Genomic DNA, 218,084 nt, shown 5'->3' on the forward strand with positions numbered 1-218,084 from the left:
AGTCTCTTCGAGCAGACCCAGCATGGTGAAATCGTCCCAGGCGTAGCCGGTGCGCGGGTCGATGGCCGGCAGGATGGCGGAGGACGCGACGCGGGCAAGCAGCAACGTCTGGCCATCCGGCTTGGCGCTGGCGACGAACTGCGTGCCGACCGCGCCGGACGCGCCGGGCCGGTTCTCCACCAGCAGCGCGCCTTGTGGGTTGGGCAGATGCCGCCGGACATGGCCGACGAGCAGCCGCGCGGCGATGTCGGCGGCGCCGCCAGCCGAGAAGGGCACGACCAGCGTCACCGGCACGGCGGGATAGCTGGCGGCGGCCTGGGCACGCGCAGTCCCTGGCCCGGCCAGCATGGGCAGGGCGGCGATCAGCGCACGACGGGACAGGCGGCGCATGGGACGTCTCACTCCCGGGTTCGGCACCATCCTGCTGCTGCATCTGGTCCGCATTGCGGCGGCGTCGCGCAAAAAATGCCGGGACCGGTACCGGCCAAGCGGGGCCCGTTCTGCCCCATGCGGTTGCCGTAGCGCTTCCGGCATGATACCGGCTTCGCGATGACGTCCGCGAACGGCCAGCCGGTGGGTGACCCCCGGCTACCCTCAGCGGCGTTCCCGCGCGAGTTGCGGGGCGCCCTGCCTCCGGGGCCAGGACCTCGAGCCGCGACAGCGGCCCGGGTGTTGAGCCTTGCCCTTCTCGCCGCAGCCCTGGCGACCGCCTCGGCCATGGCGGCTCCGCACGATTCGTCCCCGGCTGTTCAGTCCACGGTAAAGCCTTTCACCGGCCGGGGCGGCAAGCCTGCCGCCTATCGCGCCAAGCCAAAGCGGCTTCATGCCCGCCCAGCCCTGCGGCATGGCGGTCCACGGCTGCCAGATTCGTCGGACGACCTGTTGCCGGCGCCGCGCCTGGCGCATGCCGTCCAGATGGAGCCGGTGCAGGCCTCGCCGCGTGCGGCCTGTCTGGCCGCGGCCCGGCGTGCGGAACACATCCACGGCCTGCCGGACGGCCTGATGGTGGCCATTGCCCTGTCCGAGAGCGGCCTGCACGCCCATGCGCTGAACATCGGTGGCCGCGCTTTGTTTCCCGAGAGCCCGGCCGAGGCCCGCGCCCTGTTGGCCGCTGCGCGTGGCGGTGCCTCGGTCATGGCGGGCTGCGTCCAGGTGAATGCAGGAGTGCATGCGCGCAACAGCGATTGGCCGTTGGATGCTGAGCGTGCGGCCGATTGGGCTGGCGGGCTGTTGCACCGCTGGCATTCCGAAACGGGCAGTTGGACTGCCGCGCTGGCGCGCTGGCATGGCGGCTCCCCGGCCAGTACCCGGCGCGTGCTGTGCCGGGTCCGGGCCAAGCTGGAGGTCACGGCGCCCGGCTCCCCAGTGCTGGCTGACCAGGGCTGCGCCGGGTCCATGGCAGCGCGCGATCGCCAGAATGGCGCCACGCTGCTGAACGTGGCCGAGGCCTGGACACAATAACACGACGCTGCCGCTTGGTGACGGCCGATCACGTTCATCGCAGCCCGACGATCGTATCGCTCCTGTCGCAATGCCGGGCGATCCCGGCTCAGGGCAAAGGCATGTCTGCCGATTCATGAGACCCACACAGGAAACTCGCATGCAGGGTGCATGCTGCGTGGACCGGTACGCTTGCGATCAGCGCGGACCTGATCTGGAAGTCACGCGCTCGTCACATAGGATGGCAGCAACGGAGCCGACCATCCGCGCTTGCCTAATGCGAGGCAGGGAACTCAGGTAATGCAGGTCGACTCACCCGTACTGCTCGTTGTGGAAGATGACTTCCTGGTGCGCCTCACCTTGGTGGATGCGCTGAGCGATGGCGGATTCGAGGTTCTCGAAGCGGCCGATGCAAAAGAGGCGCTGACCTTGGTCTGCGACCGCGACGACATCTCCGCCATGCTGACCGATATCAACCTGCCCGGCGGCTCGGATGGTTTTGCGCTGGCGCGTGCTGCACGGGTGATCCGGCCGCAACTGCCTGTGGTCTACGCCTCAGGCCGTTACGGTGGCGCCGAGAATGGCCAGGCGGTCGATGGGTCTCGTTTTCTGGCCAAACCCTTCACGCCATCGCTCGCTGCGGCGGTGCTGCACGACATGATCGGCCTAGGCGAGAGGCACGAGCCCCTCTCGGATCACGCCGGGCCTGAACGGCACATCTGACGCCGTTCAGTTCACTGCGCGATCGACCGAGCGACCAAGCCGCTCGACCGGCCCGCGCGGGGGATCCACGGTGTCGCGCACGCTCTGGCCGGCGCGATCGAGGCTGCGGCCGGCGCGTTCGGCAGGACCCTCCTGCTGGCACGCGGCGAGGCCAAGCAACAGCAGCGCAGGCGCGGCCCGGCGGATCATTCGCTTCATCGTGGTCTCCATGTGATTGTTGTCGCGCTGCAGCGCATGAGACGCATTCTGGTTCACGCCGCACTGCAGCATTGTGCGCCGCACAGGCGGTCGTCCGGACACCGGCAGTAAATCTGCCATCTTGACGGATGGACAGCCATGCGAGGTCCAGCAGCCGTCGGTCCAACCGGTGTCGTCAGCCGCGCAAGCTCATGCTCCGCAGCGGCGGCTGCTCCGCACGACGGCGGCGGCTTGGCCGTCATCCGATGCGATGCCCTACGGGCGGCGCAGCTTTGCGTCACGCTCCGCGCTTGGCCGATGGCATCTACAGTAGCGGGCAGGTGATCAGGCCACATGCATTGGCAATGCCCGTAGACAGCAGATGGCGCTTCACGCCGGAGGCTGATGTCGAAACCGGCGTGGCTGCTTTCGTCCATCCGGCCTGTTGACTTGTGCCAGCGAACGCGTCTTCGCCGTCCTCGGCATCGAGACCAAGGGCTGCTCGATCAACGCGATGGACCGCGAGTGCATGCGGGGGACACAGCGGCGCGACCGGCGGTGGCGCCAGCCAGATGACGGGTGGCTTGCGGGAGAGCGCCATGTGCGCTCCCATCCGCCACCCGAACCCGGAGGCCACCCATGCTGCAATTCTACTACAACGCCGCACCGAACCCGATGAAGGTCGCGCTCTTCCTTGAGGAGAGCGGCCTGCCCTACGAGGCGATCCCGGTCGATACCCGCAAGGGCGACCAGTTCAGCCCGGACTATGTGGCGATCAACCCGAATTCCAAGGCGCCGTCGATCGTCGACGACGGCAAGCCAGTCTTCGATTCGAACGCCATCCTGCTGTACTTGGCGGAGAAGACCGGCCAATTCCTGCCGAAGCCGGACTTCGCCGGGGAGACGTTGTCCTGGCTGATGTTCATCGCCTCCGGCATCGGCCCGTATTCGGGCCAGTATGTCCACTTCAAGAATTTCGCGCCCGCCGGCAACGATTATGGCGTGACGCGCTACGCCTTCGAGGCGAAGCGCCACTGGGGCATCCTGAACGACAGGCTGGAAGGCCGCGAGTGGCTTGTCGGCGACAGCTACTCCTTTGTCGACATGGCGGCCTGGGGCTGGGAACGGCTCGGCGGCTTCGTCCTCGGTGCCGAGGAATTCGACAGGCTGGGCAACGTCAAGCGGCACCTAGCGACGATCAATGCAAGGCCGGCCGCGGCGCGGGCCGAGGCTATCAAGACGCGACATGCCTTCAAGGCGGAGATGGACGAGGAAGCGCGAAAGATCATGTTCCGCCATACGGCTGCCTGAGGTAAGGCCGGGGAGGAGGCGTGCTCCCCGGACCCTGCATCCGTTTTTCCGGGTCAGGCAATCGCCGCACCGCAAGTGCCAGACCCAGAAAATGCATAGGTGGGGTTTGGAAAGGAAAGACTTGTTCCTTCCACAACCTTGCCTTGCCATCCCGCAAGAAGAAACCACGGAGGACGATCGTGTTCAGGCTCGATGGCAAGGTGGCGCTGGTCACCGGCGCCGGCTCGGTGGGACCGGGCTGGGGCAACGGCAAGGCAACTGCGGTGCTGCTGGCCCGCGCCGGCGCCAAGGTCTACGGCATCGACATCACTGAACCCGCCGCTGCCGAAACGCGCGACCTGATCGCGGCCGAGGGCGGCACCGCCGTCGCGCATCGCTGCGACATGCTGGTGGCGGAGCAGGTCGAGGCTGCGGTCGCCGACTGCATCGCCCGCTTCGGCCGCATCGACATCCTGGTGAACAATGTCGGCGGCTCCGCCCCCGGAGGCCCCGTCGACATGACGGAGGAGGCCTGGGACGCGCAGATCGACCTCAACCTGAAATCCGCTTTCCTTGGCTGCAAGCACGTCCTGCCGCAGATGGAGGCGCAAGGGCGCGGCGCGGTGGTGAATCTGTCGTCCGTCGCCGGGCTGCGCATGGGGACGGGCCGCGTGCACAGCGCTTATTCCGCCAGCAAGGCCGGCATCATCGCCTTCAGCAAGTCGGTGGCGATGGGCTATGCGAAGAAGGGTATCCGCTGCAACACCGTGGTGCCGGGGCTGATGCACACCCCGTTGGTTGAACACCGCTTGGTGCGCCAGCTCGGCGCCAACGACGCGGAGGCGCTGATCGCCCGTCGCAATGCCAGCGTGCCGATGGGGCATATGGGCACCGGCTGGGACATCGCCCATGCCGTGCTGTTCCTGGTGAGCGACGAGGCCAAGTACATCACCGCGACCGAGATCGTGGTCGATGGCGGCTTCACCGCGGCGGGGCCGGTCTGATGCGGCGGCGTGGCCTGCTGGCGGCGCCTGCCTTGCTGCTGGCGCCGGCGGCGCGGGCGCAGGCTTGGCCGTCGCGCCCCATCACGCTGCTCGTCGCCGCCCCCGCCGGCGGCGGCACCGACTTCGCCGCGCGCCTGCTGACGGAACCGCTCGGCCAGCGGCTCGGCCAGTCGGTGGTCGTCGAGAACCGGCCGGGCGGCAACGGCGCGATCGGCATGCTGGCCGGCATCCGCGCGCGGCCAGATGGCCATACGTTGCTGGTCGGCTATTCCGGCACGCTGACCGGCAAGCCGGCGGTGGAGGGCGTCACCGACTACGATCCGGCGAAGGACCTACTGCCGGTGGCACAGATCACCAACTCACCGCAGGTGATGATGGTGCACCCTTCGGTCCCGTCCGCCACGCTGGTCGAGTTCGTCGCCCATGCGAAGGCCAATCCGGGCAAGCTGAACTATGGCTCCGCCGGCAACGGCTCGCTCCATCATCTCGGCTGCGAATTGCTGAAGCTGCAGACCGGCATCGACATCGTGCACGTGCCCTATCGCGGCACCGGCGAGACCATCTCCGATCTGCTGGCCGGGCGGATCCAGTTCTACATGAACAGCCCGCCGCCGGTGCTGGCCTTTTTCAAGGACGGCAGGCTGCGCCCGGTCGCCACCACCGGGGCCGAACGCCATCGCGCCCTGCCCGAGGTGCCAACGATGATAGAGCAGGGCTTCGCGCCGATTCCGATCGACAGCTGGTTCCCGCTGCTGGCGCCGCTGCGGACGCCGGAGCCGATCATCGCCCGGTTGCAGGACGCGTTGCGCAGCGTGCTGGCCGACCCAGTGGTGCAGCGACGGGCGGCTGAGGCGGGGACCTTCGCGGCCTTCGCCGACGCCGATTTCGTCGCCACGCGCATGGCGCGCGAAACCGCGGCCTGGACCGACGTGGTGAAGCGGGTCGGCATCAAGCCGGACTGATCGCCTGCCATTCCTCCAGCGTCAGCCGCGGCGTGATGTGCTGCGGGCAATTCCAATCGTGGCCGGCGACCTCGATCACCACCGCGCTCTCGGCGAGGCTTTCGGCACCGGGCGGCGTCAGCCGCGCCAGCAGGTCGGGATCATCCCGCACCACCCGGGCATGGCCCAGCAGCTTCAGCCGGCGGCGGTTGGCATAGTCCATGAAGAACAGCGACACGCGGTCGTTGTTCGCCAGGTTGCCGACCGAGATGTGCTGCCGGTTGCCATGGAGGTCGGCGAAGCCGATGGTACGCGCATCCAGCACCCGCACGAATCCAGGCGGTCCGCCACGATGCTGCATGTAGGGCCAGCCGGTCTCCGAGACCGTGGCCAGATAGACGCTGTCGCGTGCCTGGATTAAGCCGATCTCGCGCGCGGTCAGCACGCTGTCGTCCCGGCCCTGCGCCGCGACCTGGGCATAATGCGCCTGCGAGCCCAACGCCTGCTGCTCCGCCTGCACCGCCGGCGTGAAGGCGATCTCCGCGAAATGCCTGCCCATGACGGCAAACTCCTCGATGGTCGTGACAGGTGGGTGATTCAGCGGACGACGTGCTTCGCCAGGAAGCCGTCGATCAGCGGGGCGATCTCGGCCGCATGCGTCTCGAGCGCGAAGTGGCCGGTGTCGAACATATGGAACCCTTCGACCGGCAAATCGCGGCGATAGGGCTCGGCGCCGGCGGGCGGGAAGATCACGTCGTTCTGTCCCCAGGTGATCAGCGTCGGCCAGCGATGCTGGCGGAAGGCTGCCTGCCAGGCCGGGTAGAGCGGCGGGTTGCTGCGGTAATCGAGGAACAGGTCGAGCTGGATCTCGGCGTTGCCCGGCCGGTCGAGCCGCGCCTGGTCATGCGTCCAGGCATCAGGCGAGACCAGGGAGGTGTCCGGCACGCCGTTGGTGTACTGCCAGATCGTCGCATCGCGTTGCGTGATGGGCCGCAGCGCCTCCCGCCGCGCCGGGTCGCCCGGCGCGGCCCAATAGGCACGGATCGGGTCCCAGAAGGCCTGCAGCCCTTCCTCGTAGGCATTGCCGTTCTGCACGACCAGGCCGGTCACGCGCTCCGGATGCGCCACCGCCAGGCGGAAGCCGACCGGGGCGCCGTAGTCGATGACGTACAGCGCGTAGCGGGCCAGGTTCACCGCGCCGGTGAAGCCCTCGATGACCCGCGCCAGCCGGTCGAAGGTGTAGGCGAACCCGGCGCGGTCGGGGCTGGAGGAGAAGCCGAAGCCCGGAAAGTCCGGCGCCACCACGCGCCAGCGATGCGCCAGGCGGGGCATCAGATCGCGGAACATGTGCGAGCTGGTCGGGTAGCCGTGCAACAGCAACAGCGCCGGCGCGTCGGCCGGGCCGGCCTCACGGTAGAAGATGTCGAGACCCTCGACCTTCACCGTACGGTACCGGGTCGGGCCGACAGGCTGCGGCTGTGCTGCCGCGGGCAGTGCAAGGCCGGCGGGAAGCGCGGCGGCGCCGGCGAAGAGCATCCTGCGGTTCATGGCTCTGTCTCCTGCCGGGCCATCCGGCTGGGCCGAAGAATGGTCGTTGCCTGGCGGAACAAGAATGCGTTCTGCTAGCAAGTGACTGTTGTGAGGGCTGGAAGAATGGACCGCCTGGAGGAGATGCGGCTCTTCGTCGCGGCGGTGGAGGCGGGCAGCCTCGCCGCGGCCGGCCGCAAATTCGGCCGCTCGCCACCGGCGATGACGCGGATGGTCGCGGTGCTGGAGGAACGGTTGGGCGTGCGGCTGCTGGAACGCAGCACCCGGCGCCTGGCACCGACCGAGGCGGGGCGGCGGCTGGCCGAACATGCAAGGCGGCTGCTGGCCGACTATGCCGACGCCATGGCGGAAGCCGCCGGAGAGGGAACGGCACCGCGCGGGCTGCTGCGCGTCGCGGCGCCGCTGGTCTTCGGCCGGCTTCACGTTGCTCCGGTCGTCACGGCCTTCCTCGCGGCGCAGCCGCAGGTGAGGGCGGAACTGCTGCTCTCCGACCACAATGCCGACCTGCTGGAGGAGTCGATCGACGTGGCGCTGCGGATCGGCACGCTGCGCGAAAGCGGGCTCGTGGCGCGGCGCGTCGGCAGCGTGCGGCGTCTGGTGGTGGCGAGCCCGGGCTACCTCGCCGCCCGCGGCATGCCGGCGGCGCCAGAAGATCTGGCCGGGCACGACATCGTGGTCTTCCGCGGCCGCGCCATCCCGCCGGACTGGCGCTTCACCGGCCCGGACGGGCGCGAGGTCGCCCAGCGCGTGGCGCCGCGCTTCGCGGTGAACGAGGCACGGGCGGCCGTGGCGGCCGCAGTCGCCGGCCAGGGCATCCTTGGCGCGCTGTCCTACCAGATGGCAGAGGAACTGGAGAGTGGCGCACTGGTGCGGCTGCTGCGCGGCTGGGAGACGCCGGCGCTGCCGGTCTCCCTGGTCTTTCCCTCGGCGCGGCTGCTGCCGCCGCGGGTACGTGCGTTTCTCGATTTCGCCGTACCGCGCCTGGGGGCGCTGGCGGTGCTGCGCGACGAGGCTTCAGAACACCGTACCGTCGCTGACGATGCGTAGCGGCGGCCCGCCATCGGCGCGGCGCTCCTGCGCCAGGCGCCGCCCGGCCCACCAGGTGCCGCCTTCCAGCACGCGGGCCAGCGGGAAGTCCTCCGCCGTCAGCGCGAGCCGCGCCCGCACCATCGGCGCGATGGCATCCAGCAAGGCGACGGTCAGCGCCCGCCATTCGACGACGAGGATGTCGCCTGGCGCATGCTCCGCCGCGAACACCGCCGGGTCGCGCGGGCGGATCACGCCCATGTCGAGGAAGAGGCCACCATTGCGGTATTCCGGCAGGCCGGTGAGGGCATCGATCCCCGTCACCGGGATGCCTGCCGCTTCCAGCGGCTCGACCAGCGAATAGGTCAGCCATTGCGACAGCTTGTGGAAGGGGATCAGCCCGGCACTGGCGTCGGCGCGGTGGATGCCGTGATGCCGCCAGCAATCGCCGAGATTGACGCCGTCCAGCGTCTCCCGCCCCGGCCAGATCGGCCCGAGATGGCGTAGCAGGGCGATGAGGATGGCGCGGGCGGGCAGCGCGCCGTCCACCAGTTGTCCGGCCAGCGCGTCGACCAGCCCGCTCGGCCGCGGCGGCTGGACCCGGGCGAAGACCGCCGGCGTGGCGGCCAAGGTCTCGCCCAGCCGGCGCAGCAGCGCGGCGCGGCCCTCGAGGCCGGTCAGCGGATTGTCCGGCCCGACCTGCAGGCCGCGGCCCAATTCCTCCGCCGTCATGCCGCGCAGCCGCGCGGCATCGGCGCGGGGGGAGGTGCCGTCATCGGCGAAGGCGCCATCGGCGAACATCGCCAGGCTGGCCATGGCCAGGCCCTCGGACCGTGCATAGGCCTTGCCGGTCGCGGCATCGCGGTAGCGCCAGGCCATGCCGGCGCCGGCATCGAGCAGGACGGAAACGACGGTCAGGTCGATCTGCGCCCGCAGCAGCGCCGCCGGGTCGTCGCTGGTCGCGGCCGCGATCAGCGCCAGGGTTTCCGCGCCGTCCGGCATGAAGTGCCGCGTGCGGGCATGGTAGGGCACCTTCAGGTCCGGGTGGTTGGTGCGCACCACCTCGGCCACCAAGTCGGCGGTGGCGGCCATCGCCTCCGGCTGCACCACCCAGGCCTGCAGGCGGTTGTCGAGGCCGAGGTCGAAGAGCTCGTGCGACCGCTCGCGCACCGCCTCCGGCGTCAGCAGCGCCGCGGTGGGCGAGTCCTCCGCCATCGTTACATCTCGCCCAGGGCGCGGCCGATGGTGCGCTTGAGGTCCTCGGCGCTCGGTGTCTCGGCCGCGAAGTAGCCGGCGGCTTTCTTCGCCTCCATCTCGACCGAGGCGTCGGGCGGGATGCGGTCGGCCGGGATGGGCACGCGCTCGCCGATCTCGATGCCCTGCGCGACCATGGCGTCGTGCTTCATGTTGGACATCGAGACGAGGCGGTGGATCTTGGTGATGCCGAGCCAGTGCAGCACGTCCGGCATCAGTTGCTGGAAGCGGGCGTCCTGCACGCCGGCGACGCATTCGGTGCGCTCGAAATAGGTCGCCGCCTGGTCGCCGCCCTCCTGCCGTTTGCGGGCGTTGTAGACGAGGAATTTGGTCACCTCGCCCAGCGCGCGGCCTTCCTTGCGGTTGTACACCACCAGCCCGACGCCGCCCTGCTGCGCCTGCCGCACGCTCTCCTCGATCCCCTGGATGAGGTAGGGGCGGCAGGTGCAGATGTCGGAGCCGAAGACGTCGGAGCCGTTGCATTCATCGTGCACCCGGCAAGTCAGCGGCACCCGGCGGTCGGCCAGGTGGGCGGGGTTGCCGAAGATGTAGACCGTGATGCCGCCGATCGGCGGCAGGAAGACTGCGAGGTCGGGGCGGGTGACGAGTTCCGGGTACATGCCGCCGGTCTGCTCGAACAGGGTGCGGCGCAGGCCGTGTTCCGCCACGCCGAAGCGCTCGGCGATGCCCGGCAGCCACCAGACGGGATCGATGGCGGCCTTGGTGACGGAGACGTCGCCGCCGGGATGCAGCACCTCGCCGTCCGGCGTCAGCTCGCCGGTCCCGATCAGCGCGTTCAGCTCGGCCATGTTCAGCCGCGCCTTGGTGACGGCGATGGTCGGGCGGATATCGATGCCCTCGCCGATCGCGTCGCCGAAGACCTCGCCGACCACGGCGCCCCAGGGGTCGAGCGAGACGATCCTGCCGGGTTCCGACCACTGCGGATGCGGCCCGATCGGCGTCACCGGATGGGTATTGGCCAGGTCCGGCCGCTGCAGCGGGGAGAGCGTGCCGGCCGAGACCGCCAGCGCCCGGTAGAGCGAGTAGGACCCGCCATGGGTGCCGACCACGTTGCGGTCGCCCGGCCGGGTGACCGAGCCGATCACCGGGCCGCGTTCCAGTGGCGTCGCCGCGGCCCATTGGATCGGCCAGCGATGCGCCAGCGGCTCCGGATGCGAGGTCAGCCGGATATGGCGGGGCTGGTTGATGCTCATGGGTGGAATGTCGGGCGGATGCTGCGGCGCGGCAAGTGCCACGCCGCTAAGTGTTCCCTTCCAGCAGGCGCCGTAGCCGGTCGAAACGCGCATCCGGGTCACCGCCGAAGCGGAAGGTCCCGCTGGCCCGCAGCACGGGGGTGCCGTCCGCGGTGACCAGGCACTGGCCGAACAGGGTGCTGCGGGTCACGGTCAGCACCTCCGGTCGGGCTTCGACCCAGGCGCCTAGTGCCGCCGGGGCCAGGAAATCGGTAGTCAGCGACACCGTTACAAGGAAGCGGCTGAGCCGCGCCACGTAGTTGCAGCCGCCGGCCAGGACGATGTCGGCGAAGCCCGCCAGCATCCCGCCGTGGCACTGGCCGGCCGGATTGCTGTGCCGCGCTTCGACCCGGAATCCGATGGCGACCGTCTCGCCTTCCGGCCTGGCCCAGAAGGGGCCGATCAGGCTGTTGTAGATGCCGGGGTCGTGCCCCGGCATCCGCACGAACCCGGCGGGTGACTGCATCAACAGCCGAGCTTCGCCGCGAGGTCCTGGAAATCCCGCCCCACCGCGTCCCAGGCCTCGCTCGGCGCCAGGTCACCGGACTGGCCCGGCCCGTGCTCGGTCGGCCGCGGCACGAAGGCGGTGGCGAGGCCGACGGCGCGCGCCGCCTTCAGGTCGCCGTTGTGGGCGGCCACAAGGCAAAGCTCCGACGGGCGGATGCCCAGCACCTCGGCGGTGCGGGTATAGGCCTCCGGCTGCGGCTTGTAGGCCTGCACCACCTCGGCGCCGAGGATGGCGTCCCAGGGGATGCCGGCGCGCTTCGCCATGTTGGTCATCAGCGCGATGTTGCCGTTCGACAGCGGCGCGATGATGAACTTGCGCTTGAGCCGGGTCAGTCCCGCCACCGCCTCCGGCCAGGGGTCCAGCCGGTGCCAGGCGCGGTTGAGGTCGTCGAGCGCGGCTTCGCCAAGCTGGGCCGGGTCGATGCCATGGTCCTGCAGCACGCCGTCCAGGTTCTCCCGGTGCAGGACGTCGAGCCGCGTCCAGGCGCGGCGGCCGCTGCGGCATTCCTCCATCGCCGGCTGGTAGCGCTTGCGCCAGGCATCGGCGAAGGCGCGGGGGTCGATGTCGCGCCTGCCGAGCTGCGCCAGGACCGGCGCGGCGTCGCGGGCGATGCCCTCGCGCCAGTCGACCACGGTGCCGAAGACGTCGAAGACCAGGGCCTTGACGGTATCGAAGCGGGTCATGCCTTGTTCTCCTGGGCCCAGCGCGCGTCGAAGTCCCAAACTTCTGGGAAGCCCATCAGGTCGGTCATGCGCTTGAAGCCGTAGCTCTCGCCGATCGCCGCGCTGTCGCCGGTGGCCTTCAGATGGGCGAAGGCCTTTTCCAGCGCCGCGGCGGCGGCGAGGAAACCGATGGCCGGGTAGATCGCCATGGCGTAGCCGATCTCGGCCAACCGTGCCGCGGGCAGGATCGGCGTGCGGCCGCCCTCCACCATGTTGGCCAGCAGCGGCTTGGTGATCGCCTTGCCGATCGCCTGCATCTCCGCCTCGGTCTCCGGGCTCTCGACGAAGATGACGTCGGCGCCGGCCTCCTCGAACATCCTGCCGCGGCGGATCGCCTCATCCAGCCCGAGCGTGGTGCGCGCATCGGTGCGGGCGACTATCAGAAAATTGGGGTCCTTGCGGGCCTCCACGGCGACGCGGATCTTCAGCGCCATCTCCTCGGCCGGGATCACGCGGCGGCCCGGCGTATGGCCGCATTTCTTCGGCATCTCCTGGTCCTCCAGCTGGATGCCGGAGACGCCCGCGGCCTCGTAACCCATCACGGTGTGGCGGACGTTCAGCAGTCCGCCATAGCCGGTATCGGCATCGGCGATCACCGGCGTGCGGCAGCCGCGCGCCATGGTGCCGACGCGGCCGACCATATCCGTGTAGGTGGCGATGCCGGCATCGGCGACGCCGAGATGCGAGGCAACGGTGCCGAAGCCGGTGACGTAGAGGCAATCGAACCCCATTCCATCCGCCACCTTGGCGGAAATCATTTCGAAGATGCCGGGAGCGACGATGAAGCGGTGCGCGGCGAAGGCGGCCTTGAGGCGCGGATCGGCCATGTGTGTCTTCCTACTGCTCTTTCTTGATGTGTCCCGCGGCGGCGGCGGCGGCCCAGAGCCGGTCCTCCCGCTGCGCCGCCTGGACCAGGCCGGCGGCGGGGCGGAGGTCGGGCTCGATCCCCATCGTGGTGAAGCGTTGCTTCAGGGTCTCGTCGGCAAAGGCGCGGGCCAGGGCCTCCTGCAGCCGGGCTACCACCGCCTCCGGCAGCCCGGCGGGACCATAGAGCCCGACCCATCCCGAGAAGTCGAAATCCGCCACCCCCTGTTCCTGCACGGTCGGGACGTCGGGGAAGAAGGGCGTGCGGGTGGCGGTGGAGACGGCGAGGACCCGCACCCGCCCGGTCTGCATATGCGGCATGGCGCTGGCGGTGCTGGTCCAGCCGACCGGCAGGTGGCCGGCGACGATGTCGTTCATCAGCTGGCCGCCGGAGCGGTACTGCACATCCGCCATCTCGACCTTGGCGCGCCGCGCCAACTCCTGGCCGATGAAGGAGGAGAGCGATTCCGTGCTGCCGGTGCCGACCTTGCCCGGATTGCGCCGGGCATGGTCCAGCATCGCGCGCAGGTCGGCATAGGGCTGTGCCGCCCCGGTCGCCAGCACCATGGTGTTGCGCGACAGCAGGGCGACCGGGGTAAAATCCTTGATCGGATCATAGGGCAGCGAGGGCAGGAAGTAGCGGTTGGCGACATGGGTGGAGACCACGGCCATCAGCGTATGCCCGTCCGGCTCCGCCCGGGCCACGAGCTCCGAGCCGATGACGCCGGCGCCGCCGGCCCGGTTCTCCACCACCACGGGATGCGGCAGGGCCGGGCGCAGCGCCTCGGCGATCGCCCGGCCGAGCAGGTCGGTCCCGCCGCCGGTGGCATAGGGGACGATCAGCCGGATCGGCCGGCTCGGCCAGGCCTGAGCCCAGGCATCGACAGGCGTCTTTCCGGCCAGCAGGGCAGGGACGGCCAGCAGCGTGCGGCGGCCGAAGGGCATGGATCGTTCTCTCCCGGTTCGGCGGCGAGTATCGGGCTGCGCGGGATGGATGCAAGGCCCCGGCTTCCATGCCAGGATGGCCTGGGAGAAACCAGGAGAGACCCATGCCCGATGCCAGCGGCCGCCCCATGGCGGCCAGCGCCGTCGCCGAGATCGAGGCGGTTATCCAGACCTATTTCGATGGCCTCTATGAAGGCAACGTCGACAAGCTCGCCGCCGCCTTCCATCCGGTCAGCCACCTGTATTGCGAGAAGGATGGCGGCGTGGTGGACGTGCCGCGCGAGGACTGGTTCGCCGCGGTTCGCACGCGGGAGAGCGCGGCGAGCAAGGGCCTGAAGCGCGACGACCGCATCCTGCTGCTGGACATCAGTGGGCCGGAGACCGCCTTCGTGAAGGTCGCCTGCCAGCTGCCGCCGCGCTACTTCACCGACTACCTGGTGCTGAACCGCACCCGCGAGGGCTGGCGGATCGTCAGCAAGGTCTACCGCGCCGATATCCGCGAGTAGGGATCAACCCCGCCGGTCCACCAGGCCGGCGGGGGTGGCGCAGAGATGCGTCAGCGTCCGGTCGGCATGCCGCATGCGCCAGGACAGCATGCGCGCTTGCGCTTCCGACAGCAGCCCGGCATGCGCCGGGTCGGCCGCCAGGTTGCGCGTCTCCCGCGGGTCCGCCCGCAGATCGTACAGCACCGGCGGCAGCGCGGCGAAATGGACATATTTCCAGTCCGCCGTGCGCATGGCGCACATCGCCGCCTCATCCACGGCGAGGCCGAAGGGCGGCCGGCGCGGGTCGGGCCAGCCGCCGCGCAGGTCGTATTCGAAATGCACTGCGTCGCGCCATGCCCTTGGCGTCTCGCCGCGCAGCCAGGGCGTCAGCGGGAGGCCGTCGCAGGCCCGCGGCACCGGGGTGCCGAGCCAGTCGAGGATCGTCGGCATCAGGTCGACCGCCTCGGTGAAGGCCTCCACCCGGGCGTCCTGCGGCACGTCGGGACCGGCGACGATCAGCGGCAGATGGTAGCTCTGGTCGAACCAGCCGAGCTTGCCGAGCAGCCCGTGGTCGCCGAGCTGTTCGCCGTGGTCGGCGGTGAAAACCACCAGCGTGTCCTCGGCCTGGCCGGTCTCCTCCAGCGCCGCCAGCACCCGGCCGATGGCGTCGTCCACCTCGGCGATCAGGCCGTAATAGGCGCGGCGGGTCAGAGCCAGTTCTTCGGCCGAGAGCGGCTGCACCTTGCCGGTGGCGCCCTGGAAGTAGCTCGACCGCTTCTGGTGCTGGAGCCAATGCGCCACCAGCGGGTGCTGCGCCGCCTCCGCCGCCAGATCGGCGCAGCCGATCGCGGGCGGGATCTCGCCCACCGCCGCATGCCAGGGCGCCGGCGCGGCGAAGGGCGGGTGGGGGCGGAAGAAGCCGCAATGCAGCACCCAAGGCCGGTCTTTCCGGCTGGCACGGAGGAAGTCGATGGTCTTCTCCGCCGACCAGGCGGTGTCGGAGGCATGTGCCGGGATGCGCGCCGGTGCCGCGGTCGGGCCGGGCGGGCCTTCGGCCGCCATCAGCGCCATCGGGTTGGGCGGCAGCGCCACGCCCTTGGCGCGGACCCAGGCGAAGTAGTTGCGCCATTCCACCTCGTCGAAATGCGCGGCAACGCGCCAGCCTTCCTGCACGTCGCCCCATTCGGCGAAGCGGGCATCCTGGGCTGTGGTGGCGCGCGGGTCCGGCACCGTGGTGGTATAGCCGACCAGGCTTGGGTCGTGGCCGGCGCGGCGCAGTTCCAGCGCCAGGTTCGGGTGCCGCGCATCCAGCGGCACGCCGTTCGCGACCACGCGATGGTTCATGACGTAGAGGCCGGTCAGCATCGAGGCCCGGGCCGGGCCGCAGGGCGCGCTCTGGCCGAAATGCCGGGTGAAGCTGGTGCCGCGCCGGGCCAGGGCATCGAGCTGCGGCGTGCGCACGCCGGGATGGCCAAGCCGGCCGAGGCAATCGCCCCGCCACTGGTCGGCTATGATCAGCAGCACGTTCCTGCGGCGGGCCATGCGCTCTGCCTTTTCGTTGTTTGATGGGCTCCGCGCGCTGGAAGCGCCGGCAGCGGGCCAGAGAACGGCCGATCCGTGATCGTTGCGCATCACTGATCGGACTTGCCTGAAGCCGGTTCCTGCCATCGCGGCCGACAGGCCGCAACTGACCCCTTGCTGCACCCGTCGTGGCTTTCTCCGCGTTTTGGGTCCCGTCGGCGCCTTCATCATCGGCATCCGCGCGCCAACGGCGCAAACTGCGGCGGCGCACATCGCAGTCCCTGCCGGCACCTCGCCCGAAGTCGATCTCCGGGTCGTCGTCACCCATCGCGCGGTCCAACATGGGGCAGGGCACGCCGACTGGCCTTGCCCGATTCGCCACCGAGGAATTCGGCCAAGGTCACCACCGGATACCCTTTTCTAGGGTGGGCCTAGGCGCGGTCGGGTCTGGGGCGATTTCTCCACCGGCGGCAGCCGCGGCTGCCGCGAATCCAACCCCTGGTGCCCGACGCAAGACGGCGAAGCCTGATTCGCCGCCTGCGCTTGCGGACTTGTGGTGAAGACGCCCGAAGCCCGACGTCAGCTGTTCGGCCGCAGCAGATAGGGCGCGCCGGACCGCTGACAGATGCCGCGGATCAAATCGTCCAGCGTGTCCGGTACCGGCACGCCTTCGGCCAGACGCTTGGCGCGCATGATGTCCTCGGGCTCGCCCGGCACCAGCACCGGCTCGGCCGGATCAGCCGGCGGCGTCGCGTGCAGCACGTCGAGGATATCGTCCAGGTCGCTCTCGAAGGCGTTCTCCTCGCGGAAGGCCTTGGGGTCGAGAGCAAGGAAGAAATGGCCGATATTCTGCCCCTGGTCCGGTGTCCAGGTCCGCTTGTGGATCGGCGAGAAGGCCGCGCCCACCAGCGTGCCGCCGAGGATATGCACCAGCATCGCCAGGCCGTAGCCCTTGGCGCTGCCCTGGTTCTCGATGCCGCCGAGCGGGGTGATGCCGCCTTCCTTGCGCTCGAAGACATAGGCATTGCCCTCGTGCGGATCGGTGATGCCCTGGCCAGTGCCGTCCACCACCCAGCCGGGCGGCAGGGGCGCGTCGTTCAGGTGGTGCACCTTCACCTTGCCGGCGGCGACCGTCGTCGTCGCCATGTCCAGCACGAAGGGCGGGTTGCGCTTGGCCGGTGCGGCGAAGGCCAGCGGGTTGGTGCCCAGCACCGGCATGGCGGCCCGCGTCGGCACCATGGTGATGCCCTGCGCCGAACTGGTCACCATGCCGATCACGCCGCGCGCCGATGCGATGCGGGCATAGGCGCCGGCCGCGCCGAAATGGTGGCTGTTCACCACGCCGACCACGCCGATACCGTGCGCCAGCGCCTTGTCGACCGCCATGTTCATCGCCAGCGCCGAGACCGGATGGCCGAGCCCGTTGCCGGCATCCAGCAGCGCGGTCGGGCCGGTGTCGCGCGCCACGCGGGGCTGCGCCTGCAGCTTCAGGCGCCCGGCCTGCACGCCCTGCTCGTAGGTCATGAGCATCGACAGGCCGTGGCTGTCGACGCCCATCAGGTCGGTCTCGACCATGACGTCGGCAGTCGTTTTCGCGTGGTTGTCCGGCATGCCCCAGGCGGTGAGGATGGCGTGGATCTGCGCCCGGATGGCATCCGCCGGCACCGGCCGGCCGGAGGTGACGTTCTTGGCCATTGTCTTGGTGTCTTCCCTTGGAAGCGTTCAGTCGACGCGGGCGCCGGTGGCGCGGACGATCGGCACCCAGCGGTCGATCTCGCTGGCGATGAAGGCGCGCGTCTTCTCGGGCGTCATGCCTTCAGGGATGGTGTTGCCGAGCTGGAGCAGCCGGTCGCGCACCGCCGGCACGCGCAGCGCCTCGGCGATCTGCTCGTAGAGGAACTGCCGGATCGGCAATGGCGTGCCGAGCGTCGTGCTCCATGGCGTCCAGGTGGTTGCCTGGTACTCCGGCAGCCCGGCCTCGGCACTGGTCGGCAGGTCGGGCGACATCGGCGACCGTTCGGGCGTGGCGATGACGATGCCACGGACCGTGCCGGCCTTGAAGTGGTCCGAGAGGAAGGAGATCGTATCCGCCTGGAAGGCGGTGCGGCCCGCCACCAGGTCGGTGAAGGCGGCGGCCGAGCCACGATAGGGCACGTGCTGCGCCTGCACGCCGAGCAGTTGCACCAGCATCGCTCCGGCGATGTGCCCGGTGGTGCCGTTGCCGGAGGAGCCGTAGTCGTACTTGCCCGGATTGGCCGCCAGCAGGGCGCGGAATTCGGCCAGCGTCTTCACGCCGAGGCTGGGCTGCACCGCGACCGCGATGGCCGAATGGCTGGAGATCGTCACATGGTCCACGCCGGTCAGCGGGTGCACCCGCAGCCGTTCGCCATAGAGGCCGACATTCAGCGTGTGCGACCCCAGCGCACCGACCAGCAGCGTGTAGCCGTCGGGCGGCGTCGCCGCGACCGTCTCGAAAGCGACGGTGCCGCCGCCGCTCGGCCGGTTCTCCACCACGAATTGCTGGCCGGTCTGGGCCGAAAGCTGCGACGCCACCAACCGCGCGTTCAGGTCGGCATTGCCGCCCGGGGCGAGCGCCACGACGATCCGGACCGGCCGGTTCGGGTAGTCCGTGCCGGGCGCGCGGGGCTGCGCATTCGATGCCCCTGGGGCGGTGCCGGCCAGCGCCAGCAGCAAGGCAAGAGCGCGGCCGATCATGCCGGGCCTCCCATGGAATGTTCGAGCACGCCGACCTTCTCCACTTCCAGCCGCAACCGGTCGCCGGGCCTGAGATAGACCGGCGGGCTGCGGAAATGTCCGACGCCGGCCGGGGTCCCGGTGGCAATGACGTCGCCCGGCTGCAGCGCGACGAAACGCGACAGCCAGGCGATCAAGGTGGCGACCGGGAAGATCAGGTCACGCGTATTGCCGTGCTGCACCTCTTCCCCGTTCAGGTGGCAGGTCAGGCCGAGTGCCCAGGGCTCCCCCACCTCCTCCGCCGTGGCGATCCAGGGCCCCATCGGGCAGAAGCCGTCGAGCCCCTTGCCGAAGCTGGTCATGCCGATCGGATGGTCGAATTGCAGGGCGCGGTCGGTCAGGTCGTTCAGCACCGTATAGCCGGCGACGTGATCGAGCGCCTGGCCCTCGCTGACCTGCCAGGCGGCGCGGCCGATGACCACGGCCAGTTCCACTTCCCAGTCCGGCTTCAGTGCCGCTGCGGGGATACGCACCACGTCGTCCGGTCCGCTGACGGAGGAGGTAGGCTTGAGGAAGATGCGCGGCGCCGCCAGCTTCGGCCCGCCGACCTCCATCGCATGGTCAGCATAGTTGCGCCCGACGCCGAGGATCTTGCCGGGCGACAGCGGGGCGCGCAGCCGCACGCCGGACAAGGGGCGGCGCAACGCGGCATTCTCCGGCCGGGCGGCGAAGGCCAGCGCGCGGGCGGCCTGCACCATCGCCGCCCCGCCGGCCGCCAGCAATGCCCGCATGTCAGTGGGAAAGGCCATCGGCGTCTCGCCGGCCGCGGCGCGGGCGGCGTCGAGCGCCGGCTGGAATTCCACCACGTTCTCGCCGAGCACGGCGCCGATGCGCCCGGCGCCGTCGGCCTCGAAGCTGACCAGCTTCATCTTAGGCGGCCAACGCGGCGTAGTCACGCGTCGCCATCACCTGCACACGCAGGATGTAGCGCGGCTCCTCAGGGCCGTAATCCGCAGCGGCGTTGTGCACCGTGCCGATGTTGTCCCACATCAGCAGATCGCCCGGCGCCCATGCGTGGCTGTAGAGGTACTTGTCCTGCGCCTGGTGGCGGAAGAGGTATTCCAGCATCGCGTCGCTCTCGGCCGGCGCCAATCCCTCGATCCGCATGGCGTAGCCGGGGTTGCAATACAGCACGCGGCGGCCGGTGATCGGGTGGGTGCGGAAGATCGGCTGCGGCACTGGCGGCTTCTTCGCCTTCTGTTCCGGCGTCAGCGGCTTGCGGATGCTGCCTGGGCGGGTGCGCATCACCTCCCAGAATTTCTCGAAGTCGTGGATCGCGACGCGGCCTTCCAGCCGTTGGACCACCTCGGCCGGCAGGTCGTCATAGGCCGCGTGCATGTTGCGGAACTGCGTGTCGCCCAACGGCCTGCCGTCGCGGACGGGGATGGTCTTGGCATGCAGCGCATTCGCAAGTGCGATGTCGTGCGAATAGGACATGTCGGTGTGCCAGCCCTGGCCGGCATCGTGCAGCCCCACCGGCTTACCCTCGGCGTCCTTCATGTTCGAGAGGATCATCACCTCCGGACGGCCGGGCGCATGGAACAGGTTGGCGACATTCACCTCGAGCTCGCCGAACCGGCTGCCGAAGGCGGAAAGCTGCGCCGCTTCCATGTCCTGGCCGGGGAAGCACAGCACGCCGTATTGGCCCAGCGCCCGCAGCACGGTGCGGAAATCGGGCTGGGTCAGCGGCACCGCCAGGTCGATGTCCTCGACCCGCGCGCCCAGCCCGGCATTGTTCGGCGTGATGCGCATGGTTGTTTCCTCCAGGCCGCGAGGGTCGGGCAGCGCCCGCCCGCGGTCAAGCTTGCGCGCCGCGCGACGGCGCCGCAGCATCGGTGAAACCGGGGAGGCGGCGATGGCAGGGTTCGGGCGGCGGGCCGTTCTGGGGGCGATGCTGGCAACACCGGCACTGGCCACGACCGACTATCCCAGCCGCGCGGTGCGCCTGATCGTCGGCTACCCGGCTGGCGGCAGCACCGATCTCGTCGCGCGGCTGCTTGCGGAACGCCTGTTCCGCGCCTGGGGGCAGCCGGTCACGGTGGAGAACCGTGGCGGTGCGGCGGGGACCCTCGGCGCTGACCTGGTCGCCAAATCCGCGCCCGACGGCTACACGCTGCTGATCGGCGCCTCGGCCGAAATGGCCATCGCCCGCGCGGTGATGCGCACCATCCCCTACCAGCCCGAGGATTTCGCCCCGGTCGCCCTGCTGACCGAACAGCCCTTCCTGGTGCTGGTCAACGCCGCCCTGCCGGTGCGCAGCCTGGCCGAACTGGTGGCGCTGGCGCGGGAGCAGCCAGGCAGGCTGAACTACGCGTCCCACGGCACCGGCACGGCCAACCACCTGCTGACCGAATTGCTGCGGGTCGAGACCGGCACCGCCGTCACCCATGTCCCCTATCGCGGCGGCGGGCCGGCGATGACCGACCTGGTCTCGGGCCAGGTGCAGATGCTGCTGGATGTCATCCCCTCCGCCTTGCCGCACATCCTCTCGGGCCGCGTCCGTGCCCTGGCGTTGTGCCGCGCCACGCGTTCCGCCACCCTGGCCGAGGTGCCGACGACGGTGGAGGCCGGCTTCCCCTTCCTCGCCGGCAGCACCTGGTCGACCCTGGTCGCGCCGGCGCGGACGCCGGAGCCGGTCCTGGCCCGCATCGGCGGATCCGTGCAGGCGGCGGTGCGGGAAACCCTGACCGGTGCCTTCCGCGAGCGCGGCCTGGAACCACTGGGCGGCGATGCCGCCGCGGCGCGGGCCTTCATCGCGGCGGAACAGGCCAAGTGGCAGCGCATCGCCGCCCGCACGGGCGTGCAGCCGGAATGAGCCAGCGGATCATCGTCATCGGCGCCGGCATCGTCGGGCTTTGCGTCGCCTGGCACTTGGCGCGGTCCGGCGCCGCGGTCACGGTGCTGGACGGGGAGGCACCGGGCAGCGGTGCCTCGTCCGGCAATGCGGGGGCGATCAGCGCCGGCTCGGTCGCGCCGCTGGCCATGCCGGGCGTGCTGAAGCAGGTGCCGGGCATGCTGCTCGACCCGGCCGGCGCGCTGCACATCCCGCCCGGCTACGCCTTGCGCGCCGCGCCCTGGCTGCTGCGCTTCGTCGCCTGCGCCCGGCCGGCCCGCGTCGCCGCCATCGCCGAGGCGCTGTCCGGCCTGCTCGGCAACGCGATGGAGGAGCATCGGCGGATCATGGCCGAGGAAGGCGCGCTCGACCTGATCCGCGAGACCGGGCAGCTCTATCTGTACCGGGACCGGGCGCAATATGCGAAGGATGCCGGCGGCTGGGCGCTGCGCCAGCAGCACGGCATGCGGATCGAGTTTCTCGAAGGTCGCGAGGCGATCCGGGAGGTCGAGCCGGACATGTGGGGCGACTATGCGCTCGGCCTGCTGATCCGCGAGCAGGGCAGCAGCGTGAACCCGCGGCGCCAGGCACAGGTGGTGGCCCGCGGCGTGGAACGGCTGGGCGGCAGCATACGGCGGGAGGCGGTGCGGGCGCTGCTGACCGAGGCCGGCCGGGTGATCGGCGTGGCGACCGCCGCCGGCCCGGTCGTGGCGGACCAGGTGGTGCTGGCGGCCGGCGCATGGTCGGCCCGGCTGCTGGCGCCGCTCGGCCTCCGCGTGCCGCTGGAGACCCAGCGCGGCTACCACGTGATGCTCGCGGATGCCGGCATCGCCCTGCAGCGGCCGGTGGTGCCGGCCGACCGCAAGGCCTTCATCTCCCCCATGGAGGACGGGTTGCGCGTCGCCGGCACGGTGGAATTCGGCGGGCTGGAAGCACCGCCGACACCGCGCCGCGCGGCGCTGCTGCTGGAGGACCTGAAAAAGGCCTTCCCGCAGGCGAGGACCGAGGGTGCGGCGGGCCATTGGATGGGCCACCGGCCCTGCCTGCCGGACAGCCTGCCGGTGCTGGGGCCGGTGAAGTTCTGGCCGGGGCTATGGTGTGCCTTCGGCCATGGTCATCTGGGCCTGACCGGCTCGGCGCCGACCGGGGCGCTGCTGGCGCGGGCCATGCTGGGGCCGGCGCCGAACATGGATCTGGCGCCTTTCGCGGTGGAGCGCTTCGCCTAACGGCTCGGCGTCGTCAGGTAGCCCTGCTGCCGCGACCAGACCGTGCCGCCGGTGCTGATGGTCCCGGTCGCCATATTCTTCTGGGGGTCGCCCGTGATGGTATCCGGCATACCGGAATACCGTGCGCCCGGCCGGAGGCCGCCCGGTCCGCAGGCCCCGAGCAGCAGCAGCAGGCAAAGGCAGGTCACGCGCATCATCGTTTTCCCGGCATGGTATGCCAGCGACAACGCGATCGGCCGCGGCGGGATCGCCGTCGCGGCCAATAATCCCGGACGCTACTGCGCCGCCGCCAGCGCCGCCACCGGCGCCTTTGGCACCAAGTGCTTCACCCGCGGCATCACCTCTTCCTGGATCAGCCGCAGCGAGTTGCGCCAAGCGCCGGGGTTGTCGAGATAGTCGAAGCCGAAGACGCAAAGCTGGCCGAAGCCGCCGACATCCTCGTAGATCTGCTCCAGCTTCTCGGCGACCGTCTTGGGCGACCCGATCAACCAGTTCCGCTTGGCGCAGTAATCCACCGTCACGTCGCTGTCGGGCACGTCCGGATGGTGCTTGAGGTATTCCTTGAAGCCGAAATTCGACAGCAGCGGCAGGAAATACTCGCCCATCATGCGGCCCATCATGCCGCCGACCGAAAGCCGCCAGGCCTCTTCATCCGTGTCGGCGACGAAGATCTCCCGCACCAGCCGCCAGTCGTTGCGATTCGCCGTGCGGCCGCCCTTGCGCGCGCCGGCCTCGACGCTGTCCCAATGGCTTTTCACGTAGCCGGGGTTGAGATTGAGACTCATCGGCAGGAAGCCGTGCTCGCCCGCCATCTTCAAGGTGTCGGAATTCTTCGACAGCCCGGCCACGCCGATCGGCGGATGCGGCGCCTGCAGGGGCTTCAGGTGCGGCTTGAGGAAGCCGAACATCTCGGCCGGCCGGTCCACCTTCCAGAACTTGCCCTCGTAATGGAAGGGCTCGGTCGCCGACCACATCTTGAGGATGATATCCAACGCCTCGCGAGTCATGTCGCGGTTGGTGCCGGACATGCCGTCGACGTTGAACATCGCCCAGTCGCTCGGCAGGCCGCTGGCGGCGATGCCGAAATTCAACCTGCCATTCGACATGTGGTCGAGCATGGCGACACGGTTCGCAAGTTCCGCCGGGTGGTGGTAGGGCAGCAGGAAGCCGCCGGGTCCGAGCCGGATGCGGCTGGTCTGCAGCATCGCCTGGGCCAACAGCAGGTCGGGCGCCGGATGCGGCTCCCACGGCGCGGTGTGGTGCTCGCCGATCCAGACCTCCGAGAAGCCGAGCTCGTCGAGCCAGCGGATGGTCTGCAGGTCCCAGTCATGGCCTTCCTTCAGGCCGCGCTCGGGGGGATGGGAAGGCATGGAGAAATAGCCGAATTCCATCGTGGTCGTCCTCCTCGGCCCGGGGTGCGGCCCCGGTTGCGAGCGGATGCTCGCGCCGGTTGCGGGGAGGAGGCAAGCAGGAAAGACGGGGGAGGAAATTCCCCCGCTCCCCCTCCTATTTCTGTGAGTCTGCCGCTACGCCATCAGGCGCAGGATTTCCGCGACATCCGCCGGGCTGCGGACGGGGCGGGGGTTGGTGGCGATCGGCGGGCCGCCATCCCAGCGGGCGGCGAGGCCATCGATCTCCTCCGCGCCAATACCCACCTCGGCCAGCATGGTCGGCAGGCCGAGGCCACGGATGAAGGACCGCAGCGCCTCGTGCCCCGTCGCGCCGCCGAGGATGCGGGCGATCTCCGCCTGCGCTTCGCCGTTCACCGACGCATTCCATTGCATCACCGCCGGCAGGCCGAGGCAGGAGGTGATGCCATGCGGCACCCCGCGCGCCCCGCCCAGGATATAGCCGATGCCGTGGCTCGCCCCGACCGCGACGCCGGACCAGCCGCCCATCACCGAAAGCCACATCGCCTGCTGCGCCGCTGCCCGCGCCGCCAGGTTGCCGGGGTCGCGGTGGATGGTGGGCAGCGCCTCCGCCAGCATCGTCAGCGCCTGGCGGGAGACGGCGTCGGAGAAGGCCGCGCGCTCGTTCGCGCACAGGCGCTCCGCCGCATGGTCCACCGCGCGGATGCCGGAGGAGAGCAGCAATTCCGCCGGCGTCTCCAGGATCGCCGCCGGGTCGAGGATCACCGCCCGCGGCACCTGGCTGGCCTGCACCGCTCGCATCTTCCGCCCGGCATCGAGATCGGTGTAGCCGGCATGCGGCGCGAATTCGGCGGCCGAGAGGGTGGTCGGCACCGCGACGATCCGCGGCGTCGGCTCCACCCTGTCCCAGGCATCCGTCTCCGCCCCGCGCGAGACGGCCAAGCCCAGCAGCCCCGGCTTGTCCACCGCGCCGGCCCAGACCGCGCGGCAGGCCACCTTGGCGCCGTCGATGACGCTGCCGCCGCCGAGCGCCACGACGCGCTCCGCGCCGCTCTCGCGCAGCATCTGGGCAAGGGCCAGCACGTCCTCCACCGGCGAATGCGCGCGCATGGTGGCGTGCTCGCCGGCCAGGCGCGACCCGATGGCGGCGCGGGTCGCCGCGGCGATCGCGCTTCCGGCCAGCGACCGCGTGGTGGCCAGCAGCACCCGGCTGCAATCGGCGAGCTCCGGCGGCAGGGCCTCGGCGACGGTGCCGATGCGAACGCGTTGCTGCGCCGGCCAGCGATGGATCTGCGTGCTCATTCGGCTGTCGCTCCCGCGTCCTTCACCACTTGCGCCCAGAAGGGAATCTCCCGGGCGATGAAGCCGGCGAACTCCGCCGGGCTGTCGCTCGGCCAGGCGCGCAGGCCCTCGCCGGCGAAGCGGCCCTGCACGCCGCGGTCGCCGAGCGCCGTGGCCAGCGCAGCGAAGCAGCGGTCACGCATCGCTGCCGGCATGCGGGCAGGGCCCCAAAGCCCATACCAGCCGGCAATATCCAAACCCGGCAGCCCGGCTTCCGCCGCGCCCGGCACGCCGTCGATGACCGGCGAGGCCTTGGCCGTGGTGAGCGAGAGCGGGATGACCTTCCCACCGCGAATCTGCGGCAGCACCACCGGCGGCGTGGCGATGATCACTTCGATGTCGCCCGACAGCAGCGCGGTCAGCGACGGCGCGCCGCCGCGAAAGGGTACATGGGTCCAGTCGAGGCCGGTGACCCGGCTGAACATCGCGCCCGCCAGGTGGCTCGGCGTGCCGATGCCGGGCGTGCCGTAATTCCAGGCGCCGGGCTTCGCCCGCATCCGGGCGAGCAGGTCGGCCAGGCTGGTGATGCCGCTGGCGGCGCTGACCGCGATGATGGTTGGCAGGTCGCAGACCCGGCCGATCGGGGTGAAATCGGCCACCGGGTCGAAGCCGACCCGGCGATACATCACCGGGTTCACCGCATGGCTGAAATTGCCGCCGAGCAGCAAGGTCGTGCCGTCGGGTTCGGCATGCGCGACATGTTCGGTGGCGATGTTCGACCCCGCCCCCGGCCGGTTGTCGATGACGATGGTGGCGCCCAGCCCCTGGCCCAGCCGTTCCGCCATCGCACGGCCGAGGAAATCCGCCGAGCCGCCGGGCGGGAAGCCGAGCACCAAGCGGACGATCCGCGTCTGCGCCCGCGCGACGGCGGGTGCGGCCAGCAGCGCGGCCAAAGCCGCGCGACGCCCGGGGCTAACCACGCCGCGGCCGATCCGGCGCACCATGCGCCTCGGCCGAGTCCGCCTGGAACATCGCTCCCTCCGTCTTCTTCTGCGGGGTATGCTGCCCGGAAAGCGAGGGGAAGGGGAGGGCCATGGCCGAGAGGAAGGTGCTGCTGGTGACCGGCGGCGGGCGCGGGATCGGCGCCGCCGTGGTGCGGCTGGCCGCGGCGCGCGGCTGGGATGTCGCCTTCACCTATGCCGGCAATGCGACGCGGGCGGCGGAGACCGAGGCCGCGGCGAAGGCCGCCGGCGCAGAGGTGCTGGCGCTGCAGGCCGATGTCGGCGACCCCAGGGCGGTCGCCGCCAGCTTCGCCGCGGTGCGGGACCGCTTCGGGCGGCTGGATGCGCTGGTCAACAATGCCGGCATCACCGGCCCCAAGGCGACGCTGCGCGAAAGCACCGATGCGATCTGGGAGAGGGTGCTACGGACCAACGTCATCGGCCTGGCTTGCTGTTGCCGGGAGGCCTTGGCGATGCTGCCGCAGGGCGGCGCCATCGTGAACGTCTCCTCCCGCGCCTCCGAGCTCGGCGGCGCCGGGGAGTGGGTGCACTACGCCGCCAGCAAGGGCGCGGTGGATACCCTGACCGTCGGCCTTGCCAAGGAGGCGGCCCTGCAGGGCGTCCGCGTCAATGCGGTGAACCCGGGGCTGATCGAGACCGAACTGCACGCCAATGCGGGCATGCCGGACCGGGTCGCGCGAATGTCGGCCGGCGTGCCGATGGCGCGCGGCGGCAGCGCGGAGGAGGTGGCGGAAGCCATCCTCTGGCTGCTCTCCGACGCCGCCAGCTATGTCGCCGGGGCCCGGCTGCCGGTGGGCGGCGGCCGGTAAGGGCGAGCCGCGCCCAGCCTAGACGTGCTGGCCGCCATTCACGTGGATCTCCGCCCCGTTCACATAGGAGGAGGCGTCGGAGCAGAGGAAGTAGATCGCCTTGGCCACCTCGGCCGGCTTGCCGAGGCGGCGCAGCGGGATCTGCTCCTCGACGATCTTCTCCGTCCCGGGCGACAGGATCGAGGTATCGATCTCGCCCGGGCTCAGCGCATTCACCCGGATGCCGAGCGGGCCGAAATCATGCGCCATCTCCCGCGTCAACGCCATCAGCGCCGCCTTGGATGTGGAATAGGCCGCGCCGGCGAAGGGATGCACCCGGCTGCCGGCGATGCTGGTGACGTTCACGACCGCGCCGCGGGTGCGCTGCAATTCCTCGATCAGCCCGCGGGCGAGCATGATGGAGGAGAAGAAATTCACCTGGAACACCCATTTCCAGTCGTCGAGCTGGGTCTGGATGGTGCCCAGCCGGCTGCCGCCCGGGCCCTTCGGGGAAATGCCGGCATTGTTCACCAGCGCATCGAGCCGGCCGCCCTCCGGTTCCAGCCGCTGGCGGATCTCCTCGATCGCCCGGATCGTGTCGTCGGCGTTGGACAGGTCGGCCTGGATATGGTCCTCGGGCCCGGCCTCCCAGGGGCATTCCTCCGGGAAGGGGTGGCGGGAGACGGTGATGACCCGCCAGCCGGCCGCCGAGAAGACCTTCACCGTGGCATGGCCGATCCCGCGCGAGGCGCCCGTCAGCAGCATGACGCGGCGCGCCTGGTTGGGCGAGCGGCGGTCCGCGGCAAAGGTCGTCTGCATGCTGGTCTCCTGGGGCCGGCCAGGACGGCGGGTGCCCCAGGCTAGCCCCGACCGGCCGCCCCCGCCAGCAGGGGGCGCCGCGCGGCGATGAACTCCTCGACGGCGGCGAGGTAGCGGGCGCAGTCCGCATCGGCCACCGGCAGGGACAGCGCCGCCATGCCGCGCCGGGCCAGGTAGATGCCGGTGGCCAGCATGTCGAAGAAGAACAGCTCGCGCAGCCGGTCCTCGGCCGGGCTCGCCGCATAGGGGCGGTCGATCGTGCCGGCGCGGAAATGCACGGTCAGCATCGACCCGCGGCCGGTGAACTGCATGGCCGCGCCGGCCCGGGCGCAGGCGGCGTTCAGGGCATCGCGCAGCGCCTCGCCGCGGGCGAACAGCGCCTCGGCGGTCGCGGCGTCGAAGATCTCGCCCATGGCGACGCAGCCGGCGGCCATCGACCAGACATTGTTGTTGAAGGTGCCGGCATGCGGCAGCGTGCCCGGCTTGTGGCCGTCGAACACCGCCATGATCTCGGCCCGGCCGCCGAAGGCGCCGAAGCTCATCCCGCCGGCCATGTACTTGCCCAGCGTGGTCATGTCGGGGATCACCCCGGTGCGTTGCTGCAGCCCGCCGGCGCCGTGCCGGCTGGTCATCACCTCGTCGAAGATGAGCACCGCGCCGGTCTGCCGCGTCGCCTCGCGCAGCGCGGTGAGGAATTCGAGCGTCGCCGGGATGCAGCCGCCGGAGCCCAGCATCGGCTCGACCAGCACCGCCGCCAGCGAATCGCCCTCGGCCAGGATGTCGCGTCGCACGGCCTCCGGGTCGTTGTAGTCGGAGAAGGCGAGCGGGATGGGCACGTTCACCGCATTTTTTTCGCTGGCGAAGGTCAGCACGCTGCCATGGTAGCCGCCGCGCATCACCATGGTCTTCACCCGGCCGGTGAAGCCGCGCGCCGCGGCCAGCGCCAGCAGGTTCGCCTCGGTGCCGCTGTTGGTGAAGCGGACCTGCTCGATCGAGGGGAAGCGGCCGACGATCAGCCCGGCCAGCTCGGCCTCCTTCTCGCCGACCGAGGCCAGGTTGATCCCGCCGTCGAGCGCCGCCTTCACCGCATCGATGATGCGCGTCTCGGAATGGCCGAACAGGCCGGCGGTGTATTCGCCCAGCAGGTCGAGGTACTCGTTCCCGTCGGCGTCCCACAGCCGGCAGCCCTCGCCGCGGGTCATGGCGGTGGGGAAGGGGGTGTAGAACAGCACGCTGCGGGTATTGCCGCCCGGCATCACCTCCCGCGCCCGGGCATGGATCGCGGCGCTGCGCGGGCGGGCCGCGGCATAGGCCTCGCGCGCCTCGGCCAGCGCGGAGTCGAGGTCGCTGTTGCGCGGCGGTGCGGCGGCGGTATCCAGCGGGCTCATGCAACGGTCCTCCCCGGGGCCGGGGCAGGCTCGCGCGGCCCCGGGGGTGGGGTCAACAGGCTTGGTGCGGGGAAGGATGACGGGCGATGAGCCGGACACTCCCGGGGCCGGATGGCCGGCCGCGTTGCCACTGGTGCATGGCGACGCCGGACTACCTGGCCTATCACGACACCGAATGGGGCTTTCCGGTCGCCGACGACACGCGGCTGTTCGAGAAGCTCTGCCTGGAAGGCTTCCAGTCGGGCCTGAGCTGGCGGACCATCCTGGCCAAGCGTGAGAATTTCCGGGCCGCCTTCCACGGCTTCGCCATCGACCGCGTCGCCGCTTTCGACGCGGCCGACGTGCAGCGCCTGCTCGGCAATGCCGGAATCGTCCGCCACCGCGGCAAGATCGAGGCGTCGATCGGCAATGCCCGGCGCGCACAGGAGCTGGTGCGGCAGGAAGGCTCGCTCGCCGCCTATATCTGGCGGTTCGAGCCGGCCATGCCGCCGCCGGCGGGCGCCGCGACCTGCGAGATCTCCATCGCGCTGTCGAAGGACCTGAAGCGGCGCGGCTGGGCCTTCGTCGGCCCGACCACGGTGCATGCCTTCCTGCAGGCGATGGGGGTGCTCCAGGACCATGCCGAGGACTGCGCCATCCGCCCCGCGGCCGCGGCGGCGCGCGCCGCCTTCCGCCGGCCGGGCTGATACCCCCGCCCGCATGGCGTGACCTGCGGTGGGCGCAGCCCGCCGCGCGTGCGGCGAGCCAGGGCCGCGGCTGCGGCCGCCCGGCCCCTGAGGGCTTGGGACCCCATACCGACGGTCATCGAAAATGACCGTCGGTATGGGGGCGCATTGACGGCCGCGCCGCGCCGCCCTCCCATGCCGCCATGCGGGACGAGTCCTTCGATGCGATCGTGGTGGGCGGCGGCCTGGTCGGCGCCGCCATCGCCTGGGGGCTGGTCGGCCAGGGGCTGCGCACCGTGCTGCTGGACGAGGGCGACGTTGCCTACCGCGCCAGCCGCGGCAATTTCGGCCTGGTCTGGGTGCAGTCGAAGGGACTCGGCGCGCCCTGGTACCAGCGCTGGACCCGCGCCTCGGCAGGCGTTTGGCCGGCGCTGGCGGCGGAGCTCGGCGCCCGCACCGGCACCGATGTCGGGCTGCGGCAGCCGGGTGGCGTGCATCTGTGCCTGTCCGATGCCGAGATGGCCGAGCGCGCCACGCGCATGGCGCGGATGCAGGCCGAGGCCGGCAACACGGGCTACGAATACCGGATGATCGAGGCCCCGGAATTGCGCGAGATGCTGCCGGGCCTCGGCCCCGATGTCGTCGGCGCCTCCTGGACCCCCTATGACGGCCATGCCAATCCGCTCCGCCTGCTGCACGCGCTGCATACTGCCTTCGTCGCGGCGGGAGGCGCCTATGTGCCGGATGCCAGGGTCGAGGAGGGCCATGCCGCGCCGCACGACTTTGCCGTCATCGCCGGCGGCCGGCGCTTCGGCGCGCCACGCATCGTACTGGCCGCCGGGCTCGGCAATGCCGGGCTCGCACCGCGCTTCGGCCTGGTCGCGCCGGTCCGTCCACAGCGCGGCCAGGTGCTGGTGACGGAGCGCGCGGCGGAGCTGCTGCCGATGCCGACCACCACGGTGCGGCAGACCCAGGAAGGCTCGCTGATGATGGGCGACAGCATGGAGGAGGTGGGCTTCGACCTCCGCCAGTCGCCGGATGTGATGCGCCAGATCGCCGACCGCGCCGTGCTGAGCTTCCCCTGGATCGGCCGGCTCAACATCGTCCGCGCCTGGTCGGCGCTGCGGGTCATGGCGCCGGACGGGCTGCCGATCTACGACCAGTCCGACCGCTTCCCCGGCGCTTTCACCGCCAACTGCCATTCCGGCGTGACCCTGGCCGGCGCGCATGCGCGGCTGTTGGCACCGATGATCGCCGCCGGTGCGCTGGACCCCATGCTCGACCCCTTCACCGCAGGACGCTTCGATGTTCGTGCCGCGTCCTGAACGCCCCGCCAGCGTCGAGGTCTTCGTCGATGGCACCGCGGTACGGGTGCCGGAGGGCGCCTCGGCCGCGGCGGCGGTGCTGCTGGCCGGCCTGCCGCTGATCCGTGAGACGCCGATCTCCGGCACGCCGCGGCTCCCCTATTGCATGATGGGCGCCTGCTTCGACTGCCTGGCGGACATTGACGGGATCGCCAACCGCCAGGCCTGCATGGTCCCAGTGGCGCCCGGCATGCGCATCGCCCCGCAGCGCGGCGCCCGCCGGGCCTTCCCGGCATGAGCTGCGACCTCGCCATCATCGGGGCCGGCCCGGCCGGCATGGCCGCGGCGGTGGAGGCGGCCGACCTCGGCCTGTCGGTCGCGGTGATCGACGAGAACCCGGCGCCCGGCGGACAGGTCTTCCGCAGCCTCGAACGCGCCGGCGGCGATCCGGCCCTGCGCGGCGACTTCGCGGCCGGCCGGCCGCTGATCCGTGCCTTCCGTGCCGCGCGGATCGATTACCGCCCGGCGACCACCCTCTGGCACCTGGACCCGGAGGCCGGGCTGCTTTCGGTGGTTGCGGCCGGCGCCAGCATGACGATCGCGGCGAACCGCGTGCTGCTGGCGACCGGGGCGCAGGAACGCCCAGTGCCGATCCCCGGCTGGACCCTGCCCGGCGTGATGACCGCCGGCGCGGCGCAGACCCTGCTGAAGACCGCCGGCGCGGTGCCGGCCGGCCGCACGGTGCTGGCCGGGCAGGGGCCGCTGCTGTTGTTGCTGGCCGCGCAACTGAGCCGCGCCGGGGCGCCGCCGGCCTTGATCCTGGAGACCACGCCGAAGGGCCGCCTTCGCGCTGCGATCAGGGCGAGTGGCCTGCTGGCCGGCGCGCCGTTGCTGGCAAAGGGGCTGGGCCTGCTGGCCGCGACCCGGCGCATCCCCCGCCTCCGCGCCGTCACCGGCCTGCGCGCCGAAGGCGATGGCCGGGTCGGGCGGGTATCCTGGGATGGCGGCAGCGCCGCGTGCGACACGCTGTTGCTGCATGAGGGGGTCGTGCCCGCCACGCATATTCCGCTCGCCCTCGGCCTTGACCATGACTGGGACCCGGCGCAGCGCTGCTGGCGGCCGCGGATCGATGATTACGGCGCGACCTCTGACGCACGGGTCGCCATTGCCGGTGACGGCGCGGGCATCGGCGGTTGGCAAGCCGCCATCAGCGCCGGGCGGCTGGCCGCGGTGGACGCCGCGCGTCGGGTAGGCCGGCTGACCGCGGAAGGCTTCGCCCGGCGCGCCGGCCTGCTGCTCGCCCAACGCCGCTCGGCGCTGGCGCTGCGGCCCTTCCTCGATGCGCTCTACGGCCCGCCCGACTGGGTCCTCGCCCCGCCGGACGACGAGGTCCTGGTTTGCCGCTGCGAGGAAGTGACCGCCGGCCAGGTCCGCGCCGCCGCCCGGCTCGGCGCCAGCGGGCCGAACCAGCTCAAGGCCTATCTCCGCGCCGGCATGGGCCCCTGCCAGGGAAGGCTCTGCGGCACGACCCTGGCAGCACTGATCGCCGCGTCCCGCGGCACCACGCCCGAGGCGGCCGGCACGCTCCGCCCCCGCGCGCCTTACAAACCACTGACCGTCGCCGAATTGGCCGGTCGCTGAGCCGCTCGCGCTAGCAGGCTTGGCGCGCGGCACCGCGGACATGTATCACTGCAACGTGCGCACCTTCCTGGCCATGACCCTGCTCGCCGCTGCCGCCCTGGCCGCGCCCCCTGCCCATGCCGCCCCGCCGGCCCAGGGCGTCGCGCAGGCGATGCAGGGGACGGAGGCGTTGCACCGCCTTGCCGACCGGCTGCGCCGCCTGGGCGAGGACGGCCTCGACCCGCGCGACTATGCCATCCCCGCCGACGCGCTGGCCCATGCCGACCCGGGCGGCTTCGCGGCCGCGCTGCGGCACTCCGCCGCCGCGGCGCTAGCCGACCTGCTGCATGGCCGGGTCCGCGACCTGCCGGGTCGGATCGATATCCGCCGCGACACGGCGGCCCTGCCGCTTGGCCCCTGGATGACAGAACTCGGCACCGCCGCCGAGCCGGCCGCGGTGATCGAGCGCGCCGCCCTGCTGCCACCCGAAGCCGCCGCCCTGAAACGGGCCCTGGCCATCGCCCGGGCCCGCGTCCTGGCCGGCGGTTTCCCCCCGGTGCCGCCGATGCCAGGCATCGAGGCGCTGGAACCCGGCGCCACCGATGCGGTCCGGGTGCCGGCGCTCCGCGCCCGCATGGCGGCGACCGACCCGGTCGCCGCGGCGCTGCGGCCGGCCGACCCGGCGCTGTATGACGAGGACCTCGTCGCTGCGGTCCGCCGCTTCCAAGTGGCCGAGGGGCTGGAGCCGGACGGCCGTGCAGGCCGCATGACCTTCCTCGCACTGAACCGCCCGGCCGAGGTGGCGGTCCGCCAGCTCCGCGTCGCCCTCGACATGCGCCGGGCCGCGGCGAGCGTCGGGCCGGAACGGCGCATCGAGGTGAACATCGCGCACCAGCGCCTGCAACTGATCGAGAATGGCCGCGTCAGGCTCGAGATGGCGGTGATCGTCGGCAAGCCGGCGCGGGCCACGCCGATGCTGCGGGTCCGGCTGACCAACGTGGTCTTCAACCCGCCCTGGGGCGTGCCGGAGCGCAACGCGAAGGAAGACCTGCTGCCGAAATTCCGCACCAACCCGCGGGCGATGATGGAGAAGGGCTTCCGGGTCTACGGCTTCGCCGAGGGCCAGCGGGTCGAGATCGATCCCACCACCATCGACTGGCGCTCGGTGAACCCCGAGCGCTTTCCCTATATCATCCGACAGGATGCGGGCGACGCGAACGCGCTCGGCCGGATCAAATTCGTCATCCCGAATACCGAGGACATTTACATGCACGACACGCCCGATCGCGGCCTGTTCCGCCGCGCCGAGCGTGCCCTGTCCTCCGGCTGCATCCGGCTGGAGAAGCCGATGGAATTGCTGGACATCGCGCTGCAGGGCGCCGCCGGCTGGGACCGGGCGCGGGTGGACCAGGTGCTGGCGGGCCGGCAGACCTCGGGCGTCGGGGTGCCGCGACCGATCCCGGTGCGGCTGCATTATACCACCGTGACGCTGGAAGGCGCCGAGCTCCGCATGCGCCAGGACATCTATGGGCATGACGCGGCCTATGCCCGCGCCCTCGACGCGCCGCGGCTGCCGCGTGTCGCCGAGCTACGGATCCGCTGAGATGGTGACCGCCGCCTGCCCCTGCTGCCCCGCATCCGGCCGCCGCACCCTGCTGCGTGGTGCGGCCGGCCTGCTTTGCGGTGCGATCGGCGGCGGCGCCGCCGTCGCGCAGGTCACCGCCGGTGCGGCGCGCAGCCTCCGCATCCACCGCATGCAGACCGAGGAAAGCTTCGCGGGCATTTACTGGCGCGATGGCCGCTATGACCGTGAGGCGTTGAAGCAGCTCGATTGGCTGTTCCGCGACCCTGCGCGGGAGGAAGCCACGCCGATGGACCCGCGGCTGTTCGACGTGATGTATATCCTGGCGCGCGAGTTGGAGGCCGAGGAGGGGTTCCAGGTGATCAGCGGCTACCGCTCGCCCGAGACCAATGCCGCAAGGGCACGCGAATCCGGCCGGGTGTCGCGCGCCTCCCTGCATATGTCGGGCATGGCCGCGGATGTCCGGCTGGCGGGACGGGACAGCTTCGGCCTGGCCCGGCTGGCGGCGGCGATGCAGATCGGCGGCGTCGGCCTCTATCGGCGCGACGGATTCGTGCATCTCGACTGCGGCCCGGCGCGGCGCTGGTAGCGGGAGGCGACCCGACGATGCTGCGCGGCCTGCTGCCGCTTCTCCTGCTTTTCGGCTGCGCGCCCGCGGCCGAGCCACCCATGGTCGACGAGGCGCCGCAGCCGCCCGCGCTCACATTGGCGCCGCGGGTGGAATGGCGCCCGATCGCCATCGACAGGCGAGGCGGGATCGCTGCGGCGTTTGAGGCGTCCGAGGCGGCGCACTGGACCCCCGGGCTGCGCCGGGTCTGGATCGTGCTGAACCTGGGGGAACCGATCCGCCTGCCGGAGACCGGTGGCCGCGCCCGCAGCGTCGCCTTCCTGGCGGATTACCGCTGCACCGAGCAGTCCTGGCGGCCGCTGGAGGGCAGTTGGTACCGCGCGCCGGACGCGCAGGGCCTCGAGTTCGAGGAGCGGCCCCGGCTGAGCGAGGAACGCGGCGTGCAGCCCGGCACGCTCGTCGCCGTCTTCTTCGAGGCCGCCTGCCGCCTGTAATCGGGGCAGCGACGCCACCCGGAAGTTGAACGCCGATCCGACGGGAATCGGCTCTCCGCCATCCCACCTTACGGGCTTGTGTCGCATAGACGACGCGGGAATAGGGAGGCTGTGCCGCAATGCGGGTCCTGCTGATCGAGGACGATGAACTCGTCCGGAGCGCCCTGTCGGAGACGCTGGACGGCCACGGCTTCGAGGTGGACGGCCTGGCCAATGCCGAGGATGCGTTGATCCTGCTCGGCGCCGGCCAGGTGCCGGATGTGCTCGTCACCGACGTCAACCTCGGCCCCGGTCTCGATGGCTTCGACTTGGCGGAACTGGCCCGGGCGCGGCATCCGAAGGTCGAGGTGATCCTGATCAGCGGCACCACGCCCGACTTGGCGGGCCGTGCCGCCGGCCGGCACGAGCGCTTCCTGCAAAAGCCCTTCGCGCCGGAGCAACTGGCCGCGAAGATCCGCGAGGCCGGCGCGGAACGCCTCGGCTGACCCTATTGGTCCAGGGTGATGTTGTGCTCCCGGATTACCTTGCCGAGGCTGGCGGTATCGGCGCGAAGCTGCTCGCGGAAGGCCCTGGCGCCATCGGTGCGCGGCTCGCCGCCCAATTCGGCGACGCGCTGGCGCACCGCGGGCTCCTGCATCACCTGGCGCAGCGCCTCCTCCAGCTTCGCCACCACGGCTGGCGGGGTATTGCCCTGCACCAGCACGCCCTGCCAGGTGCCGGCATTGGGGTGCGGCCAGCCGAGTTCGGCGAAGGTCGGTAAGTCCGGCAGCGTCGCCAGCCGTCGCGGGCCGGAGACGGCGATGCCGCGCATCTGGCCCTGGGTGACATAGGGCATCGACTGGGTGGCGCCGGCCATGGTCAGGTCTGCCTCGCCGCTCACCACCGCAAGCAGCGCCGGGGCGCCGCCGCGATAGGGCACCTGGGTCATCCCGCCGCCCCAGGATGCGGCGAGCGCGACGGAGACCAGGTGGGTCAGCGTCCCGGCCCCGGCATTGCCGAAATTCAGCTTGCCCGGATTGGCCTTCACATAGGCCGCCAGCGCGGCCGCATCCGGCACCGCCAGCGTGTTGCGCGCGGCGAGGATGTAGGGCGCGTAGATCAGCATGTTCACCGTCGCCAGGTCCTTCTCGACATCGAAGGGCAGCCTGGTGAACAGGAAGGGGTTGGTCGCCAGCACGCTGACATCGAGCAGCAGCATGGCGGTGCCGTCGGGTGGGCTTTTGGCCACGTGGTCGGCGCCGATATTGCCGCCGGCACCGGTGCGGTTCTCGACGACCACGCTCTGGCCGACCAGCTTGCCGAGCGGCGTGGCGATCAGCCGCGCCAGGATGTCGCTGGTGCCGCCCGGGGCATTGGGGACGATGATGCGCAGCGGCCGGTCGAAGGTCTGGGCATGGGCGATGGATGGTGCGGCCAATGTGGCGGCGAGCAAATGGCGTCTCAGCATGGTCTCTCTCCCCTCTGCTTCGTTCAGCCGCCGGGCCGCAGCGGCGTGCCGTATTCGCGGATGGTCGCGTCCTCGCGCTTCCTTACGGCTGGCAGCAGGCCGGTGCCAAGGCCAGGCGCGGTCGGTGCCTGGGCCAGGCCGCCCGTGATCAGCGGCAGGTCGGTGACGAGGTCGCGGTACCAGGTGGCGAGGGTCGCCCGGACCACTTCCTGGAAGATCGCGGTCGGCGCGTGGATCGCCAGCTGCAGCCCGGCCATCAGGGTCACCGGTCCAGTGCAGTCGTGCGGCGCCAGCGGTTTGGCGAAGGCTTCGGCCAGACCGGCGATCTTGCGCCCCTCGGTCAGCCCGCCGCACCAGGCAAGGTCGAGCATGGCGAAATCGACTGCGTGGGCTTCCAGCATCTGGCGGTAGGCGACAGCACCGCCCAGTGTCTCGCTGCCGCAGATCGGCACCCGGGTCTGCCGACGCAGATCGGCCAGGGCCTTGAAGTCGCCCATCTTGGCGATCGGGTCCTCGGCCCAGAAGATGCCGAGATCCTCCAGCCCCTGGCAGATGCGGATCGCGGCCTGGGCGGACCAGAGACTGTGCAACTCGGCCATCACCTCGATTCGGTCGCCGACCGCGGCGCGGATCTTCCGGAAGGGCTCCAGCCCAACCTTCAACTCGGCCAGGGTGATCATCTGCCCGCCCGAGGCTGCGGCCTGGATGTCGAGCGGCCAGATCTTCATCGCCGTGTAGCCCTCCGCCAGCAGGCTCTCGGCCAGCGCGCCGGCGTCGCGCATGAAGGCGAGCTGGTCGTCATAGGGCCCGGTGGCGACATCGCCGGCGTCGATGTCGCGCCGCCCGGCGGCTACCCCCTTGGCGGTGCCGCTGTTGTAGGCGTAGCCGGCGCAGGTGTTGTAGGTGCGGATCTCGGTCCGGCTGGCACCGCCCAGCGCCTCATGCACCGGGATGCCGTGCCGCTTGCCCATGAGGTCCCAGAGGGCGAGGTCGACGGCGCTCGCTGCCCGTACCTCGGCGCTGGCGCTGGCGAAGCCGAGATAGGGCGTCATCAGGTGGCGCGAGACCGCCTCGATCCGCCGGCTGTCGCGGCCAATCAGCCAGGGGGCGATGGTCTCATGCAGTACCGCCTCGACCGCCTGGGCGCCGCGGAAGCTCTCGCCCAAGCCTACCAGGCCCTCGTCGGTCTCGATCTCGACCCAGATCAGGTTGGGCCGCTCGGCGATGCGGATGGTGCGAAGGCATTGGATCCTGGACATGTGGCTCACTTGGCTCGGAAGGTGCTTATCCGGCGACGGACGTCCTGGCGTCCATGGTCGAGTGGACTGCAAGACGTCCCTGTAGAGAAGAGAGGCGGGACCGCGGAGCAAGAAGCATTGCCTCTCCCAGCCCACATCCTTTTCTTCTGTGGCTGGCACTGGCCGCGCGGCAGGTACCAAGCCACAAACTCGAGAAAGGTGCGACCGACGTCATCCCTGATCCTACGTACCCTACCGACCCCCCTTCGATCCAACACGGCTTAGGCGCGACAGGATGGGGGAGGGGACCGCCAAACAAGAGAGACCATCCATGCTCCAACTGATCAGCGCCACGCCCAGCCCCTATGCGCGGAAGGTCCGCATCACCCTTGCCGAGAAGGGCATTCCCTTCGAACTGGTGACCGAAGTGCCATGGGACAGCACCACCCAGACACCGAGACACAACCCGCTGGAGAAGCTGCCGGTCCTGATCCTGGAGGACGGCAGCAGCGTCTACGAGAGTCGCTACATCCTGGAAGTGATCGAGGCGAAGTGGCCGGAGCCACCCCTTGTCCCGGCCGATGTCTGGGCGCGCCTGGCCGCCCGCAAGGTCGAGGTCATCGCCGACGGCGTCTGCGACGCCTGCGTCCTGCTGTTCTGGGAACGCCACCGTGCGCCCGCGCAACAGAGCGCCGAATGGATCGCCCGGCAGCGCCGCAAGGTCGACGGCGGGCTGCGTGCCCTAGCGGAAACCGCCGGCGATCGCGAATGGGTGGTTGGCGAAAGCTTCGGCCTGGCCGATATCGCCACCGGCACGGTGCTGCGCTACCTCGACGTGCGCTTCCCCGAGCACCCCTGGCGCAGCCAGTATCCCAACCTCGTCGCCCTTTCGGCCCGGCTGGAGGCCCGTCCCTCCTTCGCCGCGACTGTGCCGGTGCCGCAGGTCATCAGCGACAAGGTGGTCTGACCCCACGCCGAAGCTGTTCGACCCCTCCGCACTGACGGAGGTGACGCTGCGCAACCGCATCGCGATCTCGCCCGTGACGCAATATTCCTGCAGCCCGGACGGGGTGGTGACGGATTGGCACCTGGCGCATCTCGGCGCCGGTGCAATGGGCGGCGCCGGGCTGGTACGAGTGGAACAGTTGGCGGTCTCGCCCGAGGGCCGCATGACGCCGGGCGGCGCCGCTCTCTGGAACGACGACCAAGCCGAGGCGCTGGCGCGGGTCACCCGCTTCCTCAAGGCGCGGTGCCCGGCGTCCAGCTCGGCCATTCCTGCCGCAAAGGCGGCCTTCACAAGCTGTGGGATGGCTACACCAAGCTCGAGGCCGACGACCCGGAGGGCTGGGAGTCCATCGCCCCCTTCGGCCTCTCCTTTGGTGGCCGCCTCCCGCGCGCCGCGCGGGCACGACGCCGGCTTCGTGTGGCTGGAGATCCGCTATGCGCAGGGTTTCCTCGGCGCGTCGTTCCTCTCGCCCATCGCCGATGGCCGCGTCGACGAGCATGGTGGCACTGCCGAGAATCGCGCCCGATTCCTGGTCGCTGCTTTCCGGGCGGTGCGGGCGGCATGGCCGGAACGCCTGCTGCTGATCGTTCGCATGGGCGCCATCGACTTCCACTCCGACACCCACACGGTCCAGGACAGCATCGCGCTCGTCGAGGCGCTGGCGGTGCGTGGCCTCGACCGGGTCGACATCAGCCTCGGCATGAACATCAACGCGGCCGAGGTCCCCTGGACCGAGTGCGGCTTCATGGTGCCGACCGCGTCGCGTATCCAGCGGGAGACGGGGATGCCGGTCGCGGTGTCCTGGAACCTTGGCGCCCCGGTGGCGGCGGACCGGCTGATCCGCGACGAGGGCGCCGGCCTGTTGATGGTGGGACGGCCGGCGCTGGCCAATCCGCCTTGACCGCTGCTGGCGGCGATGACTTGGGGCAAGGCCTACCCTCGAGGCTGCTGCCGCCGCAGTACCGGAGCTTCCTGGAGAAGGCGAAGGACAACCCGCATCTGGGCGGGTTCGGCCCCGGCGCTGCAAAGGGGCCACTGTCCCCTCTGCACTCCCCCGCCAGGGGACGCGGTGACCCCTGGACCGAACTGGGTTCAGGCTGCCTCGGAGAGAGCCTCGCGGCCGCGGATGAAATCCGCTGCCTTCTCGGCGATCATCAGCGTGGTCGCATAGGTGTTGGCGCTCGGCATGCCGGGCATGATCGAGGCATCGACCACCCGCAGCGCCTGCATCCCATGCACCAGCAACCGGTCGCTCACCACCGCGCTCGCGTCGGTCTCCGGCCCCATCCGCGCCGTGCCGATCAGGTGGTAGGTCGTGCTGCCGTTCTTCTTGGCGAAGTCCAGCAGTTCGTCGTCGGTCTGCACGTCGGGGCCGGGCAGCGTCTCGGCATCGACGTATTGGCCGAGCTCAGGCGTGCCCAGCATCCGCCGCAGCAGCCGCATGCCTCCGAGATGCACGCGGATATCCATCGGGTCCGAGAGGTAGTTGGGGTTGATCTCCGGATCCTCGAAGACATTGGTGCTGCGGGCGCGCACCCAGCCGGTACTCTCCGGCCGGTGCTGCCAGGCGCCGGCGGTCACGCCGGGCACCTCGTCCAGCACGTAGACCTTGCCCTCGGCATAGCTGCCGGGGGTGAAGACGCATTGCAGGTCGGGCTCGTCCAGCCCCTCGAAGCTCTTCCAGAAGACATGCACGTGGCTCGGCGCGGTCGCCAGGATGCTCGGCTTGCCCATCGCCCAGCGGGCGATCTGCCCGCCGAGCTTAAGGCCGCGCGCCAGCTCGTTCAGTGTCTCCACCCCCGGTCGCGCCCGCATGACGAAGCGGGACGCGTAGTGATCGCGGAAATTGGACCCCACGCCGCGCAGCGCGTGGACCACCGGCACGCCGAGCCTGCCCAGCAGATCGGCCGGGCCGACGCCGGATACCTGCAGCAGCCGCGCCGTGTTCACAGTGCCGGAGGACAGGATCACCTCCCGCCGCGCGCGCACCTCCTGCGCTGGCGCGGAGGGTGCCGCGACATACCGGACGCCGACCGCCCGCTTGCCCTCGAACAGGATGTGGCTGGCGCGCGCATTGGTGCGGACTTCCAGGTTGGGCCGCGCCAACGCCGGCTTCAGGAAGGCGACCGCGGCCGAGACGCGTCGCCCCTTGCGGATGGCCCGCTGGAAATAGCCGACGCCGGCTTGGTTGCCGGAATTGTAGTCGACGCAGCGGGGAATCCCGATGCCCTCGCAGCCCTTGATGAAGGCTTCCGACAGCGGATGGATCCAGTCCATGTCGGTGATCGGGATGCCGTCCTCGTTCCGGCCGCGGCTGTCGTCGCTGACGCCGATGCGGTTCTCGGACCGGCGGTAATAGGGCAGGCAATCCGCATAGCCCCAGCCGCGGTTGCCGCGCTGCGCCCAGTTGTCGAGGTCGGCCGGCTGGCCGCGGTTGTAGATCATGCCGTTGACCGACGAGGAGCCGCCCAGCGTCCGCCCCTGCACCGTGCTGATCCGCCGGCCGCCGGTCATCTCCAGCGGCTCGGTCTTGAACTGCCAGGTGACGCCGGGATCCGCCAGCGTCTTGATGAAGCCGGCCGGGATGTGGATGAAGGGGTTGCGGTCGGGCGGACCGGCCTCCAGCACGCAGACGGTGAGGTTCGGGTCGGCGCTCAGCCGGTTGGCGAGAACCGACCCTGCGGCGCCGGAGCCGACAATGACATAGTCGAAGGTATCGGCGTCGCTCATGCCGTGGATCTTTCCTGGTTCGCGCTCATTCTACGAAGCGGACCGAGACCGTGCCAAGCCGGCCGAAATCGACACGCACGGCATCGCCTGGCTCGATCGCCAGCGGCGTCGCGCAGGTGCCGGTGGTGACGAACTGCCCAGCCCGCAGCGTGGTGCCCAGCCGCGTCATCTCGTTGACCATCCAGGTAAGCGCGATGCGCGGGTCGCCCAGCACGTTGGCGCCGACGCCCTCGCGCTCGTATCGCGTGCCGACATGGGCGAGGCAGGTCGCCGCCGCCAGGTCCAGCCCGCGCCAATCCTCGGCGGCCGGGCCCAGCACATGCAGCAGCGCGCAGGCATTGTCGGCGATCAGCTGCGGCCCGCCGGCGGCGGTGAAATCGGCGAAGCGGCTGTCCGGCACCTCGATGCCGATGCGCAAATCCCCGACGGCGTCCATAACCTCGTCCCGGATGTATGCGGCCTCCCGCGGCGCCAGGTCGCGGGCGAGGGTGAAGGCGAATTCCGGCTCCGCCACCAGCATCGCATTCCCCCGCAGCGAGATCTCGGCGCCATCCTCCAGCACCATTCCGGCGACGTAGCGCCCGACCAGTGGGCCATCGACATTGATATGCCGCTGCCCCGCGACATTGGTCGCGGCGATCTTCCAGCCGAGGATCTCGCCCGGTACCACCCTCGCCTGCACCGCATAGCCCTCGGTGCGGGTCTTCGGCCGGATGGTCGGCGGCAGCGCCGCCATCCGCGTGCGCGCCGCCACGTGCCGGCGCAACGGCGCGGCAGCGGCCTCGATGGCCAACCCATCGAGGCTCATGCCGGGCTCCGCAACGCGCGGAAGAAGGCCTGCACCTCGGCCGCCAGCGCCGCCGGGTGTTCCATCGCGGCGAAATGCCCGCCTTTCTCCATCACCGTCCAGCGGCGGATATCGGTGTAGGCGCGCGCCGCCAGGCTGCGCGGCGGCCGCATGATCTCGCGCGGGAATTGGGCGTAGCCGGTGGGCACGTCCACCGTCCGGCCGTCCGGGATCGGCCAGGGCCCGTGCATCCGCGCGTAGTAGGGCCAGAAGGACGCGCCAATGCCGCCGGTGAACCAGTAGAGCGCGATGTTGCCGAGCATCCGCTCGCGGTCGATGGCGCTCTCGATCCGGCCGTCGTTGTCGCTCCAGGCATGGAATTTCTCGGCGATCCAGGCGGCGAGGCCGGCCGGGCTGTCGACCAGCGCCGCGGCCAGGGTCTGCGGCCTGGTGCCCTGGATCCACTGGTAGCCGGTCTCCTCTTTCATCCAGTGCTCCAGTTCGGCCCGATAGGCCGTCTCCTCCGGCGTCGGCGTCCCGGTGAAGATCGAGGCGTCGCGGCGGATCGCCAGCAGGTTGACGTGGATTCCGATCAGCGCCTCCCGTTGCGTCGCGCCGAGGGCGGCGGCGATCATGCCGCCCCAGTCGCCGCCCTGCGCCGCATAGCGCTTGTAGCCGAGCACCCCGGTCATGAGGTCGTTCAGGCAGGCGGCGATGTCGTGCACGCCGAACCGCTTCTGTCCCGGTGCGAAGGAGAGGCCGTAGCCCGGCAAGGATGGCGCGATGACGGTGAAGGCGTCTGCCGGGTCTCCGCCGAAGGCCGCCGGATCGGTCAGCCGGGGGATGATGTCGAGGAATTCGAAGACCGAGCCGGGCCAGCCATGCATCAGCAGCAGCGGCGTCGGGTTCGGCCCCTTGCCCGGCACCTGCAGGTAATGCAGGTCGATCCCGTGCAGCGGCACGGTGTACTGCGGGAAGGCGTTGAGCGCGGCCTCCTGCGCCCGCCAGTCGAAGCCGTCCCGCCAATGCGCGACGAGCTCGGCCAGGTAGGCGGCGCTGGTGCCGTAGGTCCAAGGGTCGCCGCCGGGCGGGATCGGCGCCTGGTCCGGCAGCCGGGTGCGGGCCAGCCGGTCGCGCAGCTCGGCGATGGCCTGCTCCGGGACGGCCAGCGTGTAGGGCTGGGGCTTGGAAGCCATGGGCGCATTCCTCCTGGCCGCCGAGGATGCGCCGGGCTCGGGCCATGGGGAAGCCTCGATGCCGGTCGGGCAAGGCTGGACAGGGAAGCGGTTTTCTCGTGCCGGGCCCCGGCCATGGGTTCTTTCTGGGTCGGCAGTCGCCGCGCGGCAGGCGCCCGACCGACAGAAATGGGCATGGGGTTCAGGGGGTACTTTCCCCCGACCCACCCGTCCCCCAGGATCAAACCAAAGCTTCCTGGGAGGAAAAGACGATGCGCCGAAGCGATGACCGCATCCTGTGCACCCACACCGGCAGCCTGCCCCGCCCGCCGGCGCTGACCAAACTCTATGCGAGGCGCGCCGCCGGTGAAACAGTGGACGAAGCCGCCATCGACACCGCCGGCCGCGCCGCGACACGCCATGTCGTCCGCCGGCAGATCGAAGCCGGCATCGATGTCGGCAACAACGGCGAGCAGATGCGGGAGGCCTTCTTCCTCTATGTCCGGCACCGCATGTCCGGCTTCGGCGGCGGCTGGACCCGCAAGACCTTCGCCGACGTGGCGCGCTATCCCGGTTTCCAGGCCTGGGGCGACGCTACCGCCTCAGGACGCCCCAATGTCAGCAACCGCGACGGTGTGCCCGAGGCGGTGGGTGAGGTCCGCTATCTCGATCCCGCCCTGGTGCAGGCGGAATGCGACGAGTTCCTGACGACGCTGACGGAGGTCGCGCCGCAGGGTTTCGCCGAGGCCTTCATGACAGCGCCCTCGCCCGGGATCATCGCCGCCGCCATGCGCAACCGGCACTACGACACCGAGGATGCCTACTTGGCTGCCCTCGGGAAGGCGCTGCAGGTGGAGTATGAAGCGATCGTCGGTGCTGGCTTCGTGCTGCAGATCGACGCGCCCGATCTGGCGATGGAGCGGCATCTGTCCTACCAGGACCGCCCGCTCTCGGCCTTCATCGACTTCGCCGACCGCGTGGTGGCGGTGATCAACGCCGCGCTGGCGAATATCCCGCGCGACCGGGTGCGCATCCATGCCTGCTGGGGCAATTACGAGGGCCCGCACGACTGCGACGTGGCGATGCACGACATCCTGCCGGCGATCGGCCGTGCCAGGGTCGGCGGCTGGGTGCTGCCCATCGCCAATCCGCGCCACGCACACGAGTACCGCTGCCTGAACGAGTTGCCGCTGGACGACGGCCAGGTGGTGGTCGCCGGTGTCATCGACCCGCTGACCAATTTCGTCGAGCACCCGGAGGTAGTGGCCGACCGGCTGGAGCAGGTGGCGCGGGTGATCGGCGACCCGACCCGGGTGCTGGCCGGCACCGATTGCGGCTTCGACACCTCGGCCGGGCGCGGCCGGGTGGCGGAGGACATCGTCTGGGCAAAGCTGGCCGCGATGGCCGAGGGCGCGCGGATTGCCTCGCGCCGACTCGGCCTGAAGGGCTGAGCCTCAGGACGCCGCCATCGACCCCACCGTCGCCAGCAGCCCCATCTCCAGGCTGGTCTTCGCCCGCACCCCCAGCACCGCCGTGGCGGCCGCCGGATTGCCGAGCGAGGCACGGATGTCCCCGGCCCGGGCCGGGCCGAAGGTGATCGCCAGCGGCCGGCCGTCCAGCCGCGCCAGGGTCTGCGCCAGTTCCAGCACCGAGGTCGCCCGCCCGGTGCAGACGTTGAAGACGGTGGCCTGCGGCGCCGCATGCAGCACCTCCATCCCCGCCATTAGGTGGCGCACTACGTCCTCGACATAGACGAAATCACGGGTTTGCAGCCCGTCGCCATGCAGGGTCAGCGCCTGGCCGGCGCCGATGCGGGCGGCGAAGATCGAGATCACCCCGGAATAGGGCGAGGCCGGGTCCTGCCGCGGGCCGAAGACGTTGAAGAAGCGGAAGCCCATGGTCGGCACGCGGTGCACCGTGAAGGCGACCCGGGCATGCAGTTCCGAGCCCAGCTTGTCGGCGCCATAGGCGGTGTTGGGGGCGGGGACCGCGCCCTCGTCGATCGCGCCGTCGCCCTGGTCGCCGTAGATAGCGGCCGAGGAGGCGTAGACCACCGGGATACGTCCCGCCTGCCGGGCGGCGTCGAGCACGGTGACGGTGCCGGTCTGGTTGGCCCGGTGGGTGCCGAGCCAGTCCTCGTTAGACCGCGCCACGCTGGCGATGGCGGCCAGGTGGAAGACGCCGGCCGCGCCGGCCAGGACCTGGCCCATCAGCGCCGCATCGGCGACGTCGCCGACGATCAGTTCGGCCCGCGCATCGAGGTTGCGGCGATGCCCGGTCGAGAGGTCATCGACCACCCGGACCTGGTGGCCGCCCGCCAGCAGCGCATCGGCCAGGTGGGACCCGATGAAGCCGGCGCCGCCGGTAACGACATAAAGGGACATGGGTGCACTCCGCCTTGACCCGACCATCCCTGCGAATGGCGGGCCAGTCCAGTTTCGCAGTTTGCCGTCAGTTCCGGCGGAATCGCGCAAGGTCGGCGCCGCGTCCCGCGGCATGCGTGGCTGCCGCTGCCCGGCCGCGGGCCGGAAAAGGGATCGCCGCGGCCGGGGCAGGGGCCCGGTCGCGGCGAGGAATATGCTCTGGTCTCAAGGGCCGCCCTTTGCCCCGCAAGACCGGGCCAAGGTGGGCGGCAAGCTGCAATGCCAAGCGGGAGGCAGAGGGGAACTTCGCCTCTCCCCACCTGTATGGCGCAGCCCGGCGGTTTGCGATGTGCGCTGGCGCACACTCCTCACGCCTTCGCGTTAACGCTGCCGCCGCGGCGCGGCAGGCGTGGCGCCGGCAGCAGGCCGAGCCGGATGGCCAGCAGCCCAAGGAGGACGAAAGCTGGCGCCGCGGCGGCGGCGGCTGGCCAGGGCGCCAGAAATTGCGGGATCGCTGCCGCCCCGGCGATCGCCAGCGCCAGCAGGGCGACGGCGCCATGCGGGTAGTCCGCCCGCGCCCTGCGCTGCGACAGGATGGCGAAGACCACCAGCCGCACGCCCTGCGCCAATACCGTCGCGGCGATCGCGCCGGCGATGCCGAAGCGGGGGATCAGCAGCGCGTAGGCGGCGATCGCCACCGCCCCGGCCAGCGAGTTCACCAGAAAGGGCATCCGCCCGGTGCGGCCGATATAGGCGCCGATATTGAACAGGCTGCCGAAGCTCTGCAGCACCAGCGAGATGACCACGAAGGGCACCATCGCCGCCGCCGGGTGGTAGGCGGGCGGCGTCGCCGCCAGGATCAGCACCGGCCCAGCCAGCGTCGCCACCGCGGCGGCCAGCAGCGTCACCGCCGCCCCGGTGCCGGCCAGGCGGGCCGAGTGTCGCGGCCCGTCCGCCCCGGCCCAGACCCCGAGCCGGCGCGGATACCACCACAGTTCGAAGGGCTGCATCAGGAAGGCCATGGCGAGCGCCAGCTTCGAGGCCAGCGCGTAGTGCCCCAGTGCCTCGGCCGGCACCGAGCCGGCGAGGAACCAGCGATCGGCGGTGCCGAGCGCGAAGGAGGCGAGGCCACTGCCGATCAGCGGCACGCCATAGGCCAGCAGCGGCCGCCAGGCCGCCGGCTGCATCCGGATGCCGGTGTCCCGCGCCTGGCCGGCCAGCAGCACCACCGCCGCCATGAGGGACGCCGCGGCGCCGGCGCCGAGCATCCCGGCGATCCCGAACCCCTGCCAGAGCAGCAGGCCGAGCAGGACGGTGTGCAGCGTGCCGCGCAGGATGACGATGAAGGCATAGGCCGCCGCGCGGTTCTGCATCCGTAGCCAGGCAAGCGGCACGCCGATCGCCGCCTCCAGCGCCACGGAAATCCCGAGCAGGATGACCTCGATGGGCAGCGCCGGCAGCGGCAAAAGGGCGCCCAGCGGCGCCGCGGCGAAGGCGCCGGCCAGGCCGATCAGGGTGACGACGATGGCCAGGCCAGTGACCCGGGCGGCGCCGAGCTTTCCCTCCGCCCCGGGCAGGCTGGCGAAGCGGTAGAGCGTGTCGACCAGCCCGGCGCCGGCCAGCACCGCGGCGATCTCGGCGGCGGAGGAGAGCAATTCCAGCCGGCCGAATTCGGCCGCCGGCAGCAGGCCGGTGATCAGCGGCAGCAGCAGCAGGCCGATCCCCTTGGTCCAGCCGGTTGCCCCGGCATAGAGCAGGGTGGCGCGAAGCCCGTCCGGCAGGGCCGCCCAGCGGGCACGGAACATGGTCAGGCCCTCCGGCAGCCGGCGAAGACCTGGCCCAGGCGCTCGGCCTGGTAATCCAGGGTGAAGCGGTCCAGCAGCCGCTGCCGCCCGGCGGCGCCGAGGCGTCGACGTTCCTCCGGTGCCAAGCCGGCCAGCCAACGCAGCCCCTCGGCCAGGGCGTCGGCATCGGCGGGCGGGATTAGCCGCCCGGTCTCCGCCGTCACCATCTCCTTGTTGCCGGTCACCGTGCTGGCCAGGACCGGCAGTTCCATCCCCATGGCCTCCTTGACCGAGACCGGGGAGGTGTCGCGGTCGCCATTGGCGCAGATCACGTAGGGCGCAACGAAGCCGGCATAGGCCGGGCCGTGCTCGGCGATCCAGGTGGACGGCCTGGGGCCGAGGAAGCGCATCCGGTCGGCGACGCCGCGCGCCGCGGCCAGGGCCTGGAGCTCGTCCAGCAGCACGCCGGCGCCGACCGCCTCGACCACCGGGCGCTCGGCTTCCGGCAGTCTGGCCAGCGCCTCGATCAGCACCGGATAGCCCTTCTGCTCGGACAGCCGGCCGATCGCCAGGATGCGGCCGTTGCTCGGCGGCGGCGTGGCAGGGCGGCGGAAGCGGGCGGGATCGACGCCGCAGGGGATGACATGCACCGGGGCGCCGGAAGTCATGGCCAGGAAATCGGCCCTCATGTCCTCGCAGGTGGCGATCACCGCATCGGCGGCGGCCAGCTTCACCGGGATATCGGCCGGGGCGCCATAGACATCGTAGCCATGCGACATGAAGCTGCAGGGCAGCCCGGCCAGCCGGGCGGCGACGATGGCGATCGCCCCGGCGCCATGCGCGTAATGGGCATGGACATGCTCCACCCCCTCGCGCCGGGCGACCAGGGCGGCGCGCGCGCCGGCCAGCAGCAGTGACGGGACCGACAGCGCCTTCTGCGCCCGACAGAAGGCCAGCGCCCGGGCCAGGCCGGCCGGGTTGGCCAAGGCACCAAGCATCGCGCCGAACAGGGCCGCGCCCCGCGGCTGGGCGCCGAGCACTACCGTCTCGCCGCGGAACACCTCGTCCTCCGGCTGGCAAGGGCCGTCATAGGGGGCGATCGCCAGCGGCACGACGCGGTGGCCGCGCGCCCGCAGCGCCCGGATCTCGTTGCTGATGAAGGTCTCCGACAGCACCGGGAAGGCCGCCAGCACATGCAGGGTGGCGACGGGAGCGTTGCGGGCACCATCGGGCATGGCGGGCGGAATCCTCTGGCCTCGCCAGGATGGGCTTGCCGAAATCGGTCCAGCGGCCGTGCGGGGCCTTTGGCCGGCGCTGAACCGCAACCTGTGAGTGATTCTACTTATTTCGCAACCCTATTTCCAGGACATTGCCAGTCCCGCATTTTGCGACGCAAGCGGCAGGCGGAACCGGCATAAGATTTGCTCCACTTTTCGTGATCTGGCCCGATGACCAATACGGGTCGAGAGGAAAAGACCGCGCGATGCCGAATCTGCCCAGCGCCTGCATCATCGTTCCGATGCGCGACGTCGCGCCCTTCCTGCACAACGCCCTCGCCTCGATCGGCGCGGACCCGCGGCTGGAGATCCTGCTGGTCGACGACGGCTCGCGCGACGGTACCGCCGAGCTCGCGGCCGGGCTGGCCCGGCAGGACCGCCGCATCCAGCTGCTGCCCGGCCAGGGCCGCGGCCCTTCCGCCGCCCGCAACCTTGCGATCGGCGCGGCCCGCGCACCGCTGGTCGCCTTCCTCGACGCCGACGACTGCTGGCGGCCCGGCAAGCTGGACCGCCAATTGGCGCTGCACCGGCGGCATCCGCAGCTCGGCTTCTCCTTCACCGACTACCGGCACGTGACGCCGGAGGGCGAGGACCGCGGCAGCTGCTTCGGCTACTGGCCGCATTTCGCCGCGCGGCATGCGCCCACCGCCGGCGGCCCGGCCTTCGAGCTCGGCGCCGATGCGCTCGCGCAGATCTATGCCGAGAACGTGGTCGGCACCTCGACCGTCGTCGCCCGCACCGACCTACTGCGCCAGGTGGGCGGCTTCGGCACCGCTTGGGGCTCGGCCGAGGACTGGGACCTTTGGCTGCGGCTAGCGGCGCTGGCCCCGGTCGGCTGCGTGCCAGCGATGCTGACCGACTACCTGATGCACCGGCCCGGCGCGGTATCGCGCAATGCCGGCAAGCGGGCCCGGGCGATCGCGGCGATCGCCGCCGAACACCGCGCCGCCGCGGCACGGCTGAACCCGGCCCTGGCCCGGGCCGGCGAGGCCGGGCTGCTTGTGGCGGCTGCCGAGGCGGCGGGGCGCCGGCGTGCGGCGCTGCTGCTGCGGCTGCGCGCCCTGGCGATCGCGCCGAGCCGGCGCGTGGTGCGGGAGGCGATCCGTGGGGTCTTCAGCGGGCCGGCGGGCGCCCCGGCGTGATGCCAGGGGCGGGTGGGACCTGGCCTGCCGCGCCGCAATTCGCCATGCACGACCCTTCGGTGCATATCAGGACACTGGTTGCACCCAGAGGATACCGGGCGATGCCGCAGGGCCCCGAATGCAGCGTGGTGATCCCGGCCCGCAACGCGGCGCCTTGGCTGGGAGGCAGCATCGCCTCGATCGGGGCGAAGGCCGCGGTCGAGATCCTGGTGGTCGATGACGGCTCGACTGACGGAACCGGCGAGCTCCTCGGCGGGCTGGCCGCGGCGGATGCGCGGATCGTGCCCCTGACGGGGCCGCGCCGCGGCGCCGCGGCGGCGCGCAACGCGGCGCTGGCGGTGGCCGCGGCGCCGCTCGTCGCCTTCCTCGACGCGGACGACCGTTGGCGCCCAGGCAAGCTCGCGGCCCAGCTGGCGCTGCATGCGGCGCGGCCGGAACTCGGCTTCTCCTTCACCGACTACCGCCACGTGACCGAAGCCGGGGAGGACCGCGGCACCTGCTTCGGCTATTGGCCGGGCTTCCGGACGCGGCACGGCGCCTGGCTGGAAGCCTTCCTGCTGGGCCCGGATGCGCTGGCCCAGTTGTTCGCCGAGAATGTGGTCGGCACCTCCACCGTCATGGTCCGCACCGCCTTGCTGCGCGAAACGGGCGGGTTCGACGAGTCGCTGCGCCAGGCGGAGGACTGGGACCTGTGGCTGCGGCTGGCGGCCCGCGCGCCGGTCGGCTGCGTGCCGCTGGTCGGCACCGACTACCTGATGCACCGGCCGGGCAACCTGTCGCAGGACACGGCCGCACGGGCGGCGGCGCTGCGGCTGGTGGCCGCGCGGCACCGGGCGGCGGCGGCGGGGCTGGACCCTGGCGCGGCGCGGCGCTGTGCCGCACGGCTGCTGGTCGCGGAGGCCGAGGCGGCGGCGGCGGCCGGGCAGGGCTGGCGGGCGGCGGGCAAGCAGGTTCAGGCATTGCTGCAGGCGCCGGACCGTCGCGCGGCGCGGTCGGCCGCGGCGGCGGTGCTGCGGGCGGCGACCGGGCGTGGCCTGCGCCCGGCGTGACGCGACGGCGGGTTTGCGGAATCCTGCCGGTCCGACCATCGGGGATTCGGCATGACCGGCGTCACCATCTGGCACAACCCATCCTGCGGCACCTCTCGCACCGTCCTCGCGCTGCTGCGGGCGGCCGGGATCGAGCCGACCGTGCTGCACTACCTGAAGACGCCGCCGGACCGCGCGACCCTGGCGGCGACCATCGCCGCGGCCGGGCTGACCCCGCGCCAGGTGCTGCGGCCGAAAGAGCAGGCCTATGCCGCGCTCGGCCTCGACGATCCCGGGCTGGACGATGCGGCGCTGCTGGACGCGATGCTGGCGTACCCAATCCTGATCCAGCGGCCCTTCGTCGTCGCCCCCGACGGCACGCGGCTGTGCCGGCCGGTCGAGCGGCTGCGGGAAATCCTCCCCGCCGTGGCTATAACGGCAGGCTGACCACGATCGCCGCGCTGGCGATCACCGCCGGGTCGTCCTTCGCCGGGTCCGGGATGTCGAGGCCGCCCTTCACCGCCCTGGCCGTCACTTTACCATAGGGCAGGGAGGCCACGACCCGGTCGAGATCGACCCGGTCCGGCCGCTGCACGCCGATGGTGACGGCGACCATCATGTCGGCCGGGGGCACCTTGAGCGCCCGCAGCATGGAGAGGGAGGAGTGGTGCAGCGCGTCCTGCACCGCCCGAAGCGCCGCCTTGGTGTAGTCGCCGCCGTGCAGGTCGTTGCCGCTGCCCATCTCCAGGATGACGCGACGGAGGGTCTTGCCGGTCATGCCGCGGCTCCTTCGGGGAGGTCGAGGAAGACCTCGGCCGCCGCCTGGGCCAGCAGGGTCACGCCGCTGCCGTCCTCGGTGGGGATAGCGAGCCCGCCCTCGACCACCTCGACCGTCCCCGTGCCGTGCGGCAGCACCGCGAGGACCTGGGCCTTGTCCACCCGCTCGGGGTGCGGCACGCCGATCGTCACCTTCACCCGCATGCTGTCGACATCGACGCCCAGCGCATGGGTGATGGTCAGCGAGTTGTGCCAGAGCGCATCGCGCAGCGCCCGGACCGCGGCCTTGGTCGGCTCGCCTCCGCGGATATCGGTGCCCATGCCGATCTGCAGCACCATGCGCGCCTCGGCCATGCCTCGCCTCCTGCCGTTTCCCGGCCGGGAGTGTCCCGCGCCGGCAGGCGGGCGTCCATGCCTTGCCCCTTGGCCTCCGGCTACAGGTCGGCCCCGGCGCGGCGGTAGACCGCCAGCAGCCGCGTCACTCCGGCCTCCCGGCCGAAGCGCGCGGCGATGGTGACCCGCGCCGCGGCACCGATCGCGGCCCGGGCCGGGGCGTCCAGCGCCGCCCAGGCGGCGAGCCTGGCGGCCAGCGCCGGCAGGTCGTCCGGCGGCGCCAGCCAGCCGTCGACGCCGTCGGTGACCAATTCGGGCAGCCCGCCGAGGCCGAAGGCGGCCACCGGCACGCCGGCTGCCATGGCCTCCAGCGCCGCCAGCGGCAGGCCCTCCGCCCGGCTGGTGATGGCCAGCAGCCCGACCTCGGCCCAATGCCCGGCCATGCCCGGGACGGCGCCGCGGAATTCCACCCGGCCGGCGGCGGCGGCCTCGACCGCGGCGCGCTCCGGCCCGTCGCCGAAGGCGAGGTAGTGCGGCCCGGGAACAAGGTCGGCCAGGGCGGCGAAGCGGTCCGGCCCCTTCTCCGGCACCATCCGGCCGACGAAGGCGATGGTCAGCGGCCGCGGGCCGGGCGCGGCGTCCGGCAGGGCGACGAAATTGGGGACCACCTCGGCCCGCCAGGGCAGTCGCCGGGCGATCTGCCGGCTGACCGCGACGCGGGCCGCCAACCCCGCGGTCCAGCGATCGGCCAGGTCATAGAGCCCGACCGCACCGGCCGGCCGTTCCCCGGCATGGAAGCTGCTGGCCACCGGGATGCCGGCCAGCCGCGCGGCGATGCGGCCCAGCAGGTTGGCCTTGTAGCCATGGGTATGCAGCAGGGCAGGGCGGCCCTGGCGCAGCCGGCGACGCAGGGCAGCGAGGCCACCCGGCAGCGCCTCCCACGGCACGCCCGCGGCATCCAGCCGGTCGCGCAGCGGGTGCGGGCCGAAATCGGTCAGGAAGACCACCCGCGGGGCCTGGCCGGCGGCGGTCAGGCCGGCGGCGAGTTCGGCCACATGGCTCTCGATGCCGCCCAGGCCGGAACTGTCCAGCAGCAGCCAGATCTCACGGGTCATCGCTTCTCGCATTTTGCAACGCAGCTTGCGGCATTGCGTCCAGCAGGGGGGGCGGACTCGCAGGGTGCAGCCGGCAATGCTGGCATAGAGGTTGCGATTAACCCCTTCGAAACTGCTTTCACAAGGACTGCCGCCATGACCGCCTCCCTCTCGAACGACCGCTCTGGCCTCCGTCTCCAGGTCTCCGGTGCGCTCGATGGCGAAGGCGCCCTGGCGCTGCGGCCGATGCTGGAGCAGGTGGTCACCGGGACCATCGGCGACGTGGTGCTGGACATGTCCGCGGTCGGCTTCATGGATGGCTGCGGCTTCGGCGCGGTCGCCTTCCTGTTCAAGCGGCTGGCAGCGCAGGGCCGCTGCATGACGGTTGAAGGCGCCACGACCCAGCCGCTGGCGATGTTCCGCAAGCTCGGGCTGGGTGAGGTGCTCGGCCTGCCAGTCCCGCCGCGCCGTAGCTTCGGCTTCGCCGCCGCGCTTGGCCTCGCGCGCGCCGCCTGAGCTTTCCCTGGCCTGCATTCTTTCGCAGCGACCGGTTTTTCCTCTACTCTGACGCGATGCGCCTGGCGTCCATTTTCCTGTTGCTGCCCCTCCTGCTCGGCGGCTGCGGCTTCCCGCGCGCCGGCGCCGGCGGCATGGCCGAAGTCCGCGCCCCCAAGGCGGAGGACAGGGACGGCGTTGCCGGGCTGCATCTCCGGCTCGCCTGCGAGGTGGACCGCACCGACGTGCTGCGCGAGGCGCTGGGCGCCCGCGGCGTGCTGACCGGGCGGATCGGCCCGGCGCATGACCTGGCGATCCGCGCCCAACGCGAATTCTATGGCGGTCTGCATGGGGATTCGGCGAGAACGCTGGATCGGCTGCAAGCCGAGCTCGTCGCGCTCGCCCCCCTGCTGCCCCCCGGTGTCCCGCTGCCATCCGAGTGCCCCCCCGCATGATCCGCCGCATCGGTCACGCCCTGCTGCTCCTGCTGCTGTTGCTGGCCGGCCCGCTGGTGGCCTCGGGGACTGCCTTGGCGCAGACGACCGGCACCGCGCCGGCGGGCGACCAAGCCACCGCCGCACCGGGTCCCGTGGTCCGGCTGGCGGTCGGCGACGTGCTCCAGGTCGTGCTGCCCGGCGAGGACAGCTTCGCCAACACCGTCCAAATCGACCGGGAGGGCCGGATCGAGTTGCCCGAGGTCGGCCCGGTCGCGGTCGCCGGCCTGACCCTGCGGGAGGCGCGCGAGCAGGTGCGGGGTATCCTGTCGCAGCGCTTCCGCGATTTGTCCCGCTTCAACCTGCTGCTGCGCGAGCGCAAGCTGCTGATCACGGTGGGCGGCTACGTCCGCACCCCGGGGCCAGTGGAACTGCCGCGCGGCGCCAACGTGCAGCAGGCCATCACGTCGGCCGGCGGGCTGCAGCCCGGCGCGCAGCTCGACCGCATGCAGGTGCGGCGGGACGGCCGCACCATCACCTTCGACTACAAGCGCTATCTCGATACCGGCGATTCCAGCCTGTTGCCGACGCTGCGGACCCTGGACGAGGTCTTCGTTCCGGTCTCTCCCTTGACCGGCAATGTCGAGGTGCCCTTCGATTCCGCCGCGCTGAACCGTCAGGGCGATGCCGGCACCGACGCGCCGTCGATCCGGGTGTTCGGCGAGGTGAACGCGGCCGGCACTTTCGCCTGGAAGGAGGGCATGACGGTGATGGATGCCCTGATGCGGGCCGGTGGCGTCAGCCGCTTCGCCGGCACCGAGCAGGTCCGCATCATCGCCGGCAACGAGCCAAAGCTGTTCAACCTGAAGACCTTTCTCGACACCGGCGACCAGCGGCTGAACCCGCGCATCGCCGGCGGCACCACCATCTTCGTGCCCGTGCTGACCGAGGAGGTGAAGGTCGGCCCGCGCGTGGTTTACATGATGGGCGAGGTGCAACGCGCCGGCGCCTACGAGGTCCGCCAGGGCACCGGCTTCTTCGATATCCTGGCCAATGCCGGCGGCCCGACCCGCTTCGCCGAGACCCGTCAGGTCCGCATCATCCGGGCCGACGGTAAGACCATCGACTTCTTCGACCTCGGCGGATTCATCGAGAAGGGCGGCGGCCGGCCGCCGGAGATCAGGCCGGGTGATGCCGTCTTCATCCCGGAGAAGACCCAGGGCGAGCAGACCGCGGCCTGGCTGCGGGTGCCGACCACCCGTGCGGTGCGGGTGATGGGCGCGGTGCGGCAGCCCGGCCGGTTCGAATGGTCGGACGAGATGTCGCTGCTCGACCTGCTGGCCCAGGCCGGCGGGCCGAACGAGCGGGCCGATACCTCCGCCGTGCAGATCCTGCCCGGCGACCGGGCATCGCCGGTGCGGTTCGACCTGCAGAAATTCCTCGAACAGGGCGGCCGCTTCGCCGCGCTGCCGGTGATCCGCGGCGGCTATACCATCACGGTGCCGGAGCAGCTTTCGGCGCCGAACGACACCCGCGGCACCTGGCTGCGGCAGGAGGCCGAACGCAGCATCTACGTCATGGGTTCGGTCGGCGCGCCCGGCCGCTACGCCTTCGATGCCAAGCTGTCCTTCCTCGACATCCTGTCGGCGGCGAACGGGCCGACCACCGCGGCCGACCTGCAGAACATCCGCATCACCCATCGCGGCGAGGGGCGGGACCGCGTCTCCCGGGTCAACCTGGCCAATTACTTCGAGACCGGTGACGATCTGCTGATGCCGCGGATCCGGCCGGGCGACGTGATCTACGTGCCCGACCGGAATCGCAACTGGTTGGAGACGCCGGCCAGCAACGTGGTCCGGGTCCTCGGCGCCGTCGGCAAGCCCGGCCGCTATCCGATCACCGAAGGCATGACGATCCTCGACCTGCTGGCCGAGGCCGGCGGCACCGGTGGCACGGCGCTTGATACGCGGATCGTCGTGGTCAACCTCTCCTGCTGCGCCAACGAGGCGCGAACCTTCGATCTGCAGAAATTCGCCCGCACGGGCGATTTCGCGATGCTGCCCGTGGTCCGCCCGGGCGACACCGTCTACGTGCCGAGCACGGCGCAGAGCGAATGGCGTATCTTCTTCGAGGGGTTCCGCGACGTCATCAGCCTGCTCTCCGTCGTCGCCCTGCTGAAGGTGCTCTGACCATGCCGAAGGACCTGCCGCCCGAGGCGCTGTCGGAAGAGATCGAGACGGTCTGGCGCAGCCTGGTCGCCAGCGGGCTGCAATGCGTGGCGGTCACCGCGGCGAACAACGGGGAGGGCACCTCGACCATCGCCGCCGCGCTGGCCCGCCGCGCCGAGCATGCCGGAAAGACCGTGCTGCTGGCCGAGATCTTCGCCGACAAGCCGACGCTCGCCACGCGCTGCGGAATGCATTTGCCGCCTGGCGAGCCGGTGCGGATCGGCGCCGAGGGCTTCAGCGTATTGTCGGTGCCCGCCCATGCGCCGGCGAACTGGCAGCAGCGCGACTTCTTTGCCTGGCAGATGGCGGCCTGGCAGCGCGACTACGACATGGTGGTGCTCGACCTCTCGCCGGTGCTGGCCTCGCCCGCCCCGGGGGAGGCGATGGGGAGCCTCTCGGTCGCCGCCTCCGCGGCCTGCACGCTGATGGTGGTGCTGGCCGGCAAGACCAAGGCGGAGGCGGTGAAGCGGGCGCAGGACCGGCTCGGTCGCGCCGGCGCCAACCTGCTCGGCATCGTGCTGAACGATCGGGAGAATCCCTCGCTCCGGGAGGAGATGGAGCGCGAGGTTGGCCGCATTGCCGGCTTCCTGCCTGGCCTGGCGCGGCGGCTGCTGGCGCGCGTGCGGCGGCTGCCGGTGCTGGGCGTGGAGATCTGACGCAGGCCAGCCGGCGCGCCGCAGGTCCCAAGCGCCATTCGCATGCTGCGACGCCACCTGCGAGTCGGCGGCGCCAGCCCCCCGTCACCCAGCCCGCGGAGTTCCCGGATGACCAGCTTCGCCGCCCTCAAGCGCAGCATCAAGGCGCAGGAGACCCCGGCGGCGCGCACAGCCTGGGCCACCATCCAGACGGTGCGCGGGGCGCGGGTGCCGCTGGTCCGGCCGCTGCACCGGTTGCTTTATGCGGCGCACCGGACGTTTGGTGGCCTGGCCTCGCAGTTCATGCGGGCGGCCTGGTGGACGCCGATGTTCCTCTCCCGCGTCGAGACGCCGTCGCCCGGCCTGCGGCTGGAGGGCGGGATGCCGCTGGTGCTCGGCCCGCTGCGGCTGCGGCTTGGCCGTGACGTGCGGCTGTCCGGCGCGTCCACCCTCTCGGGCCGGCCGGGCAGCGACCCGGCGCCGCTGCTCGAGGTGGGCGACAACATCGATATAGGCTGGCAGACCACGATCGCCGTCGGCAGCGTGGTGCGATTCGGCAACAATGTCCGGCTGGCCGGGCGCAATTTCCTGGCCGGCTATCCCGGGCATCCGCTGGACCCGGTGACGCGCGCCGCCGGCGCCCCCTGCACCACGGCGCAGATCGGCGCCATCGTGCTGGAAGACGATGTCTGGCTCGGCACCGGGGTGACCGTACTGGGCGGCGTCACCATCGGCCGCGGCACGGTGGTCGGCGCCAACAGCGTCGTCACCAAGGACCTGCCGCCGATGGTACTGGCCGCGGGCAACCCCTGCCGCGTCATCCGAAGCATCCCGGATGCGTGACGGCGTGCTGCGCGACCTCATCGTCTTCGGCGAGGACTGGGGCGCGCACCCCTCCTCGACCCAGCACCTGATCCGGCATTTGGCGCCGGGCCGCCGGGTGGTCTGGGTGAACTCGATCGGCTTGCGGCGGCCGAAGTTGTCGGTCGCCGATCTCGGCCGGGTCGCCACCAAGCTGAAGCGCGCGGTGGCCGGCGGCGGCGCGCCGGAAGCGACGCGGGAGCCGGCACCGTTTCCGCTGGTGAATGCTCTGGCCATCCCGATGGCTGAAGGCGCGCTGGGCCGCGCCGCCAATCGGTGGCTGATCGGCCGCGCGGTCCGCGCCGCGGCAGCGGCGGCGGGCTTGCGGCGGCCTGTGGTCTGGGCCTCGCTGCCCTCCGCCGTGCAGGCGCTGGGAGCACTGGGGGAAAGCGCGGTGGTCTACTACTGCTGTGACGATTTCGGTGCGCTGGCCGGGGTGGACCATGTGCCGGCGCTACGGATGGAGGAGGAGCTTGCCGGGCGGGCCGACCTGATCCTGGCTTCCAGCCCGCTGCTGGCGGCAAAATTCGACACAGCCAGGACACATCTGCTGCCGCATGGCGTCGACTACGATCGATTCGCCACGCCGGTGCCGCGCGCCGCCGATATGCCGGAAGGCGGGCCGGTGGCCGGCTTCTACGGCACGCTGGCGCCCTGGCTGGACCTTGGCTTGGTCGCCGAGGTGGCGCGGCGGTTGCCGCAGTGGCGCTTCGTGCTGATCGGCCATCCGGCGACCGACCTGTCACCGCTGCAGGGTTTGGCGAACGTCGTGCTGTTGGGTCCGCGGCCACATGCCGCGCTGCCATCCTATTCGCAGCACTGGACCGCCGGGATCATCCCCTTTGTCGACAATGCCCAGATCCGCGCCAGCAACCCGCTCAAGCTGAGGGAATACTTGGCCGCGGGCCGGCCGGTGGTGAGCACGCCGTTTCCGGCGCTGCAGCCCTACATGGCGCTGGTGGCGGAGGTGGAGGGGCCGGCGGCCTTCGCTGCGGCGCTGGAAGCCGCACTGGCCGACCCGCCGGGGGCGGCGGCGATGCGGCAGGCGGCGGTGGCAGCGGAAAGCTGGGCGGCGCGGGCGGCCGACGCAGCGGTATTGATCGATGCGCTGCCTTGAGAGCAAGTCTATGGTGGGAAAAGCGTCCCTTCCCCAAACCTCGCCCTTCCTTTTTGTGAGTCTGGCATCCGCCGTGCGGCAGGTGCCACCCCACATAGACAGATGAGAAGTTCGGGGAGAATATCTTCTCCCCGAACTTGCTTTCTTTTACCCCACCACCCCCATCCGCGCCCGGAGCGGTGCCACCGCCGCATCCCCGGGCGCCACCGCCATCTGCCGGCCGCCCTGCCATTGCAGCAGCATCGGCCGAGCCCGCTGGTTCTGCCCCTTGTCGTCGAAACGGATGCCCCAGCCGTTCGCTGTCGCACCTTCCGCCACGTCGGTCGCCGCCAGTGCCGTGCGGATGCGCTCGCGGTCCGGCTGTGCCGCGCGCTGGATGGCATCGAAGGCGGCCCGGGCGCCGACCGCGTTGGACAGGCTGTGCCCCGAGCGCGGGTCGCTGCCGTAGCGCTTGCGATAGGCTTCGACGAAGGGCCTCACCCCCGGGGCCAAGCGGTCGTTGACCTCGAATTGCGGGACATCGACGTTCAGCGTGCCCTCAAAATCCGGGCCGACAGCATGCGCCGTGTCGGTCAGGCTGTAACCGGCGCCGGCGCCGACCACCATACGCGGCATCCAGCCGGCTTCCCGCAACCCGCGGTACAGCAGCAGGATGTCGTTCTGGTAGCCGGCATGCAGCAGCACCTCGACGCCGATGCCGCGCATCCGCTGGATCACCGGCGCCCATTCGACGCCGCGCGCCGCATAGCCCAGCTTTTCCGCCACGGTCAGGCCGCGGGCCTTGAGCGCCGCCTCCTGTGCCGCGGCGATGGACTGGCCGAACAGGCTGTCCTCATGCAGGACGGCGACCTTCAGCGCCGCGGCCGGCTGCCCCCAGGCGGGGGCGAGCATGTTGGCGATGGCGTCCACCCCGAGCTGGCCGATCTCGGCGGCACGCGGGCAGGTGCGGAACAGGAAGCGGAAGCCACGATCGGTGATTGGGTCGGCGACCGCGCCGAACTCGACATAGGGCACGCCGTGCAATTCGGCAGCCTGGGTCGCGGCGAAGGACAGCGGGGAGGCGCAGGTGCCGAAGACCGCCAGGGCTCGTTCCGGCCCGATCAGGCGCTTGAGCTCGGCCTGGGCCTGGGCGGCATCCACCGCATCGCCGCGGATCAGGCGAATCGGCTTGCCCAGCAGCCCGCCGGCAGCGTTGCGCTCCTCGGCTGCCAGTTCGAGGCCGCGGAAATGCTCGTCCCCAAGCAAGGCGAGCGACCCGGTGAAGGGGAAGAGGGCGCCAATGCGGGTGGTCTCGCCGGCCGGCTGCGCGGCGGCCCGGCCGGCCATGGCCGCCAGGGCGGCGAGGCCACCGAGCAGCGGGCGGCGGGCGGTCGTGGCCATGCCAATGCTTTCGGGGCGGGGTGGAGCGCCATGATTGTCCCCGCGCTGCGGCTTGCGCGCAACCCCACCCGCTGCTTGACGGGGCCGGGTCGCGCGGGGAACCTCCGCCCCCGCCGAACAACGAGGAACGCCATGCTGCCCCAGACCATGACCTACATCGATCACGGCACCGGCGGCGCGCCGGAGGTCCTGGTGCCGAAGACCGGGCCGCTGCCGGTGGCCAAGCCGGACGAGGTGCTGATCCGGGTCATGGCGACCGGGGTGAACCGCCCCGACGTGGCGCAGCGCAAGGGCGAGTACCCGCCGCCGCCTGGCGCCAGCCCGCTGATCGGCCTCGAGACCGCAGGCGAGGTCGTCGCCGTCGGCGCCGAGGCCGGTGCCTGGAAGCTGGGCGACAAGGTCTGCGCCCTGACCAATGGCGGCGCCTATGCCGAATACTGCACCGCCCCGGCGGCGCAGTGCCTGCCCTGGCCGAAAGGCTATGACGCGTTGAAGGCCGCCGCCCTGCCGGAGACCTTCTTCACCGTCTGGGCCAACCTGTTCGGTCATGGCCGGCTGCAGGCCGGCGAGACGGTGCTGATCCATGGCGGCACCAGCGGCATCGGCGTGACCGCGATCCAGCTGGCCAAGGCCTTCGGCGCCCGGGTCATCGCCACCGCCGGCAGCGCCGACAAATGCGTGGCGATGACCAAGCTCGGCGCCGATGTCGCGGTGGACTACAAGGAACAGGATTTTGTCGAGGCGGTGAAGGCGGCGACCGGCGGCAAGCTGGCCGATGTCGTGCTCGACATGGTCGGCGCCGACTACTTCAACCGTAACCTCAAGTGCCTGGCGATGGATGGCCGTTTGGTGATCATCGCCTTCCTCGGCGGATTCGAGGTGGCCAAGGCCGACCTGCGTCCGGTGATGACCCGTCGGCTGACGGTAACCGGCTCCACCATGCGGCCCCGCACCACGGCGCAGAAGGGCGCGCTGGCCGCCGAGCTGCGCGCCAAGGTCTGGCCGCTGCTGGAAGCCGGCACGGTGGCGCCGCCGATCTGGAAGGTCTTCCCGTTCCGCGAGGCCGCCGCGGCGCATGCGCTGATGGAGAGCAGCGCGCATATCGGCAAGATCATGCTGCAGGTGGCGGATTAGGTTGAGCGCAACCACCGCCGCTGCACCACGTGGCGGCCTGGCGGCGGGCCTGCCCTACCTGGCGGTCTCCGTCTGCCTGTTCGGCGGGGTGTGGCCGGTGACCAAGGCGGGACTGGCGCATGCCACGCCGCTCTGGTTCGCGTTCAACCGTGCGGCGATGGCGACGGTGGCGGCGGCGTTGCTGCTGGCCGTGCTCGGCCGGCTGCGCTGGCCAGACCGGCGCGACCTGCCCTGCATCCTCGGGATTGGCCTGTTCCAGCTGGGCGGCTTCTTCGCGCTGGCGCATCTGGCGCTGGAATTTGTCCCCGCCGGGCGGACCGCGATCCTGGCGAACGTAACGATCTTCTGGCTGATCCCGCTGTCGGTCTGGGTGCTGGGGGAGCGCGTCTCGCGCCTGCAATGGTGGGCGGTGGCGGTGGGGCTGGTCGGCGTCGTCGCGCTGATGAAGCCCTGGGATCTGGCGGGGCAGGGGCCGGGGGTGCTGCCGGGCTATGCCATGCTGCTGCTCGCCAGCCTGTTCTGGAGCCTGGCGATCCTGGTGACGCGCCGCTACCCGCCGAGCCGGCCGGTGCTGGACCTGTTGCCCTGGTGCTTCGCGCTGGGGTCGCTGCTGCTGCTGCCGCTGGCGCTGTGGCGTGAGCCGGCGGGCGGCATCGGGCCGGCTGCCTGGCCGCACGCCGTCTTCATCGGCGCCGTCGCTGCGCCGATCGGCACCTGGGCGACGATCGAGGCGGGGCGGAAGCTCTCGGGCATCGTCGCCTCGGTCGGCTTCCTGATGGTGCCGGCGCTCGGCGTCGCCATCTCGAGCCTCTGGCTCGGCGAGACGCTGGGCTGGGACGTGCTGGCGGGTGGGCTCCTCATCGGGGCGAGCGTCGTGCTGGCAGCACGCGGATAGGAGATCTGGCGATGCGGCTGAACGCGGTCGATCTGGGCGAGGGCGCGCCGCTGGTGCTGCTGCACGGGCTGTTCGGCGCGGCGGGGAACTGGGGCGCAGTCCAGAAGTGGCTGGCGGGGGGGCGGCGGGTAATCGCGCTGGACCTGCGCAACCACGGGTCATCCGGTCGCGACGCGGCCATGGACTACCCGGCGATGGCGGCCGACGTCGCGGAGACGCTTTCAGCGCTGGGCGCCGCGCCGGCGGCGGTGCTCGGCCATTCCATGGGCGGCAAGGTGGCTATGGCGTTGGCGCTGACCCGGCCGGCCCTGGTCGAGCGCCTGGTCGTCGCCGACATCGCCCCCGTCACCTACCCGCCGGCGCTGCGTGGGTATGTCGCCGCGATGCAGGCGGTGCCGCTGTCCGCCGGCCTGACCCGGCGGGAGGCCGATGCGGCCCTTACCGAGGCGATCCCGGAGCCCGGCATCCGCGCCTTCCTGCTGCAGAACCTGCGGTTCGGGGAGGAGACGCCGAGCTGGCGTCTCGGCCTCGCGGAGATCGCCGCGGCGATGCCGGTGATCGAGGCCTTCCCCGAATTCGCCGGGCGCTACGACGGCCCGGTGCTGGTCATGAACGGCGAGCGGTCGAACTACATCCGCCCGGCGCACCACGAGCGCATCCTGGCGCTCTTCCCTCGCGCGGAATTCGGCACCGTGCCGGGCGCCGGCCATTGGGTCCATGCGGAGAACCCGCAGGCATTCCTCGGCCTTTTGGAACCCTTCCTCGCGGCCTGAGCCGCGGGTTCAGGCCGCCGCGCGCCGCGGCGCCGCGACCATCGGAGTGTCCCGGTCGGCCGTGCCGCCCAGCCGCACAATGGTCAATTCCGGGGGCATGCCGAACCGCACGGGCAGCATCGAGTTGCCGATTCCACCGGAAACCACTAGGTGCCGCCCGGCTTCCTCGATTGCGCCATAAGCATAGCGGTTGCCGTAGCGGCTGGGGACCACCGGCGAATAGCCGCCGATCCGCACCTGCCCGCCATGGGTATGGCCCGATAGCGTCACCGCCACCCGGCCTGGTACATCGGGGAAGATGTCCGGCTCATGCGCAAGAAGGATCGCCGGTGCGTCGTCGGTGAAGGCGTCGAGTGTCGCCGCCAGATCGTCGGCGCCGCGATAGGCGCCACGCCGCTCGCGGTAGGCCCATTGGCTGCCGAGCCCGCCCAGCCAGACGGGGCGGCCCTGATGCACCAGCCGCCGCGCCGAATTATGCATGATCGGCAGGCCGGCCGCGGCGAAATCCGCCGCCGCCTCGGGCAACCCCTCGCCGCCGCGCTGGGTGGCACGGTCCTCCCACCAGTCGTGGTTGCCGAGGATGGCATGCACGCCGAGCGGCGCCTTCAACCCCGCCAGCACCTCCGCCACCCCACGGAAACTCGGCCTGCTGGTGGTGAAGCGGTGGTCGGCCAGATAGTCGCCCAGCAGCACCACGAGGTCCGGCTGCAGCGCGTTGCACATCCGGACCGCACGCGCGAGCCGTGGCAGCGTGGTATGCGGCCCGCCGCAATGCGGATCGGCGATCAGGGCGATGTTCAGCGGCAGGTCGACCGGCCAGGTGGCCGGCGCCAGGTGGTGCTCGACCACGCGGAGCGCGACGCCCGGTTCGTAGCCGAAGGCGTAGCCACCAAGGCCAAGGCCCAGCGCGCCGGCGCCGCCGGCCGAGCGCAGCAGGGTCCGCCGCTGCAGCCGTGCCCGCCAGCCTCGCCGCCCCGTCTCCCCGGGGGCGTCCGCCCCCCGAGCAAAGGCCGCCACATCACCGTCCATGCCCAACCCCGTCTGGCCCCGGCCGCCTTGCCGGCCTGGTTCGGCTGGCAAGCTTCGCGCCACCCAAAGAAGGGGCGCCGTCTGCGGAGGGCGGAATGAAGATCCCCAGGCCTGGGCGGCGTCGTGCCGCCTGCGACCGGTCGCCCCATCTGCACCGATGCTGGCTGCTGGATTCCGAATCGGGCGGAAGCCGCGCGAGCCTGACATCGCGACCGGAGGGACGCGGGGCATCTCATACAGGAGGCGCCCGGCCAGGGCCAGGACAACGGCAGGGCGGCCCTGCGGGCGGTGGTGTGGCTGGGATGCCGCTGCCGCATGGCTGTGCCCGTCCAGGAAAAAGCATGTCCTCCCAAATCCCTCTGGGGCAGCCCCCGCCCGGCGGCGACTGCCGACCCACAGAAATGGCGGAGGGGCCAGGCAGCGTCCTTCCTCCCTGGCCGCGCCTTAGGCCAGTACGCAGCCACCCTCGGCCAGCGGCCGGAAGGCCTCCTCCGCCGGGGTGGTGGCGACCAGCCTGTAGTAGTCGAAGGGCGCCTTCGATTCCTCCGGCCGTTTCACCTCGAACAGGTAGGCCGGGTGCATCTTGCGCCCGTCGGCACGGATGCTGCCCGGCCCGAAGCAGTCGTCGTCGGTCGGCATCGCCTTCATCCGCGCCACCGTGTCCCGGCCGCTGAGCTTGGCCTGGGCCATTCCCATATCGGCGCAGGCCTTCAGGTAGTGCAGGGTCGCGGCATAGCCGCCGGCATTCATCTGATTCGGGCAGAAGGCGCCGGTCTTGCCCTTCATGCGGCCCCAGAAGGCCCGGGTACGGTCGTTGAGGTCCCAGTAGAAGCTCTCGGTCAGCCGCAGCCCCTGCGCCACCGGCAGGCCCATGGTGTGGATGTCGGTGAGGTAGGCCAGCATCAGGGCGATCTTCATGCCCCGCTTGGTCAGGCCGAATTCCTGGGCCTGCTTGACCGAGTTCACCGTATCCGTCCCGGCATTCGCCAGGCCCAGCACCTTCGCGCCGCTGGAGGAAGCCTGCAGCAACTGGGCGGAGAAGTCGGTGGTCTGCGGAAAGGGGTAGCGGACGGCGCCGAGCACCTTGCCACCCGCCTGGGCGATGAACTGCGTCGCCTGGCTTTCGATCATGTGGCCGAAGGCATAGTCGGCGGTGATGAAGAACCAGCTGTCACCCCCGTCCTTCACCATGGCCTGGCTGGTCGCCTTGGCCAGCATGTAGGTGTCGTAGGTCCAGTGCACCGTGTTCGGCGTGCACTGCGCCCCGGTGAGTGCCGCGGTCGAGGCGCCGGAGGCCAGGAAGACCTTGTCCTTCTCCTTCGCCACCCCGGCGACGGCGAGGCCGACGGCTGAGTTGTTGGCATCCACGACGGCATCGACGCCGCGCTGATCGAACCATTGGCGGACGGTATTGGCCCCGACATCGGTCTTGTTCTGGTGGTCGGCCTGGACGATCTCGACCCGCAGGCCGGGATGGGCCGCCATCGCCTCCGCCACCGCCTGCTGCACACAGGCCAGCGTGGTCGGGCCCGACCAGTCGCGATAGGGGCCTGAGAAGTCGGACAGCACGCCGAGCCGGATCACCGGGCCGCCCTGGGCGCGGCCCGGGGCGAAGGGCAGGGCGGCGAGCCCGGCGCCGGCGACCAGACCGCGACGGGTGAGGGATGGCTGCATGGATGGTCCTCCGGATGGCTTGTTGTTCTGCCGCGGAGCATGCGGGAGCGGCCTGGAATTGGGAACGGGTCCGGCGCAGCATCGGTGAAGGGGAGACCAAGCATGCAACTTGCCTGGACCGCGCTGGCGACGGGGCATGGCTTGCCCACCGCGGGGGAGATGGTTGAAATCGATGGCGCCGCCTTCACCGTTGAGGCGATGCCGCCCGGCTATGCCTTGCTGCTGCCGGAGGCCGCCTGCTGCGCCGGCTGCCGGCCCGAGCCGGCGACGACGATTGAGCTGCTCTTCGCCGGTGCTGCGCCCCACGGCCCCGGCCCGCACCGCATCGCCGGCACCTGGCAGCCGCTGCCGGCCGGAGATCCGACCGGCTGGCGCTGGCAGATCCGCGACGCCCGGGTGCAGGCCAGCGCCGCCGCCGGTCCCTGGCTGCGGCGCCGCGCGCTGCTGGGTGCGGCGCCGCTGCTCGGCGTCGCCGCCACCTCCGGCTGCGCCGAGCCGGCGCCGCCCTCCGCCGCGGCCCGGGCGCTGGTGGCCGAGGCCGCGCCGATGGACCTGCACAGCCATGCCGGCCGGGTTATCCTGCCCCGCGGTACGCCGCGCCCCTTGGAGCCGGTGGGGGCGCCAATGCGCGAGGGCGGGATGCGGCTGATCGCCCTGGCCATGGTCGCCGACACGCCGACCAGCACCATCACCGCAGACCGCCGGATCGAGGCCTACCGCGACCCCTCGCCAGGCGAATTGTATGCCCATGCGCAGGCGGCCTTCGCCCGGCTGGGATCGCTAGTCTCGACCCAGTGCCTGGCGGTGGTCGCCGACCAGGCCGGGCTGCGCGCGGCGCTGGCACCGGGTGCCGGCCCTTCGGTGGTGGTTGCATCGGAGGGCGCCGACTGGCTGGAGGGCCGGCTGGAGCGGCTGGAGGAGGCCTGCCGGCTGCACCGGCTGCGCCACCTGCAGCTGGTGCACTACCGGGTGAACGAGCTGGGCGACATCCAGACCGCGGCGCCGGTGCATGAGGGGCTGACCGATTTCGGTGCCGCGGTGGTGCGTGACTGCAACCGCCGCGGCGTGGTGGTTGATGTCGCGCACGGCACCTTCTGGCTGGTGCGGCGCGCGGCGGCGGTGACGACCCGGCCGCTCGTGCTCTCGCATACCGGCCTTTCCGGCCGGCCCTCGCTGCACAGCCGCTGGGTCACGCCGGAGCATGCGCGGCTGGTGGCGGGGACCGGCGGGGTGATCGGCGTCTGGCCGCTGCTGGGATCCGAGGCGCCGACGCTCGGCAACTATGCGCTGGCCATCGCGCGCATGGTGGATGCGGTCGGCATCGACCATGTCGGCATCGGCAGCGACATGCTGGGACTACTCGGCACGCCTGCCTTTGGCGATTACCGGGAGACGCCGGCGTTGGCCGAGGCGCTGCTGGCGCGAGGGTTCTCGTCGGGAGAGGCGGCGAAGATCCTGGGCGGGAATTATGCGCGGGTGCTGGCCGCGGTGCTGCCGGCGTGAAAAGGTCGCGGAGGGAATAGCATTCCCTCCCCGAACCCCTCCCTCCCTTTTTCTAAGTTGGCACCTGCCGCGCGGCGAGTGCCAACCCAGGAAAATAGATGAGGGGGTCTGGGGAAGAATCCTTTCTTCCCAGCCTTACTGCGGCTTGAACGCACTCCGCTTCGCCGCATCAGCCGCCCGCCACAGGTACCAGGCGGCGATGCTGCGCCAGGGCGCCCAGGCCTCACCGATTGCCGCCAGCGCCTTGGGCTTTGGCTGTTCCTCGAGGCCCGTCGCGACTTTCCAGCCTTCCCGCACGCCGAAGTCGTCGACCGGCAGGATGTCCGGCCGACCGAGGGTGAAGATCAGCAGCATCTCCACCGTCCAGCGCCCGACGCCGCGGATGGCGACGAGTCGCTCGATCAGCGCCGCATCGTCGAGCTTCGCGCAGCCTGCCCGGGTCGGCACCAAGCCGCCCGCGGCCTTCTCGGCGATGTCGCGGATGGCGGCGACCTTGGATCCCGAGAAGCCGCAGGCCCGCATCACCTCCACCTCCATCGCCAGCACGGCTTCGGGGGCCGGGAAGGCCTGGCCGGGATGGTGGGCGAGGAAGCGGCCGAGGATCGCCTCCGCCGCGCGGCCGTGCACCTGCTGGTGGGCGATGGCGCGGACCAGCGCCTCGTAGGGTTCGCGCTCCACCGCTTCCAGCGTGCAGGGGCCGATCCGCCTGATGACCGCCTTCAACACCGGGTCGCGGCGGAGATGGCGTTCCGCCTTGGCCCAGGGTCCCGTCTTGGCCGGCGGGGCGCCGGTGCCGACCAGTTCGACCATCAGTCCACCGAGATCCCGGCATCGCGCGACATGCGCAGCCAAGTGGATTGCTCGCGCTCCAGCCAGGCCTCCAGCCCGGCCGGCGGCACCAGCAGCGGGTCGACATAGGCGGCGCGCAGCTTGGCCTGGGTTGTGGCGTCCATCGCCTCCGAAAAAGCCTGGCGCAGCCGTGCCAGCACCGGCTCGGGTGCGCGGCGGTGCACCAGCAGGGTGTTCCAGACCGAGACCGCATAGCCGGCGACGCCGGCCTCGGCGATGGTCGGCACCTCGGGCAGCGCCGAGGCGCGGGTCGCGGTGCTGACGCCCAGGCCCCGGAAGTTCCCGGCGCGGATCTGCTGGGTCGAAGTGGCGGTGGTGTCAAAGAGGAAATCGACCTCGGCCGCCAGCAGCGCCGCGACCGCGGGGGCGGAGCCGCGATAGGGCACGTGCGTCGCTTCGAACCCCGCCATGCGCTGCAGCAGCGTGGCGCAAAGGTGGGAGGAACTGCCGTTGCCGACCGAGGCGAAGACCAGTCCGCCCCGCTTGCCGCGCGCCACCAACTCGGCGACCGAGCCGACGTCGAGCCGCTTCGGGTTGACCGAGAGCACGTTGGCCATGTCGTTGATGGTGCCGAGTGGGAGGAAGTCGCGCTGCAGGTCGACGCCCGACTTGGCGTAGAGCAGCGGATTGACCCCGTACATCGCCGCGGTGCCGACCAGCAGGGTATAGCCGTCCGGCTCCGCCGCGCTGGCCGCCTGGGCGCCGATGTTGCCGCCGGCGCCGGCGCGGTTCTCGACGATCACCGGCTGGCCGAGGCGCTGGCCCAAGGGCTCGGCCAGGATGCGGCCGACGATGTCGGTGACGCCGCCGGGCGGGTAACTGATGATCAGCCGCGGCGGCCGGTCGGGGAAGGCCGCCTGGGCCAGGGCCGGGGCGGCGAGCAGCGCGGCGGCGGCGCCGAGCGTGGCGCGGCGGGTATGCATCGGGTTGTTTCCTGCCTGGACGTCGGCGGGGGCGTAACAGGCGGCGCCTAGCGCAGCAACAGCCAGGTCCCCGCCCAGCCGAGGACGAGCACCGCCAGCATCGACGGCAGCAACAACCGCCAGAGCTGCGCCGGCCGGGTGCCGTCGGCCAGCAGCCCGCAGACCAGGGCGGTGACGCCGAGGCTGGCCTGCACGCTGGCGGCACCGGCGAAATTCTGGATCGCCGGGGCGAGGATCGGCGGCAGGCCGGCGGCCGCGCCCAGCGCCGCCTGCACCGGCATCAGCGCGGCGTTGGAGCCGACATTGCTGCCCGTCACCACACCCGACAGCAGGGCGATCGGCGCCACGGCGAGCGGCGCCAGCGGGCCGAGCGCCGCTGCCGCGGCCTCGGCCAGGCCGGCCGCGGCGCCACTGCCGGCCAGCAGCCGGCCGAGCATGACATACAGCAGCAGCGCCACGGCCGGCTGCCTTGCCTTGACCAGCGCAGCGCGGACGCGCGCCGCGCCGTCCGGCCGCGCCAGCAGCAGCCCGCCGGCGACCAGCCAGAGCACCACGGCGACATGGGTGACCGGCAGGCCGGGATAGTCGGGGAAGGGGTGCCAAGCCGGCGCGCCCGGCCAGAGCCGCGCCGCCAGCAGGCAGGCCAACAGCACCAGATAGGGCGCCGCCCGCCCGAGCGCGGCGCGCAGGTCGCGCGGCGGGTCGGCCCGCCACAGCGCCCAGAGCATCACCGGGCCGGAGGCGAGGATCCCCGCCAGCTCGAAGGGCAGCCAGGCGGCGGCGGCCAGCAGCAGCCCTGCCAGCGCCGCCAGCATCGCCAGTTGCGCCAGCCGCTCCCGCACCGGCACCGGCACCCCGGCGCGGGCTTGCAGCGACCAGAGCAGCGGCGCCAGCAGCAGCAGCCAGGCCGCGGTCAGCCAGGCGGCGGCCATGGACAGCGCCTGGGCCGGCAGGCCGGTGAGCGCGGCGCCAAGCGCGGTGCCCGGCCCCAGCCCGCCCCAGGGCACCATCACCAGCGCCTGCAGGGCGAGCGCGCCGGCCGCGGCGCCGCCGATGCCCATCCGCCGCAGTGCCGACAAGGCGAAGACGGTGCCCACCGCGAATCCGGTGCAGCTTTCCAGGAAGACTCCCATCGGCAGGGTCGCCGCGAAGACCCGCGCCGGGCTGGGCGGGAGCGGCGCCTCGGCCGCTCCACGCGTTGCAACGGCATGGAACAGCAGCCCTCCGGCAACGACGGCCACCGGCTGCAGGCCGAGGAAGAGGCCGCGCCGGGCCTGCTCCGCGAGGAAGCCTGGCAGCGCCGCCGCATCGGGCAGCGAGACCAGCACCGCCGGCAGCGCCGCCAGCAGCGCCGCAAGGCAGGCGCCGACCGGCCCGGCGCGGCCGCTGCCGAGCAGCCCCAGCAGCAGAACCAGCGGCATAGCCTGGAACAGCAGCGTCACCGGCTTGCACCGCCCGCGCCGGCGGGCAAGTTTCGCCGATGACCAACCTTTATGCCGCTTATGGCAGCAATCTCTGGCATGCGCAGATGCAACTGCGCTGCCCCGGTGCCACCGTCGATGCGGCGATCCTGCTGCCGGGCTGGCGGCTGGCGGTGCGCAAATTCGCCCTCATCGAAGCCGACCCGGCGGCGGTCTGCCTGGTCGGGCTCTGGCAGGTGACGCCGACGCATCTCAAGGCGCTCGACCGCTACGAAGGGCCGCACACCTATGCGCGGCGGCAGATCGACCTGCCGGACGGCAGGCGCGCCTGGATCTACCTGGAACTGGTCCACCGCCCCGGCCCGCCCGCACCCGAATACGTCGAGCGGCTGCGGCGTGGCTACGCCGATTTCGGCTTCGATGACGCCCCGCTGCAGGCGGCGTTGGCCGGCGGTTGATCCACGCCCCGCTTGTCCCGGTATTGTCGCTTCCCGACCCATCCCGGCACCCTGCGGTACCTCCTCACCTGCAACAAGCAGGGGCCAGGCGCGCCAGCCACGACTCGGGCGCATGGCCTAAGGGTGATTTGCCTTCATCGCGCCCAGCGGGACATAGCGGGGCCGGATGCGCCGCTGCCGGGCGGGGCCGCAAGGAACCGCATGCACGACGAGGCCGCGCCGCTGATCCTGACGCTCGGGCTGGATGCCGAGACCCAGTCCTGGCTGGAATCCATGCGCCGGGCGCATTTTCCACCTGCCCGCAACCTGGTGCCGGCCCATGTCACGCTGTTCCACGCCTTGCCGGGAGAACATCTGGTGGAGACCGTCTCGGTGCTGGCGGCCGAGGCCAGCAGCCTGCCGCCTTCCCGCGTCCGGGTCGGGCCGGCCCGCTCGCTCGGCCGCGGCGTGGCGCTCGAGATCGGCGCGCCGGTGGTCGCTGCGCTGCGCGATCGGCTGGCCGAACGCTGGCGGCCCCGGCTCACCGCCCAGGATCGCCAGCGCTGGCGGCCGCATGCAACGGTGCAGAACAAGGTCTCGCCGGAACGGGCGCAGGCCCTGTTGCTCAGCCTCGACGCGCTGCTGCCGGCACCGCGCGAGGCGCAGGCCGAGGCCTTGCTGCTCTGGCGCTACCGCGGCGGGCCGTGGGAGGCGCTGGAACGCATCCCCTTCACCGCCGAGGCCTATCCACGCGCGAGCATCGTCTAGCGCTTCGTATCAAGCCACCTGCAGCAGCCCGGCGATCAGCTTCGCCCGGGGGACCAGGCTGTCGAGCAGCAGATGCTCCTCGAGCGTATGCCCGCCGGCGCCCTGCACGCCGAGCCCGTCGAGCGTGGGCACGCCCATCGCTCCGGTGAAGTTGCCGTCCGAGCCGCCGCCGGCACTCTGGTGGTTGATGTCGAAGCCGATCGCCTGCGCCACCCGCCGCGCGGTGCCGTAGAGCGCCATGCCGTGCTCGTCCGGCTCCCAGACCGGCCGGGTCACGCCGCGCGTCACGCTCAGCTGGACGTCGTTGCCCGTGGGGCGGAGCGACAGCATGTGCTCGACCGCGGCGTCGAGGTCCGCCTGCCGCTTGGCCATCGACAGGCTCTCGGCGTCGCAATGGGTCGCCACGCAATTCACCCATTGCCCGCCATGGATGACGCCGATCGAGTAGGTGACGTCGTCGTTGGTCAGTGCCTCGATCGCCACCACCTGGCGGCACATCTCGCGGATCGCGCTGCGGCCATCCGCCAGGCGGGCGCCGGCATGGCTCGGCTTGCCGGTGGTGCGCAGGTTGAAGCGGGCGATGGCGTAGCGGCCGGTGACCACGCCGCCATCCGGCCGCGCGGGTTCCGGCACCAGCACCACCGCGTGGCGTGCCGCCTCGGCCTCGATCAGATCGCGGGTGGAGGGACTGCCGATCTCCTCGTCGCTGGTCAGCAGCACGGTGACCGGACGGCTGGTGGCGATGCCTGCCTTGATGAGCTGGCGGATCGCCTCGACGGCGATGTAGTTACCCCCCTTCATGTCGTAGACGCCGGGGCCGTACAGCCGGTTGCCCTCGCGGCGGAAGGGCAGGGGCTCCAGCGTGCCGACCGGGTGGACGGTGTCGAGGTGACCCATCACCAGGATGCCCGGCTCGCCTGCCCGCGGGTGCGGGAAGGTCGCACGCACGCAGTCGCCGTAGCCCATGCGGCCGGGGATGGTCTCCACCCGGGCGCCGAGCAGCGCCAGGTCGCGCGCGGCGATCGCCATCATGCGGTTCACCGCGGGGGCATCGAAGGTCGGGCTTTCGCATTCGACCCAGGCCCTGAGGCCCGGGATCATCGCCTCGGCATCGAAGGGCAGGTCGAGGGCGGGGGCATTCATGAGTCTCTCCCGGATGGGTAGGCCGAGCCTCCCCCGCGCCGAGTATCCCGGCAAGAGGGCGGCTTCCCTTCGCAGCCTCCGCGACTGCTAGACTACGGACCATGAACCCACCCCCCCGTCTCGTTCCCCAGGCCGGTCCCTCCGTCTGGACCGGTGCCGCGCTGACCCCCGCCGATTGGATGGTGCCGGTCGGCGCCGAGGCGGCCACGGAACTGGAGGCGGTGCTGGTGGCGCTGGCCGGCCGCATCCCGGCCGGGCCAGGCGATGCGGCGTTGCCGGCCCTTGCCCCGGTGCTGCGCAGCGTGGCGGAGCGGCTGGAGCATGGCCGTGGCTTCGTCCTGCTGCGTGGCCTCGACCTCGGCCGGCTCGACGGGCCGGCGACCGAGGCGGCGCTGCTGGTGCTCGGCGCCCATCTCGGCACCGCCCTGCCACAGGATGCGGTCGGAATGCTCGTCGGCCGGCTGGCAGGGCCGGGCGCGGGGGTGGATGCGCCGGTGCGTTTCCATGCCGACCCGGCGGATTGCGTCGCCCTGCTCTGCCTGCAGCAGTCCAGCGCCGGCGGGCGGGTGACCCTGTTTTCGGCCGCGGCGTTGCACAATGCGTTGCTGAAATCCGACCGCACCGCGCTGGCCACGCTGCATGGCGGCCTGCCGCACCGCAATGGCAGCGGCGAGCCGCTGCACCTGCCGGTCTTCAGCACGACCAGCGGCAGCTTCGTCGGCCGCTACGACCGGGACGCCATGCTGGACGATGCGCTGGAAGATGCGCAGCAGGCGGCCTTGGCGGCGCTGGACGCCGCCGCGGCGCTGCCAGGCCAGGCGCTGTCGCTGGCGCTGCATGCCGGTGATATCCTGTTCCTCAACCCGCAGCTGGTCTGGAAGCAGGTGGTGGCGGGGGAAGCACCGGCGACGGACGAGGCGTCGCGCGAATTGCTGCGGCTTTGGCTCTCGATGCCCGGTTCGCGCGCTCTGCCGGAGAGCTTCGGCGCGGTCTTCGGCACGACGGCGGCCGGCGCGCCACGCGGCGGGGTGCCGTTGGCGAACGGCTTGGTGGGGGGATGAGGCGGATGCGGCTGCTGGTGGCGAATGCGAACACGACCGAGGCGATCACCGAGCTCTGCGCCGCCTCGGCACGCGCCGCCGCCGGCCCGGGCACCGAGATCGTCCCCGCCACGCCGCGTTTCGGCCCGGCGGTGATTGCGACGCGCGCCGAGGGCGCCATCGCCGCGCATGGCCTGCTCTCGCTGCTGGCGGAACATGCGGGCCGGGTCGACGGCATCCTGCTCGCGGTCTCGCACGACACCGCGCTGGAGGCGGCGCGGCAGTTGCTGCCCTGCCCGGTGGTGGGGATGACCGAGGCCGCCTGCTTCGCCGCCTGCTTGCTCGGCGGCCGGTTTGGGCTGGTGACCATGGGCGCGGTCGATGTCTACCGCGAGCGCATCGCCCAGCATGGCCTGGCCAGCCGCCTGGCCGGGCTGCGCGGCATCGCGCTGACCCCGCAGGATGCGGTGCGCGACCCGGAAGCGGTCGCCCTGCAGATGGATGCCGCCATCGCCGAGGTGGTGGCCGAGGGCGCCGATGCCGTGGTGCTGGGCGGCGCCGCGCTGGCCGGTATGGGGCCGCGGCTGCAGCGCAACGCCAGCGTGCCGCTGTTGGACGGCATCGCCTGCGGCGTGAAGCTGCTGGAGATGCTGGTGGCGCTGAACCCGCCGAAGCCGACCACCGGCAGCTACGCCGCGCCGCGCGGGCGGGAGATGCTGGGGATCGACCCGGGCCTGACGGCGCTGCTGCGCGGCGGCTGACCGCCACAGCCCGCAGCATTCCTGACGCCGGGTGGCGCGCAAAGCGGCAGCGCCATGCCCCAGGCGGCAACTCCGGCCATGGCCGCCGCTTGCGCCGGGGCCGGCGCCCGGCATGCTGGAGTCGGGACGTGCTGCGGGCCGCGCCGGGTGGCCTGCCTCCTCCCCGGGGCAAGACGATGCTCAAGCGATCGATCGCCGCTGCGCTGCTCGCGCTCGGCCTGGGCAGCACGGCCGGGGCGCAGACCGCGCCGGCCTTCACCTTCCGCCTGCACTCCTTCTCCTCGCCGACCGCGCTCGACCACACCATGCATCTGGACCGCTGGGCGGAACGCATCGGCACCGCGAGCGGCGGCCGCATCAAGGTCGAGGTCTATCCGGCGATGCAGCTCGGCGGCCAGCCGCGCGACCTGGTGCAGCAGCTTGAGGACGGCGTCGTCGACCTGATCTGGACCGTGCCGGGCTTCACCCCCGGCCGCTTCATGGGGACCGAGGGGCTGGAGCTGCCCTTCATGAACACCGGGCGGTCCACCACCCAGTCGCCGGCATCCTACGCCTTCGTCCAGAAGCACCTGGCCACGACCGAGTATCGCGGCATCAAGGTCATTGCCATCAACGCCACCGACCGGGCGCTGGTCCACACCACCCGCAAGCCGATCCGCACGATCGAGGACTTCAAGGGCCTGAAGCTGCGCGTCGCCGGCCGCTGGATCGGCGAGGCGGTGACGGCGCTGGGTGCGACGCCGGTCGGCATCGCTTTGCCCGGCGTCTACGAGGCGCTGGCGCGCGGCCAGGTGGACGGCATGCTGATCAACTGGGCCATCACCCAGCCCTACCGCTTCTACGAGGTGGCGAAGTTCCACACCGAGCCGGCGACCGGGCTGTTCCAGGGCATGATCCTGACCCTGATGAACCAGAAATCCTATGAGCGCCTGCCGCCCGAGCTGCGCGCCGTGATCGACGCCGACAGCGGCGCCCCGCTGTCCCGCAGGCTGGGCGAGATCTGGGACAGCCAGACCCAGGGTGCCGTCGACGCCACCAAGGCCGCCGGCAACGAGATCGTCGAGATCAACGAGGCCGAGAAGGCACGCTGGCAGCAGGCGGTGCAACCGGTCTACGACGCCTGGATTGCCGAGATGACCCGCCGCGGCCGCGACGGACGCGCGATGTTCCAGGACATCGCCGCGATCGCCAAGCCGCGGTGAGCGCGATGCGCGCGCGGCTGACGCGGCTGTCCGAGATCGCCGCGCTGGTCGGCGGCGCGCTGCTGATGCTGGCGGTCGGCGTCACCTGCGCCTCCGTCCTGCGTGGGGTGGTCGGGCAGCCGATCCTCGGCGACTCGGAGGTGGTAGAGATGAGCCTCGGCGTGGCCGTCGCGCTCTGCCTGCCCTGGGGCGAGATGCGCGGCGCGCATGTCATCGTCGACGTCTTCACCGCACGGCTGCCGCGGCGCGGCATCGCCGGGCTGGATGCGGCGATGCGGGCGGCAGTGGCGCTGATCGCCGCCGTGCTCGCGGTGCAGCTGGCGACTGGCGCGCACGGGCAGTGGGACCGCGAGCGGGAGACGATGTTCCTGCAGATCCCCTATTGGTGGGGCTATGCGATGGCGGCGCTCGGCCTGCTGCTCTGGACCGTCACCGCCGGCTTCGTCGCTGTCGAACGGATGGGCGAGGCGCGCCGCGCATGACCGGCTTCGAGATCGGCATCGCGATGTTCGTTGGCGCCCTGCTGCTGATCGGGCTGCGCATGCCGGTCGGCCCGGCGATGCTGCTGGTCGGCGGGCTCGGCTATGCGGCGATCGCCGGCTGGTCGCCGTTGCTGGCCAGCCTGAAGACGCTGACCTTCTCCCGCTTCTCCTCCTACACATTGTCGGTCATCCCGCTGTTCCTGCTGATGGGCGATTTCGCCACCAAGGGCGGGCTGAACCGGGCGCTGTTCCGCGCCGCGCGGGCCTGGATGGGGCATTGGCGCGGCGGGCTGGCGGTGGCGACGGTGGGCGGCTGCGCCGCCTTCGGCGCGATCTGCGGGTCCTCGCTGGCGACGGCGGCCACCATGTCGCAGGTCGCCGGGCCGGAGATGCGGCGGCACGGATATTCGGCGGCGCTCAGCACCGGGACGCTGGCGGCCGGCGGTACGCTCGGGATCCTCATCCCACCCTCGGTCATCCTGGTCATCTACGCGATCTATACCGAGCAGAGCATCGGCGTGCTGTTCGTCGCCGCCGTCATCCCCGGGCTGATCGCCACCGCCGGCTACATGCTGGTGGTCAACCTCTATGCAAGGCTGCATCCGCGATCCGCCCCGCCGGCCGAGCGGCTGCCCTATGCCGAACGCTTCCGCGCGACCGCTGAGGTCTGGCCGGTGCTGCTGGTCTTCATCCTCGTCGTCACCGGCATCTATGCCGGCTGGTTCAGCGCGACCGAGGGCGCCGCGGTCGGCGCCGCCGCCACCTTCGTCATCGCCGTCGGCCTCGGCGGCATGCGCTGGCCGGGGTTGAAGGAGGCGCTGCTGTCGACCGCCGAGACCACCGGGCTGATCTTCCTGGTTCTGCTGGGGGCGGAGCTGTTCAGCGCCGCGCTGGCGCTGTCGCGGGTGCCGGCGGAGCTTTCGGCGGCGGTGGCGGGCATGGATCTGCCGCCGCTGGTCGTCCTCGGCGCCATCCTGGTGATCTACTTCATCCTCGGCTGCTTCATGGAAAGCATGGCGATGGTGCTGCTGACGCTGCCCATCTTCGTGCCGCTGATGCTCGGCCTCGATTTCGGGCTGAACCCGCAGCAGGTGCTGGTCTGGTTCGGCATCCTGGTGCTGGTCAGCGTCGAGGTCGGGATGATCTCGCCACCCTTCGGGATGAACCTCTTCGTCATCAATGCCATGGCGAAAGACGTGCCGATGGGCGAGACCTACCGGGGCGTCGCCGGCTTCGTCGTCTCCGACGTCGTCCGGATCGCGCTGCTGACCCTGCTGCCCTGGCTGTCGCTCTGGCTGCCGGGGTTGTGGTAGGCGGGACGCCGGGCGGCGTTCGGCCGACGGGGGAATCGGTGTGCTGCGACGGGTTGGTTTCGGACTCGGAATTCTCGTCGTGCTGCTGGTGGTCCTCGCCGGGGCCGGGCTGCTGCTGCTCGGACGGCTCGACCTCGCCGGCTTCGCCGCGGGACGGGCCGAGGCCGCGCTGGGCCGCAAGGTGGCGATCGGCTCGCTGCATGTGACACCCGGCCGCTGGCTGCGGATCGAGGTGGAGGGCCTTCGCATCGGCAACATCGAGGGCGGCACACGGCCGGAGATGGTGGAACTCGGCCGCGCCGGCGCCGAGGTCGAGCTGGTTTCCCTGCTGCGCGGCCCGCCGGTGCTGCGCGGCGTCGAGCTCGAGAAACTCTCGGTCCTGCTGGAACGCACCGCGGACCGCACCCGCAACTGGCGCTTCGGCGCACCGCGGCCGAAGCACGAGGGACCCGAGGATCGTTCCGCTATCCCGACCCTGCTGGATGCGGCGATCCGGGACAGCGAACTGCTTTTCCGCACCAGCAGCGGGCACGTGCTGCGGACGCAGCTGCGCGACGCGACGATCCACACCGAGAGCGACCAGGCGCCGCTGCTGCTGCGCGCCGCCGGCAGCTACAACGACGTGCCCGTCGCCCTTGAGGGGAGGCTCGAATCCATCGCCATGCTGCGCGACGCGAAGCGTCCCTTCGGCACCAAGCTGCATCTGGCCTCGGGCGAGACCACGCTGCGCTTCGACGGGACTATGGCCGACCCGCTGGATGTCGATGGCGCCGAGGGCCATGCCGTGCTGCGCGTGCCGCGGCCGGAGGCGATCCTGGCGCTGGCCGGCGCCTCCGATGCCGAGCTGGATGCGTCGCTCGACCTCGAAGGCCGGCTCGAGCACCACGGCGATGTCTGGCGGCTCTCGGCGGCCAAGGGGCAGCTGGCAGGGGAGGCGGTGACGGTGCGCCTGGCCGAGTTCACCGAAGGGGAGACCGGCAGGCCGGATGCGGTCGCCATCGATCTCGGTTTCGGCCGGCTCGACCTCAACAAGCGGCTCGCGGCCGGAAGGCAGGCGGGCAGGGCGGAAGCCGACCTGCCGCTGACCGTCAGCGCCGCGCCCGACCCCTTGCTGGCGGCCAGGATCACGGTCGAGGAACTGGTCTATTCCAAGCTGCGGGCGCGCGATGTGGCCTTCGAGGGCTCGCTCATGCCGGGCCGCATCGCGGTGGAGAGCTTCGCCCTGACCACCAGCGGTGCCCGGGTGGTCGCCTCCGGCCAGGTGGAGCGCCGCGGCGAGGGCGGCGCGGTGACGGCCGAGGTGCAGCTGCAGGATGGCGATCTCGACGCCCTGCGCCGCGCTTTCGGGCTGCGCGACCTGCCGCTGTCGGGCCGCCTGAACGGCTGGGTGGCGGTGGCGGCGGAGGGCCTGACGCTGAACGCCGCGGCGGCCGGTGCGAGGGTCTCGGCGGTCGTCGCGATGCAGGGCGGCCGCATCGCGCGGGAGGTGATCGAGACGGCCTCGATCGATCTGCGCCTGCTGTTCCGCAGCGCCCAGGGCACTACGCCGGTCTCCTGCCTGCTGGGGATGCTGGAGATGCGTGCCGGGGTAGGGGAGGTGGCGCCGCTGCGCATCCGCTCGGCCGAGGGCACCCTCGCCGGGACCGCCAGCTTCGACCTGAACCGCCGGCAGGTCGACCTGGTCGCCGGCAGCGTCCGCAGCACCACGGATTTCTGGGCGCTCGACATCCCGGTGCGGGTGGCCGGCAGCTTCGCCTCGCCCAGCATCCGCCCGGCGCGCTGGTCGGCGGATGGACGGGCCCGGCTGGCGGCGGCCGACGAGGTCGCGCCGCTGCCGGTCCGGCTGCGCGACTTCGCCCGGCGCAACCCCTGCTACCAGGCGGCAGCTATTCCAGCTTCGCCCCGGACAGCTTCACCACCTCCGACCACTTCGCGTTCTCGGCCGCGATGAAACCGGCGAAGGCCTCCGGCCCCAGCGGCCGTGGGGCGCTGCCGATATCCTTCAGCTTGGCCTGGACCGAGGCCTCTGACAGGGCCTGAAGCGTGGCACGGGCGATGCTCTCGACAACCGGCTGCGGCGTCCTGGCGGGGACCTGGAGACCGAACCAGGCTACTGCCTCGAACCCCTTGAGGCCTAGGGTGGCGCCGGCCTCGGCTACCGTCGGCACCTCGGGCGCGGTGAACCAGCGGTCCTTGGAGGTGACAGCCAGCAGCCGCAGCGCGCCCGACTTCAGATGCGGCAGGTAGGCCGGCAGGTTGTCCACCGCGAGCTGCAGCCGGCCGGCCAGGATCTCCGGGATGACGCCGCCGGTGCCGCGATAGGGCACGTGCTGCAGGTCGATGCCGGCCTTGTACTTCAGCAACTCCCCGCACAGGTGCCCGGAGGTGCCGTTGCCCGGCGTGCCGTAGTTCAGCCCGCCCGGGTCACCCTTGGCGAGCGCGATCAGCTCGGCCAGGCTCTGCGCCGGGACGCGGGCATCGACGATGACGCCGTTCGCCACCTCGTTCACCAGGGCGACCGGCGCCAGGTCCTTCTGCGGATCGAACGGCATCCGCGCATAGAGGTACTGGTTGATGCTGGCGGTGCCGATCGTGCCCATCAGCAGCGTGTGGCCGTCCGGCTCGGCCTTGGCAACGAAGTCGGCGCCGATATTGCCGCCGGCGCCTGCCCGGTTGTCCACGACCATGGGCTGGCCGAGCAACTCGCCCAGGCGCTCGGCCATCACGCGGGCAGTGACGTCGGTCGCGCCGCCGGCCTGAAAGGGAACGATCAGCCGGATCGGCCGGTTGGGCCAGGGGGCCTGGGCACGCGACGGGGTCGGCGTGGCGAGAAGGACGGGCGCGGCGGCTAGCAGGGTGCGGCGGGTGATGCTCATGGGGCGGGCGGGTTACTCCCCGCCCGCCGTCGCCGCAAGCCGGTCCTCAGTCAACAGTCGCACCCGAAATGCGTACGACCTCGGCCCATTTGGCGATCTCGGCCCGGACGAACGCGGCGAAGGCTTCGGTCGTAGTGCCGCCATCCGGCGCCAGGTTGGGTGGATCGGCGCCAAGCTCCACGAGCCGCGCGCGATAGGACGGGTCCTTCGTCCCGACATCGATCGCCCTGCCGAGCTGCGCGACGATCGCCGGCGGCAGCCGGGCCGGCGCCTGGACGCCGAACCAGGATGTCGCCTCGAAGCCTGGCAGGCCGCTCTCGGCCACCGTCGGCACATCGGGCAGCGCCGGCGACCGCTGCGCCCCGGTGACCGCCAGCGCCCGCAGCCGCCCGTCGCGGACATGGCCGATGCAGGAGGGGATGTTGTCACAGCCCGCTTCCAGCCGTCCGGCCACCGCCTCCACCAGCATCGGCCCGGCGCCGCGGAAGGGGACGTGGGACAGCGCGATTCCGGTGCGGAACCTGAACAGCTCCATGGTCAGGTGCGGGCTGCCGCCGCTGCCGGCGGAGCCGTAATTCAACATGCCCGGCTTGGCGTTCGCCAGGGCGATGAACTCGGCCAGCGTCCGTGCCGGGACCGAGGGATGCACGAAGAGCACGTTGGGCACCCGCATCAGCAGGCCGAGCTCGGTGAAGTCCCCGGGCTTCACCGGCATGCGCGAGCCGAACAACGTGTAGTTGATGCTTCCGGTGCCGACATTCGTCGCGTGCAGCGTGTAGCCGTCGGGCTCGGCCCGGGCGACCTGTTCGGCGGCGATGTTGCCGGTGGCGCCGGGGCGGTTCTCCACCGCCACGGGCTGGCCGAGCCCCGATGCCAGCCGCTCGGCAATCAGCCGGGCGGCGATGTCGGTGGTGCCGGCGGGCGGGAAGCCGCAGACCAGCCGGATCGGCCGGCTGGGCCAGGGCGATTGCGCGCGCGCCAGGCCGGGCAGCAGTGCGGGCGCGGCGAGCAGGACGCGGCGGTGCATCGGCCTCATTCCACCTTGGCGCTGCTGCGGCGGACGACATCCGCCCAGCGGCCGCGTTCGGCCGCGAGGAAGGCCTCGAAGGCCTCCGGCGTGCTGCCGCCATCCGGCGTCAGCCCGGGCAGGTCGGCGCCGAGCTCCGTCATCCGGGCGCGGAAGGCCGGATCGCGGGCGACCGCGTCCACCTCCCGGCCCAGCCGGGCGAGAATCGGCTTCGGCAGCCCGGCCGGGGCGAGCAGGCCGAACCAGGCGGTTGCCTCGAAGCCCGTTATGCCTGCCTCTCGCATCGTCGGCACCTCCGGCAGCACGGCGCTGCGCGTGGCCCCCGTGGTGGCCAGGGCCCGCAGCTGGCCGTCGCGGCAGAAGGCGAGGGAGGAGGGGATGTTGTCCATCCCGGCATCGACCCGCCCGGCCATCAGTTCGGTCAGCATCGGCGCGCTGCCGCGATAGGGCACATGGATCAGCGGCGCCCTCGTCTCCAGCCCGAAGAGCTCCATGCAGACATGCGGGGAAGAGCCGATGCCGGCGGTGCCGTAGTTGATCCCGCCCGGCCGCGCCTTCGCCAGCGCGACCAGATCGGCCACCGAGCGCGCTGCCGAGCCGGGCGGCACCATCAGCACGTTCGGCACACGGGTCAGCAGCCCGACCGCGGCCAGGTCGCCCGGCCGGTAGGGCATCCGGTCGCCATAGACGGCGAAGTTGATGGCGCCGGTCCCGATGGTGGTCAGCAGCAGAGTGTAACCGTCTGGTTCCGCCTTGGCGACGAAATCGGCGCCGACATTGCCGCCGGCGCCGGGCCGGTTCTCCACCACCACTGGCTGGCCGAGCCGGGCGCCGAGCCGTTCGGCGGCCAGCCGCCCGGTCAGGTCGGTGGTGCCGGCCGGGGTGAAGGGGATGACGATGCGGATCGGGCGGGACGGCCAAGCCTCCTGCGCCCGCGCCACCGCCGGCAACGCCAGCAAGGGGGCTGCGAGAAGCCAGCGGCGCGGGGTGGTCATTCCGCGGTCGCCCCGGACTGCTTCACCACCTTCGCCCACTTGGTGATCTCGCTGCGGACGAAGGCGTGGAAGGCGGCCGGCGTGGTGCCGCCATCCGGTGTCAGACCCGGCGGCAGTCCGCCGAGGTCGGCGACCCGGGCGCGGGTCTCCGACTCCTTCATCACCGCGTCGATCTCGGCGCCGAGCCGATCGATGATCGGCTGGGGCGTCTTGAGCGGCGCCTGGACGCCGAACCAGGCCGTGGCCTGGACGCCAGGGAAGCCGGCTTCCGCCGTGGTCGGCACCTCGGGCAGCGCCGTGCTACGGGCCGCGGCGGTCAGGGCCAGCGGCCGCAGCCGGCCGTCCCGAATATGGCCGATGACGGAGGGCAAGTTGTCCACCGCGACCTCGATCCGGCCGGCGATCACCTCCTGCAGCATTGGGCCGGCGCCGCGGAAGGGCACGTGCAGCATGTCGATGCCGGCAACGGCCTTCAGCAACTCCCCGGTCATGTGCAGCGAGGTGCCGATGCCCGAGCTGCCGAAGTTCAGCTTGCCCGGATTCTTCTTCGCATAGGCCACCAGCTCGGCCAGGGTCTTCACCGGCAGGGCATTATTGACGAAGATCAGGTTGGGTACCTGGGTCATCAACCCGACATCGATGAAGTCGTCGGGCTTGTAGGGCATCCGGCTGCCATAGAGGCTGTAGTTGATGGCGCCGGAGGAGATGGTGCACATCAGGAAGGTGTAGCCGTCCGGGTCGACCTTCGCGACGTAGTCGGACCCGACATTGCCGCCAGCGCCCGGGCGGTTCTCGATGATCACCGTCTGGCCGAGCTTCTCGCTGAGCCGCTGGGCCAGGATGCGGGCGACGATGTCGGTGGTGCCGGCCGGCGTGAAGGGGACGATCAGGCGGATGGAGCGCGACGGCCAGACGGCGGTCTGTGCGGTGGCGGGGGCGGCGAGCAGGCCGGCGGTGGCGGCAAGCGTGGCGCGGCGGGTGAGCATGGCTTGGTGTTTCTCCCGGGGATTCTCAGGCAACTAGGTGGGCGAGGCGGTTCAATCCACCTTCGCGCCGGAGCGGCGGATCACCGCCGCCCATTTCTCGCTCTCCGCCACCGTATAGGCGGTAAACTCGGCAACGCTGCCGCCGCGCATCCGGGCGCCGAGCTGCTCCACTCGCTCGCGCGCCTGCGGCTCGGCGCAGATGGCGTTCACCTCGGCGTTCAGTTGCTCGATGATCGTGGCCGGCGTGCCCCGCGGCACCTGCAGGCCGAACCAAGCGGTGGCGGCATAGCCGGGGATGCCGCTTTCGGCCACGGTCGGCACCCCGGGCAAGGCCGGGGAGCGGTCCGGGCTGGTCACCGCCAGCGCCCGCAGCTGGCCGCCGCGCAGCAGGGTGATGACCGAGGGCAGGTTGTTGAAGCCGATATCGATCCGCCCGCCCATCAGCTGGTTGGCGGTGTCGGCGCCGCCGCGGAAGGGGACGTGCAGGATGTCGACCCCCGCATCCGACTTCAGCATCTCCCCCGACAGATGCAGGCTGCTGCCGCTGCCTGAGGAGGAATAGGCCAGCGCCCCCGGCCGGGCCCGGGCTTCCGCCAGCATGTCGGCCAGCGTCCGCCAGGAATTGTCGCCGCGCACCACGATCACGTTCGGAACATCGGCGAACAGCACCACCGGCAGCAGGTCCTCCGGCCGGTAGCTGAGCTTGGCATGCAGGTTGGGGTTGATCGAGGCGGTGCCGATCGAGGCGAAGAACAGCGTATGGCCGTCCGGCTCGGCGCGCGAGGCGAGCTCGGCGGCGATCACGCCGGCGGCGCCGCCGCGGTTCTCCACCACCACGCCCTGGCCAAGTCGGGCGCCGAGCCGTTCCGCCAGCACCCGGGCCAGCAGATCCGTGGCGCCGCCGGGCGGGAAGGGGACGATCAGGCGCAGCGGTCGCACCGGCCAGGCGGGCTGAGCGTGGGCGTGAGGGGCCAGCCCGGCGGCTAGCAAGCCGCCCAACATCGTGCGCCGGCTACACATCCGCGCCACTGGCAGCTGTCCCGGCATTGCGCCCGTCTCCCTGCAACCGCGGGGAACTCCTGCCCCCGTCGGCCGATCACCTGCAGTTCCTGCCGCACCGACTCCTGCATGGCAAGGCTTGCCCGGGGGCGCCTGCGGCCTGTACGCAACGCGCGACGAGCCCTCGCTGCGCGGAGCCTGGTCCGCAGGGCATAAACCGGGGGCTACGGGGGCACCGCTCTATGCAACTTGTCAGGCTCTATGGCCGGGTCCTGGGGCTGCTGAAGCCGGACAAATGGGTTGCGGTCGGGATGACCGCGGCGAATGTCGCCATGGCCGGCCTCGTTTTCCTTGAACCGGTCCTGTTCGGCCGGGTGATCGATGTGCTGACCCGGTCGGTCTTCATGACCCGTGACGCGGTCTGGGCGGAGGCATTGGCCCTGCTGGCTCTTTGGGCCGCGGTCGGGCTGTCCGGCATCGGCGCCAATGTCGCGGTCTCCTTGCTTGCGGACCGGATGGCGCACCGCAACCGGCTGCTGGCGATGGGCCGGTTCTTCCAGCATGTGCTGTCACTGCCGCTGTCCTTCCATGGCGACGTGCAGTCCGGCCGGCTGATGAAGGTGATGCTGTCGGGGTCCGACAACCTGTTCAGCATGTGGCTCAGCTTCTTCCGCGACCACATGGCGACCTTCATCGCCGCCATCGTGCTGATGCCGCTGACCCTGGCGATGAACTGGCGGCTCGGCCTGCTGCTGGTCGGCCTAGTGGTGCTGTTCTCCGTCCTGACCGGGCTGATCATCCAGAAGACGGAAACCGCCCAGGGCCAGGTCGAGCGCTTCCAGTCGCAGCTTGCCGGCAATGCGCAGGATGCGCTGTACAACGTGGTGGTGGTGCAGTCCTTCACCCGGCTGAACAGCGAGGCCCGCATGTTCGGCGATATCGTCCGCCAAGTGCTTGACCACCAATTCCCGGTACTGAACTGGTGGGCGCTGGTCTCTGTGATGACGCGCGCCGCCAGCACCATCACCACCATCTCGATCTTCATGCTCGGCACCCTGCTGCACCTGGACGGCAAGGCCTCGGTCGGCGAGATCGTCAGCTTCATGGGCTTTGCCAACCTGCTGATCGGCAAGCTGGAAGCCGCGGTCGCCTTCGTTTCACGCCTCGTGTTCCAGGCCCCCGCCATCGCCCAGTTCTTCGAGGTGATGGACGCCGAGACCAGCGTGCCGGAAAAGCCGGGCGCCGTGCCGCTCGGCCGCGTCGAGGGCGAGGTTGCCTTCGAGGATGTCTCCTTCGCCTATCCCGGCGGTCCGCGCATCCTGTCTGACGTCGCCTTTCGGGCCGCGCCGGGCCGAACCCTCGCGCTGGTCGGCCAGACCGGCGCCGGCAAGTCCACCGCGATGGCGTTGCTGCAGCGGATGTGGGACCCGGTCGGCGGGCGGGTGACGATCGACGGCCACGACCTGCGTGACATCACCATCGACAGCCTGCGGCTGAATATCGGCGTCGTGTTCCAGGAGAGCATGCTCTTCAACCGCACCATCAGGGACAACCTGCTGGTCGGCCGCCCGGAAGCGAAGCAGGAGGAGATCGAACGTGCCTGCCGCATGGCCGAGGCGCATGAGTTCATTGTCCGCCAGCCGCGCGGCTACGACACCATGGTGGGCGAACGGGGGGTGAGCCTTTCGGGCGGGCAGCGGCAGCGATTGGCGATCGCCCGGGCGCTGCTGAAGGACCCGCCGATCCTGATCCTCGACGAGGCGACCAGCGCGCTGGATGCGGCGACCGAGGCGCGGGTGCAAAAGGCGCTGAAGGCGTTGATGGCCGGCCGCACCACCTTCATCATTGCCCACCGGCTGTCCACCGTGCGCGACGCCGACGAGATCATGGTCTTCGACGGCGGGCAGATCGTCGAGCGTGGCACCTTCGACGCACTCGTGCAGCTGGGCGGCCGTTTTGCCGAACTGGTGAAGACTCAGTTGACCAGCGCGGCACCGATGGCGGCTGCGGTGAAAGCGGCGGAGTAGGGAGGGCCGAGGAGGAAGTATTCCCGCCCATCCTTTTTCCAAAAATGTCACCCGTCGTGCGACGGGTGACGGAGTTCGGAGAATCGAGCAGGTTAAGCGAGCACGCTTTCCTTTTTGGTCTATTTTCCCCGCTGCCGTTCAACCTTGACGCACATGATCGCAGCGCGTGATTTGCTTGCAACCGTGCAGCCATGTGGCGCAGCCTCCGTTAGGGTCCAGGTACGGCGGCGGCAGGACGCGCTGCCGCACCTGGACGCCAGGGAGGGCAGCGCATGATCATTGGCTCGATCCTCAAGGGGAAGGGCGCCGAGGTCGTCTCGGTCCGTCCCGACGACACCGTGCTCACGGTGGCCCGCAGGCTGGGCGAGCACCGGATCGGCGCGGCGCTGGTGACGGATACGGCAGGGGCGATGCTCGGTATCATTTCGGAGCGCGACATAGTCCGAGGCATGGCGGCGCATGGTCCAGGCACCACGGGGCTGAAGGCGGAACAATTCATGACCCGCGACCTGGTGACGGTGACGCCACAGACTCTGGTGATCCAGGCGCTTGCCTTGATGACCCAGAAGCGCATCCGGCATTTGCCGGTCATTGTCGACGGCAGGCTGGCCGGCATGATCTCGATCGGCGACTTGGTGAAGGCGCGGATCGAGGAAGCGGAGCAGGAGGCTGAGGAGCTCAAGGCCTATGTGACGGCGGCGGGCTGAGCGGCGATTGACCTGTCGCAAGGACGCGAACCTGCGGGCGTGGTGGGATTGTCTGGAACTGCTCCCGGGGGAATCCACATGAGCCACCATCATCGCAAGACCTTGCATGCGCTGTTTGCCCATCCGGTGAGCGCGAACATCGACCCGAAGCATGTCTTCTCGGCGCTGGAGGAAATTGGTGCGGAGGTCAGCCATGGTGGCTATGGCCAGGTCGTGGTGAAGTTAAATGGCCATAGCCATGGGTTCCACGACACCCGCCACAGTCTGTCCAAGGACGAGGTGGGCGCGCTGAAGAAGTTCCTGACTGGCGCCGGGGTCGACCCGGCACGCGACTGGCCCCTGTAAGGTCCGCGGCACGGGGCTTGCCCGGTTGCGTCAGGCCGCGCATCTGGCACGGTGAATAGCGACCGGGGGCCCCCGCCATGACCATCACCCGCCGCGCCGCGCTCGCGGCGCCCGTGCTAATGCTTGCCGTCGGCGCTGCCCGCGCCCAGGGCGCGCAGATCAAGTGGCAGATGGCCACGCCCTATCCGGACGGAAATTTCCACACCCGGAATATCAAGGAATTCGCCGCCGACCTGGAACAGGCGACCGCTGGACGTCTCTCGCTCACCGTGCACAGCAATGCCTCCCTGCTGCCGATGCCGCAGATCAAGCGCGGCGTGCAGACCGGCCAGGTGCAGTTGGGCGAAATCCTACTGACCGCCTATTCGAACGAGGATCCCTTCTTCGACGCCGATGCGGTGCCATTCCTGGTGTCCGACCTGGCCGGCGCGCGGAAGCTGGCCGAGTTGCAGCGCCAGTATATCGAGTCGCGTTTCGCCCGGCAGGGCGTGTCTTTGCTGTATACCGTCGGCTGGCCTGCGGCGGGCTTCTACACCCAGGTGCCGGTCGGCAGCCTCGATGTATTCAAGGGGAGCCGCTTCCGCACCTTCAGCCCGATGACCAACCGCTTCGCCGGGCTGATCCAGGCCAATCCGGTGCTGGTGCAGCAGGCGGAACTGGCACAGGCCTTCGCCACCGGAATTGCAACCGCCATGGTGACCAGCGCCCAGACCGGCGTCGACACCTCAGCCTGGGATTATTGCAAGATCTTCACCCCGGTGAATTTCTCCATGACAAAGAATGCCGTGCTGGTTTCCCGCCGCGCGATGGAGAGCGTGCCGGCGGAGATCCAGGCGGCGGTCGTCGCTGCTGCCAAGCGGGCCGAGGACCGTGGCTGGGGCTATGCCAAGGAGGCGCAGGAGTCCACCCAGGCGCGGCTGGCGGAGAAGGGCATCACCATCGGCACCGTGCCGCCGGCGGTGACGGCCGAGCTCAAGGCGATCGGCGCCACCATGGCCGAGGAGTGGATCACCAAGGCCGGCGAGGACGGCCGCAAGCTGGTGGACGCGCTGCGAGCCGCCTGAAGCCGTGATCGTCATGGGTGCTGGCCACTCGTGGCGTGACGCACTGGGCGTCGCCTTAACGTATGGCAACACCTGCCCAAAGCCGCGGCAGGTGCTGCCGCATCCCGGCTGAAGGCCGGGGTGGAGGCCTTGCGTCGGCGGAAGCCCACGGCGCATCGTCCGGGGAGCCAACCTCGCCAAGGGGATTTCCCGCATGCCACCGACCGACCGGGGCGATTGACCGGATGCGCCGCCTCCTCGATTCGCTTTATGCCCTCGGCGCCGGCCTGGCCGCCTTGTCCCTTTTCGGCATCTTCCTCGTCATGATGGCCCAGGTGGTGATGCGCGAGCTGTCGCGGCAACTGCCGGCGGCCGACGACATCAGCGCCTATCTCTGCGTCGCCACAACATTCTTTGCCCTGGCTGCCACCTTCAAGCGGGGCGAACTGATCCGCGTCGGCATGGGGATCGAGCGGCTATCGCCGGCGGCACGCCGTATCGCCGAATTGCTGGTGCTGGGGCTCGCCGCCGCGGTCATGGCCTACGTCACCCGATGGACCTTCTCCGATATGCTCTTTTCCTGGGAGATCGAGGAAGTGGCGCAGGGGACCGTCGCCATCCCGCTATGGGTACCGAAGCTGGCCATGCCGCTCGGCGCCGGGTTGCTGGTGGTCGCCATCCTCGATGAATTCGTTAGCGTGCTGCGCGGCTCCAAGCCGGGCTACGTGATGGCGGCCGAGGAACGCGCTGCGGCCGGCGACTTCTCGGCGGAGGTCTGAGCTATGGATCTGCTCACCTTCGCGCTGCTGCTTCTCGTCCTGCTCTGCATGCTGCTGGGTGCGGGGTTGTGGATCTCGATGTCGCTCGCCGCGGTCGGCTGGGTGGCGATGACCTTCGTGCATCCGCAGCCCGGTCTGTTCCTCGCTTCGGCCTTCTGGGAATCGACAGGATCCTGGACCCTGGCGGCACTGCCGATGTTCGTCTGGATGGGCGAGATCCTGTTCCGCACCAAGCTGTCCGAGGAACTGTTCAACGGTCTTGCCCCCTGGGTGCGGCGCATCCCGGGCGGCCTGCTGCACGTCAACATCCTGGCCTGCGGCATCTTCGGCAGTGTCTCGGGGTCGTCGGCCGCGACCTGCGCCACCGTCTCGAAGATCGCGCTGCCCGAGCTGAAGCGCCGCGGCTATGACGAGAATGTCGCGATCGGCTCGCTCGCCACCTCGGGCACACTCGGCATCCTCATTCCACCCTCCATCATCATGGTGGTCTATGCGGTGGCGGCGGAAGTCTCGATCATCCGCGTCTTCATCGCCGGCTGCATCCCCGGCCTGCTCGTTATGCTGCTGTTCAGCGGCTACATCGTTGTCTGGGCGCTGCTCAATCCGGACAAGCAGCCGGCACGCGACGCCCGCATGTCCTTCACCGCCAAGCTGAAGCAGAGCGCGCAGCTCATCCCCTGCACCATCCTCATCATCGTGGTCATCGGCACCATGTTCGCCGGCTGGGCCACGGCGACCGAGGCGGCGGCCTTCGGCGTGCTGGGGTCGCTGCTCATGGCGCTTGGCCGCCGGGTCGGCTTCGGCGTGCTGGCGCTGGGCGCCGTGCTGTGGCTCACCGGCCTGATCGTGGCGTACCAGGCGATGGCCTTCGTCTTCTTCGCCCTGCTCGGCATCGCCGCCGGCGAGCGAATCCTGAACTGGCAGAACTTCCTCGACAGCCTGAAGGGCGCGACCCGGCTGTCCTGCATGATCATGTTCATCCTGGCGGGAGCGGCCTTCCTGACCAAGGCGATGGCCTTAACCGGCATCCCGGCGGCGCTGGCGCAGGGCGCCGCCGCACTCGATCTCGGCCCCTATGGACTGATCGCCATCCTGACGGTGGTCTACGTGGTCCTCGGCACCGCGCTCGACGGCGTCTCGATGATCGTGCTCACGACGTCGATCGTCATCCCGCTGGTGCAGCAGGCCGGCTTCGACCTGGTGTGGTTCGGCATCTTCATCGTACTGCTGGTGGAGATCGCCGAGATTACCCCGCCTGTCGGCTTCAACCTTTTCGTCATGCAGACCATGACCGGAAAAGAGCAGACAGAGGTGGCGATGGCCTCTCTGCCCTTCTTCCTGATGCTGGTGGTCACCGTCGTGCTCTGCACGGTCTTCCCGGTGACCCTGGTGACCGGCCTGCCGGAGTGGCTGCTGGCCCGCTGATGGCCGGGCGCCGACGCCCGGCCATCAGCGCAGCCGAATCAGCGGATCGGCGCCGAGGGCATCGAGGAGCCCGAAGGCGTCGTGCTGCCCGACCCGGTGGTGGCCGGACCGCCGCTGGCGGAGGGCGAACCCATGACCCCCGTGCCAGCAGTGGAGCCGACATTGCCGACGCCGCTGGCGCCCGTGGCGGCCGCGCTGCCGGTGCCGCCGGCGGCCGGAGCGGTCATGGTGCCGGTGCCCGTCGCGTTGCTGCCGCTCACCATGCCGCCCCCCATATAGGCGCGATCGCTCTCGTTCCGCGGCTCCCGTCGCTGTGCTGCCTGGCTCCGGCCGGCGCTCCGCTTGCCGCGTTCGTCGAGCGGCGTGCGGACCTCCGGGTTACTCCAGACCGGCTTGCCGAGATTGATGTCGCTGGGCGAGGTCGTGGCGCCGGCGATGGCGCCCGCCCCGCCGCCGATCGCCGCTCCGGCCAAGGCGCCGACCGGCCCACCAAGGGCGCCGACGCCAGCCCCGGTCGCCGCGCCTGCTGCGGCCCCGCCGGTCGTCCGGTCCGTGCTGTTGGTGCCGCAACCCGCCAGCGTCAACGCCAGCGCCGCAGCCCCGGCCAGTGTGCGAATCATGTCGCGCTCCTCATGCTGTTGGAGGGCGGGTCGCGCCAGGGTGGCACCTTCGCCCGCCCACGGAAGCCGGAACGTGCCTGACCCGGCCAGGTTGCGCCCTGGCCAGCGGCGGCAGTGCGGTGGACCGCGATATGAACGGAACGGTGCGCGGGTCGAGGTAACGGCACCCGGCCGTGGCGCGGCATCCAGCCGCCCATCCCCTCCACAAGCCGGCTTGATCGCGAGTACTGCCTTTCAGCATTATCGTCGTAGTACGGAACGGCAGGTATCGTCGGCGGCGACACGAGAGGGTGACACGGCGGTGCTGGCGGTCGGCGGCTTTCACAACACGACCGTCAAATCCCTGATCGTGCCCCTCGTCTACTTCTGATGAGTGCCGTCGCTGTCGACGGTGCGGCTGCACCAGATCGGCAAGGCGACATCGACAAGAAGCAACTCACCGAGATTCGTAGCGCGGGAGGGCGTCGCAGCGTCCACCGAGGCGCGTCAGGCCCGGTTCTGCGGGGTCGCATCGGTGATCCGGTCGTCGACCCGCACCACCCCCGGCACGCCGGCGGCGATCGCCTCCATCCCCTTCCGTACTGCGGCGGAATGGCAGAAGCCGTACAGCGTGACCACGGCGTTGGCGACGTCGAAGAACACGTAGGGCGCATCCGCCCAGGGCAGTCGAGCGATCTCGGCAGCCACCGCGGCGCGGATCGCCTCGTCCGAGGTTTCGGTTGGCGTCACCAGGAGCGCCCGCAGCAGGTCAGCGCGGGACAGGATGCCCACCAGCACCCCGTCCTGCACGACCGGCAGGCGGCGGACCTTGTGCTGCTCGATCAGGTGCGCGGCGTGCTCGACCGTCACCTCCTCAGTCACCGTGATGACGTTCCGGACCATGATGTCGGCGGCAGACGAGCTATGCACCGCAGCGTAGCGCGCGGCGGCCTTCTCGCGGTTGTAGAACAGCGCGCGGAGGAAGCCCGGCTCCGGCTTGTCGCTGCTCGCTAGCCGGCGAATCAGGTCGGCTTCCGAGACGATGCCGAGCAGCATGCCCCAGCTGTCGGTGATGGGCACCGCGGAGATGCCACGATCGGCCAGCAACCGGGCGATGGCCATCGCAGGGGTATCGGCGGGGACCGAGATGACCTTGCGAGTCATGACGTCGCGGACCTTCATGGGACTTTCCTTTCGCGCGATGGCGGGGTCGCCGCCCATTCAGGTTGGCAGAATGCTCCCGATGCCGGCAGGCTGCCTTGCGCCGCCTCAAGTCGGTTGTATTGCACCCGGCCGGTCCCGGTGAGCCCGGACCGCTGCCTGCTCGGCCTCGTTCCGCTCGTCGCCGAGCATTGCGCCAACCCGCAGCGCCGGCAGATCCAGTCCTGCCTCCAGGCCCTCCTCATGCAGGCGGCCGTTCATGGCATGGGCGACGAAGCGTTCCCGGGCCGCGTCGCCCAGGCGCTCGGCGTCGAGCCGGCAACCAGGCCAGCGGCCATCGCGGTCCTGCCGGATGCGCGGCAGAAGGCGCCGGGATCAAGCCCGGCAATGGTCTCCTGGCCATCGACGGGCAATCCGTCACCTGCGCCGCTGCGATCCCCATCGCCTTCGCGTGGTCCCGATGGAGTGCGACTGACCCGTCAGGCGAATCCCCGGTAGAGTGTGCCCGTATCCGGGGGGAGGCTGGCTGGTGTCGGACGCGTCCGGGGAGGTACCGCAGGTCCTGCGGCACCGCCCTTTTGTGTTGTTCTGGACGTCGCGCGTCCTTTCCACCCTCTGCATGCAGATGCTGGCCGTGGCGGTGGGCTGGCAGTTGTATGCGCTGACCGGGCGGGCGCTGGACCTCGGCCTGGTCGGGCTTGTGCAGTTCATCCCCGTGCTGGTGCTGACCCTGCCGGCCGGCTGGCTCGCCGATCGCGGCGACCGCCGGCTGATCGTCGCCATCTGCCAGGGCACGGTTGCGATCTTCGCCGCGCTGCTCGCGCTGGGCACGCTGCAGGGCTGGCTGGGGCGGGAGGCGATGTTCCTGCTGATCGGCCTGATCGGCTGCGCCCGCGCGGTGGAGGCACCGAACATGGCCTCGCTGCTGCCCGGCCTGGTGCCGCGGGCACTGTTTCCCCGTGCGGCGGCCTGGTCGGCCTCGGCGACGCAGACGGCGCAGATCCTCGGCCCGGCGCTGGGCGGATTGCTGTATGCGCTGGGGCCGCAGGCGGCCTATGGCACGGCGGCAGTGCTGCTGCTGGTCGGCTGCGCGGCTGCGGCCGCCATCCGCACGCCGCGCCGCATCCCGGGCGCCGAGCGGCCCGGCCTGGCCGGGCTGCTGTCCGGCTTCCGCTTCGTTATGCGACACCGGCTCGTGCTCGGCGCCATTTCGCTCGACCTGTTCGCCGTGCTGCTGGGCGGGGCGGTGGCTCTGATGCCGATCTTCGCCCGCGACATCCTCGGCACCGGGCCGGAGGGGCTCGGGATGCTGCGGGCGGCGCCGGCCGTCGGCGCCCTGGCGACCTCGGTCTGGCTGGCCAACCGGCCACTACGGGCGCCGGTCGGGCCGCGGATGTTCGCAGCGCTGGCCGCCTTCGGGGTGGCGACGATGGTCTTCGCGCTCTCGGCCAATTTGGCGCTGTCCTGCCTGGCGCTGGCGGTGGTGGGTGCGGCCGACGTGGTCAGCGTGGTGGTGCGGTCGTCCCTGGTGCAACTGCGCACGCCGGACGAGATGCGCGGGCGGGTCTCGGCGGTGAATTCGCTGTTCGTCGGGGCGTCCAACCAGCTTGGCGATTTCCGCGCCGGGTCGGTCGCGGCGCTGCTGGGAGCGGTGCCCGCGGCAGTGCTGGGCGGGGTTGGAACGCTGGTGGTTGCCGCGCTTTGGATGCGACTGTTCCCGGAACTGCGCAAGCTGGAGCGGCTGGAGGGCTAGCCGCGACACGCGCAATGACTCCGGTTAAGTGATGACGGGCCATGCTATAGAACGTTTACGACAGAGATCGGCCTACGGCGCTATTGTCCTGATGATCGCTCCTGCGCCAGCCAGAACAAAAGCCGGGCGCTGCTGCGGCAGCAGTCGGCGCTGGCGCCATTCGGCCAGTTCGCGCCGAAATCCGAAAACCTGGACGAGATCCTGACCGAAGCCTGTCGCCTGTTCGGCGACACGCTCGGCACCGACCTGGCCAAGGTCATGGAGCTGCAGAATGGCGGCCGGACCGTCTTCGTCCGGGCTGGTGTCGGCTGAAAGCCCGGCGCGGTCGGCGTGGCCCGGATCGAGGTCGAGCAAGATCGCTCGGAGAGCTACGCCCTGAAGACCGGGGAGTTGGCGATCTCGCCCCACATCGAGACCGAGCAGCGCTTCAGGTATGCCGGCTTCCTGCGCGACAACGGCGTCAAGGCCATCGTCAACGTTATCATCCTCGGCGGCCGGGACCGGCCGCCCGATGGGCTGCTGCAGGTGGCCAGCCGGGTGCCACGCGGCTCCGCGACGACGCCGACACCGCCTTCCTGTGGGGCTTCGCCAATTTGCTGGCCGCGGCAGTGGAGCGGTTGAGGGTGATGGGCGAGGCGCGCGACGACACCCAAGAGTTCGAGCGCCGGGTCGCGGAGCGGACCTGCGAGCTGACCGCAGCCAATGCTCGCCTGCACGCCATGGCTGCGGAACGCGCCCGCGTCCAGGTTGCGTTGCGGCACGTGGGCAAGCTGGAGACGGTGCTTGAGCACCTGCCGGTCGGCGCCGGGTTGGTCGCGCCCTCCAGCAGGGTGATCTTCGCCAACCCGGAGTTCCGCCGGCTGCCGCCGCATCCCATCATGCCCGCCGTGGACGATACGCCGGGAAGCGACTGGATCGCGCACGGCGGCAACGGGGCAGTATCGCGGCAACCTGGCGCTCAACCTGACTTCCTCGACCATAGTGGAGGCGGGACCAGCCTGTCGCGGCGGGCCAGCGGGATCCCGGTACGCGACGAGACCGGCGACGTCGTCGCGGCGCTGCTGGTCATGGTCGACGTCGATGCCGAGAAGTGCGCGGCGGCGCGTCAGCGGCTGCTGATCCGCGAAATGGACCACGGCGCCAAGAACATGCTGGCGGTGGTGCAGGTGGCGGTGTGGCTGACGCGCGCCGGCGACATGCCGAGCTTCGTCCGCGCGATCAAGGGGCGCCTGAAGGCCCTGGCCCGCGTCCAGACGCTGCTGGCTGACGATCATTGGGTCGGCGCCGACCTGCGCAGCCTGCTGCGCGGCGACCTCGCGGCATTTCTCGACGGGGCGGCGGCCGGCCCGCAGATGGTGCTGCGGGGCCCGCCGATCGGGCTGCCGGCCCGGGCGGCGCAGCCCTTCTCGATGGCGGTCCACGAACCGGCGACGATCGCCATCAAGCATGGCGCCCCGTCCATGCCAGCCGGCTGGCCATCGACTGGCATGCGGACCCCACCCCCGGCGGCATGCTGCGGCTGCGCCGGAGCGAGACCGGTGGGCCGGCGCTGTCGCCGGCGCCCGTGGTCCAGGGTTTAGGGTCGCGCGTGCTGAACGGCACGCTGCTCGACCAGCTTGGCGGCAAGGTCGGCATGACATGGGCGCCGACCGGGCTGGTTTGCGAGATCGCGGTGCCGCTGACCCGGAGCCGGAACATCGGCTTTGAGACTCCGCTGCCGGAACCTTTGCCCAACCCCAAGCCAGGCCCGGTCGCTGCCGCTTCGCCGGGGCCGGCGCTGGGCCGGTAGGGCTTACGGCCGGGAGCCGGTGCCGCGTTCGTGCTGCGGCGGCTTGCGTGCGAAAGTGAACGCAGCGCCTCTGCAGCCTGCTGCTCTCGATGCAAATTCACGCGTCCCGGCGTTCACGTCTTCCCACGACTTGCCCTAACGCCCCCGCCGCCAGCCGAGGAACACCATCGCCCCGACCACCGCGGCGATCAGCGCAATGCCGACCATGCCCTCGACCACGTCGAAATTCGGTGCGTCACGGGCGACGAACAGCGCGGTGATCGCCCCTGCGGCCGCCAGCACAAGCCTTGCCCACATGGTCCGGTCCTCCTCTGCCGGCGCAAGCCTGGGTCCATGTGGCTCTCACGCGCCTTGCCGCAGCGCAAGCCAGGCAAGCTTGGGAAGAAAAAAGCACTTGCTCCTCCAACCCGGCTTTTGCGTTCTGTGAGTCGGGACGGGCCGCGCGGCGGGTGCCGGCTCCCAAGAATACAGGAGGGGGCCGGGGAGGATACGTCTTTCCCAGCCACTGCATGCCCGCCGGCTAGTTCGCCGCCCGGTTCAGCAGCGTCTGCACCGGCTCGAAGCCCTCGAATTCCGGCGGGCCGAGATAGAGCGGCTTGGTGGTCCCGGCATTGCGGTGTGCCATGCGGAAGGCCTCCGACTTGGTCCAGGCGTCGAAATCCGCCTTCGAGGCCCAGGTGGTGTGCGAGGCGTAGAGCACATGCCCCTCCCGCGCCGGACCCCTCAGCAGATGGAATTCGACAAAGCCCGGCACACTGTGCAGTTGGCTGTCGCGGGACTTCCACAGGGTCTCGAAATCCGCCTCGGCGCCCGGCGCGACCTTGAAGCGGTTCATGGCGATGAACATTGGCGGTCTCCTCAACTACTGGAACGGCGTGCGCCGCCGTCCACGTGGATCACCTGCCCGGTGATGTAGCGTGCTAGCGGCGAGGCGAGCCAGACCACCAGCACCGCCAGGTCCTCGGGCTGGCCGATGTAGCCTGCCGGCACTTCCTTCTCCGCCCAGGCGCGGCGGCTCGCCTCGGTCGGCATGACCCTCGTGTCGATCTGCTCGGAGCGGATGCGGCCGGGTGGGATGGAGTTCACCGTGATGCCGGCCCGTCCCAGTTCGCGCGACAGCGCCTTGGCCCAGATGTGTGTGGCGCCGTTCGGCGCGTTGGCCGGATCCATGCCGAGCGGCTCGTCCGGCCCGGTGACGTTGACGATGCGGCCGAAGCCCTGGGTCTGCATCGCCGGCACCAGCGCATGGGTCAGCCGGCGGGCGGCGTGGAAGTTCAGCTCCATCGCCTCCTGCCACACCGCCTCGGGGCCGAGTTCGCCGGGCGGCTGGCCACGGCTGCCGCCGGCATTGTTGACAAGGATGTCGCAGCGGCCGAAGCGGCCGAGCACGGCATCGCGGATGCGCGCCGCGGCGGCCGGGTCGGTCAGGTCCTCGGCGAGGATCAGGGGCTCGCTCTCGGCGGGCAACTCGGCCGCCAGCGTTTCCAGCAAGGGCCGGCGGCGGGCGAGGAGGACCAGGCGGCAGCCCTCGGCCGCCAGCATCCGGGCGATGGTGCGGCCGATCCCGGCCGAGGCGCCGGTGACCAGCGCCACCTTGCCGGCGAGTTGCAGATCCATCGCGTGCCCTTTCCGCTGACCGCCGCCAGCCTGCGTTCGCCCCGGACAAAAGAAAAGCCGCCCCGGTTGCCCGGGGCGGCTTGCCGTCGTCTGGCAGTGGCGGCGGCGGTCAGCCCGCCATCGCCGCGTCCTTGCCCTTGCGCAGGTTCGGCAGCAGCATCGCCGCCAGCGCGATGGCGCCGATGGCCAGCATCGTCGCGCTGATCGGGCGCTGCACGAAAACCATCGGATCGCCGCGCGACAGCAGCATGGCGCGCCGCAGATGCTCCTCCATCATCGGGCCGAGCACGAAGCCGATCAGCAGCGGCGCCGGCTCCAGCCGCAACTTGTTGAAGAGGTAGCCGAGCACCGCGAACATCGCCGTCGAGTAGACGTCGAAGACGTTGTTGTTCACGCTGTAGGCACCGATGGCGCAGAATACCAGGATAGCAGGATACAGGAATTTGTAGGGCACCTGCAGCAGCTTCACCCACATGCCGATCATTGGCAGGTTGATGACCAGAAGCATGACATTGCCGATCCACATGGAGGCGATGAGCCCCCAGAAAAGATCCGGCTGGGCTTCCACCATGCGTGGCCCCGGCTGGATGCCCTGGATGATCAGCGCGCCGACCATCAACGCCATGACCGCGTTGGACGGGATGCCGAGCGTCAGCAGGGGGATGAAGCTGGTCTGGGCTGCTGCGTTGTTGGCCGCTTCCGGACCGGCCACGCCTTCGATCGCACCGGTGCCGAACAGGTGCCGGCCCTTCGAGACCTTCCGCTCCAGCATGTAGGAGCCGAAGGAGGACAGCGCCGCGCCGCCGCCCGGCAGGATGCCGAGCACCGAGCCGAGTGCCGTGCCGCGGAGGACGGAGGGGGTGGCGCGCTTCCATTCCTCCTTGGTCAGCCAGAGGCTGCCGACCTTGGTCTTGAGCACCGAGCGGGATTCGGGCCGCTCGAGGTTCAGGATGATCTCGGCGATGCCGAACATGCCCATGGCCAGTGCCACGAAGCTGATGCCGTCCGACAGTTCCGGGATGCCGAAGGTGAAGCGCTGCTGGCCGGTCTGCACGTCGGTGCCGACCAGGCCGAGCGCGACGCCCAGCGCCACCATGCTGATCGCCTTCACCACCGAGCCCTGCGCGAGGACGGCCGATATGATGAGACCCAATAGCATGAGCGAGAAGTAGTCGGCCGGTCCGAAGGACAACGCGACCTGGGTCAACAGCGGGCCCGAGCCGGCGACGAAAAGCGTGGCGACCGAGCCGGCGAAGAAGGACCCTATCGCCGAGGTGGCCAGCGCTGCTCCGGCCCGACCGTTGCGGGCCATCTTGTAGCCTTCGAGCGTGGTGACGACCGAGCTGATCTCACCCGGCAGGTTCAGCAGGATGGCGGTGGTCGAGCCGCCATACTGGGCGCCGTAGTAGATGCCGGCGAGCATGATGATCGCCGTCGTCGCCGGCTGGCCGAAGGTGATCGGCAGCAGCAGGGAGATGGTGGCGACCGGCCCGATGCCCGGCAGCACGCCGATCGCCGTGCCGATCAGCGCGCCGATCAACGCGAAGAGGACGTTCTGGAAGCTCAGCGCGACGCCGAACCCGAACGCCAGATTGCTTATGATATCCATTATCCGTCGGTCCCTTGGCTGGCGCTGGGATTAAAACTGCGGCCAGACGGCCACGCGGATGTCGAGCTGCAGGATGAAGACCCACCAGCAGAGCGCGAGGAGGAAGATCGTCACGCCCAGGATGCCGAGCGGCCGCTGCCGGTGTTCCGGTTCGGCCATGCTGGCGACCAGGATGGTCGCGGTGAGGGCGAGCAACAGGCCGCCCTTTTCCAGCAGCAGGCAGAAGATGCAGAGACTGGCGCAGATAAAGCCGATCAGCCGCCAGCGCAGGGACCAGCAGATCACCAGGAAGCCGACCAGCATGCCGAGCCCGAGATTGCCGTAACCGGTGGCGAAGTAGGAACTGATCTGCGGCGCCACCAGGAAGGTGCCGTAGCCGGCGACGATGGCGAGCCCAAGCGAGGCGCTGTCGATACCCGACCACCTCTGCATCGGGTCGGGCCCACTGAAGAAGGCGGTGGCCAGGATGATGACGGCGAGGCCCATCAGGATCCAGAACACCAGCATGGGCATGTAGCCCGGGCCCATCCGCCGGGCGGAGCCGAGGGAGTGGTCCTGATTGAGCCACAAGGCGACTGCGGCAAACAGGATGAGGATAACGCCGGACGCGATGTCCTTGGCATTCAGTTTCATGCAGCGACCTTTCTCGGCTCCCAGCACCCCGTGACTGCGCCACGGAGCTTTGCACCCAACGACGAATTTGCCGGACCTTGCGGGCCGGATCTTCGGTTGGACCGTCGCAGGCCCGACACCTGAGCCAGTCTGAGACGGTCCATTCTTCCCTGCCGGCAGGCAGCGCTTCTGGCGCTGCCTGCCTAGTCAACCTGTGCGCCGGAGGCCTGCACCACCGGCGCCCAGCGGGCGACCTCAGCCCGCACGAAATCCGTATACCCAGCTGGCCCCAGCGCCCCGACCGTCCCGCCGATTTCGGCGAAGCGGGCGCGCAACGCGGGTTCCGCCAGCACCGCGGCGGCCGCGGCGGCCAAGCGCTCCGTCGCCCCTGGCGGCAGCCCGGCCGGCCCGGACAGGCCAAACCAGGATGTGCTGACGAGATCGACTCCCTGTTCCCGGAAGGTCGGCACCGCTGGGAATGCGGGGTGCCGCGTATCCGATGAAAGCGCAAGGGCACGCACCATGCCGGCGCGGATATGCGTCGCCGCCGAAGGCAGGCTGTCGGACATCATCGGCACTATGCCGGCGATGGTGTCCGTCATCGCTGGGCCGGCGCCGCGATAGGGGATGTGCTTCACATGCGCGCCCGTCGCCTGACCGAATTGCAGGATCAGGAGGTGGTTGGTCGAGCCGGAGCCGGAGGAGGCAATGTCGATGCCGCGCGACTCTTCCCGCGACAGCCGCACAACTTCTGCGAGTGTCGTGGCCGGGAAGCGCGGGGTGGCGACGAAGACCAACGGATTCTGCACCACCAGGGCAATATGAGTGAAGTCGCGCACCGCGTCGTAGCGAAGGCTGCGATAGAGCGACGGCGCAGCACCATGGCTGGCGATGTTCGACACCAGCAGCGTATGACCGTCGGGGGTGGCCTGGGCGACCATTTGGCTACCCAAGGTTGCCGCGGCGCCGGCACGGTTCTCGATGATCACTGGCTGACCGAGTTCGTCCTGCAGCCCTTGCGCCAGCAGCCGGGCGACCAGATCCGTGGTGCCGCCGGGCGCGAAAGGGACGATCAGACGGATCGGCTGGCGCGGCCAGGGCGCCGCTGGGTTTTGGGCACGCGTAGCGAAGGGCACCGCCAAAGCGGCACCCCCGACGAGCAGCGCTCGGCGTGGCGGAAACCCGGACATTCTCCTCCCCAGACAGGCGCCTTGCGTATCGCATGCTAGGCCGAGAGGGGGCAAGCCGCCCCACCTCGTTGTTGCGCCGCAGTATTCTGCCGAAGTGGGCGCTGGACAGGTCGTTGGCTTGCGTCGATCCTCGGCCACTCGCAAGTGCGTGGAATCAAAGCATGCCGACCACCATTTCGAGCCGCATTAGCAACGACCCGGAGGCGCGCATCCGCGATGCCGTGACGGCGATCGAGCCTGGGCTGGTGGCGATGCGTCGCGACATCCACGCGCACCCGGAACTTGCCTTCGAGGAAGTGCGCACCGCCGGAATCGTCGCGGCGGAACTTGCCCGCCTCGGCATTCCGCACCACACCGGCATCGGCCGCACCGGCGTGGTAGGCATTATCGAGGGCGGCCGGCCCGGGCTCACCCTGGCGATCCGCGCCGACATGGACGCGCTGCCGATCCATGAGGAGACCGGCCAGGAATTCGCCAGCACCACGCCCGGAAAGATGCATGCCTGCGGCCATGACATCCATACCAGCACGCTGCTCGGCGTGGCCGAGGTACTGCGCGACTTGGCGCCGCAGCTCGCCGGGCGCGTCGTGCTGGTGTTTCAGCCGGCCGAGGAGGCGCTGGGCGGCGCCGCCGCCATGGTCGCCGACGGGGTGCTGGACGGAGTCGACATGGCGCTCGGCTTCCACAACCAGCCGGACATGCCAGTCGGCCGCTTCGGCTATGTCCGTGGCTCGACCCTGGCGGCGGCCGATCGCTTCGACCTGATGATCCGCGGGAAAAGTGGCCATGCGGCGCACCCGGAGCTGGCGGTGGACCCCATCGTCGCCGCCGGTGCCTTCATCGGCTCGGCCCAAACGGTGGTGAGCCGAGAGATCGATCCATTGCTGCCGGCGGTGGTCACCATCGGCATGGTGCATGGCGGCACGGCGCCGAACATCATCCCCGAAACCGTAGAGCTTCGCGGCACGGTGCGTACGCTGCATCGTGAATCCCGCGATGCGGCGGAAGCGGCGCTGAAGCGCCTCGTGGCCGGGCTGGACGCGATGCATCGCACCACCTCCACGCTCACCTATCGCCGCGGCGTGCCGCCCCTTATCAACGCCGACAGCGTGCTCGACCCCGCCATCGCCGCCGTGGCGCGCCAGCTGGGCGATGTCATCGCCGCCGGCAAGCCGAGCATGGGTGCGGAGGATTTCGCCGAGTTCGCCGAGCGGGTGCCGGCCTTCCAACTGCGCATCGGCAGCGGCGCGCCCGGCCGGCACGACCACCTGCACAACGACCGCTACCAGCCGGACGAGCGCTGCATCGGGCTCGGCGTGCAGGTGCTGAGCCGTATCGCGCTGGACATGCTGGCGTGACGCCGCCGGATGGCCGGCCCGGCAATTGCCGTCAAGGCCTGAATTCGCCGGCCAGCCCGCGCCGCATCGCCGAGCTCACCGCGTCCGAGGTCGCCGCGCGGCTCGCCGCCGGCGCGGCGGTGATCTTCCCGATGGGCAGCCTGGAGACGCATGGGCCGCAGGCGCCGATGGGCGACTTCCTGCTGGCCGAGGCACTGGCCGACCGCATGGCGGACGCGGCCGCGGCGGGAGGCATCGATGCGCTGGTGCTGCCCGCCATTCCCTTCGGCGGTGTCGATTACTTTTCATGCGTCCCGGGCGGGATCGTGCTCTCGCCGGAAACGCTTCGGGCCGTGGTCGAGGAGACCTGCGACAACCTCGTGCGCACCGGGGTTCGCCGCATCCTGATCCTCAATGGCCATGCCGGCTCGATCGCCCCGGTTGACGCCGCGGCGCGCGGGCTGCGCCACCGGCACGATCTCCTCATTCCCGCCATGCATCTCTGGCGCATCGCCGGCGGTCTGCATGCCGAACTCGGCGGCAGTCCCGCCAGCTTCGGCCATGGCGGCGACCCGGTCTGGTCGGTGGCCCTCGCCTTGCGACCAGACCTCTGCAAGCCGGAGGCGGCGCGCGAGAAACAGGCAGTGCCGCCGATCCTCGGCTTGCCGGTAGCCAATTTCGGCACGCTCCGCGTCGCCGGCGTGGAGATCAACATTCCGATGGAGGTCGAGGAAGTGGCACCCGGCGGCGTCGCCTGCGCCGACAACCGCCCCGGCAACGCCGAACATGGCGCGAGGATCGTCGCCCGCCTAGTCGAGGCCGGCGCCGCGATGCTGGCGCATCTGCCGTGAGGATCTGCGTCTACGGCGCCGGCGCCATCGGCGGCCACCTTACCGCTCGCCTGGCGAAGAGCGGCGTCGAGGTCTCGGTCGTCGCCCGCGGCCCGCATCTCCGCGCCATGCAGGAGAACGGCCTCCACGTTGCCGCCGAGGATGGCACGCTGTATTGCCGGCCGAAGGCCAGCGACGACCCGGCCACGCTCGGGATGCAGGATGCAGTGATCGTCACGACCAAGGTGACCGCTCTGCCGCAGGTTGCCGCCGGCATCGGCCCGCTGCTGGGCCCGGAGACCGCCGTCGCCCTCGTCACCAACGGCATTCCCTGGTGGTATTTCGACCGCACCGCACGCGATGGGCGGCGGTTGCCGCTGCTCGATCCCGGCGAGGCGGTGCGTACCGCGGTCGGCATCCGCCGCACCCTCGGCGGCATTGTCTATTCCGCCGCCACCGTGACCCGGCCCGGTCATGTCGAGGCTCTGGCGCCCGACAACCGGGTGGTGCTCGGCGAAGTCGATGGCGCCATGACGCCGCGGCTGCTGGCGCTGGCCGATGCCATCGCTGCCGGCGGCATGGGTGGCGTCGCCACACCTGATATCCGTGGCGCGGTCTGGGCCAAACTGCTCGGCAACATGATGAACGGGCCGCTCTGCCTGCTGGCGCGGTCCTCGATGCAGGACACGCTGGCCGACCCGGTGATCCGTGCCGCCGCCATCGCCGCGGCGCGGGAGGTGATGGCGATCGCCGCCGCCTATGGCCACCCGATCACCGGACAGACGCCGGAGGACCGCATCGCACGCTCCTCGAAGATCGCCCACCGTCCCTCGATCCTGCAGGACCTGGATGCCGGGCGGGCTATGGAGATCGATGCGATGTTCACCGTGCCGCTGCAGTTGGCGCGGGAGGCCGGGGTGCCGACGCCAATCCTCGATCTCTCGGTCGCGCTGGTGACGCGTGCCGCCGTGGCGGCCGGGTTGCACCGCGCGTCAGCGTGACAGAAAGGAAGAATGGGGGAGGGGAAAGTATCCCCTTCCCAAACCCCACGCTTGCCTTTTGTGAGTCGGGACCGACCGCGCGGCGAGTGCCGAGCCACAGAACGAGAGGAGGGATCCGGGGAGGATACTTCCTCTCTTCCGGCCTTCCTGCCTCCCAGTATAAGGAAATCCCCGCATGAAGGTCTGCATCTTCGGCGCCGGCGCGATCGGCGGCCATCTTGCCGGGCGGCTCGCCAAGGGCGGCGCCGATCTTTCCATCGTCGCGCGCGGCGCCAACTTGGCCGCCATGCAGGCCGACGGCCTCATCGTCCGCGCCCCGGACGGCGACATGCAGGTGCGGCCGCGGCTGGCCGCCGACCCGGCAGAGCTTGGCCCGCAGGATGCTGTGGTGGTCTGCACCAAGGTGCCGGCACTCGGCAGCGTGGCGCGGGCCATCGGGCCGCTACTCGGCGCGGACACGCCGGTGGTCTTCGTCACCAATGGCGTCCCCTGGTGGTACTACGCCAGCCATGGCGGGCCGGACGAAGGCCGGCGGGTGCCCGAGGCAGATCCGGGCGACGTCGTCTGGAACACCATCGGCCCGGCCCGCGCCATCGGCGGGGCGATCTATTCCGCCTGCACCCAGCCGGAGCCCGGCGTGGCGCAGGTGGTCAGCGCCAGCAGCAAGCTGATTCTCGGCGAGCCGGACAACAGCCGCTCCGACCGTGCCGTGGCGCTGGCGGCGCTGTTCAAGGCAGGCGGGCTGCCCTGCAGCGTGTCCGAGAAGATCCGCGTCGAGGTCTGGGCTAAGCTGCTGAACAACCTGCTCAGCGGCCCGCTTTGCGTGCTGAACCGCCGTACCATGCGGGACAGCCTGGCCGACCCCGCGGTGCGTGCCGCGGCAACGCAACTGGTCGAGGAAGGCATCGCCATCGCCCGCGCCATGGGCCAGCCGGTCCCCGGTGGCGCGGCCGAACGGATTGAGCAGGCGAGCGGCATCAACCACAAGCCCTCGATCCTGCAGGACCTGGAAGCCGGCCGGCCGATGGAGGTGGAGGCGCTGTTCCAGGTGCCGCTGCGACTGGCGAACGAGAACGGCGTCCCCGCACCGATGCTGGCGCTGACGGTGGCGCTGATGGCGCAAGCCGCCGAAGGGGCCGGCCTATTGCGGCCGGCGGCCTGACGCGATGGCCCCCGTCCTCGACCACCTGGTCTTCGACGTGCGCGACCGGATGGCCGAAGGTGCGGCGCGCCTGGCCATGCTCGGCTTCCAGTTGACGCCGATGGGGAAGCACAGCCTGGGCTCGGCCAACCACCTTTCGGTCTTCGCCGAGGACTACCTGGAACTGCTCGGCACCGACATTCCCGGCGGGGCGCTGCGGCCCGACATCGCCAGCTATCCGGTCGGGCTGAACGGGCTGGTCTTCAAGACCGAAGATGCCGCGGCGCTGGCTGCCCGGCTGCTTGCCGCCGGCGTCCCCGCCTTGCCAGCGCAGTCCTTCCACCGCCCGGTCGAACTGCCCGACGGCGGCCGCGACGATGCCCGCTTCCGCACCGTCCGGCTCGACCGCGCCGCCGCTTTCGACGGCCGCGTCTACTGGTGCGAGCACCTGACGCCGCAGCATGTCTGGCGACCGGAATGGCAGGCCCAGCCGAATGGCGCCACCTCGGTCGCCCGCGTGCTGCTCGCGGTGCGCGACCCGGAACGCCAGGCGGCGATGTTTCGCCGGAGTTTTGGCGAGGCCGCGGTCACCGCAGGGTCCGATGGCCGCGTTCTGCTGCCCTGCGGCCCGGTCATCATCGAGGTCGCGCCGCATGCGCTGGTGGCAGCCGAACTCGGCACCGCGGCGCCCGATCCGGCGGGACGGGGCGACCACATGGCCTTGGTCGGTTTGCGGGTCAGTAATCTGTCGGCCACCGCGGCGCTGCTGCGGACACGTGGGGTCGCCGCGGCACCTCGGCCTGATGCATTGCGGGTGGCTGCCGAGCCGGCGCTGAATGCGGTCATCGACTTCCTCGGCTGAGCACCCGGGGCAGGGAGGCCGATACGGGTTCAGCCGAAGGTGAAACTTGGTCGGCTCTGCGGTCTGTCCTGCTGGCAGCCACATGGCCGCGCAGCCAACCGGCCAGCTTTCGAGACCCTTTTGATGCGCCGCCTCGTCCAGGCTGCGGCCGATCCGCAGCGCCGGGTCAGGCTGACTGCTGCGCGCCGATCCGATCCGGACGGCGAGTTGGCACCGCTACGTCGGTGGTGCCGATCACGCGACCGATATCGTTGCGGGTCAGGCCAATATCGGCCAGGTCGCGGTCGGTCAGCGAATCCAGTTGTGCCTTGACGCGGGCGCGCTCGACCCAGCCGAAGAGGGCGTTGCCGAGGCGCGCCAAGCCGCGGATTGCGCCATGCAGCAGGCTGGCCTCATAGGCCTTGCCGGCTGCCAGCCGTTGCGCGACGGCGCGGTCCCGCGCCGGCGAGGCGCCGACGGAGGTGAAGTAGGCGGCTTCCGCCTGAGTGAGACGGGCGTCCATGGTATCGGTGTCCTGTAAAATCCTGCCGGGCAGGCCCGGCGCCGTGGGCAGCCTCTCGCCGCCTTCGCAAGTGCAACATAGGTGTGCGGCAGCAGTGGAACGCGTGCCAAAGCGGCAGCAGAGCCATGTTCCCAGAGCATGATGATCTGTGGATGCGTGCAATTTCGGTTCATCCTTCCCGGCCTTCCGTCTGCCGGCGATTCCGGCGAGACTCCCCGGGCCGATCCAGGAGCAGCCCATGACCGCCGCCGACCGCCTTGCCGCGCTGCGCGCCGCCCTCCGGCAGGCCGGGGTCGACGGCTTCCTCGTCCCCCGTGCGGATGAGCATCTGGGCGAGTATGTCCCGCCGTCCGGCGAGCGCCTGTCCTGGTTGTGCGGCTTCACCGGCAGCGCCGGCATGGCCGTGGTGCTGGACGACAACGCTGCGCTGTTCACCGACGGCCGCTACACCACCCAGGCGCAGCAGCAGCTCGACCCCACGCTCTGGGAGTTGCGGCACATCATCGAACAACCGGCCGTGGACTGGCTGAAGCAGCATGCCAGGGGCCGCCGCATCGGCTACGATCCATGGCTGCACCCGGACGCTGCGTTGAAGCGGCTGGAGCCGGCCGGCGTAACCCTGGTGCCGTTGCCGACCAACCCGCTGGATGCGGTCTGGGCCGATCGTCCCGCGCCGCCGATGGCCGCCGCGATCCCCCACCCGCTGCAATACGCCGGCACCACGGCGGCCGAAAAGCGCGCCGCCGCCGCCCAGGCATTGCGCGAGGCCGGCGAGGACGCCGCCATCCTGGCCGACAGCCATTCGCTCGCCTGGCTATTCAATATCCGTGGCGGAGACCTGCCCCATACTCCGTTGGTGCTGGGCTTCGGGCTGCTGCGCGCCGATGCCTCGGCCGAGCTTTTCCTGGACCCCGGCAAGGTCCCAGCGGAGACCCGCGCGCATCTCGGCAACCAGGTCACCGTGCGGCCACGCGAGGCCCTGGCGGCGGCGCTGCAAAGCCTGGCCGGCAAGACCGTGCGGGTGGACCCGGAGGCGACCCCGGCGTGGTTCGCCGAGACCCTGCGCGCCGCCGGCGCCCATATCGCCGCTGGCGACGATCCGGTCCGTCTGCCGCGCGCCTGCAAGAACCAAGTGGAACAAGATGGTGCGCGGGCCGCGCATCGGCGCGACGCGGTGGCGCTGGCCCGCTTCCTCGCCTGGTTCGCCAAAGCCGCGCCGGCGGCGCGGGAGACCGAGATGAGCGCCGCCGACCGCCTGCTTGCCTTCCGGCGCGAGGTGCCGCTGTTCCAGGCCGAAAGCTTCCCCGCCATCAGCGGCGCCGGCGAGCATGGCGCGATTATCCACTACCGCGCGACGGAGGAAAGCGACCGGCTGATCCGCCCGGATGAATGCTACCTGATCGACAGCGGCGGGCAGTTCCTCGACGGTACGACGGATGTGACCCGGACCCTCTGGACCGGCCCCGGCCCGGCCCCGGCCGGACTGCGGGCGCGCTACACGCGGGTGCTGCAGGGGCATATCGCCCTGGCGACGCTGCGCTTCCCGCAGGGCGTCGCCGGGCCGCACCTCGATGCCTTCGCCCGGCGGGCGTTGTGGGAAGTCGGGCTCGATTACGACCACGGCACCGGTCACGGCGTCGGCAGCTTCCTGTCCGTCCACGAGGGGCCGGCGGCCTTCAGCCGAGCCGCCAAGCCGGTGCCTCTGGCGCCGGGGATGATCCTGTCGGACGAGCCGGGCTACTACCTGCCCGGCCAGTACGGCATCCGGATCGAGAACCTGCTGCTGGTCCGCGAGGCGGCGCAGCGGCCCGACCAGGTGAAGCCGTTCCTGGAATTCGAGACGTTGACGCTGGCCCCCTATGAACGGGCGCTGATCGATCCCGCGTTGCTCGCGCCGGCCGAGCGCGGCTGGATCGATGCCTACCAAGCCCGGGTGCTGGCCGAGGTGGCACCGGCCTGCGACCCGGCGACGGCGGCTTGGCTACGGGTGGCCTGCGCGCCGCTCGGCGACCCCGCCTAACTGAAGGCCCAGCGCAGCGTCCGCGCCACACCGAGCGTCCCGGCCCGCAGCAGCGGCCGCGCCGGCGGCGGCGGCATCCCGTGCATGCGCCGCGCCCAGTCCGGCAGGAGGTCCAGCCCGGCCTGCTGGGTCAGTTGCTGCAAGGGGTCCTGCCAGCGCGTATCGGCCCGGCGGGTGAGCAGGATGCGGGAGACCTCCCGCGTCCTGGCATCCACCCGCAGCTTCGGCCGCATGGCGGCGAGCACCGCTCGTGCCTCGGCCCGGCTGCGTGGCACCGGATCGGCGCCGAGCATCGCGCCCACCTCCGCCATCTCGGCGAAGTAGCGGTCGCGGTCGGCGCCGTTCATGCCTGGCTCGGCATAGCGGATCCAGGCTTCGAGGAAGGTCGTCGCCTCCGCCACATGCACCCAGGCCAGCAATTCGGGGTCGTTGGCAGCATAGGGGGTGCCATCCGGCAGGGTGCCGCGGACATGTCCATGGATGCGCCGCACCCGGTCGATCACCGCCTCTGCCTCCGCCCGGCTGCCATAGGTGGTGAGCGCGATGAAGCGGGCGGTGCGGCGCAACCGGCCGGGCAGGTCGTCACGGAAGCGGGAGTGGTCCCAGACGCCTGCCAGCACCGCAGGGTACAGCATCTGCAGCATAAGCCCGGTGATGCCGCCGACCATCATCGAGGCGACATCGCCATGCACCCGCCAGGCGACGGACCGCGGCCCGAACAACCCGTTCGGGCGGCGCGTGACGGGTCGCTCGCCCTTGCTGCCGTCGTTGAACAGGCTGACGACCTGCCCGGCAATCATCCGCTTCAGCGGCCGCGCGACCAGGGCGCCGAGTGTCGGCGCAGCGGTGAGGTCGGGATAGGCCATCAGGCGGGACCGCGACTGTGGCGGGCGATGACGGAAGGCAGTTTGGGAATGCGATGCTGCTGGCTCACGCAAGTTACGTGGCATCGTCTCCGCCAGGGTCAACGGCGGGCCCGCGGGACGTGATCCCGGGACGCCGCGGCGACCCGAGATGCAGGGCTCAGGCGGCGATGTTCAGCAGCTTTGCCGCGGTCCGGCCGAGCACGTCGAGCTTCTGGTCGTCGGTCAGCGACTCGCAGGCGAAGATATGGTCGACCGGCGCCATCTGCCACGGATAGGGGTAGTCGCTGCCCAGGACGATCTGCGAGGCGCCGACCTGGGCCTGCAGGTGGCGGATCGCCTCAGGCGAGAAGATAAGCGAATCGAACCAGATCTGTTTCAAGTACTCGGTCGGCCGCTTCTTCAGTGTGATGTTGGGGTCGCAGCCGGCCGGCCCGACCGTGCAGGAATGGTCCGAGCGGTCGGCATAGGAGGGTAGGAAGCCGCCGCCATGCGCAGCAAGGATCTTCAGGCCTGGGAAGCGGTCGAGCGTGCCGTTGAAGATCAGCTGCGACAGGGCGATCGTGGTGTCGAGCGGGTTGCCGATGGTGTTGCCCAGCCAGCCATTGCCGGCGAACCGCTTGGCGAGTTCCGGCGTGCCTTGCGGATGGATGAAAAGCACGGCGCCCAGTTCCTCGGCCTTCTGCCAGACCGGATGGAAGGCGGGGTCGGAGAATTCCTTGTCGGCGACGCTGCCGCCGATTGCCGCACCCTTCAGCCCCTGCTTCTTCATCGCCACTTCCAGCTCCTGCACCGCGAGCTGCGGGTCCTGCAGGGTGAGCGAGGCGAAGCCGGCGAAGCGGTCCGGGTAGGCGGCGCAGAGCTCCGCCATCTTCTCGTTGTTGACCTTGACGATCTGCGCCGCATTGTCGCGTGGCCGGCGGTACCAGAAGGGATTCACGGAGAGCACCTCCATGTCCACCTTCTGCTTGTCCATCGCGGCGAAGCGCTGCTGCACCTCGATCAGCGCCTCCTCGGCGCCGCGGACCCTGGGGAGCAATATGGCGCGGTTGTTGTCCACCAGCGGCAACGTCTCGGCGAAGACGCAATGCGCGTGGGTGTCGATAACCTTGACCGTCTTGCCGTTCACCGCGACGGCGGTGCGGCGGCCGGACCCTTGGGCGTGCGCGGCGTCGAGCAACCCGCAGCCGCAGAACATCACGCCGCTGGCCGCGGCACCGCGAAGGAAATCCCTGCGTGACGACATTGGTCGCGTCCTCCCCTGATGGACATGTCGGCAGGCTCGCCCGGATACGCGGCCGATGTCATGCGGAAAAGGTGCTGCGCTGCGGTGGGGCTGCACGCGCCTTACCAGAGCCCGGGCCAGCGCCGCGTCCGGTTCGCCTCCTGCGCCGCGGTGAGCCCCGGGCGACCATCCGCCACCCCGCGCGGCCGGGGCAGGGCCAACGGCGGCTGCCGCCAGCAATCAACGCTGCCGATCGAGCGGGTGCAGTAGGCCATCGGCGGCGGCGGCGCTTCCTCCGGCCGGCAATATTCCAGCCCGCGGTCGAGCCGCACCGCCGAGCAGTCCCGCCCGGCGACCGCGGAGATCACCGCATCCGGCAGCGTCCGCCCGATCACCATCACGCTGCCGAGATTCGCCGCCGCCAGGTTGCCGACCACCGGCACTGCGGCCTCGCAGCCAGGGAGCAGCATCAGGGCCAGCAGCGTCGCGGGGCGGAAGGGCATCCGCCCGTCCTAGGCCGGCCGGGCTTAACGCCCCGCCAAGGGACTGCTATGCACCCCGGCCTGCCGCACACCCTTTGCTGCGGCCTCGCCGCAAGGATCACCGCGTGCCCGATATCTTCGACGAGGTCGAGGAGGACCTCCGCGCCGAGCGGACGAAGCGTGTGCTGGCACGCTATGGCGGGCTGCTGATCGGTGCCGCGCTGCTGGTGGTCGCCGGCGTCGCCGGGCTGCAGGGCTGGCGCTGGTACGAAGCGCGGGGTGCCGGCCAAGCGGCCGAGTCCTACCTTGCCGCAGGCCGAGCCGCGACCGAGCCGAATGCCGACCTCAAGGCCATCGCCGGCCGCTACGAGACCGTGGCTGCCGAGGCGCCGGGCGGCTACCGAACCCTGGCCCGGCTGCGCGCCGCGGCCCTGAAGGCCGAGGCAGGTGATACCGCCGGCGCCCTCGGCGATTGGGATGCCATCGCCCGCGACAGCGGGACGGACCCGCTGTACCGCGACCTGGCGACCCTGCTCTGGGGCCTGCATTCGGTCGATGCCGGCGATCCTGCGGCGGTCGAGGCCCGGCTCGCGCCGCTCCTTCAGGGCCCCTGGCGGGCCTCGGCCGAGGAAGTGCGGGCGCTGGCCGCGATGAAGCAAAACGACACCGATACCGCGAAGCGGATCCTCACGGCTCTCTCGACCGATCCCATGGCGCCGCAGGGCGTGCGGGACCGGGCCGGGCGGCTGCTCGCGGGTCTCGGCGGCTGATGCGAGGAGAGTCCATGCGGCGCTTCACCCGAAGGGCCACCCTGCTGGGCGGGGCCGGTCTGCTTGCCGGCTGCGAGTCCATCACCGATACCTTCGACAACTGGTTCGGCGAGCGAAAGATCCCGCTCAAGGGCGACCGCACGCCGGTGCTGACAGCGGACCGGGCGCTCGGGCTCGACCCGGGCAACACCCGGCCGGTGACCCTGCCCCCCGCCACCCTCATGGCGGACTGGCCGCAGGCGGGCGGCACGATCAACCATGCGCCGGGCCATCCGGCGCTCGGCGCCGGGCTGCGGCAGATCTGGAGCAGCTCGATCGGCACCGGTGCGGGCTATCGCCGCCGCCTGGTCTCGCCGCCGGTGGTCGCCAACGGGATGGTCTTCGCTGCCGACGCCTATGGCGAGGTCACGGCGCTGGATGCCGCGACCGGGCGGCAGCGCTGGACCTTCGATACCCGACCGAAGCAGGAACGTGATGGCGCGCTCGGTGCCGGTTTGGCCCTCGAAGGTGGTGTCCTCTACGTCGTCACCGGATTGTCCGAGGCCATTGCCCTGGACGCCACGACCGGGCAGCCCGGCTGGCGGGTGGCCTTGCCGGCCCCGGCGCGTGGCGCGCCGACGGTGGCCGGCGGGCGGATCTTCGTGCTGACCACGGAAAACCAGTTGATTGCCTTGGCGGCTACCGATGGCGCGCGCCAATGGACCTACAAGGCCCAGCCGACCACCACTATGGTGCTCGGCCTGCCTGCCCCGGCGGTCGAGGGCGAGACGGTGGTGGCCGGCTTCGCCTCCGGCGAGTTGACGGCAGTCCGGGCCCAGGACGGGCGGGTGATCTGGAGCGAGGCGCTCTCCTCGGCCCGTGGCGGCGGCCTGGCCGACATAGCCGCGATCACCGCCATGCCGGTGATCGACCGCAACCGGGTCTTCGCTGCCGGACTGGGCGGCTTGGCGATTGCCATCGATCTGCGGTCCGGGCGTAGGCTGTGGGAACGGGACGTCGCGGTGGGCGAGACGCCCTGGGCGGCCGGTGACTGGGTCTTCCTGGTGACCACCGGTGGCGACCTGGCTTGCCTCGGCCGGGACGATGGCCGGGTTCGCTGGATCACCCCGCTCGGTCGCTACCAGAATCCGGAGAAGCGGCGCGACCCGATCAACTGGGGCCCGCCGACCCTGGCGGGTGGGCGGCTGCTGATCGCCAACAGCATCGCTCGCATGGTCGAGGTGGACCCGGCGACCGGCGAGAAGATCGGGGAGAGCAAGCTGCCGACCAGCGTCACCCTGGCGCCGGCGGTGGCCGATGGGGTGCTCTATCTGCTGACCGATGGCGGCGACGTGGTGGCGATGCGGGGCAGCACGCCGGCGACCTGAGCCGGACCGGGCGGCCGAGGCTGTCGGGACCTGTGGGGGCTCCCCATACGGGATGCGACCCGTGGATCCTGCCCGTTCGGTGTCTCTGACGCGGCGCGGACGTTGGCCGCGCCGTATCTGCGCCGTGGCCCGAGGAGGCGGGCAGCGAAGCGACCCATGGCGTGAGAACTTCATCGGCCTGCGCTGCATGGCGAGGGCCGCTGCGCCCTGGCGTCGTCCGCCCGATGACCTGTCGCGCCGGGAGTTTGCCTGCCGGCAGACCCACAGCCTGCTGGCGGCAGTTTGCTTCGGCGCCCTGGCGCACGACCTGCGCGTGTTGCTGCGGCTCGCGCGGGGCCGCGACGCCGGGCCGGCCGGGGGCGTGATCGACGGCCGCACGCTGCAGCCCATGGCCGGAAGCGGCCATCGCGCCGATCGGGACGGCGCCAGGGGGCGGAACGGCTCAAGCGGACAGACGGTGCTGGATGCGCTCGGCCACCTGCCGGCGCCGCCGAAACCATGCAGGACATCGTCGCCAAGGCCATCGAACTGGCCTTCGTCGACCAGGACTATCCTGCGCGAGCCGCCGCAGAAGCAGCGTCCGAGCACACCATCGGCATGGACATCATCGAGCCGCCCGCAGCCCGAGCTATCCTTCGGCCGGACCAAGCGCTGCCGTCGCGCGCCCACGGTCATGGGCATCGCTCGGGACCGTCCGCGGCAGCCAATGCGTCGCCTTCGTCTGCCTATGCTCGAGCAAGGCCGCTGCGGCCCTTGGTCCCTGACAGATTCCAGCGATCCCATCGCTGCAGGACTCGGGCGGCGAAGGTGACAGACACACCAAGCGCGAATGGCCTGGATCGGCATTTTGCCGAGAAGAGCATGGCTTTTTCCGGCCGAACCAAAATCCTTCCGTTCCCAAGCGTTGCGAGGGCGATTAAGCTCTTGTCATGGATGAGATCGACCGGAACCTGACCGTCGCGCTGCAACTCGACGGCAGCGCGGGGTTGGCGGAACTGGCCAAGGTCGCCGGGCTGTCCGTGTCTGCAACCGCGGAGCGGGTGAAGCGGCTGGAGGAGCGCGGCGTCATCCGCGGCTGGCGCGCCGATCTCGACCCAAACCAGGCCGGCTGCCCGCTGTTGGCGCATGTGCTGGCTGTGGTCGTACCTGGGCGCGACGATACCGCCTTCCGCAAGGCGGTGCGGCGGGAGGAAGCGGTGCTGGAATGTCACGCCGTCACTGGCGCGTGGACCTACCTGCTGAAGTTGCGCCTGCCGGATATGGCGGCGCTCGACAGCTTTCTAAACGAGGAACTGCGCACCCTGCCGGGGGTGCAGCGGGTGGAGACGCTGCTGGCGATCGCCACAGTCAAGGAGACCTCGATCCTGCCGGTGTCGCCGGCCGATCCGGAGGAGTGAAGGACGGCTCGGGCAACAGGAATGTCGTCCGAGGCATATGCGGCGTCGGACGAGGTGGCGAAAAGCGGGTGCCGGAATTGGCCGGGAGGCTTGTCAGCACGCTTAATGCACCGTATCGGCCGGTTTCCGGCTGCCGCGGCAAGTTTCGGGCAGAGGCCGGGCGCCATGCCGTCACCGCGCAAAGCTTCCGCCAGCAACTCTGTTTGTCGGCCACCATAGCGAGGATCCACTGCCAGTCGACCTCGGGCAGCGCGGGGTGGTGCGTGGCATGGCCGCCGACCCCCGTCCAATGACACTCTGCGCGACAGGCTAAGTGGTGTGTTCTCAGTTTGGGCGGCTCTGGGATTTGGTGCACAAGCGCATCACCCACGACCGATGCCGCGCGACCTTCGCCATCGTCACACGGGCGATCCTGATATTGCGACGCGTTCGGGTGAATGGGGTATGTCGGTCCTAACCCCACCCTTACCCGAACCCACCCGCGCGGATGAAAGCTTCCTGCTCCAACGTCTCGATCGCTCCAGGACGGGCGGCACGGACCGCGGCGATCGCCGCCTGCGGTTCCAGCCCGTAGCCCACCAGCAGGCAGGCGGCGAAGGTCCCGCTGCGGCCGAGGCCGGCGGCGCAATGCACCACCACGCGGCCACCGCCGGCCCAGACGGCGGCCAAGTGTGGCGCGATGCCGGTCCAGGCGGTCCGCGCGGCAGTGCCGGGCACCTGCATGTCGGGGATCGGCATCACGTGCCAGGCGAGGTCTGCTGCGGCGACCGCCACGGCCATCCCGGGCGGCTGCTCCGACAATATCTGCAAGGTCAACAGATCGGTGGCGCCCCAGGCGCGGATGGCGGCGAGGTCGGTCGCCAAACCGCTGCCATGACGGCCGGGAGCATGGGTGATGCCGAGGATACCGCCGCCCGGAAGCGGCAGAGGGTCGATCTTCACAGAAGGCGTCTAGGCAGCTTGAGGAGAGACCAAACCGAGCAGCAGGCTGCCGAGGTCGCCCTCGTCCACCGCTGCGGCGGCATCTTCCAGCGTGAACCAGCGGCGCTCGCGTTCGCCCATCTCGGGCCAGCGGTCGAGCAGCGTCTCGACCTCAAGCCGGTAGATCACGACCTCGCAGGGAACGCTGACGCCATTGTCGAGCCGTTTGGCATAGGCATAGGTGCCGATCGGCGCCTTGCCGATGCGGCCGCGAATGCCTGCTTCCTCATAGGCCTCTTGTGCCGCCTGGGCTGCCGCGCTGATGCGCTTCTCGATCCAGCCTTTGGGCAAGACCCAGCGGCGGGTTTCCCGGCTGGTGACGAGCATGACGAGGGTCTCGCCGTCCTGCTGGGAAAGCGGGAGGGCGGCACACTGGCGGCAACGAGTCGAGGCGCTGCGTCTGGAAATCTTGCTCGGCATTGTTCAACACCACCATAACAGGGTGCGGAGCCGGGTCATACGGATGACTTCACCTATCGTTGCCATCCGGTTGGTCCGCAATGGCGACTTGGTGCCCAAGCCATGATCGGTGGCGTCATGTTGCGCCGTTCTAATCCGTGTACCCCTTGCCATCCCATGGTTTGGCCTTCGCTAGGGCCGTTTCGTCCCTCTTGTGGCCTTTTTCCTGGTTTTCTCAACTTAAGGGGATTGGCCTAACCAATGACCCTGCCATCCCGCCGTACGATGGCGATCACCGAAGGTCGCGGCGGCGCGCCCTCCCTGAAGTCGGGCCATCGGGTCGAGGGACGGTCGAAGCTGCTGCCCGGATCCTCCCCAGGATGCTGGACCGCCAAGAATATCGTACGTTCGTCGGGCGTGAAACGCGGGCCACATACCTCGGCCCCGGTGGGTGCTTGGTAGAACAGCCGGGTGAGGGCGCGGCCGGGTCCGGCGGTGTCGGCGGCATAGAGCCCGTCAGCGACGCCAGCGGTGAACGGAGAGCCATCGGTGGCTATCCAGATCCGCCCGCGGCTGTCGAATGCGCAGTTGTCAGGACACGAGAGCCAGCCTTGATCGCTAGTGGCGCGATGGTATTGGGCCCCGGCATCGATGCCGGGCTTGCCGGCGGCCAGGAAGACACTCCAGCGCGCCTCCTCGGCGGCGTGCTCGACCTTCGCGGTGCCGGCGCCGGGCGGGATGATCTCGACCACATGGCCATGGTGGTTTTCGGCGCGCGGATTGGCTGCGTCCACCTGTGCGGCCTTGCGGCGGCTGTTGTTGGTCAGCATGACATAAACCCGGCCATTGACCGGGTGGATTTCCACGTCTTCAGGCCGGTCCATCGGCGTGGCACCCAGCAGGTCGGCGGCGCGGCGCGCCTCGATCACCACGTCGCCCTGGGTGGCGAAGCCGTTGGCCGGTGTCAGCGGGCCCTGGCCCTGGACCAGCGGCAGCCAGCGCAGCGTGCCGTCGTGGTGGAACTTCGCCACATACAGCGTGCCGTCATCTAGCAGGTCGCGATTGGCGGCGCGGTCGGTCGGGTTCCAGCGCCGGCTAGTGACGAATTTGTAGACATAGTCGAATCGCTCGTCGTCGCCGGAATAGAAGACCACCCGGCCGTCGGGGTTGACCGCATGGGTGCAGCCCTCATGCTTGAAGCGGCCCAATGCGGTGCGCTTCACCGGCACGCTGTTCGGGTCGTAGGGGTCGAATTCGACCACCCAGCCGAAGCGGTTCGGCTCGTTCGGCGTGGCGTCCAGGTCGAAGCGGGCATCGAAGCGGCGCCACCCATAGACCGGGTCCTTCAGGATGCCATAGCGCTTGTAGGCGGCAGCCTGGGCGCCGGTCGTGGCGGCGTCGCCGCCAAAGGGGAGGTTGAAGTTCTCCTCACATGTCAGGACCGTACCCCAAGGCGTGTTGCCGCCCGCACAGTTGTTCATGGTGCCGCGCACCCGGGTGCCGGTCGGGTCCTCGGCGGTCTGCAACCGGGCATGGCCCGCCGCAGGGCCGCTGATCCGCATCGGCGTCTCCAGCGTGATGCGGCGGTTCCAGCGGCTGTCCCGGGCATAGGACCAGCGGCCGGCCTCGCGCCGCAGCTCGACCACCGAAAGCCCATGCGCGGCGCGTTCCACCGCGCCCTGCTCGGCGCTGGTGCGGCTGCCGGCCTGACGGCCGGCGCCGAGGTCGGGAAACATCAGGCTGGTGCTGGTGTATTCGTGGTTCACCACGAGCAGCCCGCGGTCGCTGGCTTGGCTGCCATGCGGTAGGGGGAAGAAGTCCAGGTAGTCGTTATTGTAACCGAACTGACGTGCCTGGGCCTCGGCGGTCTGCTGCAGCGGATCGTGCTCCGGCGCATCGGGCAGGATCGGGTCGCCCCAGCGAATCACCACTTGGATCTCGTGCCCCTCGGCCACCGCGTCGCGCTGCGCCATCTGGTGGCGCAACTCGGTGAAGCCGAGCGAGGAGGGCCCACCGTTCGGGGTGTTGCCGCTGTCCTGCGCCATGGCCGGCAAGCCGGGCAGCAGCGCCGCCGCTCCGAGCAGGTCGCGGCGCGACAGCCGCGCCGCGATCAGCTCGCCGATCGGCCGGTGGGGGGCGGGGTTGCTGCCGATATCCTCGATCTCGATCGGGTCTTCGGCGCCATCGGTCTGGGTCATGCTGGTACGCGCGCCTTCACTGAGCGTCTGGGGCACGACTGAGCCATCGGCGGGGCCGTGTTGTCCAGCGACACTGGGATGACATCGGCCCGCCGTCGCATTCTGCGACGCGGCTTGCGCGGTACGCCGCGTGCGATGGCGGACCGGACATCCCGGGAGGCCCCGCCATATCTAACGTCCCCTTCCATCTCGCCAAGGCCCGCCAGCGCGGCTCCAGCCCGGCGCGTCGCCGTGCTGATTCGCCGCTACAACGAAGCGATGGCGATCCCCCGGGTGGTCGAGGCCCTCTGCTGCGCCCTGCCGAACGCCGCCATGCATATCCACGACAACTCGACCGACAAAACGGCGCCGGCGGCCCGCGCCGCCGGCGCCACGGTCCGCACCGAGCGGCAGCATGGCTTGGGCCGTGTCGTCCGTCGGAGGTTTGCCGGCATCGAGGCCGATCTATAGTCCTGGTCGATGGCGACGACACCCACGCCGCCGCGGCCCCGGCCATGGTGGCGCTGCTGCTGGACGACCAGCTCGACATGGTCACCGGCGCCCGGGTAACCGGGATCTAGGCCGCCTGGCGGCCCGGCCATGGCAATCGGCTGCTGACCGGCATGGTCGTCTATGTCTTCGGCGACCGGATCACCGACATGCTGTCGGGCTACCGGGTCCTCTCCCGCCATTCCGTCAAGTCCTTCCCGGCACTCTCGGCCAGTTCCGAGACCGATTTCACTATCCATGCGCTGGAACTCAACCTGTCGGTCAGCGAGGTGCGGACCGCCTACAGGAACTGCCCCGCGGGCAGCGCCTCGAAGCTGTCGACCTTTGCCAACGGCTTCCGCCTCCTGCGGACCAGCCTGCTCTGGTGAAGGAGGAGAGACCGCTGCAATTCTTCTCGAGGGGTGCACTTGGCCTGCTGCTGTTCGGGCTCGGCCTGGCGCACCGGTGGTGCAGGAATTCCTCGAAACCGGCCGCGTCTTCCTGCCGCCGACGGCGGTACTGGCCACTGCGCTCGTTTTGCTGGCGTTCCTGCCGCAGGTCTGCGGCCTGGCGCTGGACAACGTCCCCTCGGCCAGAAGGAAGCGAAGCGGCTGGCCTTGCCTCGCCTACAAGGCGCCGGCCTGCCGACCATGAGTTGCTGGCATGGCCGATGAGAAGGACCAATCGCGGCGACAGACTACCGCATTGATCGAGCGCGGCATCGCACTGCGGCTGGTGCTCGGCCTGCTGCTCGGTGTGTTCGCCATCCTGAAGCCCTGGCTGATCGGCTATGGCGTGCATCTGCCGATGGCGCTGATCGTACTCGGCGTCTTCGGGAGGGTCCTCAGCTTCGGCTTTCTCGGCCTGTTCATCGGCCCGGCGCTGATCGCGGTGGCAATGACCCTGCTGCAGGCCTGGCGGGCCGTGGCAGTGGCGCCGGACGCGGCGGCGCCTCCGGCCTGAGCCGCGGCGTCAGGCGGGCTTCGCCCGCAGGCCAAGCAGCACCATCCAGCCGCCCGCCTTCACCTGTTCCGGCGTCCGCCCGTCCACGTCGATGCCGAGCGTCGTCGCATAATGCGCGACCGCCACGGTCAGCGCCACGTTGATATAAAGCGGCCAGGTGAAGGCCTGGGTGAGGAAGCTGCCGGAGGCGATGAAGCTGACCATCCCGGCCGGCATGGCGGCGGCGATGGCGAAGGCCGCCGGCGGCACCGCCATGCCGCCGGCCAGCGCCATGTCCATCCGCTTCAGCACCTTGAAGCTGGCCTTCAGGGTGCCGACCGTCACCATCATGAACAGCCAGAAGCCGATGAAGCCGCTTTCCGACAAAGCGGCGAACCAAGTGCTGTGCACTGCCTTGGCGATGCCCTCGAAGGTACCGAGCATCGAGGAGTAGGTGTAGTAGTTGAGCCGGTAGTTCTCGAGCCCGACGCCGAAGATCGGGTGGTCCACCGCCATCCAGAAGGCGGCTTCCCAGGCGTTGAAGCGGCCCTGCGCGCTCTCGTCCACCATGCCGGCTTCCCCGGCGCCGCCCGAGGAGCGTCCCGAAATCCCCGCCGCGGCGAACAGCCCGATTGCCCCGACGCCGCCGATGGTCAGCAGCACCACCTTCGACTTGATCACGCGCAGGCCGAACAGCCCCATGATCGACAGGATGCCGAGCAAGCCGCCGCGGCTCTGGGTACAGAGGATGGCCCAGACGATCACGCCGAAGCCGACGACGCCGAGCGCGCGGTTGAGGAAGCCGACGCCCTTGGTGACCAGGAGCGTGACGGCGAAGGCGAGGGGGAAGAGCAACACCAGCGAGAGGTCGTTCGGGTCGCCGAGCACCGAGCCGTTGGCCCGGCCGATGGTGACCCGCGTGCCCTCCACCATCCCGATGCCTTGCAGCGCGTTGCTGATGGCGACGACGGAGGTGGCGATGCCGGCCAGGGTGAAGCCAGCGGCGGCGATGATGAAGCGCTTCGGCGTGGTGGTCAGCCAGGCGATGGCGAAGACCATGATGAAGATCTTGACGAAGGTGTCGGTCCAGTAGGCGATCGCCTGCGGCCGCCCGGCCGAGAAGAACATCCCCACCGTGACATGGGCAAAGAACCAGCACAGCCATTTCAGCTCCGGCCGCCAGTAGGGCTTGATGCGGCGGAAGAAGAAATGCACCGCCAGCACCGAGATTGTGCCGAGCGCCAGCATCTTCGGGATCTTGAAGGGTTCGAGGAACGGGTAGGCCTCGTGGATCCGGAAGAAGCTGAAGATGATGAAGCCGAGGCAGAGCGGGAAGGGGTCGCGCAGCGCGATCATCGCCGCGATGGGTGCCAGGCAGAGGCCGACGACGATGATCGGGTCCTTGACCGCCCACCACAGCCCGGCGATGGCCAAGGTCATCGCCAAGGCGAAGACCACCTGGCCGACCGGGTGGGTGATGGCCTCGGCCAGCTTCATCGCGGGGTGGGGGACGCCAGGCGTTGCGCCAGGGCCGCGAGCCGCAGCCGCCAGCCGGGCAGGTCGAGCGCCGGTGCCTCGCCGCGCCGCCAGCCGGCCGGGATCTCCTGGCGCAGCTCGGCCAGTAGCGTGCGGGCGCCGGCGTCGCGCGCCGCGGCCGCCTCCAGCCACAGCATCCAGCGCAGGTCGGCGACGCCGCGGCCGATCTGCAGCAGCCGCAGGTCGAGGTCGGGCACCGCGGCGCAGGGTTCCGGCTGCATCGGGTAGAGCTGCACGTCGGCCTCCCCGCTATCCGTCGGGTCGAAGGGATCGGCCCCGATCGCCCGACCATGCCATTGCAGGTAGCCGGCCGCGCCGGTCCGCCACAGGTGGAATCCCGCTGCGACCTCGACATCCGGCATATTGTACAACCAGGGCGTGGGGCCCGTCTTGCGCCAGCGCGCGATTTCCTGCGCGTCGATGCCGAAGCCAGCGTTGAGCAGCACCACGTCGAACAGCCCCAGCAGCTGCCGGTCGGCTGGACGGTTGAGCTGCCCGGCGACCCGTGCCTTCGGGTCACCGAGCCGGATGGCGCCGCGCAGCCGTTCCAGGTCGGCGGGCAGCGAGCCGGGGTTGCCCGGCTCGTCGGCGATGCTCCAGACCGGCGCCACCAGGCCGCGCGCGGCGAAGGCGCCGGCGATCTGCTGCATCAGCTCCGGCAGCAAAGCGATGCCGCGCGCCTCGACCATCCGCTTGATCGGCGTATAGGCCAGCAGGTCCATGGCGAACCCGGCCTCCCGCGCCAGGCCGAGGTCGGCGGCGATGCCGCGCGCATCGCCCGGCCAGGGGGTAGCCAGCGCAGGAGACAGCCCGGTCAGGCCGAGGCCGCGCATCGTCCGCAACTCGCACACCATGCCCAGCCGGGTCAGCTGGGTCAGCTCGGGGAACCAAGCCGCGTAGGGCGCCCAGTCGTGGTAGATGCCGACCGGCCGGTCGGCCGCGGGCAGGGTGACGGCGGGGACGTCCACCACCAGCGGCACCGCGGCGGCGCGGCCGCGGCTTTGGACCAGCAGGGTACCGGTATAGCGGCCGGGTGCTGCGTCCTCCGGCACCCGGAACAACATGTTCAGCCGGCGCGGCACGCCGGGCCGCAAGGTCAGCCGCGCCAGCTCGCCGCGGAGCTGCTCGGCTTCCAGGGTCACTTGCCCGGCCGAGGGGTTGTGCCGGGTGTAGCGCCAATGGCCCCAGCGCAGCTCTGCCGGCAGGGCGCGGCCGTTGTGTGTGGGCGGGATCAGCGTGACTCGCGGCGCGTCGTCGGCCTCAGGCGCCGCCACCATGGCGTCGAGCCAACCGATGGTGCCGCGGGCAATGGCGGGCGGCGGCGGGACAGTAGGGCCGGGCTGCCAGTCCGCCTGGGCCGGGTTGCCCTGCGGCAACAGGCCGAGCGCCAGGGTCTTCGCCGGCGGGCCGACCCTCGGTCCCACGACCGGCCAAGCCTCCAGGACCCGCTCGCGCCGCGCCGCCTCGACCAACCGCAGCGCCGCCTGGCCAGTGTCGGCGGGCTCAACCAGCAGGGCCGAGAGATAGGTCGCCTCGATGGTGTTGCCGGCGAGCTCGACCACGATGCGGCCGTCCTTGACCTCGACCGTCTGGGTCAGCAGGCCGCCGCGGCGGGCATAGAAGGCGGTCCAGGGGTCGGTGACGTCCTCCGCCTCGCGGCCGGCGTAATAGACCTCGCGCAGCCATTGCTCCGGCGTCTTGAGGTACCAGACCGGGGCGGCGCCGTTGACCAGGACGCGGCGCTGCAGGGGATGCGGGAGGTATTCCCAGTCGCCCGGGTCCTCGGTCCAGAGCGAGACGTCCCAGCGCCCGTTCGGCCAGGGCAGCACGAAGCGCTCGACCCCGCGCAGCCCGGTGCCGATCAGCGGTTGCTGCGACGACCGGCGGATCGGCACGCGCGGGCTGGCGCCGTTCTCGATGCGTGGGTCCTCGACCGGGACGCGGGTGAAGCCGGGGAAGACCGGCGCATCGTTCGGCCCAAAGGACAGGGCGGCGACATCGGCCGGCAAGATTACCGGGGTTTCCGCCCGCAGGGCGGTGATGCGGACCGGGGCGGCGCCGTAGCCGGTGTTGACGATGATCCGGCGGATCGTCCTGGCATTGAGGAAGCGGCCGGAGGGCGTCCGCCAGGCGCCGGGTGCGGTGCGGATGCGGAAGGCGCCGGGCAGGACGGTGCGTTCCAGTTCGAACCGGCTGGCGTAATTCGCCGATTGCGCATCATCGATGCGCAGCACCAGAACGACCGGGCCGGACTGCAGGTTGTCCCCCTCCAGCACGATTTCCTGCGCCGCGGCGAGGTCGCCGGGGCCGTCGAGCGCGAGCTGGGTCGGGCCGGGCCGGAAGCCGGCCAAGGGTTGGGCAGGGGCGGGAGAGCCGGCCAGAAGAATGCCCAGCAGGACCAGGACCGTTCCGGCACATGTGGCGATGCGTGTCATGCCCCGCAGATCGCAACCGCCATGCCGTGCCATGCGTCCCTCCCGGCCTCACCTTTCTCGCGAAGCGATGCAAGATGCAATTCGCCTTTGGCGCGTTGCGTGCAACAAGTGTCCGGCATCGAGCCCTTGACCGCCGACGCCAGGAACCCGCTGCCATGCGCCAAGCCGCCAGCCTGCCCGCCCTGACCCCGGCCGAAGTCGTCGCCCTTTCGGTCGAGCGGATCGCCATCGTCCTGGTGCTGCTGTTCTTCCTCGGCGGCATCCTTGTCTCCGCCATGAACGGCTACCAGGGCTCGGACGACGCCCGCTACATCGCCGGCGCCGAGGCCTGGATCGCCGAAGGCGTGCATGTCGCCCGCAACCATTGGGAGACCCGGCTACCCTACGTGCTGCTGATCGCCGCTACGGGGACGACGGCGACTTCGGTCCTTGCACTGCACATCGTGCTGGGGATGGCGCTGATCCTGATGTCCTGGCGGCTGTCGCGGCCGGTGATCGGGCCGCGCGCCGCGGTGGCCTTCGCCGCCGTCCTGGCCATGGCGGCCTTCATTCAGCAGATCGCCGGCCGGCTGCAGATCGAGGTGCTGGAACTGCTGCTGGCCGGTGCCGCCTTCTGGCTGGTCCGGCAGCGGATCGGCGGCGCCGGGCTGGCGCAGCTGGTCACCGCCGGCTTGCTGCTGGGGTTGGCCATCGTCACCCGGCAGACCTCGGCGGCGGTGGCGATCGGGCTCGGGCTGGCGCTGCTGCTGAACCGGCGGCTGGCGGATGGCGTGTCGCTGGCCGCGATGGCCGCGTTGCCGCTGGTCGCGGAGGCGGCCTTCTACTGGGCCATGACGGGCGACCCGCTGGCCCGGCTTAGGATCGACATGGGCCATGTGCTGGTCGAGGGCCAGCCGCTACCGGGCGGCGTCTCAACCATGGGCAACCCACTGTTCAACCCGGCGCTGGGCGCTGCCTGGCAGAACTCGACCCAGGGCATCCTGCATGTGCACTGGACGGTGGATGCTTTCCTGCGGCTGGTAACCTACCCGACCGGGCTGCTGACCTGGGTCCCCGCCCTGGTCCTGCTGGCCGTCCCGCGCTTCACCTTCGCCGGGCAGCAGCCGGGGCTGCGGCGCGACGTGCTGGTGATGATGGCCTGCGTCTACCTGGTCGTGGTCTTCGTCCTGACCCTGGCGCCGGAGCCGCGCTACTTCTCCATGGCGACCTACCTGGCGGCGATGGTGCTGGCGCTCGGCCTGACCCGGCTGGCGGAGCGGCGGCCGGGGCTGGCGATCCTCGGCATCCTCGGTCTGGCGGTGGCCGGGCCGCTCGCCGCCGACCTGAACCCGGCGCCGCGGCCGGTGGTGCCGCAGGTGGTCGCGCTGCTGCAAAGCGGGGCGGCGGGGACGGTGCTGCATGTCTCGGGACCGATCGAGGCGACCTCGCGGCTGGCCTTGCGGGAGGCCGGGCTATCGGGTCGGGTGAGCGGGGCGCCGCCGACGGCGGGGAGCTACTTCCTCGGATTTCCCGGCAACGACGCGCTGGATCTGGAGGCGACCTGCCCCGGCGGGGTGCCGCGGCTGCTGGAGGTGGCGCGGGGCACGACGTCGTCCAGCCTGGCCTGGGATATGGTGGAGATCCTCCGGCTGGAACCGCTGGTGCCGGCCGAGGCCGCGGCCTACCTGCGGCGGGAACGGTATGTGCCGGCGCTCTACAAGGTGGGATGCTGAGATGGGACAGGGCCGGGAAGGGAGTATTCCCCTTTCTGGCCTTGTCGATCCATGGGACGGAGCCTACGCGTCCAGGCTTGCGAGCGCCTGGGCGAGGTCGGCGATCAGGTCGTCCGGATGCTCGATGCCGATGCTGAGGCGGACCAGGCCTGCGGTCACCCCGATCCGCGCCCGGACCGCCTCCGGCACCCCGGAATGGGTGGTCGAGGCCGGGTGGCTGGCGAGCGATTCGGTGCCGCCCAGGCTGACCGCCAGTTTGAAGACCCGCAGCGCATTGAGCACCCGGAAGGCCGTCGCCTGACCGCCGGCGATCTCGATGCTGAAGGTCGAGCCCGGCCCGCTGCATTGCACGTCGTAGATCCGGCGGGCCGGGCTGCCCTCGGCCAGGTGGTTCAGGGCATGCACTGCCGTGATCCGAGGATGCCGCTCGAGAAACTCGGCCACCGCCTCGGCATTCCGCGCCGCGGCCCGCATCCGCAGCGACAATGTTTCCAACGACCGTCCCAGCATCCAGCAGGAATGCGGGTCGAGCTGGGTGCCGATGGCGCCGCGCAGCAGCCGGATGGGCCGCAGCATCGCCTTGCTGCCGACCGCGGCGCCGGCGACCAGGTCGCTGTGCCCGCCGACATACTTGGTCAGGGAATAGAGCACCACGTCGACACCATGTCGCAATGGCTGCTGGAAGACCGGGCCCAGCATCGTGTTGTCGCAGGCGATCACCGGGCGGTGGCCCTGCGCCTCGCCGATCCGGTCGGCCACGGCGCGGATCGCCGCTAGGTCCACCAGTGTGTTCAGCGGATTGGAAGGGCTCTCCACCAGCACCAGGCTGACCCGGCCGCGATTCATGGCGCGGGTCGCCGCGGCCTCGATCGCGGCGGGGCCGGTGCCGTCCGGGAAGCCTTCGGAGGCGATGCCGAATTCCGCCATGCTGCGCGCCAGCAGGGTCTCGGTCCCGCCGTAGAGCGGCTGGCTGTGCAGGATGGCGTCGCCCGGCCGGGCATAGGCCAGGATGGTGGTGGCGATCGCCGCCATGCCGGAGCCGAAGACCAGCGCCGTCTCTGCGCCGTCCCAGACCGATAGACGGTCCTCGACGATCTCGCTGTTCGGATGGTTGAAGCGGGAATAGACGAGGCCGGCGCCGCCCGCCGGCGCCTCCTTCCGCCCGGCCACCACGTCGAAGTAAGCTTGGCCTTCTTCCGCCGAGCGGAAGGCAAAGGTCGAGGTGAGGAAGACCGGCGGCTTGACCGAGCCCTCCGACAAAGCGGGGTCATAGCCATAGCCAAGCATGAGCGTCTCGGGGCTCAGCCGGTGGTTGCCGATCATCGTCTGGTGGCTGCGGTCCTCGGCCATGGAAGCCTCCTGTCCACCTCCTCAACGCGGCCCGGGCGCGGGCGTTAGCGCCATGCCCGCAGGATCTCCTCCGCCGTCGCCGCTTCCACCTGCTGCCCGTAGCGCTCGTGGTAGAGGCTCAGCAGCGCGTCATGGGTGTGGTCGGAGGAACTGCAGATCGCATCCGTCGCCACCACCACGCGGTAGCCGCGGTCGACCGCGCCCAGCACGGCGGCGAGGACGCAGACGTCGGTCTCGGCACCGCTGACCACCAGCGTGTCGGTGCCGCGTGCCTGCAGCAGCTCGTGCAGGCCGCTATCCACCCAGGGGCTGTAGACCCGCTTGTCCACCACCGCGGCCGGCGGCGCGAAGCGGGCCAGGGACGGGATCAGTTCGACCGCTTCGGGCGGCAGCGCCGCCAGCGTCATCGACGACCAGCGTTCCCAGTAGCGGCGCCAAGTGCCACGGCCCTCGCCGGGCCGACCGGCGGGGACGAAGCGGGTGAAGACGGTGCGGTCGGGATGAGCGGCGACCAGGCGCTCTACCAAGGGCAGCACGCGCGTCATCCAGGGCGTGTGCCATTCCGTCTGGCCGGCGAACAAATTCTGCATGTCGATGCAGAGATGGGCGCAGCGCGGACTCAGTGGCCCGTGCGGCAGGGCGTCCTGCGGCATGATATGTCTCCCAGTCCGCCCGCTAACGGGCGGGCGGGGCGGGGGATGCCACGGCTTACGCCTCCGGGACGTTCTTGCGCAGTTCCTCCAGCCATATCCGCGCATTGCCATCGGACGGGGCGCGCCAGTCGCCGCGCGGCGACAGTGAGCCGCCGGCGGCGACCTTCGGGCCGTTCGGCATGGCGCTGCGCTTGAACTGGCTGAAGCCGAAGAAGCGCTGCACGAAGACCTCCAGCCACCGGCGGATGTCGGCCAGCGGGTAGGCGAAACGCTTTTCCGCCGGAAAATGCGGCGGCCAACTGCCGCGCGCCGCGTCGCCCCAGGCCCGCAATGCAAGGAAGGCGATCTTCGACGGGCGGAAACCGTAGCGCAGCGTGTAGTACAGGTTGAAATCCTGCAGTGCATAAGGCCCGACCTTGGCCTCGGTGCTCTGGATCGTCTGGCCTTCGGTCGCCGGAATCAGCTCTGGCGAAATCTCGGTGTCGAGGATATCCGCCAATACGGCAGCGACCTCGGCATCGAAGTCCCCCGACGCCCCGACCCAGCGGATCAAATGCTGGATCAGCGTCTTCGGCACCCCCGCATTGACGTTGTAGTGCGACATCTGGTCGCCGACACCATAGGTGCACCAACCCAAGGCGAGCTCCGAGAGGTCGCCTGTGCCGAGGACGATGCCGTCGACGAAATTGGCAGCGCGGAACAGGTAGTCGGTGCGCAGGCCGGCCTGCACATTCTCAAAGGTGATGTCGTAGACCGGCTCGCCGCGTGAATAGGGGTGGCCCAGGTCGGCCAGCATCTGCCGCGCCGCCGGGCGGATATCCAGCTCATGCGCGGTGACGCCGAGCGCGGCCATCAGCCGGTGCGCATTGCCCTTGGTGCCGTCCGAGGTGGCGAAGCCGGGCATCGTGTAGGCGACGATGTCGGTGCGCGGTTTGCCCAGCAGGTCCATCGCCTTGGCGGCGACGATCAACGCATGGGTGCTGTCGAGGCCGCCGGAGACGCCGATCACCAGCCGCTTGATGCGTGCCGCCTCCAGCCGCTGGGTCAGGCCGGCGACCTGGATGTTGTAGGCCTCGTAGCAGTCCTGGGCGAGGCGCTCGGGGTTGGCGGGGACGAAGGGGAAGCGCTCGATCGGCCGCTCGAAGCCGATATCGTCCTCCGGCGGATCGAGCCGGAAGGGGATCGTGCGGAAGCCGGCCGCGGCCGGTGTGTTGCGGCGGTTGTCGTCGAAGGTACCCTGGCGCATGCGCTCCTGCCGGAGCAGGTCGAGATCCACGTCGGCCAGGGCGTACTGCGCGCCGCGCGGGAAGCGGGCGGTCTCCGCCAGCAGGGTGCCGTTCTCCCAGATCTCGGCCTGGCCGTCCCAGGCGACCTCAGTGGTCGATTCGCCGGCGCCGGCGGCGGTATAGGCATAGGCCGCGAGGCAGCGGGCCGATTGCGACTGGCAGAGCATCCGCCGGGTCTCCGCCTTGCCGATGGTGATCGGGCTGCCGGAGATGTTCAGCAACACGGTCGCGCCGGCCAGGGCGGCGGGACCGCTGGGTGGGATCGGCACCCAGAAATCCTCGCAGATTTCGGTGTGCAGGATCAGGCCGGGAACATCTTCCGCGGCGAAGAGCAGGGCGGCGGCGAAGGGGGCGACTTCCCCGGCAAAGCGGATCTCGCCGGTCGGCGCGGCGTCGCCCGGAGCGACCTGGCGCTTTTCGTAGAACTCGCGGTAGTTCGGCAGATAGCTTTTCGGCACCACGCCTAGCAGCCGGCCGCGATGGATCACCAGGGCGGTGTTGTAGATCCGGCCGGCATGCTGCACCGGCGCTCCCACCACCAGCACTGGCCGCAAGGTGCGGGACGCCTCCAGCAGCCTGGCTGCCGCCGCTTCCACCGCCTCCAGCAGGGCGTCCTGCAGCAGCAGATCCTCGATCGAGTAGCCGGACAAGGCGAGTTCCGGGAAGGCTGAGACCGCCACGCCGCGGGCGTCGCACTCGCGCGCCACCTCCAGGATGGCCGCCGCATTCGTTGCCGGGTCGGCAAGCGCGGTGCGGATGGTACAGGCGGCGACCCGGGCAAAGCCGTGGCCATAGAGGGACTCGAAGCGCATCGGGGACCCAGGGCTGGAGTTACGGAAATGGGGTGGATTGGGGGAGCCGAGTGTAACGCCTTAGCCTTGTACAGTCGTCATCCTCGACTGCGGTTCACCCCCACCCGGGAGGCGGCCCTGGCCGAAAAGCGGACACAGGGGCGTGGAGTCCCGTTGCGAATCCCGATGGGTGCGCTGATCGTGCGCTGCAGCAACGTGGATTTCCGCGCGCTGATTTCTCGGACATTTCCTCCTAAACTCGGCGGCGGCTCAGGGTGCCGCCTTCTTTGCCGGCGGCAGGACTCCCGATGCCGGAATCTCACAGACTTCCCAGTCTGCCGTCCAAGATGCCCCAAGGGGTGGTGGTGCCACCATGCGACATCGCGCGTCGGAACGCTGCGGGTCGCCTAGCCGGACCCGCACGTCCCGGGGCCACGGTCAGGCGGATCCACGAATATTCGATCCGTGCCGAAAATATAATACTGCCGTGAGTGTAGTTCCGGAAGCCTAGTGCTGCCTGGACACGGGCAACCCGCCCTGCGTACAGCAAAGATGCGGTCGGCTTCGCAGGCGCAGCAAAATACTCACTGAGTTGTGAGGCAGACGCGTGCAGGACTGTCCCTCGGTAGCGGCCGAGGACTCAACCGGGCGTTGGGCGGATGCAGGGAATAGGCATGGCGATTATTGGCCAGCGGCGAGACCGGCCGGGACTGCACGCCGGCGCCGACCTGTGACGGCTGCGCAATATCGCCGACCGGACCGGTGCATCCATGCACCGGGGCCGGACAGGCCACCCATGACTGACCGGCAGGCGGAGACAGCGCGATGGACATGAACCTCCCGGCCCGTGCCCGCCATGAATTCGCCCTCGGCGGCATCGGCATCGGCCCGGAGGTCGATTGGACGCCGGAGCCGCAGGCGCCAAGCCCCTGGCACGAGCATGTCCCCTTCGCGCTATGGCTGGTGAAGGCCCTGCGCCCCCGCAGCATTGTCGAACTCGGCCCGGCCGGTGGCGTCGCCTACGCCGCCTTCTGTCTGGCGGTCGAACGCCTCGGCCTGGCGACCCGCTGCTTCGCGGTGGAACGCGGCGCGGAGTTGGCTGGCCGGCCGCGCGAATCGGTGACCCGCATTGGCAGTGGCCGGCCGGATGGCCGCGGCCGCGCCTTCTCGACCCTGCTGCGGATGCGGCAGGAGGAGGCGCGGACGCATTTCGAACCTGGCGAGGTCGATCTGCTGCACATCGACGGTACCCAGGACCATGAGGCGGTGGCCAATGCCTTTCGGCTCTGGCGGGAAACCCTGTCGGACCGTGGCGTCGTCCTGTTCCATGACACCAACCTGCGCGATCGCCGCCAGGGCGTCTGGAAGCTCTGGCGAGAGTTGCAGGCGGCGCATCCGCATTTCGAGTTCCTGCACGGCAACGGGCTCGGCGTCCTCGGTCTGGGGGCCGCGCCGCCGGCGCCGGTCGCCGCGCTGTTCGCCGCAGGCGCCGAACCGGAAGAGGCCTTCGCCATCCGCCGCTTCTTCGCGGCGCGGGGCGAGGCGGTGCATGACCGCGTCCTGGTGCATGCGCTGGAAACCCGCATGGCCGGGGCGGAGGAGACCGCCTTCGCTGAACGCGACGTTGCACTGGCCGAACGCGATGAGGCCCGCGCCCGGGCGCAACAGGCCATCGCCGAGCGCGACCGCCTGGCCGCAGAATGCGCCGCGGCTCGGGCGGAACGTGACGCTACCCTGGCCGACGCACAGCATGCCCGCACCTTGCGGGAGGCGATGATCCGCTCGACCTCCTGGCGGATCACCCGGCCGATGCGCGTGGCGATCAATCTGGCACGGCGGGAGCCTAGCTATGTCGCCCAGGTGAAGCGGATCTTCGGCCGCGCCTCGCCCGCCCCGGGCGGCCAGTCGGCTCCGTCGATGCCATTGCTGGAAGCGTTGCTGCCCTCCGTCGTGCCGGGCGCGACCGACGCGCATGCCTATGTCGCCGCCCGGCTGCCGGCACTCATGGCCACCTTCCCGGAAACCGCGGCGCCGCGCCGGCTGACCCTGGTGACCGACAGCATCAATGCCGGTCACTTGTTTGGCGGCGTCGGCACGGCGGTGGTGCTGGCAGCCCTGCTGGCCAAGCGGATGGACGTACCGCTGCGCGTGGTGACGCGGCACGAACCGCCGGAGCCACGCAATTTCGGTACGGTGCTGAACGCGCACGGCATTCGCTACGACGGCAATGTCGAATTCCTGCATTCAGGCAACGATCGCAACGTGCCGATGGGGCCGGACGACCTGCTGCTCACGACATCCTGGTGGAGCACCTGGGCGGCGCTGCGGGCGGTGCGGCCGGACCGGATTCTCTACCTCCTGCAGGAGGATGAGCGGATGTTCTACCCCGCCGGCGACGAGCAATTGCGCTGCCGCGAAGTAATGGACGACACGCGTATCAGCTTCATCATCAATACTGCTGCGTTGCGCGACCACTTGTTGGGCGATGACGTGCGCGGGGTGGCGGCGAACAGCGTGGCCTTCGAGCCGGCTTTTCCAAAGGGAATCTATTACCGGGAACCGCGGCCGGTGCGCGAGAAGCGTCGCTTCTTCTTTTATGCACGACCCAATAACGACCGGAACCTCTTTCTGCGCGGGCTCGAAGCAGTCGCTGCAGCGATCGAGCAGGGTGTGTTGCCGGCGCAGGACTGGACCTACCATTTCGTCGGCAAAGACATCCCCCGCATCATGCTGCCCGGTGGAATCCAGCCGGAGATCGCACAGAACCTGCCCTGGGCCAGCTATGCCACGCTGATCCGAAGCATCGATGTCGGATTGTCGCTGATGTTCACGCCGCATCCCAGCTACCCGCCGCTCGACCTCGCGGCCAGTGGGGCGGTGGTGGTGACCAACCGCTTCGGACCGAAGGTCTCGCTTGAGCATTATTGCCGCAACATTCTCTGCGCGGAGCCATCGGTCGAGACGCTCGTTGCGGCACTGGGCGAGGCTGCGGCATTGGCGCAGGACGAGCCGCGGCGCGAGACGAACTATCGGGAAGCCCGCATCGGCCGGGACTGGGAAGCGGCGTTCGCCCCCGTGCTGGACCATGTCGCGCAAACCCACGGCGCCGGCTGAGCGATGTTCCCGAACGGTCCCGCGCCGGTCCGCTACAGCGATCCCTGGGCGCAAAGCTTGGCCTCACGGCTCGCCGCACTGTCCCGCGGGGCGCCGCGCGTCGCTTATTTTTACGAGCGGCCGGATACCAGCACCTTCCGCTACCGCTGCTTCAACATGATCGAATCGCTGGGCCTGGCCGAACCCGGCATCGGCGCTGCTTGGTTTAGCGCCGAGGACCTGGAATGGGCCGACCGGATCATTGATCGGGCCGACACCATCGTCATCTGCCGTGCCCGCTACACCCCGGCCTTCGGCCGGTTGATCGCCACCGCGAAGTCGCGCGGCCGCCGCGTGCTCTTCGACGTGGACGACCTGATCTTCGACACTCGCTTCACCCACATGGTCATGGACACGCTGGACCAGAACACCGGGGAAGCCGACCTCGATTTCTGGTTCGGCGTCATGGCCCGCATCGGGGAGACGATGCGGCTCTGCGATGGTGTCATCCTGACCAACGACTACCTGGCGCGGCGGGCGACCGATTTCTGCGGCCTGCCGTGCTGGGTGGTGCCGAATTTCTTGAACGGTGCGCAACTCGATGTCTCCGCCAGCATCGTCGAACGCAAACGCGCGTCCGGTTGGCGCCGGGATGGCCGCATCCATCTCGGGTATTTTTCCGGCACGCCCTCGCACAACCGGGACTTCGCCATCATCGCCGATACCATGGCCGAGCTGCTGCAGCGCGACCGGCGGCTGGTGCTGCGCATCGTCGGGTTCCTGGAACCCAAGGGCCGGCTGGCCGCCATGACGGACCGCATCGAACGCTTTCCGTTGCAGGATTTCATGAACCTGCAGCGGCTGATCGGCGAGGTGGAGCTGAACCTGGTGCCCTTGCAGGACAACACCTTCACCAACTGCAAGTCGGAGCTGAAGGTCTTCGAGGCTGCAATCACCGGCACCATCAGTATCGCATCCCCAGGCTTCACCCTGAAGCAAGCGATCGAGGAGGGTGAGACCGGCTACCTCGCCCCTGCTTACCGATGGGAGGAAGTGGTGCTGCGGGCGATCGAGCGGTTGGACGATTATCCGCGCATGGCGGAGGCTGCGCTCGCGGCAGCCGAGGAGCGCTACGGACCAGCGCGACAGGCCAAGGCGATCACCGCAGCGATCTTCGGCGGCTGAAACGGGGGAGGGGGCATGTCGGAGCGCAACGCCAAGCTGTTGGAGGGCGTGGCGCGCGACGCCCCGCTGATCGAGATCGGGCCCAGCTTCAATCCGGTTGCGCCGAAAGCCGAGGGCTGGCGGGTAACCATCGTCGACCACGCCAGCCAGGCGGAACTTGTGACGAAATATGCCGGCGGCGCGGTGGACACCGACCGGATCGAGCCGGTCGACGTCGTCTGGGCCGGGGGGCCGCTGCATGAAGCCGTCCCGGTAACACAGCACGGCAGCTATGCCGCGCTGATAGCCTGCCATGTGGTGGAACATCTGCCGGATCTGATCGGCTTCCTGCGCTCGGCCCAGCGGTTGCTAGACCCGGACCATGGCGCGTTGCTGCTGGCAGTGCCGGACAAGCGGCTCTGCTTCGACTTCTTCCGACCGCCGTCGACGACCGGGCAGTTCGTTGCGGCGCATCGGGCGGGACAGGCCCGGCACACGCCGCGGGCAATGTTCGACCATGTTGCCTACAGCGCCACCGACGGCGGTCGGGCCGGCTGGGGCCAGCAGCATTTGATGGAACTGCGGCTGGAACATACGCTGGAACAGGCCGCGGAGCAGATGGACCGCGCCGAGGCCGGGGATGGGTACACCGATTGCCACGGCTGGCAATTCACCCCGGCAAGCTTCGAGTTGCTGGTGCTGGAATTCGGTGCGCTCGGCCTGACCGATTGGCGCGTGGAATGGCTGGAGCCGCGTCCGGCGGTGGAGTTCCTGGCTCGACTGGTGCGGGGGCGGGAGGCGTTCTCCTCAGCCGCGGCAAGGGAAACGCGCCGCCTGGACCTGTTGAAGCGCATGGTGCTTGAGCAGCGGGACCAAGCAGACCGGTTGCTGGCCGAACCGGCCGAGCCGATCGTCCTGGCTGCGAAAGATGATGCACGGCTCGATGCCATGGACGCGATGCTGCGCGACATGCATCAAGCGCAGCGCGACCTGCTACAAACCCAACTTCCCACCATTACCGCCGAACTCGGCGCGGTTCGTGCGGCGCTGGACGGGTTGCGCCCGGTCGGTGCGGCGATGGAGGCGATTTTGCCGGTCCGCCGTACCATCGCCCGGATGCGCGGTCGGCTCTGATTTACTGGGGCCGCGGGGCCCCGCATGGACATCCGGCCTGGATCGCGCTTGGCTAGTGCCAAAGCGCGACAGAGTCATCCTCGCGCGAGACGGAGGAAGTCCATGCGCCATTACGCCGCCTCGGGCCGGCCCCGCTTGTCGCAGGTGTCCCGGTGACGGCAACCGCGCTCACCAGCCTTTTCCGCGCGCGTTCCGTTGCGTTGGTGGGCGCCACCGACCGGTCCATCTGGTCGACCGCGGCTTTTGCCAATTTCGAACGTATCGGCTTCACCGGCCAAGTTTATCCAGTGAACCGCAAGGGCGGCGTGGTGCATGGCCTGCCCTCGGCGACCTCTTGCGCCGCGATCGGCGAGCCGGTGGATGCCGCGCTGCTAATGGTGCCGGAAGGCGCCATCGCCGAGGCCTTCGCCGACCTGAACGCCGCCGGCATCCGCAATGCCGTGGTGCTGACCTCGGGCTTCGCCGAGGTCGGCGCGGAGGGCGCGGCGAAACAGGATGCGCTGCTGGCGGCGGCGCGGGCCGAGGGGGTGACGTTGCTCGGCCCGAACTGCCTCGGCTTCATCAACTACGCCGACCGCGTACCGATCTGGACCACGCAGCCGCCCATGCCGGTGATCCAGGGCGGGTCGATCGGCGTGGTCTCGCAGAGCGGCGCCACCGCCGGCTTCATCGCCGCCTTCGCCCAGCGCCAGGGCATCGGCCTGTCCTACCAGGTTTCCACTGGCAACGAGGCCGACGTGAGCGTCGCCCGGGTGGTGGATTTCCTGGTAGACGACCCGGCGACGACCGTCATCGGCCTGTTCCTGGAAACCGTGCACGATGCCGCGCTGCTCGCCGCCGCGGCGCGCCGGGCACTGCTGGCCGACAAGCCGATCGTCGCCATCAAGATCGGCGCCAGCGAGACGGCGGCGCGTGCGGCAGAGGCGCATACCGGATCTTTGGTCGGCGATGACCGTGTCTTCGATGCGGTCTGCCGCCAGCTTGGCATCATCCGCGTCGCATCGATCGAGGATCTGGTCTTCACTGCCGCATTGCTGGCGCGACTCGGCCATGTGCGCGACCGGCGGGCCGGCTTGGTTTCCATCTCCGGCGGGGTCTGCGAGATGGCCGCCGATCAGGCGGAGGCCGCCGGCGTCGCGGTGCCGTCACTGGCGCCGACGACGCAGGATGCGCTGCGTCAGGTCCTGCCGGCCTTCGGCACGCCGAACAACCCGCTGGACGTGACCGGCGGGGCGATGCTCGATGCCTCGATCTTCGCCCGCAGCCTGCCGGCTTTCGGCGCCGACCCGTCCATAGGCCTGGTCGCCTGCTTCATGGACGTGCCCGACACGCCGGAGGAGATCGCGGGCTACCGCGGCGGCATCGTACGGCAGATCGGCGCAGGTTTTGCAGCCTCGGCCTGTCCCACGCTCATGCTCAGCGTGCTGTCGCGGCCTGTGACCGAAGCGGGCCGGGCGCTGCTGGCGGAGACCGGGATCACCTATCTCGGCAGCGGCGTGCAGCACGGGCTCGGCGCCATCGGCCGTGCCTTCACCTGGGCCGAGCGGCAGGAGCGCGGCGTGCCGGCACCGCCTGCCGTACCGGCACGAGCGACCGAGCGGCCGACCAGCGAGCACGCGACGCTGGCTTTCCTCGGCGCGCGGGGCGTGCCGGTGGTGCCGCTGACCCTGGCATGCAGCGCGGCGGAAGCGGTGGCGGCGGCGCAGGCGCTGGGCGGGCCGGTGGTGCTGAAGATTGCCTCTCCCGACATCGCGCATAAATCCGATATCGGCGGCGTGCTGCTGAACCTGGAGGGTGCGGAGGTAGTGGCCGCTGGATACGACCGTATCCTGGCCAGCGTCCGCGCCGCAAAGCCCGACGCCGCGATAGACGGCGTACTCGTCGGGCCGATGCGGGCGGGCGGTAGCGTCGAGCTGTTTGTCGGCACGCTGCGCGACCCGCTCTGGGGCCCGGCCATAGCGGTCGGCCTCGGCGGCATCTGGGTGGAGGCGCTGCGCGACACCGCCATCCGCCTGCTACCGGTCACGCCCGACGAGGTGTTGGATATGTTTGCCGAATTGCGCGGTACCAAGCTGCTGGACGGCTACCGCGGCACGCCGGGCATCGACCGGCGGGCGGCGGCGGAGGCGGTGGCGCGCATCGGCGATGCGGCGCTTGCCCTTGGGCCCGCGCTCGCCTCGCTGGAGGTGAACCCGCTGCGCGCCACGGCGGCGGGTGCCGAGGCGCTCGATGCGCTGGCCATCTGGAACGAGGAGGCCTGAGATGGACGCCGACCGCATCCCCGTCATCGTCGGCGCCGGCGAGGTCGCCGAACGCCCGGCCGATGTGCTGCAGGCGCGCGAACCCGCTGACCTGATGGCCGAGGCGCTGCGCCGCGCCGCGGACGATGCCGGCGCGCCGGACCTGCTGGCGGCGCTCGACAGCCTAGACATCGTCAACTCCGTCTCCTGGCCCTACGGCGACCTGCCGGCAGCGCTGGTGCGCTTCCTGGGCGTGCAGCCGCGGCGCCTGGTCTATGGCCCGGTCGGCGGCGAGAGCCCGGTGCGGCACATGCACGAAGCGGCCAACCGCATCGCCCGCTGCGAGAGCGCGGTCGCGGCGGTGGTGGGTGGTGAGGCGACGCATGCGGTCGGCCAAGCGCAGAAGCAGGGCGTGACGCTGCCCTGGACCACGCCCGACCCGAACTGGACGCGGACGCGCGGGCGCGACTTCCTGCACCCGATGGCGGTGCGGTTGGGCGTCGCCGATCCTGTCTCGGTCTATCCCTTCTACGAGAATGCGGTGGAGGCCTTCCTCGGCCAGACCCCGGCGGAGGGCCAGGCGGAATCGGCCGCGCTGTGGTCCGCCTTCTCCGGCGTCGCCGCACGCAACCCGGCGGCCTGGCTGAAGCGCGAATACACGCCGGAGGAGATCGGCACGCCGGGGCCCGCCAACCGTCCGATCGCCTATCCCTATACCAAGCTGCAGGTCGCCAACCCGATGGTGAACCAGGGCGGCGCCATCCTGCTCTGCAGCCTGGCCAAGGCGCGCGCGGCGGGGGTGCCGGAGGATCGGATGATCCATCTCTGGGCCGGCGCCGCGGCGGTGGAGCCGCGCGACTACCTGGCGCGCGACAACTACCACGAAAGCCACGCGCAGAACGCCGTGCTGGATGCGTGCCGAGTGATCGCCGAGGCCGAGGGCGCCAGCTTCGAGAGCTGCGAGCTGTACAGCTGCTTCCCCTGCGTGCCGAAGATGGCGGCCCGACGGCTGGGCCTGCCGCGTGGCATGGCGCCGACCACGACCGGTGGCCTGACCTTCTTCGGCGCGCCGCTGAACAACTACATGACGCATGCCGCGGCCGGCATGGTGCGGGCGCTGCGGGAGAAGCCGGGCAGCGCCGCGCTGCTCTACGGCCAGGGCGAGTTCGTCACCAAGCACCACGCAGTGGTGCTGGCCAGCCGCCCGCCGCAGGCGTTCCGCCTGCCGCAGGACTATTCCGTGCAGGCGAAAGCCGACGGCCGCCGCGGCCCGGTGCCCGCCTTCGCGGTGGAGGCGGCAGGCGAGGCGACGATCGAGACCTTCACCGTGCTGCACGACCGCGACGGCGCGCCGCACCATGGCGTGGTGATCCTGCGCACCGCCGATGGCGGCCGGACCTTCGGCCGCGTGCCGGGTCGGGAGGCGGACACCATCGCCCTGCTGAAGCGCCTCGACCGCACGCCGATCGGCACGCCCGGCACGCTGCGCCGTGCCACGGATGGATTGCAGGATTGGAGCCCCAACTGATGACCGAGGCTGTCCTTTTCGAGGTGGTCGAGGCGCATATCGCCCTCGTCACCATCAACCGGCCGGAGGCGCGCAACGCCGTCAACGCCGCCGTCGCCGCCGGGATCGAGGCGGCGGTCGAGCGGGCGGAGCAGGACCCCGACCTCTGGGCGGTGATCCTCACCGGTGCCGGGCCGCACGCCTTTTGCGCCGGTGCCGACCTGAAGGAAGTTTCGAAGGGCACGGCGGCCGGCCTCTCGACCGAGAAGGGCGGCTTCGGCGGCTTCGTCCGGGCGCAGCGCACCAAGCTGTGGATCGCTGCGGCGCAGGGCCATGCGCTGGCAGGCGGGCTGGAGTTGCTGCTGGCCTGCGACCTGGCGGTGGCGGCGGAGACGGCCAATCTCGGCCTGCCAGAAGTGAAGCGCAGCCTGGTCGCCGGCGCCGGCGGCGTCTTCCGCCTGCCGCGGGCGTTGCCCAAGGCGATCGCGCTGCAGATGATCGCCACCGGCGAGCCCATCCCGGCCGCGCGTGCGGCGCAATTCGGGCTGATCAACGCCGCGGTGCCGGCCGACCAAGTGGTGGCGACCGCGCTTGATCTCGCGCGCCGGGTCTGCGCGAATGCGCCGATCGCGGTCAAGGAAAGCCTCGGCATCGCCCGCCGCGCCGCCGACCTGCCCGAGGCCGAGCTGTGGACGCTGTGCCGCGAGGCCGGTCTGCGCGTGCGCGCCACCGAGGATTTCCAGGAAGGCCCGCGCGCCTTCGTCGAGAAGCGCGCGCCGAATTGGGTTGGCAGGTAGGAGCAGGACGATGGCTGGTAAATTGGACGGCAAGGTCGCGCTGGTCTCGGGCTCCGGGCGCGGCATCGGGCGGCAGATCGCGCTGAAGCTGGCGAGCGAGGGCGCCCGCGTGGTGGTCAACGACCTCGACGACGGTCCCGGCAACGAGACGGTGGCGGAGCTCCGCGCGATGGGCGCCGAGGCAATCGCCTGCAACGGCGACGTGACGCAGGAGGGCTTCGCCGAACGCTTCGTCGCGGCCGGGATCGACACCTGGGGCGGGCTCGACATCATCGTCAACAATGCCGGCTATACCTGGGACAACGTCATCCAGAAGATGACGGACGAGCAGTGGCACGCCATCCTCAACGTCCACCTGACCGCGCCCTTCCGCATCATGCGCGCGGCGCAGCGCTTCATCCGCGAAGCCGCGCGGCAGGAAGCAAGCGAGGGCCGCGAGGTCTTCCGCAAGGTGGTGAACATCTCCTCCACCTCGGGCGTCTTCGGCAATGCCGGACAGGCCAACTACTCCACCGCCAAGGCCGGCATCCAGGGCCTGACGCGGGCGATGGCGAAGGAGTGGGGCCGCTACAAGGTCAACGTGAACGCCGTCGCCTTCGGTCTGATCATGACGCGGCTGACCGAGGCGCCGGCGCATGGCGGTGCCACCATCGACATCTCCGGGCGGGAGATCGCGGTCGGCGTGCGGCCGGAAGTGTTGCAGACCGCGGAGAAGCTGATTCCGCTGGGACGCGGCGGCCGGCCGGAGGAAGCGGCGGGGTCGGTCTACCTGTTCTGCATTCCGGAATCGAACTACGTCACCGGCCAGACGCTGGTCGTCGCCGGCGGGCGTCCGTGACAGGGACGGTCCTCATCGCCGGCGCGCTCGGCTTGGTCGGCCGGGCGGCGCTGGCGGAGTACCAGGCCGCCGGGTGGGACATCGTCGCGCTCGCCCGGCGCAAGCCGGAATTCGACAGCACGGCGCGGTTCCTCTCGGTCGACCTGACGGACGCGGCAGCCTGCCGCGCGGCGCTGTCGCCGCTGCGCGGCGTCACCCGCATCGTCTACGGCGCGCTGTTCGAGAAGCCGGAACTAGGCAAGGGCTGGCTGGAGGCCGACCAGATCGCCACCAATGCGGCGATGCTGCGGAACCTGATGGAGGCGGTGGAGCCGGGCAATCCGGGCCTGCGGCATGTCTCGCTGCTGCAGGGGACAAAGGCCTATGGCGTGCATCTCGGCCAGATGCCGATCCCCGGCAAGGAAAGCGCACCGCGCCATATCCACCCGAATTTCTATTGGGCTCAGGAGGACCTTATCCGTGAGCACCAGGCGCGTGCGGGCTGGGCCTTCACCATCTTCCGGCCGCAGGCACTGGTCGGCTTCGCGCTCGGCAGCGCCATGAACATGCTGTCGGCGATCGGCGCCTATGCCGCGATCAGCCGCGAGCTCGGCGTGCCGCTGGTCTGGCCTGGTGCCGGCGCGCGCTACACGGAAGCGACCGATGTCCGCATCCTCGCCCGCGCCATGCGCTGGGCGGCCGAGACGGAGGCCGCGGCGAACCGCACCTTCAACGTCACCAATGGCGACGTCTTCCTCTGGCAGGACCTGTTCCCGCTGGTGGCGAAGCGCTTCGGGATGGAACTGGGCGCGCCGCACCCGATGTTACTCGCCGTGCTGATGGCGGACAAGGGCCCGGTCTGGCAGCGCATCGCCGAAAGAAACCAGCTGGCGCCCTGGTCGCTGGACCAGCTCATCGGCGGGTCCTGGCAATTCGCCGATTTCGCCTTCGCCCGGCCGGGTCAGGCGGCCTCGATCCTCTCGACCATCGCCATCCGCCAAGCCGGCTTCGCCGACTGCATCGACAGCGCGGAGATGCTGGACTGGTGGCTGGCCGACCTGCAGCGCCGCCGCATCCTGCCCGCATAGGATCCCGATCGTGGCCACACCGCGTCCGCTCTACCGTGCCGCCGACCTCGCCCGGCTGCTGAACCCGCGGAGCATCGCGATCATCGGCGCTTCGGAGCGCGCCGGGTCCTTCGGCGAGCGCACACAGCAGAACCTGTCGCAGTTCCAGGGCCGGGTGCATCTGGTGAATGCGCGATACCAGACGCTGGGCAGTTTGCCCTGTCATCCCTCCATCGCCGCGCTGCCGGAGGTGCCGGACATCGCCGTGATTGCGGCGCCGTTGGAGGCGGTGGAGGGGCTCGTGCGGGACTGTGTCGCCACCGGCGTCGGCGCTGCGATCCTCTATGCCGCCGGCTTCGCCGAGACCGGCCGGGAGGACCGCATCGCCCTGCAGGCGCGCATCGCCGCGGTCGCGCGGGAAGGCGGGGTGCGGCTGGTCGGGCCGAACTGCATCGGCATGCTGGACTATGCCTGCGGCGCCACCATCAGCTTCGCGGCGGTGCCGCGGCCGGCGGTGACGCCGGGCCGCGCCGCGGTCGGCGTCGCGGGAAGCCGTGCCGTCGCGGTCGTCAGCCAGTCCGGCAATCTCGGCTTCGCCTTGGCGCAAGGCGTGGAGCGTGGCATCGCCATCAGCCGCGTGCTGGCCTGCGGCAACTCGGCGGATGTCGATGTGGCGGATGGCGTCGCCGCCCTGGCCGAGGACCCGGCCTGCGCCGCCATCGCCTGCGTCTTCGAGGGCATGGCCGACCCGATGCGGCTGGTGCAGGCGGCGGAGATCGCCTGGGCCGCCGACAAGCCGCTGGTGGTCTACAAGCTCGCCACCGGCGAACAGGGCGCGGCCGCGGCGCTGTCGCATACCGGCTCGCTTGCCGGGTCGGATGCGGCCTACCGCGCCGCGTTCGGCCGCGCCGGCGTGGTGCTGGTCGAGAATTTCGACGCGCTGCTGGAAACGGCGGCCTTCCTCGCCAAAGCGCCGGCCTGCCGCGCGCCCGGCATCGCGGTCGTCTCCACTTCCGGCGGCGCGGCGATCATGGCGGCCGACAAGGCGGAGGTGCATGGCGTGCTGCTGCCGCAGCCGGGCCCGGCGGCGAAGGCCGTGCTGGATGCGCGCATCCCGGAATTTGGTTCCGCCCGCAACCCCGTCGACATCACCGCGCAGGTGCTGAACGACCCGGAATCGCTGCGCGCCTGCGCCGACGCGCTCTGCGCCGACCCGGCCTATGGCGCGGTGGTGCTGCCGAACGGCTATGCCTATGACTTCGCCACGCCGCGATTCGCCCTGCTGGGGGAGTTGGCGGCGCAGCACGGCAAGGCTGCGGCGGTGGTCTGGCTGACCGAATGGCTGGAAGGCCCGGGTGCGAAGGCGGCGGAGGCCAATCCGCAGGTGGGCGTGTTCCGCTCGATGGACCGCTGCTTCGCGGCGTTGGCCGCATGGCAGGCGCGCGCGGCGCGGCGCGCGGCGGGGCCGGGCAATACTACGCACTTGGCGGCACCGGAAGCTGCGGCGCGGGCGGCAGCGCTGCTGGATGCTGCCGGCAGCACCACGCTGACGGAGCGTGAGGCCAAGGCCGTGTTCGCCGCCTATGGCGTACCAGTGGTGGGTGAGACGCTGGTCCTCGATGCCGAGGCCGCGGTGGCCGCCGCCGAGGCGTCCGGCTTTCCCGTGGTGCTGAAGGTCGAATCGCCCGACATCCCGCACAAGACCGAAGCCGGCGCCATCCGCCTTGGCCTGCGCGACGCCGCTGCGGTGCGGGATGGCTTCGCCATCATCATGGCGAATGCCGCCGGCGCGGTGCCTGGCGCGCGCATCAGCGGCGTGCTGGTGCAGCCGATGGTGCCGCAGGGTCTCGAGATCGTTGTCGGCGCGCGGCGCGACCCGTTGTTCGGACCGATGGTGGTGGTCGGCCTCGGCGGCATCTTCGTCGAGTTGCTGCGCGACAGCGCCACGGCGCTCGCCCCGGTCGGCGAGGATGACGCCCGTGCCATGCTGCGACGCCTGCGGGGCCAGCGGCTGCTGGAGGGGTTTCGCGGGATGCCGGCCGTCGACCAGGAGGCCCTGGTGGAGGTCATCCGGCGCGTCTCCGAACTCGCCGCGGACCAGCGCGACCGCATCGTGGAGATCGACGTGAACCCGCTGATCTGCGCCGGCGACCGCATCCTCGCGGTGGATGGGCTGATCGTCAGGGGCTAGGTCGTGAGGATGATCTTGCCTGTCACCTGCCTCGCCAGCAGCAGGTCCAGCGCCTCCGCCGCCCGGTGCAGCGGCCAGACATGGGCGATCGCCGGCTTCAGCGCGCCGGTGGCGATCCAGTCGAACAACTGCGCCATCAGCGCGCGGTTGGCCTCCGGCTCGCGCTTCACATGTGTGCCGTAGAGCACGCCGAGGATGCCGCAGCCTTTGAGCAGAGCGAGGTTCAGCGGGATGCGTGGGATGTCACCGGCAGCGAATCCCACCACCAGATAGCGCCCGCCCCAGGCGATGGAGCGCAGGGCAGGTTCGGCATAGGGGCCGCCGACCGCGTCGAACACCACCTCCATGCCGGTGGGCGCCAGCGCCTTGATCCGGTCCCGCCAATTATCAGCCGTGTAGTCCACAACAGCCTCCGCACCGGCCGCCAGGCAGGCGGCGTGCTTGGACGGAGAGGCTGCGGCGATCACTCTGGCGCCCATGATGCGCGCGACCTGCAGTGCCGCCATGCCCGCGCCGCCGGCGGCGCCCAGCACCAGCACCATCTCGTCCGACTGCAAGGCAGCGCGGTCGCGCAGCGCATGCAGCACTGTGCCATAGGCATAGGATAGCGAGGCGGCTGTCACCACATCGACATGGTCCGGCAGCACGACGACATTCTCGGTCGGCGCGCAGGCCAGTTCGGCGAAGCCGCCATGGCCGCACATCGCCAATACGCGGGTGCCGGGGTCGGGGCCGGTGACGCCCTCGCCCAGCGCCTCGATCGTCCCGGCCACCTCGCCGCCGGGGGCGAAGGGGAAGGGTGGCCTGGCTTGGTAGCGGCCCTGGATGATCAGCGTGTCAGGGAAGTTCACCGCTGCCGCTGCGACGCGGATCAGCACCTCGCCCCGGCCGGGAAGCGGCGCAGGGGCCTCGCTCAGGGCAAGTATGGAGGGCGGTCCGAACTCCCGGCACAGCACAGCCTTCATGCGCATCTCCTCCGTCCCGCAGGCAGCTTGCCGCGCCGGACGCGCTGAGTCACGCTGGTCGCCGAATACGACCGGCCCAAGGGAAGAACGCCATGGACTTCGCCTATACCGAAAAGGTCGAGCAGCTGCGCGCCCGCCTACTGGCCTTTTTCGATGACCACATCCACCCGAACGAGCATCTCTACCACCACCAGATCGATGCCGCGGCGGACCGCTGGCAGCCGGTGCCGATCATTGAGGAGCTGAAGCCCAAGGCGCGCGCCGCCGGGCTGTGGAACCTCTTCCTGCCGGAAAGCGACCTCGGCGCCGGTCTGACCAACCTGGAATACGCCCCGCTGGCGGAGATCATGGGCCGTGTGCCCTGGTCGTCGGAAGTCTTCAATTGCTCCGCGCCCGATACCGGCAACATGGAGACCATCCACCGCTACGGCTCTGAAGCGCACAAGCAGCGCTGGCTGACGCCGTTGCTGGAAGGCGAGATCCGCTCCTGCTTCAGCATGACGGAACCTGATGTCGCGTCGTCCGACGCCACAAACATCCAGACCCGCATCACCCGCGACGGCGGCCACTATGTGATCAACGGCCGCAAGTGGTGGTCCTCGGGCGCCGGGGACCCGCGCTGCGCGATCTTCATCGTCATGGGCAAGACCGCGCCGGACAGCCCGGACAAGTACCGCCAGCAATCGATGATCCTGGTGCCGCGCGAGACGCCCGGCCTCAACATCAAGCGCATGCTGCCGGTCTTCGGCTTCGACGACGCGCCACACGGTCATGCCGAGATCGTCTTCGACAATGTCCGCGTGCCAGTCGAGAACATCCTGCTCGGCGAGGGCCGCGGCTTCGAGATCGCCCAAGGCCGCCTGGGCCCGGGACGCATCCATCATTGCATGCGCGCCATCGGCCTGGCGGAACGCTCGCTGGAATTCATGTGCAAGCGCTCGCTCGAGCGCAAGCCCTTCGGCAAGCCGCTGGCCGAGCAGGGCGTGACGATCGAACGTATCGCCAAGTCGCGCATCCTGATCGACCAGGCCCGGCTGCTGACGCTGCATGCCGCCTGGCGCATGGACACGGTGGGCAACAAGGAAGCCCGCAAGGAGATCGCCGAGATCAAGGTGGCCGCACCTGAGATGGCCTGCCAGGTGGTGGACTGGGCGATCCAGGCGCATGGCGCCGGCGGCGTGACCGAGGACTTCCAGCTCGCCTATTTCTACAAGATCGCCCGTACCTTGCGCATCGTTGACGGGCCAGACGAGGTGCATCGCTTCCAGCTCGGCCGGATGGAGCTGGCGAAGTACAAGCCGGCGCGGGGCGAGGCGGTACGGGCGGCGGAGTAGCCATGTCCGGCATCCCCGAATTGGTGCCGGTCCTCGACCGGCACCGCTTCGACGAGGCGGCGCTGGCGCGGCATCTCGGGCCGCATCTGCCGGGCTTCGACGATCCGATCGAGGTCCGGCAGTTCCAGGGCGGCCAGTCCAACCCCACTTTCCACATCGCCACCAGCGCCGGCGACTACGTTCTGCGCAAGAAGCCGCCCGGTAAGCTGCTGCCGCGGGCGCATGCGGTGGAGCGGGAATACCGCATCATCCGCGCGCTGCAGGGCAGCGACGTCCCCGTGCCGCGCGCCCGCATCCTGGTCGAGGATGCGGCGGTCATCGGCACGCCCTTCTTCGTCATGGACCATGTCCCGGGCCGCATCTTCTTCGACCGTGTGCCGCTCGCAGCGCCGCCGGCCGACCGGGCCACGATCTATGCCGACATGGCCCGCGTGCTGGCGGCGCTGCACAAGGTCGATTGGCGCGCCGCGGGGCTGGAGGGCTTCGGCCGGCCGGAAGGCTATATGCCGCGGCAGATCGACCTCTGGATCCGCCAATGGGAGGCGGTGAAGGTCGAGGAGATGCCGGTGATGGACCGGCTCGGCGCCTGGCTCGCAGGCCATGTCCCGCCGGATGAGCCCGCGACCATCGCACACGGCGACTTCCGGCTTGGCAACCTCATCATCCATCCGACCGAGCCGCGTATCGTCGCGGTGCTGGACTGGGAATTGGCGACGATCGGGCATCCGCTGGCCGATCTCGGCTATTGCTGCCTGACCTATGATTTTGCGCCGGGACCTGATGGGGTGACCGGCGTCGCCGGGATGGACCTCACCGGCACCGGCATCCCGGATGAGACGGATTTCGTCGCCCGGTACAGCGCGCTGATAGGACGGCCGGTGCCGCTGGCGCTGGATGTCTTCAAGGCCTTCTCGATGTTCCGCCTTGCCTCGATCGTCGCCGGCGTCTGGCGGCGGGCGCTGGACGGGAATGCCTCCGATCCGCGGGCGATCGGCTATCGTCACCGCTACCACGACATGGCGGAGCGGGCCTGGGCGATCGTGCAGCGGATCGACCCCGCGGCCTGAGGCCGCTGGACCGCGGGGCGCCGGCAGGCGAGGTTGCGGCCGATCAAGGCAACCGGACGGGCGCATGGACCAGGCAGCGACACCCACCCAAGACATACCGGCCGGCTTCGTGCCGGCGACCCATGGCGGCCCCTATGCGCAGGAGCTGGGGCCCTTCTGGTCGCACCGTGCCGCGGACCACACCGCGCTCGGCGTCCGGGTGGCGCATCGGCATAGCAATTCGATGGGCGGCGCGCATGGCGGCTTCGTCGCCACGCTGGCCGATCTGGCGCTGGTGCATGCGGTGGCGGTGGCGCGGGAGAAAGCCGGGCTGCCGCGCGCCGGGCTGGCAACGGTGAACCTCTCGATCGACTTCATCGGCCCGCCGAAGGAAGGCTGCTGGCTGGAAGTGCGGGCGGAGGTGACGCGTATGGGTCGCAGCCTGGCCTTCACCGAGGGCACCATGCTGGCAGACGGAAAGCGCGTGGCCCGCGTCAGCGGCGTCTTCGCCATGAAGGAACGGAAATAAGGGGGGCAGTGGTGGGCGCTGTAGGGCTCGAACCTACGACCCGCTGATTAAGAGTCAGCTGCTCTACCAACTGAGCTAAGCGCCCGCCGTGACGTCGACCGCGGTCTCCGTCCGGGAGGCGCCTTTTAACGCCCGCCAGCGCTTTGTCCACCCCCTATTTTGCGGCCGGGCCGCCGTGCTACCCCGGTGGCCTCACCGGAAGCAGGCAGGTCGGCGGCATGAACGCGATTCCGAATTTCTCCGACCTCGCCTTCCCGCAGCCGACGCGCGAAAGCCTGGCCGATGATTACGCCGCCATTGGCGCATTGCTGGATGCCGGCGACCTCGCCGCGGCCCTTGCCGCCTGGGATGGCCAGCGGCGCGCCTATGACAGCTGGGCGTCGCTGGTGCATCTGCGCTTCTCGCAGGACACTACCAGCGCGGCGGCCAAGGCGGCGCGGGAATATGCCGACGTGCTCTCCCCGGTGGCGACGGCGCACGAGACCACGCTGAAGCGCCGGCTGCTGGCCCTGCCGGACCGCGCCGCGCTGGAAGCCGCGACCGGCGGCTTCGCGCTGCGGCTCTGGGAGATGGACATTACCACCTTTGAGCCGGCGATCGCGACCGACCTCGAGGAGGAATCGCGCCTCGGCGCCCGCTACACCGAAATCCTGGCATCGGCGAAGCTGGAGATCGGCGGGCAGGTGGTGAACCTCTCGGGCCTCGCCCCTTATGCCGAGGACCCGGACCGCGCTGTCCGCCATCAGGCGGAGGCGCTGCGCTGGGGCTTCTTCGCCGACCATGGCGCCGAGCTCGACGCGATCTATGACGATCTGGTCCGGCTGCGGCACGGCATGGCGCGCAAGCTGGGCTTCGAAAGCTACATTCCGCTTGGCTACCGCCGCATGCGCCGCACCGACTATGACGACGCCGATGTGGCGCGCTATCGTGACGAAGTGGCGACACATGTCGTGCCGCTGGTGGCGAGGCTGCTAGAACGGCGCCGGCGTGAGCAGGGCTGGGACGTGCTGCGCTATTGGGACGAGGCGCTGGTCGATCCGGCCGGCAACCCCAAGCCGATCGGCGACCACGATACGCTCTGCGTCCAAGCGCGCACCATGTTCGACCGGATGGACCCGCGCCTCGGCGCCTTCTGGCGCTTCATGGAGGAGGGCGGCTTCACCGACCTGAAAAACCGCCCCGGTAAGGCGGGCGGCGGCTTCTGCACCAGCTTCCCGAGCCTCGGCGCGCCCTTCATCTTCGCCAATTTCAACGGCACGCACCATGATATCGGCGTCTTCACGCATGAGATGGGGCATGCTTTCCAGAATTGGGAAAGCCGCTTCCAGCCCGGCATCGACTACCTCTGGCCAACCATGGAAGCTGCCGAGATCCACTCCATGTCGCTGGAATTCCTGACCCACCCGCATATGGGCCGATTGGTCGGGGAAAGCGCGGCGGAGCGTTTCCGGCGGATGCACCTGGAGACCTCGCTCGCCTTCCTGCCTTATGGCGTCTGCGTCGACCATTTCCAGCATGAGGTCTATGCGAAGCCGGAGGCGACCCCGGCCGAGCGGCATGCCATCTGGCAGCGGCTGGAGCGGCGCTACATGCCCTGGACCGATTACGGCGACCTCGCCTACCCCGCGATTGGCGGCCGCTGGCAGGCCAAGGCGCATATCTACCGTTCGCCCTTCTACTACATCGACTACACCCTGGCGCTCTGCTGCGCCCTGCAGTTCTGGGTGCGGTCGCGGCAAGATCCCGCGGGGGCACTGGCCGATTACGTCGCGCTGTGCGGCCGTGGTGGCTCGGCACCCTTCACGGGCCTGGTCGCCTCGGCAGGGCTGGCCTCGCCCTTCGCGCCGGGAGCGCTGGAGGCGGTGGTGCGGGAGGCAGAGGCGGTGCTTGCGTCGTAGCCAAACACCGCCGCGCGCAATTCCGCGGCGCGCGCGAGGCGTGGCGGACAGGCGGCAAATTCCGCCGCGGAGCAGGCAGGCTTGCCGCAACTCAGGCACATGTCCATCGCGTCCGGCACGGTGTCGATGACATTGCGGCGGATGAAGTCGCGGATCCGGTCGAGGCCCATACTGCGCATCCCGTCGTACAGCCGGCATCGTCGCGGTCGCGCTGACTGACCACCTTGCGGCGGCGCAAAGCACTGGTCACGTCACAGCGAGGCGTCAAATGGCCAAAAAGAAGCCCGCTAAGCCGTTGGCCTAGCGGGCGAAAGTCAACAGGGAGGCTTCACGTCTGGGAGACGAAGGGGTTCGAGGCACAGCCCCGAGTTACCCTGACCGGCCAAGTGAGCCGGACGAAGGGGAGCCTATCCTTCCTATTGCCATGCCGGTTTGGTCAAACCGGCCATCACCCATGCGCAGCTTGCATATCAGTTGTTCCCGGTCAGTTCCGCGATCAGGAAGTCGCGGAAGACCGAAACCCGCTTCGAATGGCGCATTTCCTCCGGATAGACGAAATACGCGTCCAGCCGCGGTGCTTTCAGCTCCGGCAGCACCTGCAGCAGCCCGTCCAGTTCCGCGCCCATGTAGTCAGGCAGGGCCGCCAGGCCGAGCCCACTCTGCACCGCCCGGAGCATCCCCGTCAGGCTGTTGACCTCGACCGCGGCGCGACGCGGCGCGCCGGGACGCCGGCCGGCCTCGCTCAGCCAGTTTACCTCATCGATTGGCGGCCGGTGGTCGCCCCAGACGATCAGCCGATGGGCGTCGAGATCCTCTGCCCGTTGCGGCATGCCGGCGGACTTCAGATAGGCCGGCGCGCCGCAGACCCGCCAGCCGAAGCTGGCCAGGTGCCGCTGGATGAGATCGGGCTGCCGCGGCGGATGCATGCGGATGGCCACGTCGGCCTCCCGCATCGCCAGATCCAGGTCGCTATCGTCCAGCAGCACCGTGACGCTGACATCGGGGTAAATCTGCAGGAAGCGCGACAGGCGGGGCGCCAGCCAGGTGCTGCCGAAGCCTGTGGTGCTGGTGATCTTCAGCCGCCCAGCAGGGCGCTCGCGGCTTTCGGTCAGCAGCGCCTCGGTCATCGCCAACTTGGCGAAGACCTCGCGCACCGTCCGGTTCAGCGTCTCGCCCGGCTCGGTCAGGATCAGGCCGCGGGCATGCCGGTGGAACAGCGGTACCTGCAGCGCTTCCTCCAGCGCCTGGATCTGGCGCGACACGGCGGATTGGCTGAGGTTCAGCGTCTCCCCCGCATGGGTGAAGGAGCCAGCCTCGGCAACCGCGTGGAAGACCCGCAGCTTGTCCCAGTCGAGCGGCATCTCAGGCTCAGGTCCAGGCTTCGATGGCGGCGGCGTCGTCCGGCATGTGGGCCAACCACTTCTCCGCCTCCAGCGCCGCCATGCAGCCGGTGCCGGCAGCGGTAACCGCCTGGCGGTAGATGCGGTCCTGCACGTCGCCGGCGGCGAAGACGCCGGGGATATTGGTGCGGGTGCTGCCAGGCTCGGTCACCACATAGCCCTCCGCATCCATGCCGACCTGGCCACGGAACAGCGCGGTGGCGGGGTCGTGGCCGATGGCGACGAAGACCCCGTCGAAAGGCAGTTCCGTAACCTCGGCGGTCTTGCTGTTGCGGGTGCGGATGCCGCGGAGTGCACGGAAGCGTCCCTCGGTCGCCAGCATCTCCTCGACCACCGTGTCCCAGAGCACGGTGACGTTCGGCTTGGCGAAGAGCCGGTCCTGCAGGATGCGTTCGGCGCGGAAGCCGTCCCGGCGGTGGATCACGGTGACGCTCTTCGCCAGGTTCGAGAGGTACAGCGCCTCCTCCACCGCGGTGTTGCCGCCGCCGATGACGGCGACGTCCTTGCCGCGGAAGAAGAAGCCGTCGCAGGTAGCGCAGGCGGAGACGCCGAAGCCCGAAAGCTCTTTCTCCCCCGGAATGCCGAGCCAACGGGCCTGGGCGCCGGTGGCGATGACTAGGCTCTCGGCCAGGTAGATGTCGCCCGAGTCGCCCTCCGCCCGGACCGGCTTGGCGGCGAGGTCGATGCTGGTCACCACGTCCTGGATGATCGTGGTGCCACAATGCTCGGCCTGGGTCTTGAACTGATCCATCAGCCAGGGGCCTTGGATCGGCTCGGCGAAGCCGGGATAGTTCTCGACCTCGGTGGTGATGGTTAGCTGCCCGCCGGGCTGCATGCCGGCAACCAGCAAGGGCTTCAGCCCGGCGCGTGCGGCATAGATCGCCGCGGTATAGCCGGCGGGGCCGGCGCCGAGGATGAGAAGGCGCGTACGGTGGGTCTTGGGCAAGGCTCGATTCCCGGCAATCAGGGCGAAACGACCATATTTGTCGCTGGTGGGGCAGCCACAAGCACAAGCCTTGCGGCGCGGCCAGTCAGCAATGATATTGCGCCCAGAGCCAGTTCACGGCAACGAATCATGAAAGCATGACTGCGGAACCCGACGCATCCCTCGACGAGGTGGACCGCCAGATCCTGGCGGAACTGCAATCCGATGGCCGGATGACCAATGTGGAGCTGGCCCGCCGGGTCGGCCTCTCGGCGCCACCCTGTCTTCGCCGTGTCCGCCGGCTGGAGGAGGAGCGCATCATCCGCGGCTACCACGCCGATCTCGACCCGGTGGCCCTGGGCTACGAGATCACATTCTTCGCCCTGGTCGGGCTGGAAAGCCAGAAGGAGGCGATGTTGAGCGCCTTCGAGCATCGGGTGCGCGGCTGGCCGGAGGTGCGGGAGTGCCACATGATCCGTGGCGGCGGCGACTTCCTGCTGCGCCTGGTTGCGCGGGACACGGCACATGAGAATGTGCTGACCTCCCGGCTGACGGCGGCCGACGAGGTGGCGCGGGTGCAGACCCTGCAGACCATCCGCACCTCGAAGGACGAGGCCGGGGTACCGATCGCCCTGTAGTGCCGGGAAGGATTCCAGCGATATTCCTGCGGCAGGCTGCCCGGCCGCCGCGGGGCGTGTCCCGCTGGCGCCGATGATGCCGGAAGCCTCCATGCCCGACTTGCCCGCCCGATCGCCGACCGAGGCACGGCTCGACGCCGCAGCTCGCCACGCCGGCGATCTATGGCTGCCCGACCATCCCTATTTCGACGCGGCCGAGGCTGGGTTCGCGCCGCTCTGGCCGATCATCGAGCCCTTCCTGCAAGAGGCGGATTTCACCAGCGTGCTCGACCTCGCCACCGGTCGGGGGCGGAATGCGCAGAAGCTGCTGCCGCTGGCCGGGCGGCTGACGCTGGTCGACATCCGGCCGGAAAACATCGCCTTCTGCCGTCGGCGCTTCGCCAACGACCCGCGCATCACCTACATCGCCAACACCGGCTACGACCTGCGCGACGTGCCGGATGCCAGCGTGACACTGTTCTACAGTTTCGACGCCATGGTGCATTTCGACAGCGACGTGGTGCGTGCCTACCTGGCCGAGGCCCGCCGGGTCATGGTGCCGGGCGCGCGGGCCTTCCTGCACCATTCCAACCACACCGGCGGCGAGGACTGGATGCTGGCACCGCACTGCCGCAACTTCATGTCGAAGGCGCTGTTCGCGCACTATGCCCGGAAGGAAGGCCTGACGGTGCTGCGGCAGGACGTGCTGGATTGGGGCGGGGTGGCCGCCCTCGACTGCCTCAGCCTGCTGCGGCGGGACTGACCCGGGCACCTACCCGCGGCGCACCACGTATTGCCCGGCTTCGAGCGCCGCGACGATCGCATTGCCCTGGATTATGTCGCGCACCTCAACCATCAGCTCCAGCTCGGCGCTCTGCACCGAGGGCGCCGCGAACAGCCGCTGGTGGCTGACCTCGATGACGTTGCCGCCGGCCGCCGCCACCCGCGTGGCGATGTCCGCCAGCACGCCGGGGCGGTCGGGGATGTCGAGGTGCAGGCGCAGGATGCGGCCATCCCGCAGCAGGTTGCGCAGCAGCACATTGGCCAGGATGCGGGCATCGATATTGCCGCCGCAGACCACGGTGCCGACCGACTTGCCGGCGAAGCGGTCCGGGAAGGTCAGGATCGCCGCCAGGCCGGCCGCACCCGCGCCTTCGGCCACGACCTTGGCGCCTTCGGCCAGCAGCGCGATGGCCTGCTCCACCGCGCGTTCCGGCACCACCAGCACCTCGACCCCCATCTGCCGCAGCAATGCCAGCGGCAACTCGCCCACGTCGCGCACCGCGATGCCCTCGGCGATGGTCGGGCCGCCGACGGCGACCGGCCGGCCGGCCAGGCGCTGCGCCATGGCGGGATAGCCCTCGACCTCGACGCCATAGACCGGCAGGCCGGGGCGCAACTCCCGCGCCGCCGCGGCGCAGCCGGTCAGCAGCCCGCCGCCGCCGACGGGGAAGACCAGCGCGTCGAGGGCCGGCGCATCCTCGAGCATCTCCAGCACCATGGTGCCCTGGCCGGCGATGACGCCGGGATCATCGTAGGGGTGAATGAATGTCAGGCCGTCGCGCAATGCCAGTTCATGTGCATGAGCCGCCGATTCGGCCAGGGTCTCGCCGTGAAGCACCACCCGGGCGCCCCAGCCCTCGGTGCGGACCACCTTGGTCACCGGGGTGAATTTCGGCATGACGATGGTCGCCGCGATCCCGGCCAGCGCGGCATGCCGCGCCACCGCCTGGGCATGGTTGCCGGCCGACATTGCGACGACGCCGGCCGCGCGTTCGCGCGCCGTCAGCAGGGCGATGCGGTTCGCTGCCCCGCGTTCCTTGAAGGCGCCGGTTGCCTGCAGGTTGTCGAGCTTGAGGAAGACCCGGGCCCCGCTCGCCTGGGAAACGGCATGGGAGGGCAGGGTCGGGGTGCGTAGGATGGCGCCTTCGATGCGCGCCGCCGCGGCCCTGACATCGGCAAGGGTGACGGAGATGGGCGCAATGGTGCCGTCCTTGGCCAGGGCGCGCAGGGGCAAGAATAGAGTCCTCAGCGACGGTTCAACGTGGAACGCCGCCTATAGACCCATTCTGCCGCCCGGGCGAAGCGCCTTGCTGCGTCGCAGCAAAAAGGCCTAGCGGAAGGCCACCGCGGTGATCTCGTAGGCCCGGGCGCCGCCCGGGGCAGGGACCTCGACGCTATCGCCCACTTTCTTGCCGATCAACGCCTTGGCAAGCGGCGAAGAGATCGAGATCGAATTGACTTTCATGTCGGCCTCATGCGCGCCGACGATGCGGTAGGTCTTCTCCTCTTCCGTCTCCTCGTCGAGCACGGTGACACGGGCGCCGAACTTCACTTGGTCGCCGGACAGCTTGGAGACGTCGATCACCTCCGCCGCCGGGATGATGGTCTCCAACTCCATGATGCGGCCCTCGATGAAGGACTGCTTCTCCCGCGCCGCATGGTATTCGGCATTCTCGGAGAGGTCGCCATGCGCCCGCGCCTCGGCGATCGCACGAATTACCGCCGGGCGTTCCTCGACGCGCAGCAGCTTCAGTTCCTCTTCAAGCCTCGCCAGACCTTCCGCGGTCATGGGGAACTTCTGCACGGCAAGCCCTTCCTTCGAGCAACGTCAGGCGAAGTCTGCGCGGTTCGCCCACCTGAATGCGACCAAAACTTTTTTCGCCCATCCGGCACCTTTACCAGCCGGCACTTGCCGTCGGGCGGTGGCGGCGAGATCCGGACGGCCGAGGGAAACCAAGCGGGCAGAGCCTTGGTTCCGTGCCAACGGACGCTGCCGTAGAATTGCAGACCCGGCGGATCGCGCCGAAATCCACCGCCGTCCGATCAGAAAGCGCGTGTAAAATAAGACTGCAACGGCGCCACATCAAGGGTGCCGGCCCGGAGCGCGGCAATCGCGTGCACCGCCGCCCGGGCGCCGGCTGCCGTGGTGTAATGCGGCACGCCCTGGGTCAGGGCGGAGCGGCGGATATCGAAGCTATCCGAGACCGACTGCCCGCCGCCGGTGGTGTTGATCACCAGCTGGATCTCGCCCGACTTGATGGCATCGACGCAGTGTGGCCGGCCTTCCAGCACCTTGTTGATGATCTCGCAGGCGAGCCCTGCATCGCGGATGCGCGCCGCAGTGCCGCGAGTTGCGAGTACCGTGAAGCCCATGTCGATCAGCCGCCGCGCCAGCACCGCTGCCGCCGGCTTGTCGCTTTCCTTGACCGAGATGAAGGCGGTGCCCGCCAGGGGCAGCTTCACCCCGGCGCCGAGCTGGGCCTTGGCGAAGGCGCGCTCGAAACTGGTGTCGAGGCCCATGACCTCACCGGTCGACTTCATCTCCGGGCCGAGGATGACATCGACATTGGGGAAACGGTTGAAGGGGAAGACGGCTTCCTTGACCGCGACATGCCGATAGACCGCCTCGTCATCCAGGCCGAATTCGGAAAGCTTTGCACCAGCCATAACCTGGGCGCCGATCTTGGCCACCGGCACGCCGGTCGCCTTGGCGACGAAGGGCGCGGTACGGGAGGCGCGGGGATTGACCTCCAGCACATAGATCTCGCCGTCCTTCACCGCATACTGCACGTTCATCAGGCCGACGACCTTGAGCGCCCGGGCCATCGCCTCGGTCTCCGCCTTCAGCTCGGTGACGATGGCGGGCGGCAACGAATAGGGCGGCAGGGAGCAGGCGCTGTCGCCGGAATGGATGCCGGCTTCCTCGATATGCTCCATGACCCCGGCGACATAGACCTGGCCATCGGCATCGGCGATGCAGTCCACATCGACCTCGATCGCATCGGCCAGGTACTGGTCGATCAGGATCGGGTTCTCGCCGGAGACCTTCACCGCCTCGATGCCGAAACGGCGGAGCTGCTCGGCGTTGTAGGCGATCTCCATGGCGCGGCCGCCGAGGACGTAGGACGGTCGCACGACCACCGGGTAGCCGATGCGCGCGGCCTCAATCACGGCCTCGTCGAGGTTGCGGGCGGTGCCGTTCTGCGGCTGCTTCAGGCCGAGCCCCTTCAGCAGGTGCTGGAAGCGCTCGCGGTCCTCGGCGATGTCGATCGCCTCCGCGCTGGTGCCGAGGATGGGGATGCCCGCCCGGTGCAGCGCCTGGGAGAGCTTGAGGGGGGTCTGCCCGCCATACTGCACGATGCAGCCGAGCAGCGTGCCGTTCTCCTGTTCCTTCCGCAGCAGCGCCAGCACGTCCTCGCCGGTCAGCGGCTCGAAATAGAGGCGGTCGGAGGTGTCGTAGTCGGTGCTCACCGTCTCCGGATTGCAGTTGACCATGATGGTCTCGAAGCCGGCATCCTTCAGCGCGTAGCAGGCATGAACGCAGCAATAGTCGAATTCGATGCCCTGGCCGATGCGGTTGGGCCCGCCGCCGAGGATGACGATCTTCCGCTTGTCCGTGGGCCGTGATTCGCAATCCGGCGTGCCAAAGCCGCCTTCGTAGGTCGAGTACATGTAGGGGGTGTCCGAGGCGAACTCGCCGGCGCAGGTGTCGATGCGCTTGTAGACCGGCACCACGCCGAGCTTCAGGCGCGTCGCCTCGACCGCCGTCTCCGCCTGGCCGGAAAGCTGCCCGAGCCGCTTGTCGGAGAAGCCGAGCGCCTTCAGCCGGCGCAACCCGGTCGCGGTCCTCGGCAGGCCTTCGGCCTGCACCGCGCGTTCGGCGGCGACGATCTTCTCGACCTCGCGCAGGAACCAGGGATCGAATTTGCAGGCCTCGTGGATCTCCTCGACCGAGACACCGGCGCGCATCGCCTGGGCCGCCATCAGGATGCGGTCGGGCGTCGGCGTCGCCAGCGCGGCGTGGAAGGCCTGGGCGCTGCCGTCCCCGGGGGCCGCGACCTCGTCGAGGCCGGAATAGCCGGTCTCCAGGGAGCGCAGGCCCTTCTGCAAGGCTTCCGCGAAGGAGCGGCCGATCGCCATCGCCTCACCGACCGACTTCATGCTGGTGGTCAGCGTCGCCGGGGTGCCGGGGAATTTCTCGAAGGTGAAGCGCGGGATCTTGACGACGACATAATCGATCGTCGGCTCGAAGCTGGCCGGCGTCACCATGGTGATGTCGTTCTTCAGCTCGTCCAGCGTATAGCCGACCGCCAGCTTGGCCGCGATCTTGGCGATCGGGAAACCGGTCGCCTTGGAGGCCAGCGCCGAGGAGCGGCTGACCCGCGGGTTCATCTCGATCACCACCATGCGGCCGTCCGCCGGGTTGATGCCGAACTGCACGTTCGACCCGCCGGTATCGACGCCGATCTCGCGGAGGCAGGCGATGCTGGCATCGCGCATCCGCTGGTATTCCTTGTCCGTCAGGGTCAAGGCCGGGGCGATGGTCACGCTGTCGCCGGTGTGGACGCCCATCGCATCCAGGTTCTCGATCGAGCAGATGATGATGCAGTTGTCCGCGCTGTCGCGGACCACCTCCATCTCGTACTCCTTCCAGCCCAGCACGCTCTCCTCGACCAGCACCTCATTGGTCATCGAGGCGTCGAGGCCGGCGGTGACGATCTGCTCGAATTCCTCCCGGTTATAGGCGATGCCGCCGCCCGTGCCGCCGAGGGTGAAGCTTGGCCGGATGACGCAGGGCAGCTTGACGAGGTCGAGCGCGGCGCGGGCCTCCTCCATGGTATGGGCGATGGCGCTGCGCGGGCTCTCGATGCCGATCTTGGTCATCGCATCACGGAATTTCAGCCGGTCCTCGGCCTTGTCGATCACCTCGGCCTTGGCGCCGATCAGTTCGCAACCGTATTTCGCCAGCACCCCGGCCTCGGCCAGCTTCAGCGAGGTGTTCAGCGCGGTTTGCCCGCCCATGGTCGGCAGCAGCGCGTCGGGGCGTTCCTTGGCGATGATCTTCTCGACCATCTCCACCGTGATCGGCTCGATATAGGTGGCATCCGCAAGGCCCGGGTCGGTCATGATCGTCGCGGGGTTGGAGTTCACCAGGATGACCCGGTAGCCCTCCGCCCGCAGCGCCTTGCAGGCCTGGGCGCCGGAATAGTCGAACTCGCAGGCCTGGCCGATGACGATCGGGCCGGCGCCGATGATGAGGATGGACTTGATGTCGGTGCGCTTCGGCATGGGGGCATTCCGGTCGTCAGCGTGAAACAGGGGCGCAGTCGGGCGACTGGCAGGATTCTGGCGTCGCGGCGGCGACGTGGGCTGCCGGCAGGGCAGGGCGCATCATCCCCGCTGCTCCTCCCGCCGCGCCGCCAGCAGCAGCGGCGGCAGCAGCGCATGGCTGGCCAGGATGAGCAGGACGGAGGGGAGCGGCTCCCCCGGCGAGGCATAGGCGGCGCTGATCGTGTTAAAGACGAGGCTGAGGCCGAAGGCACGCCAGGCCGCCTGGCGCGGCGGTGCCATCCGTTTCATCAGCATGGCCAGCAGGGCCAGCGAAAGCCCGGTCCAGGACAGCGCCAGCAGCGCGATGAAGACCAGCGTCATGCCGTGCGTCCTTGCATCGCCAATTTCATCGCCAGCAGCCCGAGCGCGGCACCCAGCACCCATCGCTGTGCCGCCAGCCAGGCGGGGCGGGTACCGAGGAAGCGGGCGGTGGCCGCCGCACCCCAGACCAGGATCGCATCGAAGGCCGTGCAGACGACGATTTGGATGGCGCCGAGCAGTGCCGCCTGCAGGAAGACGTGGCCGGCCGTGGCATCGATGAACGGCGGCAGCACTGCCATGTAGAACAGCGCGACCTTGGGGTTCAGCGCCGCCGTGGCGAAGCCGACTGCGAAGAGCCGCGCCGCTGGTTCCCGCGGCATCGGCCGGGGCGCGAACAGCGGCTGGCCGCCCGGCCGCAGGCATTGCCAGGCGAGGAACAGCAGATAGGCCGCGCCGCCGAGACGCAGCACGTCCCAGGCATAGGGCACCGCCATCAGCGCCGCGGTGATGCCGGCCGCGGCCGCCAGCATGATCGCCAGCGACCCCGCCTGGCAGCCAACGAGCGAGACCATGCCTGCCCCCGTGCCCTGCGCCAGCGAGCGGGAGACGAGGTAGAGCATGTTCGGCCCCGGCGTCAGCGCGAGGCCGAGCGACAGGGCGGCGAAGACCAGCAGCGTCTCGGCGGCAGGCATGGCTCAGCCGTTGACGGAAAATCCGCCATCCACCGGAATGGCGACGCCGGTGATAAAGGCGCTGGCGTCCGAGCCGAGGAAGGCGGCGATGCCCTCGAAATCGGCCGGGTCGCCCCAGCGGCCCTTCGGCGTACGGGCCATGACGTTGTCGTTCAGCCCGGCCATGTCGCTACGCGCCTTGCGGGTCAGGTCGGTGTCGATCCAGCCCGGCAGCAGACAGTTCACCGTGATGCCGTCCGGGCCCCAGGCCACCGCCATCGACTTGGTCATCTGCACCACGCCGCCCTTGGAGGCGCCATAGGCCGCATGGAAGGGCAGGCCGAAGATCGACAGCATCGAGCCGTTGTTGATCACTCGCCCATGGCCACCCGCCTTCAGGTGCGGATGCGCCGCCTTGCTGGCCAGCATCGCGCTGGTCAGGTTCGTCGCGATTACCTTGTGCCAGTCTGCCAGGTCATAGACTTCCGGCCGGTTGCGAATGTTGATCCCGGCATTGTTGAGCAGGATGTCCAGCCGGCCGAAGCGGGCGACGCAGGCGGCCACCATGGCGTTGACGCTGGCCTCGTCGGTCACGTCGACCAGCGTGCTATCCGCCTCGGCGCCCAGCGCACGAAGCTCGGCCACCGCCGCCGCGTTCTTCTCCGGATTGCGGCCGGCGACCATCACCGCCGCGCCGGCCTTGGCCAGGCCTCGTGCCAGGCCGAGCCCGATGCCGCCGTTGCCGCCGGTGACGAGCCCGATGCGCCCCTTCAGATCGAACATGTTTCTCAGCTCCCCTTGTGCTTATCGATCAGCTCGACGAACCGGTGGAACAGGTAATGGCTGTCCGTCGGACCCGGATTGGCTTCCGGGTGGTACTGCACCGAGAAGGCCGGTCGGTCGGTCGCGGCCAGCCCCTCGTTCGAGCCGTCGAAGAGCGAGACATGGGTCACCCGCACATTGGCGGGCAGGCTGCGCTCATCGACCGCGAAGCCGTGATTCTGGCTGGTGATCTCCACCTTGCCGGTAGTCAGGTCCTTGACGGGCTGGTTGGCGCCGCGGTGGCCGCGGTCCAGCTTGTAGGTCGTGCCGCCCAGCGCCAGGCCCAGCAACTGGTGGCCGAGGCAGATGCCGAAGACCGGCACATTCTGCTCCATCACCGCGCGGATGGCCGGCACCGCATAGGCCGCCGTCGCGGCCGGATCGCCCGGGCCGTTCGACAGGAATACGCCGTCCGGCGCGTGCCGCAGGATCTCCTCGGCGGTCGCCGTCGCCGGCACCACGGTCACCTCGAGCCCGGCGGCGGCCAGGCAGCGCAGGATGTTGCGCTTGGCGCCGTAATCCACCGCGACCACCTTGTGCTTCGGCGCTGCCTGGGTGCCGAAGCCGGCCGGCCAGGCCCATTCGGTCTCGGACCAGGCATAGGCCTGGCGGCAGGAGACCTCCTTGGCCAGGTCCATGCCTTCCAGCCCCGGCCAACCCGCGGCCTGGGCGCGCAGCGCCGTCAGGTCGAAGCGGCCATTGGCCGGGAAGCACAGCACCCCGTTCGGCGCCCCGCCATCCCGGATGCGCAGCGTCAGCGCGCGGGTGTCGAGCCCGGCGATGCCCGGCACGTCGTGGCTCTTCAGCCAAGCATCGAGGTGCCGGGTGGAGCGGTAATTCGCCGGCTCGGTCAGGTCCTGCTTGACCACCAGACCGCGGGCGACCGGGGTCGTCGCCTCCAGGTCCTCTGGGTTGGTGCCGACATTGCCGATATGCGGGAAGGTGAAGGTGATGATCTGCCCGGCATAGGAGGGGTCGGTCAGCGTCTCCTGGTAGCCGGTCATGCCGGTGTTGAAGCATACTTCCGCCACCGCGGTGGCGCCGGCAGGGGTATGGGCGCCGAAACCGGCTCCCCAGAAGACGCTGCCATCGCCGAGGACCAGGCAAGCCGTCGCACCCTCGGGGACGGTATCGGGGGCGTTGTCTGGTTGGGGCATCGTGGTCTCCGCACGGGTCTCGGGGGCGCCGGGAAGCTCGGCGAGGGACAGGCCGGTGGCCGCCAGGATGGCAGGCCAATGCCGGGGCGGGATGACGCGGGCCTGGCGCCACTTGCGCACCGCCTCGGTCCCGATGCTGCAACGCTGCGCCGCGGCCTCCAGGCCACCGAGCAAGGTGATGATGTCTTCGACCGTCCGCATGGGACCGATATGTGGGAAAGCGTTTCCCAGATCAATCCAATTTCGTCACTTGGGAAATGCTTTCCCGCCCCATGGCGATGCCGCCGGGCCATGCTACAGCCCGCAGCCAAGCCGAACACCTGACAAGGACTGCCCCATGGCCGAAGATCTCCGCACTCGTTTCAACGCGGCGCTCAAGACCGCCATGCTGGGGCGCGACGCCGCCGCCACCTCCACCCTGCGGATGATCATCGCGAAGCTGAAGGACACCGACATCGCCGCCCGGCCCTCCGGCGTCACAGCGGTGCCGGATGAGCAGATCGTCGCCATGCTGCGCGGCATGGCCAAGTCCCGCCGCGAGAGCGTCGAGCTCTACCGCCAGGGCGGCCGCGAGGAACTGGCGCGGAAGGAGGAGGCGGAGATCGTGGTGATCGAGGCGTTCCTGCCACAGCAGATGGATGCCGCCGCCACCGAGGCGGCGATCCGTGACGCCATCGCCGAATCGGGCGCCTCGGGGATCAAGGAGATGGGCAAGGTCATGGCGGTGTTGCGGGCGAAGCACGCGGCGACCATGGATCTCGGCAAGGCTGGCCCCCTGGTGAAAGCGGCCCTCGGCGGTTGATGCAGAGGCGGTGGCGGGCCGCTAGACTGGGCTGACCGCCATGGCCCTGCCCCCGCAATTCCTCGACGAACTCCGCGCCCGCACCCCGCTGCACGGGCTGATCGGCCGCAAGGCGCGCCTCGCCCGCAACGGCCGGCAGTGGAAGGGATGCTGCCCCTTCCACAACGAGAAGTCGCCGAGCTTCTACGTCTACGACGACCATTTCCACTGCTTCGGCTGCGGCGCGCATGGCGACGCCATCACCTTCCTGATGCGGGCCGAGGGTGCTTCCTTCCCGGAAGCGGTGGAGCGCCTGGCGGCCGAGGCCGGGCTGGAAGTGCCGAAGCCCACCCCGCAGGCGGCGGCGCGGGAGAAGCGGGCGCGCGATCTTCACGGCGTGCTGGCCTTGGCCGAGGCAGCCTATCGCCGCCGGCTCTTCCTGCCGGAAGGGCGCGCCGCACTCGACTATCTGCGCCGCCGCGGCCTGACCGACGAGACCATCGCCCGCTTCGGCCTCGGCTGGTCCGGCGAGGGCCGCGGGGCCTTGGCCGCGGAACTGAAGCCGGAGGGGATCGAGACCGGCCAGCTGGTCGCCTCCGGGCTGATGAAGCCGCGCGACCCGGACGACCCCGCCGCGGGCCTGTCCGACATGTTCTTCGGCCGGGTGATGTTCCCGATCCGCGACCGCCGCGGCCGCACCATCTCCTTCGGCGGCCGAACCTTGGGCGACGGCCAGCCGAAATACGTCAACGGGCCGGAAACCGAGCTGTTTTCCAAACGGCGCGGTCTCTATGGCCTCGACCTGGCGCGGGAAGGGGCCTTCCGCGGCGCCCCGGTGCTGGTGGTCGAGGGCTATATGGACGTCATCGCCCTGCACCAGGCCGGCTTCGGCGGTGCGGTCGCCCCGCTCGGCACCGCCCTGGGGGCCGAGCAGCTGGAACTGCTCTGGCAGATCTCGCCCGAGCCCATCCTGTGCTTCGACGGCGATGGCGCCGGCGCCCGGGCCGCGGCGCGCTCGGCCGAGTTGGCGCTGCCGCTGCTGAGCCCGGAGCGCAGCCTGAAGCTGGCGACGCTGACCGGCGGGGAGGACCCCGATACGCTGATCCGCAAGGGCGGCCCCCACGCCTTCCAGCCGGTGCTGGATGCGGCCCGGCCGCTGTCGGTCGCGCTCTATGACCTGGTGACCGCCGGCAAGCCGCGCGAGACGCCCGAGCAGCGCGCCGCGCTGAGGGCCCGGCTGGAGGAGGTGGCCCGGCTCATCCCGGACCGGATGCTAGCCGGCGAGTATCGCCGCAGCCTGCTCGACCGGTTCTTTGAGGCGGGGCGACGGCCGGCGCTGGCCGCCGGCGCCCGGCGTGCGCCCTGGACGGGCGGTGGTTCGGGCGGCCAGGGTGGCGGGAAATGGCGGCGCGACCCGCCGATGGGCGTCCCCGGCCTGCACCGCCCATCGATCGATGCACCCAATATCCGTCTCGACCGGGCCCGCAACCTGCTCGCCATCCTGCTGCGCCATCCGCTGCTGCTGCCGGAGGTGGAAGAGTCGTTGATGGCGCTCGACCTGCCGGACGGGGATTGCCAGGCGTTACGAACCTCCCTCCTCGCATGGCTCGGCAAGGCGGAACTCCTTGACTCGGCAGCCCTGGCGCGCCACCTCGCCCAGGACGGTATGGAGAATGCCGCCATCTGGGCCACCCGGGCCCCTGGGCTCTGCGCCGCGGCGCACCCCGCGGCCCAGCCCAAGGAGGCGCTGGACGGCTGGTGGCATTTCTTCGGGCTGCTGCGAGGCGAGGCGGAACTGGTCGAGGATCGGGCCGAAGCGCAAAGGCTGCTGGTGGAGACCAATGACCCGGCGGCGCAGCAGCGTCTGATCCGCCTGTCGGAGGCACTTGCTGTCCTGCGGGGGGGCGAAGCCGACGCCTTGCCGGAAGAGGCGACCATCCGGGGGTCTCCTGGGGCACCGCGTGCGGACACCATAGGGTAGAGGGCATCGCCCAGCACCCCGTCACATGGGGCGCAGGGCGCGTCGATGGAGCGGACGGGATGGCGAGCAAGGTCACCGGCGGCACGGATACGGTCGAGACCCGCGACGACGTGGTGGAGGGCGTGCTGCTCGACATCATGACCGCCGCGGTCAAGAAGCTGATCACCCGCGGCAAGGAGCGCGGCTACGTCACCTACGACGAGATCAATGCCGCGCTGCCACAGGACCAGGTCTCCTCCGAACTGATCGAGGACACCCTCGCCAACCTCAGCGAGATCGGCATCAACGTCGTCGACAGCGAGGAGAGCGAGGACGGCGAGGCCACGCCGGTCGCCAAGCCCGCCAGCGAGGACAAGGAAGAGAAGGACGAGGAGGAGGCGGGCGGCAACGTCGACGAGGAGAGCCTCGGCCGCACCGACGACCCTGTTCGGATGTACCTGCGCGAGATGGGCAGTGTCGAACTGCTGTCGCGCGAGGGCGAGATCGCCATCGCCAAGCGGATCGAGGCGGGGCGGGACATGATGATCGGCGGGCTCTGCGAGAGCCCGCAGACCTTCAAGGCGATCATTGCTTGGCACGAGGCGGTCAAGGAAGGCCGCATGCTGCTGCGCGACGTGATCGACCTGGAGGCAACGAATTCGGCCGACGCGCCGGACGTCCCGCCGCCCGATGCGAACGAGGAATTCGAGGAAGGCGAGGAGGGCGAGGGGCTCGGCCTGTCGCTCTCGGCGCTGGAGGAGAAGCTGAAGCCCGAGGCACTGCTCGCCTTCGAGGCTATCGAGGGCGCCTATTCCCGCCTGCAGAAGCTGCAGAACAAGCGGATGGAGGCGTATACCGCCGGAGAGGACCTGCAGGCCCGCTCCGAAAAGACCTACGAGAAGACCCGGACCGAGCTCGTGGCGCTGGTGCAGAAGGTGCACCTGCACAACAACCGTATTGAGGAACTGGTCGAGCAGCTCAAGCATCTCAACCGAAAGCTGACAGCGCTGGAGGGGCAGGTGCTCCGCATGGCCGAGGGCAGCAAGGTGAAGCGGGAAGAATTCCTGCAGAACTGGCGCGGCAGCGAGTTGGACCCCGCCTGGTTCGAGCGGCTGGCCAAGCAGACCCACAAGTCTTGGAAGACCTTCATCCTGCGGTCCCGCGACGACGTCGAATCGGTGCGCGCGCAGATGGCGACCATCGCCAACGATACCAACCTGCCGATCGCCGAATTCCGCCGGGTCTACGCCACCGTCTCGCGCGGCGAGCGCGACATGACCCAGGCGAAGAAGGAGATGATCGAGGCCAACCTGCGGCTGGTGATCTCGATCGCCAAGAAATACACCAACCGCGGACTGCAGTTCCTGGATCTCATTCAAGAAGGCAATATCGGCCTGATGAAGGCGGTCGATAAGTTTGAGTATCGCCGCGGCTACAAGTTCAGCACTTATGCGACATGGTGGATCCGCCAGGCGATCACCCGGTCCATCGCCGATCAGGCCCGCACGATCCGTATTCCCGTGCACATGATCGAGACGATCAACAAGCTGGTCCGCACCTCGCGCCAAATGCTGCACGAGATCGGTCGCGAGCCCACGCCGGAGGAACTTGCTGAGAAGCTCGGCATGCCACTGGAGAAGGTCCGCAAGGTCCTCAAGATCGCCAAGGAGCCGATCAGCCTCGAGACGCCAATCGGCGACGAGGAAGACAGCCATCTTGGCGACTTCATCGAGGACAAGGCGGCGATCATCCCGCTCGACGCCGCCATCCAATCGAACCTGCGCGAGGCCACGACCCGGGTCCTTTCCAGTCTGACCCCGCGCGAGGAACGCGTGCTGCGCATGCGCTTCGGGATCGGGATGAACACCGACCACACGCTGGAGGAGGTCGGCCAGCAGTTCAACGTGACCCGCGAGCGCATCCGCCAGATCGAGGCCAAGGCGCTGCGCAAGCTCAAGCACCCGAGCCGCAGCCGTAAGCTGCGCAGCTTCCTGGACAACTAGTCATAATGCTTCCAGGGGATTGGCTGCCGGGCGGCCAGCGACGGTGCGCCTGATGGCCGAGCCCATTACCCCGGTCGCGGTCGACGTGACCTTCCTGCGCATGGACCATGCGCCAGACGAGCGCGGGCCGAAGCTGCCGCCGGCGGCCAATGTGGTGCATGCGCGGCGCTGCAGCGTGGCCTTCTACCGCTACCTCTATCATACGGTCGGGCACGATTATGTCTGGTGGCTGCGGCGGACCCTGCCGGATGCCGAGCTCGCCGGCATCCTCAAGGACCCGGCGGTCTCCATCCATGTGCTCTATCAGGATGGCGAGCCGGCCGGCTTCTACGAGCTGGACCGGCGCAACCGGCCCTTCACCAATCTCGGCTATTTCGGCCTGTTGCCGCATGCCATCGGGCATGGGCTTGGCCAGGCCTTCCTGCGCCATGCCATCGACACCGCCTGGGCCGAGCATCCGCGCGGCCTGACGGTCAACACCTGCACCGCGGACCACCCGCGGGCACTGCCCAACTATCTCGCCAGTGGATTCGCCCGCCTGCGTACGGTGCGGGAGGTCTGGCAGGTCCCGGCCCGGCTCGGCCTGCCGATCCCGGAGCGGCTACGCCACCGCTAGCCTTGGTGCCGTCGGCTGACTGCTGCCGGTGGCAGGTGCGTGATCGATTTGGATTCGCCGCTGTCTTGCGCCGGAGCCTCGCATTGGCACCGGGCGACGCGCAGCCGGCAGGCCCGGCGCGAAACGGACCTCGAACGACCCACCGCCGGCTGCAATGCCTATCGCGCCGTCTGGTGCGGATGGGCGAGGGAAGGCGCGGTTGCTTGAGCGCGGTTCGTATCTATCTCCTGCGGATATCGCGCGGTGGCTGCGGGCGTAGGAGTCGGCACTGCGGCGGGCCGCAGCGCTCTTGCACGGAGCGGCTGAGACGGCCTGCAGCGCCCCCGCGCATCGCATCAGCGCGATCCAGAGCGATTGAAGTTGTGCCCCGCGCCATTCGGGCGCATGGTATCGCTGTCAACCCGTCTGGTTCGGCCCGTTTCGTCAGCTCTGCTAGAGCGCCGAGCCTGGTTTCCGTCCCTCATTGGCAGATTGGCCTGCCCTGCGACGTGCGTGGGGCGGAACGCATGCTTGATGGAAATGCGACAATGACTACCGGCACTGTTAAGTGGTTCAATGCCACCAAGGGCTATGGCTTCATTCAGCCCGAGGATGGGACCGCTGACGTTTTCGTGCACATCTCCGATGTCCAGCGCGCCGGGCTCCAGGGCCTGAACGACGGCCAACGCGTCAGCTTCGACGTGCAGCGTGGCAAGGAAGGCAAGCTCTCCGCCGGCAACCTCAAGCTCGACTGAGTCTGCCTGCTCGTCCGGGGGCCGGCTGCGGCCCCGGGCGCCTCCCACCTGCCCATCCCGCAGCCGAAAGGCAGGAGGATCCAATGTCACCTCACCGCTTCAACGTCGGGCAGAAGGTGGAATTCGTTCCGCATCGCTTCGACGGCAATGTCCCCCGCGGACTTTATACGGTGGTGCGGCAACTCCCCGGTCCGGACAATGACCGCGAATACCGGGTGAAGCATCAGCAGGATGGGCATGAGCGCGTGGTGCTGGAAAGCCAGCTCCGCAGCGGCGCCACCGGCGTTTTTTCCTGATAAGGCGGCCAGCGTGGCGAGACGACCGAATTACGGCCAGCAACGGGCCGAAATCAATCGCGGCAAGCTGACCAAGCAGGCCGAAAAGCAACGCGAGCGCGAGGAAGCGGTCGCACGTCGGAAGCAGGAACGTGAGGGCGGACCACTGCCTGAAGAACCGGCTGTCGACGACGCGAAGACCGAAGCCTGACGCCACCACCACGCCATCCGGTGTGGTCGATATCCCGGGATGACCGGTCCGGCCAGATTTGCCGCGGTCTTCCCGTCCGGTTCGGCCCGATGCCGAGCCAGGTGATTGCCCCCTACGGGAGGGCAGTTAGGCCCGTTCCACGAAGGGCGTGGGGCGGAATACAAGATGATGGAATACGACAATGGCTACCGGCACCGTTAAGTGGTTCAACGCGACCAAGGGCTTCGGCTTCATCCAGCCCGACACCGGCAGCGCCGATGTGTTCGTGCATATCAGCGCGCTCGAGAAGGCCGGCATCCGCGGTCTCAATGAAGGCCAGAAGGTCTCCTTTGACCTCGAGAACGACCCGCGCAAGGGCAAGGTCTCGGCCGCGAACCTGAAGCTGGCCTGATCGGCGGATTCCCTCCGGGATGGCCCCTCGAGGCCGTCCCGGCTGCGGACCCACTGTGGACCGGAGCCCGGCGTCGCTTGCGGCGTCGGGCTTCCTCGTATGAGGATTTCCCATGGCCAAGCGCCGCGATGACGGGAAGTGGGCTTTCTTCGACGTCCACTATGCCGATGGTAGCCGCACCTCGAACCGGAAGGTGCCGACCGAGATCCTCGGTGGCCTTGATGGCGACGAGCCGGCCCGCACCGAGATCGAGGCGCAGGACCAGCGGATCGCCGATGCCTCGGGCAAGCCGCGGCGGGTGATCTCGACGCTGCGCCGGGCCGTCATGGCCTGACGCATTCCGGCCAGCGGACGTGCAAGCGGCCGGCGAGGCGGGGAAAGACCAGCAACCAAACGGACCGTTCCGCGCATCGCGCGGGATGGGCCGCCTACAGAATGGATCTACGACAATGGCGACCGGTACAGTGAAATGGTTCAACGCCACCAAGGGCTTCGGCTTCATCCAGCCGGATGACAACGGCGCCGACGTGTTCGTGCATATCAGCGCCGTCGAGAAGGCCGGCATCCGCCAGCTGAACGAGGGCGACAAGGTCAGCTTCGAACTCGAGCACGACCCGCGGAAGGGCAAGTCCTCGGCCGGCAGCCTGCGGATGGTCTGACGGGCCGCGGCGGGGGCCGCATCCCCGCCGCACCCGGTAAGGCCTGACGGCCCGGTATGAAGACGGCCGGCGGGGTGACCCGCCGGCCGTCTCCCGTTCGGGGCTGCTGATCAGCCCACGGCGTCAGCCGCTATGGGCGAGTATCGCCAGCAGCAGCAGCGCCACGATGTTGGTGATCTTGATCATCGGGTTCACCGCGGGTCCCGCGGTATCCTTGTAGGGATCGCCCACCGTGTCGCCGGTCACCGCGGCCTTGTGGGCTTCCGAACCCTTGCCGCCATGGTGGCCTTCCTCGATGTATTTCTTGGCATTGTCCCAGGCGCCGCCGCCGGTGGTCATCGACACCGCGACGAAGAAGCCGTTGACGATGACACCCAGAAGCATGGCGCCCAGTGCCTCGAACCCCGCCGCCTTGCCGGCGATGGCGCTGATGCCGAAATAGATCACCAGCGGCGACAGCACCGGCAGCAGGGACGGGATCATCATCTCCTTGATCGCCGCCTTGGTCAGGATGTCGACGGCCCGGCCGTAATCCGGGCGGTCGCGGCCTTCCATGATGCCCGGCTTCTCCTTGAACTGCCGCCGCACCTCCTCGACCACGCTCATCGCCGCGCGGCCGACCGCCGTCATTGCCATGCCGCCGAACAGATAGGGCAGGGCGCCGCCAAATAGCAGGCCCACGACGACATAGGGCGAGGAGAGGCTGAAGGTGAGCGCGCCGACGCCCGCGAAATAGGGGTAGGTAGCGCTGTTGGCCGCGAAGAAGGCTAGGTCCTGGGTGTAGGCGGCGAACAGCACCAGCGCGCCGAGGCCGGCCGAGCCGATCGCGTAGCCCTTGGTGACCGCTTTCGTGGTATTGCCGACCGCGTCGAGCGCATCCGTGGTGACCCGGATCTCCTTCGGCAGTCCGGCCATCTCGGCGATGCCGCCGGCATTGTCGGTGACCGGGCCGAAGGCATCCAGCGCCACCACGACGCCGGCCAGCGCCAGCATGGTGGTGACCGCGATGGCGATGCCATAGAGGCCGGCCAGGTTGTAGCTGAACAGCACGCCGCCGATGATGATCAGAGCCGGGATGGCGGTGCTTTCCATGGAGACGGCGATGCCACGGATCACGTTGGTGCCGTGGCCGGTCACCGAACTCTCGGCGATCGCCTGCACCGGACGATAGTTGGTGCCGGTGTAGTATTCGGTCACCACGATGATCAGCCCGGTCACCGCCAGCCCGACCACGCCGCAGAGGAACAGCGAGAAAGCGTTGAAGGTGGCGCCGGCCGCGGTGATGCTGCCGGTGCCGAAGACCAGGTAGGTCAGCGGCAGCAGCGCCACCAGCGACAGCACGCCGGTGACGATGAAGCCGCGGTACATCGCGCCCATGATCGACTGGTTGGCCGGCAGCTTGACGAAATAGGTGCCGACGATGGAGGTCACGACGCAGACCGCGCCGATCGCCAGCGGATACAGCATGCCGAGCGCGAGCGACCCGGCCGGGAAGGCGATGGCCGCCAGCACCATGGTGGCGACCATGGTCACCGCATAGGTCTCGAAGAGGTCGGCTGCCATGCCGGCGCAGTCGCCGACATTGTCGCCCACGTTGTCGGCGATGGTGGCGGGGTTGCGGGGGTCGTCCTCGGGGATGCCGGCTTCGACCTTGCCGACCATGTCGCCGCCGACATCGGCGCCCTTGGTGAAGATGCCGCCGCCGAGCCGGGCAAAGATCGAGATCAGCGAGGCGCCGAAGCCGAGCGCGACCAGGCTGTCGATGACCACGCGGTCGTTCGGCGCAAGGCCCATCAACTGGGTCAGGATGAAGAAATAGACTGCGACGCCGAGCAGCGCGAGGCCGGCGACCAGCAGGCCGGTGATGGCGCCCGACTTGAAGGCAACGTCGAGGCCGGCGGCCAGAGACTGGGTGGAGGCCTGGGCGGTGCGGACATTGGCGCGCACCGACACGTTCATGCCGATGAAGCCGGCCGCGCCCGACAGGATCGCGCCGATCAGGAAGCCGATCGAGACCGGGATGCCGAGCGTGGCGACCACCAGGACGAACAGCACCACGCCGACGATGGCGATCGTGATGTATTGCCGCTTGAGATAGGCCGAGGCGCCTTCCTGGATCGCCGCGGCGATCTCCTGCATCCGGGCGCTGCCCGCATCCAGCGCCATGACCTGTTTGGCGGTGACCACGCCGTAGGCGATCGAGAGCGCCCCCAGCACGATCACCAGCAACAGTGAAATCGTCATCAAAGTCGCAACCCCCCTTTGTTGTCCCCCGCCGACCGCCGCGCCGTGCCGGCGCATGGGCCGGGCGGTGCGCCCTTCGCCGGCGCAAGCGGGACAAGGCTAGGCTGGGCTTCGGCAAGGGCGCAACGGTGGCGCTGCGGCTGCACTGGCCGGACGTCTTGCCGTCGCCACGATCCGTGGACAGGATACCGCCTTCCACAGGGGAGAGTGCCGGGTATGACGAGACGGCGAGGCCTTCTGGCCGCGACGGGGCTGCTGGGCGCGCTTGCGGCATGGCCGGGCATGGCACAGCAAGCCGCGGCGCCCGAGGTGCTGGAGAAGCGCGTCTTCGATGCGGGGGCCTTCCAGACCCGCGGCGGCGCCACCATCCCGAACACCCGCATCGGCTATCAGACCATGGGCCGGCTGAATGCGGCGGGGGACAATGCGGTCCTGATCTGCCACTTCTTCAGCGGCAACAGCCACGCATTCGGGCGCCTGTCGGCCGGTGGCCCGGCCGGCTACTGGGACGCCATCATCGGCCCCGGCAAGGCGATCGACACCGACAAGTATTTCGTCGTCTCGGCCGACACGCTGGTCAACGTCAACGTCCCGGATGCCAATACCGTCACCACCGGCCCGGCCAACATCAACCCGGATACCGGCCGGCCCTGGGGCATGGCCTTTCCCGTCATCGCCATGCGCGACTTCGTCGAGGTGCAGAAGAAACTGCTCGACAGCCTGGGCGTGAAGCGCCTGGCCCTGGTTGCCGGCCCGTCGAATGGCGGGCTGCAGACCATCGAATGGGCCGCCGCCTATCCCGACTTCGTGCAGCGCGCCATGCCCGTGATCGCCGCCGAGATCGATGCCTGGATGCAAGGCTGGCTGGACATCTGGGAAGCCCCGATTCGGCTGGACCCGGCCTGGCGGGACGGCGACTACTACGGCCAGGGGCGGGAGCCGCCGCTGCGTGGCCTGGCGGAGGCCTGGAAGATCGTCACGCTGCATGCCCGCGACCGTCCCTGGGCGAAGCAGTTCGACCGGAAGATCCCCGAAGGCCAGGACCCGGCACGCCGCATCGGCGACCGCTTCGGCATCGAGAAATGGCTGGACGACGCGGCGACGGCACGAGCCAAGACCTCGGACGCCAACTCGTTCCTGTACATGGTCCGCGCCAACCAACTGTTCCTGAACGACTACCCGAACCTTGCCGCGGCGATGGAGGGGGCGGCGAAGCGTTGGCTGGTCATCCCCTCGCCGACCGACCGGGTCTTCCTGCACGAGGGCGCGCGCGAGTTCATCGAGGTGTTGCGCAAAGGCGGCAAGCAGGTGGCGACGGCGGAGGTCACGGGACCGCTCGGCCATCTCAACGGCGTGGTCGGCATGGCACCGCTTGCCGACCGGATCCGCGGCTTCCTCGCGGAATAATGCGCCTTCTGCGGTCACGCCCTCGGCGTGGCCGCGCCGAGGTGCAGGCAACTCCGGGGGCAAGGCGTGGCCCGGCCTCACGGTCCTCCAGCCCGGGACGAGGCGCGACCCTGGCCACCGTCTCGTTCTTGGCCAACCGGATACGCAGGCCTTCGCACCGAACCGCCATGCGATGGCTCTCACGCGGTCATTTGGGCCGATGGCCCCACTGCATGATTGGGCCGGAATAAGGTGAACCCGAACGCTTCGCCCACCGAGTTGGCCCAGAGCTTTCGCAAGGGTCGATCTGGCGTGTTGGAAGCCACGCGTGCGCGACGGGTGGCGGTTGCGATATTCCGCCGCTCAGTCCCGGTCCGTGTCCCAGGCGGCGAGCGCTTCCAGATAGGCCGCGGCCGAGGCTTCCAGGCTGTTCGCCCGCCGGATATGCGCCCGTCCTGCCGCGGCGCGGGCCGCCAGGCCGGCCGGGTCGCGGAGCAGGCCGGCGACCAAGTCGGCCAGCCGCGCCGCCGGCGCCGGTCCGGGCGGCAGCTTCGCCACCACGGCATCGGGGTATTCGGCTGCCGGCCCGACCGCATCCACCACCGCCGGCAGGCCCATGCCCAGCGCCCGCACCAGCGCCCCGGAATTCTCGCCCGCCTGCGGATGGCGCAGGTTCACCAGCAGGTTGGCGGCGCGGGCATAGGGCAGGAAGGCGTCCTCCGGCAGCCAGCCGGTGACCCGGACCCGGCCCTGCAGCCCGAGCTGGCCGATCATGCCCGCCAGGTCGAGCCCGGCATCCGGCGCCCCGGCGATCACATGCAGCAGGTCAGGGAATGCCGCCGCCAGCCGCGCCACCGCCGCCAGCACCAAGTCGATCCGCTTGGCCGGCGTGGCATGGCCGAGGGAAAGCAGGATCGGCCCCCGCACCGGCAGGCCGAGGCTGCGGCGTGCCGTGGCCTGGTCCAGCCCATCCAGCGCGGCAACCTCCGGCGAAAGGTGGTGCGGGATGACCCGCAGCGGCGGCCCGCCGGGGCGCTGCACCCGCCCGGCGGCGAAGCGGCTATGCAGGATCACGCCTTGGGCGCCGTCGGTGACCTGGCGATGCAACGGCAACAGGAAGCGAAGGCCCGGGTCGAACATCCCCTGCGCCCGCAGCCGAGCCACCCGCAGCCCGGCCGCGCCATGCTCGGCGAGGAGGGCCGCCGCATATCCCGCCGGGTTGCCGCGGCCGAGGGTCAGCGCCTCCACCAGATGGTGCAGCACCGGGTCGTGCAGGGTGACGATCCCCGGCCGCCGCAGCGCCGCAAGATAGGCATGCGCATGATCGAGGCTGTTGCCGAGTTGGTGCAGATGCGTCCAGTCGCGCCACTCCGGCCGCGCCCGGTAATCCAGCACGGCGACCACCTCGATCCCCGGCAGCGGCACCACATCCTGCCGCCGTGCCACCACGGCGACGACCGGCAAGGCCCGCGCCAGCGCCGGCAGCAGTTCGGCGGCGTAGCTGGCGATGCCCGACCGGGTGGGCGGCAGCGGGGTGAAGACGACGAGGCCTCGGGGCCGGCCCGGGATCACGCCGCGGACCGCGCCTCGAGAGCGAGGAGCCTTGCTTCCAGCGTCTGCAGCCGGTGCTCCAGCTTTGCCTCGGCCGCCGCGACCAGTCCGGCGGCGTGGTCGGCAACCAAGCGGGAGATTGCCTGCACCGCCGCGTCCCGTGCCGCCGCGGCATCGCCGCCGACCGGGCCGAGCAACCCGTCCAGCCGATCCGTCACCTCCCGCCGCAGCGCGTTGAGCTCGAAATGCAGACCGGCATCGCGGGACTCGATGAGGTCGGCGGTGAAGCCGGCACCGCCCAGAAGGCCGACCGCCTCCTGCAGCCGCGCGACCTCGGCCTGCAGCCAGTCGGTCCGCAACGCCAGGGTGATCCCCAGCACCCGGGTCGGGCCGGGCGGCACGGCGGGGCCGCTGCCGAAGCCGATCCGGGCGCCGTGGCGGGCCGCTTCATCGGACCCGGCCACCTCGCGCAAGGCCTCCAGCCGCCGTTCCGGCCGGCCGGCGATGGCGTCCAGGTAGCGGCGATAGCCTGCCGCATCCGGCCAGCGGCCGAGGACGGCGAGGTAGAGGTTGACGACGAAGTCGTGGTCCTCGCCGCCGATCAGGTCGGCCGCGTCATAGGCGCGGCCGGCAGGGCCCTGGATGTCCATGGGAAAGTCCTTCACCGGGCGAGGCGGCCCTACTCGGCCGCGAGGCGCGGCGCCTCCGGGGCGGCGGCCCGGCCGATCGGCAGGACGCCGAGCCGGGCATAGAGCGCCTCCAGCCGCGCCGCATAGCGGTCCGGGCTGAACAGGGCGGCCCGACGCGGCCCGGCCTCGGCCAGCCGGGCGCGCAGCGCCGGGTCGCGGTCGACCGACTGGATCGCCTGGACCAGCGCGGAAATGTCGTAGGGGTCCACCTGGATCGCGGCATCGCCCACCACCTCGGGCATCGAGGCGGTGTTGGAGGTGATGACCGGGGTGCCGAGCAGCATCGCCTCCAGCGCCGGCAGGCCGAAGCCCTCATAGAGCGAGGGGAACAGTACCGCGCGCGCGCCGCGGATCAGGTTCACCAGCAGCCGGAAAGGGACATAGTCCAGCATCATGATGCGGTGCCGGGTGCGCAGGATCGAGCCTTCCTGCACCAGGTACTTCACGTGGTCGTCGTAGAGCAGGCGGAGTTCGTCCTCGGACTTCCAGGCCCGCTTGCCGACGATCACCAGCGGGCCCTCGACGCCGCTGGCGAGATAGGCCTGGATCATCCGGCCGACATTCTTCTTCGGTTCGATGGCGCCGAAGAAAAGCCAGTAGTTCCCGGACTGCAGCCCGAAGCTGCCGTCGATCTCGGCCCGCACCTGCTCCATCGGCAGCTCGCGCAGGCGGCGCGGGATGTCGACCGCCTGGTAGGTGTTGGTCACCCGCTCCTCGGGCACGCCGAGCAGCGAGATGATGTCCCGCCGCGAGGCTTCGGAGACCGTCACGATATGGTCGGCCCGCCGGCCGAGCATGCGGTTCAGCCGGAAATAGCGCCGCTTGTTGTCGAGGGTCGTGTAGGGCAGCCGCAGCGGCACCAGGTCATGCATGGTGTAGATGTTGCGGGCGCCGCGCAGGCGGAGCGCCAAAGGATAGGTCCAGTGCATCAGCTTCGGCTGGGCCGGGACCGTCACCGCCAAGCGGCCGCTGAAGAAGCGCTGGTGGGCCGCGGCCTGCTGGAACAGGTCCTGGGTGTTCCAGATCTCATCGAAATGCGGCAGCCGGTCGCGGAAGGTCGCGGTGACCACCTTGCCGGTGATCGGCACCGGTACCGCCAGCTCGCCAAAGGGCGCGCGCAGCATCCGCTTGGCCCGGCGGAGCGCCACGAGCCATTTCGGCGGATCGCCGACCCTTTCGTCGAAGAAGGCGATCTCCCGGATCAGCGACAACGCCGAGGGGGATGCCCGCGTCCCGTAGAGCACCCCGACCTGATGCCCCAGGCGCTCCATGGCGAAGCTTAGGTTCCGGGCATAGGTAGCAACGCCAGTTCCTTGATTCAACGCCAGATTGTAGCCGTCGAGGAAGATGCGTGACGGCCTGGTCATGCCTGGACCTCCCCGTCCTTGGCGGCGCCGGCGGGATGGCCGGTCGCCAGGACGTGACTCCCCGTAAGATAGTCGTTCACGACTTGGCAAGGTGTGCTATGCGGATATCGCTTGTCACGCGATGAACAAGGTATCTTTATCGCGTTCCTGCTGCAGGATCCCAACGTGGCCCAGACCACCGAACCGCTATCCGCCCTGGCCGCCGAGGGCGCGACCCTGGCCCTGCCGCTGCGCGGCCAGATTGCACTACGGCTGGTGGACATTTCCATGGTCATGCTGCGGGTCGCCGCCATCGTGGTGCTCCTGTCGCCCCTCCTGGGCGTTGCCATCCTGCTCGGGTGATATTCATGGAGGGTTAAGCGCTCGCCGCCCCCGGCAGCGGCACATGGTCCCCAGCCGGGGCGTTTTGCGGCAGAATGCCATCCGATATGACGAACCCTCAGGATTCGCGGATGGACATGCAACCCGACGAGATCGACCCGGCTGGCGGCCCATCCGAGGCGGATCGTCTGCTTGGCGAAGGTGATCGGTTGCGCGACCGCCGCGCCTGGGCCGACGCCGCCGAGGCCTACGGCCAATATCTCCGCCTGCGCGGTGAGGACGGCCCGATCTGGGTCCAGTACGGCCACTGCCTGAAGGAATCCGGCGACCCCAAGGGCGCGTTGCTCTGTTACCGGGAGGCGGAAAAGCTGCTGCCCGACGACAGCGACCTGTGCTTGCAGATTGGCCACGCGCTCAAGCTGCTCGGTCGGACCGAGGAGGCGCTTGGCGCCTATGCCATGGCGCTCAACCTCGACCCCGGCAACGTCGATGCCCAGCGCGAACTGCTGGGCGACGCCGCCGTCCTACCCCCTGCACCCCTGCCGGCGGCCGCCCTAGCGCCCATCCCGGCGACGCCGCCGGTCGCGGCGGTTCCATACGGTGCGGCAGCGGTCGCCGCGACCGGCGCGCCGCTGGTCTTCGACGCCTCGGACCTGTTCGACTATTTCCGCCACAACCGCGCGCCGACCGGCATCCAGCGCGTGCAGCTCAACGTCATCCGCGCGGCCTTGCAGGACGCCACCGACCTGCCGGTCTCGGTGGCCGCCTTCGACCCGGCCAGCGGCGCCTGGAAACCGGTACCTACGGCGCTGTTCCTCGACCTCGCGCGGCTCTCCGCCACGGCGACCGACACCGCCGAGCCGGACTGGGCCGCCGCGGTCGCCGCGATGGGCCAGGTCCTGCGGAGCAGCCAGGCGCTCGACTTCGGCGCAGGCAGTACGCTGGTCAACCTTGGCACCTCCTGGTGGATCCCGGACTACCTCCGCCAGGTGCGGGAGGCCAAGGCACGGCATGGCATCCGCTACGTTCCCTTCCTGCACGACTGCATCCCGCTGCTGGTGCCTGAGCATTGTGCCGAGGGGCTGGTGGATGAGTTCGCCCGCTGGTTTGCCGGGCTCTGCCTGCATGCCGATGCGGTGCTGGCCAATTCCGACTGCACCAGGGGCGATTTCGAGCGGCTGCGAGAGGCCGTCTTGCCCGGGACCGCGATCCCCTGCCGCACCGTCCCGCTGGACGGCAGGCCGGACCCGGTCGAGCCCGGCTCGCTCCCGGCCGTCCTGCGCGACGGCCGTCGCTTCGTGCTTTCGGTCGGCACCATCGAATCGCGCAAGAACCACCTTCTGGTCTTCCAGGCCTGGCTGACCCTGGTGCGGCGTCATGGCGCTGAGGCGGTGCCCGACCTGGTCTGCGTCGGCAAGCTGGGCTGGCTGGCGGAGGAAGCGCTGCGGCTGCATGCCCGCTCCGCGATCCTGCGGACCAAGGTCCATCTGCTGCAGGACGTGCCGGACACCGGACTGGCGGCGCTGTACCGCGACTGCCTCTTCACGCTCTACAACAGCTTCTACGAGGGCTGGGGCCTGCCGGTCACCGAGAGCCTCTCGCATGGCAAGGTGCCGCTGGTGCCGGAGCATTCGGGCCTGCGCGAATCGGGCGCCGCCGGCGCCGTCTTCTTCGCCCCGAACAGCGAGCCCGACCTGGTCGCGCAGCTCTGGCGATTGAGCAGCGACGCCAACCACCGGGCGGCCTTGGAGGCCCGGATCGCCGAGCGCCTGCGGCTGAGGAGCTGGGCCGAGATCGCGACGCAGGTGGTGCGCGACGCGGCCGCGGCTGATTCGCCGGGCCTGCCGGCGCCGCTTGTCCGGCTGCCCCTTCCGCTCGGCCAGGCGCATCCGATCGGCCTCCTGCCGGGGCCCGAGCCGGTGCTGGCCATGGCGGTCGCCGATGCGCTGCGGGAAGGCCCAGGCTGGTCGCCCGCCGAGCCTTGGGGGGCCTGGGCCCGGCCCGGCGAGAGCCGGCTCCGCCTGCCGTTGCCGGTCGAGGCCACCGGGACGGCGTTGCGGGTCTATCTCGAGATCCAGGCGCCTGGCGAGCCGGCGGTCTTCGTGCTGCGCGCCGGGCGCGCGGGGGGCGCGGCGCCAGTGGCGCTGCGGCAGGAAACCGGCGCTGCGGAGCGACTGTTTGCGATGCTCACCGTGCCGGAGGGTGGGGCCGACGAGCTGGTCGTATCGATCGACGGTGCCTATGCGGCGGCGATCGGTGCGACGCGGGTCGGCATCTGCAGCCTGATGGTCTGCCGGGCCGACGATCACGCGGCGCGGCTCGACTACCTCGAAAGCCGGGCGCTGGCACGGCTGCCGGGATAGGGCCGGGGCAGCGCGCCCGCCGCCCCGCCACGCCTACAGGAAGATCCGCGTCGCCACCGCGATCTGGTAGATCAGCCCGAGCAGGTCGCTGCCGATCTGGAAGACCTTGGGATCGAGCTTCGGCAGCACGATCAGCTCGTCGCCCGGCCGCGGCATTTCCGCCGGGTCGAGCACCAGCTCGCCGCTCGCCCGCCGGATCATCAGCGAGCTGTCGTTGCCGCGCGGCGCGTAACCCCCGGCCGCCTTGACGTAATCGGCCAGCTTCATCTCCGGCCGCCAGACCACGGCGCGCGGCGCCGTCACCTCGCCGGCGACGAGCACGGTCTGCGACTTCTCCGGGATGACGATGACGTCGCCATCCTCCAGCCGCACCGGGGCGCAGTGGCCCTGGTTGTCCACCACCACCAGCCGGCCTTCCGGCTGGGTGCGGCGGGCTCGCTGGATGTAGGAGGAGACCAGGTTGGCCTCCGAGGCGCGGATCGCCGCGACCCCGGTGGTCGGGGACACGGCGAGGAACAACTGCCGTTCCAGCCGGTCCAGCGCCTCATCGATCGCCCGGCGCTGCTGCTGCGCGACCGAGGGCCGCAGCAGGAAGACCGACCGCGTGTCGGCCAGGACCGGGTCCACCGCCACATAGTCGAGCAACTGGCAAAGCTGCGCGTCACGGTCGGCGACCAGGACGGAGGGGCCGATCCGGCTGCCCTCGATGGTCACGCGGACGGTGCGGGCCGGGCTGTCGGTGATGAAGCTGACGGTATCCTGGTCCTGCAGGGTCAGGCCCTGCAGCTCCGCCAGGGTTGCGTAGCGTGAGAAGGGCTGGCCGCCGCGGGTGCCCTTCACCACCGCATTGGTGGCGGAGGGCAGGGGGCGGGCGTAGTCGACCAGCTCGCGGCCGGTCATGGCACGGCCGGGCACCTCGAACATATAGTTGTTGCGCACCGCGCCATCGGCGCCCACCACGGCGCGCTGCCGGGCGACCACCACCGTGTCGCCTTCCTGCAGGCGGATCTGCGGCAGCCGGCCCTCGATCAGGAAGCGGTAGAGATCGACATTGGCCACCGTGCGGCCGCCGCGCTGCACGGCGATCTCGCGGTAGGAGCCGCGGCCAGGATCGACGCCGCCCGAGCGCACCAGGAAGTCCACCACGCTGTCGGCGGCCGAGCCTGCATAACGGCCCGGCGTGCGGACGAAGCCGGTGACGAAGACGCCGATCCGCTGGGTCGACAGCAGCACGGCATAGACCTGCACCTGGTTGGTGTAGACCTTCTGCACCTCGGCCTCGACCGTCCGCTGCAGGTCGCCGGCGCGGGTGCCGGCGACGCGGATCGGGCCGATATTCGGCAGGAAGAGCATCCCCGAAGGGTCGACCTGGCCGACCACCTCGGCCTCCACCGCCCCCCAGACGCGGACCGAGACGCGGTCGCCGGGGACGATGACGTAATTGGGGTTTGGCGCATCGCTGACCGCGGAGGCTTCGCGGGTAAAGAGCGAGGCGCCGAAGACCGCGGTGGCGCCGGCCACCCGGCTGCCGTCGCCGAGCGGGCCGACCGCGACCGGGCCGCCTTCCGACTGCGTCTCGCTGCCGGTGCGGTTCAGCACGCGGTCCGGCCCGACCAGGTTGGGCAGCGACTGGGTCACGCCCTGCGAAGGGGCGAGGGCCCCGCCGGGCCTCGGCCCGAGCAGGGAGTTGGTCTGCATCTGCTGCAACGACTGGAAGGGGGTCTGTGCCCCGGCGCCGGCCGCGGCCAGCAGTCCCGCAGCGACCAGGAAACCAAGCTTACGATGCATGTTCGCGCATTCCCGCGATGAGCAGCCAGGCCAGGCCGTAGGCCACGGAAAGGCAGGCGAAGACATACAGGACGGACAGGATGGCCTTCGGGTAGCGCGCATACTCGGCCATGTTCGGCTCGACGACCCGCAGCAGGAAGATCTGCTGCCGCAGCGCGTCGCCGCGCGCCCGCTCCAGCGAGGCGGTGGCGGAGGCGAGCTGCGCCCGGGCCAGTTCCTGCTCGACGCCGAGCCGCTCGTATTCCCCGACCTGCTGCGAGACGCCGTCGGTGCTGTCGCCCAGGCGGCGGCGCTCCTCAGCGATTTGGCCGATCAGACCCTCGGCGCGGTTGCGCAGCTGCAGCAGCCGCGGGTTGTCGGCCCGGGCGAAGCGCTGCGCTTCGGCCAGCTCGGCCCGGGCCTGGGCCAGCGCGCCTTCCAGCTTGCCGATGGTTTCCAGCGAATAGCCGGCGGACCGGGTCGGGTCGACGGCGCGGGCGCGCTCGCGGAACGTGCCGACCGCGAGCTGGGCGGCGGTGAGCCGGCCCTCGGCCCGCGTCACCTCATCCCGCGCCACGCGTAGCCCGTCCTCCTGCAGCCGGCGGTTCAGCATGTTCACCAGCTCCTCCGATAGGGTGAGGAGATGCCGGGCAATGATCTGGCTATCCTCCGGCCGGAAACTGCGGACCCGCAGCGCGGTGATGCCGCTGGTGGTGTCGTATTCGGCCGAGGTCATGCGACGGAAATAATCGAGTAGCCGCTCGGCCGTCGGGGCCTCCCACCACAGTCGGGCTATGGGGTCGGCCTCCGGCCGGCGGAAGATGTCGACCAGCGGCAGGCGCTGGCGCAGCGCGGCGACGGCGTCGTGCGACTGCAGATAGTCGCGCACGCCCATAGCCTCCTCGGAGGCCGGCTTGAAGCCGGCGCTTTGCGCCATCTCCGCCATGGCGCCGCCGCCGCCGCCACCGCCGGAGCGGCCGCGGACGATGAAGCGGGCTTCCGATTCAAACTGCGGCGCGGCGATGCCGAACAGATAGAGGGCCGCCAATGCGGTCGGCAACAGCACCGTCACCGAGAAGGCGTTGCGCTTCACGAACCGGCGCAGCCGCGCCGTGAGGCCCGGCATCGCCACCGGCCCCGACCAGCCGGCCGGGTCGATTGCTGCGTCAGGCAGCCTTGTAGACGGCGATTGCTTCGTCCAGATCGTCATAGCGGGTCAACCTACCATCCTGGAGGATTGCTGCGGTCTTGCAGAAGGCCCGCACGGTTTCAGCCTGGTGGGACACCAGCAGCAGGGCGCTGCGGGCATTGAGGTCGGCGAGCGCGGCACGCGCCCGTTCGCCGAATTTGCTGTCGCCGACGGCGATCGCCTCATCGACGAGGTAACAGTCGAAATGCACCGCGAGCGAGAGCGAGAAGCCGAGCCGCATGATCATGCCGGACGAATAGGTCCGCACCGGCATGCGGAAGTAGTTGCCGAGATCGGCGAAATCCTCGACGAAGTCGACGACCTCCTGGATCGGCTTGTCGTAGATCCGGGCGATGAAGCGGGCATTGTCCGCGCCGGAGATGCTGTAGTGCATGGCGCCGGCGAAGCCGAGTGGCCAGGAGACGCTCATCCGCCGCTCGATCCGGCCGCTGTTTGGGTATTCCACCCCGGCGATCAGCCGCAAGAGCGTGGTCTTGCCGGCGCCGTTGCGGCCGAGGATGCCGACCTTCTCGCCGGGCGCGAAGGTAATGTTGACGCCACGCAGCACTTCCTTGGCGCCGAAATGCGTCTTGTAGCTTTTGTGGACGTCCTGCATGCGGATCATGGCGGCTCACACGACCAGGTGCCGGCGGGCCTTCCGGATGGCCGCCATGCCGAGCAGGTTGAGCACCACGATCGAGGCCAGGACGTAGGCGATATCAAACGTCGTCGGTACCAAGGTGCCGTACAGGCCGTAGCGTACCATCTCGAAGCAATGGACGGTGGGGATCAGCAAGGCCGCCGCCTGCAGGTCGGAAGGTAGCCAGAACACCATGAAGAAGGCGCCGGTCAGCGGCATGCACAGGTATACGGCCAGATGCGTCACGCGCTCGAACAGCTCGGTGTAGACGCTGCCGGCGGCGATCAGGAAGGCAAGGCCCTGAGCCAAGCCGAGCATCAGCAGCATGCCAAGCACGATCAGCCCCGGCTCCCGCGGCCAGTCGCCAAGCACCGCGCCGAACAAAACGAGATATGCCATCAAGGCGATGCCGACCGCCGCGAACTCCAGCAGGTGACGCGACAGCATGATATCGAGGATGGTGACGTGCCGATGGTACAGCAGCGACTGGTTGCCAGCGATGCCGACCGGGGCGCGGTTCACGATGCCGCGGAACAGGTAGAAGGGGATGTAGCCAACCACCCAGAAGACGAAGGGGTTGAGCCCGCCCGGCATGCTGTGGCCGGAGGCCAGGTGCAGCGCCCCGATCACCCCGCCGAGCATCATCGGTTCGAGGAAAAGCCAGACATAGCCGAGATTGTCGCGGCCGAACCGGGTGCCCATCTCGCGCAGCGTGAGCGCGCCGATCACCCGCGTCTGGATCCGGAAGCAGGACCAGAGGCTGGCCTGCGGGCCGACGACGCTGCTCACGGCCGCGCCGCGCCGCTTCCCAGCAGCAGCGGCCGCGCCGCAACCCACTGGCCATCGGCCTGGCAGAGCAGACTGGCTTGGCCGCCATATCCGGCACCCAGGATCACTTCCCGGCATTCCCGGCCGCTGGCGGCGGCATAGGCCCGCACCACGCGAGCCTGGGTGCTGCGCCCATCGGCCAACACCACGGTCCCGGACTGGCCAGGCGCCGCGCCGGCGATGAAGGCACCGAGCGGGTCTTGCTGCACCGCGGCCACCGAGGGAGGGGACGCCGCAAGCGTCGACGATGGCCCGCCGACACTGCAGCCAGCGAGGAAGAACAGCGCTCCGAGTAGCGCAAGCCGGGTGGAAGTCGCCATGGTTGGACGCCCAGAGGCGCCCGAGACAAAAATCATGTGTTCGCAGCCTCCGCTGCTTCCTCTACCAAATAGTGTGTGAGGAGCAACCCAATTCCTTTGAACGTTAGTGAACCTTCCCGATCGGCGTGGCCTGGATGACGCGGATCGGATCGCGCGCGCTTGGCTGGTTCCGTCCCGGCCGGCATCCCCTGCGGCCGCTCCAGCTTAACCGGCCGAAGCTTGACGCTTTCTTCCCGGAAAATGGATGGGAGGGGTCGTGCGACGAGGGACCCTTCCGCGCCCCCCACTTCGGTGCGGCCTGGGCGCCGGTCGCGCTGCTTGCCAAGCCACTCATGGGAGCGATCGAGACGGGGCTGGCGGGCGCCGGGCCGGATGCCGAGGCCCGGGCGGCGGCGCGGGCCGTGATGACGCAGTTGCGGCTGGCGCGGGTCGGCGGTGCGCCCGGGCTGCCCGACCCGGGGCCGGCCCGACTCGGCCAGTCCGCGGGGCGGGCCGTGCTGTTGCTGGACCCTGGCGATCCGGCCTGGGCCGCCGCCGCGCAGGCGATGCTGGCAGCGTTGATCGGACGCCCGGTGCTGGTCGCGCTCGACCCGGATGCACCGCCCGGCGCCCGCCCAGTGCTGGCCGCGGCCGGGGTGCCGGTGCTGCCCGGGAGGCTGGCGCCCTGGACGCTGCTCGACCTGGCAATCGAGTTGCACACGTTTTCGCCGCAGATGGCGCTGCTGGCCGGGGCGGCCGGCGTGCCGGCGTGGCTCGGTGGTGCCGTGCCCTGGGGCGGCGCCGCTCCGGAGGCTGCCTTCGCCGCCGTGCTGGCGGCGACGCGCTGGGCCGACCCGTTCCGCGACCGGCCCTCGACGCCGGCCGCGGGGATTGCCCAGCTGGCGGCCTGGCGGCAGGCCGAGGCGGCGAACCGCCGCATCGTCGCCTGCACCGGGATCGAGTGGTTCAAGCACCGCGCCATGCTGGCGGCGCTCGCCAGCATGGCCGGCCCGCCGCGGATCGTCATGCGCGGCTCCACCGCGCTGCGGCTGGCGCGGCAGGAGGGGGGTGATGCGGCGGTCTGGGCCGCGGTGATGCCGGAGGATTTGCCGGCCCGGGCGGCGGCGGCCGGAGTCGGGCTGGTGCGGATCGAGGACGGCTTCCTGCGCTCCGCCGGGCTTGGCGTGCAGGGCGCGCGCGCGGCTTCCCTCGTACTGGACGGCAGCGGCATCCATTACGACCCTGCGGCGGAAAGCGACCTCGAGCGGCTCTTGGCGAATACGGATTTCGACGCGGCGCTGCTGACGCGCGCGGCGCAGCTTCGCGCCGCGATCATCGCGGCCGGGGTCACCAAGTACAACCTGCAGGGCGCGGCGCGGCTGCCGCACCTGCCAGCCGGACGCCGGGTGATCCTGGTGCCCGGCCAGGTGGAGGACGATGCGGCGGTGCGCCACGGCGGCAGCCGGCTGCGGACCAATCTCGACCTGCTGCGGGCGGTGCGGGCGGAGAACCCGGATGCCATCATCCTGTACAAGCCGCATCCGGATGTGGAGGCCGGCATGCGGCGCGGCGCAGTGCCGCAGGCGGCCGCGATCGCAGACCACGTGCTGCGCGAGGTGCCGATCGGCCCACTCTACGGGCTGGCGCAGGAGGTGCACTGCCTGTCGAGCCTGTCGGGCTTCGAGGCGCTGCTGCGCGGCCTCAAGGTCGTCACCTGGGGGCGGCCCTTCTATGCCGGCTGGGGGCTGACCGAGGACCGCGACCCGCCGCCGCGGCGCGGACGCCCGCTGTCGCTCGACGCGCTGGTGGCCGGCGCGCTGATCCTGCACCTGCGTTGCATCGACCCGGTCACCGGGCTGCCCTGCCCGCCGGAGCTGCTGGTGGAGCGGCTGGCGATGCGGCGCGGCGCGCCGCCGCCGATCCCGCTGACGCCGGCGCCGCTACGCGCGCTGATCGCGCGCTGCTCGCGGGCCATGGCGGGCTGGTGGACGGCGCGATAGATGCCACTGTCCTCGTACCGATCCTGAGCAACTGTGCCGCGGGCTTGGGCAGAACCGCCCGGCGCCGGAACTGCTCCGCGAATCGGGAGCTTTCCGGCCGCTGGCAGGCCCCTTTGCAGGGTGCTAGCGTCGGCGTGCTGAGGCTTCCGGAGAAGAACATGGGCTGGTGCATTCGCGCGGCGCAGGGCGCTGCGGTCGTGGCTTTGTCGTTGGCGACCGCACCGGCCAGTCACGCGCAGACGCTGACGATGGCCGTCGGCGCGCCGGTCACCTCGATCGATCCGCACTACCATCAGCTATCGCCGAACACCGCCGTCGCCCACATGATCTTCAGCGGGCTGACGGCGACGGACGGGCGCGCCCGCATCGTCCCCGACCTGGCCGAAAGCTGGAAGGCGATCGACGCCACCACCTGGGAGTTCAAGCTGCGGCCCGGCGTGCGCTTCCACAACGGCAGCGAATTCACCGCCGAGGACGTTGCCTTCACCTTCGCCCGCGTGCCGAACGTGCCGAACTCGCCGTCCTCCTACGCCATCTATACGCGGCCGATCCGCGAGGTGCAGGTGGTCGATGCCCATACGCTGCGGCTGAAGACCGCGGTGCCCTACCCTCTGATGCCGACCGACCTGGCCAGCATCATGATCCTCGACAAGGAAACCCACGCGCAGGCGACGACCGAGGGTTTCAATGCCGGGCCGATGGCGGTCGGCACCGGGCCGTTCCGCATGGTCAGCCACCGCAACGGCGACCGCATCGAGTTCGAGCGCAACGACGGCTATTTCGGCGCCAAGCCGGCCTGGCAGCGCGTCAACTACCGCATGATCACCAACGACGCCGGCCGCACCGCGGCGCTGCTGGCCGGCGACGTGGAGTTCATCGACCAGGTGCCGACCAGCGACCTGGCCAAGCTGCGCAACGATCAGCGGCTGGCGCTGTCCGAGATCACCGGCCTCCGGCTGATCTACCTCGCCTTCGACCATGCGCGGGCCGAGGCCTCGCCCTTCGTTACCGACAGCGACGGCAAGCCGCTCCCGGCCAATCCGCTGCGCGACCCGCGCGTGCGCCGTGCACTGTCGATGGCGATCGACCGCAACGCGATCGTCGAGCGGGTGATGGAAGGGGCGGCGATCCCGGCCGGTCAGTTCCTGCCGGAGGGCTCCTTCTCCTACGTCCCGGACCTGGCGGCGACGAAGTACGACACCGAGGGCGCGAAGCGGCTGCTGGCCGAGGCCGGCTTCCCGCAGGGCTTCCGCATCACACTGCACGGGCCGAACGACCGCTACCCGAACGACAGCCGCATCATCCAGGCGATCGGCCAGATGTGGACCCGCGCCGGGATACGCACCGCGGTCGAGGCGCAGCCCTGGACCACCTTCATCAGCCGCGCCGGGCGGCAGGAATTCTCCACCTTCCTGCAGGGCTGGGGGACGTCTTCGGGGGAGGGGTCCAACCCGCTGCGCAACCTCACCGCCACGCCCGACCGGGACAAGGGCTACGGCGCCTCCAACCGCGGCCGCTATTCCAACCCGGAGGTGGACCGCGTGCTGGACCAGGCGATGCGCGAGCTGGACGACGCCAAGCGCGAGGCGCTGCTGCAGCAGGCGACGCGGCTGGTCTTCGAGGATACCGGCATCCTGCCGATGCATATCCAGAAGAACACCTGGGCCATGCGGAAGGGCCTGGCGCATGACGCCCGTGCCGACGAACTGACCCGGGCGCAGGATGTCCGCCCGGCAGGCGCGGCGAAATGACCGCCTTCCTGCTGCGCCGGCTGATCCAGGCGGCGGGCGTCGTGCTGGTGATGTCGCTGCTGGTCTTCCTCGGCGTCTACTGCATCGGCGACCCGATCGAGATCCTGATCAGCCCCGAGGCCGACCAGATCGAGCGGGAGCGTGCGGTCCGCGCGCTCGGCCTCGACCTGCCGCTGTGGCAGCAGTACCTGGTCTTCCTCGGCAATGCGCTGCAGGGCGATCTGGGCCGCAGCTTCGTCTTCAACGAGCCGGCGCTGCGGCTGATCCTGGACCGCATGCCGGCGACGCTGGAACTGGCGGTCGGTGCCACCATCGCGGCGCTGATCATCGGCCTGCCGCTCGGCCTCTATGCCGGGCTGCGGCCGCACTCGCCGCTGTCGAAGGGCATCCTGGCGGGCAGCATCCTCGGCTTCTCGCTGCCGACCTTCTGGGTCGGGCTGATGCTGATCATGGTCTTTGCCGTGCAGCTCGGCTGGCTGCCGAGCACCGGGCGGGGCGAGACGGTCACGATCCTCGGCGCCCGCTGGTCGTTCCTCACGCGCGACGGCCTCGCGCACATGATCATGCCGGCGCTCAACCTCGCACTGTTCAAGATCAGCCTGGTCATCCGCCTGACCCGCGCCGGGGTACGGGAGACGATGCTGATGGACTACGTGAAATTCGCCCGCGCCAAGGGCCTCTCGCCGGCGCGGATCACCTTCGTCCACGTCTTCAAGAACATCCTGATCCCGGTGGTCACGGTGGTGGGGCTGGAATTCGGCGGCACCATCGCCTTCTCGGTAGTCACCGAAAGCGTCTTCGCCTGGCCGGGCATGGGCAAGCTGATCATCGACAGCATCAACGTGCTCGATCGGCCGGTGATGGTCGCCTACCTGATGATCATCGTGCTGATGTTCATCACCATCAACCTGGTGGTCGACATCACCTATTCCCTGCTTGACCCGCGAGTCCGGCTGGAGGGCAAGTCATGAGCACCACCACCGCCCGCGCACCGCTTGCCACCCTTCCGCCCGTGCCGCGGGTGGAGACGCCGTTCCGCCGCTTCGTCTCGGAATTCGCCGCCTCGCGCCTCGCGCTGTTCGGCCTGGTGGTGTTCGGCATCATCGTGCTGGTCGCCGTATTCGCCTCCTGGCTCGCGCCGCAGAATCCCTACGACCTGGCGCAGCTCGACATCATGGACGGGCGGCTGGAGCCGGGCAGCGTCGGCGGCTCGGGCATCACCCACTGGCTCGGCACCGACGACCAGGGCCGCGACATGCTGTCGGGCATCATGTACGGGCTGCGGATCTCGCTGATCGTCGGTGCGGGGTCGGCGATCATCGCCTGCCTGGTCGGCGCCTCGCTCGGCATGCTGGCGGCCTATGCCGGAGGGCGGACCGACGGTCTGATCATGCGGCTGGTGGACCTGCAGCTGTCCTTCCCGGCAATCCTCGCGGCGCTGATGATCCTGGCCTTCCTCGGCAAGGGGATCTTCAACGTCGTCATCGCGCTGGTGGTGGTGGAATGGGCCTACTATGCCCGCACCGTGCGTGGCTCGGCGCTGGTCGAGCGGCGGCGCGAGTATATCGAGGCGGCGCAGTGCCTCGCCCTGCCGACGCGCCGCATCATCTTCCGTCACCTGCTGCCGAACTGCCTGCCGCCGCTGATCGTCGTCGGCACCATGCAGGTGGCGCGCGCCATTGCGCTGGAGGCGACGCTGTCCTTCCTCGGCCTCGGCGTGCCGATCACCGAGCCGTCGCTCGGCCTGCTGATCGCCAACGGCTACGAATACATGCTCAGCGGGAAATACTGGATCAGCTTCTACCCGGGGATCGCGCTGCTGGTGACCATCGTCTCGATCAACCTCGTCGGCGATCAGTTGCGCGACGTGCTGAACCCGAGGCTGAAGAAGTGAGCGCGCCGACTCTCGAAGTCCGCAACCTGCGCACCCATTTCTTCACCCGCGCCGGCGTGGTGAAGGCGGTCGACGACGTCTCCTTCACCGTGCGCAGCGGCAAGGTGCTCGGCCTGGTCGGCGAGAGCGGCTCGGGCAAGTCGGTCACCGGCTTCTCCATCCTCGGCCTGGTCGACCCACCCGGTCGCATCGTCGGCGGCAGCATCCTGTTCAAGGGGCAGGACCTGGCGACCTTGTCCGAGGAAGCGATGCGGCAGCTCCGCGGCAACCGCATCGCGATGATCTTCCAGGACCCAATGATGACGCTGAACCCGGTCCTGCGCATCGACACCCAGATGATCGAGACGGTGCAGGCGCATGCGAAGGTGAGCCGTGAGGAGGCCCGGCAACGTTCACGCGACGCGCTCGGCCAGGTCGGCATCGCCTCCCCGGATGAACGCCTGCGCTCCTACCCGCACCAGTTCTCCGGCGGCATGCGCCAGCGCGTCGCCATCGCCATCGCCCTGCTGCACAAGCCCGACGTCATCGTGGCGGACGAGCCGACCACCGCACTCGACGTCACCATCCAGGGGCAGATCCTGGCCGAGGCGCAGAAGCTCTGCGCCCAGACCGGCACCGCGCTGGTCTGGATCACCCACGACCTGTCCGTCGTCGCCGGCCTCGCCGACGACATCGCGGTGATGTATGCCGGCAAGGTGGTGGAGAACGGCCCGGTCGAGCAGGTGCTCGACGCCCCGCTGCATCCCTACACGCTTGGCCTGATCGGCAGCGTGCCCAGCCGCAACCGGCGCGGCGAGCCGCTGCGGCAGATTCCCGGCATGACCCCCTCGATGCTCAACCTGCCGGCCGGCTGCGCCTTCCGCGCCCGCTGCCCGCGTGCCGAGGCGCGCTGCGCCGAGCCGCCGCCGATGGCGGAGTACCGGCCCGGCCGCTTCGCCCGCTGCATCCACCCGCATGACGAGGTGCTGGCCGCATGAGCGCCGTGCTGGAAGCGCCCCGCGCCGCGGCGCAGGACGGCGTGCCGATCATCGAGTTGCGCGGCGTTTCCAAGCGCTTCTCCAACCCGCTCGACTTCGCCGGCCGGCTGATCAAGCGGCTGGGCGTCAAAATGCGGGAGGACGTGGTGCATGCCGTCGACGGCGTCGACCTCAGCGTCCACAAGGGCGAGGTGGTCGGCCTGGTCGGTGAGAGCGGCTGCGGCAAGTCCACCCTCGGCCGCATGGTCGCCGGCATCATGCCGCCTTCCGACGGCCAGGTCATCTGGCGCGGCCAGGACCTGACGATGCTGTCCGGGGCCGATGCCAAGCGCGCCAAGCTGCGCACCCAGATGATCTTCCAGGATCCCTATGCCTCGCTCAACCCGCGGCTGAAGGTCGCCGAGATCGTCGGCGAGGCACCGCAATACCACGGCCTGGTACCGCGCGGCGGGCTAGAGACCTATGTCGACGACCAGCTCCGCCGGGCCGGGCTCGATCCCGCACTCAAGCGCCGCTACCCGCATCAGTTCAGCGGCGGCCAGCGGCAGCGCATCGGCATCGCCCGCGCCCTGGCCGTGCAGCCCGACTTCCTGGTCTGCGACGAGGCAGTGGCGGCGCTCGACGTCTCGATCCAGGCGCAGATCCTCAATCTCTTCATGAAGCTGCGGCGGGAACTCGACCTCACCTACCTCTTCATCAGCCACGACCTTGGGGTGGTCGAACACCTGAGCGACCGGGTGGTGATCATGTATCTCGGCCGGGTGGTCGAGGAGGCGCCCTCCGAGGAGGTCTTCGCCCGGCCGAACCACCCCTACACGCGGGCGCTGCTGGCCGAGGTGCCGCGGATCGAGGCGCGCAAGCGTGCCTTTGCCGGGGTGCAGGGGGAGATCCCGTCGCCGCTGAGCCCGCCCAGCGGCTGCCACTTCCACCCGCGCTGCCCGCATGCCTTCGACCGCTGCAAGGTCGAGCGACCGGCGCTGCGGCAGGTGGCGCCCGGGCATCGCAGCGCCTGCCACCTGAACGACGCGGCGTGAGGCGCGCCGTCGCCCTGCTGTTGCTGCTGGCACTCGGCGCCTGCGCCGCCGGCGGGGCGAGCGGGCCCTATCTCGGCGGCTCGGTCGGCGGCAATCTGCGGGCGGATACCCGCGGCCGCTGAAGCGTCAGCGTGCCCGGGCGGCCAGCGCGAAGGAGGCGGCGCCAAGTCCGGCCAGCGCCATCAGCAGCCAGGGCACCGGCCCATAGCCGCCGGCGCTTTCCCAGATCAGCGCGATCAGCACGGGGGCGGCGGTGCGCGGCACCACGGTGGCCACGCTCAGCGCCCCGGTGATGGCGCCGTAGCCTTCACGTCCCAGGATCTCCGCCACGCCGGCGGCGCGGACGATGGTCATCAGCCCGTCGGCCACGGCCCAGCACAGCGCAAACAGCACCAGCCAGGCGAGCTCTGGCGGCGCCAGCGCCAGGACCAGCATGCCGACGGGCGTCAGCAAGGTCGCCAGCAGCCCGACGCCACGCATGGTGACGCGCCGGCCGAGCGCGAACAGCGCCAGCCGCGCCGCCACCTGGAAGGGCCCATGCAGCGCGACGATCAGCAATACGGAAGCCTCCGGCAGGCCGCGCTCGCGCAGCAGGGGGATGGCATGCGCGCCGAGGCCGATGCCGATGAAGGCATGCGCCGCGAAGCAGCCGGCCAGGCCGAGGAAGGCCGGCCGCCGAATGGCCTCGCGCAGGCTGAAGCCGCTGCGCGGGGCGAAGGCCGGGCGGGGCGACGGTCGCGGCAGCAGCCATAGCGCGAGCAGGCCGGGGATCACCTGCAGCGCCGCCAGCACCAGCAAGGCATGCCGCCAGCCGAACGCCTCGATCAGCACCGCGCCCAGCGGGACGAAGATCGTCCCGGTGAAGCCGGTGATGAAGGTGATGCCGGTGATGGTGCGGCTCGGGTCGCGCGCCGAGGTCACCACCACCGCCATGGCCGGGCCCCAGAGCGCGGCCGCCTGGGCCAGCCCCATGGCGGCCCAGGTCGCCCAGTAGGCCGCTAGGCTGTCGGCGAAGGACCAGGCCAGCAGCAGCGCCGCGCCGAGCCAGCCGCCCCAGGCCAGCATCGACCGCCCGCCGTGGCGGTCGACGTGCTGGCCGATCGGCACCGCAGCGAAGCCGGAGACCAGCATGGCCAGGGTCAGCCCGGCATTGATCGCCGCGCGCGACCAGCCGAGTTCGGCCTCCATCGGTGCGCCGAACAGCGCGAAGGTGGAGAACAGGGTGCCCCAGCCGATGGTCTGGCCGATGGCGATGCAGAGGAGGAGGCGGGCGTCGCTGGCGCGGGCCGTGCCGACGCTTTCCTCAGGTGCCGGCACGGCCATGCGGTCAGCCCCGGTCCCGGCGTCAGACGGTGAACTGTTCCGCGATGATCCGCTCGGACAGCCCATGGTCCGGGTCGAACAGCAGGGTCAGGCTGACCGTGCGGTCCTCCCGCACCTCGACCCGGCGGACGTCGCGCACCTCGGTGTAGTCGGCCACCGCCGCCACCGGGCGCTTGTCGGCTTCGAGGATCTCGAACACCACCGCGGCATCGCCCGGCAGCAGGGCGCCGCGCCAGCGCCGCGGCCGGAAGGCGGAAATCGGCGTCAAGGGCAGCAGGTTGGCGCCGAGCGGCACGATCGGGCCATGCGCCGAGAGGTTGTAGGCGGTGCTGCCCGCCGGCGTCGCCACCAGCACGCCGTCGCAGATCAGCTCCGGCAGGCGGACCTTGCCGTCCACCAGAATGCGGACCTTGGCGGCCTGGCGGGTCTCGCGCAGCAGGGAGACTTCGTTGATCGCCAGGGCCTCGGCCACCTGGCCATCCGCCGCGGTGGTACGCATCCGCAATGGGTGCAGCACGGCCGCCTGCGCCTCGGCCAGGCGTTGCTCCAGCCCGTCCTCGCGGTAGTCGTTCATCAGGAAGCCGACGCTGCCGCAATTCATCCCATAGATGGGGATGTTGCGGCCGAGCCAACGGTGCTGCGTCTCCAGCATGCAGCCGTCGCCGCCGAGCGAGACGATCGCCGCAGCCTCCTCGGTCGCCACCTCACCGTACAGGGCCACCAGCCGGTCCCGGGCGGCTCCCGCGACTTCGGTCGCGGCGGCATGGAAGGCGATGCGGCCGCGGAAATCCTCCGGCTGCAGCGCCGTCGGCTGCGGGAAGGGCAGTGGCGACACCTCGTTCACGCCGCGGTCACAGCGTGATCGGCCGGGCAGCCCGATGTTCGAGCACCGGCATGTCCCGCCGCACCCGCGCCGTCACCGTCGGGTCGATCCGCGCCGTGGCCCAGCCGATCCCGTCCGAGACCTTGGCGACCACATGCCCCCAGGGGTCGGCCACCAGCGAATGCCCGTAGACCGAGCGCTGCGCGCCGCGCTCCTCGTACTGCCCGGTTGAGGCGGCGGCGAGGATCCAGCACTGGCTCTCGATCGCGCGCGCCTTCAGCAGGACCTCCCAATGGTCCTTGCCGGTCTGCAGGGTGAAGTTCGAAGGCACGAGAATCGCCTCCACCCCCAGCTTCCGCAGCGCCAGATATTGTTCGGCGAAGCGGATGTCGTAGCAGATGGTGCAGCCGAAGGTGATGCCGCCGGCCTCGAAGGTGACCAGCTGGTCGCCAGCGCCGTACAAGGCGCTTTCCTTGTACCCGGTGCCGTCCGGCCCGGTGATGTCGAACAGGTGGACCTTGCGGTAGCGGGCGATCTCGGCACCCGAGGGGTCGAAGACGAGCGTGGTGTTGAACAGCTTTTCCGCACCGTCCTCAATCATGGAGCCGCCATGGACATGAATTCCATGGGTCCGCGCCAGATCGCGCAGCATCTCGTAAGCCGCGCCACCCGGCTCACCCGAGCCTGCGGGCGGCAGGATCTCCGCGGCCGCCTTCCGGCTGTCGCGGCCACCGCCGAGATTGGTCCAGGTCTCCGGCAGGGTGACCAGGCAGGGCCGGTCGGCCTCGACCGCGGCTTCGATCAGCCGGCGCGCCTGGGCCAGGTTCGCCGCCTTGTCGCTGCCCTGGTTCATTTGGATGACGCTGACGCGCATGCCTTCCCGTCCTCCTGCTGCCGCGCACTAAGCCGCTTTGCCGCACGGCCGGCAAGTCGACCTAGCGCCCGCGCTCGCCCGGCCAGTCCACCTTTGGCTCGGACCGGCCGCCGCGGCTTTCCGGCCAAGCGGCCGGTGGCGGCACCGGGGGGGAGATTCGCGGATCCTCCGCCACGGCGCGCGGGGCGCGGCTCGGCAACTCGACCCAATCCTCGGTGGCCGCACGGCGGGGCGTGCCCGACAGTTGCAGCGACAGGCTGCGGATCTCGGCCTGCAACTCGTCAAGCTGCGCCTCGATCGAGTCGAGCCGGCCCTTCACCCCGAAAACGCTGAACGGCATCAGCAGATAAGCCAGCCCCGCCAGCAGCAGCAGGAGCAGGGCAACCAGCCCTGTCCAGTCCGGCAGGCCGGGGATGGCGAGCCGTGATGCGAGATCCTGCAGCAGGCCCATGCGCGCTTCACCTATGCCATGCGGGGCCGGGACAGGGCGCCCCGGCGCTGATCAGCCGCCGGTGACGCTCATGTGCCGCCCGACGGAAGGCCGGTTATGACGCCGGTCGATGATGAAGTCATGCCCTTTGGGCTTGCGGGCGATCGCCGCCTCGACCGCTGCCTTCAGCGCCGCGTCATCGACCGAGGGATCGCGCAGCATGGCACGGAAATCCGCCGAATCCTCCTGGCCGAGGCACATGTACAGCGTGCCGGTGCAGGTCAGCCGGACCCGGTTGCAGCTTTCGCAGAAGTTATGGGTCATCGGCGTGATGAAGCCGATCCGCCGCCCCGTCTCCTTCACCGTGTAGTACCGGGCGGGGCCGCCGGTCTTGTAGTCGGTGTCCTCCAGCGTCCAATGCTCGCGCAGCCGGGATCGCACCAGGGACAGTGGCAGATACTGGTCGGTGCGGTCGCCGCTGATGTCGCCCATTGGCATGGTCTCGATCAGGCACAGGTCGAAGCCGTGCTCGCCGCACCAGGCCAGCAGGCGGTCGTATTCGTCCTCGTTCACGCCCTTGAGCGCGACGGCGTTGATCTTCACCGCCAGGCCGGCCGCCTTGGCGGCGAAGATGCCGTCCAGCACCTTCTCGATATCGCCCCAGCGGGTCGCCGCCTTGAAGGCGGCCGGGTCCAGCGTGTCGAGCGAGACATTGATCCGCCGCACACCGGCGCCGTAGAGGTCCTCGGCCATGTGGGCGAGCTGGGTGCCGTTGGTGGTGACCGTCAGCTCCTTGAGGCCGCCGTCGCCCAGCCGCGCGCCCAGGCTGCGGAACAGCGAGATGACGTTCTTCCGCACCAGCGGCTCGCCCCCGGTGAGCCGCAACTTCTGCACGCCCATGCCGATGAACACGCCGCACAGCCGGTCGAGTTCCTCGAGCGTCAGCACCTCCCGCTTCGGCAGGAAGGTCATGTCCTCGGCCATGCAGTAGACGCAGCGCAGGTCGCAGCGGTCGGTGACCGAGACGCGGAGATAGGAGATCCGTCGGCCGAACGGATCGATCATGGACGACATTCCCGGATGCTGGTGTTGACTGTTGTGACCATTTGGTCCGCAACCCCCATGCGCCGCAAGCCCCCGGGCGGTGTGGCCGGCGCGGGGCAGACCTGTCCCCGCCTCAGCCCCGGCTGTCGACGATCTCCAGCTCGACCAGGGCGGCGTTGATCAGCAGCTTGCCCATATTCTCGAAATTCACCGTGATCCGGTCGCCGATGACCGACTGCACCTGGCCCTTGCCCCAGTCGGGCCGGTCCGGGTGGCGCACGCGCATGCCGGGTTCGATCAGGCTGGGCACGAAATTCCTTGTCCTTCGCAGGGCTGAAACGGTTCGTTAACGTCGGGCATTCTAGCCCGAACGCCTGCCCGACAGGATGCGGCCGATGCGCATGGACGCCCAGCTTGCCCGAACCCTTGCCGCCCGGATCTGCCACGACCTGGGCGGCGCGGCCGGAACGCTCTCCGGCACGCTCGACCTGGTGGGGGAGGGTGATGCCGGGATGCTCGACCTGGCGCGCGACACCGCAACCGAATTGCGCCAGCGGCTTCGCCTGTTCGCTGCCGCCTGGGGCGGCGGGGCGGCTGCCACCGACGCCGCCGGCCTGGCGCAACTCCTGGCCGCCGCCCCTGCCGCGCCACGGGTCGGTTTTCGGCTCGACCACTTGGCGCCGGGCGCCGAACTGCCGGCGGCGCTGGTGCCGCTGGCGCTGAACGCCGCCCTGCTGGGGGCGGAGTCGCTGCCGCGCGGCGGCACCGTCACGCTTGCCGGCGCTGCGGCGGAAGGGCTGGTGGTCTGCCTCGATGGGCGCGATGCCGCCTGGCCGGCCGGGCTGCTGGCGCTGCTCGGCGGCGCCCGGCCGGACACGGTGCTGCGGGAAGGACCACGCCGGGTCCTGGCGCCGCTGCTGCTCGCCCTGGCGGCGGAGGCGGGCTGGGCGCTCTCGCTGGCGCAGGGGGCGGGGGCGCCGCCCCTGCTGCTCGGCCCCGGCTGAGGGCCGCGCGCCGCTTTACCGATTCTTCGTCCCCCGCCGGCATCCTGGCGTGACGCCCTGCGCCCGTCCGGGCGCCGACACGGGGGACGAGAATGGACGACTTGCTCGCCGATTTCCTGACCGAGACCAACGAGGGCCTGGTCGCACTCGATGCCGCGCTGGTGCGGCTGGAGCGCGCGCCGGAAGACGCCGCGACCCTCTCCGAGGTGTTCCGCATCGTCCATACCATCAAGGGAACCTGCGGCTTCCTTGGGCTGCCGCGGCTGGAATACGTCGCGCATGCGGCGGAGAACGTCCTCGGCCGCTACCGCGACGGCACCCGCCCGGTCACCCAGCAGGGCATCTCGTTGATCCTCGCCGCGCTCGACCGCATCCGCGGCATCGTCGCCGGGCTGGAGGCGACCGGCGCCGAGCCGGCCGGCGACGATGCGTCGCTGACCGCCCAGCTGGACGCCGAGGCGGAAGGGCGCGGCGCGGCGGCGCCGGCCACCGCGGCGCCGCCCGCCGCGCCGGAGCCGGAGGCCGAGGCGCCCACCGGCATGGGCGGCGGCGCCCCGCCGCAGACGATCCGCGTCTCGGTCGAAGTCCTCGAAGGCCTGATGATGCTGGTCTCCGAGCTGGTGCTGACCCGCAACCAGCTGCTCCAGCTGGCCCGCACCCAGGGCGACAATGCCTTCGCGGTGCCGCTGCAGCGGCTGTCGCACATCACCAGCGATCTGCAGGAAGGGGTGATGAAGACCCGGATGCAGCCGATCGGCAATGCCTGGGCCAAGCTGCCGCGGCTGGTGCGTGACCTGGGCGTCGAACTCGGCAAGCGCATCACGCTCGACATGCGCGGCGCCGAGACCGAGCTGGACCGCCAGGTGCTCGAGCTCATCAAGGACCCGCTCACCCATATGGTCCGCAATTCGGGCGACCATGGGCTGGAACGGCCGGAGGACCGGATCGCGGCCGGCAAGCCGGAGACCGGCCGGATCATGCTCGACGCCCGGCATGAGGGCGGCCATATCCTGATCGAGATCGGCGACGACGGCCGCGGCCTGAATGCCGAGAAGATCCGCCAGAAGGTGCTGGCCCAGGGCCTGGCGACCGAGGCCGAGCTGGCCGGCATGGCGGAACGCGACATTCACCGCTTCATCTTCCGGCCGGGCTTCTCCACCGCGGCCGCGGTCACCGCCGTCTCCGGCCGCGGGGTCGGGATGGATGTGGTCAAGACCAACATGGAACGCATCGGCGGGACCATCGACATCCGCTCGCGCGAGGGCCACGGCACCACCTTCGTCATCAAGATCCCGCTGACCCTGGCCATCGTCTCCGCCCTGATCGTCGAAGCCGGCGGCGAGCGCTTCGCCATCCCGCAGATCGGCGTGGTGGAGCTGGTGCGGGTCGGCGGCGAGGGCACCGCGCAGCTCGAGCGCATCAAGGACGCGCCGGTGCTGCGGCTGCGCGACCGGCTGCTGCCGCTGGTCAACCTCGCCGGCCTGCTGCAGCTGGACAGCACGGCCGCGGATGCCAGCGGCTTCGTCGTGGTGACCCAGGTCGGCAGCCATGTCTTCGGCATCATCGTCGACCGCGTCTTCGATACCGAGGAGATCGTTGTCAAGCCGGTGGCGCCGATCCTGCGCCACGTGACGATGTTCGGCGGCAACACCATCCTCGGCGACGGCAGCGTCATCATGATCCTCGACGCCAATGGCATCGCCCGCGCCACTGGCCTCGGCACCGAAGGCGGCGAGGTGGAGCCGGAACGCGATGCCGGGCGCCCGGCGCATCTCCTGCGCTCGGACGCGACCACCGCGCTGCTGCTGTTCCGCGCCGGGGAAGGCGCGCCGAAGGCGGTTCCCCTCGGCCTCGTCGCGCGGCTGGAAGATGTCGAGCGCGAGCGGATCGAGGTCGCCGGCGGCCGGCCGCTGGTGCAGTACCGCGGCCAGCTGATGCCGCTGGTGCCGCTGTCCGGTCATTGGGACGCCGAGACCACGCCGGCGCGGCAGCCGGTACTCGTGTTCAGCGACGGCGACCGGACCATGGGGTTGATGGTCGACAACATCCTCGACGTGGTCGAGGAGCGGCTGGTGGTGGACGGCGCCGGCGAGCGGCCGGGCTATCTCGGAAGCATCGTCGTCGCCGGCAAGGTGACCGAGCTGCTGGACACCGCCTGGTGGCTGCGCCAGGCCGGAGAGGACTGGTTCGGCCCCGCCGCCTCCAAGGCGGTCGGTGAGGCGCGCCGCGTCCTGCTGGTCGAGGATAGCGCCTTCTTCCGCAACCTGGTCGTCCCGGCGCTCGGCGCCGCGGGCTATGTCGTCACCGCCGTCGCCGATGCCGCCGAGGCGCTGCGGCTGCGCGAAGCCGGTGCCGGCTTCGACGCGGTGCTGTCCGACATCACCATGCCGGGCATGGACGGTTTCGGTCTCGCCCGGGCGCTGCGGGCTGAGGGCCCATGGCGCGACCTGCCGCTGATCGCGCTCACCGGCCGCGCGGGACCGGAGGATATCGAGCGTGGCCGCGAGGCCGGCTTCACCGATTACGTGGCGAAATTCGACCGTGCCGCGCTGCTCGACAGCCTGGCGCAATGCCTCGTCGCCCCCCTGGCGGCACAGGTCGGCGGCTGAGCGGAAAGGATCGGAACAATGCATCAGGCCATGACCGCATCGGCCCAGGCGCCGAAGCCAGCCCTGTCCCGCCACGAGGAGGCGGCTGAGGTCTTCCTCACGCTGACCGTCGCCGGTCAGCTTTGTGGCGTCCCGGTGCTCTCGGTCCGCGATGTGCTCGGCGTGCAGGCCATCACCCGCATCCCGCTGGCGCCGCAGGAGGTGGCGGGCAGCCTCAACCTGCGTGGCCGGATCGTCACCGCGATCGACCTGCGGCGCCGGCTCGGCCTGCCGCCGCGTGATGGCACCGACGCCATGAGCGTGGTGGTGGACCGCGACGGCGAGCTTTACTCGCTGCTGGCCGACGCGGTGGGAGAGGTGCTGCCGCTGCCATCGCGCGACCGCGCGCCCAACCCGCCGACCCTGGACCCGCTGTGGCACGACGTCTCACGCGGGGTGCACCGCTTGGGCGAGCAGTTGCTGATCCTGCTCGATGTCGAGCAGGTCTTGGCGATAGGCGCATGAGCGGGACGGCAGACGGGGCGGCGTGCTGCCTCGTAGTCGATGACAGCCGGGTGGTGCGCAAGGCAGCCCGCCGTATCGTCGAGACGCTGGGCTTCACGGTGCGGGAGGCCGAGGACGGCGCCCAGGCGCTGGCCGCCTGCCGCGAGGCGATGCCGGATGTCGTGCTGCTCGATTGGAACATGCCGGTGATGGACGGCATCAGCTTCCTGCGCGCCGCGCGGGCCGAGTTCGGCCCCGACCGGCCGGTGGTGGTGCTCTGCACCACCGAGGCGGCAGCGGAGCGCATCGTCGAGGCGCTGGAGGCCGGGGCGCAGGAATACATCATGAAGCCCTTCGATGCGGCGCTGCTGCAGGACAAGTTTGTCCAGGCCGGGCTGCTGCCGGACCAGGCCGCATGACGGCGCCGGACAGTCCTGCACGGGTGATGCTGTGCGACGACAGCGCCACGGTGCGCGCCGCCATGGCGCGCGTGCTGGACGCCGATCCGGCCATCCGCATCGTCGCCCGCGTGGCGAACGGGCAGGAGGCGGTGGCGGCCATGGCCCGGCTGCCGGCGGCGCAGCGACCGCAGGTGGTGCTGCTCGACCTCGAAATGCCGGTGATGGACGGCATGACGGCGCTCCCGCTGCTGCTCCAGGAACGACCGCGGCCGGCGGTGATCGTCGCCAGCGCCTTGACCCAGCGCGGTGCGGCGGCTGCCATGGCGGCACTGCGGGCGGGGGCGGCGGACTATATCCCGAAGCCCGGCGCCGCCTGCGGCGGGCTGGCCGACCCGGCCTTCCGGGCGGAGGTCCTGGCCAAGGTGAAGGGTTGGGCCCGCATGGGCGCCGGCGCCCCGGCGCCGCGCCCCGCCGCCGCACCGCCGCGCATGGCGCCGATGCTGCCGATGCGGGGGCTGCGAGCGATCGGGCTCGGCTGCTCGACCGGCGGGCCGCAGGCGCTGGCCGGCTTCGTCCAGGGCTTGGTCCGGCCGCTGCCGGTACCGCTGCTAGTGGTGCAGCACATGCCGGCCGGCTTTACCGCCATGCTGGCCGACCATCTGGACCGGCTCGGCCGGCTGCCCTGCGCCGAGGCGCGGGATGGCGAAGCGCTGCGGCCCGGCCGGCTCTATCTCGCACCCGGCGACCGGCATCTGGTGGTGGCGGCCGGCGCGGGCGGCCTTGTGGCGCGGCTGGCCGACACGCCGCCCGAGAATTTCTGCCGCCCCGCGGTGGATCCCCTGCTGCGCAGCCTGTCGGCGGCCTGCAGCGGGGCGATGCTGGCGGTGATCCTGACTGGCATGGGGCACGATGGCCTGGCCGGCTGCCGCGCCGTCGCCGCCGCCGGCGGCACGGTGCTGGCGCAGGATGAGGCGAGCTCGGTGGTCTGGGGGATGCCGGGGGCGGTGGCCAAGGCGGGCCTGGCCCAGGCACTGCTGCCGCCGGCGGCGCTGGCGGAACAGGTACTGGCCGCCTGCGCCGGCCGGGCAAGCATCGGGGCAGGGGTGGTGGCATGAACCGGGAAAGCTTCGCCTTCATCGCTGGCCTAGTGAAGGGCCGCTCCGGCCTCGTCCTCACCGCCGACCAGGGCTACATGCTTGAAACCCGGCTCGGCCCGCTGTTGAAGCGGGAGCGTCTGGCGGACATCGACGCGCTGGCGCTGCGGCTGAAGGACCCGCGCGCCGCGGGCCTGGCCGAGCAGGTGACCGAGGCGCTGACCACCAATGAGAGCAGCTTCTTCCGCGACGGCCGGCCCTTCGAACACCTGCGCCGGGTACTGCCTGCGCTGGCCGGGGCCCGCGCGACGGGCGTGCGGCTGCGAATCTGGTCGGCCGCATGCTCGACGGGTCAGGAGGCCTATTCGATCGGCATGATCCTCGCCGAGCTGGCGCTCGACCGGCGTGCGGAGATCATCGGCACCGATATCGCGCAGGAGGTGCTGGCCCGCGCTCGCGACGGCAGCTTCACCCAATTCGAGGTGCAGCGCGGCCTGCCGGCGAGGCTGCTGGTAAAGCATTTCCGCCAGGAGACGGGGCGCTGGCGCGTCGCGCCGGAGTTGCGGGCGATGGCGCGGTTCGAACGCTTCAACCTGCTGTCCGACCTGCGCTCGCTTGGCAAGTTCGACGTGATCTTCTGCCGCAATGTGCTGATCTATTTCGACACCCCGACCAAGGCCCGGGTGCTGGACGCGATGGCGGCGCAGCTTGCCCCCGATGGCGTGCTCTACCTCGGCGGGGCGGAGACGGTGCTCGGCCTGACCGGCCGCCTGGTCCCCGTCCCCGGCGAGCGGGGCGTCTATGCCAAGGCCACCGCCACGGCACTGGCCGGCTGATCCGCCCGGCGTGAGGCCGGGCGGCCCCGCATCAGGCCGCCTGGGCGGCCAACTCGCCCAGCGGCACCCGGCCGGCGACCGGGTTCGGCTCCCGCAGCACGTAGCCGCGGCCCCAGACGGTGGCGATCAGGTTGTCGGCGCCGGCCTGGGCCAGCTTCTTGCGCAGCTTGCAGATGAAGACGTCGATGATCTTCACCTCCGGCTCGTCCATTCCGCCATAGAGGTGGTTGAGGAAGGCCTCCTTGGTCATCACCACGCCCTTGCGCAGCGTGAGCAGTTCGAGGATCGCATATTCCTTGCCGGTCAGGTGCACCGGCGTGCCAGCCACCATCACCTCGCGCGAGCCGAGGTTCAGCACCAGCGGCCCGACCACCAGGTTCGACTGGGCGAAGCCTTTGGTCCGGCGGACCACGGCCTGGATGCGGGCGATCAGCTCCTCGCGGTCGAAGGGCTTGGTGATGAAGTCGTCGGCGCCGACGCCGAAGCCTTTCACCTTGGCCTGCGGCCGGGCAAGGCCCGAGAGGATGAGGATCGGCGTCTCCACCCGGGCGGCGCGCAGCCGGCGGACCACCTCGTAGCCCTCCATGTCCGGCAGGACGAGGTCGAGCACGACCACGTCGTAGTCGTAGAGGCGAGCGAGTTCCAGCGCCTCCTCGCCCGTGTCGACGGCATCGACGATCATCGCCGCCGATTTCAGCATCGCCACGATGCCGCGGGATGCAGTCAGGTCGTCCTCAACCAAAAGGGTACGCATACTTGGTGTCTCCACACGTCTTGCGTGCAAAAACTAGCACCTTAACGCGCGTTGTGAAGGAGAAATTCACGTCCTGCGTGTATCATTTTCCGAGACAAATCGCTTGGGAATGATGACCAGCCGAGTGCCCAGCATCCGATCCAACGAAAAGCAGGTGGTTGAGCGTCTCGATGCAGCGCGTGCGGCGCTGGGCCGGGTTCTGCCGAAAGGTCTGCACGGAAAGGTTGTGTCGGCCAGTAGCGTCGCATTTTCCGTCGAAGGTCTCGCGCCCTGGCTCCGGCTCGGCGCGACCCTTACGCTGCCGGGTGCCGACGACGTTCCCATATCGGGGGAGGTGGTGGCACTGCGTGACGGTATCGCCACCGCGCTTGCCTTTGCCCCGCTGGAGAGCATCGGTGCCGGCACCCCGGCGAGCCTGGCCTCGCCCAGCGTGCTTGCGGTCGACGATTCCTGGCTTGGCCGGGTGCTCGACCCGCTCGGCCGGCCGCTCGACGGGCAGGGGCCGTTGCGGCCCGGGGCCAACCCGCGCCCGCTGCGCGCCGCGCCGCCACCGGCCGGGCAGAGAGCCCGGCTCGGGCCGCGGCTCGACCTCGGGGTCCGGGTGCTGGACGCCTTCGCCACCTGCCGGCGCGGCCAGCGGCTCGGCCTCTTCGCCGCCTCGGGGGTCGGCAAGTCCACCCTGCTGGCCATGCTGGCCGCCGATGCGGATTGCGACGTGGTGGTGCTGGGCCTGGTGGGGGAGCGGGGGCGGGAGCTGCGCGAATTCCTTGAGGACGACCTCGGCCCCGCGGGCCTGGCGCGGTCGGTGATCATCTGCGCCACCTCGGACAGCCCGGCGCTGCTGCGGCGCGAAGCCGCCTATGCCGCCATGGCGGTCGCCGAGCATTTCGCCGAAGCGGGACAGCGGGTGCTGCTGCTGATGGACAGCGTCACCCGCTTCGCCATGGCGCTGCGCGAGATCGGCCTGGCGGCGGGCGAGCCGCCGGCGACCCGCGGCTATACCCCCGGCGTCTTCGCCGAGCTGCCCCGCTTGCTGGAACGCGCCGGGCCGCGGACGGAGGGCAATCCGGGTAGCATCACCGGCCTGTTCACCGTGCTGGTCGAGGGCGACGACCATGACGAGCCGGTCGCCGATGCGGTGCGCGGTATCCTCGACGGTCATGTCGTGCTCGACCGCCGGATCGGCGAGGCCGGGCGCTACCCGGCGGTCGACGTGCTGCGCAGCCTGTCGCGCACCGTGCCGGGCTGCCTGGCACCGGAGGAGCGCGACCTGATGCTGCGCGCCCGCCGCATCCTGTCGCTGCATGCCGAGATGGCCGACCTGGTCCGGCTCGGCGCCTACCGCGCTGGCACCGACCCGGCGGTGGACGAGGCGATCCGCCTGGCCCCGCGGATCGAGGCGATGCTGAGCCAGGGCAAGGGCGAGGCGGGGACGGTGGAGGCGGCCTTCGCCGCGCTCGCCGCGGCGCTGGATGGCGCGTGACCCGCTTGCCGCGCTGGTGCGGCTGCGTCGGTTGGAAACGATGGAGGCCAAGCGCCGCCTGGCGGTGCAGGTCGGGCAGGAGGCTGCGGCGGCGGAACGCCTGGCCGCTGCCGCCGCAGCGCTGCCGGCCGAGCATGCCGCAGGCGAGGCTGCCTGGCGGCTCTGGCTGTCGCGCGGCCTGGCGGCGCGCGATCGTGCCGCGCTAGCGCAGGACCAGGCCGCCATCCGCCGCAGCAACGCCCAGGCGGTGGTGGCGGAATGCCGCGCGGCCGAGCGCGCCGTCGACCTGCTGCGGGACCGCCGCGCGGCCGAGGCGCGGCGGCAGGCGCTGCGCCGCGCCCAGGCGCTGCTGGACGAAGCGGCGCGGCGGACTCGCCCGGCCGGGTGAACTGGCCATGCCACAGCCGATGGGTATCGCGCGTTATCCCTGGCAAGCAAGGGAGACGATTGCGATGCGAGAGGGAAACAACGGCGGGCGATGGGTCCTGTTGGCGGCGGTCCTGCTCGGCCCGCCGGCCTGGGCGCAACCGTCCCCCCAGGGCACCCAGCAGGCTGCCCCTGCCGGGCGGAATGCCGAGGTCTGGGACTATCGCACCCACCAGCCGAACCCCGCCGAGATCGAGGCGCGCGAGCGCGCCCGTGGCCTGCCGCAGGCGGCGCGGCCCGGCGAGACGCAGGAGGTCGACAGGCTCTACCGGGAGCTCACCGGCAGCGACCCGCAGGCGGCGCCCCGCGCGACCCCGCGCGACACCGACCGGCGATAAGCCGCCGACCGGGATGGTCCTGACCGGGGCGGGGCGACATGGCCGAGCCGGCCACCCGGCCCTGAATCCCCCGTCGGGCTGTGACGGGCTGGCGACTACTGCGCCGTCAGCACGCCGCGGCGGATCTGGTCGAGCTCGATGCTCTCAAACAGGGCGCGGAAATTGCCCTCGCCGAAGCCCTGGTCGCCCTTCCGCTGGATCAGCTCGAAGAAGATCGGCCCGATGACGGTGCCGGTGAAGATCTGCAATAGCCGGCCGCCCTCCGGCGTCGGCGCGCCGTCGGTCAGGATGCGGTTGCGGGCGAGCCGCGCGACCTCGTCGGCGCCAAGGTCCGGCATGCGCTTTGGCAGCAACTCGTAGTAGGTGTCGGGCGTGTCCATGAATTCGATGCCGGCCGCCCGCATGCCCTCGACACTCCGGAAGATGTCGGTGGTGCCAAGGGCGATGTGCTGGATGCCCTCGCCGCCATAGGCGCGCAGGTATTCCTCGATCTGCGACTTGTCGTCGCTGCTTTCGTTGATCGGGATGCGGATCTGGCCGCAAGGAGAGGTGAGGGCCCGCGACTTCAGACCGGTCAGCTTGCCCTCGATGTCGAAGTAGCGGATTTCGCGGAAATTGAAGAGGCGGGCGTAGAAGTCCCACCAAACATCCATCCGGCCGCGATGCACGTTGTGGGTCAGATGGTCGATCACGGTCAGGCCATTCCCTGCCGGTCGGGCGTCGATGCCGTCCACCCAGCGGAAATCCACGTCGTAGATGCTGCCGCGCGGGCCGTAGCGGTCGACGAAGTACAGTAGGCTGCCGCCGATTCCCTCGATCGCCGGGATGTTCAGCTCCATCGGCCCGACCCGGCCGAGCACCGGCCTGGCGCCGAGCTCGATCGCCCGGGTGTAGGCGGCGGCGGCATCGGCGACGCGAAAGGCCATGGCGCAGGCGCAGGGGCCGTGCACCCGCTGGAAGGCCTGGGCGAAGCTCTCCGGCTCGGCGTTCAGGATGAAGTTGACGTCGCCCTGACGCCACAGCGTCACCTGCTTGCTGCGGTGCTGCGCCACCGCCCGGAAGCCGAGCCGGGCGAACAGCGCCTCCAGCGCCGGCAGGTCGGGGCCGGTGAACTCGACGAATTCGAAGCCGTCCGTGCCCATCGGGTTGGCATCCGAGATGACGCCGGCGAGCGGCGTGCGGTCGGGCGGGATGTCCATGCTGCGTCTCCTTGGTGATGTGATCTGGCCGATCCGGCCCTGTCCGCCTTGGTCAGCGGACCCGGTCAGGTGACGGGCTGGTCGCCGGGTGCCGCGGCGCCGGGCGGGATCGGCGCGGCATCGCGCGCCTCGGCCAGCAAGGCCGGCAGATCCTGTGTCGCGTCGAAGAGGTCGGCGTAGTCGTCGATGACGAAGTAAGTCGGCTGCAGGTCGTCGATGAAGTAGTCGCTGCGCAGCACGCGCCGCACGTCGAACCGCAGCCGGCGCGGCGCGGCGCCCGCCGTCGCATGCAACGTCTCGGCCGAGGAGGAGAGGATGCCGGCGCCGTAGGCGCGGAGCGCGCCGGCCTCGCGGATCAGGCCGAACTCCACCATGTGCCAGTACAGCCGCGCCAGCGGCTGCAGCGCGCCGATCCGCGCGGCCGTCTCGCCCAGCCGCCCATAGGCTTCGAGGAAGCGGGCAAACGCCGGTTGGGTCAGCAGCGGCACATGGCCGAAGGCGTCGTGGAAGATGTCGGGTTCGACGATGTAGTCCAGCTCCTCCGGCCGGCGAATCCAGTGGGTAACGGGGAAGCGGCGGGCGGCAAGATGGGCGAAGAAGGCATCCTCGGGGATCAGCCCCGGCACCGCCACCAGGGCCCAGCCGGTCGCGGCGCGCAGCCGGGCGGAGGCCTGGGCGAAATCCGGCACCCCCGTGGCGAAGTCCAGCCGCGCCAGCCCGGCGCGAAAGGCCGCCGCCGCATGGCGCGGCAGCAGCGCCGTCTGCCGGGCATAGAGCCTGCGCCAGGTCGCATGGTCGGCCGGCGGATAGGCGGCCCAGTCCTGCGGCAAGGTGAAGTCGGGCCCGGCCGCGGCGTAATCGCCCCGCAGCCCGGCCGGCAGGTTGCCTCGGCTTCCGTCCATTCTCGCCGCTCTTTTCCTTCCCACCAGAATGCCCGATTCCAGGAAGAGGTTTTCGGCGAAGATGTCCGCCCGATCCGCTCCTATTGGCGGATGTCGCTCAGACGGAGGCCAAGCATGGTGAAATCCACCATCGAGCTCGATGCCATAGACCGCCGCATCCTGCGCGCCCTGCAACGGGACGGCCGCTTGGCCGTCGTGGCATTGGCCGAGCAGGTCGGCCTGTCCGCCACCCCATGCCAGCGCCGCGTGAAACGGCTGGAGGATGCGGGCGTCATCGCCCGCTATGCCGCGGTGCTGGACCCGGGACGGCTCGGCCTGCCGCTGCAGGCCTTCGTCATGGTGGCGCTGGAAAGCCACGCCGAGGAGGTGGTGGAACGCTTCCACGCCGCCCTGGCCGAGCGGCCGGAAGTGCTCGCCGCCTATGCGATGAGCGGCGAGATGGACTACCTGCTGCACGTCCTGGCAGCGGACTTCGAGGCCTATGCCGACTTTGCCCTGAAGGCGCTGCTGCGCATGCCCGGCGTGAAGGAGACGCGGAGCTCCTTCGTGCTCACCGCGCTGAAGCCGCCCGGCGACGTGCCGGTCTGACGCGGGCCGGCTCGATCAGAACCCGCCGCCGGTCCTGAAGCCGCCACCGGCCGAGCCGCCCTCCATCGTGCCGCCGGTGCGGAAGCCGCCGCCGCCGAAGCCGCCGCCGGTGCTGCCGCCGCCGCCGCCGAACCCGCCGCCGGAGGGCACCCCCCAGCCGCCGCCGCTCCATGGCCCGCCGCCACCACCGCCCGACCAGGGCCCGCCGCCGCCGCCAGTGCCCCACGGGTCCTGCTGCGGTATCCGCTGGCGTTCCATGCGGTCCCAGAACCCGTCGCGCGACAGCGTGCCGCGCAGCAGGTCGCCGATCAGCACGCCGACCAGGGCGCCGTCGTTGAAGCCCCAATGGTCGCGGCGGACGCCGCGGCTGCGCATCTCCTCGCGGATCCGCGCCACCTCCTGCGCCCGGCGGCGGGCCTCGGCCGCCTGGGTCGCGGCCCCGGCCAAAGCGCGGTCCAGCCGCGCCGCCTCGGCCGCAGCGGCTTCCAGCTGGGCGACCACCGCGTCGTCCTCCCGCATCGGCGTGCGCAGCGCCGCGGCGCGGAGCGATTGAAGGGATTCGGCCGCCAGCGCCGCCTCCATCCGCGCGGTCGCCGCGCGCAGCGCCGCATCCTCCTGCCCGGCCCGGGCGGCGCGTGCCTCCTCGGCGCGGCGGGCGGCGGCCTCGAGCGCGGCCTCGGCCATGTCCAGCGCCTCCTGCGGCGCGGCCAGGGCATCGCCCTCGGGCAGTCCGGCCAGGCCGTGCAGCCGGGCCGCGAGCATGGCCTCGGTCGCCGCCGCTTCCGCCCGCATCCGCGCCGCATGGCCGGCCAGGCCCGCGGGCAGCGATTCCAGCAGCGCGTAGTTGCGCCGCGCCGCATCGAAGCCGGCGAGCCGCGCCACCCAGGCATCCAGCATCCGGGTCAGCCCCCCGGCGCGATAGGCGGCGGTGCCCCAGCCGCGCCGCCACAGATAGGCGAACAACGGATCGTCGAGATAGGGCTTGCCCTTGGTCGCCAGGTCGTCGCGGGCAAAGGCGGCCTTCTCCTCGGCATGCTGGGCGATCCGCGCGGCAGCCTCGGCGCCGGCACGCAGGCGCTGGAACTCGGCATCCGCCTCGGCCCGGCTCCGCGCCGCGTCGAGCGCCTGATGCTGCGCCGCCTCCACCGCGCGCAGCGCCGCGGCGCGGCGGTCGCGCTCGGCCTGGGCGGCGTCGAGCGCCGCGCGGCGCTCCGCCAGCACGGCATCGGCGGCGAGGGCGGCCTCGCCGCGCGCCTGGAGCAGGGCGCGCACCTGCTGTTCCGCCGCATCCAGCTGGCCGAGCGCGGCGCCGCCGTCGCGCAGCGCCTGGGCGCGCAGCCGGGCCAGGCTGCGCAGCGCCTCGGCCTGGGCCGCGCGCACCGCCTCCCGCCGCTGCTGCAGGCCGGCGGCCTCGGCCTCGGCCGATTGCGCCTCCTGCTCGGCGCGGCGCAGCCGGTCGTCCACGCTGTCGAGGAGTTCGAAGCCGCTCAGCATGGATGCATCACCACTTGAGGATCGCCCCGCCGGTGATGGGGACGGACCAGCGTGGCTCCAGCTCCCCGGCGCGCTTCTGGCCAACCACAGGGTCGCTGATCAGGCCGCTGCGCAGCTTCTCCTGCCGCACCCGTTCGAACTCCGCCTCCGGCACGTGCAGGCCCCATCTGGCGACGCGCGCGGTGGTGCCGTCCTCCTCCGAGGTGATGGGCACCTCGACCGGGCGGCCGTCGCGATCGAGCGCCTCGACGATCAGGTAGAAGTTCCGTGCGCGCGGATTGGCCTGCGGCACGCGCCAGACGCCGGACTGCTCACCGGGGCGGGACACGATGCGGATGCGGTATTCCTGGACGAGGTCGCGCTGCAGGTCCCGCAGCCCGGCGAGCCGTGCGCGGGCATCGCCGAGCGCGCCGGCGCCGGCCGCGGTGCGGCCTTCGGCCAGCAGCCGGGCGGCGCGGTCGCGCGGGCCCTGCAGCGTGGTGGCGGCGAGCACGCGGTCGTATTCGGCCTGCAAGGCGCGCGGCAGGCCTTCCCGCAGCTCCTGCTGCTCGGCGATGCGGGTGCGCTCGGCCGGGACATGCACGCCGAACCACCAGCCGCCGCCGGCCAGCAGCAGCACGGCCAGGGCAATGCCCACGGCGCGGCCCCAGCGGGCGCGCGTCACCCACAGCATCGCCAGGCTGCGGCCGAAGGAGGGCGGCGCCGGCGTGTAGGCGAAGCGGTGCTGCTCCAGCGCCGCGACGCCCTGCTCCAGCGTCGCCTCCGGCACCGCGATGCCCTGGGTGGCGTAGATCTCCCGCAGCCGCTGCTTCAGCGCGGCGCGACGCGCGTCGCCGGCCAGCTCGCGCTCGACCAGCCGGTCGGCATGGCGGAGCGTGTCCACCACGTCCATCGCCAGCATGGTCTCATCGAGCGCCGGCACGGGCGCCGCCGCGCCGGGCGCTGCCGGGGCGGGTCGGGTGGTGGTCTCAACCATGCGGGTTCGGCATCCGGCCTTGGCGCGAGGTCAGCCGCGCGGCGGCAAAGCGAGGGCGGCGCCCTGCTGCGCCAGCCGGGTCATGCGCTGCTTCGCCTCCTCGACCGAGCGGCGGATCTCCTCGGAATTCCGCGTCGCCGCTTCGCGCATCTCGGTGATGATCTCGCGCGAGCGCTCCTGGTAATTGACCACGCTGTCGACCAGCTTCTGCACCGCGGCGGCGGAGACGGTCGGGCCGTAACCGGCGCGCAACGCTTCCTCCTGCACCTTGCCGCCGATATCGGCCAGCACCTCCAGCGACTGGTCGACGCCCTGCTTCATCGCGTTCAGCGTCTGGGTGCTTTCATGCAGCCCGTGCAGTCCGGCGAAGGAGGCAGACAGCGCCGTCAGCACCGCCTCGTTCGTCGAGAAGAAGCTGACGGATTGCTGGTAGACGCGTTCCTTGGCGGAAGTCGTCTGCACCAGCCGGGCCATGATGACCTCGGATGTGTTGTAGGAGACCACCATGTTGTCGGCCAGGTCCTTGCAGATCTGGTAGCGGCCGTCCTCGTTCTGCAGCGTGCGCAGCGCCTCGTCGCGCGCCATTTCCAACTGGGCGCGCTGCACTGGCTCGACCGCACCGGCGGCATCCACCGCGGCGCCGGCCTGCTCGACCGCCGCCTTGGCCGTGGCCAGCTTGCCCTCGGCGGTCTTCAGCAATTCCAGCGTCAGGATCTCCGCCTGCTTCATGGCGCCGCGGAAGTCGCGATAGGCCTCGAGGATCGCCCGCTCCCGGTCGATGTTGACCTTGGTGTCCTTCGAGACTTCCAGGTACGTGCTGCGGATCGTCTGGAAACGCGAGGAGATGTCGCCGCGCCGGACATTCATCCACATGTTGCGCAGCTTCTCGCCGGTCGAGATCCGGCCGTCGGAGAGCTGGTTCACCATTTCCTTCGCATCATCGCGGATCGAATTGAAGCTGTTGGTGATGACCTCGTAGCGCTCGGCGATCTGCATGGCGCGGATCTGCTCCCGCACCACCTCGTTGAACACCGTCGCCTGGTTCAGCACGCGGGCGATCAGCGTGACACGGTCAGGGTCGAGGTCGCCGAGCTGCGACAGCAGCCCGGTGATCGGCGTCGCCTCCACCGCCGGCGGCGGCAACGGCAGGCCGAGGTCGCGCAGCGCGCCCATCGCCTTGTCGAGGTAGCGCATGGGCTGCGCGACCATGGTCTGGGGCTGTTCCATGGACTCTCTCCGCCTGTCGCGCCCTGGCTAGCACGCGGGCCGCAGCCGGCCCCTGCGGTGAATCAAGGGATCGGGCCGGCGCGGTTCAATCCCGCGCCAGGGATCGCCTCAGGCGGCAGCCGGGACGGACCAGCTCACGCGGTGGTTCAGTGTTTCGGGGTCGAAGCCGGCCAGGCGCTTATAGGCCATGACCGTCGTCTCCAGCTCGGCACGAGGCACCACCGCCTCCAGTTCGGCGAAGCCATCGGGCGCCCGGGCATGGACGATGTCCATCACCCGGTCCGGCCCGTCGCCGCGGTTGGCCTCGACCACCGCCGCGGTGGCCGGGCGGCGCGCCGCCTCGTAGGCCGTCAGCGCGGCCTCCACCCCCGGCTGCGTCGCCAATTGCAGTGCCAGCCAGCGTGCGTCGAGGATCGCCTGCGAGGCGCCGTTCGAGCCGATCGGATACATGGGATGCGCCGCATCGCCCAGCAACGTGACGCGCCCCCGGGTCCACCAGGGCAGCGGGTCGCGGTCCACCATGGGGAATTCATAGACCGCCTCCGCCCCGCGGATCAGCGCCGGCACGTCCAGCCAGCCGAAATTCCAGTCGGCGAAGATCGGCAGGAAGTCGGCGATCCGGCCGGGGCGGTTCCAGTCCTCGCGCGACCAGGACGTGCCGCTCGGGAAGCGCTGCTCGGCGATCCAGTTGACGATGCTGCGCCCGTCCGGGGCGGTGCCGATCGGGTAGCAGACGAATTTGGTGTCGCGGTGCCCGGCCTGCACCATCGAGGCGCCGGTCAGGAAGGGCGGCGCCAGGCTGGTGGCGCGCCACAGCAGCGCGCCGTTCCATTTCGGCGCGCCCTCGTCCGGGAAGAAGCCGGAGCGCACCGCCGAATGGATGCCGTCGGCGGCGACCAACACGTCGCCCTGCGCCGTGGAGCCATCGGCGAAGCGGGCGGTGACGCCCGATGCGTCCTGGGTGAAACCGACCAGCCGCTTGCCCGCCTGCATCCGGCCCGCACCCAGCCGCGCCTCCGCCGCCTGCCACAGCAGCACCTGCAACCGGCCGCGATGGATGGAATATTGCGGCCACCGGTAGCCGGCGGCGAGGCCGCGCGGTTCCGTCCAGATGGTCTGGCCGAAGCGGTTGGCGTAGCGGAATTCCTGCGTCGCCACCCCGGTCGCCGCCAGCGCCTCGCCCAGGCCAAGCTCGGTCAGCTCGCGCACCGCATGCGGCTGCAGGTTGATCCCGACCCCGAGCGGGCGGACCTCGGCGGCACTTTCGAAGACCGTGGACTCGATGCCCGCGGCGTGCAGCGCCAGCGCCGCGGTCAGCCCGCCGATGCCGCCGCCGATGATGATCGCCTGCATGCTGCCTCTCCCGCTCATGCCAAGGCCCGGCGCACCGCGCCGAGGAAATCCGCCACCGCCTGCCGGTGCATGCCGTCCCGTTCGGGTGGCACATGCGGCGGCTGCGGGAAGGCGCCTAGCGTGACCATGGCCAGCCGCTCGTCGCGACGGATGTCGATCCGCTGGCCGGCGAAGCCGATGGCCGACATCAGCCCGTCGCCCAGCCACCAGCAATAGCCGTAATGGCAGATTCCCGGCGAGGCCGGCTGCGGCACCGCGAAGCGCGGCGTGGCCATCGCCGCCACCCAGCCTTCCGGCAGCACCCGCTGCCCGGCGATCACGCCGTCATCGAGGATGAGCTGCGCCAGCCTACCGAAGTCGCGCAGCGCCATGCCGGCCCGGCTGCCGCCGATCTCCTGCCCGCCCTCCGATTCCAGCGTGTAGAAGGCATCGAACTCCATCCCCGCCGGCTGCCAAATTTTGGCCGAGAGGTACTCTGCCAGCGGCCGCCCTACCGCCCGGGTCAGGCAGGCGCCGAGCAGGAAGGTGTCGCCGGAATTGTAGAGGAAGGTGCTGCCCGGCGGGTTCGCCCGCGGCAGCGCCGCCATCATCCGCAGCACCCCGCCCGGCACCTTGTCCGCGAGCGACCGGCTGTAGCGGTTCACGTCGCAATCGGGGTCCGCATAGACCTCGGTCCAGGCGGTGCCGGAGGCCATGGTCATCAGGTGTCCCAGCGTCACGCCGTCATAGGCGGTGCCGCGCAGCTCCGGCAGGAAGCGCGCCACCGGCGCCGCCACCGAATCGATGGCGCCGTCGCGGATCGCCGCGCCGACCAGCACCGCGGTCAGCGACTTCACCGTGGACATGGTGGTCCAGCGGTCCGACTCGGCCAGCCCCAGCCCGTAGCGTTCCAGCCGGATGGCGCCGTCCTGGATCACCAGCAGGCCGGCGATGAAGTTGCGCGCCATGAAGCCGTCCACGTCGAGTCCGGCAAGTTCCGCCCCACGGACCCAGGGTCGCGGCGTGCCGCGTGGGATGACGCGGTGGGCGAACAGCCGGTCGACGATGCGGTAGCCCCAGGGCTGGATGGTCGGCGGGTAGAGCAGGAAATCGCCGGCCCGCGGCAAATGGGCGGCGGGCAGGGCCAGGCTTGGGTCCATGTCGGCCTCCTCGATTGCCGGCATGAAAGCGCGCATCCGCCGGCCGCGCCACCGGGCCCCGATGGCGGTGCAGGACCGAAGCCGGGTGTCCCGCTGCCGGGATGACGCCGCCCCGCGCCCCGCCTACCCTGGCCGCCACCCAAGGGGAGAGAGACACATGGCACGCATCGGCTTCGTCGGGCTCGGCAACATGGGCGGGCCGATGGCGCGCAACCTGCTGAAGGCCGGCCACCAGGTCGCCGGGTTCGACCTCGTCCCCGCCGCGCTCGAGGCCTTCGCCGCAGCCGGCGGCACCGCCGCCGCCAGCGCCGCCGCGGCCACCGCCGATGCCGATTTCGTCGTCACCATGCTGCCCGCCGGCCGCCACGTGCGCGACGCCTGGCTCGGCGCCGGCGGCATGGCCGCGGCCGCGGCGCCGGCGGCCATCCTGATCGACTGCTCGACCATCGACGTCGCCACCGCCCGCGCGGTGGCGGGGGAGGCCGGCCGGCCGATGCTGGACGCCCCGGTCTCCGGCGGCACCATGGGGGCGGAGGCCGGCACGCTTACCTTCATGGTCGGCGGGCCGGACGCCGCCTTCGCCGCCGCCCAGCCCATCCTCGCCGCGATGGGCCGCACCATCGTCCACTGCGGCGCCGCCGGGGCGGGGCAGGCGGCCAAGGTCTGCAACAACATGATGCTGGCCGCCAACATGATCATCGCCTCCGAGGCGCTGGTGCTGGCGGAGCGGCTCGGCCTGTCGCACCAGGCGCTGTTCGACGTGGTGAGCAAGTCCTCCGGCCAGTCCTGGGCAATGACCACCTATTGCCCGGTGCCGGGCCTCGTCCCGACCAGCCCGGCCAACCGGGACTACAAGCCAGGCTTTGCCGGCGCGCTGATGCTCAAGGACCTGCGGCTGAGCCAGGAGGCCGCGGCGAGCGGCGGGGCGACGACGCCGCTCGGCGCCCAGGCACTGGCGTTGTTCGAACGCTTCGTCGCCGAGGGCGGCGGCGAGGTCGACTTCTCCGGCATCATCCGCATGCTGCGCGGCAGCTGATGGGCACGGTCAGCGGCGCGCCGACGGGCGATGCGGGGCACGACCGGATCGGGGTGAGCCACGCGACCCTATAAAGGTAAAATTTCACAGATTTGTGAAGAAACCTTTGGGCTGGTCTTCGGCAATTTGTGGGGGTGCATGAAAGCCGTCGCGGCGCGCTCCCGGGCGCCGCGGCGTCCCGCGCCGGGGCCTCCCGGCGCCGCGCACCGTCCATACTCCTCCCGCCGGGTTCCGCATTGACGCAGATTGTCCTTCGCCCTTCTCCGAGCACCGCCGGCCTTGCCGGGATGCTCGACCTCGTTCCCGTGGCGACGGTGATTCTCGACCGTCCCGGTCTGGGCGTGCTGGCCGGCAATGCCGAGGCGGCCGGGCTGCTCGGCTGCCGGCCCGATCGCTTGTCGGAGGCCTGGGAGGCAGCGCTCGAAGGCCATGCCGGCACGGCGCTGCGGCAGCGCCTCGCCGCGGTGACCAGCCGCGACCGGCCGGAGGTGTTCGACGCCCAGCTCGACCTGCCGGACCGGGCACCGCGCGCCATGCTGGTCCGCGCCCGCTGCGTGGAGCTGGAGGGCTGGCGGCTGATGTCCGCGGTGCTGGTCGACGTCACCCGCCGGGCCCGGGCCGAGGCCCGGCTCGCCACCGCGCATCGCCGGCTGGAAGTCGCGCTGGCCGGGGCGGCGCTCGGCGCCTGGCAGCGCGACTTGCGCACCGACCTGCTGGAGGTCACCCCCCGCTGGTGCGAGATGCTCGGCCTGCCGCCGATGAAGACGGTGCCGATGACCGTCTGGAAGACGCTGGTCCATCCCGACGACGTGGCGCAGCTGCGCGCCATGGCGGATGCGCCGATGGCCGAGGGGAGCGTCCGCTACGAGGTCGAGCTGCGGCTGCGCCATGCCGATGGGCGCTGGATCCCGGTGCTGTCGCGCGGCGAGGTGATCGAGCGCGATGCCGCCGGCCGCGCCGTGGTGCTCAGCGGCACGCATCACGACCTCTCGGCCCAGCAGGCCTCGGAAGCCGCGCGCCAGCAGAGCGAGATGGAGGCACGCCAGCGCCTGGCCGACCTCGAGACCCTCTACCGCTCGGCGCCGCTCGGCCTGGCGCAATTCGACCCCGCGCTGCGCGTCGTCCGCATCAACGAGGCGCTGGCCGAGATGAACGGCGCGCCGGTCGAGGCGCATCTCGGCCGCCCCGTCTGGGACCTGGTGCCCGACCTGCGCGCCGCGGCGGAGCCGCTGCTGCGCCGGGTGCTGGAGGGAGGCGAGACCATTACCGGCGTCGAGGTCAGCGGCGAGACGCCCAAGGCGCCCGGCGTGCGGCGCGACTGGGTGGAGCAGTTCTACCCGGTGCGCGACCCGGCGACCCAGGCGGTGATCGGCGCCGGCGTGGTCTGCGAGGAGGTGACGGAGCGGAAGCGGGCGGAGCGGACGCGCGAGCTGCTGCTGCGCGAGCTGGACCACCGGGTGAAGAACCTGTTCGCCATCGTCAGCGGGCTGGTCAGCTTCAGCGCCCGCGGCGCGACCTCGCCGCGGGAGATGCGGGACGCGCTGCTGGGCCGGGTCGGCGCGCTGGCCCGGGCGCATGACCTGGTCCGCCCGGCGATCGCCGGGGCTGGCGCCGGCCTGCCGGGCACCACCTTGGCCGAGGTGCTGCAGGCGCTGCTGGAACCCTTCGCCGGTGGCGGCAGCCTGCCCGAGCGGGTGTCGCTGCAGGGACCCGTGCTGCCGCTCGGCGCGACCTCGGCCCCGGCGGTGGCGTTGGCGGTGCATGAGCTGGCGACCAACGCAGCGAAATACGGCGCCCTGTCGCATGCGGGCGGGACGGTGGCGATCACATGGACGGCGGATGCCGCCGGCCTCCACCTCCGCTGGACCGAGCGGGGCGGGCCGGCGGTGGCGCCGCCGGCGCATCGCGGCTTCGGCCACCGGCTGGTGACGCAGAGCGCCGCCCAGCTCGGCGGCACCGCCAGCTTCGCCTGGCCGGCGGAAGGCCTGGCGGTCGAGCTGCTGCTGCCGCTCGACCGGGTCGCCGGCTGAAGCATGATGCGTCCGGCTTCGCTCACGAATCCTGTTTCAGCGTCTGTGGGCGCGCGCGATCGAGGCTTGCCGGCGATTCCGCCTCTCGCCGTCGCGCTCTAGGCTTTCGGCAGGCGGCCGGCGTCGCGCCGCTGCTCGAAGGCCTTGGCGTGGATATAGGCGGCCTCATGCGCCTCGTGCGGCACGCCGGCGGCGCGGGCCTGGGCGAGCAGGAAGCCGAGGATGTGGTCCGCCTCGATCCGCCCGCCGGCCTCCAGGTCGCGCAGCATCGAAGTGGCATAGCCGGCCTTGGGATCGGCGAACATGGCGCGGAACTCGGCCATGAAGGCCTCGGTCATCGGCTGGCCGTTGGCGGCGGC

General features: G+C 70.5%; 214 protein-coding genes and 1 tRNA gene (2 of these 215 only partly in view). 114 read left to right on the forward strand and 101 right to left on the reverse strand.

What is annotated here, in order from left to right; translation table 11 throughout:
* Positions 1-390, reverse strand: partial view of a Bug family tripartite tricarboxylate transporter substrate binding protein gene (locus ACFQS7_RS07720; RefSeq protein WP_380066459.1) — the 5' portion only. It extends 606 nt beyond the left edge of the window; the window shows 390 of its 996 coding nt (coding positions 1-390); it begins with the start codon at positions 388-390; the stop codon falls past the left edge of the window.
* Between the two features lie 159 nt (positions 391-549).
* Here ACFQS7_RS07720 and ACFQS7_RS07725 point away from each other — a divergent pair, with 159 nt between their 5' ends.
* Both ACFQS7_RS07725 and ACFQS7_RS07730 read left to right on the forward strand, forming a co-directional pair.
* The gene (locus ACFQS7_RS07725; RefSeq protein ID WP_380066460.1) at positions 550-1,461 is read left to right on the forward strand and encodes a hypothetical protein; all 912 of its coding nucleotides are present in this window, start codon (positions 550-552) and stop codon (positions 1,459-1,461) included.
* Between the two features lie 279 nt (positions 1,462-1,740).
* Positions 1,741-2,163, forward strand: a complete 423-nt coding sequence (locus tag ACFQS7_RS07730; protein WP_380066461.1) for a response regulator — start codon at positions 1,741-1,743, stop codon at positions 2,161-2,163.
* Positions 2,164-2,169: 6 nt separating this feature from the next.
* Here the strand turns inward: ACFQS7_RS07730 and ACFQS7_RS07735 are convergent, their stop codons facing one another.
* A complete protein-coding gene (locus ACFQS7_RS07735; RefSeq protein WP_380066462.1) occupies positions 2,170-2,418 on the reverse strand; it encodes a hypothetical protein in 249 nt (82 codons plus the stop codon).
* A gap of 247 nt (positions 2,419-2,665) precedes the next feature.
* Positions 2,666-2,941: a hypothetical protein gene (locus ACFQS7_RS07740; RefSeq protein ID WP_380066463.1), complete on the reverse strand. Its 276-nt coding sequence runs from the start codon at positions 2,939-2,941 to the stop codon at positions 2,666-2,668.
* A 38-nt stretch (positions 2,942-2,979) separates the two neighbouring features.
* Between ACFQS7_RS07740 and ACFQS7_RS07745 the strand changes: the two genes are divergently transcribed.
* The 3 genes from ACFQS7_RS07745 to ACFQS7_RS07755 all read left to right on the forward strand — a co-directional run bounded on the left by ACFQS7_RS07745 (position 2,980) and on the right by ACFQS7_RS07755 (position 5,596).
* The gene (locus tag ACFQS7_RS07745) at positions 2,980-3,651 is read left to right on the forward strand and encodes a glutathione S-transferase family protein (RefSeq protein ID WP_380066464.1); all 672 of its coding nucleotides are present in this window, start codon (positions 2,980-2,982) and stop codon (positions 3,649-3,651) included.
* A 179-nt stretch (positions 3,652-3,830) separates the two neighbouring features.
* Positions 3,831-4,634, forward strand: coding sequence for an SDR family NAD(P)-dependent oxidoreductase (locus ACFQS7_RS07750; protein WP_380066465.1), 804 nt, complete (start codon positions 3,831-3,833; stop codon positions 4,632-4,634).
* Positions 4,634-5,596, forward strand: coding sequence for a Bug family tripartite tricarboxylate transporter substrate binding protein (locus ACFQS7_RS07755; RefSeq protein ID WP_380066466.1), 963 nt, complete (start codon positions 4,634-4,636; stop codon positions 5,594-5,596). Before ACFQS7_RS07750 ends, ACFQS7_RS07755 begins: the two co-directional genes overlap by 1 nt.
* Here ACFQS7_RS07755 and ACFQS7_RS07760 read toward each other — a convergent pair.
* Positions 5,583-6,134 (reverse strand): pyridoxamine 5'-phosphate oxidase family protein, encoded by a 552-nt coding sequence (locus ACFQS7_RS07760; protein ID WP_380066467.1) that lies wholly within the window; start codon positions 6,132-6,134, stop codon positions 5,583-5,585. The two genes, ACFQS7_RS07755 and ACFQS7_RS07760, sit on opposite strands and share 14 nt — an antisense overlap.
* 38 nt (positions 6,135-6,172) lie before the next feature.
* Positions 6,173-7,123: an alpha/beta fold hydrolase gene (locus ACFQS7_RS07765; RefSeq protein WP_380066468.1), complete on the reverse strand. Its 951-nt coding sequence runs from the start codon at positions 7,121-7,123 to the stop codon at positions 6,173-6,175.
* 105 nt (positions 7,124-7,228) lie between these two features.
* Here ACFQS7_RS07765 and ACFQS7_RS07770 point away from each other — a divergent pair, with 105 nt between their 5' ends.
* Positions 7,229-8,170 (forward strand): LysR family transcriptional regulator, encoded by a 942-nt coding sequence (locus ACFQS7_RS07770; RefSeq protein WP_380066469.1) that lies wholly within the window; start codon positions 7,229-7,231, stop codon positions 8,168-8,170.
* On the opposite strand, the gene ACFQS7_RS07775 is transcribed toward ACFQS7_RS07770, so the two are convergent.
* Genes ACFQS7_RS07775 through ACFQS7_RS07800 form a run of 6 tightly spaced genes read right to left on the reverse strand, consistent with a single transcriptional unit; the run spans position 8,138 to position 13,695 of the window.
* Positions 8,138-9,364: a URC4/urg3 family protein gene (locus ACFQS7_RS07775; RefSeq protein ID WP_380066470.1), complete on the reverse strand. Its 1,227-nt coding sequence runs from the start codon at positions 9,362-9,364 to the stop codon at positions 8,138-8,140. The two genes, ACFQS7_RS07770 and ACFQS7_RS07775, sit on opposite strands and share 33 nt — an antisense overlap.
* Positions 9,365-9,366: 2 nt before the next feature.
* Positions 9,367-10,617, reverse strand: a complete 1,251-nt coding sequence (locus tag ACFQS7_RS07780) for a GTP cyclohydrolase II (RefSeq protein ID WP_380066471.1) — start codon at positions 10,615-10,617, stop codon at positions 9,367-9,369.
* 46 nt (positions 10,618-10,663) lie between these two features.
* The gene (locus tag ACFQS7_RS07785; RefSeq protein ID WP_380066472.1) at positions 10,664-11,122 is read right to left on the reverse strand and encodes a PaaI family thioesterase; all 459 of its coding nucleotides are present in this window, start codon (positions 11,120-11,122) and stop codon (positions 10,664-10,666) included.
* A complete protein-coding gene (locus ACFQS7_RS07790; protein ID WP_380066473.1) occupies positions 11,122-11,847 on the reverse strand; it encodes a haloacid dehalogenase type II in 726 nt (241 codons plus the stop codon). Before ACFQS7_RS07790 ends, ACFQS7_RS07785 begins: the two co-directional genes overlap by 1 nt.
* Entirely contained in the window at positions 11,844-12,713 is an 870-nt protein-coding gene (locus ACFQS7_RS07795) for an oxaloacetate decarboxylase (RefSeq protein ID WP_380066474.1), read from the reverse strand. The genes ACFQS7_RS07790 and ACFQS7_RS07795 overlap by 4 nt, the downstream gene beginning before the upstream one ends.
* Positions 12,714-12,723: 10 nt before the next feature.
* The gene (locus ACFQS7_RS07800; protein ID WP_380066475.1) at positions 12,724-13,695 is read right to left on the reverse strand and encodes a Bug family tripartite tricarboxylate transporter substrate binding protein; all 972 of its coding nucleotides are present in this window, start codon (positions 13,693-13,695) and stop codon (positions 12,724-12,726) included.
* Positions 13,696-13,799: 104 nt separating this feature from the next.
* Between ACFQS7_RS07800 and ACFQS7_RS07805 the strand changes: the two genes are divergently transcribed.
* Positions 13,800-14,201, forward strand: coding sequence for a nuclear transport factor 2 family protein (locus tag ACFQS7_RS07805; protein ID WP_380066476.1), 402 nt, complete (start codon positions 13,800-13,802; stop codon positions 14,199-14,201).
* Positions 14,202-14,204: 3 nt separating this feature from the next.
* Here the strand turns inward: ACFQS7_RS07805 and ACFQS7_RS07810 are convergent, their stop codons facing one another.
* The 5 genes from ACFQS7_RS07810 to ACFQS7_RS07830 form a co-directional block, all read right to left on the reverse strand.
* Positions 14,205-15,722 carry an alkaline phosphatase family protein gene (locus tag ACFQS7_RS07810; protein WP_380066477.1) on the reverse strand — a complete coding sequence of 506 codons (1,518 nt, stop codon included), beginning with the start codon at positions 15,720-15,722 and terminating at the stop codon, positions 14,205-14,207.
* 558 nt (positions 15,723-16,280) lie between these two features.
* Entirely contained in the window at positions 16,281-17,396 is a 1,116-nt protein-coding gene (locus ACFQS7_RS07815; protein ID WP_380066478.1) for an Ldh family oxidoreductase, read from the reverse strand.
* A 27-nt stretch (positions 17,397-17,423) separates the two neighbouring features.
* Complete coding sequence (locus tag ACFQS7_RS07820; RefSeq protein WP_380066479.1) at positions 17,424-18,416, reverse strand: Bug family tripartite tricarboxylate transporter substrate binding protein; 993 nt, start codon at positions 18,414-18,416, stop codon at positions 17,424-17,426.
* On the reverse strand, positions 18,413-19,324 hold the full coding sequence (locus tag ACFQS7_RS07825) for a fumarylacetoacetate hydrolase family protein (protein WP_380066480.1): 912 nt from the start codon (positions 19,322-19,324) through the stop codon (positions 18,413-18,415). The genes ACFQS7_RS07820 and ACFQS7_RS07825 overlap by 4 nt, the downstream gene beginning before the upstream one ends.
* 1 nt (position 19,325) lies before the next feature.
* The gene (locus tag ACFQS7_RS07830) at positions 19,326-20,207 is read right to left on the reverse strand and encodes a TauD/TfdA dioxygenase family protein (RefSeq protein WP_380066481.1); all 882 of its coding nucleotides are present in this window, start codon (positions 20,205-20,207) and stop codon (positions 19,326-19,328) included.
* Positions 20,208-20,310: 103 nt separating this feature from the next.
* On the opposite strand from ACFQS7_RS07830, the gene ACFQS7_RS07835 reads away from it, so the two are divergent.
* On the forward strand, positions 20,311-21,270 hold the full coding sequence (locus ACFQS7_RS07835) for a Bug family tripartite tricarboxylate transporter substrate binding protein (protein ID WP_380066482.1): 960 nt from the start codon (positions 20,311-20,313) through the stop codon (positions 21,268-21,270).
* Complete coding sequence (locus ACFQS7_RS07840) at positions 21,267-22,514, forward strand: NAD(P)/FAD-dependent oxidoreductase (protein WP_380066483.1); 1,248 nt, start codon at positions 21,267-21,269, stop codon at positions 22,512-22,514. The genes ACFQS7_RS07835 and ACFQS7_RS07840 overlap by 4 nt, the downstream gene beginning before the upstream one ends.
* Here the strand turns inward: ACFQS7_RS07840 and ACFQS7_RS07845 are convergent.
* The 4 genes from ACFQS7_RS07845 to ACFQS7_RS07860 form a co-directional block, all read right to left on the reverse strand.
* Complete coding sequence (locus tag ACFQS7_RS07845; protein WP_380066484.1) at positions 22,511-22,777, reverse strand: hypothetical protein; 267 nt, start codon at positions 22,775-22,777, stop codon at positions 22,511-22,513. The genes ACFQS7_RS07840 and ACFQS7_RS07845 overlap by 4 nt on opposite strands.
* Before the next feature lie 12 nt (positions 22,778-22,789).
* Positions 22,790-23,905: an LLM class flavin-dependent oxidoreductase gene (locus tag ACFQS7_RS07850; RefSeq protein ID WP_380066485.1), complete on the reverse strand. Its 1,116-nt coding sequence runs from the start codon at positions 23,903-23,905 to the stop codon at positions 22,790-22,792.
* A 135-nt stretch (positions 23,906-24,040) separates the two neighbouring features.
* Positions 24,041-25,186 carry an iron-containing alcohol dehydrogenase gene (locus tag ACFQS7_RS07855; RefSeq protein WP_380066486.1) on the reverse strand — a complete coding sequence of 382 codons (1,146 nt, stop codon included), beginning with the start codon at positions 25,184-25,186 and terminating at the stop codon, positions 24,041-24,043.
* Entirely contained in the window at positions 25,183-26,169 is a 987-nt protein-coding gene (locus ACFQS7_RS07860) for a Bug family tripartite tricarboxylate transporter substrate binding protein (protein ID WP_380066487.1), read from the reverse strand. The genes ACFQS7_RS07855 and ACFQS7_RS07860 overlap by 4 nt, the downstream gene beginning before the upstream one ends.
* Positions 26,170-26,258: 89 nt before the next feature.
* Here ACFQS7_RS07860 and ACFQS7_RS07865 point away from each other — a divergent pair, with 89 nt between their 5' ends.
* The gene (locus ACFQS7_RS07865) at positions 26,259-26,996 is read left to right on the forward strand and encodes an SDR family oxidoreductase (protein WP_380066488.1); all 738 of its coding nucleotides are present in this window, start codon (positions 26,259-26,261) and stop codon (positions 26,994-26,996) included.
* Positions 26,997-27,014: 18 nt separating this feature from the next.
* On the opposite strand, the gene ACFQS7_RS07870 is transcribed toward ACFQS7_RS07865, so the two are convergent.
* Together ACFQS7_RS07870 and ACFQS7_RS07875 are read right to left on the reverse strand one after the other, a co-directional pair.
* Positions 27,015-27,794: an SDR family NAD(P)-dependent oxidoreductase gene (locus ACFQS7_RS07870; RefSeq protein WP_380066489.1), complete on the reverse strand. Its 780-nt coding sequence runs from the start codon at positions 27,792-27,794 to the stop codon at positions 27,015-27,017.
* Between the two features lie 41 nt (positions 27,795-27,835).
* Entirely contained in the window at positions 27,836-29,182 is a 1,347-nt protein-coding gene (locus ACFQS7_RS07875; protein ID WP_380066490.1) for an aspartate aminotransferase family protein, read from the reverse strand.
* Between the two features lie 86 nt (positions 29,183-29,268).
* Here ACFQS7_RS07875 and ACFQS7_RS07880 point away from each other — a divergent pair, with 86 nt between their 5' ends.
* The 8 genes from ACFQS7_RS07880 (at position 29,269) to ACFQS7_RS07915 (ending at position 35,900) form a co-directional block, all read left to right on the forward strand.
* A complete protein-coding gene (locus ACFQS7_RS07880) occupies positions 29,269-29,868 on the forward strand; it encodes a DNA-3-methyladenine glycosylase I (protein ID WP_380066491.1) in 600 nt (199 codons plus the stop codon).
* A gap of 182 nt (positions 29,869-30,050) precedes the next feature.
* On the forward strand, positions 30,051-31,172 hold the full coding sequence (locus ACFQS7_RS07885; RefSeq protein WP_380066492.1) for an NAD(P)/FAD-dependent oxidoreductase: 1,122 nt from the start codon (positions 30,051-30,053) through the stop codon (positions 31,170-31,172).
* Positions 31,153-31,449, forward strand: coding sequence for a (2Fe-2S)-binding protein (locus ACFQS7_RS07890; protein ID WP_380066493.1), 297 nt, complete (start codon positions 31,153-31,155; stop codon positions 31,447-31,449). The genes ACFQS7_RS07885 and ACFQS7_RS07890 overlap by 20 nt, the downstream gene beginning before the upstream one ends.
* On the forward strand, positions 31,446-32,792 hold the full coding sequence (locus ACFQS7_RS07895; RefSeq protein WP_380066494.1) for an FAD-dependent oxidoreductase: 1,347 nt from the start codon (positions 31,446-31,448) through the stop codon (positions 32,790-32,792). Before ACFQS7_RS07890 ends, ACFQS7_RS07895 begins: the two co-directional genes overlap by 4 nt.
* 55 nt (positions 32,793-32,847) lie before the next feature.
* Complete coding sequence (locus ACFQS7_RS07900; RefSeq protein WP_380066495.1) at positions 32,848-34,374, forward strand: murein L,D-transpeptidase; 1,527 nt, start codon at positions 32,848-32,850, stop codon at positions 34,372-34,374.
* 1 nt (position 34,375) lies between these two features.
* Positions 34,376-34,942, forward strand: coding sequence for a DUF882 domain-containing protein (locus tag ACFQS7_RS07905; RefSeq protein WP_380066496.1), 567 nt, complete (start codon positions 34,376-34,378; stop codon positions 34,940-34,942).
* 17 nt (positions 34,943-34,959) lie between these two features.
* Positions 34,960-35,415, forward strand: coding sequence for a surface-adhesin E family protein (locus tag ACFQS7_RS07910; RefSeq protein WP_380066497.1), 456 nt, complete (start codon positions 34,960-34,962; stop codon positions 35,413-35,415).
* Positions 35,416-35,534: 119 nt separating this feature from the next.
* Positions 35,535-35,900 (forward strand): response regulator, encoded by a 366-nt coding sequence (locus ACFQS7_RS07915; RefSeq protein ID WP_380066498.1) that lies wholly within the window; start codon positions 35,535-35,537, stop codon positions 35,898-35,900.
* A gap of 2 nt (positions 35,901-35,902) precedes the next feature.
* Here ACFQS7_RS07915 and ACFQS7_RS07920 read toward each other — a convergent pair whose 3' ends face one another.
* Together ACFQS7_RS07920 and ACFQS7_RS07925 are read right to left on the reverse strand one after the other, a co-directional pair.
* Positions 35,903-36,862 (reverse strand): Bug family tripartite tricarboxylate transporter substrate binding protein, encoded by a 960-nt coding sequence (locus ACFQS7_RS07920; RefSeq protein ID WP_380066499.1) that lies wholly within the window; start codon positions 36,860-36,862, stop codon positions 35,903-35,905.
* A 23-nt stretch (positions 36,863-36,885) separates the two neighbouring features.
* Positions 36,886-38,121, reverse strand: a complete 1,236-nt coding sequence (locus ACFQS7_RS07925; protein ID WP_380066500.1) for a mandelate racemase/muconate lactonizing enzyme family protein — start codon at positions 38,119-38,121, stop codon at positions 36,886-36,888.
* A gap of 310 nt (positions 38,122-38,431) precedes the next feature.
* Between ACFQS7_RS07925 and ACFQS7_RS07930 the strand changes: the two genes are divergently transcribed.
* Both ACFQS7_RS07930 and ACFQS7_RS07935 read left to right on the forward strand, forming a co-directional pair.
* The gene (locus ACFQS7_RS07930; RefSeq protein WP_380066501.1) at positions 38,432-39,067 is read left to right on the forward strand and encodes a glutathione S-transferase N-terminal domain-containing protein; all 636 of its coding nucleotides are present in this window, start codon (positions 38,432-38,434) and stop codon (positions 39,065-39,067) included.
* A 13-nt stretch (positions 39,068-39,080) separates the two neighbouring features.
* Positions 39,081-40,007 (forward strand): NADH:flavin oxidoreductase/NADH oxidase, encoded by a 927-nt coding sequence (locus ACFQS7_RS07935; RefSeq protein WP_380067229.1) that lies wholly within the window; start codon positions 39,081-39,083, stop codon positions 40,005-40,007.
* 191 nt (positions 40,008-40,198) lie between these two features.
* Here ACFQS7_RS07935 and ACFQS7_RS07940 read toward each other — a convergent pair whose 3' ends face one another.
* From ACFQS7_RS07940 to ACFQS7_RS07950, 3 genes are read right to left on the reverse strand one after another with little or no spacing between them, the layout of a single operon-like run.
* Positions 40,199-41,836: a GMC family oxidoreductase gene (locus tag ACFQS7_RS07940; protein ID WP_380066502.1), complete on the reverse strand. Its 1,638-nt coding sequence runs from the start codon at positions 41,834-41,836 to the stop codon at positions 40,199-40,201.
* A gap of 25 nt (positions 41,837-41,861) precedes the next feature.
* On the reverse strand, positions 41,862-42,644 hold the full coding sequence (locus ACFQS7_RS07945) for a 2-keto-4-pentenoate hydratase (RefSeq protein ID WP_380066503.1): 783 nt from the start codon (positions 42,642-42,644) through the stop codon (positions 41,862-41,864).
* A complete protein-coding gene (locus ACFQS7_RS07950; RefSeq protein ID WP_380066504.1) occupies positions 42,641-43,819 on the reverse strand; it encodes an epoxide hydrolase family protein in 1,179 nt (392 codons plus the stop codon). The genes ACFQS7_RS07945 and ACFQS7_RS07950 overlap by 4 nt, the downstream gene beginning before the upstream one ends.
* Positions 43,820-44,070: 251 nt before the next feature.
* On the opposite strand from ACFQS7_RS07950, the gene ACFQS7_RS07955 reads away from it, so the two are divergent.
* A complete protein-coding gene (locus ACFQS7_RS07955) occupies positions 44,071-45,249 on the forward strand; it encodes a cobalamin-independent methionine synthase II family protein (RefSeq protein ID WP_380066505.1) in 1,179 nt (392 codons plus the stop codon).
* 3 nt (positions 45,250-45,252) lie between these two features.
* Here ACFQS7_RS07955 and ACFQS7_RS07960 read toward each other — a convergent pair whose 3' ends face one another.
* The 3 genes from ACFQS7_RS07960 to ACFQS7_RS07970 all read right to left on the reverse strand — a co-directional run bounded on the left by ACFQS7_RS07960 (position 45,253) and on the right by ACFQS7_RS07970 (position 49,180).
* The gene (locus tag ACFQS7_RS07960; protein ID WP_380066506.1) at positions 45,253-46,182 is read right to left on the reverse strand and encodes an NAD-dependent epimerase/dehydratase family protein; all 930 of its coding nucleotides are present in this window, start codon (positions 46,180-46,182) and stop codon (positions 45,253-45,255) included.
* A 347-nt stretch (positions 46,183-46,529) separates the two neighbouring features.
* Entirely contained in the window at positions 46,530-47,966 is a 1,437-nt protein-coding gene (locus ACFQS7_RS07965) for a lipopolysaccharide biosynthesis protein (protein ID WP_380066507.1), read from the reverse strand.
* A gap of 2 nt (positions 47,967-47,968) precedes the next feature.
* On the reverse strand, positions 47,969-49,180 hold the full coding sequence (locus ACFQS7_RS07970) for a glycosyltransferase (RefSeq protein WP_380066508.1): 1,212 nt from the start codon (positions 49,178-49,180) through the stop codon (positions 47,969-47,971).
* Positions 49,181-49,428: 248 nt separating this feature from the next.
* On the opposite strand from ACFQS7_RS07970, the gene ACFQS7_RS07975 reads away from it, so the two are divergent.
* The 3 genes from ACFQS7_RS07975 to arsC all read left to right on the forward strand — a co-directional run bounded on the left by ACFQS7_RS07975 (position 49,429) and on the right by arsC (position 51,839).
* Positions 49,429-50,364: a glycosyltransferase family 2 protein gene (locus ACFQS7_RS07975; protein WP_380066509.1), complete on the forward strand. Its 936-nt coding sequence runs from the start codon at positions 49,429-49,431 to the stop codon at positions 50,362-50,364.
* 101 nt (positions 50,365-50,465) lie between these two features.
* Positions 50,466-51,413: a glycosyltransferase family 2 protein gene (locus tag ACFQS7_RS07980; protein WP_380066510.1), complete on the forward strand. Its 948-nt coding sequence runs from the start codon at positions 50,466-50,468 to the stop codon at positions 51,411-51,413.
* A gap of 51 nt (positions 51,414-51,464) precedes the next feature.
* Complete coding sequence (arsC, locus tag ACFQS7_RS07985) at positions 51,465-51,839, forward strand: arsenate reductase (glutaredoxin) (RefSeq protein WP_380066511.1); 375 nt, start codon at positions 51,465-51,467, stop codon at positions 51,837-51,839.
* Here the strand turns inward: arsC and ACFQS7_RS07990 are convergent.
* The 3 genes from ACFQS7_RS07990 to ACFQS7_RS08000 form a co-directional block, all read right to left on the reverse strand.
* Entirely contained in the window at positions 51,823-52,170 is a 348-nt protein-coding gene (locus ACFQS7_RS07990; RefSeq protein ID WP_380066512.1) for a Lin0512 family protein, read from the reverse strand. The two genes, arsC and ACFQS7_RS07990, sit on opposite strands and share 17 nt — an antisense overlap.
* The gene (locus tag ACFQS7_RS07995) at positions 52,167-52,523 is read right to left on the reverse strand and encodes a Lin0512 family protein (protein WP_380066513.1); all 357 of its coding nucleotides are present in this window, start codon (positions 52,521-52,523) and stop codon (positions 52,167-52,169) included. Before ACFQS7_RS07995 ends, ACFQS7_RS07990 begins: the two co-directional genes overlap by 4 nt.
* 80 nt (positions 52,524-52,603) lie before the next feature.
* Positions 52,604-53,617 carry a glycosyltransferase family 4 protein gene (locus tag ACFQS7_RS08000; protein WP_380066514.1) on the reverse strand — a complete coding sequence of 338 codons (1,014 nt, stop codon included), beginning with the start codon at positions 53,615-53,617 and terminating at the stop codon, positions 52,604-52,606.
* Positions 53,618-53,752: 135 nt separating this feature from the next.
* Here ACFQS7_RS08000 and ACFQS7_RS08005 point away from each other — a divergent pair, with 135 nt between their 5' ends.
* The 6 genes from ACFQS7_RS08005 (at position 53,753) to ACFQS7_RS08030 (ending at position 59,366) form a co-directional block, all read left to right on the forward strand.
* Positions 53,753-54,112 carry an STAS domain-containing protein gene (locus tag ACFQS7_RS08005; RefSeq protein WP_380066515.1) on the forward strand — a complete coding sequence of 120 codons (360 nt, stop codon included), beginning with the start codon at positions 53,753-53,755 and terminating at the stop codon, positions 54,110-54,112.
* Positions 54,113-54,192: 80 nt separating this feature from the next.
* Positions 54,193-54,546 (forward strand): hypothetical protein, encoded by a 354-nt coding sequence (locus ACFQS7_RS08010; RefSeq protein WP_380066516.1) that lies wholly within the window; start codon positions 54,193-54,195, stop codon positions 54,544-54,546.
* The gene (locus ACFQS7_RS08015) at positions 54,543-56,714 is read left to right on the forward strand and encodes a polysaccharide biosynthesis/export family protein (protein ID WP_380066517.1); all 2,172 of its coding nucleotides are present in this window, start codon (positions 54,543-54,545) and stop codon (positions 56,712-56,714) included. The genes ACFQS7_RS08010 and ACFQS7_RS08015 overlap by 4 nt, the downstream gene beginning before the upstream one ends.
* 2 nt (positions 56,715-56,716) lie before the next feature.
* Positions 56,717-57,409, forward strand: a complete 693-nt coding sequence (locus tag ACFQS7_RS08020; protein ID WP_380066518.1) for a hypothetical protein — start codon at positions 56,717-56,719, stop codon at positions 57,407-57,409.
* Positions 57,410-57,517: 108 nt separating this feature from the next.
* Positions 57,518-58,231, forward strand: coding sequence for a hypothetical protein (locus tag ACFQS7_RS08025; RefSeq protein WP_380066519.1), 714 nt, complete (start codon positions 57,518-57,520; stop codon positions 58,229-58,231).
* Positions 58,224-59,366 (forward strand): glycosyltransferase, encoded by a 1,143-nt coding sequence (locus tag ACFQS7_RS08030; RefSeq protein WP_380066520.1) that lies wholly within the window; start codon positions 58,224-58,226, stop codon positions 59,364-59,366. The genes ACFQS7_RS08025 and ACFQS7_RS08030 overlap by 8 nt, the downstream gene beginning before the upstream one ends.
* 147 nt (positions 59,367-59,513) lie before the next feature.
* Here ACFQS7_RS08030 and ACFQS7_RS08035 read toward each other — a convergent pair whose 3' ends face one another.
* Entirely contained in the window at positions 59,514-60,746 is a 1,233-nt protein-coding gene (locus tag ACFQS7_RS08035) for an ABC transporter substrate-binding protein (RefSeq protein WP_380066521.1), read from the reverse strand.
* Between the two features lie 147 nt (positions 60,747-60,893).
* Here ACFQS7_RS08035 and ACFQS7_RS08040 point away from each other — a divergent pair, with 147 nt between their 5' ends.
* Genes ACFQS7_RS08040 through ACFQS7_RS08050 form a run of 3 tightly spaced genes read left to right on the forward strand, consistent with a single transcriptional unit; the run spans position 60,894 to position 63,548 of the window.
* Positions 60,894-61,880 carry an NAD(P)H-quinone oxidoreductase gene (locus ACFQS7_RS08040; RefSeq protein ID WP_380066522.1) on the forward strand — a complete coding sequence of 329 codons (987 nt, stop codon included), beginning with the start codon at positions 60,894-60,896 and terminating at the stop codon, positions 61,878-61,880.
* 1 nt (position 61,881) lies between these two features.
* Positions 61,882-62,775 carry a DMT family transporter gene (locus ACFQS7_RS08045; protein WP_380066523.1) on the forward strand — a complete coding sequence of 298 codons (894 nt, stop codon included), beginning with the start codon at positions 61,882-61,884 and terminating at the stop codon, positions 62,773-62,775.
* A gap of 11 nt (positions 62,776-62,786) precedes the next feature.
* A complete protein-coding gene (locus ACFQS7_RS08050) occupies positions 62,787-63,548 on the forward strand; it encodes an alpha/beta fold hydrolase (RefSeq protein WP_380066524.1) in 762 nt (253 codons plus the stop codon).
* A 9-nt stretch (positions 63,549-63,557) separates the two neighbouring features.
* On the opposite strand, the gene ACFQS7_RS08055 is transcribed toward ACFQS7_RS08050, so the two are convergent.
* Positions 63,558-64,577, reverse strand: coding sequence for a metallophosphoesterase (locus ACFQS7_RS08055; RefSeq protein WP_380066525.1), 1,020 nt, complete (start codon positions 64,575-64,577; stop codon positions 63,558-63,560).
* Between the two features lie 444 nt (positions 64,578-65,021).
* On the reverse strand, positions 65,022-66,251 hold the full coding sequence (locus ACFQS7_RS08060) for an ABC transporter substrate-binding protein (RefSeq protein ID WP_380066526.1): 1,230 nt from the start codon (positions 66,249-66,251) through the stop codon (positions 65,022-65,024).
* Positions 66,252-66,353: 102 nt separating this feature from the next.
* On the opposite strand from ACFQS7_RS08060, the gene ACFQS7_RS08065 reads away from it, so the two are divergent.
* Positions 66,354-67,754 (forward strand): dipeptidase, encoded by a 1,401-nt coding sequence (locus ACFQS7_RS08065; RefSeq protein ID WP_380066527.1) that lies wholly within the window; start codon positions 66,354-66,356, stop codon positions 67,752-67,754.
* Between the two features lie 135 nt (positions 67,755-67,889).
* On the opposite strand, the gene ACFQS7_RS08070 is transcribed toward ACFQS7_RS08065, so the two are convergent.
* Genes ACFQS7_RS08070 through ACFQS7_RS08080 form a run of 3 tightly spaced genes read right to left on the reverse strand, consistent with a single transcriptional unit; the run spans position 67,890 to position 70,968 of the window.
* Positions 67,890-68,564 carry a DNA-3-methyladenine glycosylase family protein gene (locus tag ACFQS7_RS08070; RefSeq protein WP_380066528.1) on the reverse strand — a complete coding sequence of 225 codons (675 nt, stop codon included), beginning with the start codon at positions 68,562-68,564 and terminating at the stop codon, positions 67,890-67,892.
* Positions 68,564-69,526, reverse strand: a complete 963-nt coding sequence (locus ACFQS7_RS08075; RefSeq protein ID WP_380066529.1) for a Bug family tripartite tricarboxylate transporter substrate binding protein — start codon at positions 69,524-69,526, stop codon at positions 68,564-68,566. Before ACFQS7_RS08075 ends, ACFQS7_RS08070 begins: the two co-directional genes overlap by 1 nt.
* Before the next feature lie 47 nt (positions 69,527-69,573).
* Entirely contained in the window at positions 69,574-70,968 is a 1,395-nt protein-coding gene (locus ACFQS7_RS08080) for a hypothetical protein (RefSeq protein ID WP_380066530.1), read from the reverse strand.
* 38 nt (positions 70,969-71,006) lie between these two features.
* Here ACFQS7_RS08080 and ACFQS7_RS08085 point away from each other — a divergent pair, with 38 nt between their 5' ends.
* Together ACFQS7_RS08085 and ACFQS7_RS08090 are read left to right on the forward strand one after the other, a co-directional pair.
* Positions 71,007-71,405: a gamma-glutamylcyclotransferase family protein gene (locus ACFQS7_RS08085; RefSeq protein WP_380066531.1), complete on the forward strand. Its 399-nt coding sequence runs from the start codon at positions 71,007-71,009 to the stop codon at positions 71,403-71,405.
* 201 nt (positions 71,406-71,606) lie between these two features.
* Entirely contained in the window at positions 71,607-72,152 is a 546-nt protein-coding gene (locus ACFQS7_RS08090; protein WP_380066532.1) for a 2'-5' RNA ligase family protein, read from the forward strand.
* A gap of 9 nt (positions 72,153-72,161) precedes the next feature.
* On the opposite strand, the gene ACFQS7_RS08095 is transcribed toward ACFQS7_RS08090, so the two are convergent.
* Positions 72,162-73,295 (reverse strand): M20/M25/M40 family metallo-hydrolase, encoded by a 1,134-nt coding sequence (locus tag ACFQS7_RS08095; RefSeq protein ID WP_380066533.1) that lies wholly within the window; start codon positions 73,293-73,295, stop codon positions 72,162-72,164.
* 101 nt (positions 73,296-73,396) lie between these two features.
* Here ACFQS7_RS08095 and ACFQS7_RS08100 point away from each other — a divergent pair, with 101 nt between their 5' ends.
* The 6 genes from ACFQS7_RS08100 to ACFQS7_RS08125 all read left to right on the forward strand — a co-directional run bounded on the left by ACFQS7_RS08100 (position 73,397) and on the right by ACFQS7_RS08125 (position 80,044).
* Positions 73,397-74,356, forward strand: a complete 960-nt coding sequence (locus tag ACFQS7_RS08100; protein ID WP_380066534.1) for a TauD/TfdA family dioxygenase — start codon at positions 73,397-73,399, stop codon at positions 74,354-74,356.
* Complete coding sequence (locus ACFQS7_RS08105; RefSeq protein WP_380066535.1) at positions 74,353-75,096, forward strand: aspartate/glutamate racemase family protein; 744 nt, start codon at positions 74,353-74,355, stop codon at positions 75,094-75,096. The genes ACFQS7_RS08100 and ACFQS7_RS08105 overlap by 4 nt, the downstream gene beginning before the upstream one ends.
* A 176-nt stretch (positions 75,097-75,272) precedes the next feature.
* Positions 75,273-76,298, forward strand: coding sequence for a TRAP transporter substrate-binding protein (locus ACFQS7_RS08110; protein ID WP_380066536.1), 1,026 nt, complete (start codon positions 75,273-75,275; stop codon positions 76,296-76,298).
* 5 nt (positions 76,299-76,303) lie between these two features.
* Positions 76,304-76,780, forward strand: a complete 477-nt coding sequence (locus ACFQS7_RS08115; RefSeq protein ID WP_380067230.1) for a TRAP transporter small permease — start codon at positions 76,304-76,306, stop codon at positions 76,778-76,780.
* Positions 76,777-78,093: a TRAP transporter large permease gene (locus ACFQS7_RS08120; RefSeq protein WP_380066537.1), complete on the forward strand. Its 1,317-nt coding sequence runs from the start codon at positions 76,777-76,779 to the stop codon at positions 78,091-78,093. Before ACFQS7_RS08115 ends, ACFQS7_RS08120 begins: the two co-directional genes overlap by 4 nt.
* 79 nt (positions 78,094-78,172) lie before the next feature.
* Positions 78,173-80,044, forward strand: a complete 1,872-nt coding sequence (locus ACFQS7_RS08125; RefSeq protein WP_380066538.1) for an AsmA-like C-terminal region-containing protein — start codon at positions 78,173-78,175, stop codon at positions 80,042-80,044.
* Here the strand turns inward: ACFQS7_RS08125 and ACFQS7_RS08130 are convergent.
* The 5 genes from ACFQS7_RS08130 to ACFQS7_RS08150 are packed head-to-tail and all read right to left on the reverse strand — an operon-like array spanning position 79,980 to position 84,916.
* On the reverse strand, positions 79,980-80,969 hold the full coding sequence (locus tag ACFQS7_RS08130; RefSeq protein WP_380066539.1) for a Bug family tripartite tricarboxylate transporter substrate binding protein: 990 nt from the start codon (positions 80,967-80,969) through the stop codon (positions 79,980-79,982). The genes ACFQS7_RS08125 and ACFQS7_RS08130 overlap by 65 nt on opposite strands.
* A gap of 46 nt (positions 80,970-81,015) precedes the next feature.
* The gene (locus ACFQS7_RS08135; RefSeq protein ID WP_380066540.1) at positions 81,016-81,996 is read right to left on the reverse strand and encodes a Bug family tripartite tricarboxylate transporter substrate binding protein; all 981 of its coding nucleotides are present in this window, start codon (positions 81,994-81,996) and stop codon (positions 81,016-81,018) included.
* A gap of 5 nt (positions 81,997-82,001) precedes the next feature.
* Positions 82,002-82,991: a Bug family tripartite tricarboxylate transporter substrate binding protein gene (locus tag ACFQS7_RS08140; protein WP_380066541.1), complete on the reverse strand. Its 990-nt coding sequence runs from the start codon at positions 82,989-82,991 to the stop codon at positions 82,002-82,004.
* Positions 82,988-83,977 carry a tripartite tricarboxylate transporter substrate binding protein gene (locus tag ACFQS7_RS08145; protein ID WP_380066542.1) on the reverse strand — a complete coding sequence of 330 codons (990 nt, stop codon included), beginning with the start codon at positions 83,975-83,977 and terminating at the stop codon, positions 82,988-82,990. The genes ACFQS7_RS08140 and ACFQS7_RS08145 overlap by 4 nt, the downstream gene beginning before the upstream one ends.
* A 51-nt stretch (positions 83,978-84,028) precedes the next feature.
* A complete protein-coding gene (locus tag ACFQS7_RS08150) occupies positions 84,029-84,916 on the reverse strand; it encodes a Bug family tripartite tricarboxylate transporter substrate binding protein (protein WP_380066543.1) in 888 nt (295 codons plus the stop codon).
* A 302-nt stretch (positions 84,917-85,218) separates the two neighbouring features.
* On the opposite strand from ACFQS7_RS08150, the gene ACFQS7_RS08155 reads away from it, so the two are divergent.
* From ACFQS7_RS08155 to ACFQS7_RS08180, 6 genes are all read left to right on the forward strand, one after another.
* Positions 85,219-87,003 carry a glucan ABC transporter ATP-binding protein/ permease gene (locus tag ACFQS7_RS08155; RefSeq protein WP_380066544.1) on the forward strand — a complete coding sequence of 595 codons (1,785 nt, stop codon included), beginning with the start codon at positions 85,219-85,221 and terminating at the stop codon, positions 87,001-87,003.
* A 272-nt stretch (positions 87,004-87,275) separates the two neighbouring features.
* Positions 87,276-87,710 carry a CBS domain-containing protein gene (locus ACFQS7_RS08160; protein ID WP_380066545.1) on the forward strand — a complete coding sequence of 145 codons (435 nt, stop codon included), beginning with the start codon at positions 87,276-87,278 and terminating at the stop codon, positions 87,708-87,710.
* A gap of 78 nt (positions 87,711-87,788) precedes the next feature.
* Positions 87,789-88,055 carry a hypothetical protein gene (locus ACFQS7_RS08165; RefSeq protein WP_380066546.1) on the forward strand — a complete coding sequence of 89 codons (267 nt, stop codon included), beginning with the start codon at positions 87,789-87,791 and terminating at the stop codon, positions 88,053-88,055.
* 77 nt (positions 88,056-88,132) lie between these two features.
* Complete coding sequence (locus ACFQS7_RS08170) at positions 88,133-89,119, forward strand: TRAP transporter substrate-binding protein (RefSeq protein WP_380066547.1); 987 nt, start codon at positions 88,133-88,135, stop codon at positions 89,117-89,119.
* Positions 89,120-89,343: 224 nt separating this feature from the next.
* The gene (locus ACFQS7_RS08175) at positions 89,344-89,877 is read left to right on the forward strand and encodes a TRAP transporter small permease (RefSeq protein ID WP_380066548.1); all 534 of its coding nucleotides are present in this window, start codon (positions 89,344-89,346) and stop codon (positions 89,875-89,877) included.
* 3 nt (positions 89,878-89,880) lie between these two features.
* Positions 89,881-91,302, forward strand: a complete 1,422-nt coding sequence (locus ACFQS7_RS08180) for a TRAP transporter large permease (protein WP_380066549.1) — start codon at positions 89,881-89,883, stop codon at positions 91,300-91,302.
* A gap of 38 nt (positions 91,303-91,340) precedes the next feature.
* Here ACFQS7_RS08180 and ACFQS7_RS08185 read toward each other — a convergent pair whose 3' ends face one another.
* On the reverse strand, positions 91,341-91,922 hold the full coding sequence (locus ACFQS7_RS08185) for a hypothetical protein (protein WP_380066550.1): 582 nt from the start codon (positions 91,920-91,922) through the stop codon (positions 91,341-91,343).
* A 486-nt stretch (positions 91,923-92,408) separates the two neighbouring features.
* Positions 92,409-93,083 carry a CBS domain-containing protein gene (locus tag ACFQS7_RS08190; RefSeq protein ID WP_380066551.1) on the reverse strand — a complete coding sequence of 225 codons (675 nt, stop codon included), beginning with the start codon at positions 93,081-93,083 and terminating at the stop codon, positions 92,409-92,411.
* 120 nt (positions 93,084-93,203) lie between these two features.
* On the opposite strand from ACFQS7_RS08190, the gene ACFQS7_RS08195 reads away from it, so the two are divergent.
* Positions 93,204-93,560 carry a hypothetical protein gene (locus tag ACFQS7_RS08195; RefSeq protein ID WP_380066552.1) on the forward strand — a complete coding sequence of 119 codons (357 nt, stop codon included), beginning with the start codon at positions 93,204-93,206 and terminating at the stop codon, positions 93,558-93,560.
* Between the two features lie 31 nt (positions 93,561-93,591).
* Positions 93,592-94,815: an MFS transporter gene (locus ACFQS7_RS08200; protein ID WP_380066553.1), complete on the forward strand. Its 1,224-nt coding sequence runs from the start codon at positions 93,592-93,594 to the stop codon at positions 94,813-94,815.
* A 72-nt stretch (positions 94,816-94,887) separates the two neighbouring features.
* Here the strand turns inward: ACFQS7_RS08200 and ACFQS7_RS08205 are convergent, their stop codons facing one another.
* Positions 94,888-95,169 (reverse strand): hypothetical protein, encoded by a 282-nt coding sequence (locus ACFQS7_RS08205; RefSeq protein ID WP_380066554.1) that lies wholly within the window; start codon positions 95,167-95,169, stop codon positions 94,888-94,890.
* Between ACFQS7_RS08205 and ACFQS7_RS08210 the strand changes: the two genes are divergently transcribed.
* The 3 genes from ACFQS7_RS08210 to ACFQS7_RS08220 are packed head-to-tail and all read left to right on the forward strand — an operon-like array spanning position 95,146 to position 96,604.
* Positions 95,146-95,436 (forward strand): hypothetical protein, encoded by a 291-nt coding sequence (locus tag ACFQS7_RS08210; protein ID WP_380066555.1) that lies wholly within the window; start codon positions 95,146-95,148, stop codon positions 95,434-95,436. The genes ACFQS7_RS08205 and ACFQS7_RS08210 overlap by 24 nt on opposite strands.
* 5 nt (positions 95,437-95,441) lie before the next feature.
* Entirely contained in the window at positions 95,442-96,395 is a 954-nt protein-coding gene (locus ACFQS7_RS08215; protein ID WP_380066556.1) for a sensor histidine kinase, read from the forward strand.
* A gap of 8 nt (positions 96,396-96,403) precedes the next feature.
* A complete protein-coding gene (locus tag ACFQS7_RS08220; RefSeq protein WP_380066557.1) occupies positions 96,404-96,604 on the forward strand; it encodes a hypothetical protein in 201 nt (66 codons plus the stop codon).
* 135 nt (positions 96,605-96,739) lie between these two features.
* Here the strand turns inward: ACFQS7_RS08220 and ACFQS7_RS08225 are convergent, their stop codons facing one another.
* The 6 genes from ACFQS7_RS08225 to ACFQS7_RS08250 form a co-directional block, all read right to left on the reverse strand.
* Positions 96,740-96,901 (reverse strand): hypothetical protein, encoded by a 162-nt coding sequence (locus ACFQS7_RS08225; protein ID WP_380066558.1) that lies wholly within the window; start codon positions 96,899-96,901, stop codon positions 96,740-96,742.
* A 223-nt stretch (positions 96,902-97,124) separates the two neighbouring features.
* A complete protein-coding gene (locus tag ACFQS7_RS08230; protein ID WP_380066559.1) occupies positions 97,125-97,451 on the reverse strand; it encodes an antibiotic biosynthesis monooxygenase family protein in 327 nt (108 codons plus the stop codon).
* A gap of 11 nt (positions 97,452-97,462) precedes the next feature.
* Positions 97,463-98,221: an SDR family NAD(P)-dependent oxidoreductase gene (locus tag ACFQS7_RS08235; RefSeq protein WP_380066560.1), complete on the reverse strand. Its 759-nt coding sequence runs from the start codon at positions 98,219-98,221 to the stop codon at positions 97,463-97,465.
* 109 nt (positions 98,222-98,330) lie between these two features.
* Positions 98,331-99,830: a tripartite tricarboxylate transporter permease gene (locus ACFQS7_RS08240; protein WP_380066561.1), complete on the reverse strand. Its 1,500-nt coding sequence runs from the start codon at positions 99,828-99,830 to the stop codon at positions 98,331-98,333.
* A gap of 30 nt (positions 99,831-99,860) precedes the next feature.
* Positions 99,861-100,463, reverse strand: coding sequence for a hypothetical protein (locus ACFQS7_RS08245; RefSeq protein WP_380066562.1), 603 nt, complete (start codon positions 100,461-100,463; stop codon positions 99,861-99,863).
* Positions 100,464-100,645: 182 nt separating this feature from the next.
* On the reverse strand, positions 100,646-101,686 hold the full coding sequence (locus tag ACFQS7_RS08250) for a Bug family tripartite tricarboxylate transporter substrate binding protein (protein ID WP_380066563.1): 1,041 nt from the start codon (positions 101,684-101,686) through the stop codon (positions 100,646-100,648).
* 107 nt (positions 101,687-101,793) lie between these two features.
* Between ACFQS7_RS08250 and ACFQS7_RS08255 the strand changes: the two genes are divergently transcribed.
* The 5 genes from ACFQS7_RS08255 (at position 101,794) to ACFQS7_RS08275 (ending at position 106,803) form a co-directional block, all read left to right on the forward strand.
* Entirely contained in the window at positions 101,794-102,990 is a 1,197-nt protein-coding gene (locus tag ACFQS7_RS08255; protein WP_380066564.1) for a M20 family metallopeptidase, read from the forward strand.
* Positions 102,987-103,820, forward strand: a complete 834-nt coding sequence (locus ACFQS7_RS08260; RefSeq protein WP_380066565.1) for a creatininase family protein — start codon at positions 102,987-102,989, stop codon at positions 103,818-103,820. The genes ACFQS7_RS08255 and ACFQS7_RS08260 overlap by 4 nt, the downstream gene beginning before the upstream one ends.
* Positions 103,817-104,800: a ketopantoate reductase family protein gene (locus ACFQS7_RS08265; RefSeq protein WP_380066566.1), complete on the forward strand. Its 984-nt coding sequence runs from the start codon at positions 103,817-103,819 to the stop codon at positions 104,798-104,800. The genes ACFQS7_RS08260 and ACFQS7_RS08265 overlap by 4 nt, the downstream gene beginning before the upstream one ends.
* A gap of 175 nt (positions 104,801-104,975) precedes the next feature.
* Positions 104,976-105,962, forward strand: a complete 987-nt coding sequence (locus ACFQS7_RS08270; protein WP_380066567.1) for a ketopantoate reductase family protein — start codon at positions 104,976-104,978, stop codon at positions 105,960-105,962.
* Positions 105,963-105,966: 4 nt separating this feature from the next.
* Positions 105,967-106,803 (forward strand): VOC family protein, encoded by an 837-nt coding sequence (locus ACFQS7_RS08275; RefSeq protein WP_380066568.1) that lies wholly within the window; start codon positions 105,967-105,969, stop codon positions 106,801-106,803.
* A 166-nt stretch (positions 106,804-106,969) separates the two neighbouring features.
* Here ACFQS7_RS08275 and ACFQS7_RS08280 read toward each other — a convergent pair whose 3' ends face one another.
* A complete protein-coding gene (locus tag ACFQS7_RS08280; RefSeq protein ID WP_380066569.1) occupies positions 106,970-107,305 on the reverse strand; it encodes a DUF1127 domain-containing protein in 336 nt (111 codons plus the stop codon).
* Between the two features lie 238 nt (positions 107,306-107,543).
* Here ACFQS7_RS08280 and ACFQS7_RS08285 point away from each other — a divergent pair, with 238 nt between their 5' ends.
* On the forward strand, positions 107,544-109,325 hold the full coding sequence (locus ACFQS7_RS08285; protein ID WP_380066570.1) for an aminopeptidase P family protein: 1,782 nt from the start codon (positions 107,544-107,546) through the stop codon (positions 109,323-109,325).
* On the opposite strand, the gene ACFQS7_RS08290 is transcribed toward ACFQS7_RS08285, so the two are convergent.
* The 3 genes from ACFQS7_RS08290 to ACFQS7_RS08300 all read right to left on the reverse strand — a co-directional run bounded on the left by ACFQS7_RS08290 (position 109,322) and on the right by ACFQS7_RS08300 (position 111,916).
* Entirely contained in the window at positions 109,322-110,191 is an 870-nt protein-coding gene (locus ACFQS7_RS08290) for an oxygenase MpaB family protein (protein ID WP_380066571.1), read from the reverse strand. The genes ACFQS7_RS08285 and ACFQS7_RS08290 overlap by 4 nt on opposite strands.
* Positions 110,192-110,348: 157 nt before the next feature.
* Complete coding sequence (locus ACFQS7_RS08295; RefSeq protein WP_380066572.1) at positions 110,349-111,434, reverse strand: amidohydrolase family protein; 1,086 nt, start codon at positions 111,432-111,434, stop codon at positions 110,349-110,351.
* Between the two features lie 101 nt (positions 111,435-111,535).
* On the reverse strand, positions 111,536-111,916 hold the full coding sequence (locus ACFQS7_RS08300) for a hypothetical protein (RefSeq protein WP_380066573.1): 381 nt from the start codon (positions 111,914-111,916) through the stop codon (positions 111,536-111,538).
* A 104-nt stretch (positions 111,917-112,020) separates the two neighbouring features.
* On the opposite strand from ACFQS7_RS08300, the gene ACFQS7_RS08305 reads away from it, so the two are divergent.
* From ACFQS7_RS08305 to ACFQS7_RS08315, 3 genes are all read left to right on the forward strand, one after another.
* Positions 112,021-112,665 carry a tetratricopeptide repeat protein gene (locus tag ACFQS7_RS08305; RefSeq protein ID WP_380066574.1) on the forward strand — a complete coding sequence of 215 codons (645 nt, stop codon included), beginning with the start codon at positions 112,021-112,023 and terminating at the stop codon, positions 112,663-112,665.
* Between the two features lie 14 nt (positions 112,666-112,679).
* A complete protein-coding gene (locus tag ACFQS7_RS08310; protein WP_380066575.1) occupies positions 112,680-114,032 on the forward strand; it encodes a PQQ-binding-like beta-propeller repeat protein in 1,353 nt (450 codons plus the stop codon).
* 929 nt (positions 114,033-114,961) lie between these two features.
* Positions 114,962-115,429 (forward strand): Lrp/AsnC family transcriptional regulator, encoded by a 468-nt coding sequence (locus tag ACFQS7_RS08315; RefSeq protein WP_380066576.1) that lies wholly within the window; start codon positions 114,962-114,964, stop codon positions 115,427-115,429.
* A 465-nt stretch (positions 115,430-115,894) separates the two neighbouring features.
* Here ACFQS7_RS08315 and ACFQS7_RS08320 read toward each other — a convergent pair whose 3' ends face one another.
* The 3 genes from ACFQS7_RS08320 to ACFQS7_RS08330 form a co-directional block, all read right to left on the reverse strand.
* Positions 115,895-116,371 carry a protein-tyrosine phosphatase family protein gene (locus tag ACFQS7_RS08320; RefSeq protein WP_380066577.1) on the reverse strand — a complete coding sequence of 159 codons (477 nt, stop codon included), beginning with the start codon at positions 116,369-116,371 and terminating at the stop codon, positions 115,895-115,897.
* Positions 116,372-116,380: 9 nt separating this feature from the next.
* Entirely contained in the window at positions 116,381-116,830 is a 450-nt protein-coding gene (locus ACFQS7_RS08325; protein WP_380066578.1) for an NUDIX hydrolase, read from the reverse strand.
* A gap of 233 nt (positions 116,831-117,063) precedes the next feature.
* Positions 117,064-119,007: a PhoX family protein gene (locus tag ACFQS7_RS08330; protein ID WP_380066579.1), complete on the reverse strand. Its 1,944-nt coding sequence runs from the start codon at positions 119,005-119,007 to the stop codon at positions 117,064-117,066.
* 231 nt (positions 119,008-119,238) lie between these two features.
* Here ACFQS7_RS08330 and ACFQS7_RS08335 point away from each other — a divergent pair, with 231 nt between their 5' ends.
* The 4 genes from ACFQS7_RS08335 (at position 119,239) to ACFQS7_RS08350 (ending at position 120,438) form a co-directional block, all read left to right on the forward strand.
* Positions 119,239-119,457, forward strand: coding sequence for a hypothetical protein (locus tag ACFQS7_RS08335; protein WP_380066580.1), 219 nt, complete (start codon positions 119,239-119,241; stop codon positions 119,455-119,457).
* 152 nt (positions 119,458-119,609) lie between these two features.
* Positions 119,610-119,864, forward strand: a complete 255-nt coding sequence (locus ACFQS7_RS08340) for a hypothetical protein (RefSeq protein ID WP_380066581.1) — start codon at positions 119,610-119,612, stop codon at positions 119,862-119,864.
* Between the two features lie 76 nt (positions 119,865-119,940).
* Positions 119,941-120,129: a hypothetical protein gene (locus ACFQS7_RS08345; RefSeq protein WP_380066582.1), complete on the forward strand. Its 189-nt coding sequence runs from the start codon at positions 119,941-119,943 to the stop codon at positions 120,127-120,129.
* A 9-nt stretch (positions 120,130-120,138) separates the two neighbouring features.
* Positions 120,139-120,438, forward strand: a complete 300-nt coding sequence (locus ACFQS7_RS08350; RefSeq protein ID WP_380066583.1) for a hypothetical protein — start codon at positions 120,139-120,141, stop codon at positions 120,436-120,438.
* 9 nt (positions 120,439-120,447) lie between these two features.
* Here the strand turns inward: ACFQS7_RS08350 and ACFQS7_RS08355 are convergent, their stop codons facing one another.
* Together ACFQS7_RS08355 and ACFQS7_RS08360 are read right to left on the reverse strand one after the other, a co-directional pair.
* The gene (locus ACFQS7_RS08355) at positions 120,448-121,914 is read right to left on the reverse strand and encodes an O-antigen ligase family protein (protein WP_380066584.1); all 1,467 of its coding nucleotides are present in this window, start codon (positions 121,912-121,914) and stop codon (positions 120,448-120,450) included.
* Positions 121,911-124,388, reverse strand: coding sequence for a hypothetical protein (locus ACFQS7_RS08360; protein ID WP_380066585.1), 2,478 nt, complete (start codon positions 124,386-124,388; stop codon positions 121,911-121,913). The genes ACFQS7_RS08355 and ACFQS7_RS08360 overlap by 4 nt, the downstream gene beginning before the upstream one ends.
* A gap of 155 nt (positions 124,389-124,543) precedes the next feature.
* Here ACFQS7_RS08360 and ACFQS7_RS08365 point away from each other — a divergent pair, with 155 nt between their 5' ends.
* Positions 124,544-126,100, forward strand: coding sequence for a hypothetical protein (locus ACFQS7_RS08365; protein WP_380066586.1), 1,557 nt, complete (start codon positions 124,544-124,546; stop codon positions 126,098-126,100).
* Positions 126,101-126,163: 63 nt separating this feature from the next.
* Here ACFQS7_RS08365 and ACFQS7_RS08370 read toward each other — a convergent pair whose 3' ends face one another.
* From ACFQS7_RS08370 to ACFQS7_RS08380, 3 genes are read right to left on the reverse strand one after another with little or no spacing between them, the layout of a single operon-like run.
* Positions 126,164-127,450, reverse strand: a complete 1,287-nt coding sequence (locus ACFQS7_RS08370) for a cystathionine gamma-synthase family protein (protein ID WP_380066587.1) — start codon at positions 127,448-127,450, stop codon at positions 126,164-126,166.
* Positions 127,451-127,494: 44 nt separating this feature from the next.
* On the reverse strand, positions 127,495-128,103 hold the full coding sequence (locus tag ACFQS7_RS08375) for a cysteine hydrolase family protein (RefSeq protein ID WP_380066588.1): 609 nt from the start codon (positions 128,101-128,103) through the stop codon (positions 127,495-127,497).
* Between the two features lie 55 nt (positions 128,104-128,158).
* The gene (locus ACFQS7_RS08380; protein ID WP_380066589.1) at positions 128,159-130,201 is read right to left on the reverse strand and encodes an NAD(+) synthase; all 2,043 of its coding nucleotides are present in this window, start codon (positions 130,199-130,201) and stop codon (positions 128,159-128,161) included.
* 804 nt (positions 130,202-131,005) lie between these two features.
* Between ACFQS7_RS08380 and ACFQS7_RS08385 the strand changes: the two genes are divergently transcribed.
* The 9 genes from ACFQS7_RS08385 (at position 131,006) to ACFQS7_RS08425 (ending at position 144,190) form a co-directional block, all read left to right on the forward strand.
* Positions 131,006-133,294 (forward strand): class I SAM-dependent methyltransferase, encoded by a 2,289-nt coding sequence (locus ACFQS7_RS08385; RefSeq protein ID WP_380066590.1) that lies wholly within the window; start codon positions 131,006-131,008, stop codon positions 133,292-133,294.
* A 57-nt stretch (positions 133,295-133,351) separates the two neighbouring features.
* Positions 133,352-134,458 carry a glycosyltransferase gene (locus ACFQS7_RS08390; protein WP_380066591.1) on the forward strand — a complete coding sequence of 369 codons (1,107 nt, stop codon included), beginning with the start codon at positions 133,352-133,354 and terminating at the stop codon, positions 134,456-134,458.
* A 15-nt stretch (positions 134,459-134,473) separates the two neighbouring features.
* Positions 134,474-135,571: a methyltransferase domain-containing protein gene (locus ACFQS7_RS08395; RefSeq protein WP_380066592.1), complete on the forward strand. Its 1,098-nt coding sequence runs from the start codon at positions 134,474-134,476 to the stop codon at positions 135,569-135,571.
* Between the two features lie 152 nt (positions 135,572-135,723).
* Positions 135,724-137,832, forward strand: coding sequence for an acetate--CoA ligase family protein (locus tag ACFQS7_RS08400; protein WP_380066593.1), 2,109 nt, complete (start codon positions 135,724-135,726; stop codon positions 137,830-137,832).
* Between the two features lies 1 nt (position 137,833).
* Positions 137,834-139,339, forward strand: coding sequence for an acetyl-CoA acetyltransferase (locus ACFQS7_RS08405; RefSeq protein WP_380066594.1), 1,506 nt, complete (start codon positions 137,834-137,836; stop codon positions 139,337-139,339).
* Positions 139,339-140,115, forward strand: a complete 777-nt coding sequence (locus ACFQS7_RS08410; protein WP_380066595.1) for an enoyl-CoA hydratase-related protein — start codon at positions 139,339-139,341, stop codon at positions 140,113-140,115. Before ACFQS7_RS08405 ends, ACFQS7_RS08410 begins: the two co-directional genes overlap by 1 nt.
* A gap of 10 nt (positions 140,116-140,125) precedes the next feature.
* Positions 140,126-140,953, forward strand: a complete 828-nt coding sequence (locus ACFQS7_RS08415) for an SDR family NAD(P)-dependent oxidoreductase (protein ID WP_380066596.1) — start codon at positions 140,126-140,128, stop codon at positions 140,951-140,953.
* On the forward strand, positions 140,950-142,020 hold the full coding sequence (locus ACFQS7_RS08420; RefSeq protein WP_380066597.1) for an SDR family oxidoreductase: 1,071 nt from the start codon (positions 140,950-140,952) through the stop codon (positions 142,018-142,020). The genes ACFQS7_RS08415 and ACFQS7_RS08420 overlap by 4 nt, the downstream gene beginning before the upstream one ends.
* A 10-nt stretch (positions 142,021-142,030) precedes the next feature.
* On the forward strand, positions 142,031-144,190 hold the full coding sequence (locus tag ACFQS7_RS08425) for an acetate--CoA ligase family protein (protein ID WP_380066598.1): 2,160 nt from the start codon (positions 142,031-142,033) through the stop codon (positions 144,188-144,190).
* Here ACFQS7_RS08425 and ACFQS7_RS08430 read toward each other — a convergent pair.
* Positions 144,187-145,155: an NADPH:quinone oxidoreductase family protein gene (locus ACFQS7_RS08430; RefSeq protein ID WP_380066599.1), complete on the reverse strand. Its 969-nt coding sequence runs from the start codon at positions 145,153-145,155 to the stop codon at positions 144,187-144,189. The two genes, ACFQS7_RS08425 and ACFQS7_RS08430, sit on opposite strands and share 4 nt — an antisense overlap.
* Positions 145,156-145,247: 92 nt before the next feature.
* Here ACFQS7_RS08430 and ACFQS7_RS08435 point away from each other — a divergent pair, with 92 nt between their 5' ends.
* The 3 genes from ACFQS7_RS08435 to ACFQS7_RS08445 all read left to right on the forward strand — a co-directional run bounded on the left by ACFQS7_RS08435 (position 145,248) and on the right by ACFQS7_RS08445 (position 148,064).
* Complete coding sequence (locus ACFQS7_RS08435) at positions 145,248-146,489, forward strand: acyl-CoA dehydrogenase family protein (RefSeq protein WP_380066600.1); 1,242 nt, start codon at positions 145,248-145,250, stop codon at positions 146,487-146,489.
* Between the two features lie 2 nt (positions 146,490-146,491).
* Complete coding sequence (locus ACFQS7_RS08440; RefSeq protein ID WP_380066601.1) at positions 146,492-147,556, forward strand: phosphotransferase family protein; 1,065 nt, start codon at positions 146,492-146,494, stop codon at positions 147,554-147,556.
* A gap of 64 nt (positions 147,557-147,620) precedes the next feature.
* Complete coding sequence (locus ACFQS7_RS08445) at positions 147,621-148,064, forward strand: PaaI family thioesterase (RefSeq protein WP_380066602.1); 444 nt, start codon at positions 147,621-147,623, stop codon at positions 148,062-148,064.
* Positions 148,065-148,073: 9 nt separating this feature from the next.
* Here the strand turns inward: ACFQS7_RS08445 and ACFQS7_RS08450 are convergent.
* A tRNA-Lys gene (locus tag ACFQS7_RS08450) sits at positions 148,074-148,149 on the reverse strand.
* 133 nt (positions 148,150-148,282) lie between these two features.
* On the opposite strand from ACFQS7_RS08450, the gene ACFQS7_RS08455 reads away from it, so the two are divergent.
* Complete coding sequence (locus tag ACFQS7_RS08455; protein WP_380066603.1) at positions 148,283-149,962, forward strand: M3 family oligoendopeptidase; 1,680 nt, start codon at positions 148,283-148,285, stop codon at positions 149,960-149,962.
* Between the two features lie 470 nt (positions 149,963-150,432).
* Here ACFQS7_RS08455 and ACFQS7_RS08460 read toward each other — a convergent pair whose 3' ends face one another.
* Positions 150,433-151,323, reverse strand: a complete 891-nt coding sequence (locus ACFQS7_RS08460; RefSeq protein WP_380066604.1) for a LysR family transcriptional regulator — start codon at positions 151,321-151,323, stop codon at positions 150,433-150,435.
* Positions 151,324-151,330: 7 nt separating this feature from the next.
* Entirely contained in the window at positions 151,331-152,308 is a 978-nt protein-coding gene (gene trxB / locus ACFQS7_RS08465; protein WP_380066605.1) for a thioredoxin-disulfide reductase, read from the reverse strand.
* A 137-nt stretch (positions 152,309-152,445) separates the two neighbouring features.
* Here trxB and ACFQS7_RS08470 point away from each other — a divergent pair, with 137 nt between their 5' ends.
* Together ACFQS7_RS08470 and ACFQS7_RS08475 are read left to right on the forward strand one after the other, a co-directional pair.
* Positions 152,446-152,925, forward strand: coding sequence for an Lrp/AsnC family transcriptional regulator (locus tag ACFQS7_RS08470; RefSeq protein WP_380066606.1), 480 nt, complete (start codon positions 152,446-152,448; stop codon positions 152,923-152,925).
* 91 nt (positions 152,926-153,016) lie between these two features.
* Entirely contained in the window at positions 153,017-153,667 is a 651-nt protein-coding gene (locus ACFQS7_RS08475; RefSeq protein ID WP_380066607.1) for a class I SAM-dependent methyltransferase, read from the forward strand.
* A gap of 9 nt (positions 153,668-153,676) precedes the next feature.
* Here the strand turns inward: ACFQS7_RS08475 and ACFQS7_RS08480 are convergent, their stop codons facing one another.
* From ACFQS7_RS08480 to carA, 7 genes are all read right to left on the reverse strand, one after another.
* Positions 153,677-154,921 carry a threonine ammonia-lyase gene (locus ACFQS7_RS08480; RefSeq protein WP_380066608.1) on the reverse strand — a complete coding sequence of 415 codons (1,245 nt, stop codon included), beginning with the start codon at positions 154,919-154,921 and terminating at the stop codon, positions 153,677-153,679.
* Positions 154,922-155,017: 96 nt separating this feature from the next.
* The gene (greA, locus tag ACFQS7_RS08485; protein WP_380066609.1) at positions 155,018-155,491 is read right to left on the reverse strand and encodes a transcription elongation factor GreA; all 474 of its coding nucleotides are present in this window, start codon (positions 155,489-155,491) and stop codon (positions 155,018-155,020) included.
* Positions 155,492-155,730: 239 nt separating this feature from the next.
* Positions 155,731-158,976 carry a carbamoyl-phosphate synthase large subunit gene (carB, locus tag ACFQS7_RS08490; RefSeq protein WP_380066610.1) on the reverse strand — a complete coding sequence of 1,082 codons (3,246 nt, stop codon included), beginning with the start codon at positions 158,974-158,976 and terminating at the stop codon, positions 155,731-155,733.
* A gap of 102 nt (positions 158,977-159,078) precedes the next feature.
* Positions 159,079-159,339, reverse strand: a complete 261-nt coding sequence (locus ACFQS7_RS08495) for a hypothetical protein (protein ID WP_380066611.1) — start codon at positions 159,337-159,339, stop codon at positions 159,079-159,081.
* Positions 159,336-159,971: a LysE family translocator gene (locus ACFQS7_RS08500; protein WP_380066612.1), complete on the reverse strand. Its 636-nt coding sequence runs from the start codon at positions 159,969-159,971 to the stop codon at positions 159,336-159,338. The genes ACFQS7_RS08495 and ACFQS7_RS08500 overlap by 4 nt, the downstream gene beginning before the upstream one ends.
* Before the next feature lie 3 nt (positions 159,972-159,974).
* On the reverse strand, positions 159,975-160,733 hold the full coding sequence (locus ACFQS7_RS08505; protein WP_380066613.1) for an SDR family NAD(P)-dependent oxidoreductase: 759 nt from the start codon (positions 160,731-160,733) through the stop codon (positions 159,975-159,977).
* Positions 160,734-160,738: 5 nt separating this feature from the next.
* Positions 160,739-162,130 (reverse strand): glutamine-hydrolyzing carbamoyl-phosphate synthase small subunit, encoded by a 1,392-nt coding sequence (carA, locus tag ACFQS7_RS08510; RefSeq protein ID WP_380066614.1) that lies wholly within the window; start codon positions 162,128-162,130, stop codon positions 160,739-160,741.
* Positions 162,131-162,266: 136 nt separating this feature from the next.
* Between carA and ACFQS7_RS08515 the strand changes: the two genes are divergently transcribed.
* The 10 genes from ACFQS7_RS08515 to ACFQS7_RS08560 all read left to right on the forward strand — a co-directional run bounded on the left by ACFQS7_RS08515 (position 162,267) and on the right by ACFQS7_RS08560 (position 169,559).
* Positions 162,267-162,731, forward strand: a complete 465-nt coding sequence (locus tag ACFQS7_RS08515) for a GatB/YqeY domain-containing protein (protein ID WP_380066615.1) — start codon at positions 162,267-162,269, stop codon at positions 162,729-162,731.
* A gap of 40 nt (positions 162,732-162,771) precedes the next feature.
* Positions 162,772-164,691, forward strand: a complete 1,920-nt coding sequence (gene dnaG, locus ACFQS7_RS08520) for a DNA primase (protein WP_380066616.1) — start codon at positions 162,772-162,774, stop codon at positions 164,689-164,691.
* 59 nt (positions 164,692-164,750) lie between these two features.
* Complete coding sequence (rpoD, locus tag ACFQS7_RS08525) at positions 164,751-166,673, forward strand: RNA polymerase sigma factor RpoD (protein ID WP_380066617.1); 1,923 nt, start codon at positions 164,751-164,753, stop codon at positions 166,671-166,673.
* Between the two features lie 52 nt (positions 166,674-166,725).
* Complete coding sequence (locus tag ACFQS7_RS08530) at positions 166,726-167,289, forward strand: GNAT family N-acetyltransferase (protein ID WP_380066618.1); 564 nt, start codon at positions 166,726-166,728, stop codon at positions 167,287-167,289.
* 527 nt (positions 167,290-167,816) lie between these two features.
* Positions 167,817-168,023 carry a cold-shock protein gene (locus ACFQS7_RS08535; RefSeq protein WP_380066619.1) on the forward strand — a complete coding sequence of 69 codons (207 nt, stop codon included), beginning with the start codon at positions 167,817-167,819 and terminating at the stop codon, positions 168,021-168,023.
* An 83-nt stretch (positions 168,024-168,106) separates the two neighbouring features.
* A complete protein-coding gene (locus ACFQS7_RS08540) occupies positions 168,107-168,319 on the forward strand; it encodes a hypothetical protein (protein ID WP_133286836.1) in 213 nt (70 codons plus the stop codon).
* A 13-nt stretch (positions 168,320-168,332) separates the two neighbouring features.
* Entirely contained in the window at positions 168,333-168,509 is a 177-nt protein-coding gene (locus ACFQS7_RS08545) for a hypothetical protein (protein WP_380066620.1), read from the forward strand.
* Between the two features lie 181 nt (positions 168,510-168,690).
* Positions 168,691-168,900 (forward strand): cold-shock protein, encoded by a 210-nt coding sequence (locus ACFQS7_RS08550; protein ID WP_380066621.1) that lies wholly within the window; start codon positions 168,691-168,693, stop codon positions 168,898-168,900.
* 112 nt (positions 168,901-169,012) lie between these two features.
* Positions 169,013-169,234 (forward strand): hypothetical protein, encoded by a 222-nt coding sequence (locus ACFQS7_RS08555; RefSeq protein ID WP_380066622.1) that lies wholly within the window; start codon positions 169,013-169,015, stop codon positions 169,232-169,234.
* A 115-nt stretch (positions 169,235-169,349) separates the two neighbouring features.
* Positions 169,350-169,559, forward strand: coding sequence for a cold-shock protein (locus tag ACFQS7_RS08560; protein WP_380066623.1), 210 nt, complete (start codon positions 169,350-169,352; stop codon positions 169,557-169,559).
* 123 nt (positions 169,560-169,682) lie between these two features.
* On the opposite strand, the gene ACFQS7_RS08565 is transcribed toward ACFQS7_RS08560, so the two are convergent.
* A complete protein-coding gene (locus ACFQS7_RS08565) occupies positions 169,683-171,803 on the reverse strand; it encodes a sodium-translocating pyrophosphatase (protein ID WP_380066624.1) in 2,121 nt (706 codons plus the stop codon).
* Between the two features lie 282 nt (positions 171,804-172,085).
* Here ACFQS7_RS08565 and ACFQS7_RS08570 point away from each other — a divergent pair, with 282 nt between their 5' ends.
* Complete coding sequence (locus ACFQS7_RS08570) at positions 172,086-173,210, forward strand: homoserine O-acetyltransferase (protein WP_380066625.1); 1,125 nt, start codon at positions 172,086-172,088, stop codon at positions 173,208-173,210.
* Positions 173,211-173,552: 342 nt separating this feature from the next.
* Here ACFQS7_RS08570 and ACFQS7_RS08575 read toward each other — a convergent pair whose 3' ends face one another.
* Genes ACFQS7_RS08575 through ACFQS7_RS08585 form a run of 3 tightly spaced genes read right to left on the reverse strand, consistent with a single transcriptional unit; the run spans position 173,553 to position 176,796 of the window.
* Entirely contained in the window at positions 173,553-174,761 is a 1,209-nt protein-coding gene (locus ACFQS7_RS08575; protein WP_380066626.1) for a glycosyltransferase, read from the reverse strand.
* Complete coding sequence (locus ACFQS7_RS08580; protein WP_380066627.1) at positions 174,758-175,390, reverse strand: DUF4214 domain-containing protein; 633 nt, start codon at positions 175,388-175,390, stop codon at positions 174,758-174,760. The genes ACFQS7_RS08575 and ACFQS7_RS08580 overlap by 4 nt, the downstream gene beginning before the upstream one ends.
* Positions 175,391-175,419: 29 nt before the next feature.
* The gene (locus ACFQS7_RS08585) at positions 175,420-176,796 is read right to left on the reverse strand and encodes a glycosyltransferase family 4 protein (RefSeq protein WP_380066628.1); all 1,377 of its coding nucleotides are present in this window, start codon (positions 176,794-176,796) and stop codon (positions 175,420-175,422) included.
* Between the two features lie 111 nt (positions 176,797-176,907).
* Here ACFQS7_RS08585 and ACFQS7_RS08590 point away from each other — a divergent pair, with 111 nt between their 5' ends.
* On the forward strand, positions 176,908-177,138 hold the full coding sequence (locus ACFQS7_RS08590; protein WP_380066629.1) for a hypothetical protein: 231 nt from the start codon (positions 176,908-176,910) through the stop codon (positions 177,136-177,138).
* Positions 177,139-177,248: 110 nt separating this feature from the next.
* Positions 177,249-179,480, forward strand: coding sequence for a glycosyltransferase (locus tag ACFQS7_RS08595; protein WP_380066630.1), 2,232 nt, complete (start codon positions 177,249-177,251; stop codon positions 179,478-179,480).
* A gap of 33 nt (positions 179,481-179,513) precedes the next feature.
* Here ACFQS7_RS08595 and ACFQS7_RS08600 read toward each other — a convergent pair whose 3' ends face one another.
* From ACFQS7_RS08600 to ACFQS7_RS08620, 5 genes are read right to left on the reverse strand one after another with little or no spacing between them, the layout of a single operon-like run.
* The gene (locus tag ACFQS7_RS08600; RefSeq protein WP_380066631.1) at positions 179,514-181,268 is read right to left on the reverse strand and encodes a polysaccharide biosynthesis/export family protein; all 1,755 of its coding nucleotides are present in this window, start codon (positions 181,266-181,268) and stop codon (positions 179,514-179,516) included.
* On the reverse strand, positions 181,258-182,457 hold the full coding sequence (locus ACFQS7_RS08605) for a capsule biosynthesis protein (RefSeq protein WP_380066632.1): 1,200 nt from the start codon (positions 182,455-182,457) through the stop codon (positions 181,258-181,260). The genes ACFQS7_RS08600 and ACFQS7_RS08605 overlap by 11 nt, the downstream gene beginning before the upstream one ends.
* Positions 182,414-183,052, reverse strand: coding sequence for an ABC transporter ATP-binding protein (locus ACFQS7_RS08610; protein ID WP_380066633.1), 639 nt, complete (start codon positions 183,050-183,052; stop codon positions 182,414-182,416). Before ACFQS7_RS08610 ends, ACFQS7_RS08605 begins: the two co-directional genes overlap by 44 nt.
* Before the next feature lie 15 nt (positions 183,053-183,067).
* A complete protein-coding gene (locus tag ACFQS7_RS08615) occupies positions 183,068-183,865 on the reverse strand; it encodes an ABC transporter permease (protein WP_380066634.1) in 798 nt (265 codons plus the stop codon).
* Positions 183,862-184,224 (reverse strand): DVU3141 family protein, encoded by a 363-nt coding sequence (locus ACFQS7_RS08620; RefSeq protein WP_380066635.1) that lies wholly within the window; start codon positions 184,222-184,224, stop codon positions 183,862-183,864. Before ACFQS7_RS08620 ends, ACFQS7_RS08615 begins: the two co-directional genes overlap by 4 nt.
* 332 nt (positions 184,225-184,556) lie before the next feature.
* Between ACFQS7_RS08620 and ACFQS7_RS08625 the strand changes: the two genes are divergently transcribed.
* The 7 genes from ACFQS7_RS08625 to ACFQS7_RS08655 all read left to right on the forward strand — a co-directional run bounded on the left by ACFQS7_RS08625 (position 184,557) and on the right by ACFQS7_RS08655 (position 191,981).
* Positions 184,557-186,203, forward strand: a complete 1,647-nt coding sequence (locus ACFQS7_RS08625) for a hypothetical protein (protein ID WP_380066636.1) — start codon at positions 184,557-184,559, stop codon at positions 186,201-186,203.
* A gap of 158 nt (positions 186,204-186,361) precedes the next feature.
* Positions 186,362-187,954, forward strand: a complete 1,593-nt coding sequence (locus ACFQS7_RS08630) for an ABC transporter substrate-binding protein (protein ID WP_380067231.1) — start codon at positions 186,362-186,364, stop codon at positions 187,952-187,954.
* On the forward strand, positions 187,951-188,925 hold the full coding sequence (locus tag ACFQS7_RS08635; protein ID WP_380066637.1) for an ABC transporter permease: 975 nt from the start codon (positions 187,951-187,953) through the stop codon (positions 188,923-188,925). The genes ACFQS7_RS08630 and ACFQS7_RS08635 overlap by 4 nt, the downstream gene beginning before the upstream one ends.
* Positions 188,922-189,848 carry an ABC transporter permease gene (locus ACFQS7_RS08640; protein WP_380066638.1) on the forward strand — a complete coding sequence of 309 codons (927 nt, stop codon included), beginning with the start codon at positions 188,922-188,924 and terminating at the stop codon, positions 189,846-189,848. Before ACFQS7_RS08635 ends, ACFQS7_RS08640 begins: the two co-directional genes overlap by 4 nt.
* Positions 189,845-190,825: an ABC transporter ATP-binding protein gene (locus ACFQS7_RS08645; RefSeq protein ID WP_380066639.1), complete on the forward strand. Its 981-nt coding sequence runs from the start codon at positions 189,845-189,847 to the stop codon at positions 190,823-190,825. Before ACFQS7_RS08640 ends, ACFQS7_RS08645 begins: the two co-directional genes overlap by 4 nt.
* On the forward strand, positions 190,822-191,859 hold the full coding sequence (locus ACFQS7_RS08650; RefSeq protein ID WP_380066640.1) for an ABC transporter ATP-binding protein: 1,038 nt from the start codon (positions 190,822-190,824) through the stop codon (positions 191,857-191,859). Before ACFQS7_RS08645 ends, ACFQS7_RS08650 begins: the two co-directional genes overlap by 4 nt.
* Positions 191,856-191,981 (forward strand): hypothetical protein, encoded by a 126-nt coding sequence (locus ACFQS7_RS08655; RefSeq protein WP_380066641.1) that lies wholly within the window; start codon positions 191,856-191,858, stop codon positions 191,979-191,981. Before ACFQS7_RS08650 ends, ACFQS7_RS08655 begins: the two co-directional genes overlap by 4 nt.
* A gap of 4 nt (positions 191,982-191,985) precedes the next feature.
* Here ACFQS7_RS08655 and ACFQS7_RS08660 read toward each other — a convergent pair whose 3' ends face one another.
* From ACFQS7_RS08660 to ACFQS7_RS08685, 6 genes are all read right to left on the reverse strand, one after another.
* On the reverse strand, positions 191,986-193,182 hold the full coding sequence (locus ACFQS7_RS08660; protein WP_380066642.1) for an MFS transporter: 1,197 nt from the start codon (positions 193,180-193,182) through the stop codon (positions 191,986-191,988).
* Positions 193,183-193,204: 22 nt separating this feature from the next.
* Positions 193,205-194,017 (reverse strand): NAD kinase, encoded by an 813-nt coding sequence (locus ACFQS7_RS08665; RefSeq protein WP_380067232.1) that lies wholly within the window; start codon positions 194,015-194,017, stop codon positions 193,205-193,207.
* 16 nt (positions 194,018-194,033) lie between these two features.
* Entirely contained in the window at positions 194,034-194,879 is an 846-nt protein-coding gene (locus ACFQS7_RS08670) for a carbon-nitrogen hydrolase family protein (RefSeq protein WP_380066643.1), read from the reverse strand.
* Positions 194,880-194,940: 61 nt separating this feature from the next.
* A complete protein-coding gene (locus ACFQS7_RS08675) occupies positions 194,941-195,330 on the reverse strand; it encodes a hypothetical protein (protein ID WP_380066644.1) in 390 nt (129 codons plus the stop codon).
* A 51-nt stretch (positions 195,331-195,381) separates the two neighbouring features.
* Positions 195,382-196,374: a GTP 3',8-cyclase MoaA gene (moaA, locus tag ACFQS7_RS08680; protein ID WP_380066645.1), complete on the reverse strand. Its 993-nt coding sequence runs from the start codon at positions 196,372-196,374 to the stop codon at positions 195,382-195,384.
* A gap of 112 nt (positions 196,375-196,486) precedes the next feature.
* Positions 196,487-196,639 carry a DUF3553 domain-containing protein gene (locus ACFQS7_RS08685; RefSeq protein WP_380067233.1) on the reverse strand — a complete coding sequence of 51 codons (153 nt, stop codon included), beginning with the start codon at positions 196,637-196,639 and terminating at the stop codon, positions 196,487-196,489.
* A gap of 109 nt (positions 196,640-196,748) precedes the next feature.
* Between ACFQS7_RS08685 and ACFQS7_RS08690 the strand changes: the two genes are divergently transcribed.
* The 6 genes from ACFQS7_RS08690 to ACFQS7_RS08715 all read left to right on the forward strand — a co-directional run bounded on the left by ACFQS7_RS08690 (position 196,749) and on the right by ACFQS7_RS08715 (position 202,780).
* A complete protein-coding gene (locus tag ACFQS7_RS08690) occupies positions 196,749-197,357 on the forward strand; it encodes a histidine phosphotransferase family protein (protein ID WP_380066646.1) in 609 nt (202 codons plus the stop codon).
* Positions 197,358-197,449: 92 nt separating this feature from the next.
* Positions 197,450-199,966, forward strand: a complete 2,517-nt coding sequence (locus ACFQS7_RS08695) for a chemotaxis protein CheW (protein ID WP_380066647.1) — start codon at positions 197,450-197,452, stop codon at positions 199,964-199,966.
* A 30-nt stretch (positions 199,967-199,996) separates the two neighbouring features.
* Entirely contained in the window at positions 199,997-200,470 is a 474-nt protein-coding gene (locus tag ACFQS7_RS08700; RefSeq protein WP_380066648.1) for a chemotaxis protein CheW, read from the forward strand.
* On the forward strand, positions 200,467-200,868 hold the full coding sequence (locus ACFQS7_RS08705; RefSeq protein WP_380066649.1) for a response regulator: 402 nt from the start codon (positions 200,467-200,469) through the stop codon (positions 200,866-200,868). The genes ACFQS7_RS08700 and ACFQS7_RS08705 overlap by 4 nt, the downstream gene beginning before the upstream one ends.
* Positions 200,865-201,965, forward strand: coding sequence for a chemotaxis-specific protein-glutamate methyltransferase CheB (gene cheB / locus ACFQS7_RS08710; RefSeq protein WP_380066650.1), 1,101 nt, complete (start codon positions 200,865-200,867; stop codon positions 201,963-201,965). The genes ACFQS7_RS08705 and cheB overlap by 4 nt, the downstream gene beginning before the upstream one ends.
* On the forward strand, positions 201,962-202,780 hold the full coding sequence (locus ACFQS7_RS08715) for a CheR family methyltransferase (RefSeq protein WP_380066651.1): 819 nt from the start codon (positions 201,962-201,964) through the stop codon (positions 202,778-202,780). The genes cheB and ACFQS7_RS08715 overlap by 4 nt, the downstream gene beginning before the upstream one ends.
* Positions 202,781-202,811: 31 nt before the next feature.
* Here the strand turns inward: ACFQS7_RS08715 and ctrA are convergent, their stop codons facing one another.
* Positions 202,812-203,534 carry a response regulator transcription factor CtrA gene (gene ctrA / locus ACFQS7_RS08720; RefSeq protein ID WP_380066652.1) on the reverse strand — a complete coding sequence of 241 codons (723 nt, stop codon included), beginning with the start codon at positions 203,532-203,534 and terminating at the stop codon, positions 202,812-202,814.
* 112 nt (positions 203,535-203,646) lie between these two features.
* On the opposite strand from ctrA, the gene ACFQS7_RS08725 reads away from it, so the two are divergent.
* The 3 genes from ACFQS7_RS08725 to ACFQS7_RS08735 all read left to right on the forward strand — a co-directional run bounded on the left by ACFQS7_RS08725 (position 203,647) and on the right by ACFQS7_RS08735 (position 205,781).
* The gene (locus ACFQS7_RS08725) at positions 203,647-205,017 is read left to right on the forward strand and encodes a FliI/YscN family ATPase (RefSeq protein WP_408880103.1); all 1,371 of its coding nucleotides are present in this window, start codon (positions 203,647-203,649) and stop codon (positions 205,015-205,017) included.
* On the forward strand, positions 205,007-205,405 hold the full coding sequence (locus ACFQS7_RS08730; RefSeq protein WP_380066654.1) for a hypothetical protein: 399 nt from the start codon (positions 205,007-205,009) through the stop codon (positions 205,403-205,405). The genes ACFQS7_RS08725 and ACFQS7_RS08730 overlap by 11 nt, the downstream gene beginning before the upstream one ends.
* 64 nt (positions 205,406-205,469) lie before the next feature.
* Entirely contained in the window at positions 205,470-205,781 is a 312-nt protein-coding gene (locus ACFQS7_RS08735) for a hypothetical protein (protein ID WP_380066655.1), read from the forward strand.
* A 95-nt stretch (positions 205,782-205,876) separates the two neighbouring features.
* Here ACFQS7_RS08735 and hppD read toward each other — a convergent pair whose 3' ends face one another.
* Both hppD and phhA read right to left on the reverse strand, forming a co-directional pair.
* Positions 205,877-206,980, reverse strand: a complete 1,104-nt coding sequence (hppD, locus tag ACFQS7_RS08740; RefSeq protein WP_380066656.1) for a 4-hydroxyphenylpyruvate dioxygenase — start codon at positions 206,978-206,980, stop codon at positions 205,877-205,879.
* Positions 206,981-207,045: 65 nt separating this feature from the next.
* On the reverse strand, positions 207,046-207,882 hold the full coding sequence (gene phhA / locus ACFQS7_RS08745) for a phenylalanine 4-monooxygenase (RefSeq protein ID WP_380066657.1): 837 nt from the start codon (positions 207,880-207,882) through the stop codon (positions 207,046-207,048).
* 114 nt (positions 207,883-207,996) lie between these two features.
* On the opposite strand from phhA, the gene ACFQS7_RS08750 reads away from it, so the two are divergent.
* Positions 207,997-208,470 (forward strand): Lrp/AsnC family transcriptional regulator, encoded by a 474-nt coding sequence (locus tag ACFQS7_RS08750; protein ID WP_380066658.1) that lies wholly within the window; start codon positions 207,997-207,999, stop codon positions 208,468-208,470.
* 15 nt (positions 208,471-208,485) lie between these two features.
* On the opposite strand, the gene ACFQS7_RS08755 is transcribed toward ACFQS7_RS08750, so the two are convergent.
* The 5 genes from ACFQS7_RS08755 to ACFQS7_RS08775 all read right to left on the reverse strand — a co-directional run bounded on the left by ACFQS7_RS08755 (position 208,486) and on the right by ACFQS7_RS08775 (position 214,659).
* Entirely contained in the window at positions 208,486-209,964 is a 1,479-nt protein-coding gene (locus ACFQS7_RS08755; protein WP_380066659.1) for a hypothetical protein, read from the reverse strand.
* A gap of 7 nt (positions 209,965-209,971) precedes the next feature.
* Positions 209,972-210,940, reverse strand: a complete 969-nt coding sequence (locus tag ACFQS7_RS08760; protein ID WP_380066660.1) for a DUF6384 family protein — start codon at positions 210,938-210,940, stop codon at positions 209,972-209,974.
* Between the two features lie 30 nt (positions 210,941-210,970).
* Complete coding sequence (locus tag ACFQS7_RS08765) at positions 210,971-212,167, reverse strand: hypothetical protein (RefSeq protein ID WP_380066661.1); 1,197 nt, start codon at positions 212,165-212,167, stop codon at positions 210,971-210,973.
* Between the two features lie 108 nt (positions 212,168-212,275).
* A complete protein-coding gene (locus ACFQS7_RS08770) occupies positions 212,276-213,520 on the reverse strand; it encodes a flavin-dependent oxidoreductase (RefSeq protein WP_380066662.1) in 1,245 nt (414 codons plus the stop codon).
* A 14-nt stretch (positions 213,521-213,534) separates the two neighbouring features.
* A complete protein-coding gene (locus ACFQS7_RS08775; protein ID WP_380066663.1) occupies positions 213,535-214,659 on the reverse strand; it encodes a serine hydrolase domain-containing protein in 1,125 nt (374 codons plus the stop codon).
* 157 nt (positions 214,660-214,816) lie between these two features.
* On the opposite strand from ACFQS7_RS08775, the gene mmsB reads away from it, so the two are divergent.
* Positions 214,817-215,695, forward strand: a complete 879-nt coding sequence (gene mmsB / locus ACFQS7_RS08780; protein ID WP_380066664.1) for a 3-hydroxyisobutyrate dehydrogenase — start codon at positions 214,817-214,819, stop codon at positions 215,693-215,695.
* A gap of 287 nt (positions 215,696-215,982) precedes the next feature.
* Positions 215,983-217,725, forward strand: a complete 1,743-nt coding sequence (locus tag ACFQS7_RS08785) for a sensor histidine kinase (protein ID WP_380066665.1) — start codon at positions 215,983-215,985, stop codon at positions 217,723-217,725.
* A gap of 98 nt (positions 217,726-217,823) precedes the next feature.
* Here ACFQS7_RS08785 and ACFQS7_RS08790 read toward each other — a convergent pair whose 3' ends face one another.
* Positions 217,824-218,084, reverse strand: the end of a protein-coding gene (locus ACFQS7_RS08790; RefSeq protein ID WP_380066666.1) for a ketopantoate reductase family protein. Its footprint extends 681 nt past the window's final position; 261 of the gene's 942 nt are visible here — the last part of the coding sequence; its start codon lies beyond the right edge, outside the window; it ends in the stop codon at positions 217,824-217,826.

Origin of the sequence: Dankookia sp. GCM10030260 (assembly GCF_042666655.1) — a bacterium.
Taxonomy (GTDB): domain Bacteria; phylum Pseudomonadota; class Alphaproteobacteria; order Acetobacterales; family Acetobacteraceae; genus Paracraurococcus.

What these genes read in the sequence shown, in the direction of transcription:
- ACFQS7_RS08005 (WP_380066515.1), top strand. Translation starts at nt 53,753, where the DNA reads ATGACCGCCTCCCTCTCGAACGACCGCTCTGGCCTCCGTCTCCAGGTC.
- ACFQS7_RS07855 (WP_380066486.1), bottom strand. Translation starts at nt 25,186, where the DNA reads ATGAGCACGCAGATCCATCGCTGGCCGGCGCAGCAACGCGTTCGCATC.
- ACFQS7_RS08155 (WP_380066544.1), top strand. Translation starts at nt 85,219, where the DNA reads ATGCAACTTGTCAGGCTCTATGGCCGGGTCCTGGGGCTGCTGAAGCCG.
- ACFQS7_RS07805 (WP_380066476.1), top strand. Translation starts at nt 13,800, where the DNA reads ATGCCCGATGCCAGCGGCCGCCCCATGGCGGCCAGCGCCGTCGCCGAG.
- mmsB (WP_380066664.1), top strand. Translation starts at nt 214,817, where the DNA reads ATGGCACGCATCGGCTTCGTCGGGCTCGGCAACATGGGCGGGCCGATG.
- ACFQS7_RS08235 (WP_380066560.1), bottom strand. Translation starts at nt 98,221, where the DNA reads ATGGATCTGCAACTCGCCGGCAAGGTGGCGCTGGTCACCGGCGCCTCG.
- ACFQS7_RS08725 (WP_408880103.1), top strand. Translation starts at nt 203,647, where the DNA reads ATGACCAGCCGAGTGCCCAGCATCCGATCCAACGAAAAGCAGGTGGTT.
- ACFQS7_RS08165 (WP_380066546.1), top strand. Translation starts at nt 87,789, where the DNA reads ATGAGCCACCATCATCGCAAGACCTTGCATGCGCTGTTTGCCCATCCG.
- ACFQS7_RS08215 (WP_380066556.1), top strand. Translation starts at nt 95,442, where the DNA reads ATGGGCGAGGCGCGCGACGACACCCAAGAGTTCGAGCGCCGGGTCGCG.
- ACFQS7_RS08715 (WP_380066651.1), top strand. Translation starts at nt 201,962, where the DNA reads ATGAACCGGGAAAGCTTCGCCTTCATCGCTGGCCTAGTGAAGGGCCGC.
- ACFQS7_RS08760 (WP_380066660.1), bottom strand. Translation starts at nt 210,940, where the DNA reads ATGGTTGAGACCACCACCCGACCCGCCCCGGCAGCGCCCGGCGCGGCG.
- ACFQS7_RS08555 (WP_380066622.1), top strand. Translation starts at nt 169,013, where the DNA reads ATGGCCAAGCGCCGCGATGACGGGAAGTGGGCTTTCTTCGACGTCCAC.
- ACFQS7_RS08770 (WP_380066662.1), bottom strand. Translation starts at nt 213,520, where the DNA reads ATGCAGGCGATCATCATCGGCGGCGGCATCGGCGGGCTGACCGCGGCG.
- arsC (WP_380066511.1), top strand. Translation starts at nt 51,465, where the DNA reads ATGACCGGCGTCACCATCTGGCACAACCCATCCTGCGGCACCTCTCGC.
- ACFQS7_RS08675 (WP_380066644.1), bottom strand. Translation starts at nt 195,330, where the DNA reads ATGGGCCTGCTGCAGGATCTCGCATCACGGCTCGCCATCCCCGGCCTG.
- ACFQS7_RS08370 (WP_380066587.1), bottom strand. Translation starts at nt 127,450, where the DNA reads ATGGCCGAGGACCGCAGCCACCAGACGATGATCGGCAACCACCGGCTG.
- ACFQS7_RS07930 (WP_380066501.1), top strand. Translation starts at nt 38,432, where the DNA reads ATGCTCCAACTGATCAGCGCCACGCCCAGCCCCTATGCGCGGAAGGTC.
- ACFQS7_RS08190 (WP_380066551.1), bottom strand. Translation starts at nt 93,083, where the DNA reads ATGAAGGTCCGCGACGTCATGACTCGCAAGGTCATCTCGGTCCCCGCC.
- carB (WP_380066610.1), bottom strand. Translation starts at nt 158,976, where the DNA reads ATGCCGAAGCGCACCGACATCAAGTCCATCCTCATCATCGGCGCCGGC.
- ACFQS7_RS08785 (WP_380066665.1), top strand. Translation starts at nt 215,983, where the DNA reads ATGCTCGACCTCGTTCCCGTGGCGACGGTGATTCTCGACCGTCCCGGT.
- ACFQS7_RS07860 (WP_380066487.1), bottom strand. Translation starts at nt 26,169, where the DNA reads ATGGTGCGCCGGATCGGCCGCGGCGTGGTTAGCCCCGGGCGTCGCGCG.
- ACFQS7_RS08610 (WP_380066633.1), bottom strand. Translation starts at nt 183,052, where the DNA reads ATGCAGGACGTCCACAAAAGCTACAAGACGCATTTCGGCGCCAAGGAA.
- ACFQS7_RS08065 (WP_380066527.1), top strand. Translation starts at nt 66,354, where the DNA reads ATGCAACTTGCCTGGACCGCGCTGGCGACGGGGCATGGCTTGCCCACC.
- ACFQS7_RS08275 (WP_380066568.1), top strand. Translation starts at nt 105,967, where the DNA reads ATGGCCCCCGTCCTCGACCACCTGGTCTTCGACGTGCGCGACCGGATG.
- ACFQS7_RS08145 (WP_380066542.1), bottom strand. Translation starts at nt 83,977, where the DNA reads ATGCTCACCCGCCGCGCCACGCTTGCCGCCACCGCCGGCCTGCTCGCC.
- ACFQS7_RS08660 (WP_380066642.1), bottom strand. Translation starts at nt 193,182, where the DNA reads ATGGCCGTGCCGGCACCTGAGGAAAGCGTCGGCACGGCCCGCGCCAGC.
- ACFQS7_RS07910 (WP_380066497.1), top strand. Translation starts at nt 34,960, where the DNA reads ATGCTGCGCGGCCTGCTGCCGCTTCTCCTGCTTTTCGGCTGCGCGCCC.
- ACFQS7_RS08765 (WP_380066661.1), bottom strand. Translation starts at nt 212,167, where the DNA reads ATGGAACAGCCCCAGACCATGGTCGCGCAGCCCATGCGCTACCTCGAC.
- ACFQS7_RS08245 (WP_380066562.1), bottom strand. Translation starts at nt 100,463, where the DNA reads ATGAAACTGAATGCCAAGGACATCGCGTCCGGCGTTATCCTCATCCTG.
- ACFQS7_RS07895 (WP_380066494.1), top strand. Translation starts at nt 31,446, where the DNA reads ATGAGCTGCGACCTCGCCATCATCGGGGCCGGCCCGGCCGGCATGGCC.
- ACFQS7_RS08530 (WP_380066618.1), top strand. Translation starts at nt 166,726, where the DNA reads ATGGCCGAGCCCATTACCCCGGTCGCGGTCGACGTGACCTTCCTGCGC.
- ACFQS7_RS07960 (WP_380066506.1), bottom strand. Translation starts at nt 46,182, where the DNA reads ATGTCCCTTTATGTCGTTACCGGCGGCGCCGGCTTCATCGGGTCCCAC.
- ACFQS7_RS08285 (WP_380066570.1), top strand. Translation starts at nt 107,544, where the DNA reads ATGACCGCCGCCGACCGCCTTGCCGCGCTGCGCGCCGCCCTCCGGCAG.
- ACFQS7_RS08755 (WP_380066659.1), bottom strand. Translation starts at nt 209,964, where the DNA reads ATGCTGAGCGGCTTCGAACTCCTCGACAGCGTGGACGACCGGCTGCGC.
- ACFQS7_RS08440 (WP_380066601.1), top strand. Translation starts at nt 146,492, where the DNA reads ATGTCCGGCATCCCCGAATTGGTGCCGGTCCTCGACCGGCACCGCTTC.
- ACFQS7_RS08270 (WP_380066567.1), top strand. Translation starts at nt 104,976, where the DNA reads ATGAAGGTCTGCATCTTCGGCGCCGGCGCGATCGGCGGCCATCTTGCC.
- ACFQS7_RS08070 (WP_380066528.1), bottom strand. Translation starts at nt 68,564, where the DNA reads ATGGTCGAACTGGTCGGCACCGGCGCCCCGCCGGCCAAGACGGGACCC.
- ACFQS7_RS08020 (WP_380066518.1), top strand. Translation starts at nt 56,717, where the DNA reads ATGCCGAAGGACCTGCCGCCCGAGGCGCTGTCGGAAGAGATCGAGACG.
- ACFQS7_RS08705 (WP_380066649.1), top strand. Translation starts at nt 200,467, where the DNA reads ATGAGCGGGACGGCAGACGGGGCGGCGTGCTGCCTCGTAGTCGATGAC.
- ACFQS7_RS08160 (WP_380066545.1), top strand. Translation starts at nt 87,276, where the DNA reads ATGATCATTGGCTCGATCCTCAAGGGGAAGGGCGCCGAGGTCGTCTCG.
- ACFQS7_RS08730 (WP_380066654.1), top strand. Translation starts at nt 205,007, where the DNA reads ATGGCGCGTGACCCGCTTGCCGCGCTGGTGCGGCTGCGTCGGTTGGAA.
- ACFQS7_RS07890 (WP_380066493.1), top strand. Translation starts at nt 31,153, where the DNA reads ATGTTCGTGCCGCGTCCTGAACGCCCCGCCAGCGTCGAGGTCTTCGTC.
- cheB (WP_380066650.1), top strand. Translation starts at nt 200,865, where the DNA reads ATGACGGCGCCGGACAGTCCTGCACGGGTGATGCTGTGCGACGACAGC.
- ACFQS7_RS08085 (WP_380066531.1), top strand. Translation starts at nt 71,007, where the DNA reads ATGACCAACCTTTATGCCGCTTATGGCAGCAATCTCTGGCATGCGCAG.
- ACFQS7_RS08635 (WP_380066637.1), top strand. Translation starts at nt 187,951, where the DNA reads ATGACCGCCTTCCTGCTGCGCCGGCTGATCCAGGCGGCGGGCGTCGTG.
- ACFQS7_RS08115 (WP_380067230.1), top strand. Translation starts at nt 76,304, where the DNA reads ATGCGCGCGCGGCTGACGCGGCTGTCCGAGATCGCCGCGCTGGTCGGC.
- ACFQS7_RS08550 (WP_380066621.1), top strand. Translation starts at nt 168,691, where the DNA reads ATGGCTACCGGCACCGTTAAGTGGTTCAACGCGACCAAGGGCTTCGGC.
- ACFQS7_RS08630 (WP_380067231.1), top strand. Translation starts at nt 186,362, where the DNA reads ATGGGCTGGTGCATTCGCGCGGCGCAGGGCGCTGCGGTCGTGGCTTTG.
- ACFQS7_RS07760 (WP_380066467.1), bottom strand. Translation starts at nt 6,134, where the DNA reads ATGGGCAGGCATTTCGCGGAGATCGCCTTCACGCCGGCGGTGCAGGCG.
- ACFQS7_RS07995 (WP_380066513.1), bottom strand. Translation starts at nt 52,523, where the DNA reads ATGGCCGAGGCGCGCATGGTGCTGCAGATCGGCATGGGCACCGATATC.
- ACFQS7_RS08050 (WP_380066524.1), top strand. Translation starts at nt 62,787, where the DNA reads ATGCGGCTGAACGCGGTCGATCTGGGCGAGGGCGCGCCGCTGGTGCTG.
- ACFQS7_RS08175 (WP_380066548.1), top strand. Translation starts at nt 89,344, where the DNA reads ATGCGCCGCCTCCTCGATTCGCTTTATGCCCTCGGCGCCGGCCTGGCC.
- ACFQS7_RS08015 (WP_380066517.1), top strand. Translation starts at nt 54,543, where the DNA reads ATGATCCGCCGCATCGGTCACGCCCTGCTGCTCCTGCTGCTGTTGCTG.
- ACFQS7_RS08735 (WP_380066655.1), top strand. Translation starts at nt 205,470, where the DNA reads ATGCGAGAGGGAAACAACGGCGGGCGATGGGTCCTGTTGGCGGCGGTC.
- ACFQS7_RS08090 (WP_380066532.1), top strand. Translation starts at nt 71,607, where the DNA reads ATGCACGACGAGGCCGCGCCGCTGATCCTGACGCTCGGGCTGGATGCC.
- ACFQS7_RS08750 (WP_380066658.1), top strand. Translation starts at nt 207,997, where the DNA reads ATGGTGAAATCCACCATCGAGCTCGATGCCATAGACCGCCGCATCCTG.
- ACFQS7_RS07975 (WP_380066509.1), top strand. Translation starts at nt 49,429, where the DNA reads ATGCCGAATCTGCCCAGCGCCTGCATCATCGTTCCGATGCGCGACGTC.
- ACFQS7_RS08495 (WP_380066611.1), bottom strand. Translation starts at nt 159,339, where the DNA reads ATGACGCTGGTCTTCATCGCGCTGCTGGCGCTGTCCTGGACCGGGCTT.
- ACFQS7_RS08695 (WP_380066647.1), top strand. Translation starts at nt 197,450, where the DNA reads ATGGACGACTTGCTCGCCGATTTCCTGACCGAGACCAACGAGGGCCTG.
- ACFQS7_RS08775 (WP_380066663.1), bottom strand. Translation starts at nt 214,659, where the DNA reads ATGGACCCAAGCCTGGCCCTGCCCGCCGCCCATTTGCCGCGGGCCGGC.
- ACFQS7_RS08620 (WP_380066635.1), bottom strand. Translation starts at nt 184,224, where the DNA reads ATGGCGACTTCCACCCGGCTTGCGCTACTCGGAGCGCTGTTCTTCCTC.
- ACFQS7_RS08130 (WP_380066539.1), bottom strand. Translation starts at nt 80,969, where the DNA reads ATGAGCATCACCCGCCGCACCCTGCTAGCCGCCGCGCCCGTCCTTCTC.
- ACFQS7_RS08580 (WP_380066627.1), bottom strand. Translation starts at nt 175,390, where the DNA reads ATGGACATCCAGGGCCCTGCCGGCCGCGCCTATGACGCGGCCGACCTG.
- ACFQS7_RS08460 (WP_380066604.1), bottom strand. Translation starts at nt 151,323, where the DNA reads ATGCCGCTCGACTGGGACAAGCTGCGGGTCTTCCACGCGGTTGCCGAG.
- ACFQS7_RS08640 (WP_380066638.1), top strand. Translation starts at nt 188,922, where the DNA reads ATGAGCACCACCACCGCCCGCGCACCGCTTGCCACCCTTCCGCCCGTG.
- ACFQS7_RS07920 (WP_380066499.1), bottom strand. Translation starts at nt 36,862, where the DNA reads ATGCTGAGACGCCATTTGCTCGCCGCCACATTGGCCGCACCATCCATC.
- ACFQS7_RS08310 (WP_380066575.1), top strand. Translation starts at nt 112,680, where the DNA reads ATGCGGCGCTTCACCCGAAGGGCCACCCTGCTGGGCGGGGCCGGTCTG.
- ACFQS7_RS07800 (WP_380066475.1), bottom strand. Translation starts at nt 13,695, where the DNA reads ATGCCCTTCGGCCGCCGCACGCTGCTGGCCGTCCCTGCCCTGCTGGCC.
- ACFQS7_RS07745 (WP_380066464.1), top strand. Translation starts at nt 2,980, where the DNA reads ATGCTGCAATTCTACTACAACGCCGCACCGAACCCGATGAAGGTCGCG.
- ACFQS7_RS08435 (WP_380066600.1), top strand. Translation starts at nt 145,248, where the DNA reads ATGGACTTCGCCTATACCGAAAAGGTCGAGCAGCTGCGCGCCCGCCTA.
- ACFQS7_RS08230 (WP_380066559.1), bottom strand. Translation starts at nt 97,451, where the DNA reads ATGTTCATCGCCATGAACCGCTTCAAGGTCGCGCCGGGCGCCGAGGCG.
- ACFQS7_RS08605 (WP_380066632.1), bottom strand. Translation starts at nt 182,457, where the DNA reads ATGACGATCTGGACGAAGCAATCGCCGTCTACAAGGCTGCCTGACGCA.
- ACFQS7_RS07965 (WP_380066507.1), bottom strand. Translation starts at nt 47,966, where the DNA reads ATGTTCCGTGCCCGCTGGGCGGCCCTGCCGGACGGGCTTCGCGCCACC.
- ACFQS7_RS08405 (WP_380066594.1), top strand. Translation starts at nt 137,834, where the DNA reads ATGGACGCCGACCGCATCCCCGTCATCGTCGGCGCCGGCGAGGTCGCC.
- ACFQS7_RS07810 (WP_380066477.1), bottom strand. Translation starts at nt 15,722, where the DNA reads ATGGCCCGCCGCAGGAACGTGCTGCTGATCATAGCCGACCAGTGGCGG.
- ACFQS7_RS07780 (WP_380066471.1), bottom strand. Translation starts at nt 10,617, where the DNA reads ATGAGCATCAACCAGCCCCGCCATATCCGGCTGACCTCGCATCCGGAG.
- ACFQS7_RS08100 (WP_380066534.1), top strand. Translation starts at nt 73,397, where the DNA reads ATGAACCCACCCCCCCGTCTCGTTCCCCAGGCCGGTCCCTCCGTCTGG.
- ACFQS7_RS08040 (WP_380066522.1), top strand. Translation starts at nt 60,894, where the DNA reads ATGACCTACATCGATCACGGCACCGGCGGCGCGCCGGAGGTCCTGGTG.
- ACFQS7_RS08340 (WP_380066581.1), top strand. Translation starts at nt 119,610, where the DNA reads ATGGTCGTCTATGTCTTCGGCGACCGGATCACCGACATGCTGTCGGGC.
- ACFQS7_RS07940 (WP_380066502.1), bottom strand. Translation starts at nt 41,836, where the DNA reads ATGAGCGACGCCGATACCTTCGACTATGTCATTGTCGGCTCCGGCGCC.
- ACFQS7_RS07970 (WP_380066508.1), bottom strand. Translation starts at nt 49,180, where the DNA reads ATGCCCGATGGTGCCCGCAACGCTCCCGTCGCCACCCTGCATGTGCTG.
- ACFQS7_RS08325 (WP_380066578.1), bottom strand. Translation starts at nt 116,830, where the DNA reads ATGCCGAGCAAGATTTCCAGACGCAGCGCCTCGACTCGTTGCCGCCAG.
- ACFQS7_RS08685 (WP_380067233.1), bottom strand. Translation starts at nt 196,639, where the DNA reads ATGCGCGTGCGCCACCCGGACCGGCCCGACTGGGGCAAGGGCCAGGTG.
- phhA (WP_380066657.1), bottom strand. Translation starts at nt 207,882, where the DNA reads ATGGACGGAAGCCGAGGCAACCTGCCGGCCGGGCTGCGGGGCGATTAC.
- moaA (WP_380066645.1), bottom strand. Translation starts at nt 196,374, where the DNA reads ATGATCGATCCGTTCGGCCGACGGATCTCCTATCTCCGCGTCTCGGTC.
- ACFQS7_RS08690 (WP_380066646.1), top strand. Translation starts at nt 196,749, where the DNA reads ATGCGCATGGACGCCCAGCTTGCCCGAACCCTTGCCGCCCGGATCTGC.
- ACFQS7_RS07850 (WP_380066485.1), bottom strand. Translation starts at nt 23,905, where the DNA reads ATGGAATTCGGCTATTTCTCCATGCCTTCCCATCCCCCCGAGCGCGGC.
- ACFQS7_RS08700 (WP_380066648.1), top strand. Translation starts at nt 199,997, where the DNA reads ATGACCGCATCGGCCCAGGCGCCGAAGCCAGCCCTGTCCCGCCACGAG.
- ACFQS7_RS07730 (WP_380066461.1), top strand. Translation starts at nt 1,741, where the DNA reads ATGCAGGTCGACTCACCCGTACTGCTCGTTGTGGAAGATGACTTCCTG.
- ACFQS7_RS07815 (WP_380066478.1), bottom strand. Translation starts at nt 17,396, where the DNA reads ATGGCCAAGAACGTCACCTCCGGCCGGCCGGTGCCGGCGGATGCCATC.
- ACFQS7_RS08375 (WP_380066588.1), bottom strand. Translation starts at nt 128,103, where the DNA reads ATGCCGCAGGACGCCCTGCCGCACGGGCCACTGAGTCCGCGCTGCGCC.
- ACFQS7_RS08595 (WP_380066630.1), top strand. Translation starts at nt 177,249, where the DNA reads ATGGACATGCAACCCGACGAGATCGACCCGGCTGGCGGCCCATCCGAG.
- ACFQS7_RS08135 (WP_380066540.1), bottom strand. Translation starts at nt 81,996, where the DNA reads ATGCACCGCCGCGTCCTGCTCGCCGCGCCCGCACTGCTGCCCGGCCTG.
- ACFQS7_RS07775 (WP_380066470.1), bottom strand. Translation starts at nt 9,364, where the DNA reads ATGGCGGAGGACTCGCCCACCGCGGCGCTGCTGACGCCGGAGGCGGTG.
- hppD (WP_380066656.1), bottom strand. Translation starts at nt 206,980, where the DNA reads ATGGACATCCCGCCCGACCGCACGCCGCTCGCCGGCGTCATCTCGGAT.
- ACFQS7_RS08290 (WP_380066571.1), bottom strand. Translation starts at nt 110,191, where the DNA reads ATGGCCTATCCCGACCTCACCGCTGCGCCGACACTCGGCGCCCTGGTC.
- ACFQS7_RS08385 (WP_380066590.1), top strand. Translation starts at nt 131,006, where the DNA reads ATGGACATGAACCTCCCGGCCCGTGCCCGCCATGAATTCGCCCTCGGC.
- ACFQS7_RS08445 (WP_380066602.1), top strand. Translation starts at nt 147,621, where the DNA reads ATGGACCAGGCAGCGACACCCACCCAAGACATACCGGCCGGCTTCGTG.
- ACFQS7_RS07885 (WP_380066492.1), top strand. Translation starts at nt 30,051, where the DNA reads ATGCGGGACGAGTCCTTCGATGCGATCGTGGTGGGCGGCGGCCTGGTC.
- ACFQS7_RS08060 (WP_380066526.1), bottom strand. Translation starts at nt 66,251, where the DNA reads ATGCAGCCATCCCTCACCCGTCGCGGTCTGGTCGCCGGCGCCGGGCTC.
- ACFQS7_RS07905 (WP_380066496.1), top strand. Translation starts at nt 34,376, where the DNA reads ATGGTGACCGCCGCCTGCCCCTGCTGCCCCGCATCCGGCCGCCGCACC.
- ACFQS7_RS08410 (WP_380066595.1), top strand. Translation starts at nt 139,339, where the DNA reads ATGACCGAGGCTGTCCTTTTCGAGGTGGTCGAGGCGCATATCGCCCTC.
- ACFQS7_RS07875 (WP_380066490.1), bottom strand. Translation starts at nt 29,182, where the DNA reads ATGAGCCCGCTGGATACCGCCGCCGCACCGCCGCGCAACAGCGACCTC.
- ACFQS7_RS07795 (WP_380066474.1), bottom strand. Translation starts at nt 12,713, where the DNA reads ATGGCCGATCCGCGCCTCAAGGCCGCCTTCGCCGCGCACCGCTTCATC.
- ACFQS7_RS07835 (WP_380066482.1), top strand. Translation starts at nt 20,311, where the DNA reads ATGGCAGGGTTCGGGCGGCGGGCCGTTCTGGGGGCGATGCTGGCAACA.
- ACFQS7_RS08110 (WP_380066536.1), top strand. Translation starts at nt 75,273, where the DNA reads ATGCTCAAGCGATCGATCGCCGCTGCGCTGCTCGCGCTCGGCCTGGGC.
- ACFQS7_RS08030 (WP_380066520.1), top strand. Translation starts at nt 58,224, where the DNA reads ATGCGTGACGGCGTGCTGCGCGACCTCATCGTCTTCGGCGAGGACTGG.
- ACFQS7_RS08120 (WP_380066537.1), top strand. Translation starts at nt 76,777, where the DNA reads ATGACCGGCTTCGAGATCGGCATCGCGATGTTCGTTGGCGCCCTGCTG.
- ACFQS7_RS08000 (WP_380066514.1), bottom strand. Translation starts at nt 53,617, where the DNA reads ATGACCCGTGAGATCTGGCTGCTGCTGGACAGTTCCGGCCTGGGCGGC.
- ACFQS7_RS08455 (WP_380066603.1), top strand. Translation starts at nt 148,283, where the DNA reads ATGAACGCGATTCCGAATTTCTCCGACCTCGCCTTCCCGCAGCCGACG.
- ACFQS7_RS08380 (WP_380066589.1), bottom strand. Translation starts at nt 130,201, where the DNA reads ATGCGCTTCGAGTCCCTCTATGGCCACGGCTTTGCCCGGGTCGCCGCC.
- ACFQS7_RS08055 (WP_380066525.1), bottom strand. Translation starts at nt 64,577, where the DNA reads ATGGACGGTGATGTGGCGGCCTTTGCTCGGGGGGCGGACGCCCCCGGG.
- ACFQS7_RS08105 (WP_380066535.1), top strand. Translation starts at nt 74,353, where the DNA reads ATGAGGCGGATGCGGCTGCTGGTGGCGAATGCGAACACGACCGAGGCG.
- ACFQS7_RS07925 (WP_380066500.1), bottom strand. Translation starts at nt 38,121, where the DNA reads ATGTCCAGGATCCAATGCCTTCGCACCATCCGCATCGCCGAGCGGCCC.
- ACFQS7_RS08505 (WP_380066613.1), bottom strand. Translation starts at nt 160,733, where the DNA reads ATGTTCGATCTGAAGGGGCGCATCGGGCTCGTCACCGGCGGCAACGGC.
- ACFQS7_RS08170 (WP_380066547.1), top strand. Translation starts at nt 88,133, where the DNA reads ATGACCATCACCCGCCGCGCCGCGCTCGCGGCGCCCGTGCTAATGCTT.
- ACFQS7_RS08360 (WP_380066585.1), bottom strand. Translation starts at nt 124,388, where the DNA reads ATGACACGCATCGCCACATGTGCCGGAACGGTCCTGGTCCTGCTGGGC.
- ACFQS7_RS08395 (WP_380066592.1), top strand. Translation starts at nt 134,474, where the DNA reads ATGTCGGAGCGCAACGCCAAGCTGTTGGAGGGCGTGGCGCGCGACGCC.
- ACFQS7_RS07840 (WP_380066483.1), top strand. Translation starts at nt 21,267, where the DNA reads ATGAGCCAGCGGATCATCGTCATCGGCGCCGGCATCGTCGGGCTTTGC.
- ACFQS7_RS07870 (WP_380066489.1), bottom strand. Translation starts at nt 27,794, where the DNA reads ATGCAGACGACCTTTGCCGCGGACCGCCGCTCGCCCAACCAGGCGCGC.
- ACFQS7_RS08650 (WP_380066640.1), top strand. Translation starts at nt 190,822, where the DNA reads ATGAGCGCCGTGCTGGAAGCGCCCCGCGCCGCGGCGCAGGACGGCGTG.
- ACFQS7_RS08515 (WP_380066615.1), top strand. Translation starts at nt 162,267, where the DNA reads ATGGCCGAAGATCTCCGCACTCGTTTCAACGCGGCGCTCAAGACCGCC.
- ACFQS7_RS07825 (WP_380066480.1), bottom strand. Translation starts at nt 19,324, where the DNA reads ATGAAGCTGGTCAGCTTCGAGGCCGACGGCGCCGGGCGCATCGGCGCC.
- ACFQS7_RS07755 (WP_380066466.1), top strand. Translation starts at nt 4,634, where the DNA reads ATGCGGCGGCGTGGCCTGCTGGCGGCGCCTGCCTTGCTGCTGGCGCCG.
- ACFQS7_RS08535 (WP_380066619.1), top strand. Translation starts at nt 167,817, where the DNA reads ATGACTACCGGCACTGTTAAGTGGTTCAATGCCACCAAGGGCTATGGC.
- ACFQS7_RS08315 (WP_380066576.1), top strand. Translation starts at nt 114,962, where the DNA reads ATGGATGAGATCGACCGGAACCTGACCGTCGCGCTGCAACTCGACGGC.
- ACFQS7_RS07765 (WP_380066468.1), bottom strand. Translation starts at nt 7,123, where the DNA reads ATGAACCGCAGGATGCTCTTCGCCGGCGCCGCCGCGCTTCCCGCCGGC.
- ACFQS7_RS08255 (WP_380066564.1), top strand. Translation starts at nt 101,794, where the DNA reads ATGCCGACCACCATTTCGAGCCGCATTAGCAACGACCCGGAGGCGCGC.
- ACFQS7_RS08225 (WP_380066558.1), bottom strand. Translation starts at nt 96,901, where the DNA reads ATGTGGGCAAGGCTTGTGCTGGCGGCCGCAGGGGCGATCACCGCGCTG.
- ACFQS7_RS08560 (WP_380066623.1), top strand. Translation starts at nt 169,350, where the DNA reads ATGGCGACCGGTACAGTGAAATGGTTCAACGCCACCAAGGGCTTCGGC.
- ACFQS7_RS08095 (WP_380066533.1), bottom strand. Translation starts at nt 73,295, where the DNA reads ATGAATGCCCCCGCCCTCGACCTGCCCTTCGATGCCGAGGCGATGATC.
- ACFQS7_RS08670 (WP_380066643.1), bottom strand. Translation starts at nt 194,879, where the DNA reads ATGCGCGTCAGCGTCATCCAAATGAACCAGGGCAGCGACAAGGCGGCG.
- ACFQS7_RS08140 (WP_380066541.1), bottom strand. Translation starts at nt 82,991, where the DNA reads ATGACCACCCCGCGCCGCTGGCTTCTCGCAGCCCCCTTGCTGGCGTTG.
- ACFQS7_RS07990 (WP_380066512.1), bottom strand. Translation starts at nt 52,170, where the DNA reads ATGACCGGCAAGACCCTCCGTCGCGTCATCCTGGAGATGGGCAGCGGC.
- ACFQS7_RS08180 (WP_380066549.1), top strand. Translation starts at nt 89,881, where the DNA reads ATGGATCTGCTCACCTTCGCGCTGCTGCTTCTCGTCCTGCTCTGCATG.
- ACFQS7_RS08300 (WP_380066573.1), bottom strand. Translation starts at nt 111,916, where the DNA reads ATGCCCTTCCGCCCCGCGACGCTGCTGGCCCTGATGCTGCTCCCTGGC.
- ACFQS7_RS08330 (WP_380066579.1), bottom strand. Translation starts at nt 119,007, where the DNA reads ATGACCCAGACCGATGGCGCCGAAGACCCGATCGAGATCGAGGATATC.
- ACFQS7_RS08570 (WP_380066625.1), top strand. Translation starts at nt 172,086, where the DNA reads ATGGCACAGCAAGCCGCGGCGCCCGAGGTGCTGGAGAAGCGCGTCTTC.
- ACFQS7_RS07955 (WP_380066505.1), top strand. Translation starts at nt 44,071, where the DNA reads ATGCGCCGAAGCGATGACCGCATCCTGTGCACCCACACCGGCAGCCTG.
- ACFQS7_RS08035 (WP_380066521.1), bottom strand. Translation starts at nt 60,746, where the DNA reads ATGGCCACGACCGCCCGCCGCCCGCTGCTCGGTGGCCTCGCCGCCCTG.
- ACFQS7_RS07785 (WP_380066472.1), bottom strand. Translation starts at nt 11,122, where the DNA reads ATGCAGTCACCCGCCGGGTTCGTGCGGATGCCGGGGCACGACCCCGGC.
- ACFQS7_RS07915 (WP_380066498.1), top strand. Translation starts at nt 35,535, where the DNA reads ATGCGGGTCCTGCTGATCGAGGACGATGAACTCGTCCGGAGCGCCCTG.
- ACFQS7_RS08025 (WP_380066519.1), top strand. Translation starts at nt 57,518, where the DNA reads ATGACCAGCTTCGCCGCCCTCAAGCGCAGCATCAAGGCGCAGGAGACC.
- ACFQS7_RS08565 (WP_380066624.1), bottom strand. Translation starts at nt 171,803, where the DNA reads ATGACGATTTCACTGTTGCTGGTGATCGTGCTGGGGGCGCTCTCGATC.
- ACFQS7_RS07790 (WP_380066473.1), bottom strand. Translation starts at nt 11,847, where the DNA reads ATGACCCGCTTCGATACCGTCAAGGCCCTGGTCTTCGACGTCTTCGGC.
- rpoD (WP_380066617.1), top strand. Translation starts at nt 164,751, where the DNA reads ATGGCGAGCAAGGTCACCGGCGGCACGGATACGGTCGAGACCCGCGAC.
- ACFQS7_RS08415 (WP_380066596.1), top strand. Translation starts at nt 140,126, where the DNA reads ATGGCTGGTAAATTGGACGGCAAGGTCGCGCTGGTCTCGGGCTCCGGG.
- ACFQS7_RS08500 (WP_380066612.1), bottom strand. Translation starts at nt 159,971, where the DNA reads ATGCCTGCCGCCGAGACGCTGCTGGTCTTCGCCGCCCTGTCGCTCGGC.
- ACFQS7_RS07740 (WP_380066463.1), bottom strand. Translation starts at nt 2,941, where the DNA reads ATGGCGCTCTCCCGCAAGCCACCCGTCATCTGGCTGGCGCCACCGCCG.
- ACFQS7_RS07865 (WP_380066488.1), top strand. Translation starts at nt 26,259, where the DNA reads ATGGCCGAGAGGAAGGTGCTGCTGGTGACCGGCGGCGGGCGCGGGATC.
- ACFQS7_RS07725 (WP_380066460.1), top strand. Translation starts at nt 550, where the DNA reads ATGACGTCCGCGAACGGCCAGCCGGTGGGTGACCCCCGGCTACCCTCA.
- ACFQS7_RS08585 (WP_380066628.1), bottom strand. Translation starts at nt 176,796, where the DNA reads ATGACCAGGCCGTCACGCATCTTCCTCGACGGCTACAATCTGGCGTTG.
- ACFQS7_RS08430 (WP_380066599.1), bottom strand. Translation starts at nt 145,155, where the DNA reads ATGAAGGCTGTGCTGTGCCGGGAGTTCGGACCGCCCTCCATACTTGCC.
- ACFQS7_RS07980 (WP_380066510.1), top strand. Translation starts at nt 50,466, where the DNA reads ATGCCGCAGGGCCCCGAATGCAGCGTGGTGATCCCGGCCCGCAACGCG.
- ACFQS7_RS07820 (WP_380066479.1), bottom strand. Translation starts at nt 18,416, where the DNA reads ATGATCGGCCGCGCTCTTGCCTTGCTGCTGGCGCTGGCCGGCACCGCC.
- ACFQS7_RS08600 (WP_380066631.1), bottom strand. Translation starts at nt 181,268, where the DNA reads ATGCATCGTAAGCTTGGTTTCCTGGTCGCTGCGGGACTGCTGGCCGCG.
- ACFQS7_RS07880 (WP_380066491.1), top strand. Translation starts at nt 29,269, where the DNA reads ATGAGCCGGACACTCCCGGGGCCGGATGGCCGGCCGCGTTGCCACTGG.
- ACFQS7_RS08365 (WP_380066586.1), top strand. Translation starts at nt 124,544, where the DNA reads ATGCGCCAAGCCGCCAGCCTGCCCGCCCTGACCCCGGCCGAAGTCGTC.
- ACFQS7_RS08470 (WP_380066606.1), top strand. Translation starts at nt 152,446, where the DNA reads ATGACTGCGGAACCCGACGCATCCCTCGACGAGGTGGACCGCCAGATC.
- ACFQS7_RS08280 (WP_380066569.1), bottom strand. Translation starts at nt 107,305, where the DNA reads ATGGACGCCCGTCTCACTCAGGCGGAAGCCGCCTACTTCACCTCCGTC.
- ACFQS7_RS07770 (WP_380066469.1), top strand. Translation starts at nt 7,229, where the DNA reads ATGGACCGCCTGGAGGAGATGCGGCTCTTCGTCGCGGCGGTGGAGGCG.
- carA (WP_380066614.1), bottom strand. Translation starts at nt 162,130, where the DNA reads ATGCGGACGGTCGAAGACATCATCACCTTGCTCGGTGGCCTGGAGGCC.
- ACFQS7_RS08355 (WP_380066584.1), bottom strand. Translation starts at nt 121,914, where the DNA reads ATGAAGCTGGCCGAGGCCATCACCCACCCGGTCGGCCAGGTGGTCTTC.
- ACFQS7_RS08295 (WP_380066572.1), bottom strand. Translation starts at nt 111,434, where the DNA reads ATGTCGTCACGCAGGGATTTCCTTCGCGGTGCCGCGGCCAGCGGCGTG.
- ACFQS7_RS08240 (WP_380066561.1), bottom strand. Translation starts at nt 99,830, where the DNA reads ATGGATATCATAAGCAATCTGGCGTTCGGGTTCGGCGTCGCGCTGAGC.
- ctrA (WP_380066652.1), bottom strand. Translation starts at nt 203,534, where the DNA reads ATGCGTACCCTTTTGGTTGAGGACGACCTGACTGCATCCCGCGGCATC.
- ACFQS7_RS08350 (WP_380066583.1), top strand. Translation starts at nt 120,139, where the DNA reads ATGGCCGATGAGAAGGACCAATCGCGGCGACAGACTACCGCATTGATC.
- ACFQS7_RS08625 (WP_380066636.1), top strand. Translation starts at nt 184,557, where the DNA reads ATGGGAGCGATCGAGACGGGGCTGGCGGGCGCCGGGCCGGATGCCGAG.
- ACFQS7_RS08540 (WP_133286836.1), top strand. Translation starts at nt 168,107, where the DNA reads ATGTCACCTCACCGCTTCAACGTCGGGCAGAAGGTGGAATTCGTTCCG.
- ACFQS7_RS08185 (WP_380066550.1), bottom strand. Translation starts at nt 91,922, where the DNA reads ATGATTCGCACACTGGCCGGGGCTGCGGCGCTGGCGTTGACGCTGGCG.
- ACFQS7_RS08475 (WP_380066607.1), top strand. Translation starts at nt 153,017, where the DNA reads ATGCCCGACTTGCCCGCCCGATCGCCGACCGAGGCACGGCTCGACGCC.
- ACFQS7_RS07950 (WP_380066504.1), bottom strand. Translation starts at nt 43,819, where the DNA reads ATGGCTTCCAAGCCCCAGCCCTACACGCTGGCCGTCCCGGAGCAGGCC.
- dnaG (WP_380066616.1), top strand. Translation starts at nt 162,772, where the DNA reads ATGGCCCTGCCCCCGCAATTCCTCGACGAACTCCGCGCCCGCACCCCG.
- ACFQS7_RS08075 (WP_380066529.1), bottom strand. Translation starts at nt 69,526, where the DNA reads ATGCATACCCGCCGCGCCACGCTCGGCGCCGCCGCCGCGCTGCTCGCC.
- ACFQS7_RS07945 (WP_380066503.1), bottom strand. Translation starts at nt 42,644, where the DNA reads ATGAGCCTCGATGGGTTGGCCATCGAGGCCGCTGCCGCGCCGTTGCGC.
- ACFQS7_RS07830 (WP_380066481.1), bottom strand. Translation starts at nt 20,207, where the DNA reads ATGCGCATCACGCCGAACAATGCCGGGCTGGGCGCGCGGGTCGAGGAC.